Origin of the sequence: Aureimonas psammosilenae (assembly GCF_009176975.1) — a bacterium.
Classification (GTDB): Bacteria; Pseudomonadota; Alphaproteobacteria; order Rhizobiales; family Rhizobiaceae; genus Plantimonas; species Plantimonas psammosilenae.
This window is the reverse complement of sequence record NZ_WEZG01000002.1, coordinates 171073-388236: the sequence shown is the minus strand read 5'-3', so window position 1 is coordinate 388236 and position 217164 is coordinate 171073. Positions and strand designations below refer to the sequence as shown.

The following is a 217164-nucleotide window of genomic DNA, read 5'->3' as shown; positions in this document are numbered from 1 at the left end:
TGAGCCGCGTATAGCTCGCCACGCGCTTTTTCAAGGAACGCGCCTTGCCGACGTAGAGCACCTCGCCGCCCGCGCCGAACATGCGATAAACGCCGGGATCGTTCGGCAGACGCTTCACGGCCGCGATGATGACATCGACGCCCTGGAGCGGATCGCCCTCGACCGTGCCGGCCCCATCCCAGTCGATGGCGGCCAGAAGCGCGGCGCTGTCGGGCTCGAACTCCGCGCTTTCCGCACCTTCTTCCTCGAAGTCCTCCTCGTCGCCCTCGGTGGCGTCGAGATCTTCGAAGATGTCGTCGTCCTTGCTCATTCGGGCATTGGCCTGCGATGCTGTTCGGCGGTGAAGCCGGATTTAAGGCCGAACAACGATCATTGCCAGAACGGCGTTGTCGCGGCGGCTCCGCGCCAACGAAAAGGCCGCCGGCATCGAGAGATGCGGCGGCCTCGAAACTTACCTGCCTATCGTCGGTTCAGCCGACGATCTCGGTCTCGGAAAACCAGTAGGAGATTTCCTGTTTCGCGGTCTCGGGGGCGTCGGAGCCGTGCACCGAGTTCTCGCCGATCGACAGGGCGTGCAGCTTGCGGATGGTGCCTTCGGCGGCGTCCTTCGGGTTGGTCGCGCCCATGATCTCGCGATTGCGCGAAATGGCGTTCTCGCCTTCCAGCACCTGCACGATCGTCGGACCGGCGGACATGGATTCGACCAGCTCACCGAAGAACGGACGCTCCTTGTGGACGGCGTAGAAGCCCTCGGCCTCGCGGCGGCTCATCCACACGCGCTTCGACGCGATGATGCGAAGGCCCGACTCTTCGAAGATCTTGGTGATCGCGCCGGTCAGGTTGCGACGGGTCGCGTCCGGCTTGATCATGGAGAAGGTGCGTTCGATCGCCATGGATGATGTTCCTTGCGGGCGTTGGAGAGTCGCGCTCTCATAAACGCGAGGCCGCCGAGCGGCAAGGCCAGGACGACAAGGGACCGGAACGTGACGGGAATGTACGACACCTTCAGGATGATGGCCCACTACAATCGCTGGGCCAACCGACGGCTCTACCACTGCGCCGGAAAGCTCACGCCGGACGAGTTCGCCGCCGACCGAGGCGTCTTCTTCCGCTCGATGTCGGGAACGCTGAACCACCTCCTGGCGACCGACCGGATCTGGATGCGGCGCATGACGGGAACCGGCGATGCGCCCGACCGGCTGGACGCCGTCCTGTTTCCCGAGTTTGCTCCCCTCGTCGAGGCCCGCGCGGCGGAAGACGAGCGCATCGTGGCCTTCGTGGACAGCCTCGACGAAACGGCGCTCCAGACACCCTTCACCTACCGCCCCGTCACGAACCCGCGCGACATCACGCAGCCGCTCATGCCGGTGCTCAGCCACCTCTTCAATCATCAAACGCATCATCGGGGACAGGCCCACGCGATCCTGACGGGCATGAAACGCGAAGCGCCGAGTCTCGACCTCATCCTGTTCCAGCGCGAAAGCGGAATGGGGTTCTAGGCGCGGAAGGACACGAGCCCAAGCTCGCGCTCCATCACCGCCATGTCCCGGTCGTTGTGGATGATGGCGGCACGGTTGGCGATACACCAAGTCGCGATGATGACGTCGATCGTGCCGCGAATGGTGATGCCCTTACGGCGTAGGAAGCGATAGTTGTCCGCTGCTTGTTCGGCGATGGCAGGATTGCAAAGAGCGACAGTCCGATGCTGGTAGATTGCTTCTCGGGTGAGCACACGCCGCCTTTCGTCTCGAATGCCCTGCAGGATTTCGACGATGACCAGATCTCCGAGGACGATCTTGTCGCTTAGCGACAAGCCCCTGATCGCGCGCGTCCAAGGGAGATCTATTCCCTTGAAGTAGTCGATCCATGCCGATGTATCGACCAGGATCACCAGTCGCCCTCTGCCTGCGGACGGTTGCGGCGCATCTGATCGAGATCACCTTCCCACTTCACGGTCCCGTAGAGAGCCATCAAGGCTTCATGCGCTTCCCGCTGTTTCACGATCGTTCTCAAAGCTTCCTCGACCGTTTCCTTCTTGGTCTTGAGGCCCAGCACCTCCATGGCCCGCTTCATCAGGTCGTCGTCGATATCGATATTCGTTCGCATACCCGCCCTCCAATGTGTATAATCAATGCACACTATACACATCCCCTTCCCACCTCACAACGCTCTTCCCCCTCCTCGCTTGCCATGCGAAAAGCCGGCCATGCTTCAGATCAACGATCTTTCCGCGCGCGTCGCCGGACGGCTTCTCATCGACCATGCCAGCCTGACGCTGCCGGACGGCGCCAAGGCCGGGCTTGTCGGGCGCAACGGCGCGGGCAAATCGACCTTGTTCCGCGTCATCACGGGCGAGCTCGCGTCCGAAAGCGGCTCCGTGCAGATCCCGAAGGGAATGCGCATCGGCCAGGTGTTGCAGGAAGCGCCTGGCACGAGTGAATCGCTTCTGGAGATCGTGCTGGCCGCCGACGAGGAACGCATGGCGCTTCTCGCCGAAGCCGAAACGGCGACCGACCCGACCCGCATCGCCGACATCCATCTTCGCCTCAACGATATCGACGCCTATTCGGCCGAAGCGCGCGCCGGCGCGATCCTGTCGGGCCTCGGCTTCGATGCCGAGGCGCAGGCGCGGCCCGTTTCCTCCTTTTCCGGCGGCTGGCGGATGCGCGTGGCGCTCGCCGCCGTTCTGTTCTCGCAGCCCGACCTTCTCCTTCTCGACGAGCCGACGAACTATCTCGATCTCGAAGGCACGCTCTGGCTGGAAACCTTCGTCGCGCGTTATCCCCACACCGTGATCGTCATCAGCCACGACCGCGACGTCCTCAACAACGCCGTCAATTCCATCATCCATCTCGACCAGTTGAAGCTCGTCTATTACCGCGGCGACTACGATTCCTTCGAGCGTCAGCGTGCCGAGAAGCTGGAACTCCAGCAAAAGGCGAAGGTGAAGCAGGACGCTGCCCGCGCCCACATGGAAGCCTTCGTGGAGCGCTTCCGCGCCAAGGCCTCCAAGGCCCGTCAGGCGCAAAGCCGCTTGAAGGCGCTGGAAAAGATGAAGCCGTTGGCTTCAGTGATCGAGGACCATGTCGCGCCGTTCGCTTTCGACGCCGGCGAGCGCCGCCCCGCCTCGCCCATCGTGCGCATGGACGATGTGGCGGTCGGCTACGGCGACGCCACGCCGATCCTGAAGCGCGTCACCGTTCGCATCGACACGGACGACCGCATCGCGCTGCTCGGTGCCAACGGCAACGGCAAGTCCACCTTCGCCAAACTCCTGGCCGCGCAGTTGTCAGCCCGCTCAGGCGAGATCGTGAAGGCGCCCGGCTTGAAGGTCGCCTTCTTCGCGCAGCACCAGATCGACGACCTGAGGCCGGATGAGAGCGCGGTGGAGCACGTGCGCCGCCTGATGCCGGACGCGCCGGAAGCCAAGGTCCGCGCCAAGGTCGCTCGCATGGGACTTGCCACCGCCAAGATGGACACGAAGGCCGATGCCCTGTCCGGCGGCGAGAAGGCGCGTCTCCTGATGGGTCTCGCGACCTTCGGCGAGCCGGACCTCCTCATCCTCGACGAGCCGACGAACCATCTCGACATCGATTCGCGCGAGGCCCTGGTGCGCGCCTTGAACGAATATGAGGGCGCGGTGATCCTCATCAGCCACGACCGGCACATGGTGGAAGCCACCGTCGACCGTCTCTGGATCGTCGCGGACGGCACCGTGTCGAAATTCGACGGCGATCTCGACGAATACAAGCAGATCGTTCTGTCCGCCCGGCGCGGCGGCAAGAAGGACAAGGAAAAGGACAGTCCCCGCGAGGCCGCCCGCAGCCGCGAGGCAACGCCCCCGCCCCCCAAGCGCATCGCTCTCGGGCCCATCCAGAAGGAACTTCGCAACCTCGAATCCAGGATCGAGAAGCTTCAAACGCAAACGGCTGCGCTCGACAAACGAATGGCCGCGCCGGGCTTTTTCGAGAAGGACCCGCGCAAGGCCGGCGAGGTGTCGCGCGAGCGCGAAACGGCCGGCCAGCAGCTTGCCGAGGCCGAGGAGCGCTGGCTTTCCTTGTCAGCCGAGCACGAGGCCGCGCTCGGCTGACAGGCTCTCGCTTTCGTGCGTCGCAGGGAGCTTGCTCCGTTCTGCCCAGCGCTACATAAAGGCTTCATAAACCCTTTCGGAGCGCTGCGATGGCATGGCGTTGGACGACGGCGACCGCCTTGATGTTCGGCGCTCTTACCATCCTGCCGGCGCTCGCGGTCGGGAACTACGGTCCGAGGCCGCGCGACTCCGGGTTTGCCCAGGTCGATGGCATTTCGCTCTTCTATCAGGTCTACGGCAAAGGCAGCCCGCTGCTCCTGATTCCGGGCGGCCTGTCCAGCAGCGATGTCTGGCGCCGCCAGATCGCCACGCTTTCGAAGAATCACGAAGTCATCGTCGCCGACAGCCGGGGCCAGGGCCGCTCCACCCGCGACGAGGTGCCGATCACCTACGATCTGATGGCGGACGATTATCTGGCGCTGCTCGACCAGCTCAAGCTCGACAAGGTCGCGCTCGTCGGCTGGAGCGATGGAGGGATTATCGGTCTCGATATCGCGATCCGCCACCCGGACCGCTTGTCGGCCATGTTCGTGCAGGCGGCCAACGCGACGCCGGATGGGGCGATCGCCTATGCCGAGGCCATCGCGGAAGGCCGCGACCTGCCGACGCTTCAGCACTACGACGACATCACCGACGAGATTCACGCGCTCTGGTGGAACGAGCCGAACTTCTCGGAAGAACAGCTCGCCTCGATCACCGTGCCGACCATGATCGCGATCGGCGAACATGACGAAGCGATCAGCCGCGATCACACGCTGTTTCTCGCCAAATCCATTCCGGGCGCGAAGCTGACGATCCTGCCCAATGTCGGCCATTCCGCCCCGATCGAGGACCCGGAGGGCTATGCCAAGGCGGTTCTCGATTTCATCGACGGCTGAGGCCGGTCAAGCCTTCTTGACCCAACGCCGGTCCTGCGACTGCTGCCAATAGGTGACCTCGTGTCCGGCGGCCTTCTCCACCTTCCAGCGCGCGCGGGCGCTGGCAAGCTGTTCCTCGTCATGGCCGTCGAAGAGATAGACACCGCGCACATAGGCCGAAAGGTCGTTCGGCACCGCGCCTTCCACCATGAACCTGATCTGCGGATCGTTCGCGGCTTGCGCCGGATCGACCGTCAGAAGCACGGGCTGAAGCGCGCCGCTGGAATCGGCGTCCGTGCCGTGCGGCAGGAAGGCGTCGTCGCGAAAGACCCAAAGGTGATGGTCGAGCGCGTCGCGACGCTCCTGGCTCACCGCCTGCACCACGGCCCGCCAGCCGCGCTGAAGGCTGCGCTCCAGAAGTTCGGGAAGCGCATCCTCCAGCCGGCTTTCGGTGAGGTGATAGAAGAGAACCTCGGCCACGCGAACCTTTCGGGATCAGCGCTTTTCGTAGTGGTCCGCCACGAGGCGGTCGAGAAGCCGGACGCCGAAGCCGGACGCCCAGGACTGGTTGTACTCGTTGGCCGGCGAGCCCATGGCGGTTCCCGCCACATCGAGATGCGCCCATGGCACGTCGTTGACGAAGCGCTGCAGGAACTGCGCGGCCGTGATGGAGCCGGCCGAGCGCCCGTTGCCGATATTCTTGATGTCGGCGAACTTGCCCTCGATCTGCTTGTCGTATTCGGGGCCGAGCGGCATGCGCCATACCTTCTCCCCGGTCGCGAGGCCCGAAGCGGACAGGCGCTCGGCGAGTTCGTCGCTGTTGGAGAAGAGGCCGGCATAGTTATTGCCGAGCGCCACGATGATCGCGCCGGTGAGGGTCGCGAGGTTGACCATGAACTTCGGCTTGAACCGGTCCTGGCAGTACCAGAGCGCATCGGCCAGAACGAGCCGCCCTTCGGCGTCGGTGTTCAGGACCTCGATCGTGGTGCCGGACATGGCCGTCACGATGTCGCCCGGCCGCTGCGCGTTGCCGTCCACCGCGTTCTCCACGAGGCCGACGATGCCGATGGCGTTGACCTTGGCCTTGCGGCCGGCGAGCGCGCGCATCAGGCCGACCACGGCCGCCGCACCGCCCATGTCGCCCTTCATGTCTTCCATGCCGGCGGCCGGCTTGATGGACACGCCGCCCGTATCGAACACGACGCCCTTGCCCACGAACGCGACCGGCGCCTCGTCGTCGCCGCCGCCGTCCCAGCGCATCACCACGAGGCGCGGCGGGCGCGGCGAGCCTTGGGCCACGCCGAGCAGGGCCAGCATCTTCAATTCGCGCAGCTTCGGCTCTTCCAGGATCTCGACATCGACGCCGTGCTTCGACAACTCGGCGATGCGCTCGGCGAACTCGACGGGACCGAGGACGTTGGCGGGCTCGTTGACGAGATCGCGAGCCAGAACGACGCCGTCCGCCACCGCCGAATGGAGCGCGAAGGCGGTTTCGCCTGCTGCCGGATCGGCGACGCCGAGCGTGAAGCTCTGCGCGACCTCGGCCTGCTCTTCCTCCGCCTCGCCGTTCTTCTTCTTGCTCTTGTAGCGATCGAAGGAATAGCTGCGCAGGAGAATGCCGGAGGCCACCGCCGCCGCCTCAGCCCCACCGAGCGAACCTTCCGGCCCTTCCGCCAGCACGGTCACGGTTGGCGCGCCCTTGGTCTTGGCCGCCACGGTGCCGCCGAGTTTCAGCCAGTCCTCATCGCCCTGCGGCTTGTCGGACTTCGTGCCGATCACGACGATCCGATCGAGCTCAGAGCCGGCCGGTGCGAGGATTTCCAGCGTCGCGAGGCTCTTGCCTTTGAATTTCGCCTTCGCGGCCGCCCTTTCCACCACTTCCTTCAGGTGCGGCGGCAAGGATGCCCCAGCGCTGCCACCTTCGCCGGCAAGAAGCACGAGAACGCCTTCGGACGGCGCTTGAAGATTCGAAAATCGGATGGACGGGCGTTCGGACATGGGAACTCCTCAAGGCAAGGCCGGAACCAGCATTCGCCGAAACGCGGCATTCGCCGCCGTCTTGCACGATCGGGATCGTGTTGGAAAGGACACAACGCGAATGGTGGATGCCGAGGCCCGCTTTGCAAGGCTCGGGGGGACGGTTAAGAAGTTGTTAACCACCTCCGTTGGCATATTCTTAGCCAAACGGGGTCAGCATCGGCAGGAGGCAGACGCGAAGCCGAGACCGGCCGCGGGTCGGCGTTTCGAGAAGACGACATCAACCTCATGAGCCTTCTCGAGCGCTACATCTTCCGGAGGGCCATGGCCTTCTCGCTCGGCGCCCTGGGTTCGCTCGTTCTGATCGTCTGGATCGTGCAGGCCCTCCAACGCGTCGACATCGTGCGCTCCAGCGCGGGCGCCGCCGGCAACATGCTCTGGATCGCCATGATGTTGATCCCGGATCTGGCGGCGGGCGTCGTGCCCTTCGCCGTGGTGATCGGCGCGGTGCAGGCCTTGAACGCCCTCAACGCCGATTCCGAGCGGGCCGTGATCGCGGCATCGGGCGCGCGCAGCCTCGTCGTCATCAAGCCGATCCTGGCACTCGGCGCGACCGGCGCGCTTCTCATTCTCCTGATCTCGCACATGGTCGGCCCGGTAGCGCAAAGCGCCTTCTATAACGGGCTTCGCGCCGTGAACGCCGACGCCATCACGCTTTTCCTGACGCCCGGCCGCTTCGAGGAGATTCAGGACGGGCTCGTGGTCAGCGTCGGCGACGTGCGCGGCTCCACCATCCAGAACCTCTTCATGTCGGACCACCGCGATCCCGCGACGGATCTCAACTATTTCGCGAGGGAAGCGCAGCTCATGGACCGCGACGGCCAGAGCTTCCTTCTTCTTCGCAACGGGCAGGTCCACCGGCGCAATCCGGCCGACGGCGCGGTGTCCGTGATCCAGTTCCAGACCTATGCCTTCGATCTGGCTTCGCTGCGACCGGAAAGCGACGGCGACTGGATTCGCACCTCGGAACGCTCGACGCTGGAGCTTCTGCGCACCGACGCCACCGACAGCGCCATGCAGGCCAAGCCGGCGGCTTTCGCCAAGGAGCTGACGCAGCGCTTTTCCGACTGGCTTTATCCGATCGCCTTCGCGCTTTGGGCGCTGGTGGTCGCCGGCCGTCCGCGCACCAATCGGCAGGGCTCGGGGCCGGCGATGACGCTCGGGCTTTCCGGGGCGCTGGGGCTCAAAGCCCTCGGCTTCGTGGCGCTCGCCATGATCGACCAGAACGCGGACTATCGGTTCCTGGCTTATCTCCTCCCCCTGGCGTCGATCGCCTCCAGCGCCTTCCTTTTGTGGTCGGATACCGACATCTCGGAAGCGCGGGCGCTGGTGCGGGTGGGCGATGCCTTCGGTGCGCTCGGGCGCATGTTCCAGCGCGATCCGGCCGGCGCCGGCAGCGGCGGAAGGGTGTCGTAGCGCGATGCCCGGAACGCTGAACCGCTATTTCTTCCGGCGCTACCTTTCGAGCTTCTTCTCGACGCTGGTCGCCGTGTTCGCGCTCGTCTACCTGATCGACGTGATCGAGCTGTCGCGGCGCGGCAAGTTCGAGGACGTGGCCTTCACGACGTTGGCCGCCATGTCGGCCCTGCGTGTTCCGTCCTTTATCGAGCAGGCCTTCCCGTTCATCGTCCTGTTCTCGTCGATTTTCACGCTTCTGACCCTCAACCGCCGCTACGAACTGGTGGTGGCGAGAGCGGCCGGCGTTTCTGTGTGGCAGATCCTCCTGCCCTTCGTGGGGGGGTCCATCCTCCTCGGCGTGGCCGCGACACTTCTCTACAACCCGGTCGCCGCCTACACGCAGGAACTCTCCAACCGCATCGAGACGAGCCTTGCCGGCAAGGGTCCCCAGCAAACCCGCTTCTCGCCCTGGCTTCGGCAGAACAGCGAAGGCGTCGATTCACTCATCGGCGCCAAGGCCGTTTCGGACGGCGGGCTGACCCTCGGCGGCGTCACCGCCTTCGTTATGGACGGCAACGGAACCGTTTCCGAGCGCATCGACGCCGCCAAGGCGCGGCTCGTTCAGGGTGCCTGGATTCTCGACGCGCCGACCGTGTCGACCATCGGCCAGACCCCGCAGCGCATGGAGAGTTTTCGCCTGCCGACCTCGCTGAAGCCCGAATATGTCGAGCAGCGCATCGGCGATCCACAGGCAATCCCGATCTGGGCGCTTTATTCCAAGATCGAGATCGCCCGCAGCCTTGGCTACAATGCGGAGGCTTTCTCCATGCATTTCAACACTCTGGTAGCCAAACCCGCGTTATTCGTCGCCATGACCTTGCTTGCTGCGACGGTTGCGGTGCGGTTTGCCCGCACCGGCCAGTCTGGTAGGACGATCCTCAGCGGCGTCGCCGCCGGATTCGTTCTGTATGTCGTAACCTTCCTGGCGCAGGCGCTGGGAAGCAATTCGGTGGTTCCGCCGGTCGTTGCGGCGTGGTTCCCGGTCGTCGCGGCCGGATCGTTCGGGGTAACGATCCTGCTGCACCAGGAGGACGGTTAGTATGAAAGCGAGGGGGAACTCGCGCCTGATGCATGATTCTGGCCGAAGAACAGCCTTGTTCGCGGGCGTCGCCGCCTGCGCGCTTTTCTGCGCCGTTTCCGGCGCGGCGGCTCAAGCGCCGGTCGCGCCGCTGCCGGCCAACATCTCCGTGCCATCCGACGCCAAGCTGTTTCTGGAAGCCGATACCGTTTCCTACGAGAGCAACAACGCGGTCGTGACGGCCGCGGGCGGCGTCCAGATCGACTACGGCAACTACAAGCTCGTTGCCCGCAAGGTGATCTACAACCAGAAGACCCGCCGCCTCATCGCGACGGGCGACGTCCAGCTCGAACAGCCGGACGGCAACAAGATCTATGCCGACTCGGCCGACATCACGGACGATTTCGCCGACGGCTTCATCCGTGCGCTGCGCATCGAAACGCCGGACAACACCCGCTTCGCCGCGCAGGGCGCGGTGCGCGAGAACGGCAACGTCACGACCTTCGAGCGCGGCGTCTACACCGCCTGCGAGGCCTGCGGAAAACATCCCGAGCGAGCGCCCCTTTGGCAGGTGAAGGCGCGCAAGATCGTCTGGGACCAGAAGGAAAAGGTCGTCCGTTACTACGGCGCGAGCTTCGAATTGTTCGGGGCGCCCTTGGCCTACCTGCCCTACTTCTCGCAGCCCGATCCAACGGTGAAGCGGAAAAGCGGCTTCCTGACGCCGTCCTTCTCGCAATCCGACGCGCGCGGCTTCGGCTTGCGCGTGCCCTATTTCTTCGCCCTGTCCGACAGCTACGACGCGACGGTGGCGGGCACCTATTATTCCAAGCAGGGCTTTCTCGGCGAGGTCGAGTTCCGCCAGGCGGTCGGCGACGGCTACTACACCCTCCAGGCGGCGGGCATCTCGCAGCGCGACCCCGAATCTTTCAACCTCGGCACGCCGGACTACAACAATGTCGATCGCGGCATGATCGGCACCACCGGCCGTTTCGCGATCAACGAGGACTGGACGGTTGGCTGGGACATCCTGGCGCAAAGCGACCGCAACTTCGCCAATACCTACGACATCGACAATTTCGATCAAACCTTCCATACCTCGGAAATCTACCTGACCGGTCTTGGCGACCGCAGCTTCTTCGACCTGCGCGCCCAACGCTTCGACATTCAGACCGACAACGACGCAAGCCGCGGCATAAGTGACCAAGACGTTCAGCCGGACATCTTCCCGACGCTCGATTACGAGCGCATCGAGGAAGCGCCCTTCGGCGGCGAGATCCAGCTCAACGCCAACGTCATCAACCTGCGCCGTTCCGATGCCGACACGCGGGCGTCGGAATTTCTGCTCTGCGATCCCGACTTCTTCACGAACGGAAGCTGTCAGGCCAGCACGGCGACCGGGCTCGGCTACAGGAACGACTTCTTCCGCCGGCGCGCGATGGAAGGCGATTATTCGCGCGGCACCCTTTCGGCCGAATGGCGCCGCACGCTCACCACGGAGGGGGGCCTTCTCCTGACCCCCTTCGCCAGCCTGCGCGGCGATCTCTACCGCACCGACATGTCGACGGGCGGCTTCGACTTCTCCAACGACGCGGCGGGCAGCTTCGGCGCTTCCGAGATCGATTCGTCGGGCGTACGCGGCATGGCGGCGGCGGGGCTCGAAGCGCGCTATCCAATCCTCTTCGAGGGGAACGGCTCGTCCCATATCGTCGAGCCGATCGCGCAAGTCGTGCTGCGCCCGAACGAGACGAATGTCGGCAACCTGCCGAACGAGGATGCCCAGAGCCTCGTTTTCGACACCACCAACCTGTTCTCTCTCGACAAGTTCTCCGGCTACGACCGGATCGAGGGCGGCACACGCGCCAATCTCGGCGTGCGCTATTCCGGTAATTTCGACAGCGGCTACTGGATCAACGCCACGGCCGGCGAGTCCTTCCACATCGCCGGGCAGAACCCGTTCCAGAACCTCGACCCGGCTCTCGTCGGGCCTGATTCGGGGCTCGAAACCGACCGCTCCGATTATGTCGGATCGATCGCGCTCGGCACGCCGATCGGCCTCCAGTTCGGCGTCGGCACGCGGCTCGACGAGGAAACCTTCGATGTCCGCCGCACCGATCTGACGACGGCCTATGCCAATACGCGCTTCGGCGTCGGCCTGACCTATTCGCAGATCGACGCCCAGCCGATCTACGGCTTCCCCGAGGACCGTAGCCAGGCCGGCATCGCGGCCAACCTGAAACTGACCCAGGAATGGACGGCCTACGGTTCGGTCGGCTACGACATCGAGAACAGTGCCGTGATCTCGCGGTCGGTCGGCATCGGCTATCTCGACGAGTGCTTCAGCCTGCTCGCCCAGTACAGCCAGACCGAGGACAACTACCAGTTGAACGACTCGCAGAACGAGATCCTGTTCAAGCTGTCGTTGCGCACGGTCGCCGATGCCGAATACAAGTACAAGATCAACGACGACGAGTGACCATCGTTTCGCCAAAGGTCCGCGCTAGGGGCGTGACGCATGAGGGGCACGACGGGCGCTGGCGCCTGCAGGCAAGATAAGGGAACGCGGGAGATGACCGGACGCCGATTGTTGCAGCGCGCCGCGCTGGCGATGCTCGTGGCTGCGACGACGGCCGCCGCCACCGTGCCGTCCATGGCGGCTTCGGAGATCGCCATCATCGTCAACAAGGAGCCGGTGACGACCTTCGCGATCCAGCAGCGCATTCCCTTCGTGAAGCTTCGGCGCATGAAGGGCGATCCGCGGCAGGTGGCGACGGACGAGTTGATCGACGAGGCGCTGAAGAAGCAGGAAACCAAGCGTCTCGGCATCCGCATTCCCGACGAGGCCGTGGAGCAGGCCTTCGCCAAGTTCGCCACCGACAACAAGCTGACGAACGAGCAGCTCGGCATGGTGCTGAGCCAGGCAGGCTTCTCGGCCAAGGCCTTCAAGGATTACATCCGCGTCCAGATGGGCTGGGGGCAGGCCGTGCAGGCTTCCATGCGCTCCGACACAAAGCGTTTGTCGGAGCAGGACGTCGTCCAGCGCATGCTGTCGGCCGGCGGCAACAAGCCGAGCACGACCGAGTACCTCCTGCAGCAGGTGATCTTCGTGATTCCGCCCGCCAAGCAGGCGGCGCTGAAGGACACGCGCATGAAGGAAGCCAACGGCATGCGCAACCGCTTCACCGGTTGCCCGAACAATTACGAGATCGCCAAGGGCCTGCGCGACGTGACCGTGCGCGAACTCGGTCGCGTGTCGCAGCCCGAGCTTCCGAGTGCCTGGAAGGAGTCCGTTTCTCGCATCTCCAACACCGGCACCACCCCCCCGCTCGCGACCGAAAAGGGCGTCGAGTTCATCGCCGTGTGTTCCTCGCGCAGCGTTTCCGACGACAAGGTCGCCGCGATGGTGTTCCAGACGGAGGAAATGGAGAATAGCCGCAAGGCGGGCGGGCCGGACGCCAAGCTTCTGGAAAAGCTGAAGTCCAAGGCGGCGATCATCAAGCGTTGATCCACGAGGCGAGCTTTCTGCCCTTGGCCATGACCGTCGGCGAGCCCGCCGGCGTCGGCCCCGATATTGCGCTCCATGCTTATCGCGACCGCGCGAGCCTCGGCCTGCCGCCCTTCTTCATGCTGGCGGACCCGGACATGATGCGCGCGCGCGCCGCGCGCTTGAAGATCGACGTCTCGATCGCCGTGATCGAAACGCCCTCGCTGGCCGCCGAGACCTTCGGCCATGCCCTGCCGGTTCTGCCGCTCGCCAACCGCCACGGCGAAACGCCGGGACAGCTCGACGTCGCGAACGCGCTCGGCACGGTGGAGGCCATCGACCGCGCGACGCGGCTGGCGCTCGACGGGCGCTGCGCCGGCATCGTCACCTGCCCGATCGATAAGAAGGCGCTCTACGACGCCGGTTTCCGCCATCCCGGCCACACCGAATATCTCGCCGACCTTTGCGCGACGATCACCGGCGACACCGTCGTTCCCGTGATGCTGCTGGCCGGGCCGGAGCTGTCCTGCGTGCCCGTGACGATCCACATTCCCTTGTCGCAGGTGCCGAAGCACCTCACCACGGACCTCATCGTGGAAACGGCACGCATCACGGTGCGCGGGCTTATCGAGCTTCTCGGCGTCCCGCATCCACGCCTTGCCGTTTCCGGACTCAACCCGCATGCCGGCGAGCGCGGCGCGATCGGCACGGAAGACGAGACGGTGATCCGTCCGGCGGTGGAACGCCTTCAGGCCGAGGGCATCGACGCCTTCGGTCCCCTGCCCGGCGATACGATGTTTCACGGGCAAGCGCGCGTCGGCTACGACGTCGCGCTCTGCATGTATCACGATCAAGCGCTGATCCCGGCCAAGACCATCGCCTTCGACGAAACGGTCAACGTGACGCTCGGCCTTCCCATCATCCGCACCTCGCCCGATCACGGCACGGCGGCAAGCCTTGCCGGCACCGGCAGGGCGAGGCCGGACAGCTTGATCGCCGCGATCCGCCTCGCCGCCCGCATGGCAACGGCCAAGGCTTCCAGCGTTCCGGTCGCTGCTTGAGCACGGTCGACGGTCTGCCGCCCCTGCGCGAGGTCATGGCGACGCACGGGCTCGATCCGCGCCGCTCGCTCGGACAGAACTTTCTTCTGGACCTCAACCTTACCGGCCGCATCGCGCGCCAGGCGCAGCCCTTCGGCGACGAAACCGTGGTGGAAGTCGGGCCGGGTCCCGGCGGGCTCACGCGGGCGCTTCTCGCCAACGGCGCGCCGCGCGTCATCGCCATCGAGAAGGACCCGCGCTGCGTGGCGGCTCTTGCCGATGTCGAGCGCCATTATCCGGGCCGCCTCCAGGTGATCGAGGCCGACGCGCTGACCGTCGATCTCGCTGCGGTCACGGGCGGCGGGCCGTTCAAGATCGTCGCGAACCTTCCCTACAATGTGGGCACGCAGCTTCTCGTCAACTGGATCACGACGGAAGGCTGGCCGCCGCGTTGGACGCAGATGGTGCTGATGTTCCAGCGGGAAGTCGCCGAGCGTATCGTCGCGCCGCCGGGCGGCGATGCCTATGGACGGCTGGGCGTTCTTGCCGGCTGGCGCACCCGCCCATCCATTCTGTTCGACGTCTCGCGCGAGGCGTTCACGCCGCCGCCGAAGGTGACGTCCTCGATCGTGCGCATCGAGCCGCGCCCCGATCCGATCCCCGTCCCGCTCCGGAAGCTCGAAACCGTCACCGCTGCCGCCTTCGGCCAACGCCGCAAGATGCTGCGCCAGAGCCTCAAGAGCATCGGCGGCGAAGCCCTTCTTTCGCGCGCCGACATCGATCCGCAGCGGCGGGCCGAGACCTTGAGCGTCGAAGAGTTCTGCCGCCTCGCCTCGCTGCTTTAAACGTCGATCCCGTCGAGCGGCTGCCCGATCAGCGTCGAGGCGAAGGCGTCGAGGCCCGGACGACGATCGCGTTTGAGGCGTTCGGCCGCGACGATGGCCTGGACTTCGGTGAAGGCCTGCGTCAGATCGTGGTTCACCACGACATAATCGTAGTCCGTCCAGCGCTCGATCTCACGCCGAGCGTTCTTCAGCCGCTTTTCGATCGTGTCCTTGGAGTCTTCCGCGCGGCGCATCAGGCGCTTGCGGAGTTCCTCCATGGTGGGTGGCAGGATGAAGACCGAAACGATATCGGACTTGGCCTTCGCCTGAAGTTGCTCGGCGCCCTGCCAGTCGATGTCGAAGAGCATGTCGCGGCCTTCGCGCATCGCCGTTTCGGCCGGGTCGCGCGGCGTGCCGTAGAGATTGCCGTGAACCTCCGCCCATTCCAGCAGCGCGTCGCCGGCCCGCAGCCGCTCGAACTCGTCCTGCTTGATGAAATGGTAGTGCCGCCCGGCGATCTCGCTCGGCCGGCGCTGGCGCGTCGTCACGCTGACGGACAAGGAAAAGCGGTTGTCCGTTTCGAGAAGGTTGTGGGCGATCGTGGATTTGCCTGCGCCGGACGGCGAAGACAGGATCAGCATGATGCCACGTCGCTCGATCCCGGTATGGGAGGTTTGTCCGGCCAAGTCGCTCATTCGATATTCTGCACCTGCTCGCGAAACTGATCCACGACGATCTTCAATTCAAGGCCGATCGCGGTCAGCGAGGTCGCGTTGGATTTCGCGCAGAGGGTATTCGATTCTCTGTTGAATTCCTGTGAAAGAAAATCGAGCCGTCGCCCGATCGGGCCGCCGGCTTCGAGAAGTTTGCCCGCCGCCTCGACATGGGCGCGCAGCCGGTCGATCTCCTCCCCCACATCCGCCCGCGTCGCGATCAGGGCCGCCTCGGCCAGAAACTTGCCCTCGTCCAGCGAAGCGCTGGTCGAGCCGAGAAGCAACGCGATCTGTTCGCCGAGCCGCGCCCGGATCGCCTCCGGCATGCGGGACGGATCGCTTTCGGCGGCGGCGACGAGTTCGTCCAGCGATCGCAGCCGGGCGCGAAGCACATCGGCGATCGCCCGTCCTTCTTCTTCGCGCACGGCGGCCAGTTGATCCAGCGCCGCGCCGAAGGCGGCGAGAAGGCCGGCCCGGTCCTCGGCGGAAAGCTCCGGTGCGGCGCCGGTTTCCTGAGCCTCCACCACGCCGCGGATGGAAAGAATGCCGTCGGCGGTCGGGGTCACGGCATGGCCGGCTGCGACCAGCCGGTCGCTGAGCGCCAGGATCTCGGCCAGCACGGCCTCGTTCACCGTGAAGCGCGAGCGCTCGGCATTGGAGGCGACGCTCAGCGAAATCTGGAGATTGCCGCGCGAAAAGCGCTGCGCGGCGAGCCGGCGAATTTCAGGTTCCAGAACGTCGAGGCTCCCCGCCAAGCGAAGGCGGAGTTCCAGCCCCTTGCCGTTGACGGAGCGGATCTCCCAGGCGAAGGCGCCGATGCCGGCGATTCCTTCGGAACGGGCAAAGCCCGTCATGCTCGCGACGGGCATATGGCCGTCTCCCTTGCGCCGCGACATGCGGCCAGAAGACGGAGCGATTACTGCGCGAGCGCAGCGTCGTCCAGACCGACAGTGGCCGGAACCGGCAGGTTGCGCTGCTTCTCGATCTCGCGATAGCGGCGCACATTGGCGTTGTGCTCGTCCAGCGTTGTCGCGAAAAGGTGGCCGCCATCGCCGTCGGCGACGAAATAAACGTCCTTCGTGGCGGCGGGATTGGCGACGGCTTCCAGCGCCGCGCGGCCGGGACAGGCGATCGGTCCCGGCGGCAGCCCCTTGGCGACATAGGTGTTGTAGGGGCTTTCGTTGCGGATATGCGACTGTCGGATCGGCTCGTCCGACGGTTTGCCCGCTCCGCCCCAGACCGCGTAGATGATGGTCGGATCGGACTGGAGCCGCATCCCCTTCTTGAGACGGTTCAGAAACACGCCCGCGATGCGCGGCCGCTCGTCGGCCTTGCCGGTTTCCTTTTCCACGATGGACGCCAGCGTCACGAACTGGCCGATATCCTTCAGCCCCAGGTCCTTGTCGCGCCGCGCCCATATTTCCTGCACGAGATCACTCTGCGCTTCCTGCATCTTGCGGACGAGTTCGGCGCGCTGCATGCCGCGCTGGACGCGGTACGTGTCCGTGCGAAGCGACCCTTCCCCCGGCATCGGCGGCATGTCGCCGGTCAGGACGTCCTCGGCGGCGATGCGGTCGAAGACCTGCCGCACCGTCCAGCCTTCCGGGATCACCACGGAATGCAGGATGGAGTCGCCGCTCGTCAGCTTGTCGAGGACGCCGCGCATCGAAATGCCGGGCTCGAAGCCGTATTCGCCAGCCTTCAGCTTGGCGGCGGACTTGGTGAGGCGCACGCCATATTCGAAGATGCGCGCGTCGCTGACGATGCCGGCGCGCTGCAGATTGCCGGCGATCGATTCGAGGCTGGTGTTCTTCGGCACGACCATCGTCGCGGCAGTGCCGAGCGGGCCCGGTCCCTCGAACTGCGAGCGGCCCCAAAGCGCCACGCCGCCGGCAACGAGGCAGAGGATCAAGGCGCCCGATAAAAGGAAATTGAAGAACACGACGACGCGGCTTCGCGCACCGCGAGAGCGCCGGGCCGGCTTGATCGGGCGCTGGGGCGGCAGCGCCCCACCTTGCGCCTGCGAGACCCCGCGCCCGCTCGATCCATCACCGGTGCTCGGTTCCTGACTCAAACCCGTCCCCGTCATGCTGTGGCGCGCCCGCTTGGCCCCGAAGCCCCGATCCGACGCCCCGGATCGCACTCGTCGTATCGGGTGCGATCTCTTAAGAATCCAATGTGGCGAAAGACGGATGGGCGAAGCTGACCTCTTGGCCGTCAGCCCGCGTAGCGGCGCAGCACAAGCGAAGCGTTGGTGCCGCCGAATCCGAAGGAGTTGGAAAGGGCGACGTCGATCCTGGCGGAGCGCTTTTCGTGCGGCACTAGATCGATCCGCGTGTCCACCGAAGGATTGTCGAGATTGAGCGTCGGCGGCACGACCTGATCACGGATCGCGAGGGCGCAGAAGATCGCCTCCACCGAACCCGCAGCGCCGAGAAGATGGCCGATCGCCGACTTGGTGGAGGACATCAGCCGCCCTTCCGCCGCATCGCCGAGCACCCGTTCGATGGCTCGAAGCTCGATCTCGTCGCCGAGCGGCGTCGAGGTGCCGTGCGCGTTGATGTAATCGATCTCTTCCGGCTTCACGCCCGCCCGCTTCAGCGCCGCCGTCATGCAGCGATAAGCGCCGTCGCCGGATTCGGCCGGCGCGGTGATGTGATAGGCATCGCCGGACATGCCGTAGCCGATCACTTCGGCATAGATCTTGGCGCCGCGCGCTTTCGCGTGTTCCAGTTCTTCCAGAACCACGATGCCGGCGCCCTCGCCCATGACGAAGCCGTCGCGGTCCTTGTCATAGGGACGCGAAGCACGGGTCGGATCGTCGTTGAAATGGGTGGAAAGCGCCTTGCAGGCGGCAAAGCCCGCGACCGCGAGGCGGCACACGGGCGATTCGGCGCCGCCCGCCACCATCACGTCGGCATCGCCGAGCGCGATGAGGCGCGAGGCGTCGCCGATGGCATGCGCGCCCGTGGAGCAAGCGGTCACCACGGAGGAGTTCGGGCCGCGCAGCTTGTTGCGGATCGAGACCTGCCCCGACGCCAGATTGATCAGGCTGCCGGGGATGAAGAACGGGCTGACCCGGCGCGGACCCTTCTCGTTCATCACGAGGGAGGTTTCCTGGATGCTTCGAAGGCCGCCGATGCCGGAACCGATCATCACGCCGGTGGCGCACTGATCCTCATCCGTTTCGGGATGCCAATCCGCGTCGTCCAAAGCCTCCGACGCCGCCGCGACCGCGAAGAGAATGAAGTCGTCGACCTTGCGCTGTTCCTTCGGCTCCATCCACTGGTCGGGATTGAAGGTGCCGTCGGAGCCGTCGCCGCGAGGGATCTCGCAGGCGATCTGGCAGGAAAGGTCCGAAACCTCGAAGGTTTCGATCCGACGCGCACCGCTTCGACCGCTCAGAAGGCGCTTCCAAGTGATGCCCGCGCCCGCGCCGAGAGGACTGACAATCCCGACGCCGGTAATGACGACTCGTCTCATTACGCTCCCGATCGCAAAAGCGTGCGCGCCGGCGCTTATGTTAGGACTGGTTCTTCTCGATGAACTTGACGGCGTCGCCGACCGTCAGGATCGTCTCGGCGGCATCGTCCGGAATCTCGACACCGAACTCTTCCTCGAAGGCCATCACGAGCTCGACGGTGTCGAGGCTGTCGGCGCCCAGGTCGTCGATGAAGCTCGCGTTCTCCGTCACCTTGTCGGCTTCGACGCCCAGGTGCTCGACCACGATCTTCTTCACGCGTTCCGCGACATCGCTCATGTGTATTCCTCGTTTGTAGAATTCGCCGCTCTGGTTAGACGCGGCGGGCGGTTGAATCAAGCTGTGGAACTATTCCGCGGGGCCTTGGCTCCGAAGAAATCCGCCGACCGGGCCTCGAAACGGCCCGAAAACGGTCAGATCATCGCCATGCCGCCGTTCACGTGAACGGTCTGGCCGGTCACGTAGGACGCTTCGGACGAGGCCAAAAACACGGCCGCCGCGGCGATTTCCGCGCCCGAACCCATGCGGCGCATCGGGATGGCGCCCATGATCGCCTCCTTCTGCTTGTCGTTCAGCTTGTCGGTCATGGCGCTTTCTATGAAGCCGGGCGCGATGCAGTTCACCGTCACGTTGCGCGAGGCGATTTCCGCCGCCAGCGACTTGGTGAAGCCGATCATGCCGGCCTTCGCGGCGCAATAGTTCGCCTGGCCGGGATTGCCGGTCACGGCGACAACGGAGGTGATGTTGATGATTCGCCCGTAGCGGCGGCGCATCATGGGATGGGCGAGGCCGCGCGCGATCCGCATGGCGGCGGTGAGATTCACCTCCAGCACCCTGTCCCAGTCCTCGTCCGACATGCGCACGAAAAGACCGTCCTTGGTGATGCCGGCATTGTTGACGAGGATGTCGACGCCTTCCATCGCCTTCTCGGCGTCCTCGGCGAGCGCCGCCTGTCCTTCGCGGCTGCCGAGATCGGCGGGGAGCACATAAGCGCGCTCGCCCAGCGAAGCGGCCAACTCCTCCAGCTTCTCGCGGCGCGTGCCATGGAGGCCGACGCTCGCGCCGGCGGCGTGATAGGCCCTGGCGATCGCTTCGCCGATGCCGCCGCTGGCGCCGGTGACGAGCGCCTTGCGGCCGGTCAGATCGAACATGGTGCCTCCCAGAAGCTGCGTTGTGCTCAAAAAACTCAAACCAGTTGGGCGAGAGCGGCGTCGATCTCGGCCGGCGAGCCGATATTCACCGAGCCGAGCGACTTGTCGATGCGCTTGGCGAGACCAGACAAGACCTTGCCGTTGCCGATCTCCACCAGCGTGCCGACACCCGCGCCGGCCATGAACTCCACCGATTCGCGCCAGCGCACCTGTCCGGTGACCTGTTCCACCAATCGGGCGCGAATTTCGGCTGGGTCGGAAATGGGCGAGGCCGTGACATTGGCGACGAGCGGCACGCGGGGCGCGGCGATCTGGGCATCCGCCAGCGCTTGCGACATGGCGTCGGCCGCCGGCTGCATCAGGCTGCAATGGAAGGGTGCGGACACCGACAACGGGATCGCGCGCTTGGCGCCCTTCCCCGGCGCGGCCGCAACCGCGCGCGCCACCGCTTCGGCGCTGCCGGAGATCACGATCTGCCCGCCGCCATTGTCGTTGGCGGGCCGGCACACGCCGCCTTCCGCTTCGGCCTCAGCGCAGAGCGCGGCGACGGCATCGGATTCGAGACCGAGGATCGCGGCCATCGCCCCTTCCCCGACACGCACCGCCTTCTGCATGGCGTCGCCGCGAATGCGAAGCAGCTTCGCCGTTTGGCCGACCTCGAGAGCGCCGGCGGCGGCGAGCGCCGAATATTCGCCGAGCGAATGGCCGGCGACGAAAGCCGAGCGCGAAACCGTGAAGCCCCGCGCTTCCATCGCCCGCAGCGCGGCGAGCGACACCGCCATGATCGCCGGCTGGGCGTTGGCCGTCAGCGTCAGCTCGTCTTCGGGACCCTCGAAGATCAGGGTCGACAGCTTCTGGCCGAGCGCCTCGTCGACTTCGGCGAACACCGCGCGGCTTTCGGGATAAGCGTCGAACAGCGCGCGGCCCATGCCGGTGCTCTGGCTTCCCTGGCCGGGAAAGATCAAGGCGAATGTCATGGCCGCAAGGAACTCCGGGTGGAAAACGGGGTCTTCAAGGCGTGAAGCCGGCCATATGTCAAGGCGTTGCCCATCGATTGACGCTCGATGCTTGTCTTCGCCGGCTCCATCCTGTATCGGAGCCCTCGTCATTGCCCGGAAACAAGCCGGGGGCTGAACGGAGGATGCTGCTCGCGCAGCATGAGGTCGCGTCCGAAAGGACGCGTCCGCTTCCCGTGTCCCCGCTCTCGACCGTCCAGTTGCGACGCGCCTTTCCCCACCAACGGCTTCATGCCGGACAGGAGAGTCGCAGAGGCTTAGCCGCTGTTCCGGGTCAACGACGACGCGAAGATCAATGGAAAGGCGAAGCGCCATGGCTCTCTACGAGCACGTGTTTCTCGCCCGCCAGGACATCAGCGGCCAGCAGGTCGATCAGCTCGTGGACACGTTCCGCGCCGTGATCGAAGAGAATGGCGGCTCTGTCGGCAAGGTCGAGAACTGGGGTCTCAAGACCCTCACCTACCGGATCAAGAAGAACCGGAAGGCCTACTACACCCTGATCAACATCGACGCCCCGGCGGCGGCGGTGCAGGAGATGGAGCGCCAGATGCGCTTCAACGAAGACATCCTGCGCTACATCACCATCAAGGTCGATGCGCATGAGGACGGCCAGTCGGTCATGATGCAGAAGCGCGACGACCGTCCGCGCCGCGATCGTGACGACCGCCCGCCGCGCCGCGACCGCGACGACCGCCCGCCGCGCCGCGAACGTTCGAACGACGGGGAGTAATCAGTCATGGTCGATGTTTCCCAGATGCCGACCCGCCGGCCGTTCCATCGCCGCCGGAAGTCCGATCCCTTCGCCGCGTCCGACGCGCCGAAGATCGACTACAAGGACGTTCGCCTTCTGCAGCGCTACATTTCCGAGCGCGGCAAGATCGTTCCGTCCCGCATCACGGCCGTTTCCCAGAAGAACCAGCGCGCCCTCGCCCAGGCGATCAAGCGCGCCCGCTTCCTCGGCCTTCTGCCTTACGTTCTGAAGTAAGCACCGATTTCGGCGGCGGGCTCGTTCGGCCCGCCTCCTCCTTCCGTCCACCGGCGCCGGGCGGATGCAAGCAATGAAATGCCATGTTGGGGCAATAGACCCCTAACTGCCGCCATGCAGGACAGCGACACCGTCGATGAAACCTTCCGCGATCGTCATCGGCCTTGCCGCCGGATTTGCCGCCGCCCTGCTTTTCGCGGGCGTCGTGGTGCAGTCGACGCTCGCCATCCTCCTGTCCCTCGTCGCCCCCCTGCCGATCCTGATCGCCAGCCTTGGCTGGGGCAGCGTCGTCGGCTTCATCGCCGCCCTCACGGCAGCCGTCACGGTCGCAAGCGTCACCGGATCGCTGGCGAGCGGGGGATTGCTGTTTGTTTCCATCTCGCTTCCCGCCGCCTTGATCGGCCATGTCGCGGGCCTTGCCCGGCCGAACGAAACCAGCCCCGGCGGTCTCGACTGGTATCCCGTTTCCCGCATCCTCTTCGGCATCAGCGCGATCGTCGCCGTCATCTGCCTTCTGGTCGGCTGGATCGTCGGCTACGACCCGCAGGCGATCGGCGACGAGCTTTCGCGCGCGCTCGCCACCCAGTTCGGCCCCGAGGCGCCGTCCGAGCAACTCGACGCCTTCGCCCATCAGGTCGTGGCGATCATCCCCTTCTTCCAGCCGGCGCTGCTCGTTCTCGTGTTCGTGCTGTGCCTTTATCTGGCGGCGACCATCACCCGCCTGTCGGGCCGGCTGCAGCGTGCGCGAGACGACCTGCCGACCGTCGCTTCTGTCCTTCCGCGCGCGGCGCTTCCCGTGTTCGGCGCAGCGCTTCTATCGAGCTTCGCCCCCGGTGCTCTCGGCACCGTCGGGGCGGTGGTCGCGGGCAGCTTCGGCATGGCCTTCACGCTGGCCGGCCTTGCGGCCATCCACCGCATGACGCGCGCCACGCGCTCTCGCGGCCTGATCCTCTTCGCCTACTACATGGCGGTGATGATCCTCACCTTTCCGCTTCTCGTCGCGACGATCATCGGCCTATCCGAGACCGCGCGCCGGCCGGCGGCAATCTCCTCCTGAACCTTCCAAGAACCTCGAAAGGAACAAACCAATGGAAGTCATTCTCCTCGAGCGCATCGCCCGCCTCGGCCAGATGGGCGACACCGTCCGCGTCAAGGACGGCTTTGCCCGCAACTTCCTTCTGCCGAGCGGCCGCGCGCTTCGTGCCAACGAAGCCAACCGCGCCAAGTTCGAGTCGCAGAAGGCCGACCTCGTCGCCCGCAACGAAGAGCGCAAGCAGGAAGCCTTCGGCATCGCCGGCCAGCTTCGCGGCCGCACCTTCGTGATCATCCGCTCGGCGGGCGAGACCGGCCAGCTCTACGGTTCGGTGTCGGCGCGCGACATCACCGATCTTCTGGCCGCCGAAGGCGTGAAGGTCAGCCGCAACGCTGCCCAGATGAAGCAGCCGATCAAGACCATCGGCCTGCACGAGGTCACCCTCTCGCTTCACCCGGACGTCGAGCTTGAAGTCTCCTTCAACATCGCCCGTTCGCAGGACGAAGCCGACCGCCAGGCGCGCGGCGAGAACCTGAACTCCGCCGCCGCCATCTACGGCGCGGACGAGGAAGAGAACTACGACGAGGAAGTGCTCGACGAGGAAGAAGTCGAGGGCGAGTCCGAGTCGAACTGATCTCGGCAGTTTTGCCCATCGAAGGCCCCGGCGGTGAGAACCAACCGCCGGGGCCTTTTGCTTTTCGGCTCGCGCTTCTTCGGTTTTGGTCGGCGGCCGGGCATCGTCGGATGTTCGGGCGGATCGGATCGCGATGATCCAAGCTTGTCCACAGCTTGTCCTCGCTCTTCACGGATAGGAATTTCGTCCTTATCTACGGTGCTTTAGAGTTGGAAGGTCGCTCCCGAATTCGATAGAAGGGGGATCTTCTGATTGAAAGGGGCGGCCATGGCGGAAGCGGTCTTGAAGCTTCACGACGACGCGGCGGCGTTGTACCGCGAAGCGCCGAACAACATCGAAGCCGAGCAGGCGCTGCTCGGCGCGATGCTCGTCAACAACGATGCCTATTACATCGTCCACGATTATCTGAAGCCGGACCATTTCCACGAGCCGCTTCACCGCGAGATCTTCGCCAAGACCTCCGAAATGATCCGCATGGGCAAGATCGCGACGCCCGTCACGATCAAGACGTTCCTCGCGGCCAACGACCGCGTCGGCGACATCACCGTCGCGCAATATCTGGCGCGCCTCGCGGCCGAAGCCACGACGATCATCAACACCAACGACTACGGCCGCGCGATCTACGATCTCGCCATCCGCCGCTCGCTGATCCGCATCGGCGAGGACATGGTGAACATCGCCTTCGACGCGCCGCTCGACATGGAGCCGAAGAACCAGATCGAGGACGCCGAGCGACGCTTGTTCGAACTGGCCGAGAACGGGCGCTACGACGGCGGCTTCCAGCCCTTCACCGAAGCACTGACGCTCGCCGTCCAGATGGCGACCGCGGCCAAGGATCGCGACGGCGGCCTGTCCGGCATTTCCACCGGCATCATGACGCTGGACCGCCGGCTCGGCGGCTTGCAGCGCTCCGACTTGATCGTGCTGGCCGGCCGTCCCGCCATGGGCAAGACCTCGCTCGTTACCAACATCGCCTTCAACATCGCCGCCGCCTTCGAGCCGGCTGAGCAGTCCGACGGATCGGTGGTGGCCAAGAACGGCGGCGTCGTCGCCTTCTTCTCGCTCGAAATGTCCTCCGAACAGCTCGCCACCCGTATCGTGTCGGAGCAGACGGAAATCTCCTCCTCCAAGATCCGGCGCGGCACGATCACGGATTCGGAGCTGGTGAAGCTCATCGCCTGTTCCGAGACGATGCAGCGCATCCCCTTCTATATCGACCAGACCGGCGGCATCTCCATCGCGCAGCTCGCCGCGCGCGCCCGCCGCCTAAAGCGCCAGCGCGGCCTCGACGTGATGATCATCGACTATATTCAGCTCATGCAGGGCTCGTCCAAAACGAGCGGCAACCGCGTGCAGGAGATCACCGAGATCACGACGGGCCTGAAGGCGCTGGCGAAGGAGCTGAACGTGCCGATCATCGCCCTGTCGCAGTTGTCGCGTCAGGTGGAATCGCGCGACGACAAGCGCCCGCAGCTTTCCGACCTTCGCGAATCGGGCTCGATCGAGCAGGACGCCGACGTGGTACTCTTCGTGTACCGCGAGGAATACTACCTTCAGGCCAAGGAGCCCAAGCAAGGCACCCAGGAGCACATCAACTGGGAAACCGAGATGAACGAGGCGCGGGGCAAGGCCGAGGTCATCGTCGCCAAACAGCGCCACGGACCCACCGGCACCGCGCCCCTCGCCTTCCAGGCGGAATATACGCGCTTCACGGACCTTGCCGAGGAAGCCTATCTGCCGGAGCGGTTCGAATAGGACGAGCCTGAGTGCTCATCGCAAGGGGGCACTCGCCGCTGTCATGCGGCGTTCGCCAGCGCGTTTTCCGCCCGGCCGATCGCGCGCAGCAGCGCGTCGAAGCATAGAGGATCGAAGGCGGTGCCGACATCGGCCCGCATGATGTCGAGCGCTCGTTCCGTCGGCATGGCCGCACGGTACGGACGATCGGCGGTCAATGCGTCGAAGACGTCCGCCACGGTCACGATCCGCGTGTCGAGATCGATCTTCTCCGCCGAAAGCCCAAGCGGATAGCCTTTGCCATCCAGACGCTCGTGATGGGCGCCGCCGACATTGGCCATCTCGGCAAAGGCCGGCACGCGCGACAGGATGCTCTGCGACTCGGACGCGTGTTGACGCATCGCCGTCCATTCCTCGGTGTCGAGCTTGCCGTTCTTGTCCAGAATGGCGTTCGACACGCCGAGCTTGCCGATGTCGTGAAGAAGCGCCGCACGGCGCAGCCAGCGAAGGCGGTCGGGTGCGTAGCCGAGTTCGGTCGCGACCAGAACGGCATAGGCGGCGACGCGCTCGGAATGACCGGAGGTGAAGGGGCTCTTGGAGTCGATGACCTCCGCGAAGGCTTCCGCGATATCGTCGAGATAGACCTCGTCCAGCACGATCGAACCAAAGCCCGGCTCGAGATGGAACACCGTGTCGCCGATATCGGGCGAAGAAAGGATCTGCCAGAAGGCCTCGTCCCTTGCAGCTTCCTCGAACGACGCGACCAGGGCCGGATCGAACCAAGCCCCCGACCGGGCCCGCACTTCGGCCAGCGCCGCCTCACGGCCCGCGGCCTGATGGAACACGTCCACGACCTGCGCCAGGAGCGCGATGCGGGCGTAAAGCGGGATCGCCTCGCCGGCCAGCCGGTCGGGCCGCCCGCCGCCGTTCCAGTGCTCGTCCAGCGAGTAGATGCCTCGCGAGACCGCGACCGGGAAACGCAGCTTGGCGGCGATCTGAGCACCCCGCTGGCAGCGCGTTTCGATGATCTCGTCCACGATCCGGCTGCCATTCTGGACGATATGGAGAATGGCGCGAAGGCGCGCGCCCAGCGCGGATCGCTGGCCGGTATGGGACATGATGAAGCCGAGCACTTTCGGCAGGCTCTCGCCGAGCGTCTTGGAATCGCGTTTGAAGGAAATGTCGTCCGACATATAGAGTTCGCAGATGCGCGCGGCATTGCTGGAGCAGCCGAGGTCCTTGAGCATCACCGTGTAGTAGAGCTCCCAAAGCTCGGCGTCGGGCAGACCCATCTGCCGGCCGATCCGCAGACCGATCCAGGTTGCGCGCACGCAATGGCCGATGGGCTGGCCCTCGGTCAGGTCGAGCGCGTAGCTCAGCGCACCCAGAAGCTCCGATAGCTGCAGTTGGGAACCTGCCGAAACACTCGGAATCGGGCGCGGATCGAGGCTGCTCGGGAGGGTGGGAAGATCGTACACGGCCGAACTCTGCAACGGGACGATTATCTTTAGCCGCTCACTCGTTCCCGCCCGACGAATATGCGGGAGAGAATGCTCAGAGCCGAACTCAGCCGGCGTTAACCTTCGCCGCCCCATTCACTTCCGGTGAGGTCCCGGCGCCCCCTTCGCCCAGCGGCCATATGAGGAAAGCAGACCCGGCCAAGTCGCGAAACGCTCCCTTGTTTCCTTTTTGTTCCCATGCCATTTGATGGAAACGGGACATTTTCGAACGAGCCATGGCCAAGCAGAAGCTTTCCTTCGTCTGCCAGAATTGCGGCAACGTCACCACGCGCTGGCAGGGCAAGTGCGAGGCTTGCGGCGAGTGGAACACCATCGTCGAGGAGAATGTCGCGGGCGGCATCGGCGGCGGGCCGCAGCGCGGCTCGCTTCGCAAGGGCAAGCCCGTGGCGCTCATGCCGCTTTCGGGCGAGATGGAGGAAGCGCCGCGCATCCACACCGGCATCGCCGAGTTCGACCGGGCGACGGGCGGCGGCATCGTGCGGGGTTCCGCCATCCTGATCGGCGGCGATCCGGGCATCGGCAAGTCCACCCTTCTCATGCAATCGGCGGCCGGTTTGGCACGCGCCGGGCACAAGGTCGTCTACGTGTCGGGCGAAGAGGCCGTCGCGCAGGTGCGCCTTCGCGCCCAGCGCCTTCGCGCCGCCGATACCGACGTGCAACTGATGGCCGAAACCAATGTCGAGGACATCCTGGCGACGCTGGCGCAAGAGCGCCGGCCCGATCTCGTGATCATCGATTCCATCCAGACCCTGTGGTCCGACATGGCGGACTCTGCGCCCGGCACGGTGACGCAGGTGCGCCAGGGCGTGCAGTCGCTGGTGCGCTACGCGAAAGCTAGCGGCGCGGCGGTGATCCTCGTCGGCCACGTCACCAAGGACGGCCAGATTGCCGGCCCGCGCGTCGTGGAGCACATGGTGGATGCCGTGCTTTATTTCGAAGGCGAAGGCGGCCATCACTTCCGCATCCTGCGCACCGTCAAGAACCGCTTCGGGCCGACCGACGAGATCGGCGTCTTCGAAATGGGCGATGCCGGCCTTCGCGAGGTACAGAACCCCTCCGAGCTTTTTCTCGGCGAGCGCAACGGCAAGGCGCCGGGCGCCGCCGTCTTCGCTGGCATGGAAGGCACGCGGCCGGTTCTGGTGGAAATCCAGGCGCTTGTCGCCCCCACCTCGCTCGGCACGCCGCGCCGCGCCATCGTCGGCTGGGATTCGGCGCGACTCGCCATGGTGCTGGCGGTTCTGGAAGCCCATTGCGGCGTGCGCCTCGGCCAACACGACGTGTATCTCAACGTCGCGGGCGGCTATCGCATTTCCGAGCCTGCGGCGGACTTGGCGGTGGCGGCCGCGCTCGTGTCGTCGCTCTCCGGCATGGCCCTTCCCTCGGACTGCGTTTATTTCGGCGAGATCAGCCTCTCCGGCGCGGTGCGCCCCGTCGCCCATGCCGGCCAGCGCATCAAGGAAGCCGAGAAGCTCGGTTTCGCCCAGGCCGTCCTGCCGGAACTCTCCAAGGATGCGGGCCGGATGCGCGATGGGCTGACCCACGAGATCGAAACGCTGCCCCATCTCGTCGCGCAAGTGGCAGGCAGCGGCCGTGGCCGGGGAGCACCGGAGGCGATCGACTATGATTCCTGAACGAAAAGGCTTATGAGGCAGGCCGTTCTGCCGTCCGTCCCACCTTCCGGGCACGGCTTGGCGCGCGCTTCTTCCGGCCGCGCTCAGAGAAAACGAGGCCCCGACGCGATGACCGTCACCCTGCTCGATGGGATTCTTCTTGGCGTGACGCTGATTTCGGCGTTGCTCGCCATGGTGCGCGGCTTCTCGCGCGAGGTCCTGTCGATCCTGTCCTGGGTGGCTGCAGCGGCGGCCGCTTTCTTCTTCTACGCCCCGCTGACGCCTTACGTGCAGCAATACGTCAACAACGAGAAGGTCGCGATGATCGGCGCCGCCGGCATCGTCTTCGTGGTCACGCTGATCGTCGTATCCTTCATCACGCTGCGCATCGCCGATTTCATCATCGACAGCCGCGTCGGCGCGTTGGACCGGATGCTCGGCTTCCTGTTCGGGGCGGTGCGCGGGCTTCTGCTCGTCGTCGTCGCCATGCTGCTCTTCAACTTCCTGACGCCCCCGGAAAGCCAGCCGGGCTGGGTGGCCAACGCCCGTTCCAAGCCGATGCTCGACGATCTCGGCGCGCGTCTGGAAGCCGCCGTGCCGCAAAAGCCGATCGAGCTTCTGCCCGCCGCTCTGCGCGAAAAGCTCGAGCGCCAGGAGGCCGAGCCGGCGACCGGGCAAAGCCCGCAGGAACCGAGCACGATCGAAGGCGTCATCGGCAATTCCGGCGATGCGCCCGGCGAAGAGCCGGACGCGCCGCAGCAGCCGGCTCCGGCCAATTAAGCTCTTGAGAATGATTCTCGTTCGCGACAGCGCGAATGGCATCCGCCATCTCGCATCGCAGCGAGGAACCGACTATATACGACACTTCTGCAACGCACGGCATTCGGCGCCACGGTTCCCTTGAGACCGGACGGCGCCAAGGTCGTTTCGTGAGATGAGCCTGATCATGGACGAGACACCCTTCGGCGGTCCGGACGACGACAGCCTCCACGAGGAATGCGGCGTCTTCGGCATGTTCGGCAGAGAGGATGCGTCGCGTTTCGTGGCGCTCGGCCTCCACGCCCTCCAGCATCGCGGCCAGGAAGCGGCGGGGATCGTCAGCCACGACGGCGCGCAGTTCCATATCGAGCGCCATGCGGGCCTCATCGGCGATACCTTCACCAGCCAGAGCGTGCTGGAGCGCCTGCCCGGCCTCGCCTCCATCGGTCACACCCGTTACGCCACCTCGGGCGGCGGCGGCCTTCGAAACGTCCAGCCCTTCTTCGCCGAACTCTCTTCCGGCGGTTTCGCGGTCGCCCATAACGGCAACATCACCAACGCTATGACGGTGCAGCGCGAGCTTCAACGGCGCGGCTCGATCTTCTCCTCCACGTCCGACACCGAAACCATCCTCCATCTCGTCGCCACCAGCGGCGCACGGCACTTCAACGAGAAGCTGATCGACGCCCTGTCCCGGCTGGAAGGCTCCTTCTCCGTGGTCGGCCTGTCGCCCCATTCCATGGTCGGCGTGCGCGACCCGCTCGGCATCCGCCCGCTGGTTCTCGGCAAGTTCGAGGGCTCAATGATCCTCGCTTCCGAGACCTGCGCCCTCGACATCATCGGCGCCGATTTCGTGCGCGACATCGAGCCGGGCGAGATGGTGGTGATCACGAAGGACGGGATCGAGAGCATCTTCCCGTTCCAGAAGCGCCGCCCGCGCTTCTGCATCTTCGAATATGTCTACTTCGCCCGGCCGGACAGCCAGGTGGAAGGCCGCAACGTCTACGAAATCCGCAAGCGCATCGGCGCGGAACTCGCCCGCGAAAGCAGCGACGAGGCCGATGTCGTGGTGCCGGTGCCCGATTCCGGCGTTCCGGCCGCCATCGGCTACGCGCAGGAAGCCGGCATTCCCTTCGAGCTCGGCATCATCCGCAACCATTATGTCGGGCGCACCTTCATCCAGCCCGGCGACGCGATCCGCCATATGGGCGTGAAGCTGAAGCACAACGCCAACCGGCGCATGATCGAGGGCAAGCGAGTCGTGCTCGTGGACGATTCCATCGTGCGCGGCACCACAAGCCAGAAGATCGTGCGCATGGTGCGCGAGGCCGGCGCGAAGGAGGTGCATATGCGCATCGCCTCCCCGCCGACACGCTCGAGTTGCTTCTACGGCGTCGACACGCCCGAAACCTCCAAGCTCCTCGCCTCGCGCATGAGCATCGAGGAAATGGCGGAGTTCATCCAGGTGGACTCCCTGTCCTTCATCTCCATCGACGGCCTTTACCGCGCGACCGACGAGCCGGGCCGCAACCCGCATGCGCCGCAATTCTGCGATGCCTGCTTCACCGGCGATTACCCGACGTCGCTGACCGATCTCGACGGCGCCGACAACGTCCGCCAGCTTTCGGTGCTCGGCGGCAATGGTTGATCGGCGGCTGGAAGGACGCGTCGCGCTCGTCACCGGCGCGTCGCGCGGCATCGGTTACGAGATCGCCAAGCTTCTCGCCGGCGAAGGCGCGCATGTCGTGGCCGTCGCCCGCACGGTCGGGGGCCTCGAAGAACTGGACGACGAGATCAAGGCGCTCGGCTCCTCGGCGACCCTCGTGCCGCTCGACCTTACCGACATGAACGGCATCGACCGGCTCGGCGGCGCGATCGCCGAGCGCTGGGGCAAGCTCGACGTGCTTGTCGCCAACGCCGCCCTTCTCGGCGTCCTGTCGCCCATCGGCCATATCGAGGCGAAGGTCTTCGAGCGCACGATGACGGTCAACGTCACGGCGACGTGGCGGGTGATCCGTGCCGTCGATCCGCTCCTGCGCCGTTCGGATGCCGGCCGCGCCATCGTTCTGTCTTCGGGTGCCGCCCACAGCGCCAAGGCGTTCTGGAGCCTCTATGCCGCGACCAAGGCGGCCTGCGAGGCGATGGTGCGTTCCTGGGCGAACGAAACGGACACCCTGCCGCTTCGCGTCAACTCGGCCGATCCGGGCGCGACCCGCACCGCGATGCGGGCGCTGGCGATGCCGGGCGAGGACCCGTTGTCGCTGCCGTCGGCGCATGACGTCGCCTCCCGCATCCTGCCGCTGGCCTTGCCCGATCTGAAAGAAACGGGCGGGCTCTTTAAGGTGCGCGAGAACCGCTTCATCACCTACCACCTTCCTTCCTGACGACGCGCCGGCTTCCCGTCATGCAGCACGCTCGTTCGCTCAGCCTCGCCGACCCGGTGGAAACCGCGCGGCAGACCATCGCCACGGAGATCGAGGGCCTTCGAGCGCTCGCCTCCTCCATCGACGCCGAGTTCGCTCGCGTCGTGGAACTGGTTGAAGCCTGCGAGGGGCGCGTGGTCGTCACCGGCATCGGCAAGTCCGGCCATGTCGGGCAGAAGATCGCGGCGACGCTGGCTTCCACGGGCACGCCGGCCTTCTTCCTCCACGCCGCCGAGGCCGCGCATGGCGACCTCGGCATGATCGGCGGCGCCGATCTCGTGATCGCCATCTCCAATTCCGGTGAAAGCCAGGAACTTCTGCCGATCGTGGAATATTGCCGGCGCTTCCGGGTGCGGCTCGTGGCCATGACGGCGCGGCCCACGTCCAGTCTCGGGCGCTATGCCGACGCGATCCTGCGCCTGCCGGACGCGGCCGAAGCTTGCCCCCTGTCGCTTGCGCCCATGACTTCCACCACGATGAGCTTGGTTCTCGGCGACGCGCTCGCATCGGCCCTCATCCGCGTCCGCGATTTCGGGCGCGACGATTTCGCCAAGTTCCATCCGGCCGGCAAACTCGGCGCACAGCTTCTGAAGATGCACGAGGTGCTGGACCGGCTGCCGCATCTGAAAGAAGTGCCCCGCGTTTCGGTCGCGAGCCCGATGATCGAGGTCATCGCCACGATCAGCAAGGGCCAGCGCGGCGCGACGGCGGTTTACGAGAACGAGCGCTTCGTCGGAGTCGTGACGGACGGGGATCTTCGCCGCGCCTTGAACGCGCAGGCGACGCTCGACCGGTCGGCCGGGGACATCATGACGCCGAGCCCCTTGTCGATCGAATCGGCATGCCTCGCGGTCGATGCGCTGGCGCTTTGCGAGGAAAAGCGCGTGTCAGCCCTCTTCATCACTGGCGAGGACGGCGCGATCTGCGGTGTCGTCCAGTTGAAGGACCTATTGCAACTCGGGATCGTTTGATCCGGCGGCGTTTTCCTCGCGCTCGTTGCGTCTTGCGATGCGGCGATAATCCCGCACGGAGAACAGGATCGAGACGTAATAAACCAGCACCGTCACCGTCAGCGTTTCCCAAAGGAAGCTCGCCAGAAGGACGATGTAGAGAACGACGCCGAGCGTGACCGGAATCACGTAATCGCGGCGCACGCGAAGCCCGATCGTCTTGCCCGACCATGTCGGAATGCGGCTCGCCATCAGGAAGCCGACCACCAGGAGATAAACCGCCGACAGGATCGCGGCGATGCGCGGGTCGCCGAGTTCGAGCCCGGTAAAGCCGAGATAAACCGGAAACATCGCCAGCCCCGCCCCGGCGGGGGCCGGAACGCCGGTGAAGAACTTCGACTGCCAGGAGGGCTTGGGCGCGTCCAGCATGGTGTTGAAGCGTGCCAAACGCAGCGCGCAGGTCGCTGCATAAAGGAGCGCCGCGATCCAGCCGAGCGAGCCGGCATTGTGCAGCGAGTAAGCATAGAGCACCATGGCGGGCACCACGCCGAAATTCACGATATCGGCAAGCGAATCCATTTCCGCGCCGAACCGGCTCTGCCCTTTCAGCATCCGCGCGATACGCCCGTCGATGCCGTCGAGAAGCGCCGCGGCGATCACCAGCCCTACCGCCACCTCGAAGCGCCCCTCGAAGGCGAGGCGCATTCCGGTCATCCCGGCGCAGATGGCGACGATGGTGATGAGGTTCGGGATGATGTGCCGCACCGGAATGCGGTGGCGCGCGGGCGACGCCGCGCGCTCGTCGCGGTCGTAATCGGGAACCGGAGGCTCGAACGGCTGGAAGGGCGATGCCATCAGTCGCGCCGCGCCGGATAGGTGGTCGGGCCTTCCGCAAATTCCGCGATCACGGTTTCACCCGCCACCGCCTTCTGCCCTTCCGCGACGCGCGGCTTGGCGCCTTCGGGCAGGTAGATGTCGAGGCGCGAGCCGAAGCGGATCAGGCCGAAGCGCTCGCCCGCCTCCACCCGGTCGCCGGTGGCGGAAAAGCAGAGGATGCGCCGCGCCACGAGCCCGGCGATCTGCACGACGCCGATCTCGCCCTTCGGCGTATCGATCACCATGGAGTTGCGCTCGTTGACCTCGCTCGCCTTGTCGAGTTCGGCATTGCGGAACTCGCCCTCGCGATAGGCGATCCGCGCGATGCGCCCGCGCATCGGAGCGCGGTTCACGTGGCAGTCGAAGACGTTCATGAAGATCGAAACGCGCAGCATCGGGTCGGTGCCGAGTTCGAGCTCGCTCGGAGGCACGACATGGCCGACCAGCGACACGCGCCCATCCGCCGGGCTGATGGCCAGATGGTCGGCGAGCGGGGTCACGCGCTCCGGGTCGCGAAAGAACATCGTGCACCAGAGCGTCAGGACGAGGCCGATCCAGAAGAGCGGCTGCCAGAAGAAGCCGAGCACCACGGACACGGCGAAGAAGATCGCGATGAAGGGATAGCCCGCCCGATGAATGGGCACGAGGACGTTGCGGATCGAGGTAAGGATATCCATTCCTCGCGGAGCCCTTTCAATTTGATAGCCAGGGCGTTGAACCCGGAAAACTCCCCGTATTCAAGCGCTGATTGCGTTTCGGGCCCGCTTGCCCTCAATCGAGGCGCTGGCGGTCCACGATGCCGAACTCGTCCGCCGCGCGGGCGCGACGCAAAGCTTCCTCCGCTTCGGTCGCTTCGCGCTGCATCCTCCACATTTCGGCGTAAAGGCCGCCGGCTTCAAGGAGCGTCGCATGCGTGCCGCGCTCCACGATCTCGCCGGCCTTCAAAACCAGAATCTCGTCCGCGCCGACGATGGTGGAAAGCCGGTGCGCGATGGTCAGCGTGGTGCGCTCGCGCGCCGCTTCTTCGAGCGCCGACTGGATGTCCTGTTCCGTATGGGTGTCGAGCGCCGAGGTCGCCTCGTCGAGAAGAAGGATCGGCGGCCCTTTCAGGAGCGTGCGGGCGATGGCGACCCGCTGCTTCTCGCCGCCCGACAGCTTCAATCCGCGCTCGCCGACCATGGTGCGGTAGCCGTCCGGCAGAAGCTCGATGAAGGGGCCGATCTGCGCGCGGGTCGCCGCCAGCCGCACCTCCTCGTCGCTCGCTTCCACCCGGCCGTAGCGGATGTTGTATTCCAGCGTGTCGTTGAAGAGCACGGTGTCCTGCGGCACGATGCCGATGGCGGCGCGCAGCGAGGACTGGGTAACGCCGGCGATGTCCTGCCCGTCCACCGTGATGCGCCCGCTTTCGATGTCGTAGAAGCGGTAGAGCAGCCGCGAGATCGTGGACTTGCCCGCGCCCGACGGCCCGACGATGGCGACCGTCTTGCCGGCCGGCACCTCGAAGCTGATCCCTTTCAGGATCTCGCGTCCCGGTTCGTAGCGAAAGCGCACGTTCTCGAAGCGGATCGAGCCTTGCGTCACCGATAAGGCCGATGCGTCCTCGCGGTCGCGCACTTCCTGCGGCACGTCCAGAAGCAGGAACATCTCCTCGATGTCGGTGAGGCCCTGCCGGAGTTCGCGATAGATGAAGCCGATGAAGTTCAGCGGAATCGAGAGTTGCATCAGGAGCGAGTTGACGAACACGAAGTCGCCGAGCGTCTGCGTTCCCGCGCGCACCTCCATGGCGGACATCACCATGACGACGGCCATGCCGACAGAGAAGATCACGCCCTGCCCGAAGTTCAGCCAGCCGAGCGAGACCCAGGTGTCCGTCGCGGCCTTCTCGTAGCGCGCCATGGCGCGGTCGAAGCGCTCGGCCTCCATCGCCTCGTTGCCGAAATACTTGACGGTCTCGAAGTTCAGAAGCGAGTCGATGGCCTTCGTGTTCGCTTCCGTGTCGGAATCGTTCATCTCCTTGCGGATCTTGATGCGCCAGTCGCTCGCCCAGATGGTGAACCACGAATAAAGCGCCACCGTCAGGCTCACGACGAGTACGTAGGAAAGACCGTAGGCGAAGCCGAAGATCACGGCCGTCAGTACGAATTCCAGAATCGTCGGCAGCGTATTGAGGATCGCGAAGCGCACGATCGTCTCGATGCCCTTCGTGCCGCGCTCGATGACGCGCGACAGACCGCCCGTGCGCCGTTCCAGATGGAAGCGGAGCGACAAACGGTGAAGATGGTTGAAGGTGTGGAAGGCGAGCCGGCGAACCGCGTGCTGGCCGACATTGGCGAAGAGCGCGTCGCGAAGCTGGTTCAGCGCGACCGACACGATGCGCGCGACGTTGTAGGCGACCACGAGCGTGATCGCACCGGTCAGGATCAGCGGCAGCACCTTGGCGGCGCTGTCGGCCCCGGTCAGGGCATCGGTCGCCCACTTGTAGAAATAGGGGATGCCGACCGTCAGGAACTTGGCGAGCACCAGATAGAAGGTCGCCCAGACCACCCTCGCCTTCAGATCGGGCCGCCCGGACGGCCACATGTAGGGCCAAAGGTTCTTGAGGGTCGAAAGCGTCTTGCCGCTGTCGACCGTTTGATTCGTGGATTGGGGCAAGGCGATCTGGTCCGGGACGGGCACCCTTGTCCGGCACCCCATTTGCCCCGATCATCTAGGTTGGAACGGTTCTCAATGGAAGGCGTCAAAGCCTTGCCGCGACCCCAAGTCAGCGCTCGGCGGTGCCGCCCTGCTCATGATCCGGCAGTCGGAAGACTTGGCCCGGATAGATGCGGTTGGGATTGCGGATCTGATCGCCGTTGGCGAGGTAGATCACCGTGTAGCGCCGGCCGAGACCATAGGTCCTGCGCGAAATCCGCCACAGCGAGTCGCCGCGCCGGATGAGAACGCGCGCGCCGACCGTTTCCAGGGCGGGCTGCACGACGGTCGCGACCTCTTCGCCGCCAGCCTTTTCCGGCTGCGCGGTCTCGGTGCCAGAGACGGGAGCCTCTGCGGCAACATCGCTGCCAGCGGCAGACGGCACCGCGCCGGCAAGCGCCGACATGGTTTCGCCCTCGGGCTTGGTGAAGGGCACCTCGACGCGGGACGCGACCGCGCCGTTCGAGCCCAGAACATCGGCGCGGATGCGATGATCGCCCTCGCCGATCGGCGCCTTGGCGGTCACCAGAAAACGCCCTTCGTTGCGGGTCTTGTCTTCGCCGATGAGCTTGTTGTCGACATAAACGCGGACCGGCTCACGGCCTTCGGCACGGCCGGCGATGTAGATCGTCCCGTTCTCGATCTCCACCGCCTCGACGGCGAAGGTCTGAGGCGGCTGTGCGGCAGGCGCGGCGGTCGGGACTTCGGGTCCGCCGGGCGCGGCCGATGCCGAAGACGGAGAAGCGACGGCTTCTTCTTCCGCCTTGGGCGTCGCGATGAGGCGGGACGGCTGACCGGGCGCTTCGATCATGGCGAGAAGCTGGTCGGGCTGGTCGGGTTTCGGCACGCTGACGACGGCGACTTCCGGCGACACGCTCGACTCGCCGTCCGGGCGCTTGGCCTCGATGCGAAGCTGATGGCTGCCGACGGGAAGGCGCTCCTCCAGAACGGCCGCGAAATCGCCGTCGCGGGTCGCCTTTACGGTGGCGATCACCCGGCCGTCGGACAGGATGCGGACCTCGCTGTCGGGCGCCGCCTTTCCGGCGATCACGGCCGAGCCGTTCGGCTCGACGCGCAGGATGTCGAAGCGCGGAGCATCCATCCTGGCGGGCGGCGCGGCGGGCGCGCTCGACGGGGCGGATACGGCGGGAGCGGTTGCGGCAGGCGCGCTTGCGGCGGGGGCCGCATCCTTGGGGGTGAGAGCAGCCTGTTCCGATGACGGGGCGACAGACGCCGGCACGCCGGGACCGGAAGGAGCCGCATCGACGCTCGCCGTGCCTGCATCGCCGGCCGAGGCTTCTACCTGCCGTGCCTTTTCCGAGGTCAGCATATCCCAATATCCGGCAAGTATCGCGCCGAACAGGACGATGCAGAAAATAACGAGAACTGAAAACTTACGGTTCATGCTCGCAATGCCTGGAAACGGCCACGCGCTGTCGCCTCGCGCTGCGGCCCATTCTTTTACAAAGATTTAACGAAGCAATGAATTGCGAACAAGTCAGCCGCCGAAAGTGTGCGGTGACGAGGTAAACATATCAACTTGTCAGGGAAAGCCGCCCGCTGCGGAAGGCGCGGGCGGCGGGGCTCAGATCAACTCGTCAGAGCTTCTTTGTCAGTTCGGGAAGAACATCGAAGAGATCGCCCACGAGACCGTAATCGGCGACCTGAAAGATCGGCGCTTCCTCGTCCTTGTTGATGGCGACGATGACTTTCGAATCCTTCATGCCGGCCAGATGCTGGATCGCCCCGGAAATGCCGCAGGCGACGTAGAGCTGGGGCGCGACGACCTTGCCGGTCTGCCCGACCTGCCAGTCGTTCGGCGCGTAACCGGCATCCACCGCCGCGCGGCTCGCCCCGATCGCCGCGCCGAGCTTGTCGGCGAGCGGCAGAACGACCTCCTCGAACTTTTCCTTCGAGCCGAGCGCCCTGCCGCCCGACACGACGATCTTCGCGCTCATCAGTTCCGGGCGCTCGCTTTCGGCGAGCTTCTCTTCCACGAAGGCGGAAAGGCCTGCATCGCCGCCGGCTTCCACCGTCTCGATCGGCGCGGAACCGCCCGCCCCCGCCGCGGCAAAGGCGGTGGTGCGCACCGTCAGAACCTTGATCGGATCGCTCGAGCGCACCGTTTGCACGGCGTTGCCGGCATAGATCGGTCGCTCGAACGTGTCGGACCCATGAACGGCGGTGACGTCCGACACCTGCATCACGTCGAGAAGAGCCGCGACGCGCGGCAGGACGTTGCGTGTCGTCGTGGTGGAAGGCGCGACAATCGCCCCATAGGAGGAGGCGAGCTTCACCACAAGATCGGCGAAGGGCTCGGACAGGCGATGGCCGAGGCCCTCGCCTTCGACTAGGAGCACCTTCGCCACGCCCCCAAGGGCGGCGGCGGCTTCGGCAGCGGGGCGCGCGCCCGCACCGGCCACCAGCACGTGGACATCGCCGCCCAAAGCCAGAGCGGCGGTCAGCGCCTTGGCCGTCTGGTCCGACAGGCTGGCATTATCGTGATCGGCGATCAGAAGCGTCGTCATATCTCATCGATCCTTGTCAGAGCACGCCGGCTTCGGTCTTCAGCTTGGCGATCAACTCGTCCACCGAGCCGACCTTCACGCCCGCTTTGCGCTTTTCGGGCTCGACCGTCTTCAGGACTTCGAGGCGCGGGCTGGTATCGACCCCGAAATCGCCCGGCGCCTTTTCCTCCAGCGGCTTCTTCTTCGCCTTCATGATGTTGGGAAGCGAGGCATAGCGCGGCTCGTTGAGGCGAAGGTCGGTGGTGATGATCGCAGGCAGCGTCAGGGACACCGTCTGGAGGCCGCCATCCACCTCGCGTGTCACCGTGGCCTTGCCTTCGGAGAGTTCCAGCTTGTAGGCGAAGGTGCCCTGCGCCCAGCCGAGAAGGCCGGCGAGCATCTGGCCCGTCTGGTTGGCGTCGTCGTCGATCGCCTGCTTGCCGAGAATCACGAGGTCCGGCTTCTCGGCTTCCACGACCCCTTTCAGGATCTTGGCGACTGCCAGGGGCTCGACCACGCCTTCCGCCTTCACCAGGATGCCCCGGTCCGCGCCCATGGCGAGGGCCGTGCGAAGGGTCTCCTGCGCTTGCTGCGGGCCGATCGACACGGCGACGATCTCCGTGGCCGCGCCCTTTTCCTTCTGGCGGATCGCCTCTTCCACGGCGATCTCGTCGAAGGGGTTCATCGACATCTTCACATTGGCCAGATCGACGCCCGTGCCGTCCGCTTTCACCCGGATCTTCACGTTGTAGTCCACAACACGCTTCACGCAGACGAGTATCTTCATGGAAGGTATCCAGCGGTCGTCGTTCAAGAGATGCGGCGCGGCCCGGGCCGGCGCGTCCTCGCCGCTTATCATCCGCCTTCGGCAGAGGCAAACCCGCAAGGGCACGGGCTTCAACATTGGAAATACTTCAATTTACCGATCAAGCCCCGCGCTTCACTTTCCCGTCAGGCTGCGGTTCCAAGCGGGCATTCTCCGTTGTCGTCAGCTCAGTCGCCTTTATCTGCGCTGCCCAAATCCTCTTCGGGTAACGGGAAAAGCCTCCATGAAAAGCCGCATCATTCTGCTTGCCACCGTTGCGACGATCGTCGCGCCCTTCGCGGCCGGGGCGCAAACGGCGACGCAGGCTCCGGGTTTCGGCGCGGACCCCGTCTTGCCCGCGCCCGATACCAGCCACACGGCGGAAAAGCGCTCCAAGGTCGTCGGGTGGCGTGACGGCGGCAAGCCGACCGTGCCGGAGGGCTTCGAGGTGAACGCCTTCGCCACCGGCCTCGATTATCCGCGCTGGATGCACATCCTCGAAAACGGCGATGTCCTCGTTTCGGAAGCGCGTACGACGGGCGACGCCTTATCGGAGGATCGCGGCAAGGGGCCGAGCGCCAACCGGGTGACGGTCCTCAGAGACGCGAACAAGGACGGCGTCGCCGAAGAGCGCTTCGTGCTCCTGTCCGGCTTGCAACAGCCCTTCGGCATTCTCGCCCATCGCGGCAGCCTCTACGTCGCCAACACCGACGCGCTGATGCGCTATCCGTTCAAGCCGGGGGACACGAAGATCGAGGCGAAGGGCGAGAAGATCATGGATCTTCCGGCCGGCGGCTACAACAACCACTGGACGCGCAACGTCGTCGCCTCGCCGGACGGCGAGAAGCTTCTCGTCTCGGTCGGCTCCGCCAGCAATGTCGGCGAGTACGGCATGGACGAGGAGAAAGGCCGCGCGGCGATCCACGAGATCGGTCTCGACGGCAAGAATCAGCGCATCTTCGCATCGGGCCTGCGCAACCCGATCGGCATCGACTTCGAGCCCGAAACCGGCCTGATGTGGACGGCCGTGAACGAGCGCGACAAGATCGGCGACGATCTCGTTCCCGACTACATCACCAGCGTCAAGGACGACGCCTTCTATGGCTGGCCTTTCAGCTACTGGGGCAAGAACCTCGATCCGCGCCTCGAAGGCCAGGGCAAGGACCTCGTGGAGAAGGCGCTGACGCCGGACTACGCGATGGGCGCCCATACCGCTTCGATGAGCGTGCGCTTTTATCGCGGCGAGACCTACCCCGAGGGCTGGCGCAAGGGCGCTTTCGTGGCGCAGCACGGTTCCTGGAACCGTGGCGACTTCGCCGGCTACAAGGTGCTCTTCGTGCCCTTCGAGGGCGGCAAGCCGGTGGGCCAGCCGAAGGAGTTCATGACCGGCTTCATCGCCGATGCGGGCAAGGCGGAAGTGCATGGCCGGCCGACCGGCATCGAACAGATGGCCGATGGCTCGCTTCTCGTGACGGACGACGCCGCCGACACGATCTGGCGCGTCAGCGCCAGGAAGTAGGCGGGCAAAGGTTCGCCATTGCGCCATCCGCCGGCGCAATGGCGGTTTGTGTCTCGGGCGGCGACGATCTAATCCTTCGCGGACGATGGCGGCGGTTCGCCGTCGGAAGCTTCAGCGATTGCCGATCGATGCGCCGTCCGAACATCCTCGTCTTCATGGTCGACCAATTGGCCGGAACCCTGTTTCCCGACGGGCCGGCGGATTTCCTCCATGCGCCGAACTTGAAGCGGCTCGCCGCGCGCTCGGCCCGGTTCCGCAACTGCTACACCGCAAGCCCGCTCTGCGCCCCGGCGCGGGCCTCGTTCATGACCGGCCAGCTTCCCTCCCGCACCGGCGTCTACGACAACGCCGCCGAGTTTCCGTCCGCCATCCCGACCTTCGCGCATCACCTGAGGCGCGCCGGCTATCGCACGGCGCTGTCGGGCAAGATGCATTTCGTCGGGCCGGACCAGCTTCACGGCTTCGAGGAACGCCTGACCACCGACGTCTACCCGGCCGATTTCGGCTGGACCCCGGACTACGGCAAGCCGGGGGAGCGGATCGACTGGTGGTATCACAATCTCGGCTCGGTGACGGGGGCCGGCGTGGCGGAGATCACCAACCAGCTCGAATTCGACGACGAGGTGGCGCATTTCGCAGGGGCCAAGCTCTACGACTTCGCGCGGCGGCAGGAGGAGGACCGGCCCTTCTGCCTCGCCGTTTCCTTCACCCATCCGCACGACCCTTATGTGGCGCGCCGCAGATTCTGGGACCTCTACGAGAACTGCCCGGCGCTCCAGCCGGAAGTCGGGCGGATCGCCTTCGAAGCGCAGGACCCGCATTCGCAGCGCCTCATGCGCGCCTGCAATGATCAGGACTACACCATCACGCCGGACATGGTGGCGCGCTCGCGCCGCGCTTATTTCGCCAACATCTCCTATGTGGACGAGAAGATCGGCGAAATCCTCGCCATTCTCGACGCATGCCGGCTGAGCGACGACACGGTCGTCGTCTTCACCTCCGATCACGGCGACATGCTGGGCGAGCGCGGCCTCTGGTTCAAGATGAACTTCTTCGAGGCATCGGCCCGCGTGCCCCTGATGATTGCCGCGCCCGCGCTTCCCCCCGGCCTCGTGCGAACGCCCGTTTCGACGCTCGACATCGCGCCGACGCTGACCGACCTCGCCGGCATCGGCATGGCCGAGGTCGCGCCCTGGACGGACGGCGTGTCGCTCGTTCCGGTCGCTGAAGGTCGAACGCGCGAGCCCGTGCCGATGGAATATGCCGCGGAAGGCTCGGAAGCGCCGATGGTGGCTCTGCGGGAGGGACGGTTCAAATACGTGCGTTGCGAACTCGACCCGCCGCTTCTCTTCGATCTCGAAGAAGACCCGCACGAGCTTCGCAACCTCGCCGACGATCCCGCCCATGCCGATACGCTGGCCCGGCTTCATGCCGAAACGGACAAGCGCTGGGATCTCCCCGCCTTCGACCGCGCGGTGCGGCAAAGTCAGGCGATGCGGCACGTGACTTACGCGGCGCTTCGCAACGGCGCTTACTACCCCTGGGACCACCAGCCGCTGCAGAAGGCCTCCGAGCGCTACATGCGCAACCACATGGACCTGAACGTCCTGGAAGAAACGCAGCGTTTTCCGCGAAACGAATAGGCTCAGTCGGCGGCATCCGCGCAGGCGGCGCAGATGCCTTTGATCTCCACCGTGGTCTTGGCGACCGTGAAGCGGTTGTCGCGGGCCCAGGCGGACAGCCGCGTGCCAACGGCCTCGTCCGGAAACTCTTCCGTCCTCCCGCACCGCTCGCAGATGGCGAAGACCATCGCGGAAGCCGAGGCGTGGCAGTTCGGATGGACGCAGGCGACGAAGGCGTTGAGGCTTTCCAGCCGGTGGACGAGCCCCGCTTCCAGAAGCTTGTCGAGCGCCCGATAAACCTGAAGCGGCGCGCGCAGGCCTTCGCTGCGGAGTTCGTCCAGAATCGGATAAGCGCCGAGCGGCGCGCCAGCCCGTTCCAGAACACCGAGCACAAGCTTCTGGTTCTTCGTCAGCGAGGCGCTGGCCGCCTCGTGCGAATGACCCTCGTGGTCGTGGAGGTGAGCGCTGTGCGTGCCGGCTGCCATGACCGGATAGATGGCACTTTTTCGCGTCCGCGCAAATGCCTCGCCGTCACACCGTCAGATGCTTTCGCACCTCCGGCCGGTCGAGGTCTTCGGCGAGCCCTGAGAACACCACCTCGCCCCGGTCCATGATGTAGACGCGGTCGGCGAGTTCGCGGCAGAAATCGAGATATTGCTCGACAAGGAGGATCGCGAGCCCGGCCTCGTCGCGCAAGGTTCGGATGGCGCGGCCGATATCCTTGATGATCGAGGGCTGGATGCCTTCCGTCGGCTCGTCCAAGACGAGGAGGCGCGGGCGCGTGACGAGGGCACGGCCGATGGCGAGCTGCTGCTGCTGACCGCCGGAGAGGTCGCCCCCGCGCCGGCCGAGCATGGTCTTCAGCACCGGAAACATCTCGAAGACATGGGGCGGGATCGTTCGCTCGGCGGCCTTCAAGGGCGCAAAGCCGGTCTGAAGATTCTCCTTCACGGTCAGAAGCGGAAAGACCTCCCGCCCCTGCGGCACGAAGCCGATGCCGCGCCGGGCACGCGCATAGGGCGCTTCGCGGCCCAAGACCTCGCCATCCAGCGCAATCTTGCCGCCCCGGATCGGCTGCTGCCCGACGACCGCGCGCATCAGGCTGGTCTTGCCGACGCCGTTGCGCCCGAGGACGCAGGTGATCTCGCCTTGTCTCGCCTCCAGCGAGACGCCGCGCAAAGCCTGCGCCGCGCCGTAGAACAGATCGACGTTGGAAACGCTCAGCATCGCATCATCGCCCGAGATAGACTTCGACCACCTTCGGGTCGGCGGAAACGTGGTCGAGCGTGCCTTCCGACAGGACCGACCCTTCGTGGAGACACGTGACCTTGACGCCGAGGGCGCGCACGAAATGCATGTCGTGCTCGACCACCACCACCGAGCGCGTTTGCGCGATCTCGCGCAGGAGCCGGGCGGTTTCCTCGGTTTCGGCATCCGTCATGCCGGCGACGGGCTCGTCCACGAGAAGAAGCTGGGGGTCCTGCGCGAGCAGCATCCCGATCTCCAGCCATTGCTTCTGGCCGTGGGAAAGGTCGGCGGCGCGGGTGTTCCGCTTGGCCGAAAGGCGTACCGTCTCCAAGATTTCCTCGCGCCGCGCCCGCTCGGCCATGTCGCGCCGATGGAACAGCGCGGAGAAGACGCCCCGGCTCCCGGCGATGGCAAGGCGCAGATTATCCTCCACGCTATGGCTTTCGAAGACGGTCGGCTTCTGGAACTTGCGGCCGATGCCCATCGAGGCGATGTCCGCCTCGTCGTGGCGCGTCAGGTCGGTCTCGCCGCCGAAGAAGACCTCGCCGGTATCGGGCCGCGTCTTGCCGGTGATGATGTCCATCATCGTGGTCTTGCCGGCGCCGTTCGGGCCGATGATGGCGCGCATCTCGCCCCGTTGCAGGACGAGGCTCAGATTGTTGATCGCCTTGAAGCCGTCGAAGCTCTTGGACACGCCGTTGAGGTAAAGAAGCGTTTCGCGCCGTGGCGAGATAGCCTCGCCGCGCTCGGCCTCCTCGGCCGCGCGGAGCGTCGCATAGGGATGCGGCGAGACGAATGTGGTTGTGGGTGTCGCGCTCATTCGGCCGGGCTCCCGACGCTCGCCGCCGGCAAGGTGCCGACACCCTTTTCGGCATCCCGCGACCGACGCCGCTCGCGCCAGCCGGAAAAGCCCGAACCGATCGTTCCAACGATGCCCTTCGGCAGGAAGAGGGTCGTGAAGATGAAGAGACCGCCGAGCACGAAGAGCCAGTATTCCGGCGCGGCGGCGGTGAAGACGCTCTTGCCGGAATTGACGAGCAGCGCGCCGACGATGGGGCCAAGCAGCGTTCCGCGCCCGCCGACCGCCGTCCACACGACGACCTCGATGGAATTGACCGGCGCGAACTCGCCCGGATTGATGATGCCGACCTGCGGCACGTAGAGCGCGCCGGCGATTCCCGCCATCATGGCGGAGACGGTGAAGGCGAAGAGCTTCACATGCTCCGAGCGCCAGCCGAGAAAGCGCGTGCGGCTTTCGGCGTCGCGCACCGCCACCATCAGAAGCCCGAGCTTGGAGCGCGTGATCGCGCCGATCACCACGACGCCGAGGGCGAGCGCCACGCACGTCGCGACGAACAGGCCGAGCCTCGTCGAGCCGGCCGCGATGGGTGCGCCGAGGATATCCTTGAAGTCGGTGAGGCCGTTATTGCCGCCAAAGCCCATGTCGTTCTGAAAGAAGGCGAGAAGCAGCGCATAGGTCATGGCCTGCGTGATGATCGACAGGTAGACGCCGGTGACGCGTGAACGGAAGGCGAAATAGCCGAACACGAACGCGAGAAGACCGGGCACTGCCAGCGCCATCAGCGCGGCGAAGCCGAAATGGTCGAAGCCCTGCCAGAACCAAGGCAGTTCCTTCCAGTTCAGGAACACCATGAAGTCCGGCAGGACCGGATTGGCGTAGACGCCGCGCGCCCCGATCTGGCGCATCAGATACATTCCCATCGCGTAGCCGCCGAGTGCGAAGAACGCGCCGTGGCCGAGCGACAGAATGCCGACATAGCCCCAGACGAGATCGAGGCTCAGCGCCAGAAGCGCATAGCTGAGATATTTGCCGAGAAGCGGCACGGCGTAGTCCGGCACATGCAGTGGATGGCTCGGCGAAAGCTGCGTGTTGGCGAGCGGCACCAGAACCGCGACGCCAAGGATCGCGAGAACGATCCACCAAACGCGAAGGCCCAGAAAGCGAGCGAAGATCATGCGTCCACGAACCTTCCCTTGAGGGCGAAGAGGCCGCGCGGGCGCTTCTGGATGAAGAGGATGATGAGAACGAGAACGACGATCTTGCCGATCACCGCCCCGGCATAGGGCTCGATGAACTTGTTGAGGACGCCGAGGCTCATCGCGCCGACCAGCGTGCCCCAGAGATTGCCGACGCCGCCGAAGACCACGACCATGAAACTGTCGATGATGTAGCCTCCACCCAGATCGGGCGACACGTTGTCGATCTGGCTGAGCGCGACGCCCGCGACGCCCGCGATGCCGGAGCCGAGCGCGAAGGTCAGCGCGTCGACCCAGGGCGTGCGGATACCCATCGCCGCTGCCATGCGCCGGTTCTGCGTCACCGCGCGCATCTTGAGGCCCATGGAGGTGCGATTCAGCGCGAACAGGAGGCCGGCGAAGACAGCCAGCGCGAAGGCCAGAATCCAGACGCGGTTCCAGGTGACGGACATCAGGCCGAGATCGAAAGCGCCGGACATCCAGGACGGATTGCCGACCTCCCGGTTCGTCGGCCCGAACCACAGGCGCACGGCCTGCTGGAGAACGAGCGACACGCCATAGGTCGCGAGCAGCGTTTCCAGCGGCCGGCCGTAAAGGAAGCGGATCAGCCCGCGCTCGATCACGAGGCCCACAAAGCCCGAGACGAGAAAGGCGAGCGGCAGGGCAATCGCGAGCGACCAGTCGAAGAGGTGCGGCGCGTGGGTGCGGATCGCTTCCTGCACCACGAAGGTAGTATAGGCGCCGAGCATGATCATCTCGCCATGGGCCATGTTGATGACGCCCATGACGCCGAAGGTGATGGCAAGGCCGATGGCGGCGAGAAGCAGGACGGAGCCGAGCGACAGCCCGTACCAGATGTTCTGCGCCTGCCCCCAGAAGGCGATCTCGCGCTCGATGGTGCCCGCCCTCGCGCGAGCCGCTTTCGCCAGCACCTCGTCCGGCGAGGATGTAAGAGTCGACAGGGCAACGAGCGCCGGCCGGTCGCCCCGCGCCGCGACCGTCTCGACGGCCTGGATCTTGTCGGCGGTCGGACGGTCGGATTTCAGGACGGCGTTCGCGCGTGCTTCTTCAAGACGCTGCCGGATCGCCTTGTCGCCTTCCTTCGCGATCGCCGCATCCAGCATCTCGATCTGCTCGGGCGTCGCGCCGGAAAAGAGCCCGGTCGCGGAAGCCAGCCGGCGCGCGGGATCGGGCGAGGACAGGGTCAGGCTGCCCAGTGCGTCCGCGATGGTCTTGCGGATGGAATTCTTGATCTTCACCTTTTCGAGCCCCGCCTTCGGCTCGGTGCCGGCGGGTTCGCCGCTCAAGGCGTCGAAGGCCTGAAGCTCTGCGCCGGCCCCCCGCGCGATCAGCACCGACTGGTCGGCCTTGCGGTAATAGAGTTCGCCGTCGCCGAGCGCGCGCAGCGCGTTCGCGGCGTTCGGATCGCCCGTCGCGGCCAGCGACTTCACGGTGGCTTCCGTCTCATCGAAGCTCTTCTTGCCGCCGAACTCGGCGATGATGGCGCGCGGATCGGGACCTTGCGCAAGGGTCGGTGCGACCAGCCACAAGAGGCCGAGAAGGGCGACGAGGAGCCGCCCGAGCCGTGAAATCGTCATGGGATTTGAGGTCTTCGCGTGAAAACGAACCTCCTCTCCCGTCATGGGAGAGGAGGAAGGCGCTTTGGGACGGGTGCCGTCAGTTGGCGGCGGCCGTCGTGGTCGCACCGCCGCACTTGCCCGTCGCGGTGTTGAAGTTGCCGCAGGACATGGGCGCGCGCCAATCGGAGATCAGGGGCTTGGACTCCGGCAGGAAGTCCGACCATTCGTCGCCCAGAACGAGGCCCGGCGTCTGGTCGACCACCTCGAACTGGCCGTCTTCCTGAATCTCGCCGATCAGTACCGGCTTGGTGATGTGGTGGTTCGCGCCCATCGACGAATAACCGCCGGTGAGGTTCGGCACGGACACGCCGACCATCGCGTCGATCACCTTGTCCGGATCGGTGGTGCCAGCCGCTTCAACGGCCTTCACCCACATATTGAAGCCGATGTAATGGGCTTCCATCGGGTCGTTGGTGACGCGCTTGTCGTTCTTGGTGAAGGCGCGCCACTTGGCGATGAACTCATCGTTCGCCGGGTTGTCGACGGACTGGAAGTAGTTCCAGGCGGCGAGATGGCCGACGAGGGGCTTCGTGTCGATGCCGGCCAGTTCCTCCTCGCCGACCGAGAAGGCGACCACCGGAATGTCGCCGGCCGAAACGCCCTGGTTGCCCAGTTCCTTGTAGAAGGGCACGTTGGCGTCGCCGTTGACGGTGGAGACCACGGCCGTCTTCTTGCCGGCCGAGCCGAACTCCTTGATGGCAGAAACCTCGGTCTGCCAGTCGGAAAAGCCGAAGGGCGTATAGTTGACCTTGATATCCTCCGCCGCGACGCCCTTGGCCTTCAGATAGGCCTCGAGGATCTTGTTGGTGGTGCGCGGATAAACGTAGTCGGTGCCTTCCAGCACCCAGCGCTCGACGCCTTCCTTCATCAGGTAATCGACGGCGGGAATGGCCTGCTGGTTCGGGGCCGCGCCCGTATAGAAGACGTTGCGCTCAGATTCTTCGCCCTCGTACTGGACGGGATAGAACAGGATCGAGTCCAGTTCCTTGAAGACCGGCAGAACGGATTTGCGCGACACGGAGGTCCAGCAGCCGAACACGGCGGCAACCTTGTCCTGCGAGATCAGGCCCCGCGCACGCTCGGCGAAAAGCGGCCAGTCGGAGGCCGGATCGACCACCACGGCCTCAAGCTTCTTGCCGAGAAGGCCGCCTTTCTTGTTCTGCTCCTCGATGAGCATCAGCATGACGTCCTTCAGGGTCGTTTCCGAGATCGCCATCGTTCCTGACAGCGAGTGCAGGACACCAACCTTGATCGTTTCGCCCGAGTCCTGAGCGTAAGCACCTCCGACCGACGCCATCAGCGCCGATGCGGCGATGAGTCCACGCATCCATCCGTTCATTTGAGCCATGTCCCTCGATCTCCGCGACGGGCGCCCACCCCCGGACGCCCCTTCGAAAAGCTTAGAGCAAGCCTCGTGCCAACTGCAGAACCGCACTCTTTCGAGGATGGCATCCAAAAACTGCCGTAGAATATAGCAGACGCGGATTGCGTGATGACATTTTAGCCATCGTTGGTCCGAGGCTGGTGGAAGGATGGATGGAGCCGGCAAACGGTGCCGACATTGGTCAAGTGTGCATCCAGGTGTTACATCCACGCGGTTGCATGAAGGCGAGCGGGCCGACCGGGGCGAGAGGATCGCCGCCGACCCGTGGCCAAGCGAAGGCGGCGAGTTCTGGAAACCGAGACGATCATTCGTGAAGAGGCCGACCTTGCCCCAAGCGCGGCGGGCACGGTTCTCGTGACCGGCGCGAGCGGTTTTCTTGGCTCGGCCATCGCCCGCACCTTCGCGCGCGAGGGTTTTGCGGTGCGTGCCCTGGTGCGCGGCACGAGCCCGCGCACCAATCTCGACGTGGAAGGCCTCCAAACCGTCACCGGCGACCTCACCGATGCCGCGTCCTTGGCGCAAGCCATCCGGGGCGCGCGCTATCTGGTTCATGCCGCGGCGGATTATCGCCTTTGGGCGAAGGAGCCGTCCGAGCTTTATCGCTCCAATGTCGAGGGCACGCGCCTTTTGATGCAGGCCGCGCTGGAGGAAGGCGTCCAGCGCGTGGTTTATACGAGCAGCGTCGCCGTTCTCGCCCCACCGCGCGAAGCCGGCCGCCGCTCCACGGAAACGGACGGACTTTCCGTCGAAAACGCCATCGGCGCCTACAAGCGCTCGAAAGTGCTGGCGGAAGAGGTGGTGCGTGATTTCGCAGGCAGGGGTCTGCCGGTCGTGATCGTCAACCCGTCGACGCCGATCGGCCCGCGCGACGTGAAGCCGACGCCGACCGGCCGGGTCATCGTGGAAGCAGCAAGCGGCCGAATGCCGGCCTTCGTGGATACCGGCCTCAACCTCGCCCATGTGGACGATGTCGCTGAAGGCCATCTCCTGGCGCTGCGTCGCGGGCGGATCGGCGAACGCTACATCCTGGGAGGCGAGGATGTGGCCTTGTCCGACATGCTAGCCGAGATCGCCCGGCAGCTCGGCCGCAAGCCCCCGACGGTGCGCTTGCCGGTCGGCGCGGTGATGCCGCTCGCCGCGCTTGCGGAAGGTTGGGCGCGCGTGACGGGTAAGCCCCCTTTCGTGTCCTTCGACGCCTTACGCATGGCGCGCTACCGCATGTTCTTCGACGACGCCAAGGCGAGGCGCGAGCTCGGCTATACGAGCCGCCCTTATAGTGAAGCGATTGCCGACGCCTTATCCTGGTTCCGTCAGGCCGGGATGATCGGATGATCTGGCTCGCCTGCCTGTCGCTTCTCGTCTGGGTCTATCTTCTCGCCGCGCGCGGCAACTTCTGGCGCTTGTCGCCCGACATGCTCCCGGCAAAAAGCGCGACGCGTGCCGCCGCGCCGTCGGTTCTGGCGGTGGTTCCAGCCCGGAACGAAGCGGACGTGATTGGCCGAACGCTTCCCTCGCTTCTCGCGCAAGACCATGACGGACCGTTCCACGTTCTTCTGGTGGACGATGCTAGCGACGACGGCACGGCCGAGGCGGCAAAACGCGCGGCGGAAGCGGCGGGCGTCAAGCATCGCCTCTCCGTCCTGTCCGGCGATCCCCTGCCGCCGGGCTGGACGGGAAAGCTCTGGGCGATGAATCAGGGCTTGAGCTTTGCGGCAAGGCAGGAGACGCCGCCCGACCTCCTGCTCTTCACCGACGCCGATATCGCTTACTCGCCGGGCGTCCTCGGCCGCCTCGTAGCGCAGCGGGAAACAACAAACGCCGTTCTCGTATCGCTGATGGTGAAGCTGCGGGCCGAAAGCTTGGCCGAACGCTTCCTCGTGCCGGCCTTCGTTTATTTCTTCCGGATGCTCTATCCCTTCGCCTGGGTTCGCGATCCGCAGAACGCATGTGGGGCCGCCGCCGGCGGCTCGATGCTGGTGGACCGACAAGCGTTGGAAAATGCCGGCGGCATCGCCGCCATTCGCGGCTCGCTGATCGACGATTGCGCACTCGGCGCCTTGATGAAACGTCAAGGCCCGGTCTGGCTCGGGCTCACCGACGAGGTTCATTCCTTGCGTGAATATCCCCATTTTGGCGACATCGCTGAGATGGTGTCCCGGTCGGCCTATACCGAACTGCGCTATTCGCCCTGGCGCCTTCTCGGCGCGGTTCTCGGCCTGTCGCTGGTCTTTCTGGTGCCGCCCGTCGCGGCGCTTGCCGGTCATGGCGCGACCAGACTCGTCGGCTTTCTCGCCTTCGGCGCGATGGTGCTGTCCTTCCTGCCGATGGTGCGATTCTACCGCACCGGACTGTGGACAGCGCCGCTGATGCCGTTAATTGCCCTCGCCTATCTGTTCTTCACGCTCTCTTCGGCGCTACAGCATTGGCGCGGTCATGGCGGAGCTTGGAAGGGACGGGTGCAGGCGGGTTTGAACAAGGCGGCGCGTTCATGACGTCGGCTGGGGCCAAGCGGTTCACGAGAACGCATCGCGGCGAGAACTTCCCCGTCGCGTCGCGGCTCGTTTCCGCGCGCCATCGCCCCGCGATCCTCGCCTTCTACCGCTTCGCCCGCGCTTCCGACGACATCGCCGACGACGGCCTTCTCGAACCCGCCGAGAAGCTGCGCCGCCTGGACGAGATGGAAGCGACGCTCTTCGGCGAAGCCGACGCCCCCCATGCCGTTCCCCTGCGCGCCGTCCTCACCGAACGCCGTCTTTCCGCGCGCCATCCCTGCGATCTCCTGACGGCCTTCCGTCTCGATGTCGAGAAGTCGCGCTATCGCGACTGGAACGACCTCATGGACTATTGCGCGGTGTCCGCCGCGCCGGTCGGCCGCTTCGTGCTCGACGTCCATGGCGAACAGAATTCGACCTGGGAGGCCTCGGACGCGCTTTGCGCGGCGCTTCAGGTCATCAACCACATGCAGGACTGCGCCAAGGACCACCGAGCGCTCGACCGCGTTTATCTGCCGCTCGACATGCTGGCCTCGCACGGGTCGGGTGTCGAGGACCTCACCCGTGCTGCCGCGACGCCCGCCTTGCGTGAGACTCTCAGCGAACTCGGCGAGCGCACGTCCCTCCTCCTCGCCAAGAGCGCGTCCCTCGCGCCGAGCGTGCAGGATCGACGGTTGCGGATGGAGATCGCCGCCATCCAGCGCCTCGCCGAGGTGCTGGTGACAAGGCTCGCCGCGCGCGATCCGTTGAGCGAGCGGGTGCATCTGCGCAAGGCCGAAGCCGCGCTGGTTTCCGCCCGCGCCATGATCTCGTCGCTGATCGCGACGCGCGGCAGCGCTCGCAGGCGAAGCGGAAACGGCAGCGGCCGGGGTGCAGGGTCGCCGACATGAGCCTGCAAGCCGCGCGAGATGTCGTTCTGCCGCCGGTCGGCGAGGAACGGGTGGAGGAGCTTCCGCCCGTCGGCAGTTCCTTTTATCTGGGCCTGCGCATCCTGCCGCGCGAACAGCGCAACGCCATGTATGCCGTCTACGCCTTCTGCCGCGCGGTGGACGACGTGGCGGACGAAGGCGGCTCCGCGCCCGACCGGCTCCGGCGGCTGGACGGCTGGCGCGAGGCCATCGCCGATCTTTATTCCGGCCATCCGCCCCGCGCTTCGCTCGGTCCCCTTCACCGCGCGATCGGGCGCTTCGGCCTGAAGCGCGAGGACTTCGAGGCCCTGATCGACGGCATGGCCATGGATGTCGACGGCCGAACCGCCGATCTCGACGCTGCCGGGCTCGACCTTTACTGCGACCGCGTGGCGAGCGCGCCGGGACGCTTGTCGGTGCGCGTCTTCGGTCTGACGGAAGAACCCGGCATCGCCCTCGCCCATCATCTCGGCCGCGCGCTGCAACTCACCAACATCCTGCGCGACGTGGACGAGGATGCGGGCCTCGGTCGGCGATACCTTCCGCGCGAGGCTCTCGAAGACGCCGGCCTCGGCGGCCTTTCCGACCATGCCATGCTCGCCGATCCCCGCCTGACCGCCGCCTGCGCGCCGCTCGCGCGAGCGGCGCAAGCCCATTTCACTGAGGCCGATCGCATCATGAATGCCTCCCCCCGCGAATGCGTGCGCGCGCCGCGCCTGATGGCCGCCGCCTATCGCCCGCTGCTGGAGCGTCTCCTTCAGCGGGGCTGGGCCCCGCCGCGCGAGCGCATCGCCAAGCGCAAGCGCGACATCATGGGCGCGGTTCTGCGCTTCGGATTTCTTTGACGATGCCGGGACGCATTCATATCGTCGGTGCAGGTCTCGCCGGCCTTGCGGCTGCGGAAGCCGTTCTCTCAGTGGGACTGGAGCCGGTCGTCTACGAGGCCTCGCCCCATGCCGGCGGGCGCTGCCGTTCCTACCACGACACCGCGCTGGGTCTCACCATCGACAACGGCAACCACCTGCTTCTGTCCGGCAACGAGCAGGCGCTCGACTATGCGCGGAAGATCGGCGGCGCCCATGCTCTCCATATCCAGCCGGAATGCGCTTTTCCCTTCATGGATCTGCGCACCGGCGAGCGCTGGACGCTGCGCCCCAATGCGGGCCGCCTGCCCCGCTGGATCTTCGATGCCGCGCGGCGCGTGCCGGGCAGCCGGGCCGTCGATTACCTTTCGCCGCTTCGCTTGTTCATGGCCAGGCGGCAGGCTCGCCTCGGCGACGTCATGCCGACAAAGGGGCATGTCTACGAACGTCTCTGGCATCCGCTGCTTCTGGCCGCCCTCAACACCGATCCGGCCGAGGCCTCGGCCCGCCTCACGGCCTCGCTGATGCGCGAAACGCTCGGGGCCGGCGGCGATGCCTGCCGGCCGGTGATCGCGAAGAACGGGCTCGGGCCGGCCTTGGTCGATCCGGCCGTCGCAATGCTTGCCGCGAAGGGTGCACCGATCAGGTTCGGACGCGGCATCCGCTCGCTGAAGGTCGAGAACGACCGCGTGTGCGGCCTCGTGTTCGCCCATAGTGAGGAAGCCGTCGCGCCCGGCGAGGAAGTGGTTCTCGCGGTTCCCGCTCCCGTCGCCGCCTCCCTTCTGCCCGGCCTCGAAACACCGACCGAGCACCGCGCCATCGTCAACGCGCATTTCCGCGTCGCCCCGCCCGCCGGCATGCCGACGCTGATCGGTCTCGTCGGTTGTTTGAGCGAATGGATTTTCGCCTTTCCCGAACGCCTGTCGGTGACGATCAGCGGGGCCGACCGCCTACTGGATCGCCCGCGCGACGAGCTTGCCACCGAGATCTGGCGCGAGGTCGCGCATGTCGCGGGTCTCGATGCGGCGACACTGCCCCGCTGGCAGATCATCCGCGAAAAGCGCGCGACGTTTCGCGCGACGCCCGAGCAGGTGGCGCGCCGGCCGGAAACGCAAACCGCCTTCCGCAATCTGTATCTGGCCGGCGACTGGACGCAGACCGGACTTCCGGCCACCATCGAAGGCGCGGTGCGCTCCGGCCGAAAGGCCGCCGGCATTGCCCTTCGGCATGCCGGCCTCGAAGCCCTACCCCGCATGGCAGCATGATCGAAGATTTCGTTTCGTTTTCCGGCCCGCAGCCGACCTCCCTCTTTGACGAGGCCGAACCGGTCGGCACGCCGACGCTCGACGGCCGCATCGCCAAGGCCACCGCTGGGCTCCTCGCCCTGCAAAAGCCCGACGGGCACTTCTGCTTCGAACTGGAAGCGGATGCGACCATTCCTTCCGAATATGTCCTGCTCCTCCACTGGCTCGGCGAGGAGAACGTGCCCCTCGAGGCCAAGATCGGCACCTATCTGCGCCGCATCCAGGGCGAGCACGGCGGTTGGCCTTTGTTCGCCGAAGGCGCCTTCGACATGAGCGCCAGCGTGAAGGCCTATTTCGCGCTGAAGATGATCGGCGATGCGCCGGGTGCGCCGCACATGGTCAAGGCGCGCGAGGCGATCCTGTCGCGCGGCGGCGCGGCCAATGCCAACGTCTTCACCCGCATTCTCCTCGCGCTCTATGGCGCGGTGCCCTGGCGAGCGGTGCCGGTGATGCCCGTGGAGATCATGGCGCTGCCGCGCTGGTTCCCCTTCCACCTCACCAAGGTTTCCTACTGGGCGCGCACCGTGATCGTGCCTTTGCTCGTGCTTCAGGCCCTGAAGCCGAAGGCCGCCAATCCGCGCGGCGTCGGCATAGCCGAACTCTTCCTCGTTCCCCCCGATAAGGTGCGCGATTGGCCAAAGGGGCCGCATCAGGTCGCGCCGTGGTCGCAGATCTTCGGCGGCATCGACCGCGTTCTCCAGGCGACGGAAACACGCTTCCCCAAGACCTCTCGCCGCCGCTCGATCGAAAAGGCGGTCGCCTTCGTGGACAAGCGGCTGAATGGCACGGCTGGCCTCGGCGCGATCTATCCGGCCATGGCGAACGCCGTGATGATGTACGAGGCGCTCGGCGTGCCGCGCAGCGATCCGCGCGTCGTCACCGCCCGCGCCGCGATCGACGGCCTTCTCGTGGAGCGCGAAACGGAAGCCTATTGCCAGCCCTGCCTGTCGCCCGTGTGGGACACGGCGCTCGCCGCCCACGCGCTGATCGAAGCCGGGGGTGCTGGAACGCGCAGCGCAGAGGCGGGACTCGAATGGTTGAAACCTTTGCAGGTTCTCGACCACAAGGGCGATTGGGCGGCGATCCGGCCGGATGTGCGGCCTGGCGGCTGGGCCTTCCAATACGCCAATCCCGATTATCCCGATCTCGATGACACCGCCGTGGTCGCCATGGCGATGGACCGGCTCGCCAAGCAAGGCGCGGTGGAAGGTGAGTTCGATGAGGCCGTTTCGCGCGGAGCGGAATGGATCGGCGGCCTGCAAAGCCGCAACGGCGGTTTCGCGGCCTTCGACGCCGACAACACCCATCATCACCTGAACTACATTCCCTTTGCCGATCATGGCGCGCTGCTCGACCCGCCGACCGCCGATGTCACGGCGCGCTGCATCTCCATGTTCGCGCAGCTCGGCGAAACGCGGGACAGCAGCCCCCGCCTCGCGAAAGCCGTGGATTACCTGATTGCCGATCAGCAGAAGGACGGAAGCTGGTTCGGGCGCTGGGGCACGAACTACATCTACGGCACGTGGTCGGCCCTTTGCGCCCTCAACGCCGTGGGCCTCAACGAAGACGCACCGCCCGTCGCAAGGGCCGCCGACTGGCTCCTTTCGATCCAGAACGCCGATGGCGGCTGGGGCGAGGACGGCGACAGCTATCGCATGGATTACAAGGGCTACGTGCCCTCGCCGTCCACCCCGTCGCAGACCGCCTGGGCGCTGATCGGCCTGATGGCGGCGGGCCGCGTCGACGATCCGGCCGTGCGGCGCGGCGTCGACTACCTCGCGCGCTGTCAGGGCGCGGACGGGTTGTGGGACGAAACGCGCTTCACCGCCGTCGGCTTCCCGCGCGTCTTTTATCTGCGCTACCACGGTTATTCGAAGTTCTTTCCGCTTTGGGCCATGGCGCGCTTCCGCAACCTTCAGGCCAGCAACACCCGCCGCGTCCAGGTGGGGATGTGACAGCCGAACCGGGAAGCGGCCCGGTTCTGATCGTCACGGGCCTCGCCGCCGAAGCGCGGCTCCTCGAAGGCCCGGACACGATCTGCGTGTCGGCTCCCCCGGCGTCGCTGACAGCCAAGATCGCGGCGGCGAGCGCTCATCGTCGCCCATGCGCGTTGGTCAGCTTCGGTCTCGCGGGCGGCCTCGAACCGGGACTGCCGGCAGGCGCGATCGTCGTCGCGTCTCGGGTGATCGCCGATGGAACGACTTGGGAAACAGACTCAAGCTTGAGCGGTAAGCTGTTGCAAAAGCTCGCCGGCTTACCCCTGGGCTCAAGCCATGGGGCGATGGCGGCCTGCGACGCTCCGGTCATCACAGCACAGGGAAAGTCGGCGCTTCACCGCCGGACCCACGCCATCGCGGTAGATACGGAATCGCATATCGCGGCGCGTTTTGCGGCGGAACGCGACCTGCCCTTCGCCGTGTTGCGCGCGGTTTGCGATACGGCGGAGGCTGATCTGCCGCCGCTCGCCTACCGGGCGATCGATCCGGACGGCCGGCTCGATATGAAAGCGATCGCTGAAGAACTGCTGCGCCGGCCGGGTCAGCTTGTGCAGCTTCCCGGCACGGCGCTCGCGACCGCCAAGGCGATGCGGACTTTAAGCCGCGTCCGCCGTTTCCTTGGCCCGCGCCTCAGCCTTTAGAGCGGCCTGCGCTTCCTTCTGCGCCCGCATCTCGGACAGCTTCAACTGCACGTTCTGCGAAAACACGAACTCGGCCTTGCGCTGGTTCTCCAGCGAGATGTCCGGCGCCATCGGCCCATCGGTGCGGATGCCGAACATCGCGACCTTCGCGGCCTTCCACGGGCGGCGGAACGTGTCTTCCACGGCGGAGGCCTCGAAGCCGCTATGCACCATGCAGTCGGCGCATTTCTCGTAGTTGCCGGTGCCGTAATCGTCCCACTTCGTGTCTTCCATCAGCTCCTTGAAGGTCTTCGCGTAGCCTTCGCCGAGGAGGTAGCAGGGCTTTTGCCAACCGAAGACCGTGCGCGTCGGGTTGCCCCAGGGGGTGCAGTGGTAGGTCTGGTTTCCGGCAAGGAAATCAAGGAACAAGGACGACTGGTTGAAGCTCCACCTTTTGCCGCCATCGCCCCGGCGGAACACTTCGCGGAAGATTTCCTTGGTCTTGGTGCGGTTCAGAAAGTGCTGCTGGTCGGGCGCGCGCTCATAGGCGTAGCCCGGCGAAACGGTAAGCCCGTCGAGGCCGAGTGCCATGGCTTCGTCGAAGAAAGCCGCGATGCGCGCCGGGTCGGCATTGTTAAAGAAGGTCGCGTTGATGGTGACGCGGAACCCCTTCTCCTTGGCGAGGCGGATGGCTGACACCGCCTTGTCGTAGATGCCGGCGCGGCAGACCGAAGCGTCGTGCATCTCCTTGTCGCCGTCGAGATGGATCGACCAGGTGAAGTACGGATCGGGCTTGTAGGCGTCGATCTTCTTTTCCATCAGGATCGCGTTGGTGCAGACGATGGTGGTCTTCCGACGCCGCACGAGTTCGGCGACGACCTGCGGCAGTTCCTTGTGGATCAAGGGTTCGCCGCCCGCGATCACCACCACCGGCGCACCGCATTCCTCGGCCGCGCCGATGCAGTCCTCGTAGGACAGGCGCTTGTCGAGGATCTCGTCGGGATAATCGATCTTGCCGCAGCCGGCGCAGGCGAGGTTGCAGCGGAACAGCGGCTCCAGCATCAGCACCAGCGGATAGCGCTTCTTCCGCAACAGATGCTGCTTGAGGATGTAGCTGCCGACAGTGGCGGCTTGGCGGAAGGGTATGGACAAAAGAACTCACCGGATCGCGTGTGCTGCGCACCATAATGGGCGCATGCAATGCCGATGCCAAGGGCGATGCGTGAACCCGCCCATCAATTCCGCGCGCGGCTTCAAGCGTTGATTGCATTTTAAGGCTTCGTTAGGGACTGCGTTCCGGCCCTTGGCGATCCCTTGCCGAGCGGCGAACACCCGAGGCCACCCGTGATCGAAGCCGCCGTCGCGCGCAGCATCCGCCATCCCTGGATCGTCATTCTCCTCGCGCTTCTGGCCACGGGGCTGGCGACCTATTGGACGGTGGCGCATTTCGCGATCAACACCGACACCGCCCGCCTCATCTCGCCGGAAGTGGAATACCGCCGCAACGAGATCGACTTCGCCAAGGCCTTTCCGCAGACGCAGGACCTCGTGGTCGCGGTGATCGACGGCCCGACGCCGGAAGCCGCGACCCACGCCGCGCAAACCCTCGCCGACGCGCTCGAAAGCCGACCCGACACGTTCGGCGACGTGTCCCGCCCCGACGCGACGCCCTTTCTGGCAAAGAACGGCCTCCTTCTTCTGCCGAAGGAAGACGTCCAGCGCATCGCCGGCCAGTTGGAGCGGCAGGCCCCGCTTCTCGGCGCGCTCGCGCAGGACCCGACGCTGCACGGTCTCGCGCGCGCCGTGACCGGCCTTCTCCAATCGGCCGCCGCCGACCCGGAAGCCTTCCGAAACGCGGGCTCGCAGTTCAACGCGATTACGGCCACGCTCGACGCCGCGACGAATGGCGCGGCCGCTCCCTTGTCCTGGCGCTCGCTCCTGTCGGGCGAGGCGTCGGATAACGATCTTCGTCGCATCGTTCTCACCAAGCCGCGCCTCGACTTCACCTCGCTGGAGCCCGGCGGCGCGGCGGTGCGCCTTTTGAAGCAACTCAGCGACGAGCGCGGCGTCACGGGCGACAACGGCGTGACGCTCCGCCTCACCGGCCCGGTGCCGCTCGCCGACCAGGAATTCGCGACCGTCGCCGAGAACATGGAATTGAACCTCGGGCTGACGCTTCTGACTGTGGCCGCGATCCTGTTCGTCGCGCTTCGCTCCGGCCGCCTGATCGCGGCGGTTCTGATCACGCTCTTCGCCGGTCTTCTCATCACGTCCGGGATCGGCTTGGCGCTCGTCGGCGAATTGAACCTCATCTCCGTCGCCTTCGCCGTTCTGTTCATCGGCCTCGGCGTCGATTTCGGCATCCAGTTCGCCGTGCGCTACCGTGCGGAGCGTTTCGAAACGGGTGAGGTCGCGAGCGCATTGATCAGGGCTGCGCGAGGGGTGCGCCTTTCCTTGACGCTCGCCGCCGTATCGCTTCTCGCCGGCTTCTTCTCGTTTCTGCCGACCGAGTTCAGCGGCGTTTCAGAACTCGGCCTCATCGCCGGGCTCGGCATGATCGTCGCTTATGTCGCGAACCTCACTCTCCTGCCCGCCCTGATCGCCGTTTTCGGCACGCGGGCGGAAACGAAACCTGTCGAGACCACCGCGCTCGCCAAGGTCGATCACTGGATCGCCCGGCACCGCCTTCTGGTGATCGGCGCGACGGGCGTCCTCGTTCTCGCGGGTCTGCCCTTCCTCCTGAAGCTGCCCTTCGATTCCAACCCGATGAATCTTCGCAGCCAGAGCGTGGAATCGGTCTCGACCTTCATCGACCTGTCCCAGAACCCGCGCACCGCGCCGAACAAGCTCGACGTTCTGGTCCCCTCCGAAGGCGATATCGACGCGATGAGCGCGCGCCTCGCCGCCCTGCGGGAAGTAGCGGGAACGATCAGCATCAAGACCTTCCAGCCCGTCGACCAGGACGAGAAGCTGGCGGCGATCGCCCGCGCTTCCGCCGCCTTGTCGCCGGCGTTGGGAGCCTCTCCCGCCCCCGCCCCGTCGGACGCCGAGACCGTTTCTTCGCTGCGGATGGCGGCCGGGGCGTTGGCGCAAGTCGCGAGCATGTCGCCCGATCTCGCCCGGCTCGGTGAGGCAATGAACAGTCTTGGCGAAGCGCCGCCTGCCGCGCGCGAGGCCGCGCAGAACGCCGTTTTCGCTTATTTCCCGCAACTCGCCCAAACCCTCAAAACGACCCTGGCGGCCGAGCGGATCACGCGCGAAAGCCTTCCCGCCGACCTCGTGGCGAACTGGATCGCGCCGGACGGTCGGGCACGCATCGAGGTCTCGCCCTCCGGCAATTCCAACGACAACGCCGTCCTGGCGCGCTTCGCCGACGCCGTGCGCACCGTCGCGCCGCAGGCGACGGGCGCGCCGATCGGCATCATCGAAGGGGGCCATACGATCGTCCGGGCCTTTTCGGAGGCCGGCATCTACGCCCTGATCGTGATCACGATCATTCTCTGGGTGGCGCTTCGTCGCTTCCTCGACGTGGTGCTGGCGCTCGGGCCACTGGTTCTGGCCGGCATCCTGACGCTGGAGGCGGCCGCGCTCATCGGCCTGCCCTTGAACTTCGCCAACATCATCGCCCTCCCCCTCATGTTCGGGGTCGGCGTCGCCTTCCACATCTATTATCTGATCGCGTGGCGGGCGGGTCTGGCAGATGTTCTGGCGTCGAGCCTGACGCGCGCCATCTTCTTTTCGGCGCTCACCACGGGCGTCGCCTTCGGCAGCCTTTACGCCTCGAGCCATCCCGGCACGTCGAGCATGGGCGAGCTTCTGGCGATCTCGCTGGTCTTCACGCTGCTGGCCGCCTTTATCGTCGTGCCCGCCTTTCTCGGCCCTCCCCCGCCGGTGGACGAGGAAAAGGCCGCCAAGCTCGGCTACGGGCGACGGAAGGACTGAGCGGGCAGCGTCAAAGGAGTTCCAGCTCGCCGGGGCGGATGCGGGACTCGCTGTCCGAGGCCTCGACGCCGCGCAGGCGATCGCGCAGGTCCGACAAGCGGATGTTGGAGGCCGCCCAGTCGAAGTCGAGATCGGCGTCGCCCGGCGTCATCTCGGCGACCAGCATCAGGAAGCGCGACAGCTCGCTCAGGTGCTGGTGCACGAAGTCGATGTCCTGCGCGGCCGTCACGAGTTCGGCGCGCGAAACGCGGGACGCCCCGTTCTCGTCCGGCAGGAAGCGGTGCATGTCCTCGACGCGGCAGGCGAGTTCGTCGCATTCCGCAGACAGCACCGACAAAAGGCGCACGGCTGTTCCAACGGCCATTTCGGGTATCCTTGCATCCAGCCCGTGCGCGAAGGCTTCGGTCGGCGAGAGTTCGAGGTCAGAACAGTTCGAGATCGCCGCCCGACGAGACGGGCGGCTGCGCCCGGAGGATCGGCGCGGCCATCTTCGGGCGCGGCGCTTCCGTGGTCTTCTCCATCAGGATCTGGCGTGCCCGCCCCGTATGGGGCCAGTATTCGATGCGCCGTCCCTGATCGCCGCCGAGATCGCCGCCGGCATAGGTGATGCCTTCCATTTCGAGGAAGCGCTTGGCGAAGGCGGCGTTCTTGGCGCCGATATCCGACAGGCCGCCCACCGTGCGCGCGCCGCCGAAGAGCTTGGCTTCCAGCGCGTGACGCCGGGCGCCCTTCTTCAGAAGGCCGTTCACCAGAAGCTCCATCAGGTAGAGCCCGTAGGATTCGGACTGGACGTTGCTGCCCGCCCCGCTGTCGCCGGGCAGGAGGAAATGGTTCATGCCTCCGACACCGGCCGCGGGATCACGGATGCAGGCCGCCACGCAGGAGCCCAGCAGCGTCGTCATCACCACGTCGGGGCCGGAATCGACCTTGGCCTCGCCCTGGATGATGTGGACCCGCCGCCAGTTCCCTTCGGTCCGGCTCATTGCAGCCGGCCCACGACCGCTTCGATCGTCTTCTGGAGAACGGGCACGCTGATCGGCTTGACCAGGAAGTTGTTGACGCCGAGCGCCGCCGCCTTCTGGACGAGTTCCTTGTTGCCGCGGCCCGACAGGATGATGAAGGGCGTCTTCTTGGTCGGCCCGTAGGAGCGGATCGCCTGAAGAAGCTGGAGCCCGTCGAGCTTGGGCATGTTGAAGTCGGAGATGATGATATGGCAGGGCGAGGCCATCATCGCCTTCAACGCCTGTTCGCCGTCTTCCGCCGTAACGATGTTCTGGATGCCGAGCTGGTCCAACGCGTCGCGGATGAGCATCCGGCTCGTGCGCTGATCGTCGACGATCATGACCTTGAGATGCTGCTTCATGCTCATGGTCTGACTTCCTTCCCGAGGACCCTCGGACAGATTGGGAGCTGTACTTGGTCCCCATCGTAAACGAGAATCTGCAAACGGATCATTGACGAGGGACGGGCGGAGGGGCACTCGCCCGACATTTTTTTGTCATGCGCGCGGGCGGCGGACCTCATGCGAAGATCTCCTCCGCGATGCGGCCGAGCGGCAGGCGGCGCTCGGCGGCGCCGATCTCGTAGGCGACGCGCGGCATGCCGTAGACGAGCGAGGTGGCCTCGTCCTGCGCCAGTGTCCGCCCGCCCCCCTTGCGCATGGCCAGCAGGCCGTCGGCGCCGTCGCGGCCCATGCCGGTCAGGATCACGCCGGTCATCTTGCGCGGTCCCGCCCCGCTGATCGAATGGAACAGAACATCGACGGACGGGCGATGGCCCTGCACCGTGTCCTCTTCCGACAGGGCGCAGCGCAGGCTTCCCTTGCCGCGCACCGTCAGGTGCTTGCCGCCGGGCGCGAGGTAGATGCGGCCGCCGACGACCGGCTCGCCGTCCTGCGCTTCTGCGACCTCGGCCTTGCACACGCGGTTGAGGCGCGCGGCGAAGGAGCCGGTGAAGGCCGCCGGCAGATGCTGCACGATCAAGGTCGGCGGGCAGTCGGCCGGAAAGCCCGCCAGAAGGTTCATCAACGCCTCGACGCCGCCGGTGGAGGAGCCGACGCCAATGATATCGGGCCAGCCCGCATGGCGCTGCAGGGCCGGCGCGGCGGGCCGGGGGGCGGCCTGCGCCGGGCGCGCGCTGATCTGCCGCCGGGATTTGGCGGCTTCGCGGATCATCGGCGGCAGGGTTTCGAACGTGTTGCCCTGGATGCCGTTGGGTTTGGCGATGCAGTCGAAGGCGCCGATCTCCAGAGCGGTCAGCGTGGGCGCGGCGCCCGGCTGCGTCAGGTTCGACACCATGATCACCGGCGTCGGCCGCAGGCGCATGATCTTGGACAGGAATTCGAGGCCGTTCATGTTCGGCATCTCGATGTCGAGCGTGATCACGTCCGGATCGAGGGCCTTGATCTTCTCGCGCGCGTCCAGCGGATTGGACGCTTCTCCCACGACCTCGATCCCGCCATTTCCGTCGATGGCGCGGCGAAGCAGCGCCCGCATCGTCGCCGAATCGTCGACGATCAACACTCTGACCGGGTTGGGTGTCATGCCCCGCCCCCCTTCACGAAGCGATAGGCCGTCGTTCCCTCGTAGGACAGGAAGGACTGGCAGGCGCCGGTCAGGCGCTCGGAATGGCCGATATAGAGCCAGGCTTCCGGCTGCATGTAGTCGCAGAACCGGCGCCAGATGCGCTCGCGCGTCGGCTGGTCGAAATAGATGGTGACGTTTCGGCAGAAGATCGCGTTGAAGCGCCCCTTCATCGGCCAGTCGCCGATGAGGTTCAGTTCGCGGAACGAAACGATCGTGCGCATCTCCTCGGACACCTCGAAGCGGCGCGTGCCCGAACCGTCGCGGACTTCCGACATCCAGCGCCGGCGCAGGTCGTCGGGCACCGCCGACACGGCGTCCTCGTCGTAGACGCCGGCATGGCCGAAGCCGACGACGTTCGGGTCGATGTCGGAGGCGAGGACGCGAACGTCGTGGTTGGCCGCGTCCGGCATCATGGAGAGGATGGTGAGCGCGATCGAATAGGGCTCGTGGCCGTTGGAACAGCCGGCGGACCAGATGCGGACCCGCCCGCCCCGCTTGGCTTCCGCCAGAAGCGGCGGCAGCAGGCTGGAGCGCAGGTGCTCGAAGTGGTGGTTCTCGCGAAAGAAGCTCGTCACGTTGGTGGTGAGAGCCGCCATCATGGTCATGCGCTCGCTGGCGCCGCTTTCGCCTGCGATCAGGGCGCAATAGTCCTTGAAACTCGCCAGCCCGAGCGTGCGCAACCGTTTGGCGAGGCGCGAATAAACGAGCGTCGTCTTGGAAGGCGGGATCAGGATGCCGGCATCCTCGTGGAGGACCCGCGTGATGGTTTCGAAATCGGCCTCGGTCAGAAGGAACTCGCCTTCGACGCTCGGCCGATCGAGCGTCCTTGACCTGGTATTCAGCACGTCGATGACCCCTAAAAGGATAAAAGCGGCATTCCGGAACCTCGGCTTCCCGCTTCCCGGACCAGCCGCGCCGGGACAGGACCGGCGGGCGTGAAGCAAGAAGCGACGAGTGCGCGGAACGCCCGTATCAGGCGGCCAGTTCGACCTGCGGCAGGACGCCGTCGAGCGCGATGAGGGAGATCATCCGCCCTTCGATCGCCATGACGCCCTTCACGAAGCTCTTGGCGAGTTCCGATCCCACATCCGGCGTCGGCTGGAGGATTTCGTCGGTGACAGTCAGGATGTCCGACACCGCATCCACCAGAAGGCCGACGAGCTGCTGGTTGACACGCACCACGATGATCACCGAGCGGGCGGTGGGCTGGATCTTGCCGAAGCCGAGGCGCGCGGCGAGATCGATGATGGGCAGAACCGTGCCGCGCAGGTTGATCACGCCCGTCACGAAGGACGGGGCATGCGGCAGGGGCGTCGCCGCGGCGAAACCGCGGATCTCGCGCACCGACTGGATGTCGACGCAGAACTCCTGCTCGGCGATGCGGAAGGCGATCAGCTCTTCCGCCACGTTGCTGTCGATGGCTTTCGTGCGGGACACGCGAATTACTCCGCCGCTTGAAGGTTGAGACTGGTATAGTGCTGTTCGGCCCTGCCGGTCGCCGCCACGACATCGATGTCGAGGATCAGCGCGACCCGGCCGTCGCCGAGAATGGTGGCCGCCGCGACGCCCGGAACATGCCCGTAATTGGCTTCCAGGCTCTTGATGACGACCTGACGCTGCCCCTGGATCGCGTCGAGAAGGAGCGCGGAGCGCATGCCGTTCTCGGTTTCCACCAGAATGGCGACGCCCGATTCCGCGTCCGTCGGTTCTTCGCGGTAGCCGAGGCGCGCCGCGACATCGACAAGCGGCAGAAACTTGTCGCGCACCGCGATGACGCGCTGGCCGCGACCAAAGCCCCGCACCTCGCCGGGCTTGGGCTTCAGCGTCTCGATGATCGCGGTCAACGGGACCACCAGCGTGTGTTCGCCGGCGGTGACGATCATGCCGTCGAGAACGGCCAGCGTCAGCGGCAGGCTCATGGTGAAGACCGAGCCTTCGCCGGGACGCGACGAGATCGACACGCGCCCGCCGAGCGCCTGGACCGAGCGCTTCACGACATCCATGCCGACGCCGCGACCGGAGAGTTCCGACACCTTGTCCTTCGTGGAGAAGCCCGGAAGGAAGATGAGGTTGTCGGTTTCCTCGTCGGTCAGGTTGGCATCGGCCGGGATGAGGTTCTTCGTCACGGCGATGTTGCGCACCACCGCGCGGTTGATGCCGGCGCCGTCGTCGGAAATCTCGATCACGATGCGGCCCGAACGGTGCATGGCCGCGACGCGCACCGTGCCTTCCTCGTGCTTGCCGACGTCGCGACGCTTTTCCGGGCTTTCGATGCCGTGGTCGATGGCATTGCGGATCATGTGCGTCAGCGGATCGGACAAGCGCTCGATCACGGTCTTGTCGACTTCGGTCCACTCGCCTTCGGTCACGAGGCGAACCTGCTTGCCGGTGACGTCGGCGACTTCACGCACGAGGCGCGGCAGCTTCTGGAACACCGATTTCACCGGCTGCGCGCGGATCGCCATGACGCTGTCCTGGATCTCGCGCGTCAGTTGCTCCAGCTCGTCCATGCCGACCGCGACTTCCGAGGCGCGGGGCAATCCGGCCTGGGCGACGCGCTGGGACAGCATGACCTGATGGATCACGAGTTCGCCGACCAAGTTGATCAGGCGATCGACGCGGTCGAGATCGACGCGGATGGTGGCCGGCGGCGGCGCACCCGCCCCGCCTTTGGCGTCGCCGCCATCGGCCGCGGCCTTGGCCCGCGAGGCCGGCTCGGCGGCCGGCGAAACCTCCGCGCGCGGTTCGGAAACGGCGGCGACGGGCATCGGCACGACGTTGTCGAATTCGACCGGCATGGCGGCTGCCGCTTCGGCCGGCTCGTCGATGTCCTCGATCCCGGCGCTCGGGGAGTCGGACTGGATCTGCATCAAAAGCGCGGCGAGAGCGGCGTCGATGTCGCCAGCATCGCCGGCGGCATCGTCCTCGACGCGCTCGACGGTGAGGTCGCAATCCCATTCCACGAATTCGAAGATCTCGCGGATCGCGGCTTCGGGGGCCTGCGTCGTCAGGTTGATCGTCCAGGTAAGGCAGGCGCCTTCCGGCTGAAGATCGGCGAGCGCGGGAAGTTCGCTCGCATCGCATGTCACCATGCCGCTGCCGAGCGCCAGACATTCGCGGATGAGGCGCGAGGTCTCGTTGGCCTTCTCGTAGAGTTCGGCGCGCGGCTTGAAGGTGACGCGGAAGCGGTTATCCGCGCTGAAATCCATCATGTCGGACAGATCGACGGTGACCGGCGTGAAGTCGAGGCCTTCCATGCCGTCGTCGTTCACGACATCGGCGGAGGCCTTCGCCGCTACGCCGCCGGAGGCGGCACCATGGCCGCCGCCGACGAAGGCCGCGAGTTCCTCGGACACGATCGCCGTGCGGGCGGCGTCCGCTTCACCGCCGTCGCGGGCGGCCAGAACCAGATCGGCCAGAACGTCGGCGGAGCGAAGCAGCACCTTAACGATGTCGGGCGACGCCGCGAGCCGGTTGGAGCGCAGCTCGTCCAGCGTCGTTTCGAAGATATGGGCGAACTGCACCAGCTCGTTCAGATTGAACGCGCCCGCGCCGCCCTTGATGGAATGAACCGCCCGGAAGACGGCATTCACCGTATCGGAGTTCGCGGACCCGTTCTCGATGGCGAGAAGGCCGGACTCCAGTTCGGCAAGCCCATCCGCGCATTCCTCGAAGAATGTCTGCCGGATTTCTGCCATCGCGTCCATGACGGTGTTCCTTGGCGTCACGCCGGGTTAGCGGCTCGGGTCGACCGGCGTTCCGATCGCCGGTATCGTCCCTGAAAATGGTTCATTGTTCGTTGGCATGCGCGACCGGAGATCACTCGCCGGTCGAAGAAGTTTCAGGCGGCGACGCGGTTGATGGCGTCGACGAGCTTCACGGGGTCGAAGGGCTTGACGATCCAGCCGGTGGCGCCGGCGCGGCGGGCGCGGGCCTTCTTTTCCGCGTCGCTTTCGGTGGTCAGAACCAGGATCGGGATGGCGCGGCGTTCGCCGTCGGCGCGAACGTGCTCGATGAATTCCAGCCCGTCCATGCGCGGCATGTTCACATCGGTGACGATCACGTCCGGCTCGCAGCCTTCCAGGACTTCGAGGCCGTGAACGCCGTCCTCGGCCTGGATCACGTTGAAGCCGGCAGAGCTCAGCGCCTGCATCAGCATCTGCCGCATGGTGCGCGAATCGTCGACGGTCAGAATGGTCTTGGTCATCGTGCGGCCTCCTTGGCCATAAGCGAGTCGACGGTGAAGCCGAGAAGAGCGAGACCTTCTTCGAAGGCCCTGGACGGCGCGCCGATGGCGAGCGTCTTTCCGTCTTCGCGCCAGGCGAAAACGGTCGCCAGAAGGATCTGCAGGCACTGGCCGCCAAGGCGCTGCACTTGCGAGGCGTCCAGCGTCAGCGCCTTGCCGCGCGCCGCAAGGATGGACTGGTGCAGCGGCGCGGCCGCCTTGATGTCGAGGATCGCCGGCAGGTCCACCACGGCGGCGGCGCGGCTTGAAGGCTTGCGAGGCGGCATCAGAACTCTTCCCAGCTTTCGGCGGCGTATCGGGATGTCGGGCGGGCGGCCGTTCCGCTCCGGCCCACATGGCGGATTTCAACGACGGTCTCGCTCGAGCGAGCCGCCTCGTTCGGCCGGCGCGGCGCCGGCATGCGGGCACTGCGCGGGCCCGGCATCTCACTGGTGGCGGTGCCGCCCGTGCGAAAGCTGGAGACGAGCCGGGCGAGTTCGCGCGTGTCTTGCGCGAGGTCGCGGGCGGCGCTGGTGGTGCGCTCCACGCTCGCGACATTGTGCTGCGCGACCTTGTCCATGCGTTCAGTGGCGACCGTCACTTCGCGAAGGCCCGCCGCCTGCTCGGTCGAGGACTGCGCGATCCGCGACACGACATCCGCCATGTCGCCGACCTGTCCGACGATCTCCGACAAGGAGCGGCCCGACGCGGTGACGAGTTCGACGCCCCGGCCGACCTGCGCCGTGGAGACCGAGATCAGGTCCTTGATTTCCTTGGCGGCCTTGGTGGAACGCTGCGCCAGCCCCCTCACCTCGTGCGCCACCACCGCGAAACCGCGGCCGGCATCGCCCGCCCGCGCCGCTTCCACACCGGCATTGAGAGCGAGAAGGTTGGTCTGGAAGGCGATCTCGTCGATGACGCCGATGATCCGGCCGATCCTGGTCGAGGAGGTTTCGATCTCCGTCATCGCGGACACGGCGCGCGACACGATCTCGCCGCCCTTTCGCGCATTGTCAGCGGCGGTGACGGCGGTCAGCCGCGCTTCGCCGGCGCTGCGGGCAGCGGCATCGACGCCGCGCGCGGCCTCCGACAAGGCCTGCGTCGCGTCCTGAAGCCCCTCGGCCTGGACCCCTGCATGCCGCATCAGGTCCTCGGACGCCGAATCGATGTCCTCCAGCCCTTGGCGAATGCCACGCACGACGCGCGCCATGGCCTCGACCGCATCCTCCACGGAGCCGATCCCGGCATTGAACTTCGCGGCGACCGGGTCGAAGTCGGCGTGGCCCGCTTGCGTCATCCGGACCGTCAGATCGCCGGCGGCGAGCCGGTCGAAGGCGTCCTCCGCCGCCGCCGCGAATGCGCGCGCATCCTCGGCCCGCGCGTCGGAAAGAGCGGCCTGTGCCTTGAGTTCGGCATCGTCGCGACCGCGCCGGGCGGCGGCATCCTGCGCTTCACCGCGCCGCCGCTCCAGCAAGGCAAGGCGCAGGCTCTCGGCCGCACGGGCGATCGCGCCGAACTCGTCGCCGCGCGCCGCAGCCGCGATCTTCGCCTCGTCGCGCCCTTCGGCCAAGCTTTCCAGCGCGCGGCTCAAAGCACCCACGGGCTTCGACACGCCGAGAACCAGCATCGTTCCAAGGCCAAGCGCCGCGACGCAGAGCGTGCCGAAGCCGAGCGCCAGAACGAAATCGGCCCGCGCTTCGATCTGCGACCACGCATCCGGCGAACCGGCAGCGCCGAGTTCCGCCTCGATATCGCCGAGAAGCCGCAGCACCGGCTCGAAACCCTTGGCGGCCTCGCCGGACTTCATCATGAACAGGGCGTCGGCATATGTCGCCTCGTTCGAGGCCGCCGCAATAGTGGGCTGCGCGACGCTCTCGTTCCAGTTCTTCAACGCGGCCTTGGCGTCCGCCGAGCGGATCGCGACGGCCGCGTTGCCGGCGGCAAGGCGCCCGACCGTATCGAGCGCCGCGTCGAAGACGCGCTCCTTTTCCGCGATCGACGCCGCGAAAGGGGCGTCCTGCGTGACAAGGAAGCCGCGCATGGCGCTTTGGGCGTCGAGAGCCGCGATCCGCGCATCGGTGACGGCGGCGAGCACGGCGGCATGAACGCCGTCCCGCTCGAAAGCCGACCCGGCGCGCAGATATTCCTGGCGCATTGCGAAACCCGTGCTTCCCGCCCCGACCAGCAGGAAGGCGAATGCGAGGCCGATCTTCCTCGAAAGCTTGAGATCGGACGCTCGCATCAACAGCCTTCTTCTATCCGCCCGGCGGTTCCATTCCCTGTCCTCCAGCGCCGCGAACCGGCGTGGCGAGGACCTTTTCATCCGGCTCAGAAGCTACATGGTTCATTGCTAAGGAACGGTTAAACCGCCGGCCGACCGGCTTAACGCGCACCGGATTCGCAAGCCTCGTCGGGGGCCTGTCCTGCCAGGGCGGTGCGCGACGGGAGGAGGCTCGAACACCAACGCGCCGGCCACCGGGAACGCCGATCAAGCCCGCGCCGTTAGCAAGGCTCGTGAGCCTTCACGACTGAAAAACGGGGCGGCGCCGTGCATTCATCCACTCTGGCCATCACCGCCGCTTTATGCTGCGGTGCCGCGATGGCAGGCTGCACTTCCATCTCGCCGACCACCGGCATCGCCGCCGGCCCGAACACGTTCCCGCGCGGCACGGCGGCATTCTGCGAACGCTACGCCGAACAAACCTACGACAGCACCTTCCAGATCCAGAAAATAGCCTCCTCGGATGCCTGGGCCGGACAACAGGCCAAGGTCAGCGCGCAGAATGCCTATCGAAGGTGCTTGCAGGGAAAAACGAACTGATCGCGCGGTCGCTTCGAAAGCGGAGCCGCGAGCGCACGTGCCGGAAAAAGGATCAATGCGGGATGGCGGAGAAGAAGGGATTCGAACCCTCGATACGGTTACCCGTATACGCCCTTAGCAGGGGCGCTTACTGCAAAAATATCTGTATGCTAAAATCAAGCAATTACAATAGGTTGACCATCAAGTCAGTCAAACCACAAACAGGTACTTTGCAAATTCCTTGTAGGCTACAGGAGCCGAACCCGCGACAATCATCTCTCGATCTGAATTGCGGTAGACGATCGCGTTGGTGCCGGATATCACCTGCCTATGCAGGTCCGCGTCTACGAATGCACCAGCAAGAGCCGGCGGCAAGCTGCCGAGATCGGGCTGACCGACTTGGTGCGATACATCCGGCGTGAGGCTGGCGAGGATCAGGTGACGAAACTTCGCGCTGACCTCGAGGGGACCGGAAGAGCGCGCATCAATGGCGAGTTCGTCTGGTTCGAATACGAGCGGGTGGATTAATCTCCCGACCCCATAGCTACCGAGGCGCAATGAACTCGAGCACAGCCGCGCGGAACTCTCCGCGGAACAGCGAGGAGGCCTGAGGCGCCCTCGGTAGGATATAGAACGGCACCTCGACGGTTCGGCGGATCGGCCACATCCACTGCAGCAGATTGCAGCGGTCTTCGATGATGGCTTGATAGACGGCGGGCCCCGGCGCGGCAGCGATCGACACGCGGAAGGGACGCACATAGGTGTCGGCTTTCCCCTCCACCCGATAATTCGTCGACGAGTTGGACTGAGGCACGAACTCGAAAGCCCTTCCCGTCGAGTCAATCACGCTGACCGTCGTTCGCCGCGAGCAGACCCGATACCGCTGGTAAACGTAATGGACCTCTCCCAGGCCGCCAGCTTCGATCTTGTCCGGCATCACCTTGACGGAGATCGTCTCGGTTGGCGGATCGCGATCGGCAGACCAGACCCCAGCGACGGCAGCGCAGCATCCGAGGAAAGCCGCGAGGAAGACCGCGAGAAGGCGCATCACTTCGGCGCTCCATTCTGGAAGAGGTGGACCAGCTTCATCACCTGATCGGCCATGAGGTTGAAGGCGACGAAGGTGCCGACGAGACCGAGGAAGAGCCAGCGAACGAACCATCCCGTGGTGCGAACCGACTTCGTGAGCTTGAGGCTCTGGAAGAAGACTTCGCGCTCCTCCTTGTCGAGTTGCGAGAGGGTGCGCATCGTCTCGACTTCGTCCGGACGCAGAGATGTCAGAAACTTCAGGGTCTCGGGCGAGATCGCGAGGAGCTGCTTCAGCGCCTTCTCGTCCTCCTCGTCACTCGCATAAAGGTGAGCGTCCCGTGGCGAGATCGGGAAGCGGTTTCTTCCCCCTCGCTCGTCGTCGTCATCTGCCACGCTTTGCACTCCGATGTCGGCCTAGCGGCCCTGCCCTTCGACAGCCTCTGCCGCCGCAGCCAATGCTTCATGTCGATCGCGGCAGGTGCCCAAAGCCTGCCGGTCCCTGCCCCATAAGCGCGCGACCTCTTCCGAAGTCAGATCGCGGGCTGGAATGTCGGTCGCCTCATCGCACGGGAGCTTGAGCGCCTGCGGCAGTTGAGCCAGGCGCGGCGCCACCATGACCGATCGCTCGGAGGCGGTCTGACACGCTGCGAGAAATGGCAGGACGGCAAGAGCAAGGAGCGCCGGGAGAAGGCGTCGGGATTGGTGTCGCATTATCGGCCCTTTCGGCCGCCAGGGCCTGTTCCAGTCCGTTGAGGTCGTTCCGCCGGGCTTGCTCGCGCTGGTGATAGTCGCGCTCGACGGTCGCGATTTCAGCCTGCGCGGAGCGGCGATCTTCATCCGCCTTTGCTTCGGCCTTCCGGCGCTGTTCCTCGTGAAGGATGCGCTCTTCCGAGATGCCGGCGACCTTGCCCGCCTCGTAGCCGGCGCTGCGTCCTGCCTCGCGCGCGGGCGGCACCATGACGAACCAGCCGATGGCCAAGCCAACGAGGAGGCCAAGTCCGAGCTTCCAGAGTTTCAGGAGGACGGTCATGCGCCAAGGCCTCGAAGGCAAAGCGCTCGCTCGCTGATAAGCCCTGGAAGGCCGTTCATCCGGCGGTTGGCGAGACCTTTCACGACCTTGCCGCCAGCGAAAACCCAACGGCTGAGTTCCATGCAGGCACCTCGGATATCGCCGGCCTTCACCTTTCGGATCAGCCCCGACTTGCAGGCTGCTCCGGTCCCGGTGTTGTAAGCCCAGTCGTTGATGGCGATGTAACTATCCGCTGGCACGTCCCAAAGCTGGGGGGCGCACTGGATCATGCGGGCTTCGTGCTCGAGGATCTGTCGGCGAAGACGAGCGGCGCATCCTTCGCGCGTTTCGACGTCGCCCTTTTTCACGTTGTAGGTGTCACCGTTGCAGATCGTCCAAACGGGCGGGCTCGCGATGGTGTCGAGGTAGGCGACGTAGCTCGTCCCCTCCCAAGCCCCAGTATAGGCAGTCGCTGCCGCCAACATTGCAGCGCCAACAGCACCGCCGGCAAGATACCGACTCTTGCCTCTTGGGTTATTACGAATTAAGGTCACACCTACTCCTTTCGGTGATAGGTTGAAGAATGGCTGAGTGGAAGGAAGTTGAGACGCGCGGTTACACGCTGCTCGTCAGCGATTGCGGAGAGGTTTGCTTGCCCGAGAAGCGAACAACCTATTCTTACACACGATTAGGCAGGGCTGAGACCAAGACCGCCGTTTTCAAAAAGCGCACTTTGAAGCCGTCCATGATGAACATGGGATACTTCGAAGTTGGTTTTCAGCATCAGCGGAAGACGTACAAATTTCTCGTTCATCGCTTAGTCGCGATGGCGTTCGTCGCCGGGTATGAGGAAGGCCTGACTGTCAATCACATCAACGGCGACAAGACCGACAATCGGCCTGAAAACCTCGAATGGGTGAGCAAAGGACGCAACACCGAACATGCTTGGGATAGTGGTTTCATACCGTTGGTGGGTGAGGAGCACCCAGGTGCAAAGCTCACAGAGGTACGGGTCCGCACCATTCGGAAGCTGCTAGACCAGGGGGTTTCAGCAAATTCTCTTGCGATCGTTGCTGGCGTTTCGCCGAGTCTAATTGATGGAATTCGGCATCGTAGGAAGTGGGCTCATGTCAGTGACTGATGGAACTCACTGGCATGGCGTGATCCCCTTCTGCGGGACGAGGCGCGCGACGATGCCGCCCATGGCGAAGGCAAGGGTGACGATGCCGAACGCTTGGTCGCTGATCGGCAGGGACTCGCGGAACCACGGCAAGGCGACATCAACGGCCTGCACCAGGATGGCGATGGCCCATAGGCGGATTGACCAGGCGTGCGCGAGGACGCGCCGCCAGTCGGGGCGAAGCTGCATTGGAGGCCTCACAAGAAAAAGCCCGGCGCGATGGCCGGGCTGTGGATGGGGTGTGGATGGGGTCGTGGATTACGCCACGACCGGCATGAACTCGGACAGCATGTCCATCGCGCCGCGATGCACGGTTGAGGTCCGATCCATCGGCAGCGGCGAAAACACCTTCTGTGCGCCGGTGACCGGATCATTCGGCTTCGGCCACCACGGGCCTGCTCCCCAGTATGCGGCGCCGTCCCATACGTCGCGGTTGTCGACGAAGAAGCGATGCAGGCGCCGGCCTTCGTTGACGAAGACAGGCTCCTCGCTTTTCACAGCATACTCGCCGGCATAGAGCTTGTAACCGAACTGACGCGCGTGATTCGTCGCGTCCTGCGCGACCGCCGCGTAGCTGTAGGTTGTGCCGTTGTAGGTGAACGTCGCCGGGCTGTCGGCGAAATCGACGATGACCGGGTTCTCTTCCTTGCCGGGATGGCTGGAAGCGATGTTGGCGCCGCCGTTGCGCGTGTCAGCGTCGATATAGGGATGCAGTTCGGAGATCGGCTTCGCTCCGGTCGAATCCACCAAGCGAAGGAACTCGGTCGCGCTCGAGGAAGTCTGACCGGTGAACACCTTCGTGTAGGCGTCCGGCGACGCGTAGTGGTTGGCGTTCAGCTGGAAGACGTGCAGCGGGTTGGTGTCCACCGTCCGCACGGCGTCCATGTAGACTTGGTACAGGTTGTAGAGGCCGACCGTCGATGGCGCGTTGGCTTTGCCGGTCGGCTCGTTCATCGGGGTGTAGCGGACCCGCGTATAGTCCTTAAAGAACGTCGCGATCCGCTTTGCGCGCTCGGCTAAAAGCGTGCGGTCGGCGGCCGTGTCCTGATAGAATTTGTCCGCGTCGTGGTCGCTGGCTGTCGTGGAGCCGGGATCGGCCTTGAACGACTTGTAGCCGTAGTTGTGATCATCGACGACGATCGTCATGCCGCGCGCCTCAGCCGCGTCGCAGGCGATCTTCAGCTGCGCGTGGTCATAGACGCGCACTGTGTCGAGCGTCGGGTCCATCGACGGGTCGACGTTCCACAGGTGGTGATAGCGGAACGGGATGCGGATGAGGTTGGCAGCACGATCCGCGACATAGTCGATGTCGACCTTCTTCGGCCAAACATACCACTGACCATTGCCGCGCAACGCCTGACCGCTGACCGGGTCGCGCTCCGGCGTCGCGACGTTCTTGTATTCGGAGAAGTCGTCCTTGGGGTCGGTGGTGGAGAAATCGCCGCCCGCCATATTGAAGCCGACGTTCGGCAGCGGCTGGACAGTCGCACCTTCGATCGCCTCAGTCTTGCCGCTGGAGATCAGCGCTCCTTCCGCCATGAGCTGCAGGATGCCCTTCAGGGGCGTCACGCCATCCGTATCGACCCAGCCGTTCCAGAGCTTATCGAAGGCCCAGGGCTGAGTGCCGATGCTCGTCTTCCGAAGCTCCATCACGCCGTCCGGGTTCGGCGTCAGATAATCGGCGCCGCCAAGATCGTGCCAGAAGGCATCGGCCATCTGCCCCGTGTTGGCAACGCGCTGAAGCCAGCGGAGTGCAGCGCGGATGTTTGCAGCGTCACTGCTCGCCCAATTGAACGACCGTCGCGGCGCGATCGTCGGCATCACGAACCCGTCCCAAGCGCCGAACTCTGCCGGGTTGATGCTCGTGATGAGTCGCATGCCGGTCTTGCGCAACGCGGACAGCACGCCGGTGTTGAAGTCGCCGCCGGGCAAGATCATGTGGAACATCGAAGACTTGCAAGCGCGTCCGTTCGGCAGAGTTCTCGTCGAGATGTCGACGCCGGTCGCCGGCATCACTGTGTCGGTCGGCGTTGCGGCAACGGAACCGCTCGACGTGTAGTAGTTCTTGACCGTCGCCCCCTTGCCCTCGGCATAGGCGCGGCACCCCTCGACTTCGGCAACGATTGCCGCCTCGGCCGCAGCCGCTTTCACGGCATCGGTGCCCGAGGTGTCCGCATAGATTTTGTTGTAGAGGGTGTGGAGGCCGACGAGCGGATGGTTGACCGTGTGATTGATTACCTCGGCCCCGAGGTCCGCCCGCAGCGTGACGGTGACGCCAGTTGCCGAGCCGGCGACGACGACGCGCAGCAACGACCAGACAGGAATGTTCAGCCTCGTCGTTCCGGCCGCCGTAACCGTCGCCAGATCGCTCCAGGTGCCGTCGTCGTTGCGCTTCTGCAGCGTGACGCTGTTCGATGCGCTGAGGCCGGTGCCCGCCACTGTGAGCGTCGACATGCCGCCGATGGTATAGTCGCGGTCCTTCGGCTGATAGGCGGCGAAAGTGTTCTCGACGATCTCATAGGTGATGACTGGGGCACCGACGATGACGTGGCGCAGCGGCTGGCGCGGTTGGATCTGACCGGCCGCCACCGACGTCGCCGCGGCGGCCGTTGTGCCGGTGACCGACGTAATCGACACCATGTCGGTCCACGAGCCATCCGTCTCCTGCTTTTGCAGCTTGACGTAATTGTTTGCGTCGAACCCGGTGCCGCCGACCTTGAAGCTCACATTCGCGGCGGTCGCCGGATCAGTTTCGACCTGCGCATAGGTGCCGGCGCCGACGCTCTCGCACAGCTTGTTGTAGCCGCAGAGCTGCTGCAGGCGCAGCGCCTTCAAGAGCGGGGTCGATGCGTTGTTCTTGTCGAGGTTACCGGCGAACAGGGACTTGTAGGGCGGTCGCAGGCCGTTCGTAACGCAGCGACGCACCAGATCGGCGAAGGCCGCGAAAGCATCGTCCATGCCGAGCATGAGCGGACCCGGTACCTTCTTCACGCGCCGGAAGTTGTCGAACGACACCGACCATCCGTTTGTACCGCCCGCGCCGCCAGCGACAAAGACAACCTTCTTGACCGGGCCCGTGAAGGCGTCCGGCAAGCTGGAAGAGTTGGCGGTCATGTCGCGACCGGTGAAGGTGAAAGGCTGCACGCCGCGGCGGATATCGCCGATTGTCGAGACGTTGATCCAAGGACCGTTGCCGCTCGCGCCGACGAAGCGCACCGAGATGTTGGATGGGCTGTCCACGCCCTTGTTGTTGAAGTCGACGGTGTAGATTTCGTCGAGCCCCCACGCCAAATCCTCGTCAAGCGTCCGCGTTGCAGCGAGCGTCTGGTTGGCAGCTGCGGCGGGCTGCGCGATGTTCAGCGACTGTCGGCCGCTCGTGTTCCAAAGCGTATCAGGGGTGAACTTCGCCTCCGCGCCGCTGGTATAGGCCCACCCGGCCGTCGTCGCGAGGTTCTCGAAGTCGACGACGGTCTTCGACTCGCGCGGCGTTTTGAAGGTGATGGGCGTGTCGATCGTCGAGCCATCGGTGGCCGTGTCGCGGAAGATGCGGGTGAAGTAGCCAGCACGATGACTGCGCGTGCCCTTTGCGACATTCGCGCCGCTGACAGAAAGAAGGGAGGTCACGGTCGGCAGGGATAGGATCGAACCGGAACGAAGGCCGGACACCGCATCGATGGCCGTGCCCGAGGCGGACGAGGCCAAGACCGTGCGGTTCGTCATCGTCAGCGCGCCGCTCGCAGCCGCGGCTACGGTGACGGCCAGAGCAAGCTGCCGCCCGGCGCTCGTCGTCACGGTTAGGTTGATGGTCCCGGCAGCCGTGGTCGGCGTAGCGCTCGCCACAACACGGTTGCCCGAAGCGATCACAAAGCGCGTGTCGTTCACGCCGGTCACCGTCTCGTTCGCGCCCGCATCAAGGCCCGAGACCGTGGCGACCACCGTTCCTGCCGCCGCCCCGAGAACCATGTTGGCTGTCGTGGGTGCCAGCGTGCCTTCCAGCACGTTGCTGACGTTCACGGTGCCGGTGAAGTTGAGGGTGAGAAGCCCGTTCGTCGCCGCGACGCTGAAGGTGTGCGAGGTCTTCGTCTCGTAGTCGAGCACCGCCGCCAGCGTGACGTTGCCGTTGCTCGCGACCGAGAACTTGCCGTCCGGATCGGCCGTCTTGGTGAAAGACCAGAGCCCGATCGGATTGAGGATGGACAAGGCAGCCACCGTTGAGCCGACCGACGCGGACTCCAACAGCGTCACGTCCGGAAAGGTGATCGACGGCTTGATGCCGATGATGCCGGTGCTGATGAGAGGCGCGATGAGGCCGGCGTTGAACGGGCGCGTCAGGCGAGAACCACGAGCCATGCGGGGTATCCTTCAGGCATGAAAAAAGCCCGCTGAAAGCGGGCGATGGTGGACAGGGATGCGGATGCGATCAGCGGCGACGTCGAGCGCGCAGCCAGAACGGAAGGCCGAAGAGGATGACGCCGGCTCCCATGGTCAGTGCCATGGGCCATCCAGCGGCATCGGCAACGCACCGTATAAGCTCCAGATCGGCCGTTAGCTTCGTGGTGGCCATGTCGGCATATGCGAGGTCATGCAGGGAGCAGCATGCGCCCCACGAGCCTTCAATCCAGAATGTGCAGGCGTCGTTCATGCGCCGGTGACTTCGATTTCGATGGCCGTGCCCGCCGGCGCGACCTCATAGGGGCCATCGGTCAGAAGCAGCGTGCCCTTTGAGCGCCTGACGGCGACAGTCGCGGTAGTCGTCGTGGTGGCGGTGACGCGGCCGGTGATCTGCTGCGTTCCGTTCGCACCGCCCCAACCGTCAATGACCTTGCCAAGCGGCGGGGCGGTGAACGGTTTCGCCCAAGTGATGGTGGCGATGCCTGCGGAGCCAACGACCGCGCCGCTATAGCGTTCGATGCGCGGGCCTACGGCGTCTTTGCCCGCCGGACCGGTCTCGCCTTTGGCGCCCGTTGCCCCCGCCGAGCCTATTGCTCCGGCAGGACCAACAGGGCCGACCGGTCCGGCATCGCCCTTCACGCCTTGCGGCCCGGCTTGTCCGGTGGGACCGGTGTCCCCTTTCGGCCCGGGTGCGCCGGCGGCTCCGTCCTTGCCGTTCAGGCCATCCCTGCCTGTCGGACCCTGCGGCCCGACCACCGTTGGCACCAGCGCCAGGATCGCGGCCTTGAGCGCCTTCCACGTTACCGGGAACGCGCGCTGCCTACCCTCGCCTTTGGCCTTGAAGGCCATCAGCGTGTCGTCATCGTTAAGCGGAGAATTGGACATCCGGCACACCCACTGACGGAGATGCAAGAATGTAATCCCGCGCGACCTGCGGGACGCTCATGGCTTCGAAAGCGGCGATGATTGCCGGATAGGCCGGATCAACGCCACCCTCCAACGTCAGGACCTTCAGCATCTCGGCAGGGTTCTGCGCGAGGTAGGCTCCGAAGTCCTCCCACATACCGAGCTTCTCGATACGCTGGCGAAGCATGGGCACCGGGATGAAGGTTGCGAGCTTGGCGATCGCTTCGCGCGCGGCAATTTCGACGGCCTGCGCGGCGTCGTAGTCAGCCTTCGTGATGACCGACAGGATGCCGGGGATGTCCGTCTTGCCGTTTGTGGTGCCGTAGCAGATGTCGAAAAGCGAGTTCTTCGAGCCGATCGGCCATCGGCTTTCGAGAGAGAACCCCCAAGTGACCCCGTTCGGGGCGCGCTGCCCGTTGAGCATCTGTGGCTGCACGTTGGCCGGGACGCCGGTCCCCGCGTCGAGGTAGCAGAAGGTCACATAGCTGGTCATGATCACCTTCCTCAGATTGCGACGCGGCGGACGGCGATAGTGCTGGCGTTGCTGGTTTTTGTCCCGCTCAAAAGGGTCGCGTCTGCGCTGCTCGAAGCTCGGGCGAACTGCGCTTGCGAGCTATCAACTTCTGTGGCGGTCCAATTGCCGAGAGCCGGGTTGTGATACTCCGCCCCACCACTCGCGAACGCCGCGTTGTTCTGCGCGGCGACGTACATGGCTTTCTGATGGAACGCCGCCTCGGCAGCAGGCGCGAGATACCAATCGGACAGCCCGTTAATCGTCAGATTTTCGCAAAACTGCGCGGACGGATAGGATGCGGAATTCAATGCTGCCGAATTGCTTGGCCCGTAACCAGCCCCGGTCTGGCCGGTAACACCCGCCGCCGTCGCCCAAGTCGCAGGAGTAAGGAACCCAGACGCCTTCGGCGCACGGATCGCTGCATACCGCGTACTGCCATCCGTGTATGTGCCCATGAAGAAGCCGCCGCCGTAGCCTCCGCCGATATCGGGCAGAAACTGTGCCGGGGTCGTGAAGGCCACCTTTGGCGTCTTCACCGAAGCGCCTGTGGCATCGGTGAAGACGAGTTCAGCAAGGTAGTTTGTCGAGACCGCCAACCCGAGCGATTGAAGGTTGGAGTCGATGCTATTGCCCGCCCCCGACACCGTCACGGTCTTGAAGATGACGTTCGGCGCGCTCGCCTGATAAACGTTAAGGGTCCGGCTGGCCTGTGGAATGGCGTAGTCCGAGTAATAGCCAATGGTGTCCGCCGCATAGCCAGCGAGCGTCGCCCGGAAGGTCTGCATCGGCGTCACGACCGCCCCTGCCGCCGGCACCGATAGAGCGATGGGTGCGATCTTCGGCAGCACCACCGCGCCGGACAAGCCATTCACGCTCGTCACCGGGCCAGCCTCAATCGCCGCAACAGCAGCTTCGAAGCGATCCGCGTCGGCAGCGACCTCGACGGCAAGGTCAGCCGCATAGTCCGCGACATCCACCACCGCCTTCATATCGGCGTTCCAGTTCTGCCGGTGGCCCCCGTCAGCGAGGCCGCCTGGATTGGTGGACGCGTTGTATGGGCCGTTGTTCGCCGCCGCGATGCGGTCGTATGCGGCCTGCGGCTTGGTGGCCATCAGCGAAGTTCCTTGATCTCGAATGCCATGGAATGGTTCGGGCCGCCGTTCATCCACATGGCGGCTTCCAGCGGCGAAAGCTGATTGAGACGGCCCATGAAGTTCCGGCGCAGCCCGTTCCCTTCGTCCGCCGGGTCGGACACGACGAAGACCTCTTTGCTTATGCCGGCGCGGCGCGTCAGTTCCAGCGCCCGGCCATAGCCCTCGCTGGCGTCGAGATAGTTCAGCGTGAAGCGCACCACGCGACGCGGCTCGCGCTCGTCGAAGAACTCAGCATCATCGAGAGCCGTTTCGATCGCGGTGCGCGTCTCGAAGCCGAGGCTGGCACCCCAAGAGAAGTTATGCTCTGGTTGCCATGCCGGCCCAGCGAAGATGCGACCGATGTCGATATAGCCGGCATCGTTGCTGTCCGTGATCGCGATCCGCCAGTACCGGCCAGACACGTCGGTCGGCATGATGTGCGTCGAGGTCGCGGTGAAGCCGGCGATCTCCTCCTCGGTGTAACCACCGAGCCAGAAGTTGTCGTTCTCCCACTCGAGCTCGTTCAGATCCCAGATCGCATTCGTCAGCGAGCCCCAGACATCGATTTCGCCGCTGTCATAGGTCGGTTCCGACATATCGGCGTTGGCCGAAGCCGTGATCCGCATGCGTCCGTTCAAGCTGATGGTATGGGCCACCAGGGCAAAGATGCGCAGCGTGCGCGAGCGGCCGAAGTCCATGACGATCACGGTATCCGCCGGGTTGAGCGAGGCCGAACGCGCGATCTTGGCAAGGCGGCGGTTCTGGATGTTGCCGAGTGGCAGGGGCCAGTTGCCACCCGATATCGCGGCCTCGTCGATGCGGTTCGGGAATCCCAAGAGAACAGGTTCGATCGCCATCCTAGCCCCAAAGGTCGAGAGTGGTCGACGAGATGCGATCTTCGTCCGCAGCGAAGCTCTCTTCCATGCCGATCACCACGAAGTTCTTGCCGCCCGATAGGCCGAAGCGGTCGAAGTCGAGCGCGACCGTATCCCCGAGATCAATCGCGGCCGCGGCGTCCGCCGGCACCGCGACGCGATACCGATCGCGGCGTATCGAGTTCAGCGCGAGGCGTCGGGCCGCTTCGGCTTGCGCGTCGGCGACCGTCGTCAGGGCCGTGTTTGCTTCGATCTCGGTGGCGAGCTTGTGCGCGGCCTTCGTCGCGTCGCTCGATGCCGTTACCGTCCGCCATTCCTCTTTGACGAAGGCCTTGATCGCGTCGGACGTTGCGACATCAAGTTCGGTGCCGCCCTGCGTCTGATAGGCCCGAGCATAGTGCAGCGTCACCTTCCAGGCCGGAACGCCGCTCCCGCTGTCGTTCGTGGCAATCCGCTCCAAGCCAGCCCCACGATCCAGCGCGAGGGAGGCGTCGAAGGTTTCCTCCGCCGTCGCCGCCGGAGCGGTCAGCCGGCCAAGGCGATACCGCCCGAGACGGTCGGGCACGAGGTAGCCGCCGATCGCGTCGAGAAGCCCGGTTGCAACACCAAGGATCTCGGCCGCATCGGCATCGAGCCAGACGCCCACCTCTGCGCCGTTGGCGGCATGGAGAGCGTCCACGTCACTGACGAGGAAATCTGCGCCAGCAACGAAGCCAGCACCTTCTAGGATACGGCGCACCGTGCGCGCGGCCGACCGCTGCCCCGCCGCCCCTTCACTGGCGTCTGCCGTCACGTTGCCGTCAGGCTTCGAGTTGAGCCGGAACGAGCCCTTGGCAAGGCAGGTGCCATAGGTGCCGGGGCTCAGGCTTGCGGTCACCAGCGCGGCGATTGTCGGATAATCCGTTCCTTTCGTCAGGGGAACAGCGCCGTCATAGACGGCATCGATCGACGCGAGCGGGCGAGACGAGATCTGATAGACCAAGTCATAGGCATTGGAGAGCACCGCCGGGATTTGAAACGCGCGGCCAAAGAGAAGCGACTTCGGGCGGTCTTTCAGGTCCGCCGTTCCTTCCGCTTCCTTCATCCCGCCGGCGACTGTCGTGCCCTTGTAGACCTCGGCTTGGATCGGCTCTTCCAGAAGGGCGAGACGATCGCGGATGCGGAACGTAACACGCGTCCAAGAGAACTCCGCCTGTTCGAGCGTGCCGACGAGAAGCGGCGTCCGGCTCGCCCAGGGAGAGGAGCGGCCCGTCAGCCCGTAGATGCGCAAGGCGCGGCCGTCGAAGGCGAGATCAAGGAGGTCGTCGAGTTCTCCATCGGCGTTGGCGATCACGATCTCGCCCGCTCCGACCGTTGGCGATCCGCCGGTAGTGCCAGGCGCGAAGAGATGACGGTCATAGTTGCCGGCGTTGATCACGCCGCTCTCGAAATGCGCGTTGGGCGGCGCATCCGAGGGCGTCGTGGTGTACCCGGTCGAGCCGAAGCGAAGCGTCGTGACGGCGTTCGCGGCGGGGTCGAAGGCGTCGATCTCAATGAGGTAGATCACGATGCCTTCCTCGCGAGCGCCTTCTTCTGCGCGTTCACCCCGTCATCGGCGATCTGATTGCCGCGACGGATTTCGTCGGTCGTCATCTGCGCACCGGCGGCAACCACTGCCGTCAGCCTGTCGATCTTCTGGCTGAGCTCGGCGAACTCGGCACGGGTCACCGATCCGCTGTTCTCGTTCGCCGGCACCATGCCCGTCCGGTTGATGGCGTCGAGCACCGGATATGTGCGCGGCGTGACCTTCGGAGCCGAGATCACCATCTCCCCGCCGGCAAGTGCGACCGACCCGCCGTTCTGATAGCGCGCCAGCACCGAGTCCTTGTTCCAAAGACCGTTGCCGATGATGCCGCCGTTGGCGAAGCCGGGGATCAGGCCGCCCATCTGCTTGTTGATGCCGATGTACTGGTTGATCACGGCATCGACCGCCGCAAGCTGTTCCTTCGGCAACGCAAGGCGCCACTTCAGGAACTCGTCGTTGCCATTCGTCAGGCCGTAATTGCCCGTGAAGTTCAGCCCGAGCTGCTTCACGCCAGCATCGATCAGGCGGTTGCGTTCCTTGTTGATGCCGAACGACCGGCCGCCGTCCACCTGATCCTGAAGCTTCTGCTGCGCCGCAATGGCTTCCTTCAGCGCGGTAATGCCTTCGGCGATCGTCTTCGTGTTGTCGCTGATGTCGATGAGCGAGCCGACCTGATCTTTCAGGAGATCAAGCTGGCTCGTCGCCTTCGTATCAGCCGACTTCAGCGAACCTTCCACCTCGTTGAACGCGGCGAAATAGCTCTCGCTCGACGCGTAATAGGCCTTGGCCTCGTCCAGATAGCTCTGGCTGACCGAAACGAGTTCTTCCTGCGCGTCCTTGTCGCCGGACATGGCGCGCGCCTGGACGTCGCGGAACTTCGTCTGCGCCTCGAGGAACTGGTCCTTCTGCGACAGCGGGGAGTCGTCCGAAAGGCGAATGCCGGTCAGGAAGTCCTTGATCTGCTTCTGATAGCTTTCGAGGTGATCCTTGCTTTCGTTGTACGCGGACAGGAGGTCGCTTTCGGCTTCCGCCCGCTTCGACGTGGCGTCCGCTAAGCGATCGGACAGGAAGCTCGACAGACCGCTTTTCACCGTCTCGTCGCTGATGACCTCGACGAACTCCTTCACCTTGCCCGTCAGTTCGGGGAACGCCGCGATCAGGTCGTTGAACGCTCCGCCCGTCAGTTCGGCGCCGTCCACGAACGCCTGCGCCTGTTTCGTAAAGAACGTGTCCACAAGCGAGGTGTCGACGTTGACGAGGCTGGCGTCCTTCAGAAGGTCGTCGCGCTGCTTGATGAGATCGCGGACGCTGGCAAGGTAGCCCTTGCCGTCGAGGTCGTTGATCTTGTCCTGAAGCGACTCGGTGAAGCTGTCGCGCAGCTTCTCCATCCGCTGCCCGAGCGCCTTATCGATTGCTGCCGCCGTTTCGTCGGCCGACATGCCGAGGTCCACGAGCGCCGTGCGAAGGCCCGAAGCCGCGCCCTGTGCCTCGCCAATCGCCTTCTCGATGTCCGACTGTTCGACCGTATCGCCCGACACGATGCGCAGAAGGCCTTCCTGCGCCGCCTTCGTCGCTGCTGCCAAGGCCTCATCGCGCTTGCGGATCGCGTCGCCGTATTTTGCTTCGTATTCAGCCAACGCAGCGTCGCGCTTTGCGGCTGCCGAGTCGAGCGCGCCCGTGACATCCGCTTGCGTCGCTGAGGACTTCGTCCGCGTGATTGTTGGTTGACCGAGATTGTAGTCGTAGCCGCGCTTCACGACATCGTTCGTCAGCGCCTTAGCTGCGCTGGACGCGGCTGCATATTGCGCGAGGATGCTGTCCTTCTGTTCAACTGGGACCGCATAGGCGTCCTCAATGTCCTTCATGAAGCCGCGATAGCTATCCGCCTGCGCCATCACCGCGTCGCGGGCCTTGGTGAAGGACGTGTCGAGGCCCTGCCCCTTGCCGAGATCGGAAATGGCTCTTGGAAGATCGGCTCGGAAAATCTGTGAAAGGAACTCTGTGTAGTTGGCGATCGCCATGCGTGCGCCGTCGATCTGCGCCGTGTTCTCACCGCGTTTAGTTGCCTTGGCTAATTCGTCGTACTGCGCAAGCGTCGCGTTCATATCCATGATGCGCTGGCTTAAGGCGCCGCGCTCGACGCGATTAATCTCGTCGTTGAACTCGACGAACTGCGGATGGTTTTGCCGCCATGCGTCGTCCGCCGCCATCTGGCGCTGACGCTTTTCTTCTTTCTTCTTGGAGGAACCGCCGAAGAGACCAGATACCAACCCAACGACACCGCCGATGGCGGCGCCTGCTACAGTGCCAATGCCTGGGATCATTGATCCGAGTTGCGCGCCGGAGAAAATGCCTCCGACCCCTCCACCTACTGCAGAGCCACTCTGGTATCCATTAGCCGCGATACCCACCAAACCTCCGATGCCTTGGAAGGCATCTTTCGCGGTCATGCCGGCAGGAAGCTCCAACGATATGCCATTCTCGCTCGTTGTCGGACGTTGCGTTGGGATAGGCACCGCGCCGTTGGCGATCTTGCGCTGCGCATCAATGGATCCGTCTGAAACCGCTCTTGTTAGATCACTTTTCCCGAGCAGTCGGTCGGCATTCGCCTGATGCCCGGCCATCTGATAGCTGACCTTGTCATAGACCGTGCCTGGCGCCCCACCATTGTTGGCGTCCGATGCCTTGTAACGTCCCGGGCTACCGGCATTGATCGTTGAGTACAGATCCAGCAGGCTCATGCCCTGCTTGAAGCCCCGGTCCTGAAGATAGGACACGACGGACTTCATCTGGTCCGAAACGCCCTGCCCGATGTGGGCACCGTACTGCTTCTGTTCGGTCGGGCCAAACTGGATGAGGCCAAGATGCTTCCCGCCAGCGCCGCCCTTGATATCGGGGCTAAATGTTCCGCCAGTTTCGTAAGAGATGACGGTGGCGAGGTCCTTTGCGGAAGTGCCGAGCTTGTTCGCAGCCCAGCGAAGGGACGTGACCAAATCCGAGTTCGAGCCTAGGCCAGTAGAAGAAGAGGTATATGCAGAAGCTTGTGCCGCTTGAGTCGGTTTGCTCATGGCGGCCGTTACTGTGCCGATCTGCGTTGCGTAGGATGACGCCGATTGCTGCTGGACCGGATTGACCAGATCGCCGAAAAGCTTGTCGAAACCGGCAGACGCCAGCTTCTGTCCCAACCGTGCGAACGAACTGACCAACGAGTCCAGAACGCCCTCGCCCTGGCCGATGGAGTCGATCATGTCCGCGAATGCGTCCTTGGTCGCCTTGTGCAGATCACGCGTGGCGTCGCCGGCCTTCTCCACCGCCTCGACATAGCGAAGCATTCCGGCGCGGCGCTGTCCTTCGGCGGAGTCGAAGTCGATACCGGACGAGTTCAGTTCGGCGGCGATGCGTTGGTCCTGCTCGGACCGGCCTGCCTGCGCGAGACGGAAGGCGACATCGCGCTGGAAATTCAGTTTGTCGAGCGCCTCGGTGGCCTCGCCTATGGCTGCGGCCTGTGCCTTGATCGCGTCGATTTCGCTCGGGTCAACGAGTTCGCCGGCTTCCTTCGCCGCCTGCTTGGCGGCCGTCATCAGGTCGTATTCGACCCGCAGGCGCGCTGTCTCACCGACGCTCTTGCCGACAAGGTCGATTTCCATCTGCGCCTGTTCGACTTGGCTCTGCCCCGCCTCGACGCGCTGGCGCATGGCCTCGGCAAGATCGAACTGCGACTGCTTCAGGGAGAGGTTGCTGGCCTCCTGCGCACGGCGCTCGATTTCGGCCGAGTTGTTGCGAAGCTCGGGATCGTTGGCGAGTTCCAGGCGGACACGTTCTGCCGCGATGGATGCTTTCTCGGCCGCAGTGCGGGCGGTGATGGCGCGCACGTCGAGGTCATAGCCGGACCGGCGGTTCGTCTCGACGCGGCCGAGTTCCTCCAGCGACTTCCGGCGCAGATCGACCGCACGCCGTTCGTCAGCCTCGGTCTTCGCGAGGCGCATCATCTGCTGGTAAGTCTGTTCGATCCGCTGGCTGTCGGTCAGGCTGGAAGGAACGAAGCTTCCGATCTCGCCTGCGAGGTCGTTGAACTGCTTCATCACGGTCTGGAAGCGCGCAACGCCGTTCTGCGCCTCCCACATCGCCTGCCTGAGTTGCTTCGTGCGGGTTTCCACCTCGAAGAGCGTCGTGCCGAACTCGGTCGCGGTCTCAATTGCTTTCCGCAGCTTCTCGTCGCTGCCGGCCTGCGCATACATCCGATCCATGTCCTGCATGAACTTCAGGACGTCAGCGCCGCCGTTCTTCAACTGCGCGCGCAGCTCGTTTATGCGATCTTCAACCGGCTTCAGCTTGCTCTGAACGGCATCGGTCTTGATGTTGCTCAGGTCCAGCGCGAACCCGCCAGAGGGGTCCATAGCGCCTGCCATCAGGCCAGAGCGACGACCGAGAATGCCGTTGTCGCCGGTGACGTTCGCCTGGAACTCCTTCACCTGGTCATCAAGGATCTTCTTGAGGTCGCGGAGTTCCTTTCCGGCCGTGACAGTGAGGATGCTGCCCTGCCAGTTGGCGAGGCCCTTCACCTTATCGCTGAGCGAGCCGTAACGGTCTTCGATCTGCTTCAAGAGTTCGTCGTGCTTCTTGAAGGCTTCGTCCATATCGGGGACGGCTTTCTGCACGGCCTTCGAAAAACCGATTGCGGCCACGGTGGCGACGCCGATGGCCGCGGCACCCCATCCGAAGGGACCGATCTTTGCGGCGACGTCCAGCACGCTTTGCCCGAGCGCCTTCATGGAGCCACGGACACCGTTCGGGTGATCCCCGAGAACCTGGACGATCTGCCCGCCTTGGCTGGCGATTATCTGGAACGGGCTCGCGCCCATGGCGAGCATCGTGCCAATGTCGTTGATCTGGTAGCTCAGACCCTGCACCTGTCCACCGGACAAGCGAGCCGCATCGCCGGCGTCTGTGAGATGCTTCGTCATCCGTACATAAGCGGTCTGGGTCGCGGTAGCGCGTTCGCCAGCGACAGCGATCATGCGACCCATGGTTTCAGCACTGATGGCTCCGGAAGCGTGGGAAGCCCGGATTTCCTCCACGTCCTTGCGGTATTTCAGGCCGATCGCAAAGAGCGCGTCATACTTGGCGCGGAGTTCGTCTGCGCCTTTGACCTGCGGCTGGAACGGATTGTCGTTGGCAGGCTTGCGCGCGAGTTGGTCTGCCAGCTTCGCTTGCATCTCCGCAACGCCGCGCACCGCCGTCTCAAGAGCCGCAGCCGAACGGGCCATGCTGGCGGACGCGGTGTCGAACGCACCCATCGCCTGGGAACTGCGCGAGATCGCGGCCGATGCTTCCGCGACCGCCGGCGCAATGCCGCCCATGGAGTCGCGCACCGCTTCAGCCATCTTGTCCGCGACGACGCCGATCTGCATCAGGTCGGAGGACACACTGGTCTGCATCTGCTGGACGGCAGCGGTCGCAGGCGCGGTGTTCGCCTGCATCGCCTTCATGGCCTTGGCCATGCTCGTCTCAAGGCCGGCGAAGCTCTTCGACAGGTTGGCGTCGAGCTTGGTGACGGCACCGACAATTTCCCCGGTGGCTTTCGTGAACATGGCCTCAACGGCGGCCATGTTCTTCTCGATGCCGCCCATGGACGCGCGCACAGAAGCCGCAGCCTTCTCGCCAGCCTTCTCCAGCTTGGCCATGTCGCCAGTCGTCTTCTCAAGGCCGGTGGCCTCAATAGCGATGGAAACGCGAGCGGCTTCGGTCAACTCAGTCTTCCCTCTTCACCTTCACGATGCCCACCATGTCACCGAGGCAGGAGAAGGTTTGCTTGGCGCGTTGGGCGGCTTCGACGGCGTTCTTCGGCGGTGCGTATTCCGCTTTCCGCTTGATGCCGTGGATCTGTTCTTGATGCTGCCGGTCTTGATCGATGCGCTTGATCGCGGCGCCAACAGCGAGGTGCAGGCGGTGCAGGTCGCATTCCATGATGTCGCTGTCCGACCAGCCCGGCAGATAGGCGACGGCTCGCTCATAGGTCTGAACGAGCCATTCGCCGAAGGTCAGCCGTTTCCCTCGTCGCTGTCCTGGGTGTCGTCGCCGTCGTTCAGGTCGGGATCGCGGCCGCCGTTCTGCAGGATGCTGACATAGCGAGCCAGCGGCTTGGTGAGGTTCCCAACACCGGCACGCCAGACCTTATCATTCAGGTCGTCGGTGGAGATGTTCTTGGCGGTGATGCCCTGCTTGACGATGTACTGCGCCACTTCGAGGCTGAGCACCTGCAGCGCCTGGAAGGTGCCGACAAACCCACCGTACTGCCGGGAGATGTTCTGCGCCGCCTTCAGCGTCGAGCGCAGATAGAAGGTCTCGCCGTCGAGCTTGATTTCGACGTCGGTCGAAAGAGTGGACATGGGGTCAGCTTCCTTGGTTGAAGGTCAGTAGGGTCAGGTGGCCGGCAGCGCCCTGACCAAAGCGCCGCCGGCCTCGCTCGCGAGCGATCGCGGTCAGGAGGCGGTGGCTTCGATCTCGAGGATTTCCGAGTTGATGCCGATGTTGAACGTCGTGCGGATGAGGTTGTCGACGCTGCCGAGGTTCTCGCTCGTCGACATGACCTTGCCGCGGAAATAGTATTCTGTGGGCTTGCCAGCGGCGGTCGGCTTGTCGTTCAGGACGACGTGGAAGTTGAAGTCGAGATCGGACTTCATCGCCGCACGAAGCGCCTTTTGGCCAGGGTCCAGAGCGTCCTTGAAGCAGACGAGGGCCAACGTACCGGCGTTGAGAGAGCCGCGGAACTTCTGGACGCGACGATCGCCAACGGCAGTGCCGGTGACCTCGTTCGCCGTGTCGCCGAACTGACCGTTGTCCTCAACCTCGCCAATTTCTGCGCCAGGGTTCAGGTCCGCCTTGTATTCGCTGAGCGTCTTCGCGGCGGCGGTGGTGCCAATCCAGGCCCTCGTGCCGCCGTTGATGAACTTCGCCATGACCGTTCCTTTCGAGATGGCGCAAAGAAAAAGCCGCCTTGGAGGGCGGCCGTGGCGTCTCGCTACGATGCGAGGGGATCAGCCCGAATGGGCCGAAGGGTTGTTCAGATCGGGCGGCAGACGCGAACGCTGAAGATCGGGACCGAACCGGCCTCCCCGATGTTTTGCGACTTGATCGCATCGAAATCGACGATCAGGCCGGCATTGCTTGCTCGCGAGATGGCGACGGACACCGCGCGGAACGCTTCCTTCACGTCTTCTGCGAGCTTAGCGTCTTCCGTGTTCATGGCTGTTCGTCCATCCGAATGGTGAGGGTGATGATGCGCCCGGTCTCGTCGGGGTCCGTTGGCGCGAGGATGGGTCCCGTCGCGGTCACCACGATGACCCGGAAGCCTGCGACGGTGAGCGGCCGCCGGTGAAAGAGCGCCCTCACCCGTTCGGCGGCGATCTCGACGGCATCGAATTGGCTATCGGCCCGACCGTAAATGGCGATGTCGCGGACGACCTGTCGCCCGCGCGCGTTGGTGATGTCGCGATCCACGTCCGAAACCGTAGTGGACGCGAGGATGATGGGCCGCTCGGCATCGTCTGGCACCGGGCGAAAGGTGATGATGGACGGGTTGCCCTGCCATTCGCCCAAAAGGGCCGTCAGAGCGCTGTCTTCGGCCATGCGGGCATAGAGGGCGTCCGACAGCGCCCGCACGCTTAGGAGGCCGGCTGAGAGGCCGCCACGGCGCCGGGCGCAATGCCGGTCTTGGCGGCTTCGCGAGCCTGCTTCTCGGTGCCGCCGATCGCGATGTTGCCCGCGTTCAGATGCGCGACCACGTTGGCGTCGTCCTTGTCGACTTCCTTGTTCGCCGTGCCGCCGGGCTCGATGGAAAACGGCTCACCGGACTTGTCGCGCAGAACGACGGAGGAGCGGGAAAGGTTGGCGATGTTCATGACTTGCCTTCCGTGGCTTTGTTGACTGCTTTGGCGATCAGGTCGCGGGCCTTCTGCTCGTTCTTGGCGAGCGCGGGTCGCATGAAAGGGCGCGGCTCCATCTTCGACGTGCCGTATTCAAGGTGCTTCGCGTAGGGAGCGGTGGCGACCACCTCCACCTCATGATCCTGGACCGGCAGCGTGTCGATGCTCTTGTCCAGTTGCCGGGTGTCCGCGTTCGGCGGCTGTCCCGGCGCAGATGGAACGTGGTTCTTGCCGGTGACCGAGCCTTCGGTGATTGACAGGGCAGCTTCGGTCTCAATGGTCTTGCCAGCGACGAAGAGGGCTTGATCCACCAGCGATGTGAGGCGGTTGGACAGCTTGGCGGCGAAGGGGGTGAACTCCGCCTTAGCCAATGGGTCGCCCCCGCATCTCCCACGACGCCATCGCCGGGTCCTGCATGATGGTGATGAGCTTGTAGCGCTTGGCCCGGATCGTGATTTCGCTGTCGGTGGTCGGCACGGCATTCACGCCAGCCTGGAGGACGATCAGCTTCACGTCGGTGTCGGGGATGCCATTTCGAGCTCGATAGCCTTCGCTGAAGCTGTCGATCATCCCATGCGCCGGTGTGTCGGTCCATGTGACTGGGCCGGTTGGGCGACCCCCGACGATGGCCTGCTTGCGATCCGTGTGCAGAGTGGCGTCGATGAAAAGCGGGGAGAAGATGGCGCCGAAGACGCCTTGGAGATCGCCGTCGAGCAAGCCCATGGTCAGACAGCCAGGATCGGGGGAAAGAGCCGGCGCACGAGCGCGAGATACCGCGTGCCGAAGCTGGTGGACGAGAGCGACCCGCGCTCCGCCGCGTCGGACCCGCTCTCCGCCCGCTCCAGTTCGAGCGAGCCGATCTTCAGGCGCTTGAACGCCCCGAACTGCGCTTCTGACGACGTGCCCTGCCCGCCAAGGGTGAGCAGGTGCGCCGCCATCAGCATGACCCCGCGAAGCCGATCGCCGTCCGGCCAAGACCCGTCCGTGCCGGCGTCCGCCTCGTCGATTGCTGCCTGGATGGCAGGCGTGGCGACCGCAGCAAAGGCTGGATAGGCGGATTGGAACTCGGACGGCGTCGGCTTCACGTAGGCCATCGTCAGTCCGCCTTGTTCGCTTCGACGAACGCGGCCTTCTCGTCTTCGGACTTGGCGTCGAAGCCAGCAACGGCGTCCTCGCGCAAGCTCTTGGTCGCGTCCTGACCATCCTTGGTGATGACGTGCCAGCCGCGCCCCTTATCGACGACGGCATAGGCCGAAGGCGTCGGGGCTCCCGTTTCCGGGGCCGGACCATCGGCCGCGGGCGGATAGTCGGAGCCGCGATCCAAGCCTCCCAGCCCGAGGAGCGCGTTGCTCTTCAGGCCGGCGAGCTCGCCAACGGGGATGTCGAGATCGCGCGTTTCGCCGGGCTGCAGGTAGACGGCCCCGGTCACCGTGTTGACGCCTTGGAGCGCCTTGGAGTTGTTCGTGACTTCCACGACCGTTCCTCCTTACTGAACCGCAGGCGCGGTGGACATGCCGTCCGCGTAGGCCATGGCGCCGGGCAAACGCACTTCCGTGCCGCCGGTGCGCGCGATGATGCCCGTCTCGAAGCCCATGATAGACTTCTGACGCGGTTGAAGCACGCGACGCGGCATCGGGAGATGGAAGCGAAGCACCTCCACGTCCTTCCGATAGGCGACCATTCGGCCGGTCCCGCCATTGCCCGCCGCACCGAGTTCGCGGAGCGGCTTGATGTCGAGCGGCTGCCCGGTTTCGGCGGTGTAGATGTTCCCCTTCTGCAGGTATTCGATGCCGGAGATGAGGAAGTCGCCGGTGCCGACGCGGATAGTGGACAGGAGGCGGAAGGCCGAAGGCGGAAGACGGATGCTGTTCGCCCATTCCGTCTCTGCCGTGTTCTCGCGAACGCTCGACAGCAGGTTGTTGATGTCGTTCAGCACCTGGTCGACGGTCTTGTCCTTCCAGAGGCGGGAGGACCCCGTGCCGTTGGCCGGAACATCGATGCGCGACACGCGCGGATCGTTGGCGAAGCCGGTCCAGCCCTTCTCCGTCGCGCCGATCATGGCGATGGAGTTCAGCAGGCGCTCCACCTTATCGGCTGCGGAAACGGCCTTCGTGTCGTTCAGGTTCACGCCATAGAGCGCGGCCTGATTGACCTCCTCGATGTTCCACTCGTAGCCCGAGCCGATCATCGCGAAGTCCTGGCTCGCCTGGTCGCGCAGCACCTGATTGAACGGCATGTCGGTGCCGGCGCCAGACAGGAACTTCGCTTCGCCGGCGGCATCGACCGTGAAGAAGGTGGTGCCGATCGCCCATTCGTTGCCCTCGGTGACGACCGGGACGTGAGCGGCATAGTTGAAGGTCGGATAGCGGCGCTGGTAGACCTTCGTCTCGATGTTGCGACCCTGCGCGATCACGAAGGGAAGCGCGGCCTGCGCATCAGCGAAGGCCCGGTTCTGCATGTTCATATCAGGCGCTCCGGTTCTTGGTGGAGATTTCGACCACCGAGCCCGCAACGCCGGACGTGTCGAAGAAGGTTTCGGGGATGGGCCCGACGATGCCGGTGCCCGCGGCGTTGACCACACGGTCGTTCACCGTGTCGTAATACACGGGATCGCCATCGGCGACGGTGCCGCCGGCGACGTGGTACATCTGACCACGCAGCATGAAGGCGCCGGTGAAGAACTGCGGATAGCCGTCCACGAGCGTCGAGCCGGGGGCGACCGGCGGAACGGCCGGGTTCAGCACCGCGAAGCCCATGAACTTGCCGCCCGCCGCAAGGGGAATGACGCCGTGGTCACCGACGCCGCGTGCGACCGGCTGGCCGAACTTGATGCCAGCAACGTTCTCGACGGTGCGGCTGATCTTGTTGCAGCTCTCCTCGTTGGCGATCTGGCCCTTGAGGCCCTTGGCGGGCTGGCCGCCGTAAGTCGTCTGATAGGGTGCCATGGTCGCGCCTCCTTACTTCGCAGCCGCCGGGAGGTGCGCGGAGTGCATGTCCGCGACCATCTGCTGATAGGCCTTGCTCGGGCCATCGGTGTCGTTGTGGGGGGTGAGTCCGTCGCCAAGCGTCTGGCGCAGCGGATCGGACTTCGCGGCTTCGTCAGCGAGGATGTCGAAGCGGGCCTCGATATAGGCGTCCGACTTGCCTGCCACGGCCGCATCTCCGAGCTTGGCGACCACGACGGCCTTCTTGATCGCAGCGTCCGCGAGGCCGGTGGTCTTCACGTCCTTGGCGATGACCGAGGCAGCTGCGACGAGATCGGCACGAGCTTGGACGCGCTTGTCGAGATCGGCGTCGGAAAGCACCTTGGCCTTCAGTGCATCGATCTCGGCATCCTTCTTGGCGATCTCGGTGTCCTTGGCCGTGATCGCCGCAGCGTTGTCGGTCGTGAGCTTGGCGATGTTCGCCGCGCTGTCCGAAAGGCGTTGCTGCAACGTGGCGATGACGGTGGCGCCCTGATCGGTCACTTCGATCGGGATGCCATCGACGGTAACCGTCTTGAGCGACATGGGTGGTTCCTTGTCCGTGGTGAGAATGGGGCCAATGCCCCAGGCGTCCGCACCGTCTCCGATGCGGCATTCGGTGCCCGCCCGTCCGCGCTGGACAATGGCGAGGTGATTGGCGCGGATGTTCCGCTGAACAGCGTCATAGGCCTCGCCTGAGGGCGTGGTGCCGCTTTCGAAGGCGAGGTCGCAGGTGTAGCCGGCGGAAAGCTCGCGCTTGCCTTCCTGCACCTTCTTGATTGTCGCGGCGTCCTTGACGATGAGCGGAATGCGGAGGCGATGGCCGTCTCGCAGCACTTCGCCGCTCGTCTCTCCGACTGCCAGACGCTTCCAGTTGTCTGCCGTCACGGCTTCAGCCGGGTGATCGTCCGTGACCGGGATGTGGGAGAAGGACGCGAGGCTGTCGTTCGAGAACACCTCTGCTTCCGGTCGGTAGACGCGCACGGTGGCGAGTTCCGGCTTGCCGACTTCCGCCCCGAGATAGGTCTGCACTCCGGTGCGCACGGCGCGCGCTTCGGCGACCAGATATCCGTCAGCAGTCGTTCGCGCGCCGTCGACCGACGCGGCGTCGATGAATTGCATGGCCGAAGTCCTCGCTTGTCGCTATGTTCCGCGCCGATGGACGAGCCAGCCCCACAGCAAACCCGGTTCTATGTGATTATCGAAGACCCCGACCGCCCAGGCGTGAAGGGCGTTCTCGACATCTTCCGAGCGTCATCGATCTGGGAAGCGAGACGGCTTACCAGGGAGCGCCATCCCAACATCGGTGATTTCGAGATCGGAGCCGATCACCAGAAGGTGGAGATGCCCGAGGACATCGCCCGCCTGTTCCGCTAGTCGAGGTCCAGCACCGGCATCGCCCTGCACCCGCAGAAGATAGCCTGCCCCGGATGCCCGTCTGCCGGCGGGTCGTCCCACCTGAATTCTTTGCCGTTGCGCGCAACATGCTCTTTGCGAGCGTGCTTCTTGCCCGATTTCCGCCATTCGTACTTGGCGATCCCCGCTTCCTGCTGGCGCATCTGATCCAGATTGCTCGCCAGCTTCGTGGTCTGGTCGATCGCAATGCGGTTCGCCCGGCCTCGAGCGATGCCGAGGTCTTCGGATAGTTGCTTGCCGAGTTCGCGGCGCGGGGTGCCGCCCGCATATGCCGTCCACACCCGGTTATCGATGGTCTGCAGCAGGTCTTCCGCGACGTTCGTGATCAGCGATGAAGCCCACCTGACCGCGGCCTGCGTCTGATCCAAAGCCTCCTGCGAGGTGAGGAAGGCGACGATATCGACGCCGGTCCCCGCCTTCACCGCGCCGATGAAGCGCATTCGGTGCCATTCCTCGACGCGTACGGCCCATCGCGACAGGCGACCGCTCACCGTTGCGGCCAAGCGCTGCCCGATCTCCCGAACACCCTCCAGAGCGCCTCCTAGCGAGTCCACACTGTCGCTCGTAACGGCCGGGCGCGGTTCGTAGGCAGGCAGCAGGATTTCGGCGATGGCCGTATGTATCGCGCCAATGATGCCTGCCGCCTCGCTTTCAAGCGGCGCAGCCAATGCCGGCGGCGGCTCTATCGGACGAAGCACCAGACGCTTCCGGGGCCGGGCTCCAACCATCTTCGCAAGGTCGTAGCGCATTGCCTACACCCCTCGCGGGCGCAAGCGATACTGCTTGTGCAGGAAGCCATAGACATCACGGTCATCGCCATAGACGGCCATGAACCGCCATTCGATGAAGGGCAAGAACCGGACCGGCTTCCAGTCGGTGATAGGCTCCATCGACATCGGGGCAGTCCTAAACCGGCTCAATCATTTCGGGCATGTTCAAAAGGTGCGGTGGGTTATCTTTTGAGCACAGCCGAGACAGCCTGCTCGAAACCGAACGTTTGCGGTCACCCTTCGGCGACCTTCGCTTTCCAGTCCTCATCCAGCGGCTCGAAGATTTCCGGCCCGAGCACGATCTCACCCTGATAGGGCTTCACCTTCGACAGATCCGCCGGCGCACCACCGTAGCTGATGGTGATGTGCGGCTGATATTCGGGATGATCCCAAGACGCGCCCGCCTCGCGGATTTCCTCGTGTCGCCACTTCAGCGACCGGCCGGGGATGAGAAGCACTGACGCTTCGCCGAATTGCTCCATGACGCGCGGGCCACCGGCGGCGATCTTCAGTTCGCTCTCCCAGGACTCTCCGACCTTCATCCAGTCCACCGGCGCGCGGCTGAAGGCGATGGTCACATGCAGGTCGTCGGCATTGAGCGTGGATGTGAACCCCTGCCCCTTGGCCCAAGCGATGATCGCTGCGCCGTTCTTGACCTTGCGATGGACGTAGAGGGGCGCGGGCTCGGCATCGTTGGCCGCAACGCGCAGCCGCTCGACGTTGCCGGTCAACTCCTCCTCATCATCCTCCTCATCCAGTTCGACCGTGGTCTGCCCGTCATAGGCCGCCTCGATGCCGGGGAACGTGCCGTCGTCGATCAGCCGCCCCTTCACGCCTTCCGCCAGCACTTCGGCCGGGATCAGCGCCTCGCGAGCATAGATGGCCGCCGTTTCCGCCGTGGATTTGGCGATCTCGGCTTTCTCCTTGTCGCTCATCTGCCAGAGCGGGGCCCAATCGTACCAGACGCCTTCCGGCCGGGAGCCGAGGGCGGAGCGGATCAGCACCTCATCCAGCCGAGCCAACGCGGGCCCGAGTTCGTTCACCTGCCGAGCTCGGAGATGATCGTGATAGTTCCGCATGTCGCTTTCGCCAGTGGCGCTCATCCCTGCCGGCGACTGCCCTAGAAGGCGGGTGACGGGAATGTCCGCAGCGCCGGCGGCGACCTGCAAGAAGATGCGCATCAGGTCAGGGAAGGCTCCGAAGTTCAACTGCTTCTGCTGCCAGACCTCGCCTTGCTTCTGGCCATCGCCTTCGATCAGCAGCATGCCAAACATGCCCTTCGCCATCGCCGCATACTGGAAGCGGTTCGTGACGCTCGCTGTGCCGGCTTGGGTGGACAACGCTTCGGACAGGCCGGGCATGGAAATAATGTCGGTCTTCGCCTCTGGAATGAGCCCGGAAACGTGCTGCTGCGCCGATGATGCCTGTATGATCGCGTCGTAGAGCGCCTGAAGGATGCTATCCCCCCAGCCCTCATATCCGACCATGGACGGCAGCGGTGATCCGATGAAGCGCACCACCCTCGATGGGTGAAGTTCGACCGACTGCGACGCGCTGTTGATCTGGTAGCTCTTGGGTTCTCCGAAGTACGGCGATACCGGATCACGGTCGACGTCGTTGGCCGCGATTTCGTGCCGGCTCAGCACATGGAGATATCGAAGGCCGCCCTTCTTCACGCCGTCAACGCGCAGTTCCTGGCGCGGGTCGTTCGCTCCGTCTCCAAGCACAAGCACCGCACCGCCGTAGAGGCGCGAGAGGCAGAGGGCGCGCGCCACCTTCTGGCGGATGCCAAGCTGCTTCTCCAACGCCTCAAGCGCCTGGATCTGGTCCTCATCCGCCCGCCACGTGCGCCACTCGCGCGTCATGTCGAACGGGACGATGTCCACCACCTTCCGGGCCAGCCAGTCCGATCGGTACGCGGCCTCGAGCTGGACCTGAGATTGATGGTGTAGGACGAAATTGGTGTCGGTGTTCTTGTCCTTGGACGATCCGAGACCTGTGATGAGGTTCTGCAGGCGATCCAACCAGAGAACCATCACACAACCTCAAGCATGCCGTACCTGAACCCCGGCGCTGATAGACGACCGAACGCCCCCGAAGTGGCGTCCACCTGATCCTTGAACGAGCCGCCCGGAAACAGGCAGAGTTCGTCGAGATAGTCCGCGTTCCAGGTGCCCTCGACGATGAAGACGTTGCCCGCCTCGCACTGCGACGAGAACGGCTCGGCTCGCGTTACCTTGTCGCCAGTCTCGGGCTCGGCTTTCACCCGCCACCCTGCCAGCATCGATACGAAGTCCCGCGCTTGCACCTTTCCGGCTTGGCCAGGGTCTTGCGGCAGGCTGATCTCGACATCCCGTCCGTCCATCTCGGCAGTGGCCTTGATGAGCGCGCGGACCCGGTGGCCCTCGTCTCTCGTTCGAACCACGCCACCGACGACATAGGAGCCGTCAGGAGCGCGCCCGAGCTTCACCCCAGCAGTCCAGGCCGCCGTCTTACTCTTCGTCGCTGCAAGGTCCCAATGACGCACCCAGCGCACGCCCGGCGGGGCTTGGCGGATGAACTTACCCTCGAACCAGTGGCGCTTGAACAGCCCGCCCTCACGCGGGGTCGGGCGCTGCTGAAACTGGCCTGCCACGGCATAGGCGCCCATCGGCACCTTGTCTCGCTCCACCACCTCTTTCGGGAACCGCTCGGGAAAGAGCAGCTCACCCTCATAGGTGCGGGGATCGTCGAAGCCGATGGAGGTATGGCACCGGCGTTCCGGCTCGAACTCCATCGGCAGCATCAGGTGCTGATAGCCAAGGCCCAGCGACATGATCTGGCCCGACACGTCCTTTTCGTGCAGGCGCTGCATAATGACCACGATGGCGGACGTGGCCGGGTTGTTCAGTCGGGTCGGCACCGCCTCTCGGAAGATGCGCGTCGTGTTCTCGCGCTCGGCATCCGACTCCGCCGTCTCGGTCGAATGCGGGTCGTCAATGATGACGCGATCGCCGCGGCCGCCGGTCAGGGAGCCGAAGGCCATGCCCTCACGAAACCCGGTCTTGGAATTGGCGAAGGACGCCTCACCTGCCCGGATCAACTTCACCTCTGGCCAGAGCGACGTGTACCACTCGCTCGTCACCAGATCGCGCATTCGCCGGCTGTCGCGCTTGACGTATTTCTCCGCGTAGGAGGTCGTCAGGTAACGGAGCGCCGGGTTGCGCGTCCATTCCCACGCCGGCCACAGAACGCTCGTCAGCAGCGATTTCATGGTGCCAGGCGGCACGTTGATCAGCAGGCGGTTGATGTCGCCCGCGCTCACCGCCTCCAGATGGTCGCACAGCGCATCCACGTGCCAGCCGTGCACATAGGGCTGCGAAGGCTCCAGAACGTGCCACGCCTCGCGGACGAAGCCGACGAGGCGTTCGCAGCGGGTGCGAATCCTCTCCGCATCCCTGGCGACCCGGTCACGCTCCGTCTGCTGGCGCCGCCTCTCCTTCTCCGCCCGAATGGCCCTCAGCATCGTCGCCGGCGGAACCGGCAAGCTGACCGAAGAGAGCTTCGAGGCGGTCAAGGTCATCCGTGCTCATGTTCGTCAGGTCGACGGTCGGGATCGGCCCACCGTTCGGGCCTGAGTGCTGCATGGTCGAAAGCTTCGGATGCACATACGGCGCGGCGGCGACGGCCATCCGGTCCCGCCTCTCACCTTCGGCGCGCGGGTTGCGCATCACCTTCAGCATGTATTCGAGCGGGGTGGTGCCGCCCCTTGCGATCTCTCGCTCGCGCTTGGCCGTGGCCTTGTTTGGGGTGCCCTTGGTACGGCCTCCGGTCTTCTTGCCGACTGCCATCTATCCTGTTCTACTCTTCGTCTAAGTTAGATGGAGCGTCGCATGTCTTGGCAGAATGAAGCGAAGTGCCTGATCACCGGCGAACCTGCTCAGCAAGCGCTGCCTCGCATGGGCGACTATGACGAGATCATTTCCCCGTCGCTCGGCCGCTATCGGGTCGCTCGTAGCGCAATCCCGCAGCTTCAGAAGCTCAGTCAAGAGAACCGTATGCGCGCCCTCGATCATGCGCGAAGAGCAGCGGTTGAAGGGAACATCCCGATGATCACCACCGCGTCGCTGTAAGGGCTTTGAGGCTGGACCGCTCGCTTCCCACCCCGGCTTGGCCCACGCCCTCTGCGGTTCGGCGACACGCGGCGCATGGCAAGCAGCGCGCCTCTGGTCTCCCGCATTGGATCGAACCTCACGGGCCTAAGCCTCGTCCGTCCGCCTCAAACTGAAAAGGCCCCGCGCTGTGCAGGGCCTCGAAACTCTCTCACGCCGCTTTTCGCTTTGCCTTCGGCTCCTCGTGAAGCTCTGGCATGTGAACGGGCTTGGCGTCACCGTGCCGGAAGAACCGCCGGTTCGGCTTGTCGAAGATGGGCTCTAGGCTCCACTCGTCCCGCCATGTGGGTGGTGTTGCCGTCCGCGCATCATTTTCGACTGTAGCTGGAAGATAGGTCGAAACCGGGCATCCAGTGAACCCCCCGTTTTCGCCACCTTCCTGCCGCTGGAAGCTGTTGAGACCGAGGCGGGCATAAACCCTGTCAATGGCAGCGTTTTTCCACTCGCGAGCCGTTTTCACGTTGGTGCTTTCGCGGGTGGCCCAGTCCTTGAACCTCATCCCTCCGACCTTGGACGCGGCCCATGCCCATAGTGCCCGCCGGTGCTTCGGGTTGTCCACGAAATCCGCCGTCCAGCGCTCGCACTCCTCCATCGCTGTGATGTCCTGCGCCGTGATGCCGTTCTCGAGGGTTCGGAAGAAGTCCTTGCGCTCCTCTTTCAGGCGCTCCGAGCCCCAGCCGTTCTTGTCTGCCCAGTCGTGGGTATAGGCTGGCATCGAACTGCGCTCCCTGGCGGGGCCCACACCGTCCACCCTGCGAAGACGCTCGGTGCGCGCGGCGCGCTGAAACCGTTCTTCGATATCGGCGCGGGTGCTGATCTCATGCTGGGTCATCGTGCTGCCTTCCCGTATGGTCCGCGATCATCGAAGAGATCGGGCTGCGCTGCATTCTTTCCAAACCGGCGGACGATGCGCTCGTAGATTACCCCGACCATGGCCTCCCGCACGCGGGTGATCCCGGAGAGATCGGAGCACAGAGCATGAAGCTGGCCGAGGGGCATTGCGTCCCACAGCGCCAGCCAAGCGCCCGCATCCTTCTCGATGATCTGTCGGCAGGCGCGGACAAGATCGGAAGTCGCCCATATCGTCGCCTCGTCCAGCACCGCTTTGTTGTTCTCGGTTTCAGCGAGGGTCGATAGGACGAGGCGGGTGTGATCCTCTCCAAAGCGCCTGAGAATACGCGAGAATGCCCCTACAGCGCGCGTCTCTCCAATGTCCGGCCGCTGGTGCCGATCCACCGCCGTGATGCCGTATTCGGCCAAGAGAAGGGGCACCCTCGCATCGATCAATGGCGCGTCTCCGCCGGCGCGGCCTTGCGTGCTTGGACGAGCGCGATGGCAATGCCCCCTGTCACGTCTTCGATCACGTCATGGTCGTTGCCTGGCACCACGAGAGCGTTCAGCACGTAGGCACACAAGGCCTCGGTGGCGAGTATCGCGTCCTCCGGGCGACCACCAGCGTCCTTCACGCGGTTCAAGAGGTCGCCGGACAGGTCGTGCGCGATCTGTTCAAGGACGTCATTGGTCATGCCGCCTTCTCGCGGATCTCCGCCTCGCGCTGCTTGATGGTCTGGATGATGAGGCCGGCGAATCCTTCCGGCTTGCCCTCCTCGGTCATGGTGAGGGAGCGTTCCAGCACGGTTGGCGTGGCGCCATATTGCAGGTTGATCGACAAAAGCACGGCCGTGTCGCGCACCATGGTGTCGAAGGTGGTGCCGACCTTCCGAGTGCTGGCGAACACCTCGGTGATGCGCAGGTCGTCGGTGAAGCCAAAGGAGACCTGCACGTCCATGCCCTGGAAGCGAAGGTCGTGGCTTTCGGACATGCGGCGGTTGGGGAGATGCTCGCGGGTCAAGGAATGCGCTCCTTCGCCATGCTCTCCATCTGCTCTTGGATCAGCCGCGAGAATGCGCTTGCGAGTGCATCTTCATGCCCTGGCTTTGCCAAGTTGTTGATCGTTTCCGCGGCCATGCCTGCGAGAAGCGTCAGAATATCCTCAGCGAAATTCTCTTCTCCGCAGTGCCGATGGAGCTGACGCATCATGCAGCGGTGAGCGCTGTTCAAATCTTGCAGGTTCACGCCCCCCTCCTCTTCACGGTCTCGACTGCGACGGACCCTTTGCCGAGTCCGCGGAACACGGTCCGGCGCAGCGTGCGATTGTCGATCTCCCGCCGCTCGCGGAAGGAGCCGATTTCGGCTGCCAGCTTGTCGCCGATCGGATCGTGCTCTTCGACCTTCGCCGTGGTCTTGATGTCGGGCTCATGAGCGCGCAGGGCGGCGATGCCGGCCTCCAGCGCCTCCGCCTTGCATGGGAACTGCTTGGCGCGCTTATCGGGCCCGGAGACGTGTCGCAGGCGGGTGTGACCGAAGCCGGCCCATAGGGCGATCCAGCCCCTGCCCCATTCCTGCGCTTCGACGTGGCTCTTGCCAGGGATGTAGCCCATCAGAACAGCTCCGCCGGCAGATCGACATCGGGCGCGTCGGACTTGAACAGCGTCAGTTCGGCCTCGAACCGCACCCGCTCCGACTTCATGGGTTCGCCGCGCCGGCGCTTGTGGTTGATGATCCAGGCGAGGCCCTTGCAGCGTTCGATCTTGTCTGCGAGTTCGTCACGGCCCTTCGAACTTCCCTCGACGCTGTACATGTCGCGAAAAAGCGGCTCGGGCCGGTAGAGCGAGAAGAAGACGTCGAGGTTCTGTTTCACCGATCCGCCGCCATAGGCATCGCTTGGGACGGGCTTGGGCGACGCGCGGCGCTTCCAGTCGTCGTTGCGCTGGATGAGGATGACGATCGCCACCCCAGTCGCCTTGGCGATGGACTTCAGCTCGCGGTAGAGCTTGTTCACCCGCTCTGCGAAGAGGTCGTTTCCTCGCCCAGGCAGGTCGATCATCTTAGCGTGGTCGATCATCACGAACCGCAGGCCCATGCGCTTCTTCAGGATGAGGATGCGGTTGCGGATCTCCGCGATGTTCGCTTCGGCAAAGCCTTCGATAACGAGAGGCAGGTGCGCGCCGGAGGCCTGCTCATCAACGAGCGCTTCCATCTTGCCGCGGCGCAGGTCCCATTCGTCGATCTCGCCCATGGAGACGCCGATGCGCTGGGCCGCCATCTGAAGCGCGGCCTCATCTTCGGTGACCTCGATGGAGAAGAAGGCGGTGGGGATACCGGCCTCGGCAGCGAAGCGGCATTGAGAGGCGGAGAAGCTTGTCTTGCCGCCGCCACTGTCCGACATGAGCCCGACGAGGTTGCCCGGCCGCACGGCGCCGACCACAGCGTTCACCTCGGGTAGAAACCACCGGATCAGGCCGCTGTCGTCGTTGCGGCGCGCCTGCACCGTCTCCATGGCAGCGTGCAGCAGGTCGCCATACTGGCGGGACTTCTTCGCATCGACGCCGGCATTGACGATGTCCACGATCCGGTCACCGAGCGACGCCGCCATGCTTCCCGGCTCGTCGGACGGGCTTGCCTCGCAGGCGCGCTTGATCATATCGCGGCACTCGGCAACGATCATGCGGCGCTGCCAGGACTCCAGAACCGCCTTCGCCTGCCCCTTCACCGAATAGGCGCCGGTCCCTTCGCTGACGAGGCGCGCGAGGTACTGCGCGAGGGTGATGTCCCCGATCTTGTCGTCCTTGGCCCCTAGGAACGGCCGCACGGTGATCGGCGTGGCGTGATCGCCCTTGTCCACCATCTCGACGATGACGGCATAGGCGCGCTGGTGAAGCGGCTCGCTGAAGTGTTCGGGCTTCAGCATGGATCGGACGACCGTCACCGCATCGTTGTGCAGCATTATCGCTCCAAGCAGCGCCTGCTCAGCTTCCGGGTTGTCGATCGCGGCAATGTCGAAGTCGGATTGCGCGTTCATGCCGCCACCTGCCTGCTGCGCTCGTATTCGATATGGCGGAACGTGTCGGTGTTCTTGGCGGCGATCGCGATGCCCACCGCGTCCGCTTGGTCGTTGTTGGTCACCGCGATCTTCTCGCGGGCGCACTGCTGGCGAACCGCCTTCTTCCAGTCGTCGCGAGTCCATCCCTTGTGCGTGCCGAAGCCGAGGAACGCCTTCCGCCACGTCGACGAGGACAGGATGACAAAGGGGATGTCCTTGACCGCCACGACGCACATGATCGCGCCGGTGATCTGGTTGGAGGAGATGACGGCGTTCAGCCCACCGCCGTCCGCCGCCGGCTCGTCGTCCCCCGCTTGGCCCATGAAGGTGGTCTTGCGCTTGATGCCGACCTTCTGCCGAAGCGGCGCTTCCATTGCGATCAGCGCCGGGCGGCGGCCGTCACGCTCCAGCGAGCGGATAAGGCCGAAAAGCTGGCGGCCAATGGAGCCGCCCTTCTCTTCGAAGCAATCGCCGGCGGCCTTGAAGGTGTTGACCTGGATCGCCGAAAGGCTGCGCGCAGTGTCGTAGAGCGCGATGCCAGTGACCTGCGCTGGATCAAGACCGAGGATCAGCGTCATGCGCCCTCGCCATCGTCGAGATCGCCGCCCTCGTCGTGGCCGGCGCCTTCGATCAGTTCGGCCGTGGCACGGGACGCGAGAAGCTCCTTCAGGACCGCCGCGCCCTTGTGCCAGCCCTTGATCCAGTCCTCGCCATCGGCCGTGTTTTCGGCGTAGGGCGACCGGCAGGGCTCGTCGTCCATGCCCGCAATCTTGCCGTCCATGAACGCTTGGCTGTCGCCGGACGGCTTCTTCTCGGTGAACATGTCGAACTGGCCGTTCTCACCGACCGCCCAAGATGCCACCTCGCGCAGCGCGGCGATCCGAGCCTCGGTCTTCTCGCGACCTTCCGGCGTTTCCATCGCGATGTGCGTCTTGATCTGGTCCAGGCCGTGCTCACCGAGATCGGCCTTCACGACCTTGCCGAGCTTCTGCAGCTCGGAGGCGATCCGCTTCTTGTCCGCGTCCAGCGCCTTGAAGCGCCGGCGATGCATCAGCATCAGCGCATGACGCTGATCGGGGCTGATAGAGTTGTGCCCGACGCCAGCGGACTCGCCAGCACTGGAGGTCTCACGCTTTGCGCGCGACATGGTCACTGCCTTTCTGTCTGTCGGAAGAGATCGCGACGGCATAGGCCTCGCGGGCGGAGAAGTGTTGAGAGCGCGCCAGGGCATAGGCTTCGCGCAGATGCGGAGAGAGCGGGCCGCCGCGGCGCGCGTCGTAGTGCGCCGTCAGGGCCGCGAGGCGCTTGGCCTCTATCTCCGGGCTGCCAACTGCCTGCCGGAAGCGCTCGCGATGTTCGGGCGTTGAGGTGCGCGCCTTGCTGGCCTTGGCGATTTTCAACCGGACCGACAGCGGACGTTTCTTGCCCTTCATTCGCCGACTTGCGAGGTATCCAATCCGCCCGCCCCAGCCGAGGCGAGAGACCTTGATCCGCACGCCGTTCTCGGAGCAGCCGAGGAGCTTGGCGATCTGCGCGTAGGTCTTTTCGAGGTTCATCTGCCGGCGCAGTTCGGCGATGGCTTCTTCGGTCCAGCGGAAGCGGGCCATCAGGCGGCCTCCGCCTGTGCGATCGCGCTGTGCTGGTGATCGAAAGCGCGAAGACCTGCCGCGATCAAAGCTCGCTGGCGTGTGCGTGCGACAGCGGCGAACGGCGGAGCCGATCCGTCAGTGGCGTCGACCAACGCATAGAAGAACCGCCCGCCCGGCAAAGCCTCGCGAACGTCCATCACGACGTCAGGGAGAAGGAACAGGACGAAGGCGCGAGCCAAGTCGTATTCGTCGAGGACGCACGGCAGAAACGGCAGGCGAACGCTTGCCCCGCAGGCGGCTTGCTCCTGGATCATGGCCGCTATGCCATCGGCAAGCGTTCGGTCGTCGAGCGGGGAAAGCTCAATCCGGTGCGCGAGAAGCCCGATCATGCCACCATCTCGGCAACGCGTTGACGATCGCGAAGGCGGAAACCCCGCTGACGAACGGTCTCGATGGCCATCACGCCTTCGACCTTCCGGCGCACACGACCAGCCACGACGTGGCAGTGGTTCTCGCAGAATGCGTGCTGGCTGACGCGAATGGCCTCGTTCATGGCGTGGAACGGCACGACATCGCGAGCCAGAAGCGCCAAGACGAAGCGCGTCTCCTGCGCTGACAGCTTCCAATCGGTCGGCAAGGTGCGCGTCGGGCGAAGCGCCTCCTCGAGCTGCCGGACGCGCTCTTCCAGTTCCTCCCGCTCTTCGCGAAGACGGACATTCTCGGACTGCAAGCGAGCTTCGACGCTACTCATTCTCCGACCTTCTCCGTTGATCCCTCGACATGCAGGCGGGCGAGGTCTTCCACCGTGGGTTCTTCAGACGCCGGCTCGGGCTCCGGCTTGCGACGACTGGCTCTCCATCGCAGCCATTCCAGCGCCCGCCAGAGGAGGTTCTTGGTGAGTTTCGCAACCATCGTTCTTCCCCATGCGCAGCTCCCGATATCGAAGGGCTGCGTTCTCATGCTTGAGGCATTCGGCTTCGTAGGCTTCGAGAAGAGCCTTGTAGGCACCACCCGACACGTCCTTCATTTCCTGCCAGCGGTTCCAAAGACGGCGGGCGTAAGTGCGCTCCAACCCGATCTCGGCAGCAACGCGATCTCGCGCTGCTGTCCACGTGTCCGTTGGGCCGCGATGATGCACCCGCATCAGGGCTTCCAGCCACGACCGAGCGTCTTGGACCGCTTCGAGGCTCATTGAAATCTCGGAACGCTTCGTTCCGTGCGCGGAACGTGATGTGACGGACATTGCTGGTGGCTCCATGCGAACTTCTGGGCATGGAGAGCAGACGGGACACACAATTCGATCTGTTCAGGGACACGGGCTGCAACCCATGTCCGGCCCCGAGCGGCTGCAACCGCGCCGGGGAGGATTACTGGCAGGCCAGGCGCGCAACGAACGCGACGGCCGAAGGAAGGCGCAGGCAGATGACGGACGGCTTGACCATGGACGAAGCGATCGGCTTCGCGATCATCGTGCTGCGGAAACTGAGCGCGGCGGACCGGGAGGGGAACGCCCGCCGCGCTGCCGAGGGACGCGATACATGCGCCTCGGATGCCGGCAGAGGGGGATGTGCCGGCAATGGGGTGAAGGGTTGAGAGCATCAGGCCGCGACCTCGACGTTGCGAGGCTCGAGGTGAGCGCGGAGGCAGTCGATGTTGGCCTCGCGTACCGGGCGGAAACGAGAAGCGCGGAAGGGCTTATCCGAGGGTTGACCACGCACCGAAAGCCGCGATGGCACTTCGACAAGACGAACAGCAACAACGAATTCGCCAGATTGCATCTGGCCTTCGCCAACCCAGCAGATCGTGTAGATCGAACCTTTGACGATCTCTGAAACATCATAGCGATTGGTGTGCTGATCATCGACGCACACGACCCGCATCCCTGGGCGGAAATCCCAAGCCATCTAAGCCGCCCTCGCGATTTCATGAATGCGGTCTTCAGCACCGCGAAACGTCGTATTCACCGGCCCGACCGCGACGCGCGGATGATCGTCCACCAGCCGAAAGATCGTCGTGCGAAGCTCGTAGGCATGGGCGGACATGAACCCGTCGCGGCCGTCCACCATGGACGAATAGGCGACGATGCCGGCCCACATCGCGTGGTAGTCGAGCATCGACTCCGACATCAGCGCGAAGACGCCACGGTGCTTGTGAAGCTCACGGCGGGCGATCTCGGAGACCAGATCGTCGTCGGAGATGGATGCGAGGTCGATCATGCGGCCCTCGCCAATTTTTCGGCTTTGCGGAGTGCGCGGGCGGAAACCCATCCGGTCTGCCGTCCGCACCCGGCGCAGATCATGCGACCGGCATGGTTGGCGGGTTCGATGGCCGGCGCGGTCTCAATGCGTCCGACGTCGCCACTGCACCAACGGCAGGCGCGGAAGACGCCACGAGCAGCCTGGAGCGGTATGGCAGCCACGACGATCACGACGCTGCTCCACCGCTTCCACCGACGAGCTTAAGCTGCGGAACAACCTTTCGATGAACCTCGCGTTCGTAGATGCCCTTGCCGCTGGCTTCCCACCATTCGCGGATTTTGGACTTCTGGAAGACCCAAGGGCCATTGGCGTGAGACGGATCAGGACGGGCAGTGAAGCCTCGCGCAACGAACCAGTGGATCGCGTTGGCAGACAGGTTGCGCGAAAGGCGGGCGGATCGTTCGAAGGCCGGGACGCCCATCAAGCTTTGCGCGAGGGCGATGGATATGCACTCGCTGGCGTCCTGCTTGGCAGCGAGCGTCTCAATCAGGAGCTTGTCGCGCTTGTAGCTCGCCTCGAAGCGCTGCTCAGTCCAGAACTGGTTCCGGGCAATCAGGTCTAGGATCGGGCGGGCGACATGCTTGATGACCGCGCCGATGATCGATCCGGTGAGCCCGTCCATTTTGGAGCCGAGACCGACGTCGATCCCGTGAAGCTGGCGCTCAATGTTGGCGAGGCTGTCGTTCGTCTCCATCGTCAGCGCGAGGGAGCCTTGCGCCGGAGACGCTGCGATCTCCATCCGGCGGGTCAGACGAGCCTCCATCGCGTTGAACGCTGCGATGTAGTCTTCCTTGAACTTTGCAGCCCGCTTGCCGGTGAAACCGAATGCGATGAACACGAACCCGTCGCGGGTCATATCAATGGAGCGGTCCATGCGCCCCGGGATGTTTGGATGAGGCTCCTCGCATGGCGCAAAATTGCGCTGTGCAAATTCTACCGAGCATTCGAGATTGTCGTACTTCTTCAGAACATCTTTGTGCTGCTTGCCGAAGAAAGCCGCCACGTCGCGGCTGTTCGCGAACGTCTGCCCGTCCTTCACGCGGACGACCGGGATCACGTTTGGGTTCTGGTCGAAGGGTTCGATCACGCTGCGGCCTCACGAACAGATGCTTCGGAGATCAGGGCATCAACGAGCTTCCGCGATGCTCCACGGGTGGGGATGCCCCGGTTCTCCCACCGCCAGATGGTCGCAAGATCGACGCCCCAACGATCAGCGAGAGCCGACTGCGTGAGGCCCAGGCGCTTTCGAGCGGCCGAGAGGTCAAGGGAAGCATCCATGCCTGTATTATGCAAAAGGCATAATCAAACGTCAATGCCAAATGCATAGTGCGATATGCATAATGTTGGGAATGATCGATTTGCAGCTAGCCGCGCGACTCAAGCAGGCCCGAGAGGTTCGCTACTCGACAGCGCAGGAAGCCTGCGATGCTTTCGGCTTTAAATATCCGACCTACGCCGGGCACGAGAATGGAACGCGCGGCTTCAAGAAAGAGACGGCGCGGATCTACGCCGCGAAGTTCCGGGTCGGCTTAGAGTGGCTTCTAACGGGCAAGGGCGACATTCAGACCTCAGCCGAAACGGACGAGGAAAAGCATTTCCTGTCCGAATTTCGGCAGCTCGAAGCCGCCGATAAGGAAAACATTCAGCGCACGGTGCGAGGCCTCATCGCCTTGCAGCGCGCAAGGCAGCCATCTGACGTATGACATGGGCACGGTCAGCATCCGAGAGTTCACGCCATAACGCCAGCAATTCCATTTCAGCTTCCGTCTCTCGCTCCCGCATCTCCCACCTCAACCTCCGCGATGAGAACGAATACAGAACGTCCGCTACCTAAGAGTCAATGACCAGACGTAAGCCTTTCGCTTTAGCAGACCAAACACGGCGCTGTGTCGTCAGCGTTATCAGGGGGATGGAATGAAGTTTCATAGCATCGCAGCGACATGTTTCGTGGCGGCCCTGACCGGCTGTCAGACCGCGACGCCCGAAAGCGCCAACATCGTTACGACCGGTAATCCCGAGCTCGTGCGCGGCTGCAAGTTCTTGGGCCAGGAGACGGGCAAGCAGTACCTGATTGGCGGCGTAGTGCTGATGGGCGCGGCGCAGGAAGATGCGAACCGCCGACTCAAGAACGCGGCTGCTGCCAAGGGCGCGACGCATCTCCTCACGACGAACCAGCAGATGGGCATGGGCGGAGCGTCCGCGACCGGCGATCTCTACCGCTGCCCGTCATGACCCTCGACGACCTCACCCGTTCGCAACGCCGCCTTCTCGCGCGCCTGGGCGGCGGAGGCTTTGCCGAGGACGCGATCGGCCGTGAGATCGGCGACTTGACCGACGCTGAACTGATCGAAGCGCATGGACTGATCGTGATCGGGCTTGTCGAGATCGTTGAAGGCTGGCGCGGCACGACCTGGTTCATGATGACCGGCTATTGCCTGCGGATCATTGAGGAAGGGCTGACCGAGTGAGCGATTGTCGCCCTCACCCCTTGTCTTCGATCCTCCCGCTGATGCGGAAGAACTGCGCGAGCTTGGCTGCGGCATCGGCGGATGTGAAGCGGGCCACGACCCTTCCAGGGGCTCGCGGATCTCGTCGATCAACCTGGATCAGGAACAGGCCAGATCGCAGCATGGTCGGATCATCTGCAAGGGCCAAAGCTGCTTCGGCATCGGTGATCTCGCCGATGACCAAGCTCTCGGTGTTCGAGAGCGACGCTACCACCTGCATCGTCATTGACCCGTCCTCTCCATAGGTGCACCTTGCCGAGCAATCCCTCCATTTCAGTGAACAAGCTGGCCGAATACATCGTCAGCAAAGGGGCGCGGCAGCGCACGATCCTACATCAACGCAAGTATCCCGATCCAGATTTCAACGCTGGGACATTCTATCGCGAGGCCGGCGAAGCAATCGGACGATACCTTGCGGACGGGGCGGTCGATTCGTCCATTCTCGACAAGCAAGCAGCGATCTTGAAGCAGAAGCCGGCTGACAACATCGGCACCTCGCGCCGGTTGAACGCAAATATCGATGCGATCGAACGCTTCAGCAACATGCTCGACGATGTCGACCTATGCGGCGCGGAGCCAGCGCTCGGCTCGAATTATGCTGAGAAGATGACCTTCGGCAACGTCGCGATATCCGTGCGACCGGAACTGATCTTGCGAGGCACGGGCGCGAAGGGGCGAAAGTTTGTTGGTGGGATCAAGCTCCATTTCTCCACCCAATACGCGCATGGCCCCGAGTCTGCAGGTTACGTTTCCGCAGTCGTTCAAGAGTTTTGCCGTCTGCATATCGCTCAGGACGAGGAACTGGTGAGCCCCGAATACTGCGCCGTTTACGACGTCGGATCGGGAACGATCTTTCAGGGGGTGAAGGCGACCAAAGCGAGGTTGAAGGACATCCAAGCCGAGTGCCTGAACATAGCCGGCATTTGGTCGACCCTGTAGGCCACTAGGACCAGCCCCGCTCCGGCGGGGTTTTTCGTGTCTGCGCCCGCCCCTCGGCAAGCGCAGACACCGTCGCGAGGCGTTAGGCCTTCTTGATCGGCGGCTTGGTTGGTGCCACCGGCTGGAACGTGATCCCGCAACCCTTGCGTCGGCTGGCGTCTTCGATCGCCTGCATTTCGCCCTTCAGGCGCGCGACCTCGGCAGCCTTCTCACCATTGCCATCCAAGAAGAACAGCGCGGGCCAGAACACCACGACGCCAACAGCGGTCAGCGCCGCGTCCTTGCCTGCCTGATTGTCCTGCGCTCCGCTGGCGGCGGCCGCGCGGGACGATACGACCTTCGCCTCTTCGGTCAGCGCCTCGCAGGTCGATCCCTGATATGCGAGCGGCGACACATAGGCAGGCGCAATGCTCGCAGCCTTCTTCGCGCAGCCAGTCATGGCCATCACCGCAGCGGCGGCGATCAGCAGCTTGTTCATTTCGGTATCCCCCTCTGGAATGAGGCGAGAATGGGGCCGAAGTTAACGGGGCGTCAACGGGTACAACCTGAGATTTCCACAGGTGCGCTGCGGCGAAGCGTCACCGGATCATTCCACCTCGACTCGGATGTAGTCGCCGATATTCCCGCGACCCCATACCTGCACCTTCACGTAGGCACCGCCGTTGACGATCACGGTTGCGGCCTCGCGCGACATGCGACCTGCCGAAAGCATCTCCTCCAGCATCGCCCGGTTGCCCTTCGAAGCGAAGAAGCCGTCGCTCGTGTCACCGCGCTGGCGGACGCCGTAGAGGTGGAAGTTGGCGCGATCCTGCCGGAGGATCTGCCAGGGACGCGTCAGTCGCTCACCGCTCGAACTGTAGAGGTCGTCGCGCCCGATGAATGCCGTGTACTCGTCGAGCAGAGCCGGGCGGCGGCTATTCGGCGACATCACCACGTCAGCCTGCGCGCCTGCCTGCAGCGTTCCCGCCGCCACCGCTGCGATTGCGATCAGCACCCGTCGAATCATCGAAGTCTCCCACCCTATCCTACAGTACTATCAGACTCCCCTTCGGTGCTTGATAGAGAGGAATCCGGAGTACCGTTATTATGCTACCGTTATTAGGGGGGTCACTGGTGTCACCTACACGAAGTGACACTGGTGTCACCTAGACGGCCCACGGGAAGATCAGGAAGTAGTGGTTCACCGCCCGGTTTCGGCGGCCGCGCGCGACCTTCTCCAGGTCGATGAAACCCTCCTCGCGTAGCTGCATGATCGCTCGCTTCACGGTGCGCGGGCTGATGTTCAGATCCTTCGCGATCGTCGTCTGCTGGTGCTTCGTGTGATTGTCGTGCCGGTTCATGTGCATGGCGATGAAGATGCCGACGCGCTGACAATCCGCAGATAGGTAATCGCGCCCGAGCACGTGCCGCACCCATTCGTCACGGTCGCGATACCACTCACCGGCTGGCGAGAGTTCAGGCTTGTTCGGAAAGGACATGTTTGGTCGCTCGGCAGAAAATTATGCAATACGCATATTAGCTGTTGACGAGCAATTATGCAAAAGGCATATTCCTCCTCACACCGAACGTGAGGAATGAAGATGGCAAGCGAAGCGCAGATCACCGGCAAGGTCCTCAAAGCCAACGGCAAGCGCGTTGGCATCCGCATCAGCGCCGGCCCGTGGATCGATGGCGTCCCGGCCGATCTGATCAAGGTTCGCCCGAAGAACGGCAGCTTTCCCGCAGAGATCCGCGCTGCATTCACCGTCGAGAACAACAGCGACGGTCGCGAAGATTATTTCGAGGCCGACTGCATCCGTCTCATGCCGGGCCATCCCCTCTACGCCGCTGCCAAAGCCGCCGCCTGACGCTTCGGCTACCCGCGCACTGTCGCGGGCTTCCGAACGTCATCGCAACGAGGCTCCCCGCATGTCTCAGACCCTCGCATCTCCCCGTCGCCCGATCATCAACCGTTTCTGCGAGAAGGATTACGCAGGGCCGATGATCTGGCTTATCGCCGTCGCCACCTGCGTCGGCTTCAGCATGTTCATGGCCGGCATCCTGTTCACGATCATGGCGAACGACGCTGCGACGCGCGTTCAGGTCGCCACGCAAGAATATGGCTCTGTGGCCCCGAGGGGCATGGCCGGGCGCGTGTCTCTGGCGAGCAAGGAGATGGGTCAATGAACGTCTCCGAGCTTCAGGCTGTGCGGGATAAGATCGCGCAGGGATGGACGCAAGAAGTTTGCGCTAGGGACAAGTACGGCGAAGAAACGGCTTCGTGGGAGAACGAGGCTGTTTGTTGGTGCCTTGTTGGAGCGGCTATGGCTACTCGCACGAATACATTCGACATTTCGAAAGCCCTTGGAATTAGCGGAATTGCGGCTTGGAACGACCATCCCGGCCGCACCCAAGCCGAAGTCCTCTCCCGCATAGACGATGCAATCGCCCGCGCCCGTTCCCTCAAGCAGGAAGGGAACTGAGCGATGGCGAGCGAAGCACCTTTCCAGTTGCCCTGCATCGTTGAGAAGATCGACGCGGAAGATCGCTGCTTAGTCGATGCGGATGGCGAGCCGTTGGCGCTCCTCATTGGCGCAGCAAACTGCAAAGCCGGCGCTCTCTACATCTGCCGGGCCGTGGATCTCTACGAACCTCTTTCGCGTCAAAACGCGGCACTGGTCGAAGCCGCCCGTGACGTTCTGAATTACTTCACATCGCGAGAAACCGCGAGCCTGCGCGTCACTGAGTTGACGAAGGCGCTGCGCCTCGCTCTCGCAGAGGAGAAGCAGTGATGCTGTCCCCCAAGCTCGAACTCATCGCCACGCTCGACGCTCTCAGCAAGGCGGTTGATAGCGCGAAGGCCGCCGTCAACCGTGAGAGCTTTGACCTCTCGCACCAAGGCTGCGCGGATCGCATTCACCTCGTCGAGACGCTCGCCAACCCGATCACCAAGACGGCCTGCGAAGCGCTCCATGGCCTGAACATGATGGCGATCGGCCACACGCTGGTGGACGAGGACTATGCGTCCATCATGGAGGACAAGCTCCTCGAACTGCAGGCTGAGGAATACGACCCGGCTTTCACTCGGCAGGCGGAATTAGCGGAAGAAGCTCGTCGCGAGCGGAGGGCGGCGTGATGGGACGACCGACCCTTGGTGCCTCTCCGACACAGCGGCTGCAGATGAAGATCACCGAAGACGAGGTCGCTGCGATCAACGACTACCGCTTCGCAAACCGCATCGCCACGCTTTCGGAGGCCGTCCGCCAGCTGGTCGCAAAAGGCCTGCAGGCGACCTCTGCAACGGAGGCACAGTAATGCTCGCCTTCGCTCACCCGGTGCCGCGCGCCGCCTCCTCCATGGCCTCTGCAATGCGCCACCCGCGGTTCGTCGCCGCCGCCGTCCACTCCCTCCGCCAGCAGGCCGATCGCGCCCGAGCCCGTCATCACGACAGCGAGGTGGAGGCGATCAACCTGCAGATCGAAAAGCTGCTTGAGAACGAGGACGAGCGATGAGCGATTGCCCGCATTGCGCCGCTCATCTCGCGGACGACAACGGCGTTTACAGCCACATCAAGGCGAAGCACGGCAAAGCAAAAGCCCGAGCGTTCCGCCAAGAGCACATGCCGCCGCGCGAACCATCAATCGGTGAAGAGCTTGCCGAGGCGCTGCTCTCCGCTCGCTGCGGCGACGAAGTGCCCGAGCACATCGCCCTCATGTTCCCTAGCGAAATTTCCGAAGCCCGCGCCGCCGGTAGGAAGGATGCAGCATGACCACCGTCATCGTCCCGAACCATGTCTCCGATGCGATCAATGCGGCGATCGACGAGGCTCTGGTGAAAGTGCCTGAAGCTGCACCCGACCGCGCACACTTCTATCAGATGTTGCTCGACCACTTCTTCGAGTTCGGCTTCCTGCCGGAGTTCACGCTCGTCAAGAAGGAAGCCGCTTGATGGACGTCGTTTGGAACGGCACGCCGATCACCGAGAACGGAACCTATGTCGGCATCCCGCTGGCGGAGTATCACGGCAACGTTGATCTGTTCGATGCGCCGTCGATCTCCAAGAGCGCCCTGAAATGGCTCCTGCCGTCGCACGGCGGGTCACCGAAAGCGTTTTGGGGCCGGTGGGCACACAACCCTGCGCACATCGAAGGCAAGCGCTCTGACGCGCTGGATTTCGGCAAGGCGGTCCACTGCCTGCTGCTGGGCGACGAGGTGTTCTCCGAGACCTTCATCATCCGCCCCGAGGAGTTCACCGACTACAAGAAGAAGGCCGCGCAGGAATGGCGCGAGGAAATGCAGAAGGCTGGCATGACGATCGTCACGCCCGAGCAGCTTCTGCAGATCAACCGCATCGCCGAAGACGCCGGGCGATATCCGCTCGTGCAGCAGGGCCTTCTGAACGGTGCCGTTGAGCGTACCATGGCCTGGAAGGACCCGGAGACCGGCCTATGGCTTCGCTGCCGGCCCGACGTGCTGGCGGCCGATGGCATTTTCGCCGACCTGAAGACGGCGGCGAAGTTCGATGAAGACTTCCTCGAGAAGCAAGCCTTCGACGCGGCCTATTACCTGCAGGGCGCGATGACCCGCATGGTCTGCCGCGCGCTCGACATCCCCTTCGAGACCTTCGTGCTCCTCTACGTGCTGACAGACGAGGTGCCCGACACGGCGCATGTCGAGGTCTCCGAGCACGAACTGGACCGCGGCGAAGGCGAAATTCGCTGGGCCCTGCGCACGATCCGCCAGTGCCTCGATAGCGGCGAGTGGCCGGGCGCGCGTCCCTTCGCCGGCGGAGAGCGGCACCTGCAGCTCAAGCCGTGGACGAAAGAGCGGATCGACAACTTCCTTGAGATGGAGAATGCCGCGTGAGCGCCCTTGTCACGACGGAGAACCGCGCCTTGGCTCCGGCCCGCGCGCCCCGCGAGATCATGCCGACCGACGACGCGGTGCCGATGCTGGACACCGCGAAGTTCGAGCACATGCAGCGGATCGCCAACGTCATGGCGTCCACGTCAATGATTCCGGACACTCTGCGGAAAGTGAAGAACGGCGGAAGCGAGGTAGACCTGTCGCCTGGGCAGGTTATCGCGAACTGCTTCTTGGTCGTGAACCAGGCGGTGCGCTGGGGCATGGACCCGTTCGCTGTGGCGCAGTGTGTGTCCATCGTCCACGGCAAGCTTTGCTACGAGGGCAAGCTCGTCTCGGCCGTTCTCGACGCCAAGCTCGGGACGAAGCTCCATCATCACCTGATCGGATCTGGCGAGGCGCGCCGCATCTATCTCAGCGATCGACCTTTCGACGAAGGGGTCATCGCCAAGCTGACGCCCGGAATCCGACTGTTCGACCGTCGCATGTTCGATGGCTCGGTCGCCGAGTGGAAGACCGATGGGAAAGGGACGCCGTGGACGCCGAAGAACTTCGACCGGATGCTGATCTATCGCGGCACCCGCGATTGGGCTCGCATCTATGAGCCGGCCATCATGCTCGGCGTCTATACGCCGGACGAAATGCTGGACCTGTCGGAAACCGCTCGCTCGAACCGGGCGCGCGATGTCACCGGCGAGCGGTCATCGCTATCGCAACGGCTGATCGCGGCGAAGGAGCGATCAACCACGACGGATGAAGGCTTCGCCCGTCCGACAGCGGAGCAGCCCGCTCCCCGGATCGCAGAAGCCGAAGAGGAACAGCCGCAGGAGCCCGACAGCGAGCGTGATGACGCGCCGCCCGCCGATGATGACGGCGAAGACGATCGCACGCCACAGGGCGGCGAAGGGGCTGAGCGTGAGGAGGAACAGGTTGATGCCCGCGGCGCGATCGACAACGCCACGCGCAACCTGCTGGCCGAGGCAGCGTCGAAGTTCCTGACGCTGGCATCGGATGAGACGATGGAGCCGCAGGACCGGCGGGCGCAGCTTGGCGCTACCGTTGCCGACTGGAAGCGCGAGATCCAGCCGGACTTTCACCCTCGCCTGAAACGCGTTCTGGATCGTGCCGATGCGGTTGCGCAGGGCAAGCTCAGCGTCCAAGCGGCGGTCAAGCTGCTGGCGGCAGAGATCGGCGTCAAGGAAGGCGACGTCGAGCCGGCGGGGGCGCGCTGATGTCGTTGATCCGTTTCCCTGACACCGCCTTCTCACTTCAGCCCCTCGGCAAGAAGCAGCGTCGCATCGAAGAGCCTCGGCACCTCGCCTTCATCCGCACCTTGCCGAGCATCATCAGCGGCCAGATGGGTTGCGAAGCCTGCCACATCCGCTTCGGCGATCCTCGCCATCGCAAGCCCATGGCTGGCACAGGACGGAAGCCGGACGACTGGTTCACCGTGCCCATGACGCCGGACGAGCACCGGCACCAGCATTCGATGAACGAGCACGCTTTCTACGAGGGGCACGGCATCAACGATCCCTGCCAGCTTGCGCTCGATATCTACGCCGTCACCGGCGACCCCGACGAAGCCCGCCGCATCATTGCTGAGCATCTGGCTCGCATTGGGCGCGCGATCGGAGAGCCGCGCACATGACCGAGCCCCAAGCACCCAAACACACGGCGCTCCGCGAGGCGCTTCAGCTTCTCTATGCGTTCGCAGGAGAAGGTCTCGGCTGCGAGGTTGGCGATGCTCGCACGCTGGATGCGGGCGAAGTTCTCATCGCGCTGGCTGATGCGCATGGCGTCAAGAACGAGAACGACGGCCCGATGTGGTCGCAAATCTCGGACCGCATCCTGAGCGCCATTGAGATCAGTTCCTCGTCATCCTTCCGTCGAGACAGAGCGTTGCTGGTCACCGACCAAATGCGTGGGTGGTCTGAGGAGGATTGGCTGTTCCTTCGCGAGACAATCTCCGCTGAAGATCGCGAAAAGCTGAAGCGTATCTTCGCGGCCTACGACGCCCCCGCCATTGAGCCCGACCCATCCTCCTCCACTCAAGAGGTGAGAGCGGCGCTGACCGCTGCCCTGCGCTTCATTCGGAATACCGATGACGAGAGCGGCTTCGGCACTCAGCGGATGGAAGGCGATGCCTTCTATCTGAAAGCGTTCCTGCTTGCCGACCGGATCGAAGCCGCCCTCGCATCCGCCCCGCCTGTCCGCACGAACGCGGAGGGCGATCAATGAGCGTCGGTGGCCGTATTATCGAAAAGCTGCCGATGGCTCTGACCGACAGAGAGCATCCTGCCCTGCGCAAAGACGTGGTGCGCTATTGGGTGCTGGACACGTCAGGCGGCGTTCATGACGAGGTCTGCGTCTATGCCGATCCCGCCGCTGTGGAGCCGCAGCTTGGTGACGCCATCTGGTGGCAGGGCGGGCGCATCTTCTTCAACAATGACGAAAGCTGGCTTCGGAAGGTCGGGTTCTCGTTCCAGCCGCCCGCCCCGCTTGTCCGCTCGCAGGAGGATGGGGAATGAGTGCGCTTCTGCAAATGCTCGCGCTTCACGCGCTCTGCGACTATCCGCTGCAAGGCGACTGGCTCAGCAAGGCCAAGAACCACAAGCTGACGCTCGTGCCCGGTGAAGCCATCTGGCCGGGTGCGTTAGCCTGCCACGCCGGGATCCATGCCAGCGCGGTCTGGATGGTCACGCAGTCTTGGCTCTTGGCTGCGTTCGAACTCATCGCCCATTCCGTCATCGACTACGCGAAGTGCGATGGCCGCCTTTCCTACAACCAAGATCAAGCGATGCATGTCGGTTGCAAGGTCACATGGGCTGCTCTGCTTGTGACTTTCGGGGGTTTGCCATGAGCCAGTCGAACGTCGTTCCCCTGAACTTGAAGACTTTAGGGGTGCAGAAAGCGCGCGATCTTGTCGATTTATTGCTGACGCACGGCGAGCGAGCCTATCGGGCCTCCCTCCCGCGCGAGTTCATCGCTGCTCGCGGTCCAGGTTTTCGTCTTGCCTCCCTCTCCTCGGAGACCACCCATGTCTGAGACAGTGCCGGCGGGACTGACGCTTGCCGCCCTTCATCGTGCCAATATCGACCGACAGGCCGCGTGGTGCCCCGATCAAGCCCCCGATCTTTCCTTCCGAGGCAACGAGCTTGCGGGCGAAACGGGAGAAGCCTGCAACGTCATCAAGAAGCTGGAACGCGAGCGGCAGGGCTGGGCCGGGTCGCGCGATACCATCGAGCATCTGGCGGAAGAGCTTGCCGATGTCGTGATCTGCGCGGACTTGTGCGCGGTCACGGCGGGCGTTGATCTTCAAGCCGCCGTCGTCGCCAAATGGAACGCCACGAGCGAGAAGGTCGGGCTCCCGCATCGGCTCGAAGCCGCCCCCGCCCTCCCAACAGCGGAAGCGGACGAACTCCGGGCGGCGCTTATCGTCAAGCTCGATGAATTCTGCGAGGACTACAAGGGCTCTATCTCCATCGGCGCGGCGCACTTACGTCGTCGTTTCTGGCCGCTACTTGCAGACATCCGCGCTGCCCTCTCCGCCACACCAGAGACCGCCAGTTTGCACGAACCCTCCATTGTGGAGGGCGGCATCAAACTTCCATCAAACTCGCCAGAGACCGCCAAGCCCGACACGAGCGCGGCGGATCGCGAAGCCTTCATCGACCTTTTGCGCGGCGAGATGGGCGCAGTTCTCGATGAGACGGAAGATGGATCGGCTTTCGAGGACGATCCTAATTTCGAAGATCGCGTCGAAGGCGTCGTTAGAGCCGTTCTGCCTTTCACGCGCTACGCTGACGGCCCGGTGCCCGCCGCCCTCCATCCAGCGCCAGCCACCGCCTCTAGTGGCGGGATGGCGGAGGCTGCGGCAGTTCTTGCCGATCTCAAGGCCGGCGTTTTCTACAACATAGATGGAAGCCCTCGCCGTGTCCTTGACCGGCTTCAGCTACCAGATCGCGCCGCCTCCACCATCGAAGCCCTCTCGAAGCAGGTCGCGGACTACGCGCGCGATGCCTACCAGTGCGGGCAACGATTGGCGGATATGGAAGCGCGCGCAGAGGCCGCCGAAGCCGCTCTTGCCGAACAGAGCCGCCGCGCGGATGAGGCGGGTAAAGACGACTGGTGGCGGAGCCGCATAAGGCGAGAAGGTGAAAGCTATGAAGACGCGGCACTGCGCGTCCACGCTTCTCCTGTCTACGCCGGCTCATGGGAAGATGCTCGTATCGCCGTGATGGACGCTGAAGCGTTCGCCGCCCGCGCCGCACGTGGAGACGACGCAAATGGGTGAGAGGCTGACGAGGCTTGAGTTGGGAGCCCTCATGGACACGGCCACATGGCCACACGGGCTTCCCTTTAAATGGCGGCCGAAAACCATGCCCAAGTTAGAGGCTAAGGGGCTGGTGTCGCTGGGCCGGATGCCAAATAATTTCGGCGCTTCTTGGATGCTGACCGAAACAGGCCGCGCCGCCCTCCGCGAACAGAAGGACGCGAGCCATGGATAAGCCGGACGTGCGCGCGCTGGCGGAGGACGTGCCGGCGGAGGTGAGAGCCTTGGCACGGAAGACGTGGGACGAAGCCCCCGTCGCGGAATGCCATGCGGATGTCGAGGAGATGATAGCGGGAGCCATCATGGCAGACCGCCGCGCCACCCGCGAGACCGCCAAAGCCGAGGGAAGACGCCAAGGGCTGGAAGAGGCGGCGGCCGAATGGCGGGACGCTGACGAAGCGCCAGAGGGCTGGCACCGAACCTACCGGGTTGGCGAGAAAGGCCCGACCTGGGCGCACTGCGCCATCTTCCCTGGAGATGAGCGCGTCTGGTCGTCACCCACCGGGCACGACACCGTGGCGAACAGCGGCAGCTATGCGGCTCCGACGCATTACCTCGCGGTCGCGATCCCGCCGCTGCCTGACGCCATCCGGGCCATCGCGCAAAAGGCGGAGGGCTGAATGGAGCGCCCCATCAGCTTGGACGAGGCGGCCGATGCTCTCGGCATCACGCCGGCAGATAGCGCCAGCCCGGCCCGATATGTTCGCGACCTGATACGCCGGCACGGTGTGCCGTTCGTCCGCGTCGGTCGCGCTGTGAAACTTCGTCCTGATCAACTTCGCCTGTTGGGCGAGAGAATGGTGCAATGTCCCTCGAACTCAAGCGAGACCCAAAGTCCGGCATCTACCAGATCCATGGAACCGTCACTGTCTGGAAAGGTGGCGAGCCTCATAGCATTCAGATCCGGCGATCGGCCAAAACCCGAGACAAAGGGCAAGCCGACGCCATCAAGCGACAGATCGAAGGCGAAGTCGCGGAACGGAATTACACGGGTCGCGAACCCGCTATCACGTTCGCGGAGGCGGCCGCGCGATATGAACGCAATGGAGGGGAGCGCCGATACCTGACGAAGGTGGTGGCGCAACTCGGCAAGCTGCGCATTGACGCCATCGGCCAAGTCGAGATCGAAGATGCAGCGTTCCGCGCTTATCCCGACCCTGCCTTGTCATCAGCAACGATCCGACGCCAGTTCTACGCACCGGCGCTCGCGATCCTTCGGGCGAATGGGCATCATCCGATCGTCAAGCGGCCATCTGACGGTCAGCAGCGCACCTACTTCTTCACCCCGAAACGCGCGAACGACCTTCTGGAAGCCATCGTCGCGAGCCGATATCCGAACCCTTGGACGCCGGCCTTTGCCACCTTCCTGTTCGGCCAAGGCGTTCGGGTGTCGGAGGCGATCGGCATCGACGGTCGCGACGACATCGATCTCGACAACGGCTATGCGATCCTGCGCGACACGAAGAATGGCGATCAGCGGTCCGTTGCGCTCATCCCGAAGGTGAAGGCGGCGCTCTCGGCAATCCCGAACCTTGGCGACAAGGGGCCGCTGTTCCTGCGCTATGACGGTACGCCCTACGAAGACCTTTCGCATGGCCGCCGGCTTCGCTTCTGGATCAGGGCTTGCGAGACGATCGGCGTGGATCCAGCGATCTATACGCCGCACACCGCTCGGCATTCCTGGGCCACATGGTTCTACGCTCAGACGCTCGACATCGTGCGACTGCGCCAACAGGGTGGATGGAAGAGCGATGCTTGGGAGCGATACGTGAAGATGCCCTATCCAGGCCTTGGCCAGGAGGCGAAGCGACTCGGCTGGGATTTTCGACAGAGGAACGGATCGGGATCAAACTCTGCAAGAAGTTTGCAGGCATCTCGCTGAAATCCGCGTTTGTTCTCGTCTCGGATCGTCAGATTGCCTGAGAAGTCGAGAGATTTCAGAACCCAAAGCGCTAAACAAAACAACGGGTTCTGGCGGAGAAGAAGGGATTCGAACCCTCGATACGGTTACCCGTATACGCCCTTAGCAGGGGCGCGCCTTCGACCACTCGGCCACCTCTCCACCGCCGGAGTTAGCCCAAGCGCCGCTGCTTCGCAAGCCGTCTTCGCTGCAAAAGCGCTTCGGTCGCGCTCGGGCCCTTCCCCGTCAGGCGAAGACGACGGTCTTCTGGCCGTTCAGCATCACCCGGCTTTCCAGATGCATCTTCACGGCGCGCGCCAGGACGCGGCTTTCCACGTCGCGCCCGACGGCCACGAAATCTTCCGAGGTCATGGCGTGGGTCACGCGCTCGACCTCCTGCTCGATGATCGGACCTTCGTCGAGATCGGCGGTGACATAGTGCGCCGTCGCGCCGATCAGCTTCACGCCCCGGCCATGCGCCTGGTGATAGGGCTTGGCGCCCTTGAAACTCGGCAGAAACGAGTGGTGGATGTTGATCACCTTGCCGAACAGGCGCTTCGACAGGTTGTCGGACAGGACCTGCATGTAGCGCGCCAACACCACCAGATCGGCATCGGTTTCGCGCACGAGCGCCAGAAGCTTTTCTTCCTGCTCCGCCTTCGTGTCGCGCGTGACGGGGATGTAGTGGAAGGGAATGGCGTCGATCTCCGCCAGCCGGCGCGCGTCCTCGTGATTGGACACGATGGCGACCACTTCCGCCCGCAGCCAGCCGACCTGGATCTGGTACAGGAGATGGCGCAGCGCATGGTCGAACTTCGACACCATGATGACGATGCGCGGTGCGCGCGACACGTCCACCAGCCGCGTCTTCATGTCGAAACGCGACACCACCGGCTCGATGGCCTTCGCGATGGCGTCCCGGCCGAGCCCGGCCGGCGCGGCGAAGGCGATGCGCATGAAGAACCTGTCGGTGCCGCGATCCCAGAACTGGCTGGATTCGGCGATGTTGGCGCCCCGTTCGGCAAGTTCCGTCGTGACCGCCGAAACGATGCCCGGCTTGTCCGTGCAGGTGAGGTTAAGGATGAAAGCGTCCGTGGCGGAGGTCGCGGGTTCGGAAGGCATCGTGGCTCGCAGGTCTGGAACGGTCGGCGGAAAGGGCGCGGATGTCGGACGCGATCCTTAGCGCATCGGCACCGAGCGACGCGACAAAAAGCGACTTAAGGTCGACACAGAGGCGTCAGCCAAGTGCTTTTTCACCTCATGGATCACGGAAGCTGATTCTCAACATCAATGTCGCGAATGTGAGCTTGCTTCCGAAGCGTCGCTATGAAACTGATCATGACCGAACGGTGGCGAAGGGAAAGGCATTTGACCTGCCAACCCGCTGCTTCGTCATTCCAATTCGGTCAGCCTGTCGAACGGCAATATCCAAGGACGCATCATGGAGGGATTCTTCCAGCAGTTGATCAACGGCCTGACATTGGGTTCCATCTATGGACTCATCGCCATCGGCTACACGATGGTCTTCGGCATCATCGGCATGGTCAACTTTTCACATGGCGACGTCTTCATGGTGTCCGCCTTCTTCGCCCTGATTCTCTTCCTTGTGCTGACCACCTGGCTCGGCGTTACTTCCGTCGCCCTCGCCCTTCTTCTGGTGATGGTGGCCTCCATGATCCTCACCTCGGTTCTGAGCTGGGCAATCGAGCGCGTGGCCTACAGGCCCTTGCGAGGCTCGTTCCGCCTTGCGCCGCTGATTTCGGCGATCGGCATGTCCATCGTCCTGTCGAACTTCGTGCAGATCGCGCAAGGCCCCCGCAACAAGGCCACCCCGCCGATGCTGCGCGACAGCTACACCCTTTGGACCAACGCCGAGGGCTATGGCGTCACGGTCTCGCTGAAGCAGCTCGTGATCTGGACCGTCACCGCCGTTCTTCTCGCCGCCTTCTGGTACGTGGTGCAGAAGACCTCGCTCGGCCGCGCCCAGCGCGCCTGCGAGCAGGACCGCAAGATGGCCGGCCTCCTCGGCATCAATGTCGATTTCACCATCTCGCTGACCTTCGTGATGGGCGCGGCGCTGGCCGCCGTCGCCGGCACGATGTTCCTGATGTATTACGGCGTCATCAACTTCGCCGACGGCTTCACGCCGGGCGTCAAGGCCTTCACGGCGGCCGTTCTCGGCGGCATCGGCTCGCTTCCCGGCGCAGTGATCGGCGGCATCCTCATCGGCCTCATCGAGACCTTCTGGGCGCAGTACGTGTCGGCCGACTACCAGAACGTCGCGGCCTTCTCGATCCTCATCATCGTCCTGATCTTCATGCCGCAAGGCCTCCTCGGCCGGCCGGAAATCGAGAAGGTCTGATCGATATGACGGCACAGGCAACGGTTCATTCCCCGGCCCAGCACGGGCCGGACTTCGGCAAGGCGTTCAAGGATGCCCTGATCGCCGGCATCGTGGCGCTCGCCATCTTCGGGCCGCTCGTCGGCCTCGAAACCTCGCAGAACATGGCGAACGAGCTGATCGTCCAGAACAAGCTCGGCAACGCCCTGATCATCGTCGCGATCGTCTTCGTCGGGCGCTTTCTTCTGTCGGCCTTCGTGTTTCCCGCGCTCGCCTCGCGGCGCGAGAACAGGAAGCCGGTTTCGGCCGTGATCGCGGATGCCGAAGCGCGGCGCCTGCGCCACAAGCGGCTCTTCCGCGGCGGCATCGTGCTGCTCCTCCTTTACCCGGTGATCGTCGTGACGCTTTCCGGCGTCCAGGGCTCGATCAAGTGGGTCGACAATTTCGGCGTCCAGATCCTCATCTACGTGATGCTCGGCTGGGGCCTCAACATCGTGATCGGCCTCGCGGGCCTTCTCGACCTCGGCTATGTCGCCTTCTACGCGGTGGGCGCCTACAGCTACGCGCTTCTGGCCATCCACTACGACCTGTCGTTCTGGGTGCTTCTGCCGATTGCCGGCATCTTGGCGGCGACCTTCGGCATCCTCCTCGGCTTCCCGGTCTTGCGTCTTCGCGGCGATTATCTCGCCATCGTGACGCTGGCCTTCGGCGAGATCATCCGCCTCGTTCTCATCAACTGGCGCGAATTCACCGGCGGCGCGGCGGGCATCTCCTCGATCCCGAAGGTCACGCTGTTCGGCCTTTACACCTTCGACATGGGCGCCAGCAGCTTCGCGCGCGCCTTCGCGCTGCCGCCCTCTTCCGCTTATTACAAGATCTTCCTCTACTACCTCATCCTGGCTCTCGCCCTGTTCACGGCCTTCATCACGGTGCGGCTGCGCCGGATGCCGATCGGCCGTGCCTGGGAAGCGCTGCGCGAAGACGAGGTCGCCTGCCGTTCGCTCGGCATTAACACCACGAACACCAAGCTGACGGCCTTCGCCATCGGCGCGATGTTTGCAGGCTTCGCCGGCTCCTTCTTCGCCGCGCGCCAGGGCTTCGTGTCGCCGGAATCCTTCGTCTTCCTGGAATCCGTCGTGATCGTCGCGATCGTGGTTCTTGGCGGCATGGGCTCCATGGTGGGCGTCGCCATCGCCGCCGTGGTGATGATCGGCGGCTCCGAGATGCTGCGCGAGCTTTCCTTCCTGAAGGCCGTCTTCGGCAACGAGTTCAATCCAGACCATTATCGCATGTTCATTTTCGGCCTCGTCATGGTGGGCATCATGCTTTGGCGCCCGCGCGGTTTCGTTTCGGCTCGCCAGCCGACCGCCTTCCTGAAGGAACGCAAGGCCATCTCGGCCGATCTCGTGACGGAAGGGCACGGCTGATGGCCTTGTCCTGGGAAAAGGACCCGGTACTGCGGGTCGAGCACGTCACCATGCGCTTCGGCGGCCTGACGGCGGTGAAGGACCTGTCCTTCGTCGCCGGGCGCGGCGAGGTCACGGCTCTCATCGGCCCGAACGGTGCGGGAAAGACCACGGTCTTCAACTGCATCACCGGCTTCTACAAGCCGACATCGGGCATGTTCGCGCTTCATCACGCCGACGGCCAGGTGCATCTTCTGGAGCGGATGACGGATTTCCGTATCTCGCGCGTCGCGAAAGTGGCGCGCACCTTCCAAAACATCCGCCTCTTCGGCGGCATGACGGTGCTGGAGAACCTGCTCGTCGCGCAGCACACGCCCTTGATGCGCGCGTCGGGCATGACCTTCCTCGGCATCCTGGGGCTGAAGAGCTACCGCGACGCCGAGAAGCAGGCCGTGGAGCGCGCGCGCTACTGGCTGGAACAGACGCGGCTCATCGACCGCGCCGACGACCCGGCGGCGGACCTGCCCTATGGCGACCAGCGGCGGCTCGAGATTGCGCGCGCCATGTGCACCGAACCCGCGCTTCTCTGCCTCGACGAGCCGGCGGCGGGCCTCAACCCGCGCGAATCGGCGGAACTCAACAAGCTCCTTCTCGGCATCCGCGAGAAGCACGGCACGTCGCTTCTCCTGATCGAGCACGACATGAGCGTCGTGATGGAGATTTCCGATCACGTCGTGGTGCTGGAATACGGCACCAAGATTTCCGACGGCACGCCGGCCGAAGTGAAGAACGATCCGCGCGTGATCGCGGCCTATCTCGGCGTCGACGACGAGGAAGTGGAAAAGGTGGAGCATCAGCTCGATGCAATGACCGGCGAGGCCGTGCGATGAACGCGACCTCCACCGCTCCGCTGCTTTCGGTTCGCGGCGTCAAGACCTTCTACGGCAAGATCATCGCCCTGAAGGGCGTCGACGTGGAAGTGCGCCCCGGCGAAATCGTCACGCTGATCGGCGCCAACGGCGCCGGCAAGTCGACGCTGATGATGACCATCTTCGGCAATCCGCAGGCCCGCGAGGGTTCGGTCGTCTACAACGGCACCGACATCACCCGCCTGCCGCCCCACGAGATCGCGCGCCTTCGTGTCGCGCAGTCCCCGGAAGGCCGGCGCATCTTTCCGCGCATGACCGTTCTGGAAAATCTCCAGATGGGCGCTTCGCTCGACAAGCTGAAATATTTCGGCGAGGATTCGGAGCGCATGTTCACGCTCTTCCCCCGTTTGAAGGAGCGCATGAACCAGCGCGGCGGCACGTTGTCGGGCGGCGAGCAGCAGATGCTGGCCATCGCCCGCGCGCTGATGGCCCGGCCGAAGCTCCTGATGCTGGACGAGCCCTCGCTGGGCCTCGCCCCCCTCATCGTCAAGCAGATCTTCGACGCCATCCGCACGCTCAACCAGACGGAAGGGCTGACGGTCTTCCTGGTGGAGCAGAACGCCTATCACGCGCTGAAGCTCGCCCATCGCGGCTATGTGATGGTGAACGGCGTCATCACCATGAGCGGCACGGGCCGCGAGCTTCTGGAGAACCCGGAAGTCCGCGCCGCCTATCTGGAAGGCGGGCACTGAGGGTCACATGCAGGGTCTGATCTACGAAACGCCATCCGCATTCCCCTTTATCCTCGTCACCGTGATTCTGGGCGGTGGCGCGGCCTGGGCGACCGGCCGAAGCTGCGCGCAGACTTGGCGGGGGCAGGCCGTCCTTTTCTTCTACCTCCTGCTTCTCGGCATCGCGATCCGATTCATCCACTTCAGCGTTCTCGGCGACACGCTTCTGTCGCTGCACTACTATCTGGTGGATACGATCGTGATCGTCGCGATCGGTTTCTTCGCCTATCGCTACACGCGGACCAGCCAGATGGTCACGCAGTACCACTGGCTGAACGAGCGCTCCGGCCCCCTTTCCTGGCGGACGGTAACGACACCCGCAGAGAGCACCGGCCCTCTCACGAAATCTGGATGACAGCGGCTGAGCTTTGGACGAAGCTCATCCGAAAAACGTCATTCGATCATTGGTTCCAAATGCTTGGAACCGAAGCTGCAGCTAAACAACAGGGGTTACGCATGAAGAAACATCTGCTTTCAAGCGCCGCGCTCGTCGCTGGCCTGCTTCTGTCGGGCACGGCCTTCGCCGACATCAAGATCGGCGTCATGGGCCCGCTCACCGGCCCCAACGCCGCCTTCGGCGCGCAGCTCCAGAAGGGCGCCGAGCAGGCGGTCGCGGACATCAACGCCGCCGGCGGCATCAACGGCGAGAAACTTTCGCTCGAGCTCGGCGACGACGTGTCCGATCCCAAGCAGGGCGTTTCGGTCGCCAACAAGTTCGTGGGTGAAGGCGTGACCTTCGTGGTCGGCGCGTTCAACTCCGGCGTTTCGATCCCGGCCTCGGACGTCTTCGCCGAGAACAACATCCTCGAAGTGACCCCCGCCTCCACCAATCCGAAGTTCACCGACCGCGGTCTGACCAACGTGTTCCGCACCTGCGGCCGCGACGACCAGCAGGGCGCGGTGGCCGGCAAGTACATCGCCGAGAACTTCAAGGGCAAGAAGGTCGCGATCATCCACGACAAGACGCCCTACGGCCAGGGCCTCGCCGACGAGACCAAGAAGGCGATGAACGCCGCCGGCGACAAGGAAGTCATGTACGAAGGCGTCAATGTCGGCGACAAGGACTTCTCGGCGCTGATCTCCAAGATGAAGGCCGAGAAGGTCGATCTCATCTATTGGGGCGGCCTCCACACCGAAGCCGGCCTGATCGTCCGCCAGTCGGCCGACACGAGCTTCAAGCCCGCCTTCATGTCGGGCGACGGCATCACCTCGGACGAGTTCGCCACGATCGGCGGCCCGGCCGTGGAAGGCACGCTGATGACCTTCGGTCCGGACGCCACCAAGAACCCCGCCGCCGCCAACGTCGTGAAGACGTTCCGCGACGCCGGCTTCAACCCCGAGGCCTACACGCTCTACTCCTACGCGGCCGTTCAGGTCATCGCGGACGGCATCAAGAATGCCGGCTCCGCCGACCCGCAGAAGGTCGCGGAAGTGCTGCATGCCGGCAAGTCGATCGAAACGGTCATCGGCCCGATCGCCTATGACGAAAAGGGCGACCGCAAGGACCTGGACTACGTGATGTATGTCTGGAAGCCGAACGCGGACGGCAAGATCACCTACGCCGAACTCGGCAAGTAATGGCCTGACGCCTCGCAGGCGTCGTTCATCGAGCCGCCCCGGTCATGCCGGGGCGGTTTTTCTTTGCGGCGATGGCTGTCTGGTGGATCGGCTCAGAAGGAGGCCTGCAGGCCGACACGGAAGCCGGTCGGGCCGCTCGCATAGTCGATCTCGCAGCGCAGCGTCGCGGCCATGGCGGCGACGAGCTTGCGCCCGAGCCCCGTGCCGCGCGGCAGCGTGTCCGGCGCAAAGCCCGGCCCGTCGTCCTCCACCGTCAGGCGGAACCCCTCCCCGCTGGCGCCGAACAGGACGCGCACGTCGCCGGCCGAGCCCGGCGCATAGGCGTATTTGCAGGCATTGCTGACGAGTTCGTTCACGATCACCCCGACGGCCACGGCGCGGTCGGTCTTCAGCTTCAGGTCTTCCGCCTGAAGGCTGAGGCGGCGCGGGGCGGAGGGGATCGACCACGTGTCCTGAAGATCGGCCATCAGCGCCGAGAGATAATCGGCCATGTCCACCACCTCGACATCGTTCGAGGTGTAGAGCTTGCGATGGACCTGCGCGATCGCGAGAATGCGCTGCTGCGTCTGCTTCAGGGCGGCCTTGGCGGTCTCGTCGGTGAGCGCCGCGCCCTGCATGATGACGAAGGCCGACACCATCTGCAAACTGTTGGCGATGCGGTGGTTCACTTCCTTCAACAGCGTTTCGAGCCGCTGGTTGGTCTGCGCCAGCGCCGCCTGCGCCGCAGCCGCCTCGCGCTTCAGCGCAGCGCGATCAAGGGCTTGGTGGAAGGTCTGCGCGAGAAGGTCGAAGAACTCGTCGCCGATCGACTTCACCACATATTCCGTCGCGCCGGCCTGCAGGGCAGCCACCGCGATCCGGCTTTCCTCCGAACCCGTGACATAGACCACGGGCGGCAGGACCGGCAGGACTTCGGACAGGCGTTTCAGCGTCTGGAGACCGTCGACGCCCGGCATGTAATGGTCGATCGCCACGAGATCGAAAGCCTCGCCCAGAAGCCGTCTTTCGCCTTCGGGGCCCGACTGCGCGGTGGCGACATCGAAGCCGCGACGTTTCAGGTTGCGCGCCGCCAGATGGCAGAGGCCTTCGTCGTCGTCGATATAAAGGACGCGCGGCGGCTGGCCCATCAGGTGGCTTCCGGCTCCGGCACCTGGATGACCGACAGGAACAGGCCGAGCTGGCGGATCGCCTGCGCGAAGCTCTCGTAGTTCACCGGCTTGGTGATGTAGACATTGGCGCCGAGATCGTAACAGCGCTGGATCTCCACCTTGTCGTCCGTGGTGGTGAGAACCACGACCGGCGTGCGCTTCAACGGGCCGTCCGACTTCATGCGCGTCAGGATTTCCGTGCCGCTCATGTCCGGCAGGTTGAGGTCCAGGAGCACCATGGCAGGGCCGTTGCGGGCCGGGCCGTCGGCGGAATCGAAAAGATAGGCGAGCGCCGACGTGCCGTCGGTGAAGTGGCGGATCTCGTTGTTCACGCCGGCCCGGCGGATGTTCTTCTCGATCAGCCGGGCGTGGCCTTCGTCGTCCTCGATCATGACGATCGTGACCGAGCGATGCGTGCTGCTCAAATCCTCACCCCTCCTTCCGGGGACGGTATACGGCAGGCAGGACCAGGGTGAATGTCGAGCCCTTCCCGAGTTCCGATGCGCAAGAGATATTTCCACCAAGGCGGTAGGCGAGCGCGCGGACATGCGCAAGTCCGATCCCCTCGCCCGGCTGATCCTGCGCGCCGGAACGGCGGAAAAGATCGAAGACGCGGTCGTGATCGCGCGGGTCGATGCCGCGTCCGTTGTCGCGAACCGCGAAGACGACCCGCTCCCCCTCGCGCCGCCCTTCCACCGCGACGCGAACGGGCCGGGACGCGTCGCGATACTTCAAGGCGTTCTCGATGAGGTTGGAAAGGATCTGCTCCACCGCCAGCCGATCGCTGACGACGCCGGGAAGACGGTTCTCCACCTTGATCTCCGCCCCGATCTCGGACACGCGATGGGCAAGGCTCGCCGAGATGCCGTCCACGATCTCGCCGACCTTCAAGGCCTCGGGCGCGATCACCCTTCGCCCTTCGCGCGACAGGCGCAGGATGGCGTTGATCAGGCGATCCATCTTCTGCGTGGAGGAGCGGATGAAGCCGATGGCCTCGGGCAGATCTTCCCTCGCGGCGAGGCGCGCGTCCTCGGAAACGAGATGCGGGGCCTCCGCCTCCACCTTCTCCACCAGTTCCACGAGATAGCCGCGCGCCGCGTCCATCTCGCTGGTGAAGCCCATCACGTTGACGAGCGGCGAGCGAAGGTCATGGCTGACGATATAGGCGAAGCGCTGAATTTCGTCGTTGGCGCGCTGAAGATCGGCGGTGCGCGCTTCCACCGAGGCTTCCAGATTGTCGTTAAGTTCGGCCAGACTGTCTCGGGAACGCTTCAACTCGGCAAGGTTGCGCCGCACCGCCCAGAGCGTCCCACCGGCAAGAAGAAGAAGCATCACGCCGGCGATGCCGAGAATGACATAGGCATGGCCGAGGCTGGTGGATTGCGCGGCACTGCGCTCGGCCAGAAGCTTCTGCTCGTCGGCGACCATCTGGTTGGTGATGTCGCGAAGCTCGCGGATGACATCGGCCTGGCCGACCTCGGCAAAGGCGCTTTGCGCCGCTTCCGCCCCATCCACGCGTCGCCGCTCGAAGGAGCGGGCGACGGCGAGGCGCTGGCGCTCGACGCCGGCCCGCAAGAGTTCCACGCGGGACACCTGAACCGGATTGTCGGAAACCAGCGCTTCGATCGCCTCCAGAATGCCCGGCAGGCGCGCTTCGGTTTCCTCGAAGACGCGGAAGAACCGCTCGTCCGGCGTGATCAGGAAGCCGCGCCGCGCCGTTTCCACGCGCTCGGTCAGGGTGCGGATCTCGCCGAGCGTCAGTTCCACGCGGAAGGTATGGTTGACGAGGCGGCTCGTTTCTTGTGTGCGCTGAAAGCCCCAGGCGGCCGCCAGCACCGCAACGACGAGCGCCGCGAAGCCGAGCGTCACGCAAACAAGGACGATCCGCTCGAACGAACCCTCGCGGCGCATGGCAGTGGAACTCAAGCGCCCGCGCGCCGCCAGTTCGCCAGCGCCGGGTAAAGGGCGCGGTAATGCCCGTAGCCTTCCGTGAACGCCGCTTCCATGTCGGGCCTCGGCGAGAAGACGCGGGCGGTCGGCGGCTCGGGCATGACCTCGGCCGGATCGGCGCCGGTAGCCGCCACCATGCCGAGGCGGGCGGCGCCGAGAGCCGCGCCGAAATCGCCCGATGCCGGCAGCACGATCTCGCAGGACAAGGCGTTCGCCATCGCATCCAGCCAATAGGCCGAGCGCGAACCGGCGCCGACGGCGACGAGGCGCTTCACCGTGCCGACGCCGCCGCCCGCTTCCAGGCAGTCGCGCATAGAAAAGGCGACGCCTTCCAGAACCGCGCGAGTCATCGCGGCACGGTCCGTGGACGCTTCCAGCCCGACGAAGACGCCGCGAATGTCGGCATCGTTATGGGGCGTGCGCTCGCCGGAAAGATAAGGCAGGAACATGGTGCGGCCGGGGACTTCGCAGGCGTCGCCGAGCGGACCGGTGAGGTCGCCGGGCTTTTCCTTCAGAAGCTGGCTCAGCCATTCCACGCAAGCCGCGGCCGAAAGCGTCACGCCCATCTGGTGCCACGTCCTGGGGATGGCGTGGCAGAAGGTGTGGATCGCGGTTTCGGGCCGGGGCTGGTAGCTTTCCGACGCCGTGAAAAGAACGCCGGACGTGCCGAGCGACAGGAAGCCGGTGCCCGGCCGCACGACGCCGACGCCGCAGGCCGAGGCCGCGTTGTCGCCCCCGCCGCCCGCCACGACCACCGGCTCCATGCCCCATTCGGCGGCCAGCTCGCCGCGAAGCTTGCCGCTCACCTCCGTCCCCTCGACGAGCGAGGGCATATGCTCGCGCGACAGGCCGGTGCGCTCCAGCATCCGGTCGGACCACGAGCGCGCGGCCGTGTCGAGCCAGGACGTGCCGGCGGCGTCCGACATCTCGGACACCGCTTCGCCGGTCAGCCAAAGACGCAGGTAGTCCTTGGGCAGGAGGACGCGCCGCACCTTGGCGAAGATTTCCGGCTCGAAGCGCTGCACCCAGAGGAGTTTGGGGGCAGTGAAGCCCGGAAAGACGATATTGCCGGTGATCCACCGGCCTTCCTCGTCGTCGAGTTCGTGCGCCTCCGCGGCGCTTCGCGTATCGTTCCAGAGAATGCAGGGGCGCAGCACCTCGTCGCCGGCCCCCAGAATCGTCGCGCCATGCATATGGCCGGACAGCCCGATGCCGTGCACCGCCGCCACCGCGTGCGGGTTCTCCGCCTTCAGCTTCGCCATCGCCTCGCGACAGGCGGCGATCCAGCTCGCCGGGTCCTGTTCCGACCAGCCGAAATGCGGGCGCTCCACGGAAAGCGGCACGCTGACGGTGGCCACCGGCGCCTGGTTCTCATCGACGATCAGAACTTTGAGCGACGAGGTTCCGAGATCAAATCCGAGATAGTTCGCCATCGATTCCCCCAAGGCTCCCCGAAAGCTGTGTTTTCCAGCCTTCTTCCTAATCTTGGCGGCGAAACACAACGGGGGTGCGGCGGGAAATGCTTGGGGGCGGGTAGCCATGGGGCCGCCATTCGGCTAGCCGAACGAGGCAATCCATGTCGCAAGGAGCGGTGCCATGAGCCGCATCACCTATGTCAACGGCGCCTTCGTGCCCGAAGAAGAGGCGAAGGTCTCGATCTTCGACCGCGCTTTCCTGATGGCGGACGGCGTCTACGAGGTGACGACCGTGATCGGCGGCAAGCTGATCGACTTTCCCGGCCACATGGCGCGGTTGAAGCGCTCGCTGGGCGAATTGCGGATGGCGGTGCCGGCCGACGAAGCCGAGCTTCTCGCGATCCATCGCGAACTCGTGTCGCGCAACGCGCTGAACGAGGGCCTGATCTACCTTCAAGTGTCGCGCGGGGTCGCCGACCGCGACTTCCTGTTCCCGCCGGAAGGCACGCCGCCCGGCCTCGTCCTGTTCACGCAGGCGCTTCCCGTTCTCCATCGCGAAAGCGTGCGTCGCGGGTTGAAGGTCGCCTCCATGCCCGATCTTCGCTGGGCCCGGCGCGACATCAAGACCGTGCAGCTTCTCTACCCCTCGCTCGCCAAGACGGAGGCGAAAGCCAAGGGCGCAGACGATGCCTGGCTGGTGGACGATCAGGGCTTCGTCACCGAAGGCTCGTCCAACAACGCCTATATCGTGAAGGACGATAAGGTCAGAACGCGCGAGCTGTCGCATTCCCTCCTCCACGGCATTACCCGCGCCGCCGTGATGAGCTTCGCGGCGGCCGAAGGCATCTCCTTCGAGGAGCGCCCCTTCACGATCGCCGAAGCCAAGGACGCGGACGAAGCGTTCATCACCTCGGCTTCCGCCTTCGTGACGCCGGTGGTCTCCGTCGACGGTGCGCCCGTCGGCACCGGAGAGCCCGGCCCCGTGACCAAACGCCTGCGCGAGATCTATATCACCGAAAGCCTGAAGCGGGCCGTTTGACGCCCGCCCTCCCCGGCCGCCGGAGTCGCCTTGACCCGGCCGCGCCGACATTGGAACTTCACCTCATGACTTCGATTCGATCCATCTGCGTTTATTGCGGTTCTTCGCCGGGCCGCGACCCCGAGCATCTCCAGGCCGCGCGCATCCTCGGCACCGCCATGGGCGAGAACGGCATCCGCCTGATCTATGGCGGCGGCACCAGGGGGATCATGGGCGCGGTGTCCGACGCGGTTCTGGCGGCCGGCGGCGAGGTGACGGGCATCATCCCGCGCTTCCTGATCGACATGGAAGCCACCGAAAGAGAGCTGAAGCGGCTGGACGAGCTCGTGGTCACCGAGGACATGCACGAGCGCAAGCACAAGATGTTCGAGCGGTCGGACGCCTTCGTGGCGCTTCCCGGCGGCATCGGCACGCTGGAGGAGCTGGTGGAGATCATGACCTGGGGCCAGCTCGGCCGCCATTCCAAGCCCATCGCCATCGCCAATATCGCCGGCTTCTGGAACCCCTTCGCCAAGCTTCTGGACCATATGCGCGATGAGGGTTTCATCCACACCGCGCATCAGGTACGCCCGCTGGTGATCGACCGGGCCGAGGACATCGTGCCGGCGCTGAACCGCCATGCCCCGCCGCCGCACGAGCGCCAGGGCGAACCGAAGGTGATCGAGCGGCTTTAGTCAGGCTCGGCCCGCAGCCGCCGCACTTTCTTCCGCCCGCCGGGCCTTCCGGCTGTTCACCAACGACCAGACATAGATGCCGACGCCGGCCCAGATCAGGGCGAAGGCGACGAGCTGGGCGCGCGAGAAGGGCTCGCCGAACACGAACACGGCGGTGAGGAAGATCATGGTCGGCGCGAGATATTGCAGGATGCCGATCGTGGCATATTGCAGCCGCTTGGCGCCGGCCGCGTAGAGGATCAGCGGCAAGGCCGTGATCGCGCCGGTGCCGAAAAGGAGAAGCCAGTCGAAGCCCTCAGGCACGTAATGGCGCGGCCCCTCCGGTAAGGCCATCGCGATCAGCACGGCAGCGGGCAGCGCCAGGATCAGCACCTCGATGAAGAAGCCTTCGGCGGGCGCGAAGGGCATGGCCTTGCGCAGGAGACCGTAGGTGCCGAAGGACAAAGCGAGGACGATGGAGATCCAGGGCAGTCCGCCGGCCTGGAAGGTGAGGATCAAAACCGCCGCGAAGGCGAGAAGGATCGCGACGCCCTGAAGCCGCGTCGGACGCTCACGTAGAAAGACCGCTCCCAGAAGCACGTTCACCAGCGGATTGATGTAATAGCCGAGCGCCGCATCCACCGCGCGATCGGTGATGATCGCGTAGACATAGGTGCTCCAGTTCAAGGTGATGAGCGCCGCCGTGGTCGCGCCCATCGCCACGAGGCGCGGCGAGCGGAGCTTCGCGAGTGCTTGCCTCAACGCGCCGCTACACCAGAGAATCGCGACCGCGACGGGAAGCGACCAGACGATCCGGTGCCCGACGATCTCCATCGGCGGAACATGGGACAACGCCTTCATGTAGAGCGGCAGGATCAGGCCCCAGATCAGATAGGCCGATAGGGCATAAAGCAGCCCCTGCGAGGTTTCGTTGGTTTCGGCAGGCATGGCACGCTCGCTGGGAACTCGTCCGCCTGCCTTCTACAACCCGGCCCCGCCGCCCGACACCCGAATTTCGGTCATGTCACGCATTCACGTTCGTGATGCGAAAGCGTCCGTCGCACGCAAAAGCCGATCGCGGATACCGGGCTCGGTCGCGGCATGGCCGGCATCCTCGATCATGTGGAACTCCGCTTCCGGCAAGGCGCGGTGGAGGTCCCATGCGGTGACGGCCGGCGTCGCCAGATCGTAGCGCCCCTGCACGATCACCGTCGGGATGGCCGACAGGCGGCCGGCGTCGCGCAGAAGCTGCCCTTCCTGCAGCCAGCCGGCATGAACGAAGTAATGGTTCTCGATGCGCGCGAAGGCAACCGCGAAGTCCTCGTCGCCGAAGGCGTCGCTGACGGAAGGGTCGGGCAGAAGCGTCAAGGTTTCGCCTTCCCAGCGGCTCCATGCCTTCGCCGCCTCGATCCGGGCGGCACGGTCCTCACCGACCAGCCGCTTGCGATAAGCCGCCATCAGGTCGCCGCGCTCGTCAACCGGAATGGGCGCGAGGAAGCGTTCCCACTTTTCCGGAAAGAGGTTGGAGGCGCCTTCCTGATAATACCATTCGAGTTCGAACCGACGCAGGGTGAAGATGCCCCGCAGCACGAGTTCGCTGACGCGCTCGGTGTGGGTTTCGGCATAAGCGAGCGCGAGGGCCGAGCCCCAGGAGCCGCCGAAGACCTGCCAGCGCTCCACGCCCGCCATCTCGCGCAGGCGCTCGATATCGGCCACGAGATGCCAGGTCGTGTTGGCGCTGAGTTCCGCGTGGGGCGTCGAGCGCCCGCAGCCGCGCTGGTCGAAGAGGAGCACGTCGTAGCGCTTAGGGTCGAAGAAGCGGCGATGCGTTTGCGTGCATCCGCCGCCCGGGCCGCCATGCAGGAACACGGCGGGCTTGGCGCCCGGCGTGCCGCAGCGCTCCCAATAGATGCGATGACCCTCGCCGACATCGAGATGGCCGGAAGCATAGGGGTCGATCGGTGGATACAGCGGACGAAGGTCGCTCATGGTCGTCCCTTCGGCCATTGGCCGTCCGTGTCGTGGTCGGGATGCTGGTAGGACTCGATCGTGGACAGGTACGAGGCATTCTCCAGATCGCCCATCGTGTCGCGTCGCGGCACGGTGTCGAGCGCGCCGACGAAGGGCAGTTCCTCCTCGGTCCCGAACTGGATCTCCGGGGCGAGTGCGGACGGATCGTCGAAGGCGCCGATGGCCAGCGCGATCCCGTCCGGGGCCTCGTAGGTCAGCGGCGTGCCGCATTCGGGGCAGAAGCCGCGCAGCACGTGGTTGGAGGATCGGAAGCGCTTCGGCTCGCTCCGCGTCCAGACCACGCCTTCGGTGCTGACGAGAGCGGCGAAGAAGTTGCCGAAAGCCTTCTGGCACATGCGGCAATGGCAGATCGATGCCTTCCCGAGCGCGCCTTCAATGCGAAAACGCACCGCGCCGCACTGGCAGCCGCCGGTATGGACGGGTCGGTTGTCGAGGCTCATTGCGCGGTCCCCTTTCCGAGTTCAGCGGCGAAACGGTCGGTGGCGGCCACGAGTTCGTCGAGAATGCCGCTTTCGGAAAAAGCGTGGCCCGCCCCTTCCACGAGCCGGAAATCGGCATCCGGCCATGCCTTGGCCAGCGCATGGGCGGTGGCGGGCGGCGTCACCATGTCGAAACGGCCCTGGACGATCACGCCCGGAATGCCCCCCAAGCGATGCGCCTCCGCCAGAAGCTGGCCTTCCGCCAGCCAAAGGCGGTGATAAACGAAATGGTTCTCGATCCGGGAGAAAGCGACCGTCGCGGGGCCGGCGGACAAGGGCGCGCTCGCCGCCGCCGAGCCGCGCAAGGCCACGAGGCGGCGCTCCCATCCAGCCCAAGCGGAAGCAGCTTCCTCGCGCACCCGCGCATCCTCATGCGACAACCGGGCATGGAAAGCCGCGACGATGTCGCCCCGTTCGTCCGTTGGAAGGGGCGTCAGGAAACGCTCCCAATGGTCGGGAAACATCGTGGCCGCGCCCCCACCATAGAACCAGTCGAGTTCCTGTTTCCGGCCGGTGAAGACGCCGCGCAGCACCATGGCCGCAACGCGTTCGGGATGAGCCTCGGCATAGGCGATCGCCAGCGTCGCGCCCCAGGACCCGCCGAAGACAAGCCACCGTTCCACCCCCGCCATCTCGCGCAAGCGCTCGATATCGGCGACGAGATGGGCCGTGGTGTTGGCCTCCAAGCTTCCGAGCGGCGTGGAGCGGCCGGAGGCGCGCTGGTCGAACAGAAGCACGTCGTAGCGCGCCGGATCGAACAAGCGACGATGATGCGGCGAGGACCCACTGCCCGGACCGCCATGCAGGAACACCGCCGGCAGGGCGCCGGGCGTGCCGCAGCGCTCCCAGTAAAGCTCGTGGCCTTCGCCGACGGAAAGGCGGCCCGTCGCGTAGGGCTCGATCGGCGGATAAGGCTTCGTGACGGGTGGCAAGGAAGAAATCAGACTTTCATGACATTCGACGGATAGCGGGCGATGGTGGCGTCCGCCGTCAGGAAGATCAGCCCCTCGACGCGCGACTGCGCCAGAAGCAGGCGGTCGAACGGATCGCCGTGAATGGGCGGCAGGTCGCGAACGCCAAGGACGTGGGCGGCGGTGACCTCAAGCTCGCGATAACCGCTGGCGAGGAGGCCATCTCTCAAGAGCGCGCCTTCCCCTTTGATCCCTTCGCGTCCGAGCGACGTCTTGATGACGAACTCCCAGATGCTGACGACGCTGAAGAAGAGTTCGTTGTCCGTATCCTCCATCGCGGTGATGACCGTCTTGGGCAGACGGCTCCCTTCCGCCGCCCAGATCAGGATGTGAGTGTCGAGAAGAAGCTTCAAAGCTCGCCTTCGAACATCTGGCGGATTTCGTCGGCATACATCGTGTCGAAGTCGTCCGGCACGGAAAACTGCCCGACCATGAAGCCGATGCGCGGCGGCTTCTCCGCCGGGGCGGCCTCCTCGACGGGCACGACCTTCACCAAGGGCTTGCCGGCCCGCGCGATCACGAAGGGTTCGCCCTTGGAGGCTTGATCCACCAGACGCGACAGATGCGTCTTGGCTTCGTGCATGTTCACCGTGCGCATGGGTATCCTCGATTTAGAGCGCCTAACAAAACCTCGCGGGGTCGGCTGGCCGGGTCTTTTCGTCGCCCGCTTCGTTGCCAATCCTCGCCGATGCCGCCGGCATCGACTGCGTTTGGCGCCTCGCGGGACAACGAAAATCCTCCAGCCATCCTCCGCCCGGAGGTATTGTTAGGCACTCTTAGTCCACCGAACTTAGTCCGCTTGGTTCACCTTCACAATGCCGCCGCTCAAACCTTAGCCTCCCAGGTCGTCACCCGCTCGCCGCTGGCCGGGTCCTTGCCGTCCTTGAGCTGGATGCCCTTTTCGGTGAGTTCAGTGCGGATCGCGTCCGCTGCGGCGAAGTCTTTCGCCTTCAGCTTTTCCAGCCTGTCCGCGATCCGCGCTTCGATCTCACCCGGCGACAGCGCCAGTTCGACGCGAACCGGGGAAAGGTCGAGCCCGATCAGCGCGGCACTCGCCTTCAAGGCGGCCGGATCGCTGCGGCGAAGGGCGTGAAGCTCGGCGATGGCGGCGGAGCTCGCCAGATCGTCGCTGAGCGCAGCGACGAAGGCCTCGCTGGGCCGCCCGTCGCCCGCGCCCTCCGTGGCGCGACGCCATCCGGTCAGGAGTTCTTCGGCCTCTTCCAAGCGCTTCACCGAGAAGTCGATCGGCTCGCGGTAATGCGTCATCAGCATGGCGAGGCGCAGCACCGCGCCCGGCCAGCGCCGGCCGCCGAAGGCATCCGTTTCCAGAAGGTCGTGGATGGTGACGAAGTTGCCTTCCGACTTCGACATCTTGCGCCCTTCCACCTGCACGAAACCGTTGTGCAGCCAGATCTCGGCCATGGAATGCGTGCCATGGGCGCAGCGCGACTGGGCGATCTCGTTCTCGTGGTGCGGGAAGATCAGGTCGAGCCCGCCGCCGTGGATGTCGAAGACGGGGCCGAGATAGGCTTCCGACATCACCGAGCATTCGATGTGCCAGCCGGGTCGGCCGCGCCCCCAGGGGCTGTCCCAGCCGGGCTCGTTCTCGTCGGACAGCTTCCACAGCACGAAATCGGCGGGGTTGCGCTTGTGGGCTTCCACCGCGACGCGCGCGCCGGCCTGCTGATCCTCCAGACGGCGGCGCGACAGGGCGCCGTATTCCGGCATGGAGCCGACATCGAACAGGACCTCGCCGGCCGCCTCGTAGGCGTGGCCGCGCGCGATCAGCGTTTGGATCATAGAGACCATGTCCGGCGAGCCGTCGCCGCGCGGGATCACGAAGGCGGTGGCGCGGGGCTCCACCGTCGGGGAAAGGCAGCCGAGCGCCGCCGCGTCCCGGCCGAAGCGCTCGGCGGTCGGGCCGGTGACGCGGGCGATCGCCTCGTTCAGCGGCAGGCCCGGAAAATCGCGCACGGCCCGCGCGTTGATCTTGTCGTCCACGTCCGTAATGTTGCGGACATAGGTCACCGCCGCCTCACCGTAGAGATGGCGAAGCAGGCGGAACAGAACGTCGAAGACGATCACCGGCCGCGCATTGCCGATATGGGCGAAGTCGTAGACCGTCGGGCCGCAGACATACATCCGCACGCGCCGATCCGCCTCGGCGAGACCGGCGTCGCGCCAATCGAGCGGGTGAAACGCCTCCTTCGCCCGCGTCATCGTGTTGGTCAGGGTCAGGCCGCGAAAGCCGTCGTCCATGTCAAGGTCTCCGAAGCGCCGTTTCGGCGCGGCCTTATCCGTCGCCTGCCGCTAACCAAAAAGCGCGGCGATGGCAAACATCGTTCACAAAAGAATAACAAACGAAACCTAGCCGTGTTTAACTTCTCCTTGTGGCGGCGCTGCAACGACACCTGAATGTGAAAGATAAAATTATCCATGTTTAGCTGGCGTTCACCTCGTGCCGCTAAACTGTCTAAATCATCCGCTTTCCTACACCCATCGCGGCAGAAGCCGCAGCGAATTGGGAGAAGAACCATGTCGAAGAACGTCATTCAGTTCCGATCGAAGAGCCAGCGCGAGAAGGAAGTCGATCTACTTGCGAAGTATCGCGAGATCGGCATCGCCGCGATCGCCGGCGCGAACCAGACGTTCTCCAAGAAGAAGGCCGCGCCGCAGCCGCGCCGCGTCGCCGCCCACTACGACTGATCTTCGAACGACGGACCGCCATTCATGGCGCAAGGCGGCCAGCGCGCACGCCCTCGCCTTGCTCCAGCCGAGAAACGCGCCACATCACGGCGCGATGACTCGAACACCTATCCTCGGCACGTCGGCCTGCATCTTCCGCGCCGGCCAGATCCTTCTCGTGGAACGCCGCAACGCGCCGTTCCAGGGCAAGCTGAGCCTGCCCGGCGGCCGCGTCGAGTTCGGCGAACATCTGGCGGCGGCCGTTTCGCGGGAAGTGCGCGAGGAAACCGGCCTCGCCGTGGACCGCTTCACGTTTTTCTGCCTGCATGAAGCCATCGAAGACGACGTGCATGTCGTGATCGCCGTCCACCGGGCGAGCGAGGCCCTGCGACCCGGCGTAGAGCCGGTGGCGGCGGACGACGCCCTGTCGGTTCGCTTCGTCGCGGTCGAAGAACTCGTGGCGTTGGAGGCGGCCGATCGGTTGACGTCGGGCTTGCGGCGGATCGTGGAAAGCGCTCATCGCGAGCATCTTCTCGGCATCTGACCGCCTTTGCCGATGCTTGTTGCGCGAATGGCGCAGGAAGGCCGAGATCGCGGCCCCGGCCCATACAGGTCTTGCATTTGTTTTAACGGGAGCGGAGAGCTTGCTGCAATGCACAGGTCTCGAATCCTCGTCTCGGGCATTCTCGCCGCGTCGGTCGCGATGGCGTGCGGCGACGTGCATGCCCAAGGCTCCGCCAAGACCGAAGCCGCTCCCGCTGTTGCCGCCGCGCCGGTGAAGCCGGTCGAGGCACCCTTCATGAAGCCGCTCTCGCGTTTGGCGAACATCCTCGGCTCGGTGCATTTCCTGCGCGGCCTTTGCGGCGACGAGCAGGCGGGCCTTTGGCGCGAGCGGATGAACGACCTTCTTACAGCGCAATCGCCGGCCGCGCCCGACCGCGAAGCGCTGGTCGCCAGCTTCAACAACGGCTACCGGGCCTTCGCCTCCGTGTATCGCCGCTGCACCCCTGCCGCGCGGCTCGCGGCCTCCCGCTACCAGAAGGAAGGGGCGGATCTCAGCCGCGATATCGCAGCCCGCTATGGAAATTAACGCTTCCACCAAGGATCGTCGCATTCTCCCGCTCGCGGGGCGACGGTTCGTGATAGGAGCTTAACGCTGAATGAAGCCGCAAGGCCGAATGAGAGGAATACTCATGATCGATCCGCAGAACGTCGAGCTCGATGCGATGATCGAGGCGGAAAAGAAGCAAGTCGCCTTCGAATATCACAGCGAAGCCTGGGCCGACGGGATTTCGGACGGTATCGAGGCGGAGATTCTGGCCGAGACCGCCATCTCCACCGCCTTGACCGAACTCGTTCGCCTGCATGGCGAGGACACCGTGATCGCCATGGTCGACGGCCTTCGCGAGCGTATTCAGCACGGCGAGTTCCGACCCGACCGCAATCTTCATTGACGCCGCCCTGCCCTTCACGGGCAGGCGCGACGGAGTTCGCCCCATGACCGCGATCAGATCGCTCGCTCGAGTTTCGCTTGCAGCCGGGCTGTTGCTTTCGGCCAGCCTGCCTTCGCACGCCTTTTCCCAGATCGGCAGGCAGGACGGCTCGGCGCCGGACCAGGACGGGGTGATATCGACGCCCCTGCCGCCCTTGTCGCTGCCGCCCATCCCGCCTGCGGGCGAGGCGCAAAACGAAACGCGCCCGGCTGAGGCCGCGCCCGCCGCTCCGACGCAGGAAACCGCCCCGCCCGCGACGACACCGACAGCACCGGCGGCGCCCGCGGCTCCGGCAGAAACGCCGGCCGCCCCGCAGACGCCTGCGCCGCCGGACGCGGCTGAGCCCGCGCCGGACACCACCGGCGACCGTGAGGAAGGCACCGATCCGGCCGCTTCGCAGGCCGCGACGCCGACCGCCCCCGCCGGCCCGCCGGCCGACGTCTTCTACGGCGACGCCGACCTTCCCGCCCCCGTTCGAACCTTGCGTGCCAAGCTTCTCGAAATCGCCAAGACCGGCGAGATCGACAAGCTGCGCGAGTTCATCGAGCCGGGCGAAGACGGCACGGTGCTCAGCTTCGGCGGTGTGGAAGGCGACCCGATCGACTACCTCAAATCCATCTCCGGCGACGGCGAGGGGGTGGAGGTGATGGCGATCCTCCTCGAAGTCCTCCAATCCGGCCACACCCGCAACGAGCCGGGCACGGATAACGAGATCTTCGTCTGGCCTTATTTCGCGGGCGTCGCCATCGACAAGCTGACCAAGCAGCAGAAGGTGGAGCTTTTCGAGCTCGTCACCGCCGGCGATTACCAGGAAATGCTGGGCTTCGGCGCCTACAACTTCTACCGCGTCGGCATCTCGCCGGACGGCAAGCTCCAGTTCTTCGTCGCCGGCGACTGATCCGGCCTTCTAAGACCCTATTTGATAACTCCGCCGGGTCGGTCCGACGGTTCTTTTCCGGCTCCGATTTGTCGGCGATCCTCGCCGATGCCGCCGGCATCGACTGCGTTTGCCTCCGCCCGGAAGCCGAAAAACTCTTCGTCGGCCCTCCACCTCGGAGTTTCCAAACAGGCTCTAGGCGCCGGTTTCGGAAAAGCGCACCGGCTCGCCGGTGGCGGGCGCGGTGATCTCCCCTTCCCACATCACGCGGCGTCCGCGAACCACGGTGCCGACCGGCCAACCCGTGACGTCGCGGCCGTCGTGCGGCGTCCACTGCGAGCGCGAGCCGATCCAGGAATTCTCGATCGTGCGACGGCGCTTCAGGTCGACCACGGTGAAGTCGGCGTCGTAGCCGGCCGCGATGCGCCCCTTGCCGGCGATGCCGAAGATGCGCTGCGGCCCGGCCGAGGTCAGGTCCACGAACCGGGCGAGCGACAGCCGGCCGTTCGCCACATGGTCCAGCATCACCGGCACGAGCGTCTGAACGCCGGTCATGCCGGAGGGCGAGGCAGGATACGGCTTGGCCTTTTCTTCCAGCGTATGGGGCGCGTGGTCGGAGCCGAGAACGTCGATGACGCCCTGTTGGATGCCCTCCCAGATGCGGTCGCGGTGGCGGCTGGCCCGCACCGGCGGGTTCATCTGGAGAAGCGTGCCGAGCCGGGCGTAGTCGTCGGCGGTCAGCGTCAGGTGATGGGGCGTCGCTTCCGCCGTCACCAGCCGCTTGTGCTCGGCCAGGAAGCCGATCTCCTCGGCCGTCGAGATGTGAAGAACGTGGATGCGCGCCCCGGTTTCCTCGGCAATGGCGACGAGGCGCCGCGTGCAGGACAGGGCCGCTTCCTCGTCGCGCCAGACCGGATGCGAGGACGGGTCGCCTTCAATGCGCTCGCCCAGCCGCTCGCGCAGGCGAAACTCGTCTTCGGAATGGAAGGCGGCGCGGCGGCGCGTGCGCCGCAGGATCGAGGCCACACCCTCGTCGTCCTCCACGAGAAGGCTGCCGGTGGAGGAGCCCATGAACACCTTGATGCCGGCCGCGCCCGGCAGGCGTTCGAGTTCGGCGACATCAGGCGCGTTCTCGCGCGTGCCGCCGACCCAGAAGGCGAAGTCGCAATGCATGCGGTGGCGGCCGCGCGCCACCTTGTCGGCCAGCGCTTCCTCGCTTGTCGTCAGGGGATTGGTGTTCGGCATCTCGAAGACGCTCGTCACCCCGCCGAGCACGGCGGCGCGCGAGCCCGTTTCCAGGTCTTCCTTGTGCGTCGCGCCGGGCTCGCGGAAATGCACCTGACTGTCGATCACGCCGGGCAGGATATGAAGGCCGGTGCAGTCCACCACTTCGCCCCCCTGGGAGCCGTCGATCGAGCCGATGAAGGCGATGCGACCGTCGCGCAGCCCCAAGTCGCGCTGGCCCTCGCCGTCATGGTTGACCACGGTGCCGTTCTTCAGAACGAGATCGAAGCTCTGCGCCACAGGACCGCTCCTTGCTTGTCGCCGATGATCGGTGGGATTACGTAGACCGGGCCGGCAAAGCAAGCGAGGCGACGGATCAGATGCCACAGACACTTCTCGCCGACCGCGCGACGCTTCTCGTTTCAGGCGAAGAGGCTCAAGATTTTCTCCAGAACCTCGTGACCTCCGATGTCGAGGCGGTGGGCGAGAACGAGATGCGCCCATCCGCGCTGTTGACGCCGCAGGGCAAGATTCTCTTCGACTTCCTTCTCGGCCGCACCGACGAGGGATATCGGATCGACGTAGCGGCGGGCGCGCGCGGCGACCTCGCCAAGCGCCTGACCCTCTACAAGCTGCGCTCGAAGGTCGATATCCGGCCGACCGAGGAAAAGGTCTTCGCGGTCTGGGACGAAGCCCGACCGAACGGCGGAGCGATCGACCGCCGCTTCCCCGGCGACACTGTTTTTCGCAGTTACGGCGAAGCGCCGAGTGGGGTCGCGGAAGGCTCGGAAGCGGATTTCGCGACCCGTCGCATCCGCGCGGGCGTCGTGGAAGCCGAGCGCGACTTTCCGTCTTCCGACGTTTTCCCGCACGATGTGCTTCTCGACCAGAACGGCGGCGTTTCATTCAAGAAGGGCTGCTATGTCGGCCAGGAAGTGGTGTCGCGCCTGCAGCATCGCGGCACGGCACGCCGCCGCCTGATGCTGGTTGAAGCCGACGGACATCTGACGCCGGGCGCGGAGATCCGGGCCGGCGACAAAGTGCTCGGCACCGTGCTTTCCGCGGTCGGCAGCGAAGGCGTCGCGATGGTGCGGATCGACCGCCTCGCCGGCGCGCTGAGCGATGGCGCGGTGATCTCGGCCGATGGCGCTCTTCTCGACCTCACCATTCCCGAATGGGCGGGCTATGCCCTGCCCGCGCTTGCCCCGCCCGGAGCCGAGGACGACGCGTGAGCCGAACGGCAGGCTCCCGCCCCCGCGCCTGGCAGCGGATGCTGTCCGGCCGCCGGCTCGACCTTCTCGACCCTTCACCGCTGGATATCGAGATCGAGGACATCGCCCACGGTCTCGCCCGCGTCGCACGCTGGAACGGCCAGACGCGCGGCGACCATGCCTATTCGGTGGCGCAGCATTCGCTGGCCGTGGAGGCCATCGTCGCCGCCCGCGACAGCGATCCGCTGGCCCGTCTCGCCGCGCTTCTTCACGATGCGCCGGAATATGTCATCGGCGACATGATCTCGCCCTTCAAGGCGGTGATGGGCGGCGATTACAAAAGCGTCGAGAAGCGCCTCCAGGCGGCGGTGCACCTGCGCTTCGGCCTTCCCGCGGTGTTGCCGAAGGCGCTGGAACGCGCGATCAAGGCGGCCGACAAGCTTTCCGCCTTTCACGAGGCGACGAACCTTGCCGGCTTCTCGCACGAGGAAGCAGCAGCGATCTTCGGCGCCCCGCCCGCCGGCTCCACGCTTCATCTCGATTTCGCGCCAAGACCCGCATCCGAGATCGGCGCGGCCTTCATCGCGCGCTTCCATGCGCTGGACCAGACCGCCGCTGAAGCTCGCGGCTCCCTTCGAAAGACCGTCTAAGGCATGACCTATCTCGTGGTTTCCTCGCTCGCCGATCTTGCCGCCACCGTCGAGAAGCACGGTGCGCGCGACGTTCTGACGATCATCAATGTCGGGACGCCGGTGGAGCGCCCGGCCTCCATCGCCGAAGACCGCCACCTTTACATCGGCGTCAACGACATCGTGGAAGCGACGGAAGGCATGATCCTGCCGGGCGCCGAGCATCTCGACCGGCTCTTGGAATTCGGCCGCCGGTGGGATCGCGAAACGCCTCTCGCCATCCACTGCTTCGCCGGCATCAGCCGCTCCACCGCCTCCGCTTATATCCTCGCCATCGCCATCAACCCGGACCTCGACGAGCGGGAACTGGCAAAGGAACTGCGCCGACGCGCGCCGACCGCGACCCCGAACGCGCGGCTCATCGCGCTCGCCGACGAGAAGCTCGGGCGCGGCGGGCGCATGGTGGAGGCGATCCGCTCCATCGGGCGCGGCGCGGAGGCTTTCGCCGGCACACCCTTCGTCCTGCCGCTCACCCTCGACGAGGCGGAAAAGGCGCGTATGCCCGAGGTGAAGCCGGCTCCGTAGGGCCTCGCCCTTTTCGCCGGCTTCAAGCTTGGCTACCAATGACATCGGCGCCGGACTTCGGCGAACGAGTTCCGATCGGAGTGTTAGCGGATGCATTCGACGCGACGTCTTCTTCTGGCGCTGATGCTGTCGGCGGCGACGCTCGCCCCGGCCTGGGCGGAGCCGAACGCGCCCGAGCCCGCACCGGCGGGCACGCAAGCTCAGGCAGACGAGATGACGAAGGCGCTTTCCGCCTATGCGGGCAGCGCGGGCGCCGGCACGGGCCTCCTGTCCGTCATTCCCGACCCCGCCGGCTACCGGCTGCGACTCGACTTCGCCGGGCTTCTCCGGAAAACTCTGCCCGAAGGCACCAAGTTCGACCTGCGGCCCTTCGAGGCCGTGGTCAGCCCGCGCGAGGACGGCAACTGGAACGTCTTCTCGAACTCCGATCCGTCCGCGACTTTCGCGATCGATCAGGAGGAGATGAAGCAGAACGGCAGCTACGCGGCGGAAGGCTCGCGCTTCAAGGGTGTCTGGTCCACCGCCTTGGCCGCCTTCCTGTCCAGCGAAGGCGCGATACGGCGCTTCCGTTCGGAAACAACCGATGCGCTCGGCAAGAGCACCTCGGAATTCGGACCGCTCACCTTCGCCCTCACCGGCACGCCGGTGGCGGACGGCGCGGTGGATTTGACCGTGAATCAGGTGGTCGAAGCCTTTTCCGAACGCCGTGAGTTCGGCGGCGAAGGCAACCCGCTGACGGGCATGACGCCTTTCACCGTGCATGGCGGCAAAACCGATACGGTGGCCAGGATCGCAGCGATGCGCTCCAAGGCGATCACGGACCTCTACGCTTTTCTCGTCGCCAATCCGGTGCTGTTTTCCGAACAACCGGACCGCGCCGCGCTCGGCGCTCTCCAGACTGACCTGAAGGCGAAGCTGAAAGCGGCCTTGCCGCTCTGGGAGCGGCTGGAGTCCTCTGCCAAGGGCGAGACGATGTCGGGCGAAGGCGGCTTCGGCACCTTCACCGTCGGCCCCTACAGCTACGATCTGGCGACCACCGGCATCTCGAAGGACGGCACCCTCAAGGCTTCGCTGCGCGCCACGGGCATCGACGTGGTGTCGCCGATGGTGCCAGTCTGGGCGAAATCGCTGATCCCGCAGGAGATGGATCTCAATTTCGGCTTCGAAAAGCTCGATCTTCGAACGCCCGCCGACATCATGATCGACGGCTTCGACCTGACCCGCGACGACACGCCCTATGACGAACTCGGCCGCCAAGCCGGCGAAGCGCTGGAAGCCGCCGCGCCGACCGTGGTGATCGCGCCGAGCCGCTTGAAGAGTGCCGATCTCGGCCTGTCCTTCAGCGGCGGCCTTGTGATGACGAGCGGCAAGCCATCCGCCTCGATCTCGATGGAAGCGACCGGCTTCGATGCGACGATCGAGAAGCTGAAGACGGCGGCGGCCACGTCGCCGGACGCCAACCAGGCGGTGGGCGTCATGTCGATCGCCAAGGGCTTCGGCCAGGCGCTGCCGGATGGGCGCACGCAATGGGTGGTGAACGTCGCCACCGACGGCTCGGTGAAGGTCAACGGCGTGGAGGTGAAGGGGCCGGACCCGGTCGTCGCGCCGGGAGAGGACCCTGAAGGCCACGGGCCGGACGAGGATATCGTTCCGGATGAGGGCATCGCGCCGGATGGCGATGTCCCGACCGATCAAGCGCCGACCGACGACAACGCCCTGCCGGAGGAAGCGCCGCAGCCCTGATCCGTCAGGTGGCCGTCGCAATCGCCGCGATCAGCGCGGCGCGCGACGGCGGCTCGGCGATCGCCCGCGGCGACCAGACGTGGCGTGACAGGAAATAGCCGATGGTGCGGAAGCCATCGGCGATGTCGTCGCCTTCGGGCCGCGTTCCGGCATCGCGCAGGAAGGCCGGCAGCGGCAGAAGACGGTCGCGCCAGGGCTCGCCCGGTTCGCGCCCGACCGCGCGGCCGGATTTCGGCGACACATAGATCAGGTCGTCCGTTTCCCCCGTCGCCGCGCAACTCGTCAGATCGAGCCCGAAGCCGAGTTCCTCCAGAAGCGCCGCCTCGAAGCGCAGGATCAGTTCGCCGGTCTTTCGCGCATCGTCGAAATGGTCGAGGATCAGCTTCACGCCGTCATAGAGACGCTTGTGGGGATCGCGCTCGGGCAGAAGGCGTAAGTGCGCGGCAAGAAGTTGGATGCCGTGCAGCGCGACGGCGCTTTCCATCAACCGCGCGGCTCGAAGCTCCAGCGGCTCCACGACATAGGTGCCGAGCTGTTCGTCGATGCGCGCGCGCCAAACCGCGTCCACCTCGTTGCCCGGTTGCAGAACCGGTTGGAGCCGGCGCGAGCGCCCGCCCCGCACGATGCCGAGATGGCGTCCGCGCTCGCGCGTCATCAGTTCGGCGATGACGCTCGTTTCGCCATAGCGGCGAAGCCCGAGCACGATCGCCGACTCACGCCATTCCATGCTGGTGCCTATCCGCCGAAATCGAGGCCCATCTCGCGATAACGATCGGGATCGTCGCCCCAGTTCTCGCGAACCTTCACGAACAGGAAGAGATGCACCTTTTCTTCCGCCGCTTCCGTGATCTCGATGCGCGCCGCCTGCCCGATCGCCTTGATGGTCTCGCCCTTGTGGCCGATCACGATCTTCTTCTGGCTGTCGCGCTCGACATAGATGGTCTGCTCGATACGCACCGAGCCGTCCGGCTGGCGCTTCCAAAGCTCGGTTTCCACCGTCGACGCATAGGGCAGTTCCTGATGAAGGCGCAGGAACAGCTTTTCGCGGGTGATCTCGGCGGCGAGCTGGCGGATCGGCAGATCGGTGATCTGGTCTTCCGGGTAGTACCACGGGCCTTCCGGCAGCGCGTCGCCGAGCCACTTGAGCAAGTCCTTGCAGCCCGAGCCGTTCAGCGCCGAGATCATGAAGACGCGCTCGAACTCCAGCCCGCGCGAGGTGAGGTCCTGCGTCAAAGCCAGGAGCTTCTCGCGCTCGATCCGGTCGATCTTATTGAGAAGAAGAACGACGCGGTCGCCGCCGTCCTTCAATCGGCCGAGAATGGATTCCACGTCCTCCGAGACGCCGCGCTCGGCATCCATGATGAAGAGCACGATATCGGCGTCCTTCGCCCCGCTCCAGGCGGTGCGCACCATGGCGCGGTCCAGCCGGCGCTTGGGCTTGAACACGCCCGGCGCGTCCACGAAGACGATCTGCGTGCGGTTCTCGATGGCGATGCCGCGCACCAGCGCCCGCGTCGTCTGCACCTTGTGGGTGACGATGGAAACCTTGGTGCCGACGAGTTGGTTGACGAGCGTCGACTTGCCGGCGTTCGGTGCGCCCAGAAGCGCCACGAAGCCCGAATGCGTGTCGCTCGGCAGGGTGCTGCCGCCTGGGTTTTCGGTCTCGCTCACGCCTCGTCGTCCTTCCATATCCTCTCGCGAACGAGCACCACGGTCGCGGCGTCCTGTTCGGCCAGCCGGCGCGAGCGGCCCTGGCCCTCGCCAGGCGCGATGCCTTCGATCACGGTGCGCACGGTGAAGATCGGGTCGTGATCGGGCCCCGAGCGATCCACGATCTCGTAGCGCGGCGGCACGGTGGAGCGCGTATGCACCCATTCCTGAAGCGCGGTCTTGGGGTCGCGCCGCGCCGTCGCCGCACCGCTCAGCTTGTCTTCCCAGAAACGCAGGATGAAGCGACGCGCATCATCGAGGCCGTTGCCGAGATAGATGGCGGCGATCAGCGATTCCACAACGTCGGCGCGGATGTTGCGGGTGTTCTCCGCCGCCATACGCTTCAAGTCGCCGCCGCCATGGCGAATGAAGTTGGTGAGGCCGACGAGATCGGCGATCTCGGCGCAGGCCTCCGCGCTGACGAGCTGGTTGAGCTTCAACGAAAGCTCGCCCTCGTTGGCCTTGGGAAACATCTCGAAGAGCCGTTCCGAGATGACGAGGCCGAGAACGCGGTCGCCGAGGAATTCCAGGCGCTCGTAGCTCGTCGCGCCCCGCGCCGAGCGGTGGCTGGCATGGGTCAGGGCGCGCTCCAGGCGCGCCCGGTCGTTCACCCGGAAGCCGATCCGCTGTTCCAGCTCGTCCAGCGGCGCGGCCGCGCTCAGCTTAGCCATGTGAAGAAACGGCCGACCCGAAGGTCCACCGGCCACTTCCAGAATTCCAGCGGAGAATTGTCGCCGCCGACCGAGAAGAAGATGATCTGCGCCTTGCCGACGAGATTTTCGGCCGGCACGTAGCCGACGTCGAAGCGGCTATCGAGCGAGTTGTCGCGATTGTCGCCCATCATGAAGTAATGGCCGGGCGGCACGAGGAATTCGCGCGTGTTGTCGCCGGCCGAGACCGGGGACAGGTCGAGCGTCAGATAGCTGACGCCGTTCGGCAGCGTTTCGCGATATTGCTGGACGCGCGAGCCGTTCTCGTCGACGAACTCGCCCGCCGGCTCGCGCGGAACGGCCGTGTCGTTGATGAAGAGGACGCCGTTGCGCACCTGGATGCGGTCGCCCGGCAGACCGACGACGCGCTTGATGTAGTCGGTCTCCTCCTCGTGCGGTTTGCGGAACACGATCACGTCGCCCCGATCGGCCACGACGCCGTCGGGCGTGCGCCCTTCGATCGGCAGATAACCGACATAAGGGGGCAGCGAGGGAAACGAGTATTTCGAGAAGCCGTAGCTCCATTTGGAGACGAACAGATAGTCGCCCTGAAGGAGGGTCGGCATCATGGAGCCGGAGGGGATGGAGAAAGGCTGGAACAGAAAGGTGCGGATCACCAAGGCCAGCAGAAGGGCCTGGATCACGACCTTGATCGTTTCGCCGATCCCGCCGCTCGTCTTCGTCTCGGCCCGGTCGACCATGCAGAGTCCTTCGATCAATTTCGCGCGGGCTCCGCGCGGCCTCGCTTGATAACGGTTCAACCGTCCTGCCGCAATGCGGCCGGCACGGCCTCGATCACCACGAAAGCCTGGGCGAGCGGATGGTCGTCGGTGATGGTCAGATGGATGCGCGGCGCGTGGCCGGCGGGCACGAGCGCCGTCAGCCGTTCCAGCGCCCCGCCGGTGAGGCGCATAGTGGGCGCGCCGCTCGGCAGGTTCACGACGCCCATGTCGCGCCAGTAGACGCCTTGGGCAAGGCCGGTGCCGAGCGCCTTGGCGCAGGCCTCCTTGGCCGCGAAGCGCTTGGCATAGGAGGCTGCGCGCTGTTGGCGACGGTCGGATTTCGCCTGCTCGATCGCCGTAAAGACGCGGGTCGTGAAGCGGGTCCCATGCCGTTCCAGCGTCTTTTCCACGCGGCGGATGTCGATAAGATCCGAGCCGATGCCGATGATCATCGCACGCCCTCGGCCGCCGCGACCGCCGCTTGCCGGTGCCGCTCGCGCATTTCCGCCATACGCCGCGCCCGGTGCCCCTGGAAGGAGCGCGCGGCAAGATAGACCAAGCCGTAGGACAGAAGGCCGAAGCCGATCCCGAGCGGAATACCGCCGATCAGCATCGGCTTGATGATCGGCTGCCAGATATCCCAGATATCCATGTTCATCAGAACATGGCCAAGGCTCGCGGGCGCGCTGCCGGCCGCGTTGTCGTCGCCAAGCATCCAGCGCCCGATCTCGTAGGTGGACGCCCAGATCGGCCCATAGGTGAGCGGGTTGCCCGCCCCGCAGCCGAGCGCCGCCGAAGCCATGTTGCCGGCCACCAAGTAGGCGATCGCGAAGGCCAGGAGGAAATGGAAGCCGATAAAGGGCGTGAAGGTGGCGAAGATGCCGGCCGCGACGCCCGCCGCGATGGCGTGCGGCGTCGCGTTCAAGCGCAGGACGCGCTTCTTCAGATAGGAAAGCGAGCGCCGCCAGGACCGCCTCGGCCAAAGCCAAATGCGAACGCGCTCCTTCCAGGTCGGCTTCACGCGCCGTCGGAACAGCATGTCACCCGGTTCCCACCAATACGAGACCTGTTCGGCCGAGACGAACTCAAAGCCCGCGGCTACCCGGCTTCACCGGCGGAATTGCGGCGAGTTCGGGCGGAAGCGCATCCGCCGGATAGGCCGGCACCTCGTATTGCGCAAGCGCGATCAGCGGCACGCCGACATCCGCCTTGCCGGCCGAGCGGTCGATGATGCAGGCTGCGGCCAGAACCTCGACGTCGAGCTTCTCAAGGCACGCCACCGTTTCGCGGATCGACAGGCCGGTGGTGACGATATCCTCCACCACCACGACCCGCGAGGCCGGCTCAAGCTCGAAGCGGCGAAGGCGAAACTCGCCGGCTTCCCGCTCCACGTAGACGGACGGAACGCTCAAGTGCCGCGAGGTCTCGTAGGCTGGAATCAAGCCACCGACGGCCGGGCCGACGAGCGTGTCGATTCGCCCCTCCACTTCCGCGCGGATGCGGGCTCCCAGCGCGCGGCAAAGGCGCTCGGTCAGATGCGCGTGCATGAAAACGCGCGCCTTTTGCAGGAAGATCGGGCTGCGCAGGCCAGATGTCAGGATGAAGTGACCTTCCAGATAGGCGCCCGCCTCGCGGAAGATCGAGATCACCTCGTCGCGTCCCATCGGCTCTCCGGCCTGCCCCGTTGCGTCCATCAGCCGTTCATCCTCTTGGCCTGCGACACGCAGGTTTTGTTACGCAACTGGTTCAGCGTGCGGGTCAGGTGGGCGAGGTCCCAGACTTCGACATCGATCATCATCGAGGTGATGTCGGGCGCGGGCTTCACCATGGAAATGTTGTGGATATTGGCGTCGTTGGCCGCGATGGTTTCGGCGACCTCGGCCAGCGTTCCGGGTTCGTTGGTGCCGGACACCGAGATGCGGGCCGGATAGCGCGTGCTGCTTTCGGCGTCGAGATCCCAGCGCACGTCCACCCAGCGCTCCGGCCGGTCGTCGAAAGCGCCGAGCGCCGGCGACTGGATGGGATAGATCGTGATGCCGGTTTCCGGCTCCAGAATGCCGACGATCCGGTCGCCCGGCACCGCGCCGTCCGGCCCGAAGCGCACCGGCGTGTCGATGCCCCCGCCCCGGATCGGCACGGAGCGCCCGGACTTCTCGGCTTCCGCGATGGTGGGGATGCGGAAGATCATGCCGGCCGCCGAATGAAGGTGGAACCAGCCCTCCTCCTCGCCGCGCGGGTCGACCTTGGTGACGCGGCTGTCCTGGAAGTCGGGGTAGACGGCGCGCAGCACGTCGGCGGTGGCGATCTCGCCGCGCCCGACGGCCGCCAGCGCCTCGTCGATATCCTTATGGCCGATCTTGGCGAGATAAGGCTTCAGCGTGTCGCGCGCGAAGGTCTTGCCCGAGCGCTGGAAGGAACGCGTCAGCATCTGCTGGCCGAGCCCGGCATATTGGCGGCGCACGGCCAGCCGCGTCGCCTTGCGGATCGCGGCGCGCGCCTTGCCGGTGACGGCCACCGTTTCCCAGGCGGCCGGGGGAGCGGCGCCCTTGGAGCGGATGATCTCCACCTCGTCGCCGTTCTGAAGCTCGGTCGCCACCGGCATGATTCGCCCGTCGATCTTGGCGCCGACGCAGGTGTCGCCGACATCGGTATGGACGGCATAGGCAAAATCGATCGGCGTCGCGCCGCGCGGCAGCGCGATCAGGCGGCCCTTGGGCGTGAAGCAGAAGACCTGATCCTGGAAGAGTTCGAGCTTGGTATGCTCCAGAAACTCTTCCGGGTTGTCGCCTTCGGCCAGTTGCTCGATCGTGCGCCGCAGCCAGGCATAGGCGTTGCTCTCCTTGGAGATCATCGTCTTGCCGTCCATGCTCGGCCGCACGAGGACGCCGTCCTTGTAGACGGAATGGGCAGCGACGCCGAGTTCGGCGACCTGATGCATGTCGCGGGTGCGGATCTGAAGCTCGACGCGCTGGCGCGACGGCCCGACGATGGTGGTGTGGAGCGAGCGGTAATCGTTCTGCTTCGGGGTCGAGATGTAATCCTTGAACCGCCCCGGCACCATCGGCCAAGTGCGGTGGACGATGCCGAGCGTGCGATAGCACTCGTCCTCGCCCGCCACGAGAACGCGAAAACCGAAGATGTCGGAGAGTTGCTCCAGCGACAGGGCTTTACGCTGCATCTTAGAGAACACCGAATAGGGCTTCTTCTGCCGCCCCTTCACGCTGGCCGCGATGCCGCTCGTTTGCAGACGACCGGCCAGATCCGTTTCGATCTTGGCGATGGTGTCGGCATGCTTCTCGCGAAGCTCGGCGAGGCGCGAGGTGATTGTCTCGTAGGCGTCCGGGTTCACATAGCGGAAGGCCAGATCCTCCAGCTCGTCGCGCATGTCCTGCATGCCCATGCGGCCGGCCAGCGGCGCATAGATGTCCATCGTCTCCTGCGAGATCGACAGGCGCTTCTCGGGCCGCATGTGGTGCAGCGTGCGCATGTTGTGGAGGCGGTCGGCGAGCTTCACCAGAAGCACGCGGATGTCGTCGGCGATGGCAAGGAGAAGCTTGCGCAGGTTCTCGGCCTGCTCGGCCTTCTTGGACACGAGGTCGAGCCGCTTCAGCTTGGTCAGCCCTTCCACGAGCTGGCCGATGCGGTCGCCGAAATGCTGGTCGATTTCCTTGCGGGTGGCGTCCGTGTCCTCGATCGTGTCGTGCAGAAGCGCGGTCGCGATCGTCGCCTCGTCGAGGCGCATGTTGGTGAGGATCGCGGCGACTTCCAGCGGATGCGAGAAGTAGGGATCGCCGTTCACGCGCTTCTGCGCGCCATGCTTCTGCATGGCGTAGACATAGGCGCGGTTGAGAAGCGCCTCGTCGACATCGGGCTTGTAGCTCGCCACCCGTTCGACGAGTTCGTATTGTCGCATCATCCGTGGAGCGGCCGATCAGACAGGAAAAAGGGGCCCCCGGCGGATCGCCGGACGCCCCTCTAATATAGGAACCGAAGAAGCCGATCCGAAAGCCCGAAAGGGCTCCGAATCAGAAATCCTCGTTCTTTTCCGGAGCGACCAGACCCTCGATGCCGGCGAGAAGGTCGTCCTCGCTCATGCGGTCGAAGGTGACCGAATCGCCGTCGTCCTCGGCGCTCGCTTCAGTGCCGGACGTACCCTCGGCGATGGCCGGCTGCGGCTGCGGCGGGGCTTCGGGCTCGTCCACCTCGACATGCTTCTGCAGCGAGTGGATCAGGTCTTCCTTGAGATCGTCCGGGGTCAGTTGCTCGTCGGCGATCTCACGCAGGGCCACGACGGGGTTCTTGTCGTTGTCGCGGTCGACGGTGATCGGCTGACCTTGCGCGATCTGCCGGGCCCGATGGCTGGCGAGCAGCACGAGCTCGAAGCGGTTCTCGATCTTGTCGACGCAATCTTCGACGGTGACGCGTGCCATCCTGTCTCCGGAATTCTCGTTCGTGAGGGATCAAGAACTTGACATAGACTGTTGAAACAGATCGCACAAGACCGAGAAACTGGGTGCCAACCGCAACTGGTATGCGGTTGGAATCAGAGTGAGCCGGGCTTATGGTCCGCCGGATTCACAGTTTCGCGATCATGAGGATCGTGGAAAGACCGATCAACGCTTTCCCAACGCCCTCCTTCGAGAGGTCTTGAAAAGGAAATCAATGTTCGACACCCGCGAGAAGATCGCCCTGTTCATCGATGGTGCGAATCTCTACGCAGCCTCGCGCAGCCTGGCTTTCGACATCGACTACAAGAAGCTGCTGACAGCCTTCCAGAAGCGCGGCTACCTTCTTCGCGCGTATTACTATACCGCCCTCATCGAAGATCAGGAATATTCTTCGATCCGGCCGCTGATCGACTGGCTCGATTATAACGGATACCGCGTCGTTACCAAGAACGCCAAGGAGTTTACCGACGCGACGGGGCGGCGCAAGGTGAAGGGAAACATGGATATCGAACTCACCGTCGATGCCATGGACCTCGCCGAAACGGTGGACCACTTCGTGATCTTTTCCGGCGACGGCGACTTCCGCCCCCTCGTGGAAGCGCTGCAACGTCGCGGCCGGAAGGTCTCGGTTGTATCGAGCCTTGCGACCCAGCCGCCGATGATCGCGGATGAGCTACGCCGGCAGGCAGACCACTTCATCGATCTCGTCGCCCTGAAAACCGAGATCGGCCGAAGCCAGGCCGAGCGCGACGCCCGCCTTGCCCGTCGCGCCGAGCATTCGCCGGATGTCGAGGGCGAGGAATACTGACGAACCGCGTGGCGCCCGAACCGATAAACGCGGTCGAGCCGCCGCGCGACTGCCCCTTGTGCCCGCGTCTGGTGGAGTTTCGCGAGATGTGGCGCGCCAAGGAGCCGTCCTGGCACAACGCGCCCGTTCCGCCCTTGCTGCCGAAGGGCGGTAGCGCGGCGGTGAGGCTCCTCGTGGTCGGCCTCGCGCCGGGCGTCCGCGGGGCGAACCGCACCGGCCGCCCTTTCACCGGCGACTATGCCGGAACGCTTCTCTACGAGACGCTGACCAAGTTCGGCTTTGCCAACGGGCGGTTCGACGCCCGTGTGGACGACGGGCTGGAGCTTTTCGAGACGGCGATCGTCAACTCGGTGCGCTGCGTGCCGCCGGAAAACAAGCCGCTTCCGATCGAGATCAACACCTGTCGGCAGTTCCTGAAAGGGCCGATGGACACCTTTCCGGATTTGAAGGCGATCGTGACGCTCGGGCGCATCGCCCATGATTCGACGCTGCGGGCACTCGGCGTGAAGCTGAAAGACGCGCCTTTCAAGCACGCTGCCGAACATGCCGTCGCCGGCCATCGGATCGTGTCGAGCTATCATTGCTCGCGCTACAATACCAATACCGGCGTCCTGACCACGGAAATGTTCGAAGACGTGTTCGCCAAAGCGGCGCGGATCGTGCGGGAATAGCGCCGAGCCCGACGGCTCAGCGCATTTCCTTCATCAGCCGCGACTTCTGGCGGTTCCAGTCGCGTTCTTTCTCCGCCTCGCGCTTGTCCGGCGCGTTCTTGCCCTTGGCCAATGCCAATTCGAGCTTCGCCCGGCCCTTCTCGTTGAAATAAAGCTTCAACGGCACGAGCGTCATACCCTCGCGCTGAACGGCAGCGGCCAGACGGCCGAGTTGCTTCTTGGAAACGAGCAACTTCCTGCGCCGCTTCGGCTCGTGGTTGAAGCGATTGGCCTGCAGATATTCGGGAACATAGGAGTTGATGAGCCAAAGCTCGCCGCCCTCCTCCGTCGCATAGGATTCGGCGATCGTCGCCTTGCCCTCGCGTAGCGCCTTCACCTCCGTGCCCGTCAGAACGAGCCCGGCTTCCAGCGTGTCGAGGATCGAGTAATGGAACCGCGCCTTGCGGTTCTCGGCGGCGATCTTCGAATTGGGGTCTTTGTTCTTCGCCATTCCCGATCAGTTCAAAAGGCCGGCATGGCGCAACGCCGCATCGAGCGCGCCTTGCGTCGAGGCTTCGATCGTCATCAAGGGCGAGCGCACGACATTCTGGACGCGGCCGAGCTTCGACAACGCATATTTCGCCCCGCAAAGGCCGGGCTCGAGGAAGATCGCCTTGTGCAGCGGGAACAGGCGGTCCTGAAGCTCCAGCGCCTTGGCGTAGTCGCCGGCAAGCGAGGCCTTCTGGAACTCGGCGCAAAGGCGCGGCGCGACATTCGCCGTCACCGAGATGCAGCCGTGGCCGCCATGGGCGTTGAAGCCGAGCGCCGTCGCGTCCTCGCCCGAGAGCTGGATGAAGTCCGGCCCGCAGGCCGCGCGCTGGTCGGACACGCGGTCGAGCTTGGCCGTGGCATCCTTCACGCCGACGATGTTGGAAAAATCGGCGGCGAGTTTCGCCATGGTCTCGACGCTCATGTCGATCACCGAGCGCGGCGGGATGTTGTAGATGAAGATCGGCAACGACACCGATTTCGCGACCGCCGCGAAATGCGCGTAGAGCCCCTTCTGGGTCGGCTTGTTGTAATAGGGCGTGACGACCAGAAGCGCATCCGCGCCGGCCTTCTCGGCCGATGTCGCCAGATCCACGGCTTCCGCCGTGTTGTTGGAGCCCGCACCCGCGATCACCGGCACGCGCTTGCCCGCGGTCTCGATGCAGATCTCCACCACGCGCTTGTGTTCCGCATGGGACAGCGTCGGGGATTCGCCGGTGGTGCCGACCGGCACGAGGCCGGTCGTGCCCTCGGCCACCTGCCATTCGACGAAGTCGCGGAACGCCTTCTCGTCGAGCGCGCCCGACGCATCGAACGGCGTGACCAGCGCCGTCATCGAACCCCTGAACATGCCGCTTCTCCCCCCGATATGGGACGCTCCCCCGGCGCGCGAAACGCCGACGGACATAAGGCCATGAAACCGGCCGCAGGAGCCATCATGGAAGGGCCGCAACATAGTGGGGGGCGGCGAACAGGACAAGCGGCGCGGCGTCCTGGCGAAGTCGTGAAGATATGTGTGACCGCCGGTTTACGAACTCTTCAGCGTAATCGTGAGAAGTTCGGAAACCATAGAGTTGCCGCATGAACGCTCGAATTGCGTTCCGGCCGCGGCTCTCGAGACCGGTTGATATGCGGATGTCCGGCCAAGGCCGGTTTTGGAGGATGTCATGAGCGACAGGCATAGAGCGCGACGCGCCATTCTGGCCACCAGCGTTTTCGCTCTCCTGTGCTCGGATGTCGGCGCGCAGAGCCTGCCCTCGGCCGGTCCCGTGCCGGCGCTGCGCCCTTCCGCCGATATCGGCTCGGGTGGCGTTGCCATCGACCCCGCGCGCTTCGGCGCGCCGCAGGCTCGCCATGCGCCCAATCCGCTTGTGTCGCGCGCCGCCCCCGCGCCGCAGGGTGTCGACACCGACACGAGCGCCTTCACCGCCTCCATCAGCCAGATCGCGTCGCGCCCGAGCGACATCCGCGCCGTGGCGGGACAGTTGAAGGACGGCATGGACGCGATCTCCTCCGGTGATCTGCGTCGGGCACGCGCCATCCGCGAAGGCATGCGCCCTGGCTCGCTCGACCGCCATATCCTGCAATGGGCGATTGCGCTGAACGGCGGCATCGACGTGCCGGCACAGGACATCGCCACCGCCGCCGCCGAGCTTCGCGGATGGCCCGGCATGAAGCGTCTTCGTGCCAATTCCGAACGCGCCCTTTACCGCGAACAGCCATCCGCCAGCGAGGTCATCAACGCTTTCGGCAATTCCAAGCCGCAAACGCCGGAAGGCGCGATGGCGCTGGCCAAGGCCTATCTGGAAGTCGGACAGGCTGGCGCCGCCAAGCGCACCATCGCCACTGTCTGGCGCGGCGAGACCCTCGACCGCTCGATGGAAGCCAAGATCCTGCAGCAGTTCGGCGCCATCCTCACCCGCGCCGATCACAAGACCCGCATGGACATGCTGCTCTACAAGGAGAAGGTTTCGGACGCCGACCGGGTGAAGACCATGGCGGGCGCGGAAAAGCTCTTCGCCGCGCGCGCCGCCGTGATTCGCGAGGATGCGCGCGCCGGGGCTCTTCTTTCCGCCGTTCCCGCGGCGCAGCGTTCCGACCCTGGCTATCTCTATGCCATGACGGAATACTACCGGAAGAAGGACAAGGTGGCCGAGGCCGCCGAAATCCTCCTGAAGGCGCCGCGCGACCGCGAAAGCCTCGTGGATGCCGATGCGTGGTGGAACGAGCGCCGCATCATCGCGCGCGATCTTCTGGATCTCGGCCGCACCAAGGACGCTTATCGCGTGGCGAGCGCGCACGCCGCCGAAACGCCGTCGGACGCGGCCGATGCCGAGTTCCATGCCGGCTGGATCGCGCTGCGCTTCCTGCGCGATCCGCAAACGGCTGCCAAGCACTTCGCTCGGATCGCGGAAGTCTCGAACCGCCCGCTGTCGCAGTCGCGCGCTTACTATTGGCTCGGCCGCACGGCGGAAGCGACCCGCTCGGGCAATGCCGGGCGCTATTACGCGCAGGCGGCCCTCAACCCGACCACCTTCTACGGCCAGCTCGCCTCGGCGAAACTCGGACGGCGGCCGAACGACATCGCCTATCCGCGCCCGAGCAGCGCCGAGCGCCAGCGATTCGAGAGCCGCGAAGCGGTGCGCGCCATTCGCCGCCTCGAAGAGATCGGCCTGAAAGCCAGAGCCGAAACGCTTTACCGCAACCTCGGCGACGATCTGGAAAGCCCAGGGGAACTGGCGCTTCTGGCGGCCATGGCCGAAAGCCGGGGCAACCATTACCTGTCCTTGAAGGTCGGCAAGCAGGCCAATACGCGCGGCATCGACGCGGCGGCCGCCCTCGCCTTCCCGGTCGGCGTCATTCCGGCGAGCGCCAACATCTCGGCGTCCGGCAAGGCCCTCGCCTATGCCATCGCGCGCCAGGAATCGGAGTTCCGCCCGGATGCGCGCTCGGGCGCAGGCGCCCTCGGCCTTCTCCAACTGATGCCGGCGACCGCCAAGACCCTCGCCGCGCAGGCGGGCATGGCCTACAATCAGGCGCGCCTCACCACCGACGTCGCCTACAACGCCGTTCTCGGCTCCCGCTATCTCGGCCAGCAGATCGACAACTTCTCCGGCTCCTACGTTCTGACCTTCGCGGCCTACAATGCCGGCCCGCGCCGGGCGCGCGAATGGATTCAGCGCTTCGGCGACCCGCGCGGTCGTCCGGTGGACGAGGTGGTGGATTGGGTGGAGCGCATCCCCTTCACCGAAACGCGCAACTACGTGCAGCGCGTGATGGAGAACTATCAGGTATACAAGATGCGGCTCGGTGCCGATTCCAACATCGAGACCGATCTCGTCGTCGGCCGCCGGGGATGATAGCTTTGGCCGCATGACAGCGGCCGACCCCGTTTCCTTCCGCTACGACCATGACGGCCTGGCGCTCGCCGGCCGTCTTTATGGGCGTTTGGACGAAGGCCCTTTCCCCTTCGTTTGCCTGCCCGGCCTGACGCGCAACTCGCGCGACTTCGACGGCTTCGCCGAGGCTATCCGCGCCGGATCGTTTTCGCGACCCGTGGTGGCCTTCGATTATCGCGGGCGCGGGCTCTCCGACCGCGCCGATCCGGCTACCTACACCCTTCCCGTGGAAATGGCCGACATCATCGCCGGTCTCGCCCATCTCGGCATCGCCCGCGCCGTTTTCGTCGGCACGTCGCGCGGCGCGTTGATGCTGCATCTCCTCGTGGCCGACCGTCGCGATCTCCTGGCGGGCGTCGTTCTGAACGATGCCGGGCCTCGCTTGGAGATGGAGGGCCTTCTCGCCATCAAGGCCTATGTCGGGAAAACCGGGACATTGCCGAACTGGCAGGCCGCCACGAATCGCGTCCGGGACATTAACGCCGAAACCTTTCCCGCGCTGTCGCACGTGGATTTCGAGCGCATGGCGCGGGCGAACTTCGTGGAAACGCCGGAAGGTGTCGTTCCCGACTACGACCAGAGACTGGCGGACGGACTTGCCGGAATCGATCCAACCCATCCCCTGTCCGAACTCTGGGACGCCTTCGCGGCCTTTCGCGACATCCCGCTTCTCCTGCTTCGCGGCGAGCACAGCCGGCTTCTGTCGCGCCAAACGGTCGAGCGGATGAGGCAAGTCCATCCGACGATGCAGGCAGTCGAGGTTCCAGGCCAGGGCCATGCGCCCCTCTTGGAAACGGGAGACCTGCCCGCCCGCATCGGTGCCTTCGCGGCTTCGATCGAGAGCTGACGCCGACCGGCGTCGCGATCCCCGACACCACTTCCAGCGCGACTCCCCAACCGATCCGAACCGGCCCCACGGAAGACCCTTGTGGCGGCGGCTCGCGACAGGAGTAAGCACCGCGCGCCTGCGCCCGATGGCTTGTCGAAAAACGAAGAAAGACCCGGCGTTTCCGCCGGGCCTCCCTGTATTTCCGTTCGGATCGATGATCCGATTAGAAGGAACGCTTGAACTCGAGGAAGCCGCGGGTCTGGTCGAGATCTTCCAGGCCGCCCTTGAGGTCGACGTTGCGGTAGGAGACTTCGCCCAGAACCGAGAAGTTCGAGGTGACCTGGTAGCCGAGGTTGCCCGCGACGCCCCAGACTTCCGAGCTTTCGCTGACGCCGTTGGCGTAGTTGATCGAGAAGGTCTTGCCGTAGATACCCGACAGATATCCGGTGAACTTGCCGAACGACTGCTGGTAACCACCGCCGACCTGCCATTCTTCCGGCAGCGAAGCGAAGCTGAAGTTCGTGGAAGCGTTGCCCTCGGCTTCGATGCCGACGAGGTAGCCGCCGGGAGCCAGCGAAGCGTATTCCGTCGGGTCGGAAGCCCAGTGACCTTCAAGCTTCAGAGAACCGCCGAGGTAGACGAGGTCCTTGATCTCGGCGTTGGCCTTGACCGCGAACGCGCCGCCGTCCTTCTCCTGATCCCGGTACGGGTCGAGGAAGAAGCCGGTGAAGGTGCTCGGAATGCCGACGAGGTTCGGATCGTAGTTGTCTTCGTCGTAAACGCCAGCGACGTTGACCGAACCCCAGGCGAACTCGTAGCCGACCGAAGCGACGACATCCGGGATCGCATCGCCGTCGCCTTCGTCTTCGACCGAGGCCGAAATCTTGAAGCCGTTGGTGGCGAAGGTGTAGCGGATCTGGTTGTTCGAGAGATCGCCGACCGACCAGTCGTTGTCGGTGTAGAGACCGTCGTTCTCAGCCCACAGCGAGTCGAGACGACCGATGGTCAGACCACCGAGCTGGATGAAGCCCTGGTCGAGCTGGACGCCGTTGTTGGACGTGCCGTAGCCGAGAGCGGAACCCGAGACGTTAGTGGCCTGAAGACGAACGAAGCCGCGCAGGGTGCCGAGTTCGGTCTCTTCGCGAGCATCGAAATCGATGCGGCCGCGGGTCTGGGTGTTGAAGTCGTAGTTGCGGTCCGCGTCGTCGAAGTCCTGCACGTCGCTGAAACGACCGTTGACGTCGCCGTTGAGTTCGCCGGTCACGTTGGCGCGGAAGCGGACGTAGCCGCCGATCTTGAGGCAGGTCTCGGTGCCCGGGATGTAGAAGAAGCCCGTGCCGTAGACGTCGCAAACGCGAACGTATTCAACCGGCTCCGGCTCAACCATCGTGACGGGGGCGTCGGCCGCCTTCGCGCCGGAGACTGCGACGAGAGCCGCAGCGGAGCCAAGAAGAAGGCTCTTGATGTTCATGTCCTGACCTCCAGTCAAGTTGTAAGGTAGGGTTGGGCCTTGTTTGAAGGACAGCCTTCCCTGCCCCATCCCCTGCATTGAAAGTCCGAAGCGAACCCGCCGCGTTCTTTCTGACCCGAACATGCGGCACGCTTAGACTCGTTGCAATTGCCAAAAGGGCTTGGGGCCCGTTCAAGGGCGCTTTGGACACAGTGCTGTGTCGAGAAAGTCACGTTTTCGGTAAGGCGCACTTAACCAGTGTTAAAAGAGGGTTAACGCAAGGCGCAGAATGGGCCCGAAGAGGCGGTTTTCCGACTGCAGGATGGCGATATTGTGCATACGGCTAAGCGTAGCGACCCGTCATGACTGTCGTTCGACATCCATATGACGATGCATTCTCATCGATGCTCAGTGCATACTTCAACGGTCACGACGCCATTCAACCTGTCGCCTGCATCGTCCTCCAACTCGGTGGTTCACGGAAAGCGCGGGTTGACCGGGTGCCGACCATCGGCGAAGGCTCGAATCGTGGAGGAAGCACGATGAGCATCTATCGACTGGCCGCGGATACGCCGGTTCTGCCGGGGCAAGGCGATTATTTCGTCGCCCCCGGCGCCCATGTCATCGGCCGCGTCCGGATCGGCCGCGATGTCGGCGTCTGGTTCGGCGCCGTTATCCGCGGCGACAACGAATGGATCGAGATCGGCGAGCGCACCAACGTGCAGGACAACGCGGTTCTCCATAGCGACATGGGCTCGCCTTTGGTGATCGGCGCCGGCTGCACGATCGGCCATGCTGCGGTGGTCCACGGCTGCACGATCGGCGACGGTTCGCTGATCGGCATGGGCGCGACGGTGCTGAATGGCGCCCGGATCGGTCGCAACTGCCTTGTGGGCGCGAACGCCCTCGTCACCGAAGGCAAGAGCTTCCCCGACGGCTCCCTCGTCATGGGCGCTCCCGCCAAGCTCGTGCGCCCGCTGGAGCCGGCCGAGATCGAGACGCTCGCGGCGTCCGCGCTGAACTATGTCGAGAACGCCAAGCGTTTCGCCGCCGGCCTCGCCAATCTGGACGATCGCCGATGAGCGCGCCGCTTCTCTTTTCCCCGCTGATCCGCGCTTTGCCCGCCACCATTCCCTTCGTCGGGCCGGAAGCGATCGAGCGGCAGACGGGCGTCGCCTTTCGCGCGCGCCTCGGCGCGAACGAAAGCGTCTTCGGCCCTTCGCCGCGCGCGCTGGAAGCCATGCGGGATGCCGGGCAGGCGAGCTGGGCCTATGGCGACCCGGAACAGTTCGAGTTGCGCAGCGCGATCGGCGAGCGGCTCGGCATTCCGGTTGAATGCGTCACGATCGGCGAGGGCATCGACGGGCTGTTCGGCAATCTCGTGCATCTGACGACGGAAGCCGGCGACGCCGTGCTGACCTCGCGCGGTGCGTACCCGACCTTCAACTACCATGTGGCGGCGCGCGGCGCGGTGCTTCACACCGTTCCTTATCGAAACGACAGGCAGGACATCGACGCGCTTCTCGAAGAAGCGAACCGGCTTCGGCCGAAGCTTCTTTATTTCGCCAATCCGGACAACCCGACCGGCTCCTGGCACGAAGCGGAGGACGTCGCCCGACTGATCGAGAACGTGCCGGCGGAAACGATTCTTGTTCTGGACGAGGCCTATAGCGACCTCGCCCCCGCCTCCAGCCTGCCGCCCGCCAGCGTGATCCGGCCGAACCTTTTGCGCTTCCGCACCTTTTCAAAGGCCTATGGCATGGCGGGGATGCGGGTCGGCTATGTTTTCGGGGCGGCCGAGTCGGCGCGGCAATTCGACAAGGTGCGCAACCATTTCGGCGTGTCGCGCATGGCGCAGGCAGGCGCGCTCGCAGCCCTGGCGGACGAGGATTTCCTCCGCGACGCCGTCGAGCGCATCGTGCGGGCCCGCGACTCTCTAGCCGAGATCGCGCGGAGCGCGGGACTGACGCCCCTTCCCTCCGCCACGAACTTCGTTGCGATGGATTGCGGCCGCGACGGCGCCTTCGCCAAGGCGGTGCTCGACGGGGTGATCCGCCGCGGCGTCTTTATCCGGAAGCCCGCCGTGCCGCCGCTCGACCGGCTGATCCGCGTCACCGTGGGGCGGGACGAGGACCTTGCGCTCTTCGCGGATGCCCTGAACGACACCTTGGCCGAACTTCGGCGCTGATTCTTCAGTGCACCGCCAGCCAATCGCGGGCGGCGCGGAGCGCACGGCCGATCTCGATCTTCGACATCTGCTCGGCGACCTCGTGACGGTGGAAGGCGGCGCGCTCGTCGCCTTCGCGGTCGGCGAGATTGAAGTACATATGGGCCGACACGAGATCCACCGCGCCATCGCGGCCGGATGCGGCGCGAACGCCCATCTCGAACAGGATCTCGGCCGAGGAATGGACCGTGGCGCCGATACCGCCATTGGAAAGTTCGGAAAGTTCGAAACGCGCCATCTGAGTGTCTTTCTGCCGATCTATTGGAACTCTTGTTCCTTGGAGAAGAGAATGCCGGCAGCGTTTGAAAAGGCGATTAAAAGTCGAGCTTAATTGGACTTAAACGGCGAAAGACTCGGTCTCCGCCCGTTCCACGCAAGCCATTGGCTGGAATGATGAATTTCGTTTATTCAGAACTCGAAAACCGCTCGGCTTTATCTTGGTTTAACCTTGGGAGCCGAGGGAAATCGATGATGGTCAACGACAAATCAACGCGGGTACCCGCTTCGCCCTTCTCCTGCCGCACCGAAGGGTCAAGTCGTTTTCAGTCTCGCCCGCCGATCGTCTATCAAGGGGGAAAACGCCGGATGCCTCGCCAAGCCGCCGCCTACGGCCTGTTTCTCGCCGCCTTCGCTTCACCGGTCTTCGCAGCCGAGCCCGTTCTCGGCCTTTGGCGGGCGGAGAACGGGGAAACGGTGTCGGTTCGCGCCTGTCCCGGCGGCTTTTGCGGCCGTATCGAAAGCGGCCGTCACAAGGGAGCCTCCATCGGCCGGGTTTCGGCGCCCGGCCCCGAATACAAGGGGCGGATCAGCGATCCGGAAAGCGGCAAGACCTATGTCGGCGCCATGCTGGTGGAGGGCGACCGCCTTCACCTGAAGGGCTGCCTGATGGAAGTCTTCTGCAAGACTGTCCAGACCTGGCGGCGGGCCGGAAAATGACGCGGCCGACCGCCGGGATCGCCTCGCGTCTCAGCGGGAGCGCTGGTTGAACAGGACCTTCTGAGCGTCCTTGTCGTCCGCGAGATTGTTGCGCCGCTCGTTGCCGACGGCGAGGCCCTTCTCCACGGCCGGCCGTGCCTTCACCGCCTCGAACCAGCGCTTGAGGTTCGGGAAGTCGTCGAGATCCTGACCCTGGTTGGCATGAGGCACGATCCAGCCGATCGAGGCCATGTCGGCGATCGAATAATCGCCGCCGAGATACTCGACCTCGCCGAGACGCCGGTTCATCACGCCGTAAAGCCGGTTCACCTCGTTGGTGTAGCGGTTGATGCCGTATTCGATCTTCTCGGGCGCGTATTGGCGGAAATGATGCGCCTGACCCGCCATGGGCCCGAGGCCGCCGACCTGCCAGAACAGCCATTCCTCCACGGCGACGCGAGCGCGCTCGTCGCCCGGATAGAACCGCCCGAACTTGCGGCCGAGATATTGCAGGATCGCGCCCGATTCGAACACGGAGATCGGCTCGCCGCCCGGCCCTTCGGGATCAACGATGGCCGGCATGCGATTGTTCGGCGCGATCTTCAGGAAGGAAGGCTCGAACTGCTCGCCGGCGCCGATATTGACGAACTTGATCTCATACGGAACGCCGAGTTCCTCCAGCATGATGGACACCTTCCAGCCGTTCGGCGTCGGCCAGTAGTGCAGTTCGATCGCACGATTCTGTTCGGTCATCGTCAGGCCAATCCTTTCAACGTCTCGGCTCGACGGCGGGAGCTAGAGCGCGGGTGCCGGCGCTGCAATGGCGACAGGCTCACCGGGCGACGTTGTCGGAGGCCGATGGGTCTTCCCGTCACCCCCGGATCGGCGCTAGTGAGCTAAACCGGCTTCGATGTCGCGGCTAAACAAAGGGAACGGCCATACGATGATCATCCGGCTGATGGCCGTCACGACGCTGATCGCGGTGTTCGCCCTGTCGTTCAGCGCCTTTCTCGACAGCAAACGCGCAGCACCGTCCGCGACGCCCGACCAGCAGGCGCGGCAGGACTGCCTCGCGGACGGCCTTCTTTGCGCGCCGGGCGGGGTGAATCAGAACTGACGGGCGGCCCGCCTTCTCAAGGCGTCTTCCTCGCGTCGCCGGAGCCGTTTACACAAAGGGCATGACGGAATCCCTCCATGCCCGAAGCACCCCTTCCTTCGCGACCCCCGAAAGCGCACCTGGACGAGCCTTCAATGTGGCCTCGGAGGCGGTCGCCGAACTCCAGCGGCTCTACGAGCACTCGACGCGGTTTCTTCTGGATGGCTTCGCCCACGTCCTGAAGACCGGCGATGTGGATCGGCGCTATCGCGCCTTCTACCCGCAGCTTTCGCTGGTCACGAGCAGCCATGCTCGCGTCGATTCGCGCTTGTCCTTCGGCCATGTGCCGGCCCCCGGCACCTATGCGACCACCGTGACGCGGCCCGACCTCTTCGAGAACTATCTGGCCGAGCAGATCGGGCTTCTGATCCGCAATCACGGCCGCCCGGTGATCGTCGGCGATTCCACGACGCCCATCCCGCTTCATTTCGCCTTCGCCGAAGGAAGCCATGTCGATGGCGAGGCCGCCGATCGCCTCGCCAAGCCCTTGCGCGACATCTTCGACGTGCCCGATCTCGGCTCCACGGACGACCGCATCGTCAACGGCAATTTCGAGCCCCGCCCCGGCGAGGCCATGCCGCTCGCCCCCTTCACCGCGCAGCGCGTCGATTATTCGCTCCACCGCCTCGCCCATTACACGGCGACGAGCCCGAAGCATTTCCAGAACTACGTCCTGTTCACCAACTACCAGTTCTATATCGATGAGTTCTGCGCGCTCGCCAAAGCCAAGATGGCGGCGGGGGGCGAGGGCTACACCGCCTTCGTGGAACCGGGAAACCTCGTGACGCCGGCGGGCTCACTCGAGCCGACGAGCGGCCTGCCCTTCGTGCGCCTGCCGCAGATGCCCGCCTACCACCTCGCCCGCGAGAACGGCGAAGGCATCACCATGATCAATATCGGCGTCGGGCCATCCAACGCCAAGACGATCACCGACCACGTGGCGGTGCTGCGCCCCCATGCATGGCTGATGCTAGGCCATTGCGCCGGGCTTCGCAACAGCCAGGCGCTCGGCGACTACGTGCTGGCCCATGCCTATGTGCGCGAGGATCACGTTCTGGACGCCGACCTGCCGGTCTGGGTGCCGATCCCGCCGCTCGCCGAGGTGCAGGTGGCGCTGGAGGAAGCGGTGGCGGAGGTGACGGGCCTGTCCGGCTACGAATTGAAGAAGATCATGCGTACCGGCACGGTGGCGACCATCGACAACCGCAACTGGGAACTGCGCGACCAGACCGAGCCGGTGGAGCGCTTGTCGAAGTCGCGCGCCGTCGCGCTCGATATGGAATCGGCGACGATCGCCGCCAACGGCTTTCGCTTCCGCGTGCCCTACGGCACCCTTCTCTGCGTTTCCGACAAGCCGCTCCACGGCGAGTTGAAGCTGCCCGGCATGGCGACGGACTTCTACAAGCGGCAGGTCGCCCAGCACATGCGCATCGGCATCCGCACGATGGAGAAGCTTTCGGCCATGACGCCGGAACAGCTTCATTCGCGCAAGCTGCGCTCCTTCTTCGAGCCGGCCTTCCAGTAAGATGCCGGTCTCCTTCGCGAACGCTGTTCGCTGGCTGGCGCGCGCCCTGCCGGCGCTTGTCGCCGTGCCGATGCTGCTCGCCGTCACGCTCGGCTTCTTCGGCGATTTCTATCCCGCCCTCGACACGATCGGGCAGGGACGACTGCATCTCTGCGTCGGCCTGCTTCTCTTCGCCCCCGCCCTTCTCCTGCGGCGCGGATCGAGTCTGGCGCTCGTTTGCGCGGTGGTGGGCGGTCTGGGGCTCTACTCGACGTTGCCCTTTCTGCCGCTCGGCCACGGCACCGAAGCTTCCGTCGGCACCCCGCGCTACACGCTTCTCCAGATGAATCTCGATATCTACTCGACCGATCAGGACAGGGCTCTCAGCCTCATCGCGCGCCTGCGGCCCGATATCGTGACGGCGGAAGAACTCAGCGCAAGTTGGGTGCGCGGTTTCGAGAAACTCGCCGGCAGTTATCCCTACCGCTTCTATTGCAAGGCGCCCTTCCTGCGCGGAAACGGCGACGTGGCGATCCTGTCGCGCCGCCCCTTCATCGAGGTGAGCGCGGTGCGTCCCGGAGAGTTGACGGTCTGCGACGGTCCGAACGCCTTTGGCGCCAAGACGGTGGACTTCAACGGCATTCCGGTGACGATCGGGGCGCAGCACCTGCGCTGGCCCTGGCCGGGCCGCCAGCCGAGCATGGTGCAGGGGCTGAAAACCGTCCTGCCGCGCTTGCGCGATCCTCTGATCGTGGCGGGAGACTTCAACTCGGCGCCCTGGAGCGCCAGCGTGCGCGCTCTGGCCCAAGCGAGCGGGACGCGGATTGTCGGCGGCATCGGCCCGACCTGGATCAAGCGCGGCCTGCCGCCCGAACTTGGCCGCTGGATCGGCCTGCCGATCGACAACATGCTGGTGTCGGAAAGCGTCGACGTTCTGAAGGTCGAGCGACCGGAAGCGGTCGATTCGGACCACCTCCCGGTGCTTCTCACCTTCACCCTGCGCTTCGCTACCTCGAAAGAGCCGGATGTCAGAAGCGCGGAGCGCTAGAGGCTGTTATGGACCCTAGGCAAGCATCGTGTGGAATCAGCGAAGTCCAGTCCGGCAGGAGGCGAGTGCAGCCAAGCCTTGCGGCTTGGGAAATCTCGTCGACGCCCCGGATGGCTTCGCTCATCCCACCCTTTGGGCTGGCTGGTCTGGCTCGCCGGCCCACAGAGCGAGCCACTTGTCTCGCCCGTCCGCATGGACCGTCGCCGGCGTTTGCCGGTAGCCCCGCTACCGGCTGCATCCGGCTCCTACCCGGCGAACCAGCCCAGCCAGCACGATGCTCGTCTAGGGTCCATAACAGCCTCTGGGCGGCCAGCTCACATCGTCTGGTAGACCGGCCCTTCGCCGCCCTGCGGGGGGACCCAGGTGATGTTCTGGTTGGGGTCCTTGATGTCGCATGTCTTGCAGTGGACGCAGTTCTGCGCGTTGATGACGAACTTCGGATCGCTCCCTTCCTCGCGCCATTCGTAGACGCCGGCCGGGCAATAACGTTGGGAAAGCCCCGCATAGACGTCGTGCTCCGAGCGCTTCTGGAGTTCCATGTCCTTGACCTTCAGGTGAACCGGCTGGTCCTCCTCGTGGTTGGTGTTGGACAGGAACACCGACGACAGGCGGTCGAAGGTGAGCTTGCCGTCGGGCTTGGGGTAGTCGATGGGGCTGCATTCGGCCGCAGGCTTCGTGGACGCATAGTCCGGCTTGCCGTGATGCATCGTGCCGAAGAAGGAGAAGCCGCCGAGCAACTGCTGGCACCACATGTCGATGCCGCCGAGGACGACGCCGAGCGCCGTGCCGAACTTCGACCACAAGGGCTTCACGTTCCGGACCGGCTTCAGGTCCCGCCCGATGGAAGACGAGCGCCAGCCGTCGTCATAAGCGCGCAGGCGGTCGTGCGCGCGCCCCGCCTTGATCGCGTGCGCCGCTGCCTCAGCCGCCTGCATGCCCGACGCCATGGCGTTGTGGACGCCCTTGATGCGCGGCACGTTGACGAAGCCCGCCGTGCAGCCGATCAGCGCCCCGCCGGGGAACACGAGCTTCGGCACCGACTGCCAGCCGCCTTCGGTGATCGCACGCGCGCCATAGGCAAGGCGCTTGCCGCCTTCGAGAAGATCGGCGATGTCGGGATGCGTCTTGTAGCGCTGAAACTCCTCGAAGGGCGAGAGATACGGGTTCTCGTAGTTCAGGTGAACCACGAAGCCGACGTAAACCTGGTTGCCTTCGAGATGGTAGAGAAAGGAGCCGCCGCCTGTCTTCATGTCGAGCGGCCAACCGAAGGAATGCTGCACGAGCCCCGGCACCGCCTTTGCCGGATCGATCTCCCAAAGCTCCTTGATGCCGATGCCGAATTTCGGCGGATCGCGGTCGACTGAGAGGCCGTATTCGCGGATCGCCTCCTTGGCCAGCGACCCGCGCACGCCTTCGCCGAGAAACACGTATTTGCCCAGGAGCGCCATGCCGCGCTGATAGGCCGGACCCGGCTCGCCATCCCGCCCGACCCCCATGTCGCCGGTGGCGACACCGATCACGGCGTTTGAGTCGTCGTAAATAAGTTCGCTCGCGGCAAAGCCCGGATAGATCTCGACGCCGAGCGCCTCCGCCTTCTCGGCCAGCCACTTGGCGACAAGGCCGAGCGAAACGACGAAATTCCCCTCGTTGTCCATGATCTTCGGCATCATGGCGACGGGCAGGCGAATGCGGCCCTGCGGCCCGTAGAAATAGAAGCGGTCCTTGGTCACGCGCTGGCGGATCGGCGCGGTCTCGTCGGAGCGCCATTCGGGCAGGAGTTCGTCGAGGGCGGATGGGTCGAGCACGCAGCCCGACAGGATGTGGATGCCGACCTCCGCCGCCTTTTCCAGAACCACCACCGACAGGTCCGGGTCGAGTTGCTTCAGGCGGATCGCCGCCGACAGACCGGCCGGGCCGGCGCCGACGATCACGACGTCGAACTCCATCGCCTCGCGTTCGGGCAGCGCCTCGGTCTCGCTCATGGGCATCCAGTTCCATTCCGGCTCGAATCGAGACGGCAACCTCGTTTCTGTCTTGTTGGAATGCTTCCAACAAGCCGGCAAGACATAAACGGCACGGGCGCCGGCTTCAAATGCTTCGCTTGAGGCAAATCGCTCCGTATCGCTTCCTGAACCGCTTTTGCCTATGAAGGACGGTGATGAGCGACGGGGAACGAAACTTCAGCGAACAGGAAGCGGTGGCCGCGCTTCTGGAATGGTATTCGCTGGCCGGCGTGGACGCGATCCTCACCGAGGAACCGCGCGACCGTTTTGCGGAAACGAAGGACCGCCTTCGCGCCAAAGCGGAAGCCGGCGAGGCTCCTGCCGCCCGAGAAGCGCAAGGCTCTCCGGCTCCCACGCGCAACGATGCACCGACGCCGGCCCGTCCGCAGGTCGCCGTGCCCGATGACGTGGCCGTTGCCTCGGCGCGCGACATCGCGAGGTCGGCGGCCACGATGGAAGCGTTGCGCGAAGGCCTCAACACCTTCCAGGGCTGCAACCTGCGCATCACCGCCAAATCCGTGGTGTTCGGCGACGGTGATCCTCATGCCGACCTCATGCTGATCGGCGAAGCGCCAGGCCGCGACGAAGACATCGCCGGCATCCCCTTCGTCGGCCGCTCCGGCCAGCTTCTCAACCGGATGCTCGCGGCCATCGGCATCGCGCGCGAGAAGGTGTGGATCACCAACACCGTGCCTTGGCGCCCGCCCGGCAACAGGACGCCCACCCCGGCCGAAACCGAGATCTGCCTGCCCTTCGTCGCCCGGCAGATCGAACTCGTGCGCCCGAAGGTCATCGTCTGCCTCGGCTCGCCCGCCACGAAGGCGATCCTTCGAACGGAAGAAGGCATGCTGCGCATTCGCGGGCGCTGGCTAAGCTATTCCTATGGCGAGAAGCCTGAGGAAACGGTTCCGGCCATTCCCATGCTGCACCCGGCCTATCTCCTGCGCCAACCGGCGCAGAAGAAACTGGCATGGCGCGACCTTCTGGCGATCCGCGCGAAACTCGACGCGCTGTCACCCTCGGGCGCATGACGACGGCGATCCTTACCCAGGCAACGTAACGAGCTTTTGTGCGTTGCAACAATCTCTCGCCACATGGGCGCGGGATGCTGCAGCGCATCGCAACGAGGGCTCCACCGCATGGTTCTACCGGAATCCGCCAAGCTCGGACGGATGCTGCATTACATCGGCTGGCCGCTGTTCTTCCTGTTGATGTGGGACATCGCGGTCACCGTCGCCTATGTTCTGATCCCGCATAAGGACGGGCTGATCCCCAGCATCCCGATGACGCTTCTCGGTTCGGCGCTGGCGCTGTTCCTGGGGTTTCGCAACAACAACGCCTATAACCGCTGGTGGGAAGCGCGCACGCTGTGGGGCAGCATGGTCAACGCCTCGCGCTCCTTTTCGCGCATGGCGCTGCATCTCATCGACGAGAACCACGACAGCACGCCGCTGCGCCGCGCGCTCGTCCGCCGCCAGATCGCCTATGTCCACGCCCTGCGCTGTCATTTGCGCAAGCAGGAATGCTGGGACGAGATCGCCCCCTACCTGCCGGAAGGCGAGGTGGACGAACTGAAGAGCATGACCAACGTGCCGAACGCCATCCTCAACGGCACGGCCAAGCTGATCGCCTCGGCCTCCCGCGAGGGCTGGATCGATTCCATCCGCCGCACGCAGATGGAAGCGGTGATGATGGACATCTCCAACGCGCAAGGCGGCATGGAGCGCATCAAGAACACGCCCCTGCCGCGCGAATACGACTTCTACCCGACGCTGTTCTCGCGCATCTTCTGCGTGATCCTGCCGCTCGGTCTCGTGGATTCGCTGCTTTACATGACGCCGCTCGCGTCCTCGGTCGTGGGCTTCATGTTCCTGGCGATGGACCGGATCGGCGAGGACCTTCAGAACCCCTTCGACAACCGCGCCCATGACGTGCCGCTGGCGGCCCTCACCCGCACGATCGAGATCGACCTGGAACAGGCGATCGGCGAGGAAGATGTCGCCCAGCCGTTGAAGCCGGTCGACAACGTTCTCTGGTGAGCCGTCAAAGGCTCTTGGACAGGAAGAAGCGCGTCCTGTCCCCGACGAAACGCGGCAGGCTGCCGAAGACCGCGTAGCCCGCCGCCTCGTAGGCCCGTTTGGCGACGGGGTTGAACGTGTCGATCCACGCCGAATGGCAGCCCCGCCGGCGTGCCTCCTCCTCCGCCGCGCCGAGAAGCCGACCGGCGAGGCCCTGCCCGCGCAACTCCTCCGACAGCCAGAGATTGCCGGTGAAGAGCCAGTTCCAGGCGGTATAGCCGACGAGCCCGCCGATCACGGGTCCGCCCGTTTCGGGCCGCAGGAGAACGGAAAGCGCGCGCCGGTTCGGCGGCCCGACTTCGCCTGCGTTGAAAGCGGTGAGCCCTTCCAGAACGCGGTCGAGATCGGCTTGCGAAGCCTCCTCCGAAACTTCCATCTGCATGTGGCGGCTCCTATCCTCCCGGCGGCGAAACCCTGCGCGCCTTGCGGCGCTGGATGCCGAGCTGGTGTTCGCGGAAGATGATGTAGATGCCGGCCATCACCACCACGAACCCGCCCAGAAGCGTCGTCGGCAGCACGATCTCGTCGAACAGAAAGGCGCCGATGGCGACGGCCAGAAGCAGGGACGTGTATTCGAAGGGCGCGATGGTGGAAGCATCGGCATGGCGGTAGCAGGCCGTCAGGAGAAGCTGACCGACGCCCCCGCACAGTCCGGCGAAAACGAGAAAGGCGCACTGCTGCGGGCTCGGCACTACCCAGCCGAACGGCAATGTCAGGAGAGAAAGCGCACTCGAGGTCAGCGTGAAATAGACGACGATGGTGGCCGTCTTTTCCTTCCGCACCAGCCGCCGGATCTGGATCATCGCCACCGCCGCCACCGCGGCGGCGGCCAGCGAGGCGAGGATGCCGATGCCCTGAACCCGGTCCATCCCTTCCGAAAAAAGCGTCAGCGTCGGGGCGGTGACGATCACGATGCCGATGAGCCCGACGAGCACCGCGATCCAGCGAAAAAGCCTGACCTGCTCCTTCAGGAACAGGGCCGCGAACACCACCGTGAGAAGCGGCGAGGCGTAGGAGATGGAAATCCATTCGGGATAAGCGAGCCGCGTCAGCGCGAAGAAGCCGAGCGACATGGAAGTCACCCCGATCACGCCCCTCCATACATGCCCGACGAGATCGTCGGTCTTCAGCGCCGTGCGAAGGTCTCCGAGCCACCAGAGATAGGCGAGCACCGGAACAAGCGCGAAGAAGGAACGGAAGAACACCAGCTCGCCCGCCGGAATACCCTCGCCGCCGAGCTTCAGCGACGTCTGCATGCAGACGAACACCATCACCGAAACGATCTTCAGCGAGATGCCACGGATGGGATCGGCGACGCGTTCCGACCCGGCCGACGAGACAGCCATGGAAATGCCTTTCCTGCACGACTGAGCCGATGCGCACGAACACCGGGGCCGAGGGAACGGCGCGGCATGCTTCAAACGCTCGCCGGCCGCCACGCCGTCGATAGGCGGGCACGTTCCGGGGCGCAAGCGAAACCCGCACCGTTTGGCAAAGCGCGCCGAGGGGTCTATCGATGACCCGGAAAATCCGGATCATTCCCATGCAGCGCACCGACAACAATCAGACCATCCGTATCGAGAACTATCGGCCGACCCCGTTCGAGGTGCGTGGCGTCGATATGGTCTTCCGCCTGTTTCCGGACCGGACGGAGGTGGAAACCACCACGGAACTCGAGCGCCGTGCCGGCATCGACGCGGCCGAGCCTTTGCGCCTGTCGGGCGACGAGATCAGCCCGAAGCGCATCGCGGTGAACGAAACGGAGGTTGCCTCACATACCGTGACGGTGGACGAGAACGGCCTGACGCTTCGCGACCTTCCCGCCAACGGCACCTTCCGGCTGCGGATCGACACGGTGCTCGACCCGGCCGCGAACTCCAAGCTGATGGGCCTCTACAGTTCCAACGGCGTCTGGTGCACCCAGTGCGAGGCCGAGGGCTTTCGACGTATCACCTACTTCCTCGACCGGCCGGACGTGCTCGCGACCTACCGCGTGCGCATCGAAGCCGACAAGCAGTCCGTGCCGGTGCTCCTGTCGAACGGCAACCTGACCGAAACCGGCGACTTGGGCGAAGGCCGCCATTACGCCGTGTGGGACGACCCCTTCCCGAAACCGTCCTACCTTTTCGCCCTTGTGGGCGGCGATCTCGATCTCCTCCAGGACCGGTTCCGGACCCAGAGCGGCCGCGACGTGACGCTCGGCATCTATACGGAAAAGGGCCGCGCGAATGGCGCGACCTACGCCATGGATGCCTTGAAGCGCTCCATGATCTGGGACGAACGCCGCTTCGGGCGCGAATACGACCTCGACGTCTTCAACATCGTCGCGATCTCCGACTTCAACATGGGGGCGATGGAGAACAAGGGTCTCAACATCTTCAACCACAAATACGTGCTGCTCGACCCCGAAACCGCGACCGACAGCGATTATGCCGGCGTCGAGACGGTGATCGCGCACGAATATTTCCACAATTGGACAGGCAACAGGATCACTTGCCGCGATTGGTTCCAGCTTTGCTTGAAGGAAGGGCTGACCGTCTTCCGCGACCAGGAATTCACCGCCGACGAGCGCTCCGCGCCGGTGAAGCGCATCGCTTCCGTGCGCGGCCTGAAGGCCCATCAGTTCCCGGAGGACCAGGGGCCGCTGCAGCATCCCGTCCGACCGCGCGAATATCGCGAGATCTCGAACTTCTACACCTCCACCGTCTACGACAAGGGCGCCGAGCTCGTGCGGATGATCGAGACCATTCTCGGCAAGGGCGATTTCCGCGCCGGCATGGACCTTTATTTCGAGCGCCATGACGGCGAAGCGGCGACCATCGAGGACTTCGTGCGCTGCTTCGAGGAAGCGTCCGGCCGCGACCTGTCGCGCTTCGCCCGCTGGTACAACCAAGCCGGAACGCCGGTGCTGACCGTCACGCAGGACTTCGACGCGAGCGCCGGTCGCTTGACGCTGCGTTTGTCGCAGGTGCTCGCGCAAGGCTCGGCCGGAACGCCGACGGAGCCGGTGCATATGCCGATCCGCTTCGGCCTCGTCGGCTCCAACGGGCAGGACATGATTGCCAGGGTGGAAGGGGGAGCCAGCGTCGACGGCGACGTGATCCACCTTCGCGAAGCGGCGGAAAGCGTCACCTTCTCCGGCCTGTCGGAGCGCCCCACCCTGTCGATCTTGCGCGATTTCTCCGCGCCGGTGACGCTGAAAGACGACCTCACCCCCGCCGACCGGCTGACGCTCGCGCGGCTCGACCCCAACGAGTTCAACCGCTGGCGCGCGCTGTCCGACATTCTCGGCGAAGCGCTGGTGGACGCCACGGCCAGGGTGCGTCGCGGCGAGGAACCCACGCTCGATCCGGCCGTCGCCGACGCCCTGGTGTCATCGGCGACGAATGAGGCGCTCGACGCCGCCTTCCGCGCGCAGATGCTGAGCTTGCCGAGCGAATCCGACGTCGCGCGGCTGATCGGCATGGATGTCGATCCCCTCGCCATCCACCGCGCCCGCGAAGCGATCCTCATGCAAGTCGGCGGACGAGGCATGCGCGCCTTCGAAGCTTTGGCTCGCGATCTCGCCGGTGAAGGCCCCTTCTCGCCGGACGCAGCGAGCGCCGGACGACGCGCGCTCGCCAACGTCCTTCTCGACTACCGCTCGGCGGCGAGCGGCGATCCGGAGCCGGCAGCAAGCCAATATTCCGGCGCCACGAACATGACCGACCGCCTCGCCGCGCTCGGCATCCTCACGCATCGCTTCCCCGGTTCCCCGGCCGCGGAGGCGGCGCTCGACGACTTCCACACGCGCTTCCAGGCGAACGATCTCGTGATCGACAAATGGTTCGCGATCCAGGCGACGAGCCCAAGCGAAGACGCGCTGGAAACGGTGCGCGCGCTCAGCACGCATCCCCAGTTCCGCTTGTCCAACCCGAACCGCGCCCGCGCGCTTCTCGGCTCGTTCGCGGCCGGCAATCAGATCGCCTTCAACCGCGCCGATGGGGCGGGCTATCGCTTTGTTGCAGAAATGATTCACTCGCTCGACCGTCTGAATCCGCAGATTTCGGCGCGCATCGCCACCGCGTTCCGGTCCTGGCGCTGCTTCGAAACGAACCGCCGCGGGCAAGCCCATGAGGCGCTTGAGGAACTTGCCGCCAAGGGGGACCTGTCGGCCGACCTCCGGGATATTGTGGATAGATCGCTACGCTGATTGACTCCGCCACAGGCCAAAAATTCACCGCTCGTCAAGCTATGGACAAGGCGATTCGGGTCTGATTGATTGGCGTCGATTCGGATGTGCGGCGTTCTGAATCGATACGAGGATCAACAACTTAGAGCGGTGCGGATGGGTGCGGACGCTTCATGCGTACCGGCCGGTGGGAAGCGTTTGCCACGCTTCCACGGGCTATCGGGAATACGTGCCGCCGTCGTTGCTCGACTGCGCTTCACACGCCAGTTCGGTCTTCCGTCCGCCATCTCCGAGCCCTTCCTGCGGCGCGCGACGCCGGTTTTCCTGATCGTCTTCCTGTCGGTCTTAGGCGTCGCGTCGGCGCTGATCCTCGCCGAGCAGCGCCGCGTCACCCGCGAGGACGCGCTGCAGGATTTGAAGATCGGCGCGAGCCTCGTCAGGGCCGAGCAGAACTCCGAGCCGGCCGCCCAAGGGCTGGAGCCGGCCGCGCAGGCGAGCGCCCTCGTCACCAGCGCCCTGCCGGACGAACTGATGGTGCATGGGCGCTTCGCCCTGATCACCGACGCTTCCGGCCTCGTGATCGCCGCGACGCCCGGCCATGACGATCTGATCGGCCGCGAGATCGAGAACCTCTTCGCCGGCATCCAGCCGCTTCTGATGTTCGGAGAGCGCGCCGGCGTTCTGGAAACGGACTTCGCCGACGATCAGGTGATGGTCTCCACCGCCCGCCTCCAGAACGAGCTCGGATCGATCCTTCTGGTGCAGCCGAAGACGGAGCTTTTCGCCGGCTGGCGGCGTCTCGTGTCGGTCTGCGTCACGCTCTACGTCATGACGAGCCTCATCATGCTCGTCATCCTCTACGCTTATTTCTGCCAGTCGATGCGCGCCCGCCTCGTGGATGTGGAGCTTAGCGAAACGCATCGCCGCGTCGAGACGGCCCTGTCGCGCGGCCGCTGCGGCCTGTGGGACTGGGATCTGGCGCGGGGCCGCATGTTCTGGTCGCGCTCCATGCACGAGATCCTCGGCATGCAGAGCGAGAACGGCATGTTGTCCTTTGGCGACGTGTCGGCGCTGATGCACCCGGAAGACGGCGACCTTTTCGCCGTGGCGCGCGTGGTGGCGGCTGGCAAGGTCAAGCATCTCGACCGCACCTTCCGCATGCGCCGCTCGGACGGCGCTTATATCTGGCTGCGCGCCAGAGCCGAGGTGACGCGCAACGCCGAGAACGAGATCCACCTCATCGGCGTCGCCGTCGACGTTACCGAACAGCACGCACTCGCCAAGCGCACCGACGAGGCCAATACACGGCTGAAGAACGCCGTTGAGAACATCTCGGAAAGCTTCGTTCTCTGGGACGCCTCCCATCGTCTGGTGCTTTGCAACCAGAAATACCAGAACGTCTTCGGCCTCGGCGTCGCCGATGTCGCGCCCGGCGCGCGCTACGAGGACGTGATGGCGACGGCCCGCCGGCCGATCGGCATGCGCCCCATCACCAGCACCGATTCCGTCACCGGCGAAAGCGTGGTCGAGGCGATGCTCGCCGACGGACGCTGGCTCCAGATTTCCGAGCGCAACACGTCCGACGGCGGCTATGTCTCCATCGGCACGGATGTGACGCAGTTGAAGCTCCATCAGGAGCGCCTGTCGACCTCCGAGCAGCGCCTGATCGCGACGATCAACGCCCTGTCCAACGCCCGCTCCGACGCCGAAGCCAAGGCCAAGGAACTCGAGATCCTCAACGCCAGCTACATCGTGGAAAAGGAGCGCGCCGAGGGCGCGAGCCGCGCCAAGACGACCTTCCTCGCCAATATGAGCCACGAGCTGCGCACGCCGCTGAACGCCATCATCGGCTTCTCGGAAATCATGCGCGAGGGAACCTTCGGCCCGATCGGCTGCGACAAGTATGTGGAATACGCCTCCGACATCAACGAAAGCGGGCACTACCTCCTGAAGCTCATCAACGACATTCTCGATATGTCGAAGATCGAGGCCGGCCGCCTGATGCTGTCGCCCGAGCCGATGGACCTCAACGAGATCGTCGGCGAAGCGCGCAAGATCGTTGAGATGCAGGCCGCCAAGAAGTCGATCCGCTTCGAAACGCACACCGAGGGCGACGTGCGCCTTCTGGCGGATCGCCGCGCCACCAAGCAGATCCTCCTCAACCTCCTCGCCAATGCGGTGAAGTTCACCCATGCGGGCGGCAGCGTGAAGCTGAGGGCGCGCAATGTCGACGGCCACGCCTTCGTTTCCATCGCCGACAGCGGCATCGGCATCTCGCGCAACGCGCTGAAAAATCTCGGCAAGCCCTTCGAGCAGGTCGAGAACGAGTTGACCCGCACCAACAAGGGAACGGGCCTCGGTCTTGCCATCGCGCGCTCCCTGATCGAGCTTCACGGCGGCTCGATCCGCATCGTCTCGCAGGCCGGCCACGGCACGGTGGTGTCGATCAGGATGCCGCTCGTGCCGCCCTCGATGGTGCCGGCCATCGCGGCCTGAGCTTCCTCAAGGCGCGGGCAGGAGGTCGCGGAAATCGCTCCGCACCGCGCCCGCCGTCGCCTCGATCCGCCTTTCCGCATCCACGGCGTCCGGCGCCTGCAAGGTTTCGGCCAGAAGCGCCGCCAGCCGGTTCGGCAGGCCGGGGAAGTCGAAGACGCCGTCCGGTCCGAGCCGCAGGACCTGGATCACATCCGTGAAGCGCCGCATGGCATGGCCGAGATCGGCAAGCCCCGCGCCGTCCAGCACCTCGGCCGTCGGGCGGCCGATCAGATCGGGTTCGGCGCGGCCCGTCATCAGCGCCCATTGCGCCAGAAATTCCAGATCGATCAGCCCGCCCGGCCGAAGCTTCAGATCGAGCGGCCCACGCGCCGGCTTTTCGCGTTCGATCAGCGCCCGCATCGCCGCGACATCCGTGGCCGTCGCCGCGTCCTCGCGATGACAAGCGAGAACCTCGCGGATCACCCCCTCCACCTCCTTTCCGAAAGTGCGATCCCCGGCGATCTGGCGCGAGCGCGTCAACGCCATGCGCTCCCATGTGCGCGCTTCGCCGGCCTGATAACGGCGGAAGGCGTCCAGATGGGTGGCGAGCGGTCCCTTGTTGCCGGAAGGCCGCAGGCGGAAATCCACCTCGTAGAGCACCCCCTCGCCCATCGGCGCGGTCAGCGCGGCGATAAGGCGCTGCGTCAGCCGGGCATGGTAAGCCGCGACCGGCATTGGTTTTTCGCCGTTTGATTCATCCACTTCCTCAGGATGGTCGTAGAAGAGGATCAGATCGACATCGGAGCCGGCGGTCAGTTCGCGGCTGCCAAGACGCCCCATGCCGAAAAGCGCGATCCGCCCGCCCGGAACGCGGCCGTGGCGCTCGGCGAGTTCCGCCGACACCGCATCCAGCACCTCGGCGATTGTGACGTCGGCGATTTCGGAAAAGGCGAAGCCGGCGTCGGTGCCGACCATAGTGCCGGACAAAAGCCGGGTGCCGACGAGAAAGCGCTGTTCGGAGGCGAACAAGCGCAACCGCGCCAGCCGGTCCTCGAAGCCGCGCGACTCCTTCAGGAACGCGCCGAGCCGCTCTTCCAACAACGCCCGCGTCGGCTGGACGCGAAAGAAGCCTGGGTCGAGCAGTGCGTCGAAGACATGCGGGCGGTTGGCGATGGTGGCGGCAAGGCTCGGCGCGGCAGTGACGATCAGGGTCAAAAGATCGAGGACGCCGCGATTGGTGGACAAAAGCGAGAAAAGCTGGAGCCCGGCCGGCAGACCGGACAGGAAAGCGTCGAAGGCGACAAGCGCGGCGTCGGGGTCCGGCGCGGCGGAGAGCGAGCGCAGGAGGTCCGGCAGGATGGCGGCCAGATGCCGCCGCGCGCCTTCCGAGCGCATGGCCCGAAGCCGCCCTTCGTTCCAGCCGGCGAGAATGCGGGCGCTGCCATCGGGCCGCGCGAAGCCATAAGCGCCAAGCTCCCGCGCCAAGGCTTCGACATCGCCGTTCTCCGCGAAGGCCAGAAGCTTGCGTTCGGCAGGCTCCGCACCGTCGGCCGCAAACAGGCGGTCGAAATGACCCTCCACGAGGTGAAGGCGGCGCGTCAGCTCGTGCGAAAATTCGGCAAGGTCGCGGAAGCTGAGGAGCCCGGCGATGCGCGAGAGCCCCGCTTCATCCTCCGGCAGTTCGTGGCTCTGTTCGTCGGCGACCATCTGGATCGCGTGTTCCGCGCGGCGCAGGAACCAATAGGCTTCCGTCAGTTCGTCGCGCGTTTCCGCCGTCACCCAGCCGCCCTCGGCGAGTGCGGCAAGCGCATCTTCCGTGCGGCGCGCGCGCAGGGCTGGCGCGCGTCCGCCGGCGATGAGCTGCTGCCCTTGCGCGAAGAACTCGACCTCGCGGATGCCGCCCGAGCCGAGCTTGACGTTGTGCCCCGCCACCGCCACGTGCCCAAGCCCGCGATGGCGGTCGATCCGCTGTTTCATCGACTGGATTTCGGACACGGCGTTGAAATCGAGATAGCGCCGCCAGACGAAGGGCGCGATCTCCTTCAGGAAGCCCGCCGCCGCCGCTTCGTCGCCCGCCACGCAGCGCGCCTTGATCATCGCGGCGCGCTCCCAGTTGCGCCCGCTCGCCTCGTAATAGCTGAGCGCCGCCGGCAAGGGGATCGCGAGCGGCATGGCGCTCGGATCGGGGCGAAGGCGAAGGTCGGTGCGAAACACGTAGCCGTCGCCGGTGCGGTCGTTGAGGAGCCGCACCAGCCGGCGCACGAGCCGCGAAAAGGTCTCGACGCTTTCGTCCTTGTCGAGGATCGCGGGCGCATCCGGCTCGAAGAACACGACGAGATCAATATCGCTGGAATAGTTCAGCTCTCCCGCGCCGAGCTTGCCCATGCCGAGCACGAAAAGGCCGCACCCCTCCTCTGGCCGCTCAGGAGAAACAGCCAGTTGCCCGCGCCGCACGAGATCGCGGAGAAGGAAGCGCAAGGCCGCCCGGATCGCGCTTTCCGCCAGCCGCGACAGATCGGCGGTGGTTTGCCGCGCATCGGCCGCGCCGAAGAGGTCGCGAAGCGCGATCAGAAGCGAGGCTTCGAGCTTGGCTTCGCGCAAAGCCGTCATGGTGGCGGCCTCGCTCGCGCCCTCCTCCGGCAAGCTATCGAGATGGGCGACGATCGCTGCGATGCGGGTCTGCGCATCCTCGTCGAACAAGCGCTCCAGCCAGTCCGGGCGGCGCAGCATCGCGGCGTTGAGATAGGGCGACAGGTCGAGCACCGCGCCAAGCCGATGGCGATCCGCGCCCTCGCGGCAGAAGTTGGCGAGCCTGCCGTATCCTTCAGCCTCCGCCCCCTTCGCGAGATCGGCGAGCCACGCTTCAGCCTTCGCCGGATCGAGCGCTCGCGGCTCCAGCGCGCCGCCGATCCTCAACGCGGCGCGGTTCGCCTCAGGCTGCGACGGGTCCCTTGCTTGACTCACCTTCATCCTCCCTTCCGCCGATCGGCAGATCGAGAATGACCTTAAGGCCCGGCTCGGCGTCCTCAAGGGCGACTTCACCGCCGTGAAGGCGCGCGATGGCCTGAACCAAGGAAAGCCCGAGCCCGGAACCGGGCTTCGTGCGGCTTTCGTCCAAGCGATAAAAGCGCTCCAGAACGCGATCCCGCTTGTCGGCGGGAATGCCCGGCCCGTTGTCGGAAACGGAGATGCGGCAGAGGGTGTCCTCAGTGGTCAGCGCGACCGTCACGATCCCCTCGGCCCCATCCCGAACCGCGTATTTCAGCGCGTTGTCGATAAGGTTCGACACCGCCTGACCCACGAGTTCGCGGCTGACGGTGGCTTCCAGCGGCCCCGGCAACTCGGTCACGATGCGCGCCCCGACCTCCTCGGCGAGCGGCTCGTAAAGCTCGGCGAGGTCGGCAAGAGCGGCGGACAGATCGACCCTGGATTTCGCGACCGGATGGAAGCCGGCTTCGACGCGGCTGATCATCAAAAGCGCGTCGAAGGTGCGGATCATGCCGTCCGCTTCCGCGAGGTTCGCTTCCAGCGCGGACTTCGGGTCGCCGCCGGTTTCCGCTTCGGCAAGCGCCGATTCCGCTCTGTTGCGAAGGCGTGTCAGCGGCGTCTTCAGGTCGTGCGCGATGTTGTCGGACACTTGCTTCAAGCCTTCCTGAAGCAGCGCGATGCGCCCGAGCAGCGTGTTGAGGTTGGACGACATGCGGTCGAACTCGTCGTTCGCGCCGGTGACCGGCAGGCGCTCGCCGAGGTCGCCGCCGAGGATGCGGGCGGAAGCGGCCGACATCCGGTCGAGCCGTCGCAGCGCCTGACGGCCGATCAGGAGCCAGGAGAAAAGCGCCGCCGCCCCCATCAGCGCAAGGGCCAGGATCAGCGCACGGCGCACCAGAACCCGGAAACGCTCCTGCTCGGTCTGGTCGCGGCCGACCAGGATGCGCATGCCGTTCGGCAGGCTGATGACCTGCGCGACCGCCCGGTGGTAGCGGCTGACATCCTCGTCCGAGAAGCGGGCATAGGCGAAGGCGCGCTCGGTGAAGCCGCTGCGATCCAGCGTGCCGGGTTCCAGCGCCTCGACATTGCCGACGAGAATGCGGCCCATCGGATCGGTGACGAGATAAAGCGAAGCGCCCGGCTGGTTTGCGCGCTTCTCGATGGCGCCGACCAGCGAAACGATGCCGCCGCCCTGATAAATGCGGTCGAGCTCGGCGATCTCCTCGCCGATCGTTTCGCGGCTCTGGCTTTCCAGAAGGCTGGTGGCGCTCGCCGTGACATAGACCACGAGCACCACCGCGAATACGGCGAAAAGGCCGAGATAAAGGGCCGACAGGCGAACCGCCGTCATGCGCATCAGGGCGCGAAGGCGCCAAGGGCGGAACAGGGCCAAGAGCGTTCGCGATCAGCCGTCGGCGCGCATGATGTAGCCGGCCCCGCGCACCGTATGAAGAAGCGCCGAACCAAAATCGCGCTCGATCTTGGAGCGGAGGCGCGAGATATGCACGTCGATCACATTGGTCTGGGGGTCGAAATGATAATCCCAGACATTTTCCAGAAGCATGGTGCGCGTCACCACCTGCCCCGCATGCTTCATCAGATATTCCAGAAGGCGGAACTCGCGCGGTTGGAGCACCACCGGCTTGCCGCCGCGCTTCACCTCATGGCTGAGGCGGTCGAGTTCGAGGTCGCCGACGCGGTAAACGGTCTCGACTTCCTTGGTACCCCGCCGACGGCCGAGAACCTCGACGCGGGCGAGAAGTTCGGAAAAAGCGTAGGGCTTGGCAAGGTAGTCGTCCCCGCCCGCCCGAAGGCCGGTCACGCGGTCGTCCACCTGTCCAAGCGCGGAAAGGATCAAGGCGGGGGTGTCGACGCCCTTTTGGCGAAGGCCGGACACGACGGAAAGCCCGTCGCGCTCGGGCAACATGCGGTCCACGATCATCACGTCGTAATCGTGGGTGTCGGCCATGAAGAAGCCGGTATTGCCGTCCGGCGCGTGGTCGGGAACGTGGCCGGCCTCGCGGAAGGCCTTCACGAGATAGCCGGCGGCTTCACGGTCGTCTTCGATGATGAGGATGCGCATGGGCTCCGTCGCGGTGGACACGGCTAGCGACATCATGACGTTTCTCCGCGTGGCGGAAAGGGTGCTTCGGAAAAGAAAGGGCGGCGCATGTGCGACGCGCCGCCCTTCGTGATTTTCGCTTCGGGCGGTTTCGCTCAGCCCTTGGCGATGGGCAGGGCGACGAAGCGGTTCTGGTCGCCGTTGCGAAGCTGGAACAAGGCGGCCTTGCGCCCGCTGCGGCTGGCTTCCTCCAGCGCCGTCTGCACGTCGCGGCGGGACTTCACTTCCTTGCCGTTCACCGACACGATGACGTCGCCGTTCTGTACGCCCTTGTCGGCGGCCGAGGAGTCCGGGTCGACTTCGGTGACCGTGACGCCCTTGCCGTCGTCGGACGGGGACAGGGTCAGGCCGTAGCCCGACAACGAGGACGGGTCGGCCGGCACCTTGTTCGAGTCGTTCTGCGCGGAAGCCGATTCGTCGAGCGAGGCGAGATTGCCGAGCGTGACGGACAGATTCTTGGCCGCGTTGTTGCGCCAGACGGTGATGTCGACCTTCGTGTCCGGCGCAAATTCGGCCACCTTGCGGGCGAGTTCACGCGGACCCGAGACCGTTTCGCCGTTCAAGGCGGTGATGACGTCGCCGGTCTGGATGCCGGCCTTGGCGGCGGGCGTGTCGGTTTCCGGCAGCGTCACGATGGCGCCGTCCGTGTTGGCGAGGCCCACCGCATCTGCGATGTCCTGGCTGACCGGGCCGATCTGGACGCCGAGCCAGCCGCGCTGCACGCTGCCCTTGTCGCGAAGCGACTGGACCACGGTCTTGGCGGTGGAGGCGGGAATGGCGAAGGCGATGCCGACCGAGCCGCCCGACGGCGAGAAGATCGCGGTGTTGATGCCGACCACCTGACCGTTGAGGTTGAAAGCCGGGCCGCCGGAATTGCCACGGTTCACCGCCGCGTCGATCTGCAGGAAGTCGTCATAGGGACCCGCGCCGATGTCGCGGCCACGCGCCGAAAGAATGCCGGCCGTCACCGTGCCGCCGAGGCCGAACGGGTTGCCCACCGCCACGACCCAGTCGCCGATCCGCATCTTGGAATCGTCGGCGAACTCGACATAGGTGAACTTGCGATCCTTGGCGTCGACCTTCAGGAGGGCGAGGTCGGTGCGCTTGTCGGTGCCGATCAGCTTGGCGTCGTATTCCTTGCCGTCGTCCATGACGACCGTGAAGGTCTCGCCGCCATCCACCACGTGGTTGTTGGTGACGAGGAAGCCGTCATCGGAGATGAAGAAGCCGGAGCCCTGCGCCATTGCGCGCGGCGCGTTGCGCGGGCGAAGCTGGCGCTGGCCGTCTTGCCCGCCGCGTGGGTTGCCGAACTCGAAGAAGCGGCGCAGCGGATGGTCGCGCGGCAGGCTGTCGAGCGGGTTCGCCTGATCGTTGTCGTCGCCGTCATCGCGCGAGGCGACGACGTTGGACTTCTCCTTCACGCGCACCGACACGACGGCCGGGGCGACCTTCTGCACGACATCGGCGAAACCGAAGGTCTGGACCGGCGTGTTGACGGTGACCGGCTCGGCGGCGCTCGGCAGGACATTGGTCATGATGCCGCCGGTGAGGACGGAGCCCGCGACGCCGGCCGCGAGCACGGTGGCCAGGAGACGCGAACGACGGGACTTGGATTGGGTGGGCTGCATGGGTGACTGTCCTTTTCCTCGATCGCTCCGGCGCGCCCGCCGGTCGTCGTTGGGAGATAGGTAGTCTTTCCCGGATTACGGGAGCCCTTCCCTTCGATGAATCTTTGTTAAGGCAAGGGAACGGCCGCTAAAGCCCGCGCTCTCGCAACGCCCGCTCCACCGCCTGTTCTTCCTCGGCCGACAGTGTGGAGCCACCGCCGCTTCGCGCTTTCCGGCGACCCGCCAGGAAAACGAACAATCCGCCGCAAAGAACCAGCACGACGGGCGTTCCCCAAAGGAGGAGCGTCGAGAGTTCCAGGCGCGGCTTCAGGAGGACGAACTCCCCATAGCGCGCCACCACGTAGTCGAGAACAGCCGCGTCGCCGTCGCCCGCTTTCAGCCGCTCGCGCACCAGAAGGCGAAGGTCGCGGGCAAGGCCGGCATCCGAATCGTCGATGGACTGGTTCTGGCAGACGAGGCAGCGCAACCCCGCCGAGATCGCCCGCGCGCGGCTTTCCAGCGCCGGATCGGCCAGCACCTCGTCCGGCTGAACGGCCAGCGCGGTGCCGCCGAACGGGTCCAGAAAAGGCTGGCCGATCAGCGGATGGGCGAGAAGCACCGGCGAGACCAGAAGGAACAGCGCGACGGCGAGGATTTCGGCCGCGCGCTTCATGCCGGCACGGGTTTCGCGCGCCGGGCCTTCCGGGCTGGCGCGCCGACGCGAAGCCGCCGGTCGGCGAGCGACAGGACACCGCCTGCCGCCATCGCCACGGTGCCGAGCCAGATCAGCGTGATGAGCGGCTTGTACCAGATGCGCACGACGCGCCCGCCGCCGTTCGCCGCCTCGTCGCCTAGCGCGAGGTAGATCTGGCTGAAGAAATGGGTACGGATGCCGGCTTCCGTGGTCGGCGACTGGCGCGCGGGATAGAAGCGCTTGGCGCTTTCCACCTCGTCCACCTCGTCGGCGCCGTCGAGAAGCGTGAAGCGCCCGACTTCCTCGGCATAGTTCGGGCCGGATCGGGGAAACACACCATCGAAACGCAAGGTATAGCCGCCGACAGCTTGTGTTTCGCCGGGGCGCATGGTGCGGATCGCCTCCGTGTTGAAGCTCGACACGGAAACGACGCCGAGCAGCGTCAGCCCGAGGCCGAAATGCGCGAGCGCCGCCCCGAAGGCGGAGGACGGCAGGCCCTTCAACCTCGCGAAGGCAACGCTCGGTGCCGCCTTCGGCAGACCGGAACGGGCGAAGAGATCCACGAGCGAGCCGAGCAGCAGCCAGACGGCGAGGCCGAAGCCGAAGGCGCCGAGCACCCGCGTTCCGCCGCTGAAAGCCGCAACCGCGATCACGGTGGCGAGCGACAAGCCCGCGACGAAGTAGAGCCTCTGTGCCGCGGCCAGGACGTCGCCTCGCTTCCAGGCGAGAAGCGGGCCGAAAGGCACCGCGAAAAGGAGCGGCGCCATCAGGGGGCCGAAGGTGAGGTCGAAGAAGGGCGCGCCGACGGAAATCTTCTCCCCTGTCACGACTTCCAGAACGAGCGGATAAAGTGTGCCCACAAGCACGGTGGCGCAGGCCGTCGTCAAAAACAGGTTGTTGAAGACGAGCGCCCCTTCCCGGCTGATTGGCTGGAACAGGCCACCGGCTTCCAGCCGGCCCGCCCGCCACGCGAAAAGGGTCAGCGAACCGCCAATGAAGGCCACGAGAATGCCGAGAATGAAGGTGCCGCGCGTCGGATCGGTGGCGAAGGCATGGACGGAGGTGAGAACGCCGGAGCGCACGAGAAACGTGCCGAGCAGCGACAAGGAAAAGGTCAGGATCGCCAGAAGCACCGTCCAGACCTTCAAGGCCGAGCGCTTTTCCATGACGATCACGGAATGAAGCAGCGCCGTGCCCGACAGCCAGGGCATCAGGGAGGCGTTCTCCACCGGGTCCCAGAACCACCAGCCGCCCCAGCCGAGCTCGTAATAGGCCCAGTAGGAGCCCATCGCGATGCCGAGCGTCAGAAAGATCCAGGCGGCGAGAATCCACGGCCGCACCCAGCGCGCCCAGGCCGCGTCGATGCGCCCGTCGATGAGGGCTGCGATGGCGAAGGAGAAGGCGACCGAGAAGCCGACATAACCGAGATACAACAGCGGCGGATGGATCGCGAGGCCGATGTCCTGCAGCACCGGATTGAGGTCCTGCCCTTCATAGGGGGCCGGCAGGAGACGGAGAAACGGGTTCGACGTCGTGACGATGAACAGAAGAAAGGCGCTCGTGATCCAGGCCTGCACCGACAGAACGGCGGCGCGAAGGCTCGCCGGCACGTCGCGCCCGAACAATGCCAGCATCGCCCCGAACACGACGAGGATCAGCACCCACAGGAGCATCGAGCCCTCGTGGTTTCCCCAAACGCCGGTGATCTTGTAGAGAAGCGGCTTCTCGGAATGCGAGTTCTGGAAGACGTTGAGGACGGAGAAGTCCGACCAGACATAGGCGATGGTCAGACTCGTGAAGGCGAGCGCCACCAAGCTGAAGCTGGCGATCGCCGCCGTCGTGCCGACTTCCATCAGCCGCGCGTCCCCGCGCCGCGCCCCGACGATCGGCAGGACGGACTGGAGAACAGACACGGCGAGCGCCAGGATCAACGCGAAATGCCCGATCTCGACGATCACAAGCCGGCTCCCCCGTTGGCGGCGACGGGCGTCGCCTTCGGTTTGCCGTCCTCCCAAAGGCCGCGTTTCTTCAGATCGTCCACGATCTCCTTCGGCATGTAGGTCTCGTCATGCTTGGCGAGGATCGTATCGGCCGCAAAAACGCGATCCGGCCCGAGGCTTCCTTCCGCAATCACGCCCTGTTCCTCGCGAAACAAGTCCGGCAGGATGCCGCGATAGGTGACGGGAACGCTTTGGACGCTGTCGGTCACGCGAAAGCGCACCGTGTCGCCGGTGCCGCGCTCCACCGACCCCTTCTCCACCAGCCCGCCGAGACGGATGCGCTGGCCGGGCGGTAGCATCTTCGTTCCGATGTCGGTGGGCGAGGAATAAAGGCTGAAGCTGTCCTTCGACGCATAGGCCACGAGACCGCCGGCGAAGGCGACCACGGCGAACATTGCGCCGACCGTCAAAAGCCGTTTGCCCTTGCGCGTCATGGGCCTGTCCTAGTCTCCCCGGCGAGCCCGAGGGCTGCGGCGTATTCGTCGATTGTCCCGCGCGTCGCTGCATCACCCGCGAAGACCCCTTGCGCGCGGCGATAGGCATCGCGCGCACGGGTCCCGTCGCCGAGAACGGAATAAGCGCGCATCAGCCGCTTCCAGCCATCGGGGTCGTTCGGGGCCGATTCGAGGCGCGCGGCGAGTTGCGACACCATTCCCTCGATCATCGCCGAGCGGTCGCCTTCCGAAAGATCGGCGGCCGCGGCCACCTGATCGGATGTCGGACCGGGCGTCGTCGCCGGCACCTTCCCCGCCGACTTGGTCAAGGCATCATCGTAAGCCTTGCGGGCCGTGCCCATCCAGGGTGCGTCCGGCGGTCCACGATCGAGGATCGCTTTCCAGGCGGGCGCGGCCTCGGCATAGTTCTCGCCCTGCGACAAGCCGAGGGCGAGATAGAAGCGCGCCGCCGCGTTGTCGGGATCGAGACGCAGCGCCTTTTCGAACGCGCCCTCCGCCGCTTTCGTCACCTCCCCGGACGCCGCCTGCACCAGCGCCTGGCCGCGCATGGATTCGCGGTCGCCGGTGGAGCCGAGCAGCCGGATGACGTTTTCCGCCGCCGTCACCGCGTCCTTCGGCCGCCCCGTCTGGAGATAGATCGGCAGAAGTGTTTCCCAGCCGCGCCCGTCGTCGGGCTCGCTTTTCAAACGCGCCTCGGCCTGCGCGATCAAGGCTTCGATGTCGGCGCTTCGCGGATCGCTCGTCGCGCGCGACGCCAAGGGCATATCCGGCTCGGTGGGCGCGCCCGTTCGCGCATAAAGCCCGAAGGACAAGGCCGCGACCGCGATTAGCGACGTCACGGCCAGCGGCCGCGCCGCCGTCAGCTTGGCCTTCCCCGAAGTCCCGGCGCGCTGCCGTTCGGCCTCGCCGGCCGCTTTCAGAAGGCGGCGGCCGATCTCGGCCCGCGCGCTCGCCGCTTCGTCCGGGGCAATCGTGCCGCGCGACGCGTCGCCTTCGAGTTCTCGAAGCTGCGCCCCGTAGACCTCGACATCATGCTCGGCGCGCGAGTTCGCATCCCGCTCGGCACCAAGGAGAGGCCAGAGAATCGCGACCGAAACGAAGCAAAGAAGAAGGATCGCGACGAACCAGAACAAACTTCACGCCCATTGAGCCCGAGCGACCTCCCGCTCCCGGCCGCGCCTTCTAGCATCGCACGGTTCGTAAGCCCACTCAAAGCCGCGTCAGCGCGTCGCTATCAAACCACGATGCGCCAGACACCGCCTTCGTCCCGGCAGGCCGTTCCCACCTGCTTCCAGGACTTGCCGCCGTCGAGCACCGTATGGGTGAAGCCGCGGCAGTCCTGCGAACCGATGCGGTAGAGCTGCGTCGGCATCACCTGCCCGTGCCAGCGCCCTTCGCTCCAGTCCACCTCGCGGCCGGCGGGCGAGAACTGAAGGGCCTGGAACTCGGCATCCACGGCCTTGCGCTGGGCGTCGCCCCGCAACCGGACGTCCTTGATCTGCCCGACGAGCCCGTCGCCCAGCGCCAACGCCCCGTCGGAAAGCTCGATCTTCGGCCCACCGAGACCGATGGACGCACAGCCCGACGACACCGTCAGAAACGCGAGGGAAAGGCAAAGGCCGCACGTCTTCAGCATGGATCGCATCAACCCGTTTCCGCCGCGCTTCGATTCCCGCCGGCGGATTTTAACGCGTTCACATTTAGGAGAGTCGCCCGTCGGATGCCAGCGGCAGACGCACGCTCGCGCGAAGACCGCCAAGCGGCGAGCGCGCCAGAACCAGCGTGCCGCGATATTCCGACACGAGGTCGGAAACGATCGACAGGCCGAGGCCCGAGCCCGGCTTCTTCTCGTCGAGCCGCCGGCCGCGCTTCACCGCCTCGGCCATTCCCGCCTCGTCCAGCCCTTCGCCATCATCCTCCACCGTGGTGTCGAAGAAGCCCGGTTCGGAGAGTTCCAGCGAGACCACGACGCGGCTCATGGCCCATTTCCCGGCATTCTCCAGAAGATTGCCGATCATCTCCTCGTAGTCCTGCTGCTCGCCCGCGAAGATCGGCGCGAGGGTGCCCGCTTCGTCCGGCCCCTCGACGGTCAAAGCGGGATTGAGCTTGCCGACCACCCGCACCAGCCGGGCGAGCACCGGCTGCACCGATGTCCGGAACACCGCGCCCTCGCCCTGCGCCGCGACGCGGGCGCGGTTCAGGTAGTTCTGCACCTGAAACTGCATCCGCTCGCTTTGTTCGGAAACGAGCCGGCCTTTCTCGCCGCCGATGATGCCGGCCTCGTTCATCAGAACGGCGAGCGGGGTCTTCAACGAATGCGCGAGGTTGCCGACCTGCGTTCGCGCCCGCTCCACGATGCGGCGGTTGTTGTCGATCAGCGCGTTCAGTTCCACCGTCAACGGCCTGATCTCCACCGGAAAACGGCCGACGAGCCGTTCCGCCCGCCCCGCCCGCACCTCGCCGAGAGCGCGCCGCACATTCGTCAGCGGGCGAAGTCCGAGAAGAATGGTCATGGCGTTGATCACGATCGAGCCGAGGCCGAACACCGCGAGATAACCGGCGAGCGTCCGGTCGAAGCGGCGGATATCGGCCTTCAGAAGGCTCGCATTGCCCATCACGCGAAAGCGCGCCGCGCGGTTGTCCTGATCGAGAAGGATTTCGGTTTCCACCGCCGTCAGTGCTTCGCCCTCCAGGCCCCGCGCCTCGTAGGTCCGGCGATAGGATGTGTCGAAAGGCACGAGCGCGGCCGGCGGGCTCGGGATGTCGGCGGGGCCGAGCGAGATCGAGGCGAGCCGCCCCTTCAGGTTCTCGCTCGCCGGCAACACCTCCCAGTACCAGCCCGAAAGCGGCTGCGAATAGCGCAAATCCCCGAGATCGGGCGAGCCCGTGAGGTTCCCTTCCGGCGAGACCGAAACGCTGCTGACGATGTTGTAGAGTTGCGCGACGAGAAGGTCCTCGAAGCCGCGCGAGGCCGTCTGCGCATAAAGAGCCGAAATCACGCCGCCGATCACCACGACGGCGGCGACCACCCAAAGGCTCGAAAAGGCGATGACGCGGACCGCAAGCCGGTCAAACCCCGGCATCAAGGTCCCGCATCCGGTAGCCGAGGCCGCGCACGGTTTCGATGAGATCGAGCCCGATCTTGCGCCGAAGCCGCCCGACGAAGACCTCGATCGTGTTGGAATCTCGGTCGAAGTCCTGATCGTAGAGATGCTCGATCAACTCGCCGCGCGAAACGATCTGGTCGCGGTGGTGCATGAGATAAGCGAGCAGGCGATATTCGTGCGAGGTGAGCTTCAGGACGGTGCCGTCGACGCTCGCCTTCGAGGCACGCGTGTCGAGGCGAAGCGGCCCGCAGCGGATTTCGGAGGAAGCGTGGCCGGCCGCCCGACGGATCAGCGCACGCACCCGCGCCATCACTTCCTCGATATGGAAGGGCTTCGTCACGTAGTCGTCGGCGCCCGCGTCGATGCCGGCCACCTTGTCGCTCCAGCGATCTCGGGCCGTCAGGATCAGAACCGGCATGTTGCGCCCGTCGCGCCGCCATTTCTCCAGGATCGTGATGCCGTCCATCTTGGGCAGGCCGACATCCAGCACCACGGCGTCGTAGGGCTCCGTATCGCCGAGAAAGTGCCCTTCCTCGCCGTCCAGTGCGCGGTCCACCACGTAGCCCGCTTCCGTCACGGCGTCGCAAAGCTGGCGGTTCAGGTTCGGGTCGTCCTCGACGATCAGGATTCTCATGGCCTGTCCGATGCGCCTATTGGGGGATCACGACGGTCTGCTTGCGCGGCCGACCGCCCTGGTCGGCCGGCACGAGAAGCGTGACGACGCAGACCACCCGTCCCCCGTCGCTGCGGCTCGACACGGACAGGACGCGGCCGCCGGTGCGCGCCGCCGCTTCCGCCGCAGCGCCCGCGCAGTCGGCCGCGGCCGCCAGCCGGCGCGCGCCAATGGCGGCCGCTTTGGGCGAGCCGCCGTCGAAGGCGGCCGGCACGGCGTCCTCGACGGCAAGCGCGCCGGCCGCCGTCGAAACGACGACCGATAAGCTCAGGATCAGCGGGCGGAGCGGCATGGGGCTTCCGTTCATGGGCAACGGCCACGTTCTCGCCGATACGCCGTGAACAGCGCATGAATGGGGCCTTTTGTCGAGCCTTCCGCTCAGCAGCCCTCAGCCGATCCGCGACCGGGCGTCGAGACGGCCGAGGATCGAGATCACCGCGCCGACGGCCGCCACGACGTTCGGAATGGCCGCCGCCAGATCGGCATGGGCTTGGGGGTCCAGGTTGAAACCGACCAGCCCCGCCACCGCCGCGGCCAGCGCGACGAGACCGCCCCAGATCGTCTTCGACTCGTACCAGAGCTTGTTGTCGTCCATGACTCTCTCCTGTTGTTTCAGTTGACGGCGGGCGGGCGCTCGAAAGCGGCCCGCCGTTCCGTTCCGGCCCCGTAAAGGAGACCGAACTGCGCCACCCCGACCTCGATCCGGGGTGGAAGACCGCCGAAGGCCGTCACCTGCTCGGCCGCGGATACGGCGAGCGCGGGCGATCCGCTTTCGATCACGAGTTCCCGCCCATCGGGCGCCACGATCCGCAGGCGATAACGCTCGATCTCCTCGCCGAGCGGCACGTCGAGCCCGTCCCAGCCATCGCCGGAAAGCCGCGTGCGGCGGACCCAGGACAAGGCGAGACCGCCATCGGCCCGGAAGCCGCAAGCCAAGTGAACGGGCGACAGCGGCTTCAATGCGCGCCGGCCGAGCGTCACGGTCTGCGTCACCACCGCCGGATCATCGAAAGGCCGGCCGAGCGGCGCGACGCGCCATTGAAGCTCCGCCCCGATCTCGCCGGGCTTCAGGCCGATCGGCTCGCAGCCCGCCCCCAGAAGCACGAAGCTTGCTCCCGTCCCCGCGCCCGCCGCCATCGACCCTTCCGTGCCGCCGAGCCCCCGCACGAGGCCGGTCAAACGGAAGCGCATCGGCGCGACCTCCTCGGCCGTGGCGAACTGCACCACCTCCCATTCGCCACCCGGCGCCTGCACCGCGCAGAGATTGCCGCCCGCCAGAAGCTCCCCCATCCCGATCGAGAACAGCGCGCCGCGATAAAGCCGAACCTCCATCGAAGCATTCGGCTGGAAAACCCCTTCGCGACCAAGCGGCATTGCCCGAACGAGTTCGCCCACCGTCGCGGGCTGCTCGGCGATCAACCGCCTCTCGAACGGACCGCCCGAAGCGGAAGCCTCCACGGCCAAGGGCAGGAACGGCTCGGCAAAGGCCGCAAACCGCGCCGGGCCTTCCGCGCTCGTCGCCGCGCCTTGCGGCAGATCGAGAAACAGGGTCAGCGGCCGGGACGCGAAGACCGGGGCTGAGGAGAGGAGCGTCCCCGCCCCACTCCCTTCCCGCCCCGCCGTCGCGCCGGCGGCCGGCAATCGGCGCGCTTCCACCCGCAGCGTTTCTCCGCTTTCGATCCGCGACACGAGCCACCGCCCCGGCGCATCCGCGATCTCGACGCAATCGCCGGCTTCAAGTTCGACGTTCGTCGGCGGCAGTTCGAAGCTGAGGCTTTCCTGCCCCGCCATCGCCCGCGCCAGGATCGAGGCCGCGAAGCGACGCGCCGCTTCCTCCTCCAGCACCGCCGGGGCCTCGACACGATCTTGCCTCGGATACGGACGGTCGGGGCGCGACGCTTCCGCCGCGCCGCTTTGATAGGCTCGGCCGGCATCGGTGAAGCCGACCACGACTTCCTTCACGACCTCGCTTTCCTCGCCGCGCCGACGGTCCAGGGCGATGCGCCCGTCATCCGGCTCGGCGAGGACATCGACCTTCGCATCGGCTCCAAGCGCTCCGACCGAGCGAAACACGAGCCGCCCGCCCTCAGACCGGGAAACGACGCCGCAAAGCCGCATGACGGCTTCCAGTTCGGCACGCGCGGATGCCCCGCCGGACGACACATAACCCGTCAGCAAGGCATCGACGCCCGTCGCATCCACGTTGGCGAAGCCGTGGTCGGACAAGAGCACCCGTATCAGCGCATCGACCGGCGCCTGCCCCAGCCGCCCTGTCAACCAATGGCCCAGCCGCCAGTTGCCGCCGTCGCTCCAAAGGTCGGTGCGCGCGGGAAAGGCGGGAAAGGGCCGCGCGTCCCAGGCCCAGAGATGGATCGCGGAAGGCTCCACCATCCGGCCGCCATAGTTCGGCGAAACGGGGTTGTCCGCATCCCGAAAGCCCGGCGCGGCCGGGTCCCAGAAGCTCAAATGCGCTTCCAGAAAACGCCGTTGCATCAGATCGTCGCGCGCGCCCGTCGAGAAATGCGGCACGAAGCTTTCCGACGATTTCGGGTCCACGAAGACGTTCGGCTGGTTCGCCCCCTTGTCCACCGCCGGACAGCCAAGCTCGGTGAACCAGATCGGTTTCGAGCGCGGCTCCCACGGCGTTGGAGTGCCGAGTTCCCCCCCGCCGCGCCGTTCGAAATGCCGGTTCTCCCACCAGCCCCGGATGTCCTTGGCGCGAAACGTCCAGGGCTTGCCAAGCCCGTCGGTGATCGGCGTGCGACGCCGGCTCCGCCGGTCCTCTTCGCTCCGATAGAACCAGTCGTGGTTCTCGCCGCCCGCGATGCCGCCCCGCAGAGCTTCTAGGTCATAGGGCGATCCCTCGTCCCCATCCCGCCAGTCCGCGAGGCTCAGATAGTTGTCGATGCCGACCATGTGGATCGCGGGATGCGCCCAAAGCGGATCGAGGTTGAAGAACACGTCGCCGGACCCGTCTTCCGGCCGATAACCGAAATATTCGCTCCAGTCGGCCGCGTAGGTGAGCTTGGCTCCGGGCAGCACCCGCGCCACATCGGCGGCGAGTTCGCCGAGCGCCGACACGAAGGGAAAAACGCCGCCGCTCTCCCTCACCCGCGTCAGCCCGCGAAGCTCGGAGCCGATCACGAAGGCGTCGACGCCGCCCGCGAGCTTCGCCAGATGCGCCTGATGCAGTACCATCCGGCGATACGACCATTCCGCCGGTCCGTTGTAGCGCACCTCTCCGTTCTCGATGCGGAAATGCTCCGGCCTCGCCGTCCCGACGAAGCGCCGCACCGCCTCCTCCGCTTCGGCCGTCCCATCCGGCGAGCCCGCACGTCCGGTCGCGACGCGAAGCGTGATGCGTCCGCGCCAAGGATAGCTCGCCTGCCGCTCGGCCCCATAAGGGTCGGCGAGCTTGTTGTCGGCCGGAACGTCCATCAGCACGAAGGGATAGAACGTCACCTTCAGCCCGCGCGCCGCCATGTCGCGAAGGGCACGCACGACCCCGGCATCGCTCGGCGTCCCGCCATAGGCCGGCCCGCCGCCGCTCCACGAGATCAGCCGCGCATGATCGCGCCCCGTCGGCCCGACCCGCCAGCCTTCCGTCTCGTCGCGCACCCGCGCTTCGACGCCCGGACGGATCGTGCATCGGCCCGCGTCGAGATCGTCACCGAACCACGACACCACCAGCGCCGCCCGTTCCAGCTTCGGGCAGAGCGCCGTCAACTCGTCGAGCGAAGCGTCGAAATCGCTCGACCCATGAAGCACGTTGCGATTCAGGCTCTTGTCCGTTCCCTTCGCTATCCTTTCGCGCACGGTGCGCGGATCGAGCCCGTGCTCGCTCGCCCCCGGAATCACGGCAACGGCCCGGAGCCCCGCTTCCAACGCCCCGATCGGCCGCAGCACCTCGAAAGAGAATTGCGGAATGCGGTTGCCCCAGCGCTCCAGCGCCAGCCGCTCGAAGACGACATAGGCAAGCCCGCGATAGGCCGGCGCGTTGCCCGCCCCCTGCTTCGCCTCGATCAAGGGATCGGGCATCTGGCTCTCGTCGCCGCGATGAAGGCGCATGGTGACGCCGGTCAGATCGATTTCCTCGCCATCGGCCCAAACGCGACGCACCGCCGCGATCGGTCCTTCGCAGAGGCCCACCGCGACATTGCCGAAATATGAGTAGGTCGTGACGCTGGCTCCCCCGCCCCCTCCCTTGCCCCCTTGCCGCTCGGTTCTCGCCGCTTCCTCGAAGCGCGTCGTCCAGATCACCTGCCCCGAAACGCGCGCCGTGCCGTAAACGCGTGCGACGCTCGCGCCCTCGTCGGCATTCTGGATGCGCGAAGCGGCGAGGCGAGCGCCCTCGACCTTGCGCCCCCGCGCGAAAAGCCCGTTGTCGATCGCCGAGCCGCCGATCGCGCCGAGCGCCCGGCCGAGAACGCCGCCCACCGGACCGCCGATCAGCGTGCCGAGCGCGCCGCCCGCCGCCTGCAGAAGGATCGTCGCCATGGGTCAGCGCTCCGGAAACCGAAAGGCGCCGGCAATGCGCCGCGCCCATTGAGGGGTGAGAGGCGAGGACACGACCGTCATCCCGCCATAGGCGTGGATCACGCGGTTCCCCTCGTCGAGAATGCCGCAATGGCGGGCCGGTCCGTCCGGCCGCCAGCGAAACAGAACGACGTCGCCGGGCAACGCCTCGTCCATGTCGATCGGCAGAAGGTGGCGTCCGGCCGCCGTCAGCAGCCGCTCACCGCCGCCCCGCTCCGCCCAATCCGGCGAGTAAGCCCCCGGCTCTTCCGGCTCCTTGCCGTAGACGTCGCGAAACACGCCGCGCACGAGCCCGAGGCAATCGCAGCCGACGCCGCGCCGCGAGCCCTGGTGCCGGTAAGGCGTGCCGAGAAAGCCGCGCGCCACCAGGAGCGCGCAAAGCCGCGCCGCGCTCATGGCACCACCGGCCCGCCGTCGTGGCGACCGTCCCCCTTGGCGACCGCCAGCGCCGCGTCGTTGCCCGGCAGATGCGGAAAACCCCGGAAGTTCACGCCATTGCGGAACCTCGCCTTGCAACTCGCGAAAGACTTGTCGCAGCCGGCATGGAGCCGCACCGTGTCGCCGATGGATACCGCGAAGCCGACGCCGCCGAGCGGCACCGCCCGCAGCCTCCCGCCGCCCGCATCACTGAGCGCCGCGATATCGGAAAACAGCCCCTGCCCCTCGCCGCTCGTCCAAGCGATCCGCCCCGGCTCGAACAGCCCAAGATCGACCGGCCCCGGAAGGCCAAGCACCACCGCCCCGCTCTTCTCCACCTCCACGACGGTCGCCGCGACCCGGAACCGGGCCTCCGCGCCGCTGATCCCGCAACGCTCGTCGCCGAATCGCGCATCGCATCGCCGGCGGTAGAGCCGGCCGCGCAGCCGGTCGAGCTGCGCTTCCATGCCCCGAAGTTCCGCCGTGAAGGCCGACCCCGTCCGCCGCACCTCGCCGAGTTCCGCGACATCCAGAACGACCCGCTCGGCCGGCTCCCGCCAGTTGACGAGAAAGCTTTCCACCCGCGCCCCGTCGAAGCGTCCGGCCGCGATGTCCTTTTCCTCGATCGACAGAGACGACAGCGCGCCGTCGATCTCCTGCGTTCCGGCCGCCAACCCCGCTTCCGCCTCGGCCTCGCTCGCCGCCAGCCCGCTCGCCGCCTCGAAGGAAGTGCCGTCGAAGCGGATCGGCTCGTCGTGATCGGTGAAGCCGAAGACCCGCCCGTCGCGGCGCGTCAAACGCCAGCACCGGCACAAGCTCGTCGTTCGGCCCGCAAGATGAGCCTTCAAACCTTCCGGCAATGGTCTCACGGGCGCACCTCCACGAGCGGGATCGACGGAATTTCGCCGGCCTCGAAGGCGGCGACGTTGAGGACGAGCTGGTCGAGATCGAAGCGCACCGGCACGTCGAACTCGAAGCCGGCGCTGATCGCCGCCCCCGCCTTCGGCGCGGCCGCGAAACTCACGAGGCCCGTCGCGGGATCGAGCGAGACACCAGCGCCCAGCGCCACACCCGCCACGGCGACTTTCAAGGTTCCCGCCACCGGCTTGGCGATCGGCCGCGCATAGGCATCCGCGCCCGCGCCGTAGGTCTTCCTCAGCGCGAAGACCCTGGTCTGCCCGTCGCCGGTGCCGATCGGTTGATCCAGCGCGGTCACCGGCTTTCCATAAGCGGACGAGCGGTTTTCGAACGGGTCGCGGAAACGAAAGCCGACGAGCCTGCCGCGCCTCGCCTCGAAAAAGGCGAGGACGGCGGCAAGATCGGCGAGGCGCTTCACCCCCGACCCAGCGTCGTAGCGCCGGAAGGCATGGGCGTGCCGCTGGTTGCGCGTCTCGTAGCCGGTGGAAAGCCGCACCACCTCGATCCGCCGTTCAGGCCCGCCGCTCGTGCCGAGCGCCACGCGCAAGGGAAAGCACTCCTCGCTGAAAGGCGCCATCAAAGTCCCCTTTGTCCGCGCGTCGCGGCCCGCGCGAGCATCGCCTGGATCTGCGCTTCGGAGCGGCGGAAGCTCGCCGCATCGCTCGCCGTCACGTTGAAGGTGATCGAGGGCGCGGCCCGGCCCCCGCCCGCCGCCACGCCGAGCGTTCCGTCCGCGCCGCGCTTCAACGGCAGGATCGCTTCCGCCCCCGCCTCGCCCATCAGCCCGATCTGCCGACCGTTCGGGAAATAACTCGGGCTCGCCACGACCCCGCCCTTGGCGAAGGGCACGACCTTCGCGCCCCCTCCCAAAGCCGCGCCGAGCCCGCCCGCCACCTGCCCCACGAGCGATCCCGCCACATCCGAAACGGGCTTCAACGCCGCGCCGAGCGCAATGGATGAGATGCGAAGCGCCAACTGCCTCAGCACCCCGTCCAGCGACTGCCCGCCCGAAACGGCCCCGCGCAAGGCCGTATTGAAGGCCGAGCCGAATGAACTCGCCTTCGCCGTCATGTCGGTCATCGCCTTGTCGAAGGCGTTCGTGTCGGCCTGTATTGCGACCGTCACCGTCTCGTCCGCCGTCATTCTCGTCTCCAGGGATCAATCGGGAAAGCGTGTCGCCAGCGCCTCGAAGGCAGCGCGCGTCGGGGCTTCCGACGCCTCGCCGACAAAGGGCGCGAGCGCGCGGGCAAATTCGCGGGGCGTCATGCGCCAGAAGTCGGCGGACGAAAGCCGGAGCACCCCGAAAGCCGTCGACATCGCCTCGTCCCATGGAAAAGCCGTCGCCGCGCCGGAAGGGGCATGCGCTTCCGGCGCGGCTTTCAAGGGTTTGCGGGCCGAGCCTCGCCGAAGGCCGCGCCCAGGAGATCGGCCACCAACGCCGCCGCCCCCGCCATGCCGTGCTCGAAGCGCATGGCGGCGACCTCGGCCTCGTCCACGCTTTCGCCCGCCCCGCGAAGCCCGGCCGCCACCACGCTGATGATGTCGCGCGCCGAAAGCGCGCCGGAGCCGAAGCGCCGGGTCAGGTCCCCGAGGTCTTCCGCCCCGAACGCGCTTTCCAGTTCCGCCAGCGCCCCGAGCGTCAGGCACAGCACCCGCGCCCGTCCGTCGATCACGGCCTCCACCTCGCCGCGCCGCCTGTTCGCCGCCATCGCTCAGATCGCCGCGAAGGCCAGCGCGCCGGCGGATTCCAGCGCCGCCTCAAACGTCACCTCGCCATTGTGCTCGCCGCTGTATTCCAGCGCCGTCACCTGGAACGGCCCGGCGATCCTTCCGAAATCGGGCACGGTCATCTCGAAGACGGCGATCCTTCCTTCGAAGAAAAGCTGGCGGATCGCGGCGTCCGAGGCGGCATCCTTGAAGATGCCCGTCCCGGAGATCGACGCGCGCTGCACGCCCGCCCCGCCCAGAAGCTCGCGCCAGCGCCCGGCGCTTTCCGCGTCGGTGATCTCCACCGTCTCCGCATTGAAGGCGATGCGCTTGGTGCGCAGCCCCGCGACGGTCTGAAACCCCGCCCCCATATCCAGTTTCAGAAGCAGGTCCTTGCCTTTTTGCGCGCCCATCCGCTCGCCTTTCCCCATGGGTTCAAAAGAAAAGGGCGGCCCACCGGACCGCCCTTCGTTCATGCAAAAACTGGTTGCCGTTTTAAGCGACCGGCTCCGTCACCGCGCGAAAGCGCAGGATGCCGTGGAAGTTCGGCGAGTCCGGCTCGCGCCGCGCTTCGGCGAACTGAAGCTGGAGGTTGACGAGGCGATGCCCATCCACCGGCAGATGCGCGTCGTGCAGCTTCGTCGTCACCTCGTGCATGATCGCATAGGTTTCCGCCTTGCCGCCGCCCCGGCCCCAAACGTGGAGCGTCAGGATATGCTCGGCGCCGTCCTCCGTGCCCGTCGACCAGTCCATCACCGTAGAGCGGCCGAGCGTCAGATACGGAAAGGACACCCGCTCCGGCGCATCGTCGAAGATCTTCGGCCCGCCGAGCAGCGAGGTGATCGCGGCATCGCTCGCCAAGGCCTTGAAAACGGACTTCTGCAACTCGGCACTCGCCGCGAACATGGGACTCTCCTTTCTGGCTTTCACGCCATGAGATGAATTGAAATGCGGCGTGAAAACGGCACGGTTAATCGATTTCCGCGCCGACCGACCCACTTCGCGACAACGTGAGCGAAGCGGAGCCACCCCCATCGTTCTGACGCAGCATGGAGGACGCGGGCAGCCGCCCGAGCCGCCCGTCTTCCCGCCGCTCCAGGGCCAATCGCTCCAGCCGCCGCATCAGCGCTTCCCGGTCTCCGCGCTTGGCGGAAAGCTTGGCGATCAACCGCATCACGCCTCTTCCTCGCAGCGGCAAACAAGCCAGCGTCCGCTTTCGTCCGGGTCGTGAACCGAGCGAACGATCAGCCTTCGCGCACCCAGCGCGAATCCCATGCCCCGGTCCACATCGCCGCGTTTGCGGCAGATGACGCGATGGGTGATCGTCGCTTCCCGCCGGTCGAAGCGCTCGATCGGCCGCGTCACCAGCGGCTCGACATGGAGGGATACTTCCGCGACTTCGCGCCACGAGACCACACCCCCGCCGAGCCCGTCCGGCTGGCGCTCCGCCACCTGCAGCGAAGCGCGCTTGTTGAGAAGCCCCGGATCGATGAACAACAGCGCCATCTAGATCCGCACCTCGCGATAGGCTGCGATCGCGTCCCGCGCCGCCGCCGGCATCGCCGCTCCCGGCGCCCGGCTCTCATACCCCGCCGCCACGATCCGCATCACCGCATGCCGCAAGGTCTCGGGCGCCTTGCCGGGCGCAAAGCCTGCCGAGAGGTCGATCTCCACCCCGCCCTCCCCGAGGATCGCGACCATCTCCGAGAAACGCAGCGCCTCCACCCCGCCGAAACGCTCCGCCACCGCCTCGCCGGGCGGAACGCTGTGCCAATCCCCGCCCAACCGTCGCACCCTGATCGCACTCACGGAAGCGAGCGGCCGAACGGGCGACACCACGCGCCGGTCACGCGGCACGGCAGTCAGCGCAAGCCGAAACTCCCGCCGCGCCAGCACCAGCCCCGTTTCGCGCTCCACCGTTTCGCGCGCCGCGCGGATGAGGCCGGCGATCAGCCCGTCCTCGTCGCTCCGCTCGATCCGGCACCAGGCCTTCGCTTCGGCAACCGAAACCGGCTCGGCCGCGATCTCGCCGATCTCCGTCCATTCCATCGCAACCCCTCCATTCGAACGTAAGAAGGGCCGGACGCTTCCGCCCGGCCCCATGCCATCGCTTGCCGAAAACCGATCAGGCGGAGAAAGTCAGGTATTTGGCCGCGTCGAAGTTCTGGATGCCGCCGCCGACGCGCTTGGTGGTGTAGAAAAGAACGTAGGGCTTGGCGGAATAGGGATCGCGCAACACGCGCACGCCCTGCCGGTCGACCACGAGATAGAAGCGGGCGAAATCGCCGAAGGCGACTGCCTTGGCGTCCGGCGCCATGTCCGGCATGTTCTCCGTTTCCACCACCGGGAAGCCGAGAAGCGTCGCGCGCCCGTCGGCATTGGCCGGCGGATGCCAGAGATAGTTGCCTTCCGCATCCTTCATCTTGCGGATGGCGCTCTGCGTCCGCCGGTTCATCACGAAGCTGGCATTCTGGCGATAGCCGCTTTTCAGCGCATAGATCAGTTCGATCAGCGCATCGCTTCCCGCCGCCGCCGAGAAGTTGCCGGATGCCCCCGTCGCGACGGTTCCGACCTTGCCCCAGCTCCAGTTGGCTTCCGCCACCGTCGCCGCGGTCATGAAGCCCTTCGGCTTGTTCACCCCGTCGCCCGAAACGAAGGCTGCGCCCTCCTGCGCCGCGAAGGACTGTTCCACCTCCTCGCCGATCCACTGGTCGATATCCACCGCCGCGTCGTCGAGAAGCGCGTTGGTCGCCGCCGGCATGGCGTAGAGTTCCATGGTCGGGTAGCTGAGCTCAGTGAGCGAGGGCGTGTTGGTCTGCGGCCGCGCATCGGCCTCGCCCACCCATCCGGCCTGCGCCCCGGTGATGGCGAAAGGCTTCTTCAGAACCGCCGTCGAGACCGTGCGCACCGTCGCGATGGAGCGGATCGGCGACAAGGACGCCAAACGCCGGCCGATCTCCTTTTCTGTTTCCGGCGGCACCACGAAGCCGCCATCGGACCCGATCAGCCCGGACATCGCTTTAGCCTCCAGCCCGCGAAGTCCCCGCTCGTCGCCGCCCCGCACATAGGCCTCGAAGGCGTGGCGATGCTCGCTCGGCCCCGTTTCCGCCGCCTCGCCCCCGCCGAGGCGCGGCCGCATCTCCTTCAAGGCGAGGCGCTGGAGCCGCTTCTCGTGCTCGTCCAGGGCCTTGCCGATGCGGTCCACCTTTTCTTCCGCCACCACATCGGCGCTCATGCGCTTTTCGATGTCGCTCAAGCGCTGGTCGTTCTCGCCCCGGAACTCCTCGAAGGCGCGCATGAACTGGTCGAAGGCGTCGTCCACCTCGCCGGTGCGGGCCTTGGTTTCGGGGCTCATGGACATATTGCTCATTGCTTTCTCCTTGTTTACCTTTTGTTCCAGGCCGGGCGCGGACCCGGCACCGGCATGAGGCTTGCGGCCGCATTCATGATGCGGGCGGCGAGCAGCGCCGCCGCGCCTTCCCCGCCGCCGCCGCGCCGCTCGGTGATCCGCGCGCGTTCCTGCATCGGAAACGTCACCACGGAAATTTCCCAAAGGTCGATGCGCGTCAGCCGCCGCTTCACGCCGCGCGGCCCCCGCGCCTCCGGCCGCTCGGCGCGCTCCGTGCGAAAGCCGATGGACAGGCCGTCGAGAGCGCCCGCGAGGATCAGTTCATGCGCGTCCCGCCCGCCGCTCGTGCCGAGCGCCAGCCGCCCTTCGGCATAAAGCCCGATCCGGTCTTCCAGCACCCGCGTCCAGACACCGATCGGCCGCCCCGGATCGTGCTGCCAGAGCATCTTGATCCCTTCCGCCCCGCGCCGCATGAGCGAGGCGGCGAATGCCCCCGGCGCCACCTCGTCGCCCGAAAGGTCCGCCGCGCCGAAGACGCTGGCATAGCCCCGGATCACGCCGCGCTGCGCATCCTCTATCGCCAGCTTCGGCCTCATCGACCGCCCTCCGCGCCCGGCCGGAACATCGTCGCGGCAAGGCGCGACAGGATGCCGAGCGCCCACCAGGCGCAAAGGCTCGCCGCCGCCGATCCCATCACCACGAGTTCGCCCGGTTCCAGCCGACTCGCGATCGTCAGCCGCTCGGCGATGGCCAGCCCCGCCGGCGCGCCGAACACCAAGCCCGTCACCAGCCCGATCATGAAGCGGATCGCCGCTTCCCGCCGCCCCTGCGGCAGGAGGTAGGCGACCGAAATCGCCGATCCCGCCGCCGCCCCGGCGAATTTCGCGCCCCACAAGGCCGCCATCGTATCGTTTTCGAGACTCATGCCTCCCTCCCTTCGCGCCGGCCGTAGCCCACCGCCTCGCGCTTCTCGTTCTCGTCGAGAAAGCCCGCCGCCCCGACGCGCGACCACAAAGCCTCGCGCTCGGCGGACAGCCCTTCCACCCGGTCGAGATCGAAGCCGAGCCTCAATGCCCGCTCTCCGAAATGGCCGGCGAGCCACCCGCCGATCGCCCCCGTCAGCCGGCCGAGCATCGGCAGCACGGTGAGGCGCAGAAAGGCGCGGTTGGCTTCCTGGTAGTTGGCATAGGTGGCATCCCCCGGAATGCCGAGCAGCATGGGCGGCACGCCGAAGGCGAGCGCGATGTCGCGCGCCGCGCCGTTTCTGGCTTCCATGAAATCCATGTCGCGCGGCGTCAGGCCCATGGCCTTCCAGTCGAGCCCGCCTTCGAGCAGCATCGGCCGCCCGGCCCGCGCCGCACCCGCATATCCGGCCTCGAGTTCCGTCTTCAGCCGGTCGAACTGGTCCGGCGAAAGGTTGCCGCCTTCGCCCGGCTTGTAGATCAGCGCCCCGGACGGCCGCGCCGAGTTCTCGATCAGCGAGCGGTTCCAGCGCGCCGCCGTGTTGTGAAGGTCCAGCGCCTGCGCCGCCGCCGCCAGCGGCGCGAAACCCGTTCCGTCCGACAAGGGATGGAACATCTTCAGGTGCAGAAGCGCGGAAGGCTCGCCCCCCGCCGCGATCCGCCGCACGGCAGAGCCCACGCGATACTCGTAAGCCTCCGGCCAGCCGTCCCGCCCTTCCAGAAGGCGCATCCGGTCGGGCCGCAGGACATGCAGCGCGCGCGGCCGCCCCTCCAACGTCACGGCTTCGATATACGCATTCCCCGCAAGCATCAGATGCCCGCAGACCCGCTCCAGAAGCCCGATGCCGTCGGCGTTCCCGTCCGGCTCACGAAGGAGGTCGATGAGAGGATGCGCCTCGACTTCGCGACCGCCCTCGTAGAGCACCAGCGGCACCGCCGCGACGTTCTCCGCCACCAGCCGCACCGAGCGGTGAACCACGGGGTTGCGCATGAAACCATCCCGCGCCAGCGCCTCGTAGGACCGCTCGCCCCCGCCGCCCGCAAGATCCAGCCCCGCGAACAGCAACGTCCCGCCCCCCATCGCCGACTTCCCCTCCCGAGGCCCTCCCGCCGTCCCCTTTTCCGGCGCGCGCGAAAACCGCGCCGCGATCGCCGATCGCAGTCCCATGCGTGTCTCCTGTTCGAAAAGTTTGAGGCGATGCTTGGCGACATCACCTTCGAGAAAGGCCTGAAATGCGGAAGGCCCCGCTTTCGCGAGGCCTTCCGTCAATTCCAATACGAAGAGTAAGGCCGGATCAACCGACCTTACGCTGCACCCGCACATGTTTGGAGGTGAAGGCAGCGTCTTCCTTATCGAAGGCACATTTCAACGCTTGGGCCTTGATTTGCGGCACGCGCAGGAGCGCTTTAACGCGCATCGACTGGCGTTCTTCGGTGTTTTTCATCAGTGCGATCTGCGTATCGCGATCGATGGGCTGCATGTTCGATACCCTTTCGGCATCTTGTATTCGCATGGATTGGTTCAAGCCTATCGGTAGATCAACCAGCATTTCATGCGCGTCGTTCCATCATCCATGTATGAAGGCCGTGCCATACATCGCTCGGACCCGCCACATATCCTTCCGCGTGGAATATGGAGGCGATGTAGTGATATTTCACTAATGCCTTCTGCGGAAGGTTCGCGGTATGCGTGTTCATCACTACAACACGGGGTTTCACATCGTCAATCAACGCCCGCACCATCTGTGCGACAGCCCCCATGATCGCTGCACGATGCTGCCTTTCGGTCACCACGAGCCGGGTGACAAGACCATCCCAGATCTCGTCCACTTCACCGCTTTCCGGGTCCGCGCGCAGAACACAAAAGATAAGTTCCTTCGTGTCGCGCCCGTATCCCGCCACCATGTCCGTCGCCACGAACAAGGAGTACCGCAGGCCGGTCTCATCATCGTATCCAATCGGCAGTTGGGCGACATGACTGGAGCCGTTCGTCGTCACCGAGATGTCGAGCGTATCGAGCTCGACCAATGCGCATCGAAACATCCTGCGACGATCACTCTCCATCCTTAGTTCCAACCTGCGTGATTCTACCTATCGCCGCAACAAGTTTTACAACCTATGCACGCGCGGCTCTGCCACCGGCACGCTCAAGGCCGTCACCGCCCAGACCAACGCATCGAGCCGGTCCGGCGAGCGCCCCGCCGACAATCCGTCCGGGCCGAAATCCGCCATCTCGTCTTCCAGCGCCGCGAAGCTGCCGGCATGGCGCACGCGGCCTTGTTCGTAGAGCGCGGCGACGGGTTCCGCCCGCAGCCACTTGCCGCGCGAAGCGCGCACCGAAGACACCGGCACATCGGCTCGCACCGCCCGGATCACCGCCTCCACCATATCGCCGCCCTGGTTCACCTCTGCGACGATCCGGTCGGCTTCCAGCCGCTCGAACAACGCCACGGCGCTCCTCGCCCATTCCGGCGGCTTCAAGCCCCGCCGGCTTTCGTCGGCGAGCACATAGATCGTGCCGTCCCCGGCGATCCCCGCCGCGACGATGCCGCAGGCGTCGGACTTCTGCGTTCCCGTCGCAGGCGGGTCCACCGCCACCACGATCCGCCGAAGCTCCGGCGCGTTGCGCACCCTTGCCGCATCGATCGAAGCGCGGTCGAACAAGGCGTCGTCCCTTGCATCGATCAACTCGCCGTCGAGTTCCTGCCGCCCGATCCGCGAGCCACCGTAGAGATGGCGCATCGCGTCCACGAAGCCTTCCGCCAGATTGGCCTCGTTCTCGCTTGTGCGCATATGCGTCACGGCCGTCTCGCCATCGCTCATCAGCCGCTTCACCAGCGGCACCGGCCGGGGCGTCGTCGTGAACAAGGCCCGTGGGCGCGCCCCGAGCCGCAACGCCAGTTGCAGGTTGTCGAAGCACTCCTGGCCATGAACCCATTTGGCCAGTTCGTCACCCCAGGCAGCATCGAACTGATAGCCACGCAGCGCGTCCGGGTCTTCGGAGGAAAACACCTGCGCCACCGCGCCGTTGGGAAACACCAGCCGACGCCGCGTCGTCTCGAAGCTCGGCTTGTCGGCGACCGCCACCGTCCGGATGCCGCTTTCGCCCTCGATCATCACCTCGCGCGCGTCGCCGAGCGTTTCAGCCAGAAGCGCGATCCGCCCATGCGGCGCGGTCGCGAATGGCGGGCGACCCTCCACCATGCCGAGTACCCATTCGGCCCCGGCCCGCGTCTTGCCCGAGCCGCGCCCGCCCACCATCAGCCATTGCCGCCAGTCGCCGGCGGGCGGAAGCTGCGAGGCCCGTGCGATCTGCGTCCAGCCCGGCATCGCCTTCAACAAGGCAGCACGGGGCTGCCGGCCGATCTCGTTTGCCGCGAGGCGCCAGAACTCCTCCTCGGACAGGGCCTCGCTCACACCGCGCCCGCAGCATTGGAAAAGTCGGGAAACAGCCGCCTGCCCCCGGAACGCCGCGCATCCAGCGCGCGCAGCCGCTTCATCAACTCGGCGCGCAGCCGTTCCGCCTCGCCCTCGTCCTCCGCGCGGCCTTTGGCGCTCAGCCCTTCGAGCCGCGTCAGTTCCAGAACCTTTTCCAGCGTCTTCGTCAGATTGCCGATGGCATCCACCCGCGCCTTCGCCCCCGCCGCTTCCGCCGGATCGGGCGCCTCCTCGGGCGAGGACCGGCGGAGCAGCATCCGCTCCAGCACCCGCACCTCGCCGGTCAGCGCCTTCATCAACCGCTCCGACAGCGTCCGCTTCGCGCGCGCCGCGCCGTCCCCATCCTTCGCCATCCACCGCCCCCAAACGAAAAAGGCGACGAGGTCTCATCGACCCGCCGCCCGCAATTTTCCGACTGTATCAGGAACCTATCCCGGCACCGTGACGGCGTCAAGGACTATTTTCCTATATCGCGACATTCCGTTCCACCTGCCCAACCAAGGCCGCCGCACCTCCATTCCCCTTCCAACCACAGGGAATGAAACCATGAGCAAGCATCAAAAGGCCGGCAGCCCCGGCGCCATCAAGCCGATGGACGATCTCGTCCGCAATCCCGGCATCAACTCGTCCAAGGGCATAGCGGCGGCCGGGGCCGATCCAGAAGACATCGCAGGCGACGCCACCTTCGAGGGCGACACCGAAAACGACGTCGTGCCGGATCGCCCGATCGACCCTAACCATCGCGGCCGCACCAATCCCTGACGCGGCTTCGCAGTTTCGGCGCAACCCGCCGGGGCTGCTCTACTTCCCCCGACGCCGCATCCGGCGCGGCACTTCGCCCGGCCAAGCCGCCAGATGCCGCTCGAAGTCCTCCATTTCCATCCCCTCTTCCGTCACCGTCCGGCCGCGCACCGAAACGCCCGCCTCGTGCACCGTGTCGCGGTCGCCCGATACGAGATGATGCCACCAGTAGAGGTCCTGTCCCTCCGCCACGAGGCGATAGCCGCAGGTCGGCGGCAGCCAGGAAAGCTCGCGAACTTTCCTGGGGTCCAGCGGAATGCAGTCCGGCACGGTCGCCTGCCGGTTCTCGTAGTTCGAACAACGGCATGTCCCGTCATCGAGCAGCCTGCAGGCCACGTTGGTCCAGGCGATCTCGCCGGTTTCCCAGTCCTCCAGCTTGTTCAGGCAGCAGCGGCCGCAGCCGTCGCAAAGGCTTTCCCACTCGGTCGGCGAAAGCGCCTCCATGGGCTTGGCCTTCCAGAACGGAGTGTTGCCGATTTCCGTCGCTTCCCCCTCCATCGGGTGGTTGGGTGTCGAACTTATGGGACTTGCCTGTTGCCGCCGCATGGCCGCCATACTTAATCTCGTAGAAGGAACCGAGTGAATAGAACATGCGCGGAAATCGGCCTCGAGCCGACCCGCCAGGACGTGACAGGGTGATAGTGCGCCGCTCTCCCGACCGGAAGACGAAACGCTGGGTCCCGTCGCGTCTCATCGAGATCGACGCCTGGATCGATTCCAGCCTTTGGCGTTTTTTTCATGGCTCCGGGGGCTTCTGGGAGCGCGTGACGATCTTTTCGCGGCGTTTCCGCGCACGCGGTTTCAAGAAGGCTTTGGTGGAACTCTCCTGCGAGGGGCTGACGCTCGGCCTCGGCGGTCTCGTGGTTCTCTACATCCTTGCCCAGCCCGCCATGCAGATGACCGCCAACGGCCTGCCGCGCGAAACCGATTATTCCGTGCAGTTCCTCGACCGGCACGGGGTCGAGATCGGCCGCCGCGGCGTTTTGCGCTCCGATTCGGTGCCGGTGGACGAAATGCCGGACCATTTCATCAAGGCCGTGCTCGCCACCGAAGACCGGCGCTTCTTTGAGCATTGGGGCATCGACTTCATCGGCCTGTTCCGCGCGCTCGGCGAGAACGCGCGGGCCGGCGGCGTCGTCCAGGGCGGCTCGACGCTCACCCAGCAGCTCGCCAAGAACCTGTTTCTCACGAACGAGCGCACGATCGATCGCAAGATCAACGAGGCCTTCCTGTCGCTTTGGCTGGAATCGCATCTCTCCAAGCGCCAGATTCTCGAGACCTATCTCAACCGCGCTTACATGGGCGGCGGCGCGTTCGGCGCGGAAAGCGCGGCCGAGTTCTATTTCGCGAAAGACATCCGCGACGTCAGCCTGTCGGAAGGCGCGATGCTGGCCGGCCTCTTCAAGGCGCCCGCCAAATACGCTCCCCACATCAATCTCCCGGCGGCGCGCGGGCGCGCCAACGAAGTCCTGTCCAACATGGTGCAGGCCGGCTTCATGACCGAAGGCCAGGTCGTCGCCGCCCGTCGCCAGCCGGCGACGGCGGTGGATCGCGGCACGGTCGCCTCGCCCGACTACTTCCTCGACTTCGCCTTCGCCGAAGTGCAGCGCATCGCCGACAAGCTGCCCCACCGCAACTTCATCGCCCGCACCTCCTTCGATTCCACCATCCAGGCGCTGGCCGACGAGTCGATCCAGTATCACCTGCGCCAGTTCGGCAAGACCTACAATGTGGACGAGGGGGCCATGGTGGTTCTGGACGACGACGGGGGCGTGCGCGCCATCGTGGGCGGGCCGGATTACGGCGTGTCGCAGTTCAATCGCGCCACGAAGGCGCTCCGCCAGCCGGGCTCGTCCTTCAAGGCCTATGTCTACGCGGCGGCGATGGAAGCCGGCATGAAGCCCACCGACATCGTATCCGACGCGCCCGTGACGGTCGGCAACTGGTCGCCGCAGAACTACGGCCGCTCTTATTCGGGCCGCATCTCCATCGCCGACGCCATGGCCCATTCCCTCAACACGGTGGCCGTCCGCCTCAGCCAGAAGGTCGGGATGCGGAAAGTGACGGAACTCGCCAAGGCCTTCGGCGTCGAGTCCCCGCTGCGCGGCGACAAGACCATGGCGCTCGGCACCTCGGAAGTCACCGTCATGGATCAGGCGACCGGCTATGCCGTCTTCGCCGCCGGCGGCATGGACTCCCACCGCCATGCCATCATGCAGCTTTCCGACACCAACGGCGACATGCTGTGGGATTCGGGCCGCGACATGCCACCCCGCCACCGCGTCCTGTCGGAACAGGCGGCTAAATCCATGAACGAGATGCTGGTGCAGATCCCCATCCGGGGCACGGCGCGCAAGGCCGCGCTCACCATGACGCTCGCGGCTGGCAAGACGGGCACGACGCAAAGCTACCGCGACGGCTGGTTCGCCGGCTTCACCGGCAACTTCACGGCGGCCGTCTGGTTCGGCAACGACGACTTCCACCCCACCAACAAGCTCACCGGCGGCGCCCTGCCGGCGATGGCCTGGCAGCGGGTGATGGAAGCCGCGCATCAGGGGATCGAGCTGAAGCGCATTCCTTATATCGATCTGCCGATGCCCAAACCCTCCGAGAAGGTCGCGGCCGCGGAAGGGGCCGCGCCCCTGCCCTCCCGGCCGCCCTCGCTCAACGGGGACACGCAGAAAGTCCTGACCTCCATCTCCGACGCCATGCGCGACGCCGCGCCCCTTTCCGACGAGAAGCTCGCTTCCAACGCTTCCACGCGCAACCCGGACTCGCGTTCGCGTTGAGCAAGCGGCCTTTCCCGACGCTCCGCCGGTTCGCGACCGGCCGGCCGGCCTTCATCCCGGAACGCGGCTGATGCGCTTCATTCTTCTCGTTCTGAGCGCCGTCGCCATCGCGCTCGTCGGCGGCGCCTGGAGCGCCCGCCGCGCCCTCTACGGCGACGCCCGTTCCGGTCTCGTCACGATCGGCCCCTGGAGCGCCGATCCGCGCGCCGGCTCACTGGATGCCGACCCGTACGAGAAAGCCCGCCTCGCCCGCACCGGCAACCTGACGCTCGGCATCGGCGAAGGCGTGCAGTTCCGCTCGGGCCAGGATTCCGCCGGCCGGCCTCTGCGGCGCGAATGTTCCTATGTCCTCACCGGCGACATGCCGCTGGCACGAATCTGGACGCTTGCCGCCTATACGCCGGACGGCCGCCTGATTCCGCCGGCGGAAGGCCGCCCCGCCCGTCTCGTGTCGCGCGATCTCATGCGCGCCGACAACAACGCCGTCGCCATCGCCGTGTCGCCGCAGGCGCGGGCCGGCAACTGGCTGGCCGTGTCCGGCGCGGGTCCCCTGGTTCTGGCGCTCACCCTCTACGACACGCCCGTCAGCACATCGAGCGGGCTCGGCCGCAGCGGCATGATGGATATCCAGCGCAAGGAATGCAGCGGTGTTTAGGTTCGTCACCGCGCTTCTCGCCGGGCTCGTCGGGGCGGCGATCGTCCATATCGCGGTGGTCTTCGCCATGCCCTTCGTGGCGAGCAACAACGCCTGGGGGCGTCTCGACCGGCTGGGCCCCTTGTTCGGCGTGGTGCGGATCGAGCCGCAACTGGCGACAACCGGCGCGACCGACGCCGCCGGTTCCAGAGGCCGCGAATTCGCCTTCGTGGACCCCGCCTTCGTCACGGCAAGCTGCCGCTTTTCGCTGGAGAACGGTCCGGTGCGCCTGGCGAGCGAGGCGCAGACCGCCTTCTGGTCGGCCTCGATCTATTCGCGGCGCGGCGACAATCTTTACTCGATCAACGATCGTTCGGCGGTGGGGGGCAAGTTCGATCTTCTCGTCGGCACGTCCGAACAGCTCTCGGGCGGCGACGCCACCTCCACCGATCCGACGGAAACCACCATTCCGGTGGAGTTTCCCGAAACCTACGGCTCGCTGACGATCCGCGCTCTGGTCGACGAGGACAGCTTGCGCGAACAGGCCGAAGCCTTTCTGCGCGGCCTATCCTGCACCTCCGAAGCGGAGCCGGAGGCGGAAAACGGCGCGAACTGAACCCGGAAAGCCCTGGCTTCCCGGCACGGCGGTCACCCCTGCTTGGCGACCAGCGTTTCGCGCCGGATGCAGGGCAGGATCACGATGGATGCAGGGATTCGCCTCACGGAAACCTCCGCCGGCTGGCGGGCCGTGACACGATCCGGAAAACGGAGCACTGTCGCCATTTCTCGTGTGCCTCCTTCTTCGTTGGCGTCTGTTTCGACTATGCTTTGAATGGCTTATGCGAGGCTTAGCCCGTGGGTTCAAATGCGGGTCGATTGCAGTGGTTGCTGGTTAAAATTGTCTGCATCCGGGTTACGCGGGATCAGGGTTAACAGCTTGCTAAGGCTTGGTGTGTAAGCCTTCGGGTCCGCGTCGAACCCGTGGAATGCCTTGATGTCGGACGCCAGCCCACGCATCTTTCGGAACCTTGAACGAACGGCAGGACGCGACGGTTTCGACACCATCGTGCGCGCCGCCGTT

248 protein-coding genes and 1 tRNA gene (2 of these 249 cut by a window edge) are annotated in these 217164 nt (G+C 65.3%); 95 read left to right on the top strand and 154 right to left on the bottom strand.

All coding sequences use genetic code 11. The annotated features are described in order from the left end of the window. Both uvrC and ndk read right to left on the bottom strand, forming a co-directional pair. On the bottom strand, positions 1-310 hold the beginning of the coding sequence (gene uvrC / locus F9929_RS05740) for an excinuclease ABC subunit UvrC (RefSeq protein WP_152045582.1). Its footprint begins 1742 nt before the window's first position; the window shows 310 of its 2052 coding nt (coding positions 1-310); its start codon is at positions 308-310; its stop codon lies beyond the left edge, outside the window. A 160-nt stretch (positions 311-470) separates the two neighbouring features. Continuing rightward, a complete protein-coding gene (ndk, locus tag F9929_RS05735; protein WP_152045581.1) occupies positions 471-893 on the bottom strand; it encodes a nucleoside-diphosphate kinase in 423 nt (140 codons plus the stop codon). A 99-nt stretch (positions 894-992) separates the two neighbouring features. Here ndk and F9929_RS05730 point away from each other — a divergent pair, with 99 nt between their 5' ends. Beyond that, a complete protein-coding gene (locus F9929_RS05730) occupies positions 993-1499 on the top strand; it encodes a DinB family protein (protein WP_152045580.1) in 507 nt (168 codons plus the stop codon). Here F9929_RS05730 and vapC read toward each other — a convergent pair. Then, on the bottom strand, positions 1496-1891 hold the full coding sequence (gene vapC, locus F9929_RS05725) for a type II toxin-antitoxin system VapC family toxin (protein WP_152045579.1): 396 nt from the start codon (positions 1889-1891) through the stop codon (positions 1496-1498). The genes F9929_RS05730 and vapC overlap by 4 nt on opposite strands. Next, complete coding sequence (locus F9929_RS05720) at positions 1888-2106, bottom strand: type II toxin-antitoxin system VapB family antitoxin (RefSeq protein WP_152045578.1); 219 nt, start codon at positions 2104-2106, stop codon at positions 1888-1890. Before F9929_RS05720 ends, vapC begins: the two co-directional genes overlap by 4 nt. Positions 2107-2206: 100 nt before the next feature. Between F9929_RS05720 and F9929_RS05715 the strand changes: the two genes are divergently transcribed. Continuing rightward, the gene (locus F9929_RS05715; RefSeq protein ID WP_152045577.1) at positions 2207-4090 is read left to right on the top strand and encodes an ABC-F family ATP-binding cassette domain-containing protein; all 1884 of its coding nucleotides are present in this window, start codon (positions 2207-2209) and stop codon (positions 4088-4090) included. An 89-nt stretch (positions 4091-4179) separates the two neighbouring features. Beyond that, positions 4180-4968, top strand: coding sequence for an alpha/beta fold hydrolase (locus tag F9929_RS05710; RefSeq protein WP_152045576.1), 789 nt, complete (start codon positions 4180-4182; stop codon positions 4966-4968). 6 nt (positions 4969-4974) lie between these two features. Here the strand turns inward: F9929_RS05710 and F9929_RS05705 are convergent, their stop codons facing one another. Next, a complete protein-coding gene (locus tag F9929_RS05705) occupies positions 4975-5427 on the bottom strand; it encodes a DNA polymerase III subunit chi (protein WP_152045575.1) in 453 nt (150 codons plus the stop codon). Positions 5428-5442: 15 nt separating this feature from the next. Beyond that, positions 5443-6945, bottom strand: coding sequence for a leucyl aminopeptidase (locus F9929_RS05700; RefSeq protein ID WP_152045574.1), 1503 nt, complete (start codon positions 6943-6945; stop codon positions 5443-5445). Between the two features lie 267 nt (positions 6946-7212). Here F9929_RS05700 and F9929_RS05695 point away from each other — a divergent pair, with 267 nt between their 5' ends. From F9929_RS05695 to rsmA, 6 genes are all read left to right on the top strand, one after another. Continuing rightward, entirely contained in the window at positions 7213-8400 is a 1188-nt protein-coding gene (locus F9929_RS05695; protein ID WP_152045573.1) for an LptF/LptG family permease, read from the top strand. 4 nt (positions 8401-8404) lie between these two features. Beyond that, positions 8405-9481, top strand: a complete 1077-nt coding sequence (gene lptG / locus F9929_RS05690) for an LPS export ABC transporter permease LptG (RefSeq protein WP_152045572.1) — start codon at positions 8405-8407, stop codon at positions 9479-9481. Positions 9482-9536: 55 nt separating this feature from the next. Next, entirely contained in the window at positions 9537-11933 is a 2397-nt protein-coding gene (locus F9929_RS05685; protein ID WP_235919045.1) for an LPS-assembly protein LptD, read from the top strand. 93 nt (positions 11934-12026) lie between these two features. Then, positions 12027-12962, top strand: a complete 936-nt coding sequence (locus F9929_RS05680; protein ID WP_152045570.1) for a SurA N-terminal domain-containing protein — start codon at positions 12027-12029, stop codon at positions 12960-12962. Positions 12963-12991: 29 nt separating this feature from the next. Beyond that, positions 12992-14002 (top strand): 4-hydroxythreonine-4-phosphate dehydrogenase PdxA, encoded by a 1011-nt coding sequence (pdxA, locus tag F9929_RS05675; protein WP_152045784.1) that lies wholly within the window; start codon positions 12992-12994, stop codon positions 14000-14002. Then, positions 13999-14826: a 16S rRNA (adenine(1518)-N(6)/adenine(1519)-N(6))-dimethyltransferase RsmA gene (gene rsmA, locus F9929_RS05670; protein ID WP_152045569.1), complete on the top strand. Its 828-nt coding sequence runs from the start codon at positions 13999-14001 to the stop codon at positions 14824-14826. The genes pdxA and rsmA overlap by 4 nt, the downstream gene beginning before the upstream one ends. On the opposite strand, the gene gmk is transcribed toward rsmA, so the two are convergent. From gmk to fabD, 7 genes are all read right to left on the bottom strand, one after another. After that, positions 14823-15500, bottom strand: coding sequence for a guanylate kinase (gene gmk, locus F9929_RS05665; RefSeq protein WP_152045568.1), 678 nt, complete (start codon positions 15498-15500; stop codon positions 14823-14825). The two genes, rsmA and gmk, sit on opposite strands and share 4 nt — an antisense overlap. Next, positions 15497-16387 carry a YicC/YloC family endoribonuclease gene (locus F9929_RS05660; protein WP_152045567.1) on the bottom strand — a complete coding sequence of 297 codons (891 nt, stop codon included), beginning with the start codon at positions 16385-16387 and terminating at the stop codon, positions 15497-15499. Before F9929_RS05660 ends, gmk begins: the two co-directional genes overlap by 4 nt. A 47-nt stretch (positions 16388-16434) precedes the next feature. After that, positions 16435-17607 (bottom strand): endolytic transglycosylase MltG, encoded by a 1173-nt coding sequence (mltG, locus tag F9929_RS05655; protein ID WP_152045566.1) that lies wholly within the window; start codon positions 17605-17607, stop codon positions 16435-16437. Between the two features lie 128 nt (positions 17608-17735). Beyond that, positions 17736-19001 carry a beta-ketoacyl-ACP synthase II gene (fabF, locus tag F9929_RS05650; protein ID WP_152045565.1) on the bottom strand — a complete coding sequence of 422 codons (1266 nt, stop codon included), beginning with the start codon at positions 18999-19001 and terminating at the stop codon, positions 17736-17738. Positions 19002-19041: 40 nt separating this feature from the next. Beyond that, positions 19042-19278 carry an acyl carrier protein gene (locus F9929_RS05645; protein ID WP_152045564.1) on the bottom strand — a complete coding sequence of 79 codons (237 nt, stop codon included), beginning with the start codon at positions 19276-19278 and terminating at the stop codon, positions 19042-19044. 134 nt (positions 19279-19412) lie between these two features. After that, positions 19413-20150 (bottom strand): 3-oxoacyl-[acyl-carrier-protein] reductase, encoded by a 738-nt coding sequence (fabG, locus tag F9929_RS05640; protein ID WP_152045563.1) that lies wholly within the window; start codon positions 20148-20150, stop codon positions 19413-19415. 35 nt (positions 20151-20185) lie between these two features. Beyond that, complete coding sequence (fabD, locus tag F9929_RS05635; RefSeq protein WP_152045562.1) at positions 20186-21127, bottom strand: ACP S-malonyltransferase; 942 nt, start codon at positions 21125-21127, stop codon at positions 20186-20188. 352 nt (positions 21128-21479) lie between these two features. On the opposite strand from fabD, the gene rpsF reads away from it, so the two are divergent. The 5 genes from rpsF to F9929_RS05610 all read left to right on the top strand — a co-directional run bounded on the left by rpsF (position 21480) and on the right by F9929_RS05610 (position 25573). After that, positions 21480-21896, top strand: coding sequence for a 30S ribosomal protein S6 (gene rpsF, locus F9929_RS05630; protein WP_152045783.1), 417 nt, complete (start codon positions 21480-21482; stop codon positions 21894-21896). 6 nt (positions 21897-21902) lie between these two features. Then, positions 21903-22151: a 30S ribosomal protein S18 gene (rpsR, locus tag F9929_RS05625; protein ID WP_152045561.1), complete on the top strand. Its 249-nt coding sequence runs from the start codon at positions 21903-21905 to the stop codon at positions 22149-22151. A 136-nt stretch (positions 22152-22287) separates the two neighbouring features. After that, complete coding sequence (locus tag F9929_RS05620) at positions 22288-23208, top strand: hypothetical protein (protein WP_152045560.1); 921 nt, start codon at positions 22288-22290, stop codon at positions 23206-23208. 31 nt (positions 23209-23239) lie between these two features. Beyond that, positions 23240-23818: a 50S ribosomal protein L9 gene (rplI, locus tag F9929_RS05615; RefSeq protein WP_152045559.1), complete on the top strand. Its 579-nt coding sequence runs from the start codon at positions 23240-23242 to the stop codon at positions 23816-23818. Between the two features lie 267 nt (positions 23819-24085). Next, positions 24086-25573, top strand: a complete 1488-nt coding sequence (locus F9929_RS05610) for a replicative DNA helicase (protein ID WP_152045558.1) — start codon at positions 24086-24088, stop codon at positions 25571-25573. Positions 25574-25614: 41 nt separating this feature from the next. Here F9929_RS05610 and F9929_RS05605 read toward each other — a convergent pair whose 3' ends face one another. Continuing rightward, positions 25615-27030: an HD-GYP domain-containing protein gene (locus tag F9929_RS05605; protein ID WP_407922204.1), complete on the bottom strand. Its 1416-nt coding sequence runs from the start codon at positions 27028-27030 to the stop codon at positions 25615-25617. A 257-nt stretch (positions 27031-27287) separates the two neighbouring features. Between F9929_RS05605 and radA the strand changes: the two genes are divergently transcribed. The 5 genes from radA (at position 27288) to F9929_RS05580 (ending at position 32835) form a co-directional block, all read left to right on the top strand. Next, positions 27288-28703 carry a DNA repair protein RadA gene (gene radA, locus F9929_RS05600; protein WP_152045556.1) on the top strand — a complete coding sequence of 472 codons (1416 nt, stop codon included), beginning with the start codon at positions 27288-27290 and terminating at the stop codon, positions 28701-28703. A 108-nt stretch (positions 28704-28811) separates the two neighbouring features. Further along, entirely contained in the window at positions 28812-29462 is a 651-nt protein-coding gene (locus tag F9929_RS05595) for a CvpA family protein (protein ID WP_152045555.1), read from the top strand. Between the two features lie 166 nt (positions 29463-29628). Next, complete coding sequence (gene purF / locus F9929_RS05590; RefSeq protein ID WP_152045782.1) at positions 29629-31089, top strand: amidophosphoribosyltransferase; 1461 nt, start codon at positions 29629-29631, stop codon at positions 31087-31089. Further along, a complete protein-coding gene (locus tag F9929_RS05585) occupies positions 31082-31825 on the top strand; it encodes an SDR family NAD(P)-dependent oxidoreductase (RefSeq protein WP_152045554.1) in 744 nt (247 codons plus the stop codon). The genes purF and F9929_RS05585 overlap by 8 nt, the downstream gene beginning before the upstream one ends. Before the next feature lie 20 nt (positions 31826-31845). Continuing rightward, on the top strand, positions 31846-32835 hold the full coding sequence (locus F9929_RS05580) for a KpsF/GutQ family sugar-phosphate isomerase (protein WP_152045553.1): 990 nt from the start codon (positions 31846-31848) through the stop codon (positions 32833-32835). On the opposite strand, the gene F9929_RS05575 is transcribed toward F9929_RS05580, so the two are convergent. The 6 genes from F9929_RS05575 to F9929_RS05550 all read right to left on the bottom strand — a co-directional run bounded on the left by F9929_RS05575 (position 32812) and on the right by F9929_RS05550 (position 39675). Then, positions 32812-33669, bottom strand: coding sequence for a CDP-alcohol phosphatidyltransferase family protein (locus F9929_RS05575; RefSeq protein ID WP_152045552.1), 858 nt, complete (start codon positions 33667-33669; stop codon positions 32812-32814). The two genes, F9929_RS05580 and F9929_RS05575, sit on opposite strands and share 24 nt — an antisense overlap. Beyond that, positions 33669-34367, bottom strand: a complete 699-nt coding sequence (locus F9929_RS05570; RefSeq protein WP_152045551.1) for a phosphatidylserine decarboxylase — start codon at positions 34365-34367, stop codon at positions 33669-33671. Before F9929_RS05570 ends, F9929_RS05575 begins: the two co-directional genes overlap by 1 nt. Positions 34368-34461: 94 nt before the next feature. Then, positions 34462-36270, bottom strand: a complete 1809-nt coding sequence (locus F9929_RS05565) for an ABCB family ABC transporter ATP-binding protein/permease (RefSeq protein ID WP_235919079.1) — start codon at positions 36268-36270, stop codon at positions 34462-34464. A 181-nt stretch (positions 36271-36451) separates the two neighbouring features. Continuing rightward, positions 36452-37786, bottom strand: a complete 1335-nt coding sequence (locus tag F9929_RS24650) for a LysM peptidoglycan-binding domain-containing protein (RefSeq protein ID WP_152045549.1) — start codon at positions 37784-37786, stop codon at positions 36452-36454. A 193-nt stretch (positions 37787-37979) separates the two neighbouring features. After that, on the bottom strand, positions 37980-38909 hold the full coding sequence (locus tag F9929_RS05555; RefSeq protein ID WP_152045548.1) for an electron transfer flavoprotein subunit alpha/FixB family protein: 930 nt from the start codon (positions 38907-38909) through the stop codon (positions 37980-37982). A gap of 16 nt (positions 38910-38925) precedes the next feature. Next, a complete protein-coding gene (locus F9929_RS05550) occupies positions 38926-39675 on the bottom strand; it encodes an electron transfer flavoprotein subunit beta/FixA family protein (protein WP_152045547.1) in 750 nt (249 codons plus the stop codon). A 262-nt stretch (positions 39676-39937) separates the two neighbouring features. Between F9929_RS05550 and F9929_RS05545 the strand changes: the two genes are divergently transcribed. Both F9929_RS05545 and betC read left to right on the top strand, forming a co-directional pair. Beyond that, entirely contained in the window at positions 39938-41212 is a 1275-nt protein-coding gene (locus tag F9929_RS05545) for a PQQ-dependent sugar dehydrogenase (RefSeq protein WP_152045546.1), read from the top strand. A gap of 128 nt (positions 41213-41340) precedes the next feature. Then, positions 41341-42855: a choline-sulfatase gene (betC, locus tag F9929_RS05540; RefSeq protein ID WP_152045545.1), complete on the top strand. Its 1515-nt coding sequence runs from the start codon at positions 41341-41343 to the stop codon at positions 42853-42855. A gap of 2 nt (positions 42856-42857) precedes the next feature. Here betC and F9929_RS05535 read toward each other — a convergent pair whose 3' ends face one another. The 6 genes from F9929_RS05535 to urtA form a co-directional block, all read right to left on the bottom strand. Further along, positions 42858-43319 carry a Fur family transcriptional regulator gene (locus F9929_RS05535; protein ID WP_152045544.1) on the bottom strand — a complete coding sequence of 154 codons (462 nt, stop codon included), beginning with the start codon at positions 43317-43319 and terminating at the stop codon, positions 42858-42860. 46 nt (positions 43320-43365) lie between these two features. Further along, positions 43366-44061, bottom strand: coding sequence for an urea ABC transporter ATP-binding subunit UrtE (gene urtE / locus F9929_RS05530; RefSeq protein WP_152045543.1), 696 nt, complete (start codon positions 44059-44061; stop codon positions 43366-43368). 4 nt (positions 44062-44065) lie between these two features. After that, a complete protein-coding gene (gene urtD / locus F9929_RS05525; protein WP_152045542.1) occupies positions 44066-44902 on the bottom strand; it encodes an urea ABC transporter ATP-binding protein UrtD in 837 nt (278 codons plus the stop codon). Beyond that, positions 44899-46059 (bottom strand): urea ABC transporter permease subunit UrtC, encoded by a 1161-nt coding sequence (gene urtC, locus F9929_RS05520; RefSeq protein WP_152045541.1) that lies wholly within the window; start codon positions 46057-46059, stop codon positions 44899-44901. The genes urtD and urtC overlap by 4 nt, the downstream gene beginning before the upstream one ends. Continuing rightward, positions 46056-47678, bottom strand: coding sequence for an urea ABC transporter permease subunit UrtB (urtB, locus tag F9929_RS05515; RefSeq protein WP_152045540.1), 1623 nt, complete (start codon positions 47676-47678; stop codon positions 46056-46058). Before urtB ends, urtC begins: the two co-directional genes overlap by 4 nt. Positions 47679-47757: 79 nt before the next feature. Continuing rightward, entirely contained in the window at positions 47758-49017 is a 1260-nt protein-coding gene (gene urtA, locus F9929_RS05510; RefSeq protein WP_407922208.1) for an urea ABC transporter substrate-binding protein, read from the bottom strand. Positions 49018-49410: 393 nt separating this feature from the next. Between urtA and hpnA the strand changes: the two genes are divergently transcribed. The 7 genes from hpnA to F9929_RS05475 are packed head-to-tail and all read left to right on the top strand — an operon-like array spanning position 49411 to position 57309. After that, positions 49411-50436: a hopanoid-associated sugar epimerase gene (gene hpnA, locus F9929_RS05505; protein WP_152045781.1), complete on the top strand. Its 1026-nt coding sequence runs from the start codon at positions 49411-49413 to the stop codon at positions 50434-50436. Continuing rightward, positions 50433-51596 (top strand): glycosyltransferase, encoded by a 1164-nt coding sequence (locus F9929_RS05500; RefSeq protein ID WP_152045538.1) that lies wholly within the window; start codon positions 50433-50435, stop codon positions 51594-51596. Before hpnA ends, F9929_RS05500 begins: the two co-directional genes overlap by 4 nt. Continuing rightward, a complete protein-coding gene (hpnC, locus tag F9929_RS05495; protein WP_152045537.1) occupies positions 51593-52486 on the top strand; it encodes a squalene synthase HpnC in 894 nt (297 codons plus the stop codon). The genes F9929_RS05500 and hpnC overlap by 4 nt, the downstream gene beginning before the upstream one ends. Beyond that, positions 52483-53349, top strand: a complete 867-nt coding sequence (gene hpnD, locus F9929_RS05490) for a presqualene diphosphate synthase HpnD (protein ID WP_152045536.1) — start codon at positions 52483-52485, stop codon at positions 53347-53349. Before hpnC ends, hpnD begins: the two co-directional genes overlap by 4 nt. Positions 53350-53351: 2 nt before the next feature. Beyond that, positions 53352-54632, top strand: a complete 1281-nt coding sequence (gene hpnE, locus F9929_RS05485) for a hydroxysqualene dehydroxylase HpnE (protein ID WP_152045535.1) — start codon at positions 53352-53354, stop codon at positions 54630-54632. Then, positions 54629-56626: a squalene--hopene cyclase gene (shc, locus tag F9929_RS05480; RefSeq protein ID WP_152045534.1), complete on the top strand. Its 1998-nt coding sequence runs from the start codon at positions 54629-54631 to the stop codon at positions 56624-56626. The genes hpnE and shc overlap by 4 nt, the downstream gene beginning before the upstream one ends. Then, the gene (locus F9929_RS05475; protein WP_193227623.1) at positions 56623-57309 is read left to right on the top strand and encodes a phosphorylase family protein; all 687 of its coding nucleotides are present in this window, start codon (positions 56623-56625) and stop codon (positions 57307-57309) included. Before shc ends, F9929_RS05475 begins: the two co-directional genes overlap by 4 nt. On the opposite strand, the gene hpnH is transcribed toward F9929_RS05475, so the two are convergent. Further along, positions 57265-58440 (bottom strand): adenosyl-hopene transferase HpnH, encoded by a 1176-nt coding sequence (gene hpnH / locus F9929_RS05470; RefSeq protein WP_152045532.1) that lies wholly within the window; start codon positions 58438-58440, stop codon positions 57265-57267. The genes F9929_RS05475 and hpnH overlap by 45 nt on opposite strands. Positions 58441-58632: 192 nt before the next feature. Here hpnH and F9929_RS05465 point away from each other — a divergent pair, with 192 nt between their 5' ends. After that, complete coding sequence (locus F9929_RS05465) at positions 58633-61230, top strand: MMPL family transporter (RefSeq protein WP_152045531.1); 2598 nt, start codon at positions 58633-58635, stop codon at positions 61228-61230. Positions 61231-61240: 10 nt separating this feature from the next. On the opposite strand, the gene F9929_RS05460 is transcribed toward F9929_RS05465, so the two are convergent. The 10 genes from F9929_RS05460 to F9929_RS05415 all read right to left on the bottom strand — a co-directional run bounded on the left by F9929_RS05460 (position 61241) and on the right by F9929_RS05415 (position 70282). Beyond that, positions 61241-61594, bottom strand: coding sequence for a hypothetical protein (locus tag F9929_RS05460; RefSeq protein WP_152045530.1), 354 nt, complete (start codon positions 61592-61594; stop codon positions 61241-61243). Positions 61595-61652: 58 nt separating this feature from the next. Beyond that, positions 61653-62213 carry a chemotaxis protein CheD gene (locus F9929_RS05455; RefSeq protein ID WP_152045529.1) on the bottom strand — a complete coding sequence of 187 codons (561 nt, stop codon included), beginning with the start codon at positions 62211-62213 and terminating at the stop codon, positions 61653-61655. Continuing rightward, entirely contained in the window at positions 62210-62599 is a 390-nt protein-coding gene (locus tag F9929_RS05450) for a response regulator (protein WP_152045528.1), read from the bottom strand. The genes F9929_RS05455 and F9929_RS05450 overlap by 4 nt, the downstream gene beginning before the upstream one ends. A 151-nt stretch (positions 62600-62750) precedes the next feature. Then, a complete protein-coding gene (locus F9929_RS05445; RefSeq protein WP_152045527.1) occupies positions 62751-63773 on the bottom strand; it encodes a protein-glutamate methylesterase/protein-glutamine glutaminase in 1023 nt (340 codons plus the stop codon). Further along, positions 63770-64660: a CheR family methyltransferase gene (locus F9929_RS05440; RefSeq protein WP_235919041.1), complete on the bottom strand. Its 891-nt coding sequence runs from the start codon at positions 64658-64660 to the stop codon at positions 63770-63772. Before F9929_RS05440 ends, F9929_RS05445 begins: the two co-directional genes overlap by 4 nt. Positions 64661-64787: 127 nt before the next feature. Beyond that, positions 64788-65252: a chemotaxis protein CheW gene (locus tag F9929_RS05435; protein ID WP_152045526.1), complete on the bottom strand. Its 465-nt coding sequence runs from the start codon at positions 65250-65252 to the stop codon at positions 64788-64790. Between the two features lie 5 nt (positions 65253-65257). Continuing rightward, positions 65258-67522, bottom strand: coding sequence for a chemotaxis protein CheA (locus tag F9929_RS05430; protein WP_152045525.1), 2265 nt, complete (start codon positions 67520-67522; stop codon positions 65258-65260). A gap of 134 nt (positions 67523-67656) precedes the next feature. Then, complete coding sequence (locus tag F9929_RS05425; RefSeq protein ID WP_152045524.1) at positions 67657-68022, bottom strand: response regulator; 366 nt, start codon at positions 68020-68022, stop codon at positions 67657-67659. Beyond that, positions 68019-68327: an STAS domain-containing protein gene (locus F9929_RS05420; RefSeq protein ID WP_152045523.1), complete on the bottom strand. Its 309-nt coding sequence runs from the start codon at positions 68325-68327 to the stop codon at positions 68019-68021. Before F9929_RS05420 ends, F9929_RS05425 begins: the two co-directional genes overlap by 4 nt. Next, positions 68327-70282, bottom strand: a complete 1956-nt coding sequence (locus tag F9929_RS05415) for a methyl-accepting chemotaxis protein (RefSeq protein ID WP_193227622.1) — start codon at positions 70280-70282, stop codon at positions 68327-68329. Before F9929_RS05415 ends, F9929_RS05420 begins: the two co-directional genes overlap by 1 nt. Before the next feature lie 357 nt (positions 70283-70639). Between F9929_RS05415 and F9929_RS05410 the strand changes: the two genes are divergently transcribed. Together F9929_RS05410 and F9929_RS05405 are read left to right on the top strand one after the other, a co-directional pair. Continuing rightward, entirely contained in the window at positions 70640-70861 is a 222-nt protein-coding gene (locus F9929_RS05410) for a hypothetical protein (RefSeq protein WP_152045521.1), read from the top strand. A gap of 309 nt (positions 70862-71170) precedes the next feature. Beyond that, positions 71171-71368: a hypothetical protein gene (locus F9929_RS05405; protein WP_152045520.1), complete on the top strand. Its 198-nt coding sequence runs from the start codon at positions 71171-71173 to the stop codon at positions 71366-71368. A 16-nt stretch (positions 71369-71384) separates the two neighbouring features. Here the strand turns inward: F9929_RS05405 and F9929_RS05400 are convergent, their stop codons facing one another. The 4 genes from F9929_RS05400 to F9929_RS05385 form a co-directional block, all read right to left on the bottom strand. Next, positions 71385-71888, bottom strand: a complete 504-nt coding sequence (locus tag F9929_RS05400) for a hypothetical protein (protein ID WP_152045519.1) — start codon at positions 71886-71888, stop codon at positions 71385-71387. After that, positions 71888-72262, bottom strand: coding sequence for a hypothetical protein (locus F9929_RS05395; RefSeq protein WP_152045518.1), 375 nt, complete (start codon positions 72260-72262; stop codon positions 71888-71890). The genes F9929_RS05400 and F9929_RS05395 overlap by 1 nt, the downstream gene beginning before the upstream one ends. A 166-nt stretch (positions 72263-72428) precedes the next feature. Continuing rightward, positions 72429-72899 (bottom strand): hypothetical protein, encoded by a 471-nt coding sequence (locus tag F9929_RS05390; protein WP_152045517.1) that lies wholly within the window; start codon positions 72897-72899, stop codon positions 72429-72431. Next, complete coding sequence (locus F9929_RS05385) at positions 72896-73360, bottom strand: lysozyme (protein ID WP_210251308.1); 465 nt, start codon at positions 73358-73360, stop codon at positions 72896-72898. Before F9929_RS05385 ends, F9929_RS05390 begins: the two co-directional genes overlap by 4 nt. A gap of 101 nt (positions 73361-73461) precedes the next feature. On the opposite strand from F9929_RS05385, the gene F9929_RS05380 reads away from it, so the two are divergent. Next, positions 73462-74019, top strand: coding sequence for an HNH endonuclease (locus F9929_RS05380; protein WP_152045515.1), 558 nt, complete (start codon positions 73462-73464; stop codon positions 74017-74019). A gap of 6 nt (positions 74020-74025) precedes the next feature. Here F9929_RS05380 and F9929_RS05375 read toward each other — a convergent pair whose 3' ends face one another. The 22 genes from F9929_RS05375 to F9929_RS05270 form a co-directional block, all read right to left on the bottom strand. Further along, positions 74026-74247 carry a DUF7940 domain-containing protein gene (locus F9929_RS05375; RefSeq protein ID WP_152045514.1) on the bottom strand — a complete coding sequence of 74 codons (222 nt, stop codon included), beginning with the start codon at positions 74245-74247 and terminating at the stop codon, positions 74026-74028. Positions 74248-74316: 69 nt separating this feature from the next. Then, positions 74317-78408: a cellulase family glycosylhydrolase gene (locus F9929_RS05370; RefSeq protein ID WP_152045513.1), complete on the bottom strand. Its 4092-nt coding sequence runs from the start codon at positions 78406-78408 to the stop codon at positions 74317-74319. Positions 78409-78478: 70 nt separating this feature from the next. Then, on the bottom strand, positions 78479-78700 hold the full coding sequence (locus F9929_RS05365; RefSeq protein ID WP_152045512.1) for a hypothetical protein: 222 nt from the start codon (positions 78698-78700) through the stop codon (positions 78479-78481). Beyond that, positions 78697-79335 (bottom strand): collagen-like domain-containing protein, encoded by a 639-nt coding sequence (locus tag F9929_RS24645; RefSeq protein WP_268915634.1) that lies wholly within the window; start codon positions 79333-79335, stop codon positions 78697-78699. Before F9929_RS24645 ends, F9929_RS05365 begins: the two co-directional genes overlap by 4 nt. Continuing rightward, positions 79316-79849 carry a hypothetical protein gene (locus F9929_RS05355; RefSeq protein WP_152045511.1) on the bottom strand — a complete coding sequence of 178 codons (534 nt, stop codon included), beginning with the start codon at positions 79847-79849 and terminating at the stop codon, positions 79316-79318. The genes F9929_RS24645 and F9929_RS05355 overlap by 20 nt, the downstream gene beginning before the upstream one ends. 11 nt (positions 79850-79860) lie before the next feature. Next, a complete protein-coding gene (locus F9929_RS05350; RefSeq protein WP_152045510.1) occupies positions 79861-80982 on the bottom strand; it encodes a hypothetical protein in 1122 nt (373 codons plus the stop codon). Further along, positions 80982-81860, bottom strand: coding sequence for a hypothetical protein (locus F9929_RS05345; protein ID WP_152045509.1), 879 nt, complete (start codon positions 81858-81860; stop codon positions 80982-80984). The genes F9929_RS05350 and F9929_RS05345 overlap by 1 nt, the downstream gene beginning before the upstream one ends. Before the next feature lies 1 nt (position 81861). Continuing rightward, positions 81862-83424: a phage tail protein gene (locus tag F9929_RS05340; protein ID WP_152045508.1), complete on the bottom strand. Its 1563-nt coding sequence runs from the start codon at positions 83422-83424 to the stop codon at positions 81862-81864. Next, positions 83421-89192, bottom strand: coding sequence for a phage tail length tape measure family protein (locus F9929_RS05335; protein ID WP_152045507.1), 5772 nt, complete (start codon positions 89190-89192; stop codon positions 83421-83423). Before F9929_RS05335 ends, F9929_RS05340 begins: the two co-directional genes overlap by 4 nt. A gap of 1 nt (position 89193) precedes the next feature. Then, positions 89194-89409 carry a hypothetical protein gene (locus F9929_RS05330; protein ID WP_152045506.1) on the bottom strand — a complete coding sequence of 72 codons (216 nt, stop codon included), beginning with the start codon at positions 89407-89409 and terminating at the stop codon, positions 89194-89196. A gap of 74 nt (positions 89410-89483) precedes the next feature. Then, positions 89484-89831: a hypothetical protein gene (locus F9929_RS05325; RefSeq protein ID WP_152045505.1), complete on the bottom strand. Its 348-nt coding sequence runs from the start codon at positions 89829-89831 to the stop codon at positions 89484-89486. 93 nt (positions 89832-89924) lie between these two features. Further along, on the bottom strand, positions 89925-90401 hold the full coding sequence (locus F9929_RS05320) for a hypothetical protein (protein WP_152045504.1): 477 nt from the start codon (positions 90399-90401) through the stop codon (positions 89925-89927). A 104-nt stretch (positions 90402-90505) separates the two neighbouring features. Beyond that, the gene (locus tag F9929_RS05315; RefSeq protein ID WP_152045503.1) at positions 90506-90688 is read right to left on the bottom strand and encodes a hypothetical protein; all 183 of its coding nucleotides are present in this window, start codon (positions 90686-90688) and stop codon (positions 90506-90508) included. After that, positions 90685-91104 carry a tail completion protein gp17 gene (gene gp17 / locus F9929_RS05310; RefSeq protein WP_268915633.1) on the bottom strand — a complete coding sequence of 140 codons (420 nt, stop codon included), beginning with the start codon at positions 91102-91104 and terminating at the stop codon, positions 90685-90687. Before gp17 ends, F9929_RS05315 begins: the two co-directional genes overlap by 4 nt. 2 nt (positions 91105-91106) lie before the next feature. After that, positions 91107-91343 (bottom strand): hypothetical protein, encoded by a 237-nt coding sequence (locus F9929_RS05305; RefSeq protein WP_152045501.1) that lies wholly within the window; start codon positions 91341-91343, stop codon positions 91107-91109. Further along, entirely contained in the window at positions 91340-91738 is a 399-nt protein-coding gene (locus F9929_RS05300; protein WP_210251307.1) for an HK97-gp10 family putative phage morphogenesis protein, read from the bottom strand. The genes F9929_RS05305 and F9929_RS05300 overlap by 4 nt, the downstream gene beginning before the upstream one ends. After that, a complete protein-coding gene (locus tag F9929_RS05295) occupies positions 91731-92090 on the bottom strand; it encodes a hypothetical protein (protein ID WP_152045499.1) in 360 nt (119 codons plus the stop codon). Before F9929_RS05295 ends, F9929_RS05300 begins: the two co-directional genes overlap by 8 nt. 2 nt (positions 92091-92092) lie before the next feature. Continuing rightward, a complete protein-coding gene (locus F9929_RS05290) occupies positions 92093-92461 on the bottom strand; it encodes a DUF4054 domain-containing protein (RefSeq protein WP_152045498.1) in 369 nt (122 codons plus the stop codon). Positions 92462-92463: 2 nt separating this feature from the next. Then, complete coding sequence (locus tag F9929_RS05285) at positions 92464-92841, bottom strand: hypothetical protein (protein ID WP_152045497.1); 378 nt, start codon at positions 92839-92841, stop codon at positions 92464-92466. A 12-nt stretch (positions 92842-92853) separates the two neighbouring features. Continuing rightward, positions 92854-93831, bottom strand: a complete 978-nt coding sequence (locus F9929_RS05280) for a DUF2184 domain-containing protein (protein ID WP_152045496.1) — start codon at positions 93829-93831, stop codon at positions 92854-92856. 1 nt (position 93832) lies between these two features. Beyond that, positions 93833-94312, bottom strand: a complete 480-nt coding sequence (locus tag F9929_RS05275; RefSeq protein WP_152045495.1) for a structural cement protein Gp24 — start codon at positions 94310-94312, stop codon at positions 93833-93835. A gap of 12 nt (positions 94313-94324) precedes the next feature. Beyond that, on the bottom strand, positions 94325-95452 hold the full coding sequence (locus F9929_RS05270; protein WP_152045494.1) for a DUF2213 domain-containing protein: 1128 nt from the start codon (positions 95450-95452) through the stop codon (positions 94325-94327). 72 nt (positions 95453-95524) lie between these two features. Between F9929_RS05270 and F9929_RS05265 the strand changes: the two genes are divergently transcribed. Then, positions 95525-95707 carry a hypothetical protein gene (locus tag F9929_RS05265; RefSeq protein WP_152045493.1) on the top strand — a complete coding sequence of 61 codons (183 nt, stop codon included), beginning with the start codon at positions 95525-95527 and terminating at the stop codon, positions 95705-95707. On the opposite strand, the gene F9929_RS05260 is transcribed toward F9929_RS05265, so the two are convergent. The 5 genes from F9929_RS05260 to F9929_RS05245 all read right to left on the bottom strand — a co-directional run bounded on the left by F9929_RS05260 (position 95704) and on the right by F9929_RS05245 (position 100346). Further along, positions 95704-96495, bottom strand: a complete 792-nt coding sequence (locus tag F9929_RS05260) for a minor capsid protein (RefSeq protein ID WP_152045492.1) — start codon at positions 96493-96495, stop codon at positions 95704-95706. The two genes, F9929_RS05265 and F9929_RS05260, sit on opposite strands and share 4 nt — an antisense overlap. Before the next feature lie 3 nt (positions 96496-96498). After that, positions 96499-96642: a hypothetical protein gene (locus F9929_RS23920; RefSeq protein WP_193227621.1), complete on the bottom strand. Its 144-nt coding sequence runs from the start codon at positions 96640-96642 to the stop codon at positions 96499-96501. 107 nt (positions 96643-96749) lie between these two features. Then, positions 96750-98552, bottom strand: a complete 1803-nt coding sequence (locus F9929_RS05255) for a phage portal protein (protein ID WP_152045491.1) — start codon at positions 98550-98552, stop codon at positions 96750-96752. Beyond that, entirely contained in the window at positions 98552-100078 is a 1527-nt protein-coding gene (gene terL, locus F9929_RS05250; RefSeq protein ID WP_235919039.1) for a phage terminase large subunit, read from the bottom strand. Before terL ends, F9929_RS05255 begins: the two co-directional genes overlap by 1 nt. After that, complete coding sequence (locus F9929_RS05245) at positions 99966-100346, bottom strand: hypothetical protein (protein ID WP_152045490.1); 381 nt, start codon at positions 100344-100346, stop codon at positions 99966-99968. Before F9929_RS05245 ends, terL begins: the two co-directional genes overlap by 113 nt. A 42-nt stretch (positions 100347-100388) precedes the next feature. Here F9929_RS05245 and F9929_RS05240 point away from each other — a divergent pair, with 42 nt between their 5' ends. Next, entirely contained in the window at positions 100389-100628 is a 240-nt protein-coding gene (locus tag F9929_RS05240; RefSeq protein ID WP_152045489.1) for a hypothetical protein, read from the top strand. A gap of 190 nt (positions 100629-100818) precedes the next feature. Here the strand turns inward: F9929_RS05240 and F9929_RS05235 are convergent, their stop codons facing one another. Genes F9929_RS05235 through F9929_RS05195 form a run of 10 tightly spaced genes read right to left on the bottom strand, consistent with a single transcriptional unit; the run spans position 100819 to position 106157 of the window. Then, positions 100819-101499 carry a hypothetical protein gene (locus F9929_RS05235; protein ID WP_152045488.1) on the bottom strand — a complete coding sequence of 227 codons (681 nt, stop codon included), beginning with the start codon at positions 101497-101499 and terminating at the stop codon, positions 100819-100821. Then, positions 101496-101927, bottom strand: coding sequence for a hypothetical protein (locus F9929_RS05230; RefSeq protein WP_235919037.1), 432 nt, complete (start codon positions 101925-101927; stop codon positions 101496-101498). Before F9929_RS05230 ends, F9929_RS05235 begins: the two co-directional genes overlap by 4 nt. A gap of 23 nt (positions 101928-101950) precedes the next feature. Next, the gene (locus F9929_RS05225; protein WP_152045486.1) at positions 101951-102193 is read right to left on the bottom strand and encodes a hypothetical protein; all 243 of its coding nucleotides are present in this window, start codon (positions 102191-102193) and stop codon (positions 101951-101953) included. Beyond that, positions 102190-102519 carry a hypothetical protein gene (locus F9929_RS05220; RefSeq protein WP_152045485.1) on the bottom strand — a complete coding sequence of 110 codons (330 nt, stop codon included), beginning with the start codon at positions 102517-102519 and terminating at the stop codon, positions 102190-102192. Before F9929_RS05220 ends, F9929_RS05225 begins: the two co-directional genes overlap by 4 nt. Next, positions 102516-102743: a hypothetical protein gene (locus F9929_RS05215; RefSeq protein WP_152045484.1), complete on the bottom strand. Its 228-nt coding sequence runs from the start codon at positions 102741-102743 to the stop codon at positions 102516-102518. The genes F9929_RS05220 and F9929_RS05215 overlap by 4 nt, the downstream gene beginning before the upstream one ends. Continuing rightward, entirely contained in the window at positions 102740-103108 is a 369-nt protein-coding gene (locus F9929_RS05210) for a hypothetical protein (protein WP_152045483.1), read from the bottom strand. The genes F9929_RS05215 and F9929_RS05210 overlap by 4 nt, the downstream gene beginning before the upstream one ends. Further along, complete coding sequence (locus F9929_RS05205; RefSeq protein ID WP_193227620.1) at positions 103108-104529, bottom strand: replicative DNA helicase; 1422 nt, start codon at positions 104527-104529, stop codon at positions 103108-103110. Before F9929_RS05205 ends, F9929_RS05210 begins: the two co-directional genes overlap by 1 nt. Next, complete coding sequence (locus F9929_RS23915) at positions 104526-105128, bottom strand: RuvC family protein (RefSeq protein ID WP_193227619.1); 603 nt, start codon at positions 105126-105128, stop codon at positions 104526-104528. The genes F9929_RS05205 and F9929_RS23915 overlap by 4 nt, the downstream gene beginning before the upstream one ends. Further along, a complete protein-coding gene (locus F9929_RS05200) occupies positions 105125-105697 on the bottom strand; it encodes a hypothetical protein (protein WP_152045481.1) in 573 nt (190 codons plus the stop codon). Before F9929_RS05200 ends, F9929_RS23915 begins: the two co-directional genes overlap by 4 nt. Further along, positions 105678-106157: a hypothetical protein gene (locus tag F9929_RS05195; protein ID WP_152045480.1), complete on the bottom strand. Its 480-nt coding sequence runs from the start codon at positions 106155-106157 to the stop codon at positions 105678-105680. The genes F9929_RS05200 and F9929_RS05195 overlap by 20 nt, the downstream gene beginning before the upstream one ends. Before the next feature lie 29 nt (positions 106158-106186). On the opposite strand from F9929_RS05195, the gene F9929_RS24295 reads away from it, so the two are divergent. Next, a complete protein-coding gene (locus tag F9929_RS24295) occupies positions 106187-106552 on the top strand; it encodes a hypothetical protein (protein ID WP_210251306.1) in 366 nt (121 codons plus the stop codon). On the opposite strand, the gene F9929_RS05185 is transcribed toward F9929_RS24295, so the two are convergent. Both F9929_RS05185 and F9929_RS24290 read right to left on the bottom strand, forming a co-directional pair. After that, complete coding sequence (locus F9929_RS05185; protein WP_152045478.1) at positions 106525-106890, bottom strand: hypothetical protein; 366 nt, start codon at positions 106888-106890, stop codon at positions 106525-106527. The two genes, F9929_RS24295 and F9929_RS05185, sit on opposite strands and share 28 nt — an antisense overlap. Beyond that, positions 106887-107051, bottom strand: coding sequence for a hypothetical protein (locus F9929_RS24290; protein ID WP_210251305.1), 165 nt, complete (start codon positions 107049-107051; stop codon positions 106887-106889). Before F9929_RS24290 ends, F9929_RS05185 begins: the two co-directional genes overlap by 4 nt. Positions 107052-107579: 528 nt before the next feature. Here F9929_RS24290 and F9929_RS23910 point away from each other — a divergent pair. After that, positions 107580-107732, top strand: a complete 153-nt coding sequence (locus tag F9929_RS23910) for a hypothetical protein (protein WP_193227618.1) — start codon at positions 107580-107582, stop codon at positions 107730-107732. Between the two features lie 5 nt (positions 107733-107737). On the opposite strand, the gene F9929_RS05175 is transcribed toward F9929_RS23910, so the two are convergent. From F9929_RS05175 to F9929_RS05160, 4 genes are all read right to left on the bottom strand, one after another. Next, positions 107738-108043, bottom strand: coding sequence for a hypothetical protein (locus tag F9929_RS05175; protein WP_152045476.1), 306 nt, complete (start codon positions 108041-108043; stop codon positions 107738-107740). Continuing rightward, entirely contained in the window at positions 108044-108355 is a 312-nt protein-coding gene (locus tag F9929_RS05170) for a hypothetical protein (protein ID WP_152045475.1), read from the bottom strand. A 208-nt stretch (positions 108356-108563) separates the two neighbouring features. Further along, positions 108564-109484, bottom strand: a complete 921-nt coding sequence (locus F9929_RS05165) for a Rha family transcriptional regulator (RefSeq protein ID WP_152045474.1) — start codon at positions 109482-109484, stop codon at positions 108564-108566. Then, the gene (locus tag F9929_RS05160) at positions 109481-109675 is read right to left on the bottom strand and encodes a helix-turn-helix domain-containing protein (protein ID WP_152045473.1); all 195 of its coding nucleotides are present in this window, start codon (positions 109673-109675) and stop codon (positions 109481-109483) included. The genes F9929_RS05165 and F9929_RS05160 overlap by 4 nt, the downstream gene beginning before the upstream one ends. Before the next feature lie 71 nt (positions 109676-109746). Here F9929_RS05160 and F9929_RS05155 point away from each other — a divergent pair, with 71 nt between their 5' ends. The 3 genes from F9929_RS05155 (at position 109747) to F9929_RS05145 (ending at position 110865) form a co-directional block, all read left to right on the top strand. Continuing rightward, positions 109747-110100, top strand: a complete 354-nt coding sequence (locus F9929_RS05155; RefSeq protein ID WP_152045472.1) for a helix-turn-helix domain-containing protein — start codon at positions 109747-109749, stop codon at positions 110098-110100. Positions 110101-110344: 244 nt separating this feature from the next. After that, positions 110345-110629 carry a hypothetical protein gene (locus tag F9929_RS05150; protein ID WP_193227617.1) on the top strand — a complete coding sequence of 95 codons (285 nt, stop codon included), beginning with the start codon at positions 110345-110347 and terminating at the stop codon, positions 110627-110629. Further along, on the top strand, positions 110626-110865 hold the full coding sequence (locus F9929_RS05145; RefSeq protein WP_152045470.1) for a hypothetical protein: 240 nt from the start codon (positions 110626-110628) through the stop codon (positions 110863-110865). Before F9929_RS05150 ends, F9929_RS05145 begins: the two co-directional genes overlap by 4 nt. Before the next feature lie 13 nt (positions 110866-110878). On the opposite strand, the gene F9929_RS05140 is transcribed toward F9929_RS05145, so the two are convergent. Next, a complete protein-coding gene (locus tag F9929_RS05140) occupies positions 110879-111130 on the bottom strand; it encodes a hypothetical protein (protein WP_152045469.1) in 252 nt (83 codons plus the stop codon). A 50-nt stretch (positions 111131-111180) separates the two neighbouring features. Here F9929_RS05140 and F9929_RS05135 point away from each other — a divergent pair, with 50 nt between their 5' ends. Beyond that, positions 111181-111843, top strand: coding sequence for a hypothetical protein (locus F9929_RS05135; protein WP_152045468.1), 663 nt, complete (start codon positions 111181-111183; stop codon positions 111841-111843). Between the two features lie 82 nt (positions 111844-111925). Here the strand turns inward: F9929_RS05135 and F9929_RS05130 are convergent, their stop codons facing one another. From F9929_RS05130 to F9929_RS05120, 3 genes are all read right to left on the bottom strand, one after another. Beyond that, the gene (locus F9929_RS05130; RefSeq protein WP_152045467.1) at positions 111926-112321 is read right to left on the bottom strand and encodes a hypothetical protein; all 396 of its coding nucleotides are present in this window, start codon (positions 112319-112321) and stop codon (positions 111926-111928) included. Between the two features lie 108 nt (positions 112322-112429). After that, the gene (locus tag F9929_RS05125) at positions 112430-112849 is read right to left on the bottom strand and encodes a hypothetical protein (RefSeq protein WP_235919036.1); all 420 of its coding nucleotides are present in this window, start codon (positions 112847-112849) and stop codon (positions 112430-112432) included. A gap of 139 nt (positions 112850-112988) precedes the next feature. Continuing rightward, positions 112989-113321, bottom strand: a complete 333-nt coding sequence (locus F9929_RS05120) for a helix-turn-helix domain-containing protein (RefSeq protein WP_152045466.1) — start codon at positions 113319-113321, stop codon at positions 112989-112991. A gap of 96 nt (positions 113322-113417) precedes the next feature. Here F9929_RS05120 and F9929_RS05115 point away from each other — a divergent pair, with 96 nt between their 5' ends. The 19 genes from F9929_RS05115 to F9929_RS05025 all read left to right on the top strand — a co-directional run bounded on the left by F9929_RS05115 (position 113418) and on the right by F9929_RS05025 (position 122899). Then, positions 113418-113690 (top strand): hypothetical protein, encoded by a 273-nt coding sequence (locus F9929_RS05115; protein ID WP_152045465.1) that lies wholly within the window; start codon positions 113418-113420, stop codon positions 113688-113690. A gap of 61 nt (positions 113691-113751) precedes the next feature. Continuing rightward, entirely contained in the window at positions 113752-114009 is a 258-nt protein-coding gene (locus tag F9929_RS05110; RefSeq protein WP_152045464.1) for a hypothetical protein, read from the top strand. Further along, the gene (locus tag F9929_RS05105; RefSeq protein WP_152045463.1) at positions 114006-114305 is read left to right on the top strand and encodes a DUF6197 family protein; all 300 of its coding nucleotides are present in this window, start codon (positions 114006-114008) and stop codon (positions 114303-114305) included. The genes F9929_RS05110 and F9929_RS05105 overlap by 4 nt, the downstream gene beginning before the upstream one ends. Before the next feature lie 3 nt (positions 114306-114308). Beyond that, on the top strand, positions 114309-114614 hold the full coding sequence (locus F9929_RS05100; protein WP_152045462.1) for a hypothetical protein: 306 nt from the start codon (positions 114309-114311) through the stop codon (positions 114612-114614). Continuing rightward, the gene (locus tag F9929_RS05095) at positions 114614-114958 is read left to right on the top strand and encodes a hypothetical protein (RefSeq protein ID WP_152045461.1); all 345 of its coding nucleotides are present in this window, start codon (positions 114614-114616) and stop codon (positions 114956-114958) included. Before F9929_RS05100 ends, F9929_RS05095 begins: the two co-directional genes overlap by 1 nt. Next, positions 114958-115137, top strand: a complete 180-nt coding sequence (locus F9929_RS05090; protein ID WP_152045460.1) for a hypothetical protein — start codon at positions 114958-114960, stop codon at positions 115135-115137. Before F9929_RS05095 ends, F9929_RS05090 begins: the two co-directional genes overlap by 1 nt. Then, complete coding sequence (locus F9929_RS05085) at positions 115137-115334, top strand: hypothetical protein (protein WP_152045459.1); 198 nt, start codon at positions 115137-115139, stop codon at positions 115332-115334. Before F9929_RS05090 ends, F9929_RS05085 begins: the two co-directional genes overlap by 1 nt. Continuing rightward, entirely contained in the window at positions 115331-115591 is a 261-nt protein-coding gene (locus tag F9929_RS05080; RefSeq protein WP_152045458.1) for a hypothetical protein, read from the top strand. Before F9929_RS05085 ends, F9929_RS05080 begins: the two co-directional genes overlap by 4 nt. Next, a complete protein-coding gene (locus tag F9929_RS05075; RefSeq protein WP_152045457.1) occupies positions 115588-115770 on the top strand; it encodes a hypothetical protein in 183 nt (60 codons plus the stop codon). Before F9929_RS05080 ends, F9929_RS05075 begins: the two co-directional genes overlap by 4 nt. Beyond that, complete coding sequence (locus F9929_RS05070) at positions 115770-116687, top strand: PD-(D/E)XK nuclease-like domain-containing protein (RefSeq protein ID WP_210251304.1); 918 nt, start codon at positions 115770-115772, stop codon at positions 116685-116687. The genes F9929_RS05075 and F9929_RS05070 overlap by 1 nt, the downstream gene beginning before the upstream one ends. Beyond that, positions 116684-117916 carry a recombinase family protein gene (locus F9929_RS05065; protein ID WP_152045455.1) on the top strand — a complete coding sequence of 411 codons (1233 nt, stop codon included), beginning with the start codon at positions 116684-116686 and terminating at the stop codon, positions 117914-117916. Before F9929_RS05070 ends, F9929_RS05065 begins: the two co-directional genes overlap by 4 nt. Continuing rightward, a complete protein-coding gene (locus F9929_RS05060) occupies positions 117916-118332 on the top strand; it encodes a DUF968 domain-containing protein (RefSeq protein ID WP_152045454.1) in 417 nt (138 codons plus the stop codon). Before F9929_RS05065 ends, F9929_RS05060 begins: the two co-directional genes overlap by 1 nt. After that, a complete protein-coding gene (locus tag F9929_RS05055) occupies positions 118329-118922 on the top strand; it encodes a cupin domain-containing protein (protein ID WP_152045453.1) in 594 nt (197 codons plus the stop codon). Before F9929_RS05060 ends, F9929_RS05055 begins: the two co-directional genes overlap by 4 nt. Then, on the top strand, positions 118919-119212 hold the full coding sequence (locus F9929_RS05050; RefSeq protein WP_152045452.1) for a hypothetical protein: 294 nt from the start codon (positions 118919-118921) through the stop codon (positions 119210-119212). The genes F9929_RS05055 and F9929_RS05050 overlap by 4 nt, the downstream gene beginning before the upstream one ends. Then, on the top strand, positions 119209-119544 hold the full coding sequence (locus F9929_RS05045; RefSeq protein WP_152045451.1) for a DUF3307 domain-containing protein: 336 nt from the start codon (positions 119209-119211) through the stop codon (positions 119542-119544). The genes F9929_RS05050 and F9929_RS05045 overlap by 4 nt, the downstream gene beginning before the upstream one ends. After that, positions 119541-119729, top strand: coding sequence for a hypothetical protein (locus F9929_RS05040; protein ID WP_152045450.1), 189 nt, complete (start codon positions 119541-119543; stop codon positions 119727-119729). Before F9929_RS05045 ends, F9929_RS05040 begins: the two co-directional genes overlap by 4 nt. Further along, positions 119722-120978: a MazG-like family protein gene (locus F9929_RS05035; protein ID WP_152045449.1), complete on the top strand. Its 1257-nt coding sequence runs from the start codon at positions 119722-119724 to the stop codon at positions 120976-120978. The genes F9929_RS05040 and F9929_RS05035 overlap by 8 nt, the downstream gene beginning before the upstream one ends. 206 nt (positions 120979-121184) lie before the next feature. Beyond that, a complete protein-coding gene (locus F9929_RS05030) occupies positions 121185-121637 on the top strand; it encodes a hypothetical protein (RefSeq protein WP_152045448.1) in 453 nt (150 codons plus the stop codon). A gap of 185 nt (positions 121638-121822) precedes the next feature. Then, on the top strand, positions 121823-122899 hold the full coding sequence (locus F9929_RS05025) for a tyrosine-type recombinase/integrase (protein WP_152045447.1): 1077 nt from the start codon (positions 121823-121825) through the stop codon (positions 122897-122899). 90 nt (positions 122900-122989) lie between these two features. Here F9929_RS05025 and F9929_RS05020 read toward each other — a convergent pair. Both F9929_RS05020 and purU read right to left on the bottom strand, forming a co-directional pair. Beyond that, positions 122990-123079 (bottom strand) — tRNA-Ser (locus F9929_RS05020). A gap of 84 nt (positions 123080-123163) precedes the next feature. Beyond that, positions 123164-124039, bottom strand: coding sequence for a formyltetrahydrofolate deformylase (purU, locus tag F9929_RS05015; RefSeq protein WP_152045446.1), 876 nt, complete (start codon positions 124037-124039; stop codon positions 123164-123166). A 319-nt stretch (positions 124040-124358) separates the two neighbouring features. Here purU and F9929_RS05010 point away from each other — a divergent pair, with 319 nt between their 5' ends. The 6 genes from F9929_RS05010 to F9929_RS04985 all read left to right on the top strand — a co-directional run bounded on the left by F9929_RS05010 (position 124359) and on the right by F9929_RS04985 (position 129902). Then, the gene (locus tag F9929_RS05010; protein WP_152045445.1) at positions 124359-125279 is read left to right on the top strand and encodes a branched-chain amino acid ABC transporter permease; all 921 of its coding nucleotides are present in this window, start codon (positions 124359-124361) and stop codon (positions 125277-125279) included. 5 nt (positions 125280-125284) lie between these two features. Continuing rightward, positions 125285-126685 carry a high-affinity branched-chain amino acid ABC transporter permease LivM gene (gene livM, locus F9929_RS05005; RefSeq protein ID WP_152045444.1) on the top strand — a complete coding sequence of 467 codons (1401 nt, stop codon included), beginning with the start codon at positions 125285-125287 and terminating at the stop codon, positions 126683-126685. Then, complete coding sequence (locus F9929_RS05000; protein WP_152045443.1) at positions 126685-127554, top strand: ABC transporter ATP-binding protein; 870 nt, start codon at positions 126685-126687, stop codon at positions 127552-127554. The genes livM and F9929_RS05000 overlap by 1 nt, the downstream gene beginning before the upstream one ends. Then, positions 127551-128285 carry an ABC transporter ATP-binding protein gene (locus F9929_RS04995; RefSeq protein WP_152045442.1) on the top strand — a complete coding sequence of 245 codons (735 nt, stop codon included), beginning with the start codon at positions 127551-127553 and terminating at the stop codon, positions 128283-128285. The genes F9929_RS05000 and F9929_RS04995 overlap by 4 nt, the downstream gene beginning before the upstream one ends. A gap of 7 nt (positions 128286-128292) precedes the next feature. Continuing rightward, complete coding sequence (locus F9929_RS04990; protein WP_152045441.1) at positions 128293-128679, top strand: DUF6867 family protein; 387 nt, start codon at positions 128293-128295, stop codon at positions 128677-128679. 101 nt (positions 128680-128780) lie between these two features. Next, complete coding sequence (locus F9929_RS04985; protein ID WP_152045440.1) at positions 128781-129902, top strand: branched-chain amino acid ABC transporter substrate-binding protein; 1122 nt, start codon at positions 128781-128783, stop codon at positions 129900-129902. A 92-nt stretch (positions 129903-129994) separates the two neighbouring features. Here F9929_RS04985 and F9929_RS04980 read toward each other — a convergent pair whose 3' ends face one another. The 4 genes from F9929_RS04980 to xylB are packed head-to-tail and all read right to left on the bottom strand — an operon-like array spanning position 129995 to position 134433. Then, complete coding sequence (locus tag F9929_RS04980) at positions 129995-131029, bottom strand: sensor histidine kinase (protein ID WP_152045439.1); 1035 nt, start codon at positions 131027-131029, stop codon at positions 129995-129997. Then, positions 131029-131442 (bottom strand): response regulator, encoded by a 414-nt coding sequence (locus tag F9929_RS04975; protein WP_152045777.1) that lies wholly within the window; start codon positions 131440-131442, stop codon positions 131029-131031. Before F9929_RS04975 ends, F9929_RS04980 begins: the two co-directional genes overlap by 1 nt. Positions 131443-131479: 37 nt before the next feature. After that, positions 131480-132976, bottom strand: a complete 1497-nt coding sequence (locus F9929_RS04970; protein ID WP_210251303.1) for a sensor histidine kinase — start codon at positions 132974-132976, stop codon at positions 131480-131482. Further along, entirely contained in the window at positions 132973-134433 is a 1461-nt protein-coding gene (gene xylB, locus F9929_RS04965; RefSeq protein ID WP_152045438.1) for a xylulokinase, read from the bottom strand. Before xylB ends, F9929_RS04970 begins: the two co-directional genes overlap by 4 nt. A 163-nt stretch (positions 134434-134596) precedes the next feature. On the opposite strand from xylB, the gene F9929_RS04960 reads away from it, so the two are divergent. Continuing rightward, on the top strand, positions 134597-135454 hold the full coding sequence (locus tag F9929_RS04960) for a D-amino-acid transaminase (protein ID WP_152045437.1): 858 nt from the start codon (positions 134597-134599) through the stop codon (positions 135452-135454). Positions 135455-135519: 65 nt separating this feature from the next. Further along, the gene (locus F9929_RS04955; RefSeq protein ID WP_152045436.1) at positions 135520-136128 is read left to right on the top strand and encodes an LOG family protein; all 609 of its coding nucleotides are present in this window, start codon (positions 135520-135522) and stop codon (positions 136126-136128) included. On the opposite strand, the gene rarD is transcribed toward F9929_RS04955, so the two are convergent. From rarD to cysS, 7 genes are all read right to left on the bottom strand, one after another. Then, positions 136129-137055 carry an EamA family transporter RarD gene (gene rarD, locus F9929_RS04950; protein WP_152045435.1) on the bottom strand — a complete coding sequence of 309 codons (927 nt, stop codon included), beginning with the start codon at positions 137053-137055 and terminating at the stop codon, positions 136129-136131. Between the two features lie 84 nt (positions 137056-137139). Then, entirely contained in the window at positions 137140-138096 is a 957-nt protein-coding gene (gene pip / locus F9929_RS04945) for a prolyl aminopeptidase (RefSeq protein WP_152045434.1), read from the bottom strand. Beyond that, entirely contained in the window at positions 138093-138578 is a 486-nt protein-coding gene (locus F9929_RS04940; protein WP_152045433.1) for a GFA family protein, read from the bottom strand. Before F9929_RS04940 ends, pip (F9929_RS04945) begins: the two co-directional genes overlap by 4 nt. Continuing rightward, positions 138575-139549, bottom strand: coding sequence for a prolyl aminopeptidase (pip, locus tag F9929_RS04935; protein WP_152045432.1), 975 nt, complete (start codon positions 139547-139549; stop codon positions 138575-138577). The genes F9929_RS04940 and pip (F9929_RS04935) overlap by 4 nt, the downstream gene beginning before the upstream one ends. 8 nt (positions 139550-139557) lie before the next feature. Continuing rightward, entirely contained in the window at positions 139558-139941 is a 384-nt protein-coding gene (locus tag F9929_RS04930) for a type II toxin-antitoxin system VapC family toxin (protein WP_152045431.1), read from the bottom strand. Then, a complete protein-coding gene (locus tag F9929_RS04925) occupies positions 139938-140186 on the bottom strand; it encodes a type II toxin-antitoxin system Phd/YefM family antitoxin (RefSeq protein ID WP_152045430.1) in 249 nt (82 codons plus the stop codon). Before F9929_RS04925 ends, F9929_RS04930 begins: the two co-directional genes overlap by 4 nt. Before the next feature lie 227 nt (positions 140187-140413). Continuing rightward, a complete protein-coding gene (cysS, locus tag F9929_RS04920; protein ID WP_152045429.1) occupies positions 140414-141847 on the bottom strand; it encodes a cysteine--tRNA ligase in 1434 nt (477 codons plus the stop codon). 276 nt (positions 141848-142123) lie between these two features. Here cysS and F9929_RS23905 point away from each other — a divergent pair, with 276 nt between their 5' ends. From F9929_RS23905 to F9929_RS04900, 5 genes are all read left to right on the top strand, one after another. Further along, entirely contained in the window at positions 142124-142294 is a 171-nt protein-coding gene (locus F9929_RS23905; RefSeq protein ID WP_193227616.1) for a hypothetical protein, read from the top strand. Positions 142295-142388: 94 nt separating this feature from the next. After that, positions 142389-142817 carry an NUDIX hydrolase gene (locus F9929_RS04915; RefSeq protein ID WP_152045428.1) on the top strand — a complete coding sequence of 143 codons (429 nt, stop codon included), beginning with the start codon at positions 142389-142391 and terminating at the stop codon, positions 142815-142817. 108 nt (positions 142818-142925) lie between these two features. Then, positions 142926-143363, top strand: a complete 438-nt coding sequence (locus F9929_RS04910; protein ID WP_193227615.1) for a TIGR02301 family protein — start codon at positions 142926-142928, stop codon at positions 143361-143363. Between the two features lie 103 nt (positions 143364-143466). Beyond that, complete coding sequence (locus tag F9929_RS04905; RefSeq protein ID WP_152045427.1) at positions 143467-143727, top strand: hypothetical protein; 261 nt, start codon at positions 143467-143469, stop codon at positions 143725-143727. 43 nt (positions 143728-143770) lie between these two features. Further along, positions 143771-144664 (top strand): hypothetical protein, encoded by an 894-nt coding sequence (locus F9929_RS04900; protein WP_152045426.1) that lies wholly within the window; start codon positions 143771-143773, stop codon positions 144662-144664. A 174-nt stretch (positions 144665-144838) separates the two neighbouring features. Here F9929_RS04900 and F9929_RS04895 read toward each other — a convergent pair whose 3' ends face one another. Then, complete coding sequence (locus F9929_RS04895; protein WP_152045425.1) at positions 144839-146167, bottom strand: dihydroorotase; 1329 nt, start codon at positions 146165-146167, stop codon at positions 144839-144841. Positions 146168-146247: 80 nt separating this feature from the next. Here F9929_RS04895 and ygfZ point away from each other — a divergent pair, with 80 nt between their 5' ends. The 4 genes from ygfZ (at position 146248) to F9929_RS04875 (ending at position 150035) form a co-directional block, all read left to right on the top strand. Further along, entirely contained in the window at positions 146248-147099 is an 852-nt protein-coding gene (gene ygfZ / locus F9929_RS04890) for a CAF17-like 4Fe-4S cluster assembly/insertion protein YgfZ (RefSeq protein ID WP_152045424.1), read from the top strand. Positions 147100-147137: 38 nt separating this feature from the next. Beyond that, a complete protein-coding gene (locus F9929_RS04885) occupies positions 147138-147728 on the top strand; it encodes a YfbR-like 5'-deoxynucleotidase (protein ID WP_152045774.1) in 591 nt (196 codons plus the stop codon). A gap of 3 nt (positions 147729-147731) precedes the next feature. After that, positions 147732-148292 carry a tyrosine phosphatase family protein gene (locus tag F9929_RS04880; RefSeq protein ID WP_152045423.1) on the top strand — a complete coding sequence of 187 codons (561 nt, stop codon included), beginning with the start codon at positions 147732-147734 and terminating at the stop codon, positions 148290-148292. A 90-nt stretch (positions 148293-148382) separates the two neighbouring features. Next, the gene (locus tag F9929_RS04875; RefSeq protein ID WP_152045422.1) at positions 148383-150035 is read left to right on the top strand and encodes a DUF2125 domain-containing protein; all 1653 of its coding nucleotides are present in this window, start codon (positions 148383-148385) and stop codon (positions 150033-150035) included. A gap of 4 nt (positions 150036-150039) precedes the next feature. Here F9929_RS04875 and recO read toward each other — a convergent pair whose 3' ends face one another. From recO to rpoZ, 9 genes are all read right to left on the bottom strand, one after another. Next, the gene (recO, locus tag F9929_RS04870) at positions 150040-150762 is read right to left on the bottom strand and encodes a DNA repair protein RecO (protein ID WP_152045421.1); all 723 of its coding nucleotides are present in this window, start codon (positions 150760-150762) and stop codon (positions 150040-150042) included. A gap of 8 nt (positions 150763-150770) precedes the next feature. After that, positions 150771-151724: a GTPase Era gene (gene era / locus F9929_RS04865; protein ID WP_407922203.1), complete on the bottom strand. Its 954-nt coding sequence runs from the start codon at positions 151722-151724 to the stop codon at positions 150771-150773. Continuing rightward, positions 151703-152416: a ribonuclease III gene (gene rnc, locus F9929_RS04860; RefSeq protein ID WP_152045419.1), complete on the bottom strand. Its 714-nt coding sequence runs from the start codon at positions 152414-152416 to the stop codon at positions 151703-151705. Before rnc ends, era begins: the two co-directional genes overlap by 22 nt. Beyond that, a complete protein-coding gene (lepB, locus tag F9929_RS04855) occupies positions 152404-153156 on the bottom strand; it encodes a signal peptidase I (RefSeq protein ID WP_152045418.1) in 753 nt (250 codons plus the stop codon). The genes rnc and lepB overlap by 13 nt, the downstream gene beginning before the upstream one ends. Positions 153157-153212: 56 nt before the next feature. Then, positions 153213-153629, bottom strand: a complete 417-nt coding sequence (gene acpS, locus F9929_RS04850; protein WP_152045417.1) for a holo-ACP synthase — start codon at positions 153627-153629, stop codon at positions 153213-153215. Next, a complete protein-coding gene (locus tag F9929_RS04845) occupies positions 153626-154216 on the bottom strand; it encodes a DUF2062 domain-containing protein (RefSeq protein ID WP_152045416.1) in 591 nt (196 codons plus the stop codon). The genes acpS and F9929_RS04845 overlap by 4 nt, the downstream gene beginning before the upstream one ends. Positions 154217-154262: 46 nt before the next feature. Continuing rightward, entirely contained in the window at positions 154263-154841 is a 579-nt protein-coding gene (gene pyrE / locus F9929_RS04840) for an orotate phosphoribosyltransferase (RefSeq protein WP_152045773.1), read from the bottom strand. 29 nt (positions 154842-154870) lie between these two features. Then, positions 154871-157093, bottom strand: a complete 2223-nt coding sequence (locus F9929_RS04835; RefSeq protein WP_152045415.1) for a RelA/SpoT family protein — start codon at positions 157091-157093, stop codon at positions 154871-154873. A 109-nt stretch (positions 157094-157202) separates the two neighbouring features. Next, complete coding sequence (gene rpoZ / locus F9929_RS04830) at positions 157203-157607, bottom strand: DNA-directed RNA polymerase subunit omega (protein ID WP_152045414.1); 405 nt, start codon at positions 157605-157607, stop codon at positions 157203-157205. Positions 157608-157839: 232 nt separating this feature from the next. On the opposite strand from rpoZ, the gene F9929_RS04825 reads away from it, so the two are divergent. Both F9929_RS04825 and F9929_RS04820 read left to right on the top strand, forming a co-directional pair. After that, positions 157840-158433 (top strand): LabA-like NYN domain-containing protein, encoded by a 594-nt coding sequence (locus F9929_RS04825; RefSeq protein WP_152045413.1) that lies wholly within the window; start codon positions 157840-157842, stop codon positions 158431-158433. A gap of 8 nt (positions 158434-158441) precedes the next feature. Then, entirely contained in the window at positions 158442-159104 is a 663-nt protein-coding gene (locus F9929_RS04820) for a uracil-DNA glycosylase (protein WP_235919035.1), read from the top strand. Positions 159105-159120: 16 nt separating this feature from the next. On the opposite strand, the gene smpB is transcribed toward F9929_RS04820, so the two are convergent. Together smpB and dapA are read right to left on the bottom strand one after the other, a co-directional pair. Next, on the bottom strand, positions 159121-159594 hold the full coding sequence (gene smpB / locus F9929_RS04815; protein WP_152045412.1) for an SsrA-binding protein SmpB: 474 nt from the start codon (positions 159592-159594) through the stop codon (positions 159121-159123). Between the two features lie 6 nt (positions 159595-159600). Then, entirely contained in the window at positions 159601-160482 is an 882-nt protein-coding gene (gene dapA / locus F9929_RS04810) for a 4-hydroxy-tetrahydrodipicolinate synthase (RefSeq protein ID WP_152045411.1), read from the bottom strand. A 316-nt stretch (positions 160483-160798) separates the two neighbouring features. On the opposite strand from dapA, the gene F9929_RS04805 reads away from it, so the two are divergent. Together F9929_RS04805 and F9929_RS04800 are read left to right on the top strand one after the other, a co-directional pair. Continuing rightward, complete coding sequence (locus F9929_RS04805) at positions 160799-162991, top strand: lytic transglycosylase domain-containing protein (RefSeq protein ID WP_152045410.1); 2193 nt, start codon at positions 160799-160801, stop codon at positions 162989-162991. Between the two features lie 13 nt (positions 162992-163004). Then, positions 163005-163877, top strand: coding sequence for an alpha/beta fold hydrolase (locus F9929_RS04800; RefSeq protein ID WP_152045409.1), 873 nt, complete (start codon positions 163005-163007; stop codon positions 163875-163877). A 205-nt stretch (positions 163878-164082) separates the two neighbouring features. Here F9929_RS04800 and F9929_RS04795 read toward each other — a convergent pair whose 3' ends face one another. Next, positions 164083-165330 (bottom strand): porin, encoded by a 1248-nt coding sequence (locus F9929_RS04795; protein WP_152045408.1) that lies wholly within the window; start codon positions 165328-165330, stop codon positions 164083-164085. A 521-nt stretch (positions 165331-165851) separates the two neighbouring features. Here F9929_RS04795 and F9929_RS04790 point away from each other — a divergent pair. Further along, positions 165852-166391 (top strand): gamma carbonic anhydrase family protein, encoded by a 540-nt coding sequence (locus tag F9929_RS04790; protein WP_152045407.1) that lies wholly within the window; start codon positions 165852-165854, stop codon positions 166389-166391. After that, a complete protein-coding gene (locus F9929_RS04785) occupies positions 166388-167497 on the top strand; it encodes a pyridoxal phosphate-dependent aminotransferase (protein WP_152045406.1) in 1110 nt (369 codons plus the stop codon). The genes F9929_RS04790 and F9929_RS04785 overlap by 4 nt, the downstream gene beginning before the upstream one ends. A 4-nt stretch (positions 167498-167501) precedes the next feature. Here F9929_RS04785 and F9929_RS04780 read toward each other — a convergent pair whose 3' ends face one another. Further along, positions 167502-167774, bottom strand: a complete 273-nt coding sequence (locus tag F9929_RS04780) for a sel1 repeat family protein (protein WP_152045405.1) — start codon at positions 167772-167774, stop codon at positions 167502-167504. 347 nt (positions 167775-168121) lie between these two features. On the opposite strand from F9929_RS04780, the gene F9929_RS04775 reads away from it, so the two are divergent. Then, positions 168122-168472 (top strand): DUF2147 domain-containing protein, encoded by a 351-nt coding sequence (locus F9929_RS04775; protein WP_152045404.1) that lies wholly within the window; start codon positions 168122-168124, stop codon positions 168470-168472. Positions 168473-168502: 30 nt separating this feature from the next. Here the strand turns inward: F9929_RS04775 and F9929_RS04770 are convergent, their stop codons facing one another. Further along, positions 168503-169204, bottom strand: a complete 702-nt coding sequence (locus tag F9929_RS04770) for a glutathione S-transferase family protein (RefSeq protein ID WP_152045403.1) — start codon at positions 169202-169204, stop codon at positions 168503-168505. 190 nt (positions 169205-169394) lie between these two features. Here F9929_RS04770 and F9929_RS23900 point away from each other — a divergent pair, with 190 nt between their 5' ends. The 3 genes from F9929_RS23900 (at position 169395) to F9929_RS04760 (ending at position 172159) form a co-directional block, all read left to right on the top strand. Continuing rightward, a complete protein-coding gene (locus F9929_RS23900) occupies positions 169395-169568 on the top strand; it encodes a hypothetical protein (protein ID WP_193227614.1) in 174 nt (57 codons plus the stop codon). 61 nt (positions 169569-169629) lie between these two features. Then, complete coding sequence (locus tag F9929_RS04765; protein WP_152045402.1) at positions 169630-171132, top strand: AMP nucleosidase; 1503 nt, start codon at positions 169630-169632, stop codon at positions 171130-171132. A gap of 1 nt (position 171133) precedes the next feature. Then, the gene (locus F9929_RS04760) at positions 171134-172159 is read left to right on the top strand and encodes an endonuclease/exonuclease/phosphatase family protein (RefSeq protein ID WP_152045401.1); all 1026 of its coding nucleotides are present in this window, start codon (positions 171134-171136) and stop codon (positions 172157-172159) included. Between the two features lie 314 nt (positions 172160-172473). Here F9929_RS04760 and F9929_RS04755 read toward each other — a convergent pair whose 3' ends face one another. Then, positions 172474-174141 carry an electron transfer flavoprotein-ubiquinone oxidoreductase gene (locus tag F9929_RS04755; RefSeq protein WP_152045400.1) on the bottom strand — a complete coding sequence of 556 codons (1668 nt, stop codon included), beginning with the start codon at positions 174139-174141 and terminating at the stop codon, positions 172474-172476. A gap of 176 nt (positions 174142-174317) precedes the next feature. Between F9929_RS04755 and F9929_RS04750 the strand changes: the two genes are divergently transcribed. Beyond that, positions 174318-175193 (top strand): uracil-DNA glycosylase, encoded by an 876-nt coding sequence (locus F9929_RS04750; protein ID WP_152045399.1) that lies wholly within the window; start codon positions 174318-174320, stop codon positions 175191-175193. A 108-nt stretch (positions 175194-175301) separates the two neighbouring features. After that, entirely contained in the window at positions 175302-176201 is a 900-nt protein-coding gene (locus F9929_RS04745; protein ID WP_152045398.1) for a bestrophin family protein, read from the top strand. Between the two features lie 4 nt (positions 176202-176205). Here F9929_RS04745 and F9929_RS04740 read toward each other — a convergent pair whose 3' ends face one another. Together F9929_RS04740 and F9929_RS04735 are read right to left on the bottom strand one after the other, a co-directional pair. Beyond that, positions 176206-176622, bottom strand: coding sequence for a GNAT family N-acetyltransferase (locus F9929_RS04740; protein WP_152045397.1), 417 nt, complete (start codon positions 176620-176622; stop codon positions 176206-176208). 10 nt (positions 176623-176632) lie between these two features. Continuing rightward, positions 176633-177586: a DMT family transporter gene (locus tag F9929_RS04735; protein WP_152045396.1), complete on the bottom strand. Its 954-nt coding sequence runs from the start codon at positions 177584-177586 to the stop codon at positions 176633-176635. 170 nt (positions 177587-177756) lie between these two features. On the opposite strand from F9929_RS04735, the gene pepN reads away from it, so the two are divergent. Together pepN and F9929_RS04725 are read left to right on the top strand one after the other, a co-directional pair. Beyond that, a complete protein-coding gene (pepN, locus tag F9929_RS04730) occupies positions 177757-180432 on the top strand; it encodes an aminopeptidase N (RefSeq protein ID WP_235919034.1) in 2676 nt (891 codons plus the stop codon). Positions 180433-180609: 177 nt separating this feature from the next. Continuing rightward, positions 180610-182907, top strand: a complete 2298-nt coding sequence (locus F9929_RS04725; RefSeq protein WP_235919033.1) for a sensor histidine kinase — start codon at positions 180610-180612, stop codon at positions 182905-182907. A 6-nt stretch (positions 182908-182913) separates the two neighbouring features. Here F9929_RS04725 and F9929_RS04720 read toward each other — a convergent pair whose 3' ends face one another. From F9929_RS04720 to F9929_RS04560, 33 genes are all read right to left on the bottom strand, one after another. After that, positions 182914-185850, bottom strand: a complete 2937-nt coding sequence (locus F9929_RS04720) for a bifunctional [glutamine synthetase] adenylyltransferase/[glutamine synthetase]-adenylyl-L-tyrosine phosphorylase (RefSeq protein WP_235919032.1) — start codon at positions 185848-185850, stop codon at positions 182914-182916. Next, a complete protein-coding gene (locus tag F9929_RS04715) occupies positions 185819-187231 on the bottom strand; it encodes a sensor histidine kinase (RefSeq protein ID WP_152045770.1) in 1413 nt (470 codons plus the stop codon). The genes F9929_RS04720 and F9929_RS04715 overlap by 32 nt, the downstream gene beginning before the upstream one ends. 48 nt (positions 187232-187279) lie before the next feature. Continuing rightward, positions 187280-187993, bottom strand: a complete 714-nt coding sequence (locus F9929_RS04710; protein WP_152045393.1) for a response regulator transcription factor — start codon at positions 187991-187993, stop codon at positions 187280-187282. Between the two features lie 98 nt (positions 187994-188091). Beyond that, on the bottom strand, positions 188092-189624 hold the full coding sequence (locus tag F9929_RS04705; protein ID WP_152045392.1) for a Do family serine endopeptidase: 1533 nt from the start codon (positions 189622-189624) through the stop codon (positions 188092-188094). Positions 189625-189751: 127 nt separating this feature from the next. Further along, on the bottom strand, positions 189752-190276 hold the full coding sequence (locus F9929_RS04700) for a cytochrome c-type biogenesis protein (protein ID WP_152045391.1): 525 nt from the start codon (positions 190274-190276) through the stop codon (positions 189752-189754). Continuing rightward, a complete protein-coding gene (locus F9929_RS04695; RefSeq protein ID WP_152045390.1) occupies positions 190273-192255 on the bottom strand; it encodes a heme lyase CcmF/NrfE family subunit in 1983 nt (660 codons plus the stop codon). The genes F9929_RS04700 and F9929_RS04695 overlap by 4 nt, the downstream gene beginning before the upstream one ends. After that, positions 192252-192731, bottom strand: coding sequence for a cytochrome c maturation protein CcmE (ccmE, locus tag F9929_RS04690; RefSeq protein WP_152045389.1), 480 nt, complete (start codon positions 192729-192731; stop codon positions 192252-192254). The genes F9929_RS04695 and ccmE overlap by 4 nt, the downstream gene beginning before the upstream one ends. Further along, on the bottom strand, positions 192728-193885 hold the full coding sequence (ccmI, locus tag F9929_RS04685; protein ID WP_152045388.1) for a c-type cytochrome biogenesis protein CcmI: 1158 nt from the start codon (positions 193883-193885) through the stop codon (positions 192728-192730). The genes ccmE and ccmI overlap by 4 nt, the downstream gene beginning before the upstream one ends. Positions 193886-193986: 101 nt before the next feature. After that, on the bottom strand, positions 193987-194388 hold the full coding sequence (locus F9929_RS04680; protein ID WP_152045387.1) for a hypothetical protein: 402 nt from the start codon (positions 194386-194388) through the stop codon (positions 193987-193989). A 64-nt stretch (positions 194389-194452) separates the two neighbouring features. Continuing rightward, the gene (locus F9929_RS04675) at positions 194453-195835 is read right to left on the bottom strand and encodes an ATP-binding protein (protein WP_152045386.1); all 1383 of its coding nucleotides are present in this window, start codon (positions 195833-195835) and stop codon (positions 194453-194455) included. After that, on the bottom strand, positions 195822-196493 hold the full coding sequence (locus F9929_RS04670; RefSeq protein ID WP_152045385.1) for a response regulator transcription factor: 672 nt from the start codon (positions 196491-196493) through the stop codon (positions 195822-195824). The genes F9929_RS04675 and F9929_RS04670 overlap by 14 nt, the downstream gene beginning before the upstream one ends. A gap of 16 nt (positions 196494-196509) precedes the next feature. After that, the gene (locus tag F9929_RS04665) at positions 196510-196824 is read right to left on the bottom strand and encodes a hypothetical protein (protein ID WP_152045384.1); all 315 of its coding nucleotides are present in this window, start codon (positions 196822-196824) and stop codon (positions 196510-196512) included. A gap of 96 nt (positions 196825-196920) precedes the next feature. Beyond that, complete coding sequence (locus F9929_RS04660) at positions 196921-197127, bottom strand: hypothetical protein (RefSeq protein ID WP_152045383.1); 207 nt, start codon at positions 197125-197127, stop codon at positions 196921-196923. Between the two features lie 17 nt (positions 197128-197144). Continuing rightward, positions 197145-201029 carry a baseplate multidomain protein megatron gene (locus tag F9929_RS04655; RefSeq protein WP_152045382.1) on the bottom strand — a complete coding sequence of 1295 codons (3885 nt, stop codon included), beginning with the start codon at positions 201027-201029 and terminating at the stop codon, positions 197145-197147. A gap of 3 nt (positions 201030-201032) precedes the next feature. Beyond that, the gene (locus F9929_RS04650) at positions 201033-201464 is read right to left on the bottom strand and encodes an NlpC/P60 family protein (RefSeq protein ID WP_152045381.1); all 432 of its coding nucleotides are present in this window, start codon (positions 201462-201464) and stop codon (positions 201033-201035) included. After that, a complete protein-coding gene (locus F9929_RS04645) occupies positions 201461-202354 on the bottom strand; it encodes a DUF2163 domain-containing protein (protein ID WP_152045380.1) in 894 nt (297 codons plus the stop codon). The genes F9929_RS04650 and F9929_RS04645 overlap by 4 nt, the downstream gene beginning before the upstream one ends. Beyond that, entirely contained in the window at positions 202351-202983 is a 633-nt protein-coding gene (locus F9929_RS04640) for a phage distal tail protein, Rcc01695 family (RefSeq protein ID WP_407922202.1), read from the bottom strand. Before F9929_RS04640 ends, F9929_RS04645 begins: the two co-directional genes overlap by 4 nt. Continuing rightward, a complete protein-coding gene (locus tag F9929_RS04635; protein ID WP_152045378.1) occupies positions 202980-203546 on the bottom strand; it encodes a phage tail tape measure protein in 567 nt (188 codons plus the stop codon). Before F9929_RS04635 ends, F9929_RS04640 begins: the two co-directional genes overlap by 4 nt. Positions 203547-203561: 15 nt before the next feature. After that, complete coding sequence (locus tag F9929_RS04630; RefSeq protein WP_268915632.1) at positions 203562-203786, bottom strand: rcc01693 family protein; 225 nt, start codon at positions 203784-203786, stop codon at positions 203562-203564. Further along, the gene (locus F9929_RS04625; RefSeq protein WP_152045376.1) at positions 203783-204112 is read right to left on the bottom strand and encodes a gene transfer agent family protein; all 330 of its coding nucleotides are present in this window, start codon (positions 204110-204112) and stop codon (positions 203783-203785) included. The genes F9929_RS04630 and F9929_RS04625 overlap by 4 nt, the downstream gene beginning before the upstream one ends. A gap of 3 nt (positions 204113-204115) precedes the next feature. Next, the gene (locus tag F9929_RS04620; protein WP_152045375.1) at positions 204116-204523 is read right to left on the bottom strand and encodes a phage major tail protein, TP901-1 family; all 408 of its coding nucleotides are present in this window, start codon (positions 204521-204523) and stop codon (positions 204116-204118) included. A gap of 82 nt (positions 204524-204605) precedes the next feature. Beyond that, positions 204606-205016: a DUF3168 domain-containing protein gene (locus F9929_RS04615; protein WP_152045374.1), complete on the bottom strand. Its 411-nt coding sequence runs from the start codon at positions 205014-205016 to the stop codon at positions 204606-204608. 64 nt (positions 205017-205080) lie between these two features. Continuing rightward, positions 205081-205284, bottom strand: coding sequence for a hypothetical protein (locus F9929_RS04610; protein ID WP_152045373.1), 204 nt, complete (start codon positions 205282-205284; stop codon positions 205081-205083). Then, on the bottom strand, positions 205284-205616 hold the full coding sequence (locus F9929_RS04605) for a phage head closure protein (protein ID WP_152045372.1): 333 nt from the start codon (positions 205614-205616) through the stop codon (positions 205284-205286). Before F9929_RS04605 ends, F9929_RS04610 begins: the two co-directional genes overlap by 1 nt. Beyond that, positions 205617-206159, bottom strand: coding sequence for a head-tail connector protein (locus F9929_RS04600; protein ID WP_193227613.1), 543 nt, complete (start codon positions 206157-206159; stop codon positions 205617-205619). Between the two features lie 76 nt (positions 206160-206235). Beyond that, on the bottom strand, positions 206236-207480 hold the full coding sequence (locus tag F9929_RS04595) for a phage major capsid protein (RefSeq protein WP_152045370.1): 1245 nt from the start codon (positions 207478-207480) through the stop codon (positions 206236-206238). Positions 207481-207494: 14 nt separating this feature from the next. Further along, positions 207495-208055: an HK97 family phage prohead protease gene (locus F9929_RS04590; protein ID WP_152045369.1), complete on the bottom strand. Its 561-nt coding sequence runs from the start codon at positions 208053-208055 to the stop codon at positions 207495-207497. Beyond that, positions 208052-208384 carry a DUF6107 family protein gene (locus F9929_RS04585; RefSeq protein ID WP_152045368.1) on the bottom strand — a complete coding sequence of 111 codons (333 nt, stop codon included), beginning with the start codon at positions 208382-208384 and terminating at the stop codon, positions 208052-208054. Before F9929_RS04585 ends, F9929_RS04590 begins: the two co-directional genes overlap by 4 nt. Continuing rightward, on the bottom strand, positions 208381-209589 hold the full coding sequence (locus F9929_RS04580; RefSeq protein ID WP_193227612.1) for a phage portal protein: 1209 nt from the start codon (positions 209587-209589) through the stop codon (positions 208381-208383). Before F9929_RS04580 ends, F9929_RS04585 begins: the two co-directional genes overlap by 4 nt. Positions 209590-209716: 127 nt before the next feature. After that, entirely contained in the window at positions 209717-209902 is a 186-nt protein-coding gene (locus F9929_RS04575) for a hypothetical protein (RefSeq protein ID WP_152045367.1), read from the bottom strand. A 70-nt stretch (positions 209903-209972) separates the two neighbouring features. Further along, positions 209973-210449, bottom strand: coding sequence for a hypothetical protein (locus F9929_RS04570; RefSeq protein ID WP_152045366.1), 477 nt, complete (start codon positions 210447-210449; stop codon positions 209973-209975). A gap of 81 nt (positions 210450-210530) precedes the next feature. Continuing rightward, positions 210531-211751, bottom strand: a complete 1221-nt coding sequence (locus F9929_RS04565) for a DNA-packaging protein (RefSeq protein ID WP_152045768.1) — start codon at positions 211749-211751, stop codon at positions 210531-210533. 83 nt (positions 211752-211834) lie between these two features. Next, positions 211835-212212, bottom strand: a complete 378-nt coding sequence (locus F9929_RS04560; RefSeq protein WP_152045365.1) for a hypothetical protein — start codon at positions 212210-212212, stop codon at positions 211835-211837. 193 nt (positions 212213-212405) lie between these two features. Here F9929_RS04560 and F9929_RS04555 point away from each other — a divergent pair, with 193 nt between their 5' ends. Continuing rightward, positions 212406-212621, top strand: a complete 216-nt coding sequence (locus tag F9929_RS04555; RefSeq protein ID WP_152045364.1) for a hypothetical protein — start codon at positions 212406-212408, stop codon at positions 212619-212621. A gap of 39 nt (positions 212622-212660) precedes the next feature. On the opposite strand, the gene F9929_RS04550 is transcribed toward F9929_RS04555, so the two are convergent. Further along, positions 212661-213137: a YcgN family cysteine cluster protein gene (locus tag F9929_RS04550; RefSeq protein ID WP_193227628.1), complete on the bottom strand. Its 477-nt coding sequence runs from the start codon at positions 213135-213137 to the stop codon at positions 212661-212663. 113 nt (positions 213138-213250) lie between these two features. On the opposite strand from F9929_RS04550, the gene F9929_RS04545 reads away from it, so the two are divergent. The 3 genes from F9929_RS04545 (at position 213251) to F9929_RS04535 (ending at position 216699) form a co-directional block, all read left to right on the top strand. Then, positions 213251-215449, top strand: a complete 2199-nt coding sequence (locus F9929_RS04545; RefSeq protein ID WP_152045362.1) for a transglycosylase domain-containing protein — start codon at positions 213251-213253, stop codon at positions 215447-215449. A gap of 70 nt (positions 215450-215519) precedes the next feature. Continuing rightward, positions 215520-216104 carry a DUF1214 domain-containing protein gene (locus tag F9929_RS04540; RefSeq protein WP_152045361.1) on the top strand — a complete coding sequence of 195 codons (585 nt, stop codon included), beginning with the start codon at positions 215520-215522 and terminating at the stop codon, positions 216102-216104. Further along, positions 216097-216699, top strand: a complete 603-nt coding sequence (locus F9929_RS04535) for a DUF1254 domain-containing protein (protein ID WP_152045360.1) — start codon at positions 216097-216099, stop codon at positions 216697-216699. The genes F9929_RS04540 and F9929_RS04535 overlap by 8 nt, the downstream gene beginning before the upstream one ends. A 32-nt stretch (positions 216700-216731) precedes the next feature. On the opposite strand, the gene F9929_RS24640 is transcribed toward F9929_RS04535, so the two are convergent. After that, positions 216732-216866, bottom strand: a complete 135-nt coding sequence (locus tag F9929_RS24640; RefSeq protein ID WP_268915631.1) for a hypothetical protein — start codon at positions 216864-216866, stop codon at positions 216732-216734. A 211-nt stretch (positions 216867-217077) separates the two neighbouring features. On the opposite strand from F9929_RS24640, the gene F9929_RS04530 reads away from it, so the two are divergent. Continuing rightward, positions 217078-217164, top strand: the beginning of a protein-coding gene (locus F9929_RS04530; RefSeq protein ID WP_152045359.1) for a hypothetical protein. 1029 nt of this gene lie beyond the right edge of the window; only the first 87 of its 1116 coding nucleotides appear in the window; its start codon is at positions 217078-217080; its stop codon lies off the right edge, out of view.

What these genes read in the sequence shown, in the direction of transcription:
- ndk (WP_152045581.1), bottom strand. Translation starts at nt 893, where the DNA reads ATGGCGATCGAACGCACCTTCTCCATGATCAAGCCGGACGCGACCCGT.
- F9929_RS05730 (WP_152045580.1), top strand. Translation starts at nt 993, where the DNA reads ATGTACGACACCTTCAGGATGATGGCCCACTACAATCGCTGGGCCAAC.
- F9929_RS05720 (WP_152045578.1), bottom strand. Translation starts at nt 2,106, where the DNA reads ATGCGAACGAATATCGATATCGACGACGACCTGATGAAGCGGGCCATG.
- F9929_RS05715 (WP_152045577.1), top strand. Translation starts at nt 2,207, where the DNA reads ATGCTTCAGATCAACGATCTTTCCGCGCGCGTCGCCGGACGGCTTCTC.
- F9929_RS05710 (WP_152045576.1), top strand. Translation starts at nt 4,180, where the DNA reads ATGGCATGGCGTTGGACGACGGCGACCGCCTTGATGTTCGGCGCTCTT.
- F9929_RS05700 (WP_152045574.1), bottom strand. Translation starts at nt 6,945, where the DNA reads ATGTCCGAACGCCCGTCCATCCGATTTTCGAATCTTCAAGCGCCGTCC.
- F9929_RS05695 (WP_152045573.1), top strand. Translation starts at nt 7,213, where the DNA reads ATGAGCCTTCTCGAGCGCTACATCTTCCGGAGGGCCATGGCCTTCTCG.
- lptG (WP_152045572.1), top strand. Translation starts at nt 8,405, where the DNA reads ATGCCCGGAACGCTGAACCGCTATTTCTTCCGGCGCTACCTTTCGAGC.
- F9929_RS05680 (WP_152045570.1), top strand. Translation starts at nt 12,027, where the DNA reads ATGACCGGACGCCGATTGTTGCAGCGCGCCGCGCTGGCGATGCTCGTG.
- pdxA (WP_152045784.1), top strand. Translation starts at nt 12,992, where the DNA reads ATGACCGTCGGCGAGCCCGCCGGCGTCGGCCCCGATATTGCGCTCCAT.
- gmk (WP_152045568.1), bottom strand. Translation starts at nt 15,500, where the DNA reads ATGAGCGACTTGGCCGGACAAACCTCCCATACCGGGATCGAGCGACGT.
- F9929_RS05660 (WP_152045567.1), bottom strand. Translation starts at nt 16,387, where the DNA reads ATGCCCGTCGCGAGCATGACGGGCTTTGCCCGTTCCGAAGGAATCGCC.
- mltG (WP_152045566.1), bottom strand. Translation starts at nt 17,607, where the DNA reads ATGACGGGGACGGGTTTGAGTCAGGAACCGAGCACCGGTGATGGATCG.
- fabF (WP_152045565.1), bottom strand. Translation starts at nt 19,001, where the DNA reads ATGAGACGAGTCGTCATTACCGGCGTCGGGATTGTCAGTCCTCTCGGC.
- F9929_RS05645 (WP_152045564.1), bottom strand. Translation starts at nt 19,278, where the DNA reads ATGAGCGATGTCGCGGAACGCGTGAAGAAGATCGTGGTCGAGCACCTG.
- fabG (WP_152045563.1), bottom strand. Translation starts at nt 20,150, where the DNA reads ATGTTCGATCTGACCGGCCGCAAGGCGCTCGTCACCGGCGCCAGCGGC.
- fabD (WP_152045562.1), bottom strand. Translation starts at nt 21,127, where the DNA reads ATGACATTCGCCTTGATCTTTCCCGGCCAGGGAAGCCAGAGCACCGGC.
- rpsF (WP_152045783.1), top strand. Translation starts at nt 21,480, where the DNA reads ATGGCTCTCTACGAGCACGTGTTTCTCGCCCGCCAGGACATCAGCGGC.
- rpsR (WP_152045561.1), top strand. Translation starts at nt 21,903, where the DNA reads ATGGTCGATGTTTCCCAGATGCCGACCCGCCGGCCGTTCCATCGCCGC.
- F9929_RS05620 (WP_152045560.1), top strand. Translation starts at nt 22,288, where the DNA reads ATGAAACCTTCCGCGATCGTCATCGGCCTTGCCGCCGGATTTGCCGCC.
- rplI (WP_152045559.1), top strand. Translation starts at nt 23,240, where the DNA reads ATGGAAGTCATTCTCCTCGAGCGCATCGCCCGCCTCGGCCAGATGGGC.
- F9929_RS05610 (WP_152045558.1), top strand. Translation starts at nt 24,086, where the DNA reads ATGGCGGAAGCGGTCTTGAAGCTTCACGACGACGCGGCGGCGTTGTAC.
- radA (WP_152045556.1), top strand. Translation starts at nt 27,288, where the DNA reads ATGGCCAAGCAGAAGCTTTCCTTCGTCTGCCAGAATTGCGGCAACGTC.
- F9929_RS05595 (WP_152045555.1), top strand. Translation starts at nt 28,812, where the DNA reads ATGACCGTCACCCTGCTCGATGGGATTCTTCTTGGCGTGACGCTGATT.
- purF (WP_152045782.1), top strand. Translation starts at nt 29,629, where the DNA reads ATGGACGAGACACCCTTCGGCGGTCCGGACGACGACAGCCTCCACGAG.
- F9929_RS05585 (WP_152045554.1), top strand. Translation starts at nt 31,082, where the DNA reads ATGGTTGATCGGCGGCTGGAAGGACGCGTCGCGCTCGTCACCGGCGCG.
- F9929_RS05580 (WP_152045553.1), top strand. Translation starts at nt 31,846, where the DNA reads ATGCAGCACGCTCGTTCGCTCAGCCTCGCCGACCCGGTGGAAACCGCG.
- F9929_RS05575 (WP_152045552.1), bottom strand. Translation starts at nt 33,669, where the DNA reads ATGGCATCGCCCTTCCAGCCGTTCGAGCCTCCGGTTCCCGATTACGAC.
- F9929_RS05570 (WP_152045551.1), bottom strand. Translation starts at nt 34,367, where the DNA reads ATGGATATCCTTACCTCGATCCGCAACGTCCTCGTGCCCATTCATCGG.
- F9929_RS05565 (WP_235919079.1), bottom strand. Translation starts at nt 36,270, where the DNA reads ATGTGGCCGTCCGGGCGGCCCGATCTGAAGGCGAGGGTGGTCTGGGCG.
- F9929_RS24650 (WP_152045549.1), bottom strand. Translation starts at nt 37,786, where the DNA reads ATGAACCGTAAGTTTTCAGTTCTCGTTATTTTCTGCATCGTCCTGTTC.
- F9929_RS05555 (WP_152045548.1), bottom strand. Translation starts at nt 38,909, where the DNA reads ATGACGACGCTTCTGATCGCCGATCACGATAATGCCAGCCTGTCGGAC.
- F9929_RS05550 (WP_152045547.1), bottom strand. Translation starts at nt 39,675, where the DNA reads ATGAAGATACTCGTCTGCGTGAAGCGTGTTGTGGACTACAACGTGAAG.
- F9929_RS05545 (WP_152045546.1), top strand. Translation starts at nt 39,938, where the DNA reads ATGAAAAGCCGCATCATTCTGCTTGCCACCGTTGCGACGATCGTCGCG.
- betC (WP_152045545.1), top strand. Translation starts at nt 41,341, where the DNA reads ATGCGCCGTCCGAACATCCTCGTCTTCATGGTCGACCAATTGGCCGGA.
- F9929_RS05535 (WP_152045544.1), bottom strand. Translation starts at nt 43,319, where the DNA reads ATGGCAGCCGGCACGCACAGCGCTCACCTCCACGACCACGAGGGTCAT.
- urtE (WP_152045543.1), bottom strand. Translation starts at nt 44,061, where the DNA reads ATGCTGAGCGTTTCCAACGTCGATCTGTTCTACGGCGCGGCGCAGGCT.
- urtD (WP_152045542.1), bottom strand. Translation starts at nt 44,902, where the DNA reads ATGAGCGCGACACCCACAACCACATTCGTCTCGCCGCATCCCTATGCG.
- urtC (WP_152045541.1), bottom strand. Translation starts at nt 46,059, where the DNA reads ATGATCTTCGCTCGCTTTCTGGGCCTTCGCGTTTGGTGGATCGTTCTC.
- urtB (WP_152045540.1), bottom strand. Translation starts at nt 47,678, where the DNA reads ATGACGATTTCACGGCTCGGGCGGCTCCTCGTCGCCCTTCTCGGCCTC.
- urtA (WP_407922208.1), bottom strand. Translation starts at nt 49,017, where the DNA reads ATGGCGTCGGTCGGAGGTGCTTACGCTCAGGACTCGGGCGAAACGATC.
- F9929_RS05500 (WP_152045538.1), top strand. Translation starts at nt 50,433, where the DNA reads ATGATCTGGCTCGCCTGCCTGTCGCTTCTCGTCTGGGTCTATCTTCTC.
- hpnC (WP_152045537.1), top strand. Translation starts at nt 51,593, where the DNA reads ATGACGTCGGCTGGGGCCAAGCGGTTCACGAGAACGCATCGCGGCGAG.
- hpnD (WP_152045536.1), top strand. Translation starts at nt 52,483, where the DNA reads ATGAGCCTGCAAGCCGCGCGAGATGTCGTTCTGCCGCCGGTCGGCGAG.
- hpnE (WP_152045535.1), top strand. Translation starts at nt 53,352, where the DNA reads ATGCCGGGACGCATTCATATCGTCGGTGCAGGTCTCGCCGGCCTTGCG.
- shc (WP_152045534.1), top strand. Translation starts at nt 54,629, where the DNA reads ATGATCGAAGATTTCGTTTCGTTTTCCGGCCCGCAGCCGACCTCCCTC.
- F9929_RS05460 (WP_152045530.1), bottom strand. Translation starts at nt 61,594, where the DNA reads ATGGCCGTTGGAACAGCCGTGCGCCTTTTGTCGGTGCTGTCTGCGGAA.
- F9929_RS05455 (WP_152045529.1), bottom strand. Translation starts at nt 62,213, where the DNA reads ATGAGCCGGACCGAAGGGAACTGGCGGCGGGTCCACATCATCCAGGGC.
- F9929_RS05450 (WP_152045528.1), bottom strand. Translation starts at nt 62,599, where the DNA reads ATGAGCATGAAGCAGCATCTCAAGGTCATGATCGTCGACGATCAGCGC.
- F9929_RS05445 (WP_152045527.1), bottom strand. Translation starts at nt 63,773, where the DNA reads ATGACACCCAACCCGGTCAGAGTGTTGATCGTCGACGATTCGGCGACG.
- F9929_RS05430 (WP_152045525.1), bottom strand. Translation starts at nt 67,522, where the DNA reads ATGGACGCGATGGCAGAAATCCGGCAGACATTCTTCGAGGAATGCGCG.
- F9929_RS05425 (WP_152045524.1), bottom strand. Translation starts at nt 68,022, where the DNA reads ATGACCAAGACCATTCTGACCGTCGACGATTCGCGCACCATGCGGCAG.
- F9929_RS05420 (WP_152045523.1), bottom strand. Translation starts at nt 68,327, where the DNA reads ATGCCGCCTCGCAAGCCTTCAAGCCGCGCCGCCGCCGTGGTGGACCTG.
- F9929_RS05415 (WP_193227622.1), bottom strand. Translation starts at nt 70,282, where the DNA reads ATGCGAGCGTCCGATCTCAAGCTTTCGAGGAAGATCGGCCTCGCATTC.
- F9929_RS05410 (WP_152045521.1), top strand. Translation starts at nt 70,640, where the DNA reads ATGGCAGGCTGCACTTCCATCTCGCCGACCACCGGCATCGCCGCCGGC.
- F9929_RS05405 (WP_152045520.1), top strand. Translation starts at nt 71,171, where the DNA reads ATGCAGGTCCGCGTCTACGAATGCACCAGCAAGAGCCGGCGGCAAGCT.
- F9929_RS05400 (WP_152045519.1), bottom strand. Translation starts at nt 71,888, where the DNA reads ATGCGCCTTCTCGCGGTCTTCCTCGCGGCTTTCCTCGGATGCTGCGCT.
- F9929_RS05390 (WP_152045517.1), bottom strand. Translation starts at nt 72,899, where the DNA reads ATGACCGTCCTCCTGAAACTCTGGAAGCTCGGACTTGGCCTCCTCGTT.
- F9929_RS05380 (WP_152045515.1), top strand. Translation starts at nt 73,462, where the DNA reads ATGGCTGAGTGGAAGGAAGTTGAGACGCGCGGTTACACGCTGCTCGTC.
- F9929_RS05375 (WP_152045514.1), bottom strand. Translation starts at nt 74,247, where the DNA reads ATGCAGCTTCGCCCCGACTGGCGGCGCGTCCTCGCGCACGCCTGGTCA.
- F9929_RS05370 (WP_152045513.1), bottom strand. Translation starts at nt 78,408, where the DNA reads ATGGCTCGTGGTTCTCGCCTGACGCGCCCGTTCAACGCCGGCCTCATC.
- F9929_RS05365 (WP_152045512.1), bottom strand. Translation starts at nt 78,700, where the DNA reads ATGAACGACGCCTGCACATTCTGGATTGAAGGCTCGTGGGGCGCATGC.
- F9929_RS24645 (WP_268915634.1), bottom strand. Translation starts at nt 79,335, where the DNA reads ATGTCCAATTCTCCGCTTAACGATGACGACACGCTGATGGCCTTCAAG.
- F9929_RS05355 (WP_152045511.1), bottom strand. Translation starts at nt 79,849, where the DNA reads ATGACCAGCTATGTGACCTTCTGCTACCTCGACGCGGGGACCGGCGTC.
- F9929_RS05350 (WP_152045510.1), bottom strand. Translation starts at nt 80,982, where the DNA reads ATGGCCACCAAGCCGCAGGCCGCATACGACCGCATCGCGGCGGCGAAC.
- F9929_RS05345 (WP_152045509.1), bottom strand. Translation starts at nt 81,860, where the DNA reads ATGGCGATCGAACCTGTTCTCTTGGGATTCCCGAACCGCATCGACGAG.
- F9929_RS05330 (WP_152045506.1), bottom strand. Translation starts at nt 89,409, where the DNA reads ATGGAATGCGACCTGCACCGCCTGCACCTCGCTGTTGGCGCCGCGATC.
- F9929_RS05325 (WP_152045505.1), bottom strand. Translation starts at nt 89,831, where the DNA reads ATGTCCACTCTTTCGACCGACGTCGAAATCAAGCTCGACGGCGAGACC.
- F9929_RS05320 (WP_152045504.1), bottom strand. Translation starts at nt 90,401, where the DNA reads ATGGCGAAGTTCATCAACGGCGGCACGAGGGCCTGGATTGGCACCACC.
- F9929_RS05315 (WP_152045503.1), bottom strand. Translation starts at nt 90,688, where the DNA reads ATGAACACGGAAGACGCTAAGCTCGCAGAAGACGTGAAGGAAGCGTTC.
- F9929_RS05305 (WP_152045501.1), bottom strand. Translation starts at nt 91,343, where the DNA reads ATGAACATCGCCAACCTTTCCCGCTCCTCCGTCGTTCTGCGCGACAAG.
- F9929_RS05295 (WP_152045499.1), bottom strand. Translation starts at nt 92,090, where the DNA reads ATGGGCTTGCTCGACGGCGATCTCCAAGGCGTCTTCGGCGCCATCTTC.
- F9929_RS05290 (WP_152045498.1), bottom strand. Translation starts at nt 92,461, where the DNA reads ATGGCCTACGTGAAGCCGACGCCGTCCGAGTTCCAATCCGCCTATCCA.
- F9929_RS05280 (WP_152045496.1), bottom strand. Translation starts at nt 93,831, where the DNA reads ATGAACATGCAGAACCGGGCCTTCGCTGATGCGCAGGCCGCGCTTCCC.
- F9929_RS05275 (WP_152045495.1), bottom strand. Translation starts at nt 94,312, where the DNA reads ATGGCACCCTATCAGACGACTTACGGCGGCCAGCCCGCCAAGGGCCTC.
- F9929_RS05270 (WP_152045494.1), bottom strand. Translation starts at nt 95,452, where the DNA reads ATGCAATTCATCGACGCCGCGTCGGTCGACGGCGCGCGAACGACTGCT.
- F9929_RS05260 (WP_152045492.1), bottom strand. Translation starts at nt 96,495, where the DNA reads ATGCGCTACGACCTTGCGAAGATGGTTGGAGCCCGGCCCCGGAAGCGT.
- F9929_RS23920 (WP_193227621.1), bottom strand. Translation starts at nt 96,642, where the DNA reads ATGTCGATGGAGCCTATCACCGACTGGAAGCCGGTCCGGTTCTTGCCC.
- F9929_RS05255 (WP_152045491.1), bottom strand. Translation starts at nt 98,552, where the DNA reads ATGGTTCTCTGGTTGGATCGCCTGCAGAACCTCATCACAGGTCTCGGA.
- terL (WP_235919039.1), bottom strand. Translation starts at nt 100,078, where the DNA reads ATGACCTTGACCGCCTCGAAGCTCTCTTCGGTCAGCTTGCCGGTTCCG.
- F9929_RS05245 (WP_152045490.1), bottom strand. Translation starts at nt 100,346, where the DNA reads ATGGCAGTCGGCAAGAAGACCGGAGGCCGTACCAAGGGCACCCCAAAC.
- F9929_RS05240 (WP_152045489.1), top strand. Translation starts at nt 100,389, where the DNA reads ATGTCTTGGCAGAATGAAGCGAAGTGCCTGATCACCGGCGAACCTGCT.
- F9929_RS05235 (WP_152045488.1), bottom strand. Translation starts at nt 101,499, where the DNA reads ATGACCCAGCATGAGATCAGCACCCGCGCCGATATCGAAGAACGGTTT.
- F9929_RS05225 (WP_152045486.1), bottom strand. Translation starts at nt 102,193, where the DNA reads ATGACCAATGACGTCCTTGAACAGATCGCGCACGACCTGTCCGGCGAC.
- F9929_RS05210 (WP_152045483.1), bottom strand. Translation starts at nt 103,108, where the DNA reads ATGGGCTACATCCCTGGCAAGAGCCACGTCGAAGCGCAGGAATGGGGC.
- F9929_RS05205 (WP_193227620.1), bottom strand. Translation starts at nt 104,529, where the DNA reads ATGAACGCGCAATCCGACTTCGACATTGCCGCGATCGACAACCCGGAA.
- F9929_RS23915 (WP_193227619.1), bottom strand. Translation starts at nt 105,128, where the DNA reads ATGACGCTGATCCTCGGTCTTGATCCAGCGCAGGTCACTGGCATCGCG.
- F9929_RS05200 (WP_152045481.1), bottom strand. Translation starts at nt 105,697, where the DNA reads ATGTCGCGCGCAAAGCGTGAGACCTCCAGTGCTGGCGAGTCCGCTGGC.
- F9929_RS05195 (WP_152045480.1), bottom strand. Translation starts at nt 106,157, where the DNA reads ATGGCCCGCTTCCGCTGGACCGAAGAAGCCATCGCCGAACTGCGCCGG.
- F9929_RS05185 (WP_152045478.1), bottom strand. Translation starts at nt 106,890, where the DNA reads ATGAGTAGCGTCGAAGCTCGCTTGCAGTCCGAGAATGTCCGTCTTCGC.
- F9929_RS24290 (WP_210251305.1), bottom strand. Translation starts at nt 107,051, where the DNA reads ATGGTTGCGAAACTCACCAAGAACCTCCTCTGGCGGGCGCTGGAATGG.
- F9929_RS23910 (WP_193227618.1), top strand. Translation starts at nt 107,580, where the DNA reads ATGGACGAAGCGATCGGCTTCGCGATCATCGTGCTGCGGAAACTGAGC.
- F9929_RS05175 (WP_152045476.1), bottom strand. Translation starts at nt 108,043, where the DNA reads ATGGCTTGGGATTTCCGCCCAGGGATGCGGGTCGTGTGCGTCGATGAT.
- F9929_RS05170 (WP_152045475.1), bottom strand. Translation starts at nt 108,355, where the DNA reads ATGATCGACCTCGCATCCATCTCCGACGACGATCTGGTCTCCGAGATC.
- F9929_RS05160 (WP_152045473.1), bottom strand. Translation starts at nt 109,675, where the DNA reads ATGGATGCTTCCCTTGACCTCTCGGCCGCTCGAAAGCGCCTGGGCCTC.
- F9929_RS05155 (WP_152045472.1), top strand. Translation starts at nt 109,747, where the DNA reads ATGATCGATTTGCAGCTAGCCGCGCGACTCAAGCAGGCCCGAGAGGTT.
- F9929_RS05145 (WP_152045470.1), top strand. Translation starts at nt 110,626, where the DNA reads ATGACCCTCGACGACCTCACCCGTTCGCAACGCCGCCTTCTCGCGCGC.
- F9929_RS05140 (WP_152045469.1), bottom strand. Translation starts at nt 111,130, where the DNA reads ATGACGATGCAGGTGGTAGCGTCGCTCTCGAACACCGAGAGCTTGGTC.
- F9929_RS05130 (WP_152045467.1), bottom strand. Translation starts at nt 112,321, where the DNA reads ATGAACAAGCTGCTGATCGCCGCCGCTGCGGTGATGGCCATGACTGGC.
- F9929_RS05125 (WP_235919036.1), bottom strand. Translation starts at nt 112,849, where the DNA reads ATGATTCGACGGGTGCTGATCGCAATCGCAGCGGTGGCGGCGGGAACG.
- F9929_RS05120 (WP_152045466.1), bottom strand. Translation starts at nt 113,321, where the DNA reads ATGTCCTTTCCGAACAAGCCTGAACTCTCGCCAGCCGGTGAGTGGTAT.
- F9929_RS05115 (WP_152045465.1), top strand. Translation starts at nt 113,418, where the DNA reads ATGAAGATGGCAAGCGAAGCGCAGATCACCGGCAAGGTCCTCAAAGCC.
- F9929_RS05110 (WP_152045464.1), top strand. Translation starts at nt 113,752, where the DNA reads ATGTCTCAGACCCTCGCATCTCCCCGTCGCCCGATCATCAACCGTTTC.
- F9929_RS05105 (WP_152045463.1), top strand. Translation starts at nt 114,006, where the DNA reads ATGAACGTCTCCGAGCTTCAGGCTGTGCGGGATAAGATCGCGCAGGGA.
- F9929_RS05100 (WP_152045462.1), top strand. Translation starts at nt 114,309, where the DNA reads ATGGCGAGCGAAGCACCTTTCCAGTTGCCCTGCATCGTTGAGAAGATC.
- F9929_RS05095 (WP_152045461.1), top strand. Translation starts at nt 114,614, where the DNA reads ATGCTGTCCCCCAAGCTCGAACTCATCGCCACGCTCGACGCTCTCAGC.
- F9929_RS05090 (WP_152045460.1), top strand. Translation starts at nt 114,958, where the DNA reads ATGGGACGACCGACCCTTGGTGCCTCTCCGACACAGCGGCTGCAGATG.
- F9929_RS05085 (WP_152045459.1), top strand. Translation starts at nt 115,137, where the DNA reads ATGCTCGCCTTCGCTCACCCGGTGCCGCGCGCCGCCTCCTCCATGGCC.
- F9929_RS05080 (WP_152045458.1), top strand. Translation starts at nt 115,331, where the DNA reads ATGAGCGATTGCCCGCATTGCGCCGCTCATCTCGCGGACGACAACGGC.
- F9929_RS05075 (WP_152045457.1), top strand. Translation starts at nt 115,588, where the DNA reads ATGACCACCGTCATCGTCCCGAACCATGTCTCCGATGCGATCAATGCG.
- F9929_RS05070 (WP_210251304.1), top strand. Translation starts at nt 115,770, where the DNA reads ATGGACGTCGTTTGGAACGGCACGCCGATCACCGAGAACGGAACCTAT.
- F9929_RS05060 (WP_152045454.1), top strand. Translation starts at nt 117,916, where the DNA reads ATGTCGTTGATCCGTTTCCCTGACACCGCCTTCTCACTTCAGCCCCTC.
- F9929_RS05055 (WP_152045453.1), top strand. Translation starts at nt 118,329, where the DNA reads ATGACCGAGCCCCAAGCACCCAAACACACGGCGCTCCGCGAGGCGCTT.
- F9929_RS05050 (WP_152045452.1), top strand. Translation starts at nt 118,919, where the DNA reads ATGAGCGTCGGTGGCCGTATTATCGAAAAGCTGCCGATGGCTCTGACC.
- F9929_RS05045 (WP_152045451.1), top strand. Translation starts at nt 119,209, where the DNA reads ATGAGTGCGCTTCTGCAAATGCTCGCGCTTCACGCGCTCTGCGACTAT.
- F9929_RS05040 (WP_152045450.1), top strand. Translation starts at nt 119,541, where the DNA reads ATGAGCCAGTCGAACGTCGTTCCCCTGAACTTGAAGACTTTAGGGGTG.
- F9929_RS05035 (WP_152045449.1), top strand. Translation starts at nt 119,722, where the DNA reads ATGTCTGAGACAGTGCCGGCGGGACTGACGCTTGCCGCCCTTCATCGT.
- F9929_RS05030 (WP_152045448.1), top strand. Translation starts at nt 121,185, where the DNA reads ATGGATAAGCCGGACGTGCGCGCGCTGGCGGAGGACGTGCCGGCGGAG.
- F9929_RS05025 (WP_152045447.1), top strand. Translation starts at nt 121,823, where the DNA reads ATGTCCCTCGAACTCAAGCGAGACCCAAAGTCCGGCATCTACCAGATC.
- purU (WP_152045446.1), bottom strand. Translation starts at nt 124,039, where the DNA reads ATGCCTTCCGAACCCGCGACCTCCGCCACGGACGCTTTCATCCTTAAC.
- F9929_RS05010 (WP_152045445.1), top strand. Translation starts at nt 124,359, where the DNA reads ATGGAGGGATTCTTCCAGCAGTTGATCAACGGCCTGACATTGGGTTCC.
- livM (WP_152045444.1), top strand. Translation starts at nt 125,285, where the DNA reads ATGACGGCACAGGCAACGGTTCATTCCCCGGCCCAGCACGGGCCGGAC.
- F9929_RS05000 (WP_152045443.1), top strand. Translation starts at nt 126,685, where the DNA reads ATGGCCTTGTCCTGGGAAAAGGACCCGGTACTGCGGGTCGAGCACGTC.
- F9929_RS04995 (WP_152045442.1), top strand. Translation starts at nt 127,551, where the DNA reads ATGAACGCGACCTCCACCGCTCCGCTGCTTTCGGTTCGCGGCGTCAAG.
- F9929_RS04990 (WP_152045441.1), top strand. Translation starts at nt 128,293, where the DNA reads ATGCAGGGTCTGATCTACGAAACGCCATCCGCATTCCCCTTTATCCTC.
- F9929_RS04985 (WP_152045440.1), top strand. Translation starts at nt 128,781, where the DNA reads ATGAAGAAACATCTGCTTTCAAGCGCCGCGCTCGTCGCTGGCCTGCTT.
- F9929_RS04980 (WP_152045439.1), bottom strand. Translation starts at nt 131,029, where the DNA reads ATGGGCCAGCCGCCGCGCGTCCTTTATATCGACGACGACGAAGGCCTC.
- F9929_RS04975 (WP_152045777.1), bottom strand. Translation starts at nt 131,442, where the DNA reads ATGATCGAGGACGACGAAGGCCACGCCCGGCTGATCGAGAAGAACATC.
- xylB (WP_152045438.1), bottom strand. Translation starts at nt 134,433, where the DNA reads ATGGCGAACTATCTCGGATTTGATCTCGGAACCTCGTCGCTCAAAGTT.
- F9929_RS04960 (WP_152045437.1), top strand. Translation starts at nt 134,597, where the DNA reads ATGAGCCGCATCACCTATGTCAACGGCGCCTTCGTGCCCGAAGAAGAG.
- F9929_RS04955 (WP_152045436.1), top strand. Translation starts at nt 135,520, where the DNA reads ATGACTTCGATTCGATCCATCTGCGTTTATTGCGGTTCTTCGCCGGGC.
- rarD (WP_152045435.1), bottom strand. Translation starts at nt 137,055, where the DNA reads ATGCCTGCCGAAACCAACGAAACCTCGCAGGGGCTGCTTTATGCCCTA.
- pip (WP_152045434.1), bottom strand. Translation starts at nt 138,096, where the DNA reads ATGAGCGACCTTCGTCCGCTGTATCCACCGATCGACCCCTATGCTTCC.
- F9929_RS04940 (WP_152045433.1), bottom strand. Translation starts at nt 138,578, where the DNA reads ATGAGCCTCGACAACCGACCCGTCCATACCGGCGGCTGCCAGTGCGGC.
- F9929_RS04925 (WP_152045430.1), bottom strand. Translation starts at nt 140,186, where the DNA reads ATGCGCACGGTGAACATGCACGAAGCCAAGACGCATCTGTCGCGTCTG.
- cysS (WP_152045429.1), bottom strand. Translation starts at nt 141,847, where the DNA reads ATGGACGACGGCTTTCGCGGCCTGACCCTGACCAACACGATGACGCGG.
- F9929_RS23905 (WP_193227616.1), top strand. Translation starts at nt 142,124, where the DNA reads ATGTCGAAGAACGTCATTCAGTTCCGATCGAAGAGCCAGCGCGAGAAG.
- F9929_RS04915 (WP_152045428.1), top strand. Translation starts at nt 142,389, where the DNA reads ATGACTCGAACACCTATCCTCGGCACGTCGGCCTGCATCTTCCGCGCC.
- F9929_RS04910 (WP_193227615.1), top strand. Translation starts at nt 142,926, where the DNA reads ATGCACAGGTCTCGAATCCTCGTCTCGGGCATTCTCGCCGCGTCGGTC.
- F9929_RS04905 (WP_152045427.1), top strand. Translation starts at nt 143,467, where the DNA reads ATGATCGATCCGCAGAACGTCGAGCTCGATGCGATGATCGAGGCGGAA.
- F9929_RS04900 (WP_152045426.1), top strand. Translation starts at nt 143,771, where the DNA reads ATGACCGCGATCAGATCGCTCGCTCGAGTTTCGCTTGCAGCCGGGCTG.
- ygfZ (WP_152045424.1), top strand. Translation starts at nt 146,248, where the DNA reads ATGCCACAGACACTTCTCGCCGACCGCGCGACGCTTCTCGTTTCAGGC.
- F9929_RS04885 (WP_152045774.1), top strand. Translation starts at nt 147,138, where the DNA reads ATGCTGTCCGGCCGCCGGCTCGACCTTCTCGACCCTTCACCGCTGGAT.
- F9929_RS04880 (WP_152045423.1), top strand. Translation starts at nt 147,732, where the DNA reads ATGACCTATCTCGTGGTTTCCTCGCTCGCCGATCTTGCCGCCACCGTC.
- F9929_RS04875 (WP_152045422.1), top strand. Translation starts at nt 148,383, where the DNA reads ATGCATTCGACGCGACGTCTTCTTCTGGCGCTGATGCTGTCGGCGGCG.
- recO (WP_152045421.1), bottom strand. Translation starts at nt 150,762, where the DNA reads ATGGAATGGCGTGAGTCGGCGATCGTGCTCGGGCTTCGCCGCTATGGC.
- era (WP_407922203.1), bottom strand. Translation starts at nt 151,724, where the DNA reads ATGGAAGGACGACGAGGCGTGAGCGAGACCGAAAACCCAGGCGGCAGC.
- rnc (WP_152045419.1), bottom strand. Translation starts at nt 152,416, where the DNA reads ATGGCTAAGCTGAGCGCGGCCGCGCCGCTGGACGAGCTGGAACAGCGG.
- lepB (WP_152045418.1), bottom strand. Translation starts at nt 153,156, where the DNA reads ATGGTCGACCGGGCCGAGACGAAGACGAGCGGCGGGATCGGCGAAACG.
- acpS (WP_152045417.1), bottom strand. Translation starts at nt 153,629, where the DNA reads ATGATCATCGGCATCGGCTCGGATCTTATCGACATCCGCCGCGTGGAA.
- F9929_RS04845 (WP_152045416.1), bottom strand. Translation starts at nt 154,216, where the DNA reads ATGCTGTTCCGACGGCGCGTGAAGCCGACCTGGAAGGAGCGCGTTCGC.
- pyrE (WP_152045773.1), bottom strand. Translation starts at nt 154,841, where the DNA reads ATGGGACGCGACGAGGTGATCTCGATCTTCCGCGAGGCGGGCGCCTAT.
- F9929_RS04835 (WP_152045415.1), bottom strand. Translation starts at nt 157,093, where the DNA reads ATGATGCGACAATACGAACTCGTCGAACGGGTGGCGAGCTACAAGCCC.
- rpoZ (WP_152045414.1), bottom strand. Translation starts at nt 157,607, where the DNA reads ATGGCACGCGTCACCGTCGAAGATTGCGTCGACAAGATCGAGAACCGC.
- F9929_RS04825 (WP_152045413.1), top strand. Translation starts at nt 157,840, where the DNA reads ATGTTCGACACCCGCGAGAAGATCGCCCTGTTCATCGATGGTGCGAAT.
- smpB (WP_152045412.1), bottom strand. Translation starts at nt 159,594, where the DNA reads ATGGCGAAGAACAAAGACCCCAATTCGAAGATCGCCGCCGAGAACCGC.
- dapA (WP_152045411.1), bottom strand. Translation starts at nt 160,482, where the DNA reads ATGTTCAGGGGTTCGATGACGGCGCTGGTCACGCCGTTCGATGCGTCG.
- F9929_RS04805 (WP_152045410.1), top strand. Translation starts at nt 160,799, where the DNA reads ATGAGCGACAGGCATAGAGCGCGACGCGCCATTCTGGCCACCAGCGTT.
- F9929_RS04800 (WP_152045409.1), top strand. Translation starts at nt 163,005, where the DNA reads ATGACAGCGGCCGACCCCGTTTCCTTCCGCTACGACCATGACGGCCTG.
- F9929_RS04795 (WP_152045408.1), bottom strand. Translation starts at nt 165,330, where the DNA reads ATGAACATCAAGAGCCTTCTTCTTGGCTCCGCTGCGGCTCTCGTCGCA.
- F9929_RS04790 (WP_152045407.1), top strand. Translation starts at nt 165,852, where the DNA reads ATGAGCATCTATCGACTGGCCGCGGATACGCCGGTTCTGCCGGGGCAA.
- F9929_RS04785 (WP_152045406.1), top strand. Translation starts at nt 166,388, where the DNA reads ATGAGCGCGCCGCTTCTCTTTTCCCCGCTGATCCGCGCTTTGCCCGCC.
- F9929_RS04780 (WP_152045405.1), bottom strand. Translation starts at nt 167,774, where the DNA reads ATGGCGCGTTTCGAACTTTCCGAACTTTCCAATGGCGGTATCGGCGCC.
- F9929_RS04775 (WP_152045404.1), top strand. Translation starts at nt 168,122, where the DNA reads ATGCCTCGCCAAGCCGCCGCCTACGGCCTGTTTCTCGCCGCCTTCGCT.
- F9929_RS04770 (WP_152045403.1), bottom strand. Translation starts at nt 169,204, where the DNA reads ATGACCGAACAGAATCGTGCGATCGAACTGCACTACTGGCCGACGCCG.
- F9929_RS23900 (WP_193227614.1), top strand. Translation starts at nt 169,395, where the DNA reads ATGATCATCCGGCTGATGGCCGTCACGACGCTGATCGCGGTGTTCGCC.
- F9929_RS04765 (WP_152045402.1), top strand. Translation starts at nt 169,630, where the DNA reads ATGACGGAATCCCTCCATGCCCGAAGCACCCCTTCCTTCGCGACCCCC.
- F9929_RS04760 (WP_152045401.1), top strand. Translation starts at nt 171,134, where the DNA reads ATGCCGGTCTCCTTCGCGAACGCTGTTCGCTGGCTGGCGCGCGCCCTG.
- F9929_RS04755 (WP_152045400.1), bottom strand. Translation starts at nt 174,141, where the DNA reads ATGAGCGAGACCGAGGCGCTGCCCGAACGCGAGGCGATGGAGTTCGAC.
- F9929_RS04750 (WP_152045399.1), top strand. Translation starts at nt 174,318, where the DNA reads ATGAGCGACGGGGAACGAAACTTCAGCGAACAGGAAGCGGTGGCCGCG.
- F9929_RS04745 (WP_152045398.1), top strand. Translation starts at nt 175,302, where the DNA reads ATGGTTCTACCGGAATCCGCCAAGCTCGGACGGATGCTGCATTACATC.
- F9929_RS04740 (WP_152045397.1), bottom strand. Translation starts at nt 176,622, where the DNA reads ATGCAGATGGAAGTTTCGGAGGAGGCTTCGCAAGCCGATCTCGACCGC.
- F9929_RS04735 (WP_152045396.1), bottom strand. Translation starts at nt 177,586, where the DNA reads ATGGCTGTCTCGTCGGCCGGGTCGGAACGCGTCGCCGATCCCATCCGT.
- pepN (WP_235919034.1), top strand. Translation starts at nt 177,757, where the DNA reads ATGACCCGGAAAATCCGGATCATTCCCATGCAGCGCACCGACAACAAT.
- F9929_RS04715 (WP_152045770.1), bottom strand. Translation starts at nt 187,231, where the DNA reads ATGCGCATGACGGCGGTTCGCCTGTCGGCCCTTTATCTCGGCCTTTTC.
- F9929_RS04710 (WP_152045393.1), bottom strand. Translation starts at nt 187,993, where the DNA reads ATGATGTCGCTAGCCGTGTCCACCGCGACGGAGCCCATGCGCATCCTC.
- F9929_RS04705 (WP_152045392.1), bottom strand. Translation starts at nt 189,624, where the DNA reads ATGCAGCCCACCCAATCCAAGTCCCGTCGTTCGCGTCTCCTGGCCACC.
- F9929_RS04700 (WP_152045391.1), bottom strand. Translation starts at nt 190,276, where the DNA reads ATGAAGCGCGCGGCCGAAATCCTCGCCGTCGCGCTGTTCCTTCTGGTC.
- ccmE (WP_152045389.1), bottom strand. Translation starts at nt 192,731, where the DNA reads ATGACGCGCAAGGGCAAACGGCTTTTGACGGTCGGCGCAATGTTCGCC.
- F9929_RS04680 (WP_152045387.1), bottom strand. Translation starts at nt 194,388, where the DNA reads ATGCTGAAGACGTGCGGCCTTTGCCTTTCCCTCGCGTTTCTGACGGTG.
- F9929_RS04675 (WP_152045386.1), bottom strand. Translation starts at nt 195,835, where the DNA reads ATGCCGGGGTTTGACCGGCTTGCGGTCCGCGTCATCGCCTTTTCGAGC.
- F9929_RS04670 (WP_152045385.1), bottom strand. Translation starts at nt 196,493, where the DNA reads ATGAGAATCCTGATCGTCGAGGACGACCCGAACCTGAACCGCCAGCTT.
- F9929_RS04665 (WP_152045384.1), bottom strand. Translation starts at nt 196,824, where the DNA reads ATGCCGCTCCGCCCGCTGATCCTGAGCTTATCGGTCGTCGTTTCGACG.
- F9929_RS04660 (WP_152045383.1), bottom strand. Translation starts at nt 197,127, where the DNA reads ATGGACGACAACAAGCTCTGGTACGAGTCGAAGACGATCTGGGGCGGT.
- F9929_RS04655 (WP_152045382.1), bottom strand. Translation starts at nt 201,029, where the DNA reads ATGGCGACGATCCTTCTGCAGGCGGCGGGCGGCGCGCTCGGCACGCTG.
- F9929_RS04650 (WP_152045381.1), bottom strand. Translation starts at nt 201,464, where the DNA reads ATGAGCGCGGCGCGGCTTTGCGCGCTCCTGGTGGCGCGCGGCTTTCTC.
- F9929_RS04635 (WP_152045378.1), bottom strand. Translation starts at nt 203,546, where the DNA reads ATGACGGCGGACGAGACGGTGACGGTCGCAATACAGGCCGACACGAAC.
- F9929_RS04625 (WP_152045376.1), bottom strand. Translation starts at nt 204,112, where the DNA reads ATGGCGGCGAACAGGCGGCGCGGCGAGGTGGAGGCCGTGATCGACGGA.
- F9929_RS04620 (WP_152045375.1), bottom strand. Translation starts at nt 204,523, where the DNA reads ATGGGCGCGCAAAAAGGCAAGGACCTGCTTCTGAAACTGGATATGGGG.
- F9929_RS04615 (WP_152045374.1), bottom strand. Translation starts at nt 205,016, where the DNA reads ATGTTCGCGGCGAGTGCCGAGTTGCAGAAGTCCGTTTTCAAGGCCTTG.
- F9929_RS04610 (WP_152045373.1), bottom strand. Translation starts at nt 205,284, where the DNA reads ATGCGGTTGATCGCCAAGCTTTCCGCCAAGCGCGGAGACCGGGAAGCG.
- F9929_RS04605 (WP_152045372.1), bottom strand. Translation starts at nt 205,616, where the DNA reads ATGGCGCTGTTGTTCATCGATCCGGGGCTTCTCAACAAGCGCGCTTCG.
- F9929_RS04600 (WP_193227613.1), bottom strand. Translation starts at nt 206,159, where the DNA reads ATGGAATGGACGGAGATCGGCGAGATCGCGGCCGAGCCGGTTTCGGTT.
- F9929_RS04595 (WP_152045370.1), bottom strand. Translation starts at nt 207,480, where the DNA reads ATGAGCAATATGTCCATGAGCCCCGAAACCAAGGCCCGCACCGGCGAG.
- F9929_RS04590 (WP_152045369.1), bottom strand. Translation starts at nt 208,055, where the DNA reads ATGAGGCCGAAGCTGGCGATAGAGGATGCGCAGCGCGGCGTGATCCGG.
- F9929_RS04585 (WP_152045368.1), bottom strand. Translation starts at nt 208,384, where the DNA reads ATGAGTCTCGAAAACGATACGATGGCGGCCTTGTGGGGCGCGAAATTC.
- F9929_RS04580 (WP_193227612.1), bottom strand. Translation starts at nt 209,589, where the DNA reads ATGGGACTGCGATCGGCGATCGCGGCGCGGTTTTCGCGCGCGCCGGAA.
- F9929_RS04575 (WP_152045367.1), bottom strand. Translation starts at nt 209,902, where the DNA reads ATGCAGCCCATCGATCGCGATACGCAGATCGCACTGATGAAAAACACC.
- F9929_RS04565 (WP_152045768.1), bottom strand. Translation starts at nt 211,751, where the DNA reads ATGCCGGGCTGGACGCAGATCGCACGGGCCTCGCAGCTTCCGCCCGCC.
- F9929_RS04560 (WP_152045365.1), bottom strand. Translation starts at nt 212,212, where the DNA reads ATGGCGAAGGATGGGGACGGCGCGGCGCGCGCGAAGCGGACGCTGTCG.
- F9929_RS04555 (WP_152045364.1), top strand. Translation starts at nt 212,406, where the DNA reads ATGAGCAAGCATCAAAAGGCCGGCAGCCCCGGCGCCATCAAGCCGATG.
- F9929_RS04545 (WP_152045362.1), top strand. Translation starts at nt 213,251, where the DNA reads ATGCGCGGAAATCGGCCTCGAGCCGACCCGCCAGGACGTGACAGGGTG.
- F9929_RS04540 (WP_152045361.1), top strand. Translation starts at nt 215,520, where the DNA reads ATGCGCTTCATTCTTCTCGTTCTGAGCGCCGTCGCCATCGCGCTCGTC.
- F9929_RS24640 (WP_268915631.1), bottom strand. Translation starts at nt 216,866, where the DNA reads ATGGCGACAGTGCTCCGTTTTCCGGATCGTGTCACGGCCCGCCAGCCG.